This window comes from Aequorivita sublithincola DSM 14238, from assembly GCF_000265385.1.
Classification (GTDB): Bacteria; Bacteroidota; Bacteroidia; order Flavobacteriales; family Flavobacteriaceae; genus Aequorivita; species Aequorivita sublithincola.
Map to the genome: position 1 here is coordinate 1,543,775 of NC_018013.1, position 230,686 is coordinate 1,774,460.

The 230,686-nt window shown below is 36.6% G+C and carries 216 protein-coding genes, 2 tRNA genes and 2 pseudogenes (1 of these 220 only partly in view); 103 read left to right on the top strand and 117 right to left on the bottom strand.

Annotated features, from left to right (window positions below; translation table 11 throughout):
- The first annotated feature begins 34 nt into the window (after nt 1-34).
- From AEQSU_RS07135 to AEQSU_RS07165, 7 genes are all read left to right on the top strand, one after another.
- Nucleotides 35-1,063 (top strand): asparaginase, encoded by a 1,029-nt coding sequence (locus AEQSU_RS07135; protein WP_014782192.1) that lies wholly within the window; start codon nt 35-37, stop codon nt 1,061-1,063.
- Between the two features lie 194 nt (nt 1,064-1,257).
- Nucleotides 1,258-1,345: transfer RNA gene (locus tag AEQSU_RS07140), tRNA-Ser, on the top strand.
- A 306-nt stretch (nt 1,346-1,651) separates the two neighbouring features.
- Nucleotides 1,652-2,461, top strand: coding sequence for a MotA/TolQ/ExbB proton channel family protein (locus AEQSU_RS07145; protein ID WP_014782193.1), 810 nt, complete (start codon nt 1,652-1,654; stop codon nt 2,459-2,461).
- Between the two features lie 12 nt (nt 2,462-2,473).
- A complete protein-coding gene (locus tag AEQSU_RS07150) occupies nt 2,474-2,896 on the top strand; it encodes a membrane protein (RefSeq protein ID WP_014782194.1) in 423 nt (140 codons plus the stop codon).
- Nucleotides 2,896-3,522, top strand: a complete 627-nt coding sequence (locus tag AEQSU_RS07155) for an ExbD/TolR family protein (protein WP_014782195.1) — start codon at nt 2,896-2,898, stop codon at nt 3,520-3,522. Before AEQSU_RS07150 ends, AEQSU_RS07155 begins: the two co-directional genes overlap by 1 nt.
- A 10-nt stretch (nt 3,523-3,532) precedes the next feature.
- Entirely contained in the window at nt 3,533-4,006 is a 474-nt protein-coding gene (locus AEQSU_RS07160; protein WP_014782196.1) for an ExbD/TolR family protein, read from the top strand.
- A 100-nt stretch (nt 4,007-4,106) separates the two neighbouring features.
- Nucleotides 4,107-4,811, top strand: coding sequence for an outer membrane beta-barrel protein (locus AEQSU_RS07165; RefSeq protein ID WP_014782197.1), 705 nt, complete (start codon nt 4,107-4,109; stop codon nt 4,809-4,811).
- Here AEQSU_RS07165 and AEQSU_RS07170 read toward each other — a convergent pair.
- The 4 genes from AEQSU_RS07170 to AEQSU_RS07185 all read right to left on the bottom strand — a co-directional run bounded on the left by AEQSU_RS07170 (nt 4,806) and on the right by AEQSU_RS07185 (nt 10,989).
- Complete coding sequence (locus AEQSU_RS07170) at nt 4,806-5,411, bottom strand: hypothetical protein (RefSeq protein ID WP_014782198.1); 606 nt, start codon at nt 5,409-5,411, stop codon at nt 4,806-4,808. The genes AEQSU_RS07165 and AEQSU_RS07170 overlap by 6 nt on opposite strands.
- The gene (gene rpoN / locus AEQSU_RS07175) at nt 5,411-6,874 is read right to left on the bottom strand and encodes an RNA polymerase factor sigma-54 (RefSeq protein WP_014782199.1); all 1,464 of its coding nucleotides are present in this window, start codon (nt 6,872-6,874) and stop codon (nt 5,411-5,413) included. Before rpoN ends, AEQSU_RS07170 begins: the two co-directional genes overlap by 1 nt.
- A gap of 164 nt (nt 6,875-7,038) precedes the next feature.
- Complete coding sequence (asnS, locus tag AEQSU_RS07180; protein WP_014782200.1) at nt 7,039-8,481, bottom strand: asparagine--tRNA ligase; 1,443 nt, start codon at nt 8,479-8,481, stop codon at nt 7,039-7,041.
- Between the two features lie 117 nt (nt 8,482-8,598).
- Entirely contained in the window at nt 8,599-10,989 is a 2,391-nt protein-coding gene (locus AEQSU_RS07185; protein ID WP_014782201.1) for an efflux RND transporter permease subunit, read from the bottom strand.
- Between the two features lie 173 nt (nt 10,990-11,162).
- On the opposite strand from AEQSU_RS07185, the gene AEQSU_RS07190 reads away from it, so the two are divergent.
- On the top strand, nt 11,163-11,459 hold the full coding sequence (locus tag AEQSU_RS07190) for an immunity 53 family protein (protein WP_014782202.1): 297 nt from the start codon (nt 11,163-11,165) through the stop codon (nt 11,457-11,459).
- 60 nt (nt 11,460-11,519) lie between these two features.
- Here the strand turns inward: AEQSU_RS07190 and AEQSU_RS16140 are convergent, their stop codons facing one another.
- The 4 genes from AEQSU_RS16140 to pyrH form a co-directional block, all read right to left on the bottom strand.
- Nucleotides 11,520-12,350: a hypothetical protein gene (locus AEQSU_RS16140; protein ID WP_052309024.1), complete on the bottom strand. Its 831-nt coding sequence runs from the start codon at nt 12,348-12,350 to the stop codon at nt 11,520-11,522.
- 138 nt (nt 12,351-12,488) lie between these two features.
- On the bottom strand, nt 12,489-12,803 hold the full coding sequence (locus tag AEQSU_RS16145; RefSeq protein ID WP_052309025.1) for a hypothetical protein: 315 nt from the start codon (nt 12,801-12,803) through the stop codon (nt 12,489-12,491).
- 89 nt (nt 12,804-12,892) lie between these two features.
- Complete coding sequence (gene frr, locus AEQSU_RS07200) at nt 12,893-13,447, bottom strand: ribosome recycling factor (RefSeq protein ID WP_014782203.1); 555 nt, start codon at nt 13,445-13,447, stop codon at nt 12,893-12,895.
- Nucleotides 13,448-13,541: 94 nt separating this feature from the next.
- A complete protein-coding gene (pyrH, locus tag AEQSU_RS07205; protein ID WP_042491755.1) occupies nt 13,542-14,249 on the bottom strand; it encodes a UMP kinase in 708 nt (235 codons plus the stop codon).
- Between the two features lie 181 nt (nt 14,250-14,430).
- Here pyrH and AEQSU_RS16150 point away from each other — a divergent pair, with 181 nt between their 5' ends.
- Nucleotides 14,431-15,828 (top strand): T9SS type A sorting domain-containing protein, encoded by a 1,398-nt coding sequence (locus tag AEQSU_RS16150; RefSeq protein WP_014782205.1) that lies wholly within the window; start codon nt 14,431-14,433, stop codon nt 15,826-15,828.
- Between the two features lie 82 nt (nt 15,829-15,910).
- Here the strand turns inward: AEQSU_RS16150 and AEQSU_RS07215 are convergent, their stop codons facing one another.
- The 5 genes from AEQSU_RS07215 to AEQSU_RS07235 all read right to left on the bottom strand — a co-directional run bounded on the left by AEQSU_RS07215 (nt 15,911) and on the right by AEQSU_RS07235 (nt 24,085).
- Entirely contained in the window at nt 15,911-16,657 is a 747-nt protein-coding gene (locus AEQSU_RS07215; RefSeq protein WP_014782206.1) for a succinate dehydrogenase/fumarate reductase iron-sulfur subunit, read from the bottom strand.
- Between the two features lie 3 nt (nt 16,658-16,660).
- A complete protein-coding gene (locus tag AEQSU_RS07220) occupies nt 16,661-18,664 on the bottom strand; it encodes a fumarate reductase/succinate dehydrogenase flavoprotein subunit (protein WP_014782207.1) in 2,004 nt (667 codons plus the stop codon).
- Nucleotides 18,665-18,675: 11 nt separating this feature from the next.
- On the bottom strand, nt 18,676-19,338 hold the full coding sequence (locus AEQSU_RS07225; protein WP_014782208.1) for a succinate dehydrogenase cytochrome b subunit: 663 nt from the start codon (nt 19,336-19,338) through the stop codon (nt 18,676-18,678).
- 108 nt (nt 19,339-19,446) lie between these two features.
- Nucleotides 19,447-22,293, bottom strand: coding sequence for a WD40/YVTN/BNR-like repeat-containing protein (locus AEQSU_RS07230; RefSeq protein WP_014782209.1), 2,847 nt, complete (start codon nt 22,291-22,293; stop codon nt 19,447-19,449).
- 223 nt (nt 22,294-22,516) lie between these two features.
- A complete protein-coding gene (locus tag AEQSU_RS07235) occupies nt 22,517-24,085 on the bottom strand; it encodes a serine hydrolase (protein ID WP_014782210.1) in 1,569 nt (522 codons plus the stop codon).
- Between the two features lie 102 nt (nt 24,086-24,187).
- Here AEQSU_RS07235 and AEQSU_RS07240 point away from each other — a divergent pair, with 102 nt between their 5' ends.
- Nucleotides 24,188-24,808 (top strand): hypothetical protein, encoded by a 621-nt coding sequence (locus tag AEQSU_RS07240; RefSeq protein WP_014782211.1) that lies wholly within the window; start codon nt 24,188-24,190, stop codon nt 24,806-24,808.
- Nucleotides 24,809-24,810: 2 nt separating this feature from the next.
- On the opposite strand, the gene AEQSU_RS07245 is transcribed toward AEQSU_RS07240, so the two are convergent.
- From AEQSU_RS07245 to AEQSU_RS07310, 14 genes are all read right to left on the bottom strand, one after another.
- Nucleotides 24,811-27,252, bottom strand: coding sequence for a T9SS type A sorting domain-containing protein (locus AEQSU_RS07245; RefSeq protein WP_014782212.1), 2,442 nt, complete (start codon nt 27,250-27,252; stop codon nt 24,811-24,813).
- A 166-nt stretch (nt 27,253-27,418) separates the two neighbouring features.
- Nucleotides 27,419-28,807 carry an NAD(P)(+) transhydrogenase (Re/Si-specific) subunit beta gene (locus AEQSU_RS07250; protein WP_014782213.1) on the bottom strand — a complete coding sequence of 463 codons (1,389 nt, stop codon included), beginning with the start codon at nt 28,805-28,807 and terminating at the stop codon, nt 27,419-27,421.
- A 115-nt stretch (nt 28,808-28,922) separates the two neighbouring features.
- Nucleotides 28,923-29,219 carry an NAD(P) transhydrogenase subunit alpha part 2 gene (locus AEQSU_RS07255; protein ID WP_014782214.1) on the bottom strand — a complete coding sequence of 99 codons (297 nt, stop codon included), beginning with the start codon at nt 29,217-29,219 and terminating at the stop codon, nt 28,923-28,925.
- Nucleotides 29,220-29,222: 3 nt separating this feature from the next.
- A complete protein-coding gene (locus AEQSU_RS07260) occupies nt 29,223-30,359 on the bottom strand; it encodes an NAD(P) transhydrogenase subunit alpha (protein ID WP_014782215.1) in 1,137 nt (378 codons plus the stop codon).
- 29 nt (nt 30,360-30,388) lie between these two features.
- Nucleotides 30,389-30,769, bottom strand: a complete 381-nt coding sequence (locus AEQSU_RS07265) for a hypothetical protein (protein WP_014782216.1) — start codon at nt 30,767-30,769, stop codon at nt 30,389-30,391.
- A 72-nt stretch (nt 30,770-30,841) separates the two neighbouring features.
- On the bottom strand, nt 30,842-31,258 hold the full coding sequence (locus tag AEQSU_RS07270; protein WP_014782217.1) for a GreA/GreB family elongation factor: 417 nt from the start codon (nt 31,256-31,258) through the stop codon (nt 30,842-30,844).
- Between the two features lie 93 nt (nt 31,259-31,351).
- Nucleotides 31,352-32,647: a Glu/Leu/Phe/Val family dehydrogenase gene (locus tag AEQSU_RS07275; protein ID WP_014782218.1), complete on the bottom strand. Its 1,296-nt coding sequence runs from the start codon at nt 32,645-32,647 to the stop codon at nt 31,352-31,354.
- A 361-nt stretch (nt 32,648-33,008) separates the two neighbouring features.
- Nucleotides 33,009-34,331: a sigma-54-dependent transcriptional regulator gene (locus AEQSU_RS07280; protein ID WP_042491757.1), complete on the bottom strand. Its 1,323-nt coding sequence runs from the start codon at nt 34,329-34,331 to the stop codon at nt 33,009-33,011.
- Between the two features lie 4 nt (nt 34,332-34,335).
- Nucleotides 34,336-35,424: a sensor histidine kinase gene (locus tag AEQSU_RS07285; protein WP_014782220.1), complete on the bottom strand. Its 1,089-nt coding sequence runs from the start codon at nt 35,422-35,424 to the stop codon at nt 34,336-34,338.
- A 184-nt stretch (nt 35,425-35,608) separates the two neighbouring features.
- A complete protein-coding gene (locus AEQSU_RS07290; protein WP_014782221.1) occupies nt 35,609-36,142 on the bottom strand; it encodes a lipid-binding SYLF domain-containing protein in 534 nt (177 codons plus the stop codon).
- 143 nt (nt 36,143-36,285) lie between these two features.
- Nucleotides 36,286-36,639, bottom strand: a complete 354-nt coding sequence (locus AEQSU_RS07295) for a DNA gyrase inhibitor YacG (protein WP_014782222.1) — start codon at nt 36,637-36,639, stop codon at nt 36,286-36,288.
- Nucleotides 36,640-36,786: 147 nt separating this feature from the next.
- On the bottom strand, nt 36,787-37,704 hold the full coding sequence (locus tag AEQSU_RS07300; RefSeq protein ID WP_014782223.1) for a DUF6268 family outer membrane beta-barrel protein: 918 nt from the start codon (nt 37,702-37,704) through the stop codon (nt 36,787-36,789).
- 27 nt (nt 37,705-37,731) lie between these two features.
- Nucleotides 37,732-39,225, bottom strand: a complete 1,494-nt coding sequence (locus AEQSU_RS07305; protein ID WP_014782224.1) for an aminotransferase class V-fold PLP-dependent enzyme — start codon at nt 39,223-39,225, stop codon at nt 37,732-37,734.
- Nucleotides 39,226-39,290: 65 nt separating this feature from the next.
- Nucleotides 39,291-41,363, bottom strand: coding sequence for a protein-disulfide reductase DsbD family protein (locus AEQSU_RS07310; RefSeq protein ID WP_014782225.1), 2,073 nt, complete (start codon nt 41,361-41,363; stop codon nt 39,291-39,293).
- A 426-nt stretch (nt 41,364-41,789) separates the two neighbouring features.
- Between AEQSU_RS07310 and AEQSU_RS07315 the strand changes: the two genes are divergently transcribed.
- The 5 genes from AEQSU_RS07315 (at nt 41,790) to AEQSU_RS07335 (ending at nt 47,725) form a co-directional block, all read left to right on the top strand.
- A complete protein-coding gene (locus AEQSU_RS07315; RefSeq protein ID WP_014782226.1) occupies nt 41,790-42,326 on the top strand; it encodes a hypothetical protein in 537 nt (178 codons plus the stop codon).
- A 146-nt stretch (nt 42,327-42,472) separates the two neighbouring features.
- A complete protein-coding gene (ileS, locus tag AEQSU_RS07320; RefSeq protein WP_014782227.1) occupies nt 42,473-45,877 on the top strand; it encodes an isoleucine--tRNA ligase in 3,405 nt (1,134 codons plus the stop codon).
- 2 nt (nt 45,878-45,879) lie between these two features.
- Nucleotides 45,880-46,263, top strand: coding sequence for a TraR/DksA family transcriptional regulator (locus tag AEQSU_RS07325; RefSeq protein ID WP_014782228.1), 384 nt, complete (start codon nt 45,880-45,882; stop codon nt 46,261-46,263).
- Between the two features lie 117 nt (nt 46,264-46,380).
- Nucleotides 46,381-47,010 (top strand): DUF4097 family beta strand repeat-containing protein, encoded by a 630-nt coding sequence (locus AEQSU_RS07330; protein WP_014782229.1) that lies wholly within the window; start codon nt 46,381-46,383, stop codon nt 47,008-47,010.
- 91 nt (nt 47,011-47,101) lie between these two features.
- Nucleotides 47,102-47,725: a lipoprotein signal peptidase gene (locus AEQSU_RS07335; RefSeq protein WP_014782230.1), complete on the top strand. Its 624-nt coding sequence runs from the start codon at nt 47,102-47,104 to the stop codon at nt 47,723-47,725.
- A gap of 161 nt (nt 47,726-47,886) precedes the next feature.
- On the opposite strand, the gene AEQSU_RS07340 is transcribed toward AEQSU_RS07335, so the two are convergent.
- The 7 genes from AEQSU_RS07340 to AEQSU_RS07370 form a co-directional block, all read right to left on the bottom strand.
- Nucleotides 47,887-48,309 (bottom strand): DUF2752 domain-containing protein, encoded by a 423-nt coding sequence (locus AEQSU_RS07340; protein ID WP_042491765.1) that lies wholly within the window; start codon nt 48,307-48,309, stop codon nt 47,887-47,889.
- A complete protein-coding gene (locus AEQSU_RS07345) occupies nt 48,284-48,574 on the bottom strand; it encodes a CD225/dispanin family protein (RefSeq protein WP_014782231.1) in 291 nt (96 codons plus the stop codon). Before AEQSU_RS07345 ends, AEQSU_RS07340 begins: the two co-directional genes overlap by 26 nt.
- 25 nt (nt 48,575-48,599) lie before the next feature.
- Nucleotides 48,600-49,187, bottom strand: coding sequence for a 5-formyltetrahydrofolate cyclo-ligase (locus tag AEQSU_RS07350; RefSeq protein WP_014782232.1), 588 nt, complete (start codon nt 49,185-49,187; stop codon nt 48,600-48,602).
- A 56-nt stretch (nt 49,188-49,243) separates the two neighbouring features.
- A complete protein-coding gene (locus AEQSU_RS07355) occupies nt 49,244-50,245 on the bottom strand; it encodes a succinylglutamate desuccinylase/aspartoacylase family protein (protein WP_014782233.1) in 1,002 nt (333 codons plus the stop codon).
- A gap of 2 nt (nt 50,246-50,247) precedes the next feature.
- The gene (gene rimK / locus AEQSU_RS07360) at nt 50,248-51,120 is read right to left on the bottom strand and encodes a 30S ribosomal protein S6--L-glutamate ligase (RefSeq protein ID WP_014782234.1); all 873 of its coding nucleotides are present in this window, start codon (nt 51,118-51,120) and stop codon (nt 50,248-50,250) included.
- Complete coding sequence (locus AEQSU_RS07365; protein WP_014782235.1) at nt 51,110-51,541, bottom strand: ATP-dependent zinc protease family protein; 432 nt, start codon at nt 51,539-51,541, stop codon at nt 51,110-51,112. The genes rimK and AEQSU_RS07365 overlap by 11 nt, the downstream gene beginning before the upstream one ends.
- A gap of 143 nt (nt 51,542-51,684) precedes the next feature.
- The gene (locus AEQSU_RS07370) at nt 51,685-52,560 is read right to left on the bottom strand and encodes an ATP-grasp domain-containing protein (RefSeq protein ID WP_014782236.1); all 876 of its coding nucleotides are present in this window, start codon (nt 52,558-52,560) and stop codon (nt 51,685-51,687) included.
- 134 nt (nt 52,561-52,694) lie between these two features.
- Between AEQSU_RS07370 and uvrC the strand changes: the two genes are divergently transcribed.
- From uvrC to AEQSU_RS07415, 9 genes are all read left to right on the top strand, one after another.
- Entirely contained in the window at nt 52,695-54,497 is a 1,803-nt protein-coding gene (uvrC, locus tag AEQSU_RS07375) for an excinuclease ABC subunit UvrC (protein WP_014782237.1), read from the top strand.
- A 98-nt stretch (nt 54,498-54,595) separates the two neighbouring features.
- On the top strand, nt 54,596-56,830 hold the full coding sequence (locus AEQSU_RS07380; protein ID WP_042491768.1) for a patatin-like phospholipase family protein: 2,235 nt from the start codon (nt 54,596-54,598) through the stop codon (nt 56,828-56,830).
- A 124-nt stretch (nt 56,831-56,954) separates the two neighbouring features.
- On the top strand, nt 56,955-58,118 hold the full coding sequence (locus tag AEQSU_RS07385) for a homogentisate 1,2-dioxygenase (protein ID WP_014782239.1): 1,164 nt from the start codon (nt 56,955-56,957) through the stop codon (nt 58,116-58,118).
- Nucleotides 58,119-58,181: 63 nt separating this feature from the next.
- Nucleotides 58,182-58,415, top strand: a complete 234-nt coding sequence (locus tag AEQSU_RS07390) for a DUF2442 domain-containing protein (protein WP_014782240.1) — start codon at nt 58,182-58,184, stop codon at nt 58,413-58,415.
- A 29-nt stretch (nt 58,416-58,444) separates the two neighbouring features.
- A complete protein-coding gene (gene hppD, locus AEQSU_RS07395) occupies nt 58,445-59,608 on the top strand; it encodes a 4-hydroxyphenylpyruvate dioxygenase (RefSeq protein WP_014782241.1) in 1,164 nt (387 codons plus the stop codon).
- A gap of 106 nt (nt 59,609-59,714) precedes the next feature.
- Nucleotides 59,715-60,488 (top strand): DUF3108 domain-containing protein, encoded by a 774-nt coding sequence (locus AEQSU_RS07400; RefSeq protein WP_014782242.1) that lies wholly within the window; start codon nt 59,715-59,717, stop codon nt 60,486-60,488.
- Nucleotides 60,489-60,651: 163 nt separating this feature from the next.
- Nucleotides 60,652-61,875, top strand: a complete 1,224-nt coding sequence (locus AEQSU_RS07405; protein ID WP_014782243.1) for a M23 family metallopeptidase — start codon at nt 60,652-60,654, stop codon at nt 61,873-61,875.
- Nucleotides 61,876-62,075: 200 nt separating this feature from the next.
- The gene (locus tag AEQSU_RS07410; protein ID WP_014782244.1) at nt 62,076-64,712 is read left to right on the top strand and encodes a TonB-dependent receptor; all 2,637 of its coding nucleotides are present in this window, start codon (nt 62,076-62,078) and stop codon (nt 64,710-64,712) included.
- 99 nt (nt 64,713-64,811) lie between these two features.
- Entirely contained in the window at nt 64,812-65,252 is a 441-nt protein-coding gene (locus tag AEQSU_RS07415) for a hypothetical protein (RefSeq protein WP_014782245.1), read from the top strand.
- 88 nt (nt 65,253-65,340) lie between these two features.
- On the opposite strand, the gene AEQSU_RS07420 is transcribed toward AEQSU_RS07415, so the two are convergent.
- Complete coding sequence (locus AEQSU_RS07420; protein WP_014782246.1) at nt 65,341-66,093, bottom strand: COG4705 family protein; 753 nt, start codon at nt 66,091-66,093, stop codon at nt 65,341-65,343.
- 164 nt (nt 66,094-66,257) lie between these two features.
- On the bottom strand, nt 66,258-67,316 hold the full coding sequence (locus AEQSU_RS07425; RefSeq protein WP_014782247.1) for an endonuclease/exonuclease/phosphatase family protein: 1,059 nt from the start codon (nt 67,314-67,316) through the stop codon (nt 66,258-66,260).
- A gap of 147 nt (nt 67,317-67,463) precedes the next feature.
- Between AEQSU_RS07425 and AEQSU_RS07430 the strand changes: the two genes are divergently transcribed.
- The 3 genes from AEQSU_RS07430 (at nt 67,464) to AEQSU_RS07440 (ending at nt 72,250) form a co-directional block, all read left to right on the top strand.
- Nucleotides 67,464-70,235: a TonB-dependent receptor gene (locus AEQSU_RS07430; protein ID WP_014782248.1), complete on the top strand. Its 2,772-nt coding sequence runs from the start codon at nt 67,464-67,466 to the stop codon at nt 70,233-70,235.
- 30 nt (nt 70,236-70,265) lie between these two features.
- Nucleotides 70,266-71,669 (top strand): DUF5689 domain-containing protein, encoded by a 1,404-nt coding sequence (locus AEQSU_RS07435; RefSeq protein ID WP_014782249.1) that lies wholly within the window; start codon nt 70,266-70,268, stop codon nt 71,667-71,669.
- Nucleotides 71,670-71,761: 92 nt separating this feature from the next.
- Complete coding sequence (locus AEQSU_RS07440) at nt 71,762-72,250, top strand: GNAT family N-acetyltransferase (RefSeq protein WP_014782250.1); 489 nt, start codon at nt 71,762-71,764, stop codon at nt 72,248-72,250.
- 22 nt (nt 72,251-72,272) lie between these two features.
- Here the strand turns inward: AEQSU_RS07440 and AEQSU_RS07445 are convergent, their stop codons facing one another.
- The gene (locus AEQSU_RS07445) at nt 72,273-73,190 is read right to left on the bottom strand and encodes a PorP/SprF family type IX secretion system membrane protein (RefSeq protein ID WP_014782251.1); all 918 of its coding nucleotides are present in this window, start codon (nt 73,188-73,190) and stop codon (nt 72,273-72,275) included.
- Between the two features lie 34 nt (nt 73,191-73,224).
- A pseudogene (locus AEQSU_RS07450) lies at nt 73,225-74,166 on the bottom strand (endonuclease/exonuclease/phosphatase family protein).
- 186 nt (nt 74,167-74,352) lie between these two features.
- Between AEQSU_RS07450 and hflX the strand changes: the two are divergent.
- Nucleotides 74,353-75,567, top strand: coding sequence for a GTPase HflX (gene hflX, locus AEQSU_RS07455; RefSeq protein WP_014782252.1), 1,215 nt, complete (start codon nt 74,353-74,355; stop codon nt 75,565-75,567).
- Between the two features lie 127 nt (nt 75,568-75,694).
- Here the strand turns inward: hflX and AEQSU_RS07460 are convergent, their stop codons facing one another.
- The 16 genes from AEQSU_RS07460 to AEQSU_RS07535 all read right to left on the bottom strand — a co-directional run bounded on the left by AEQSU_RS07460 (nt 75,695) and on the right by AEQSU_RS07535 (nt 89,792).
- Nucleotides 75,695-76,621, bottom strand: coding sequence for a DUF3078 domain-containing protein (locus AEQSU_RS07460; RefSeq protein ID WP_014782253.1), 927 nt, complete (start codon nt 76,619-76,621; stop codon nt 75,695-75,697).
- 112 nt (nt 76,622-76,733) lie between these two features.
- Nucleotides 76,734-77,240, bottom strand: a complete 507-nt coding sequence (locus tag AEQSU_RS07465; protein ID WP_014782254.1) for a DUF2480 family protein — start codon at nt 77,238-77,240, stop codon at nt 76,734-76,736.
- A 58-nt stretch (nt 77,241-77,298) separates the two neighbouring features.
- Nucleotides 77,299-77,628 carry a DUF59 domain-containing protein gene (locus AEQSU_RS07470; RefSeq protein ID WP_014782255.1) on the bottom strand — a complete coding sequence of 110 codons (330 nt, stop codon included), beginning with the start codon at nt 77,626-77,628 and terminating at the stop codon, nt 77,299-77,301.
- Nucleotides 77,629-77,632: 4 nt separating this feature from the next.
- Entirely contained in the window at nt 77,633-78,058 is a 426-nt protein-coding gene (locus AEQSU_RS07475; RefSeq protein WP_014782256.1) for a SufE family protein, read from the bottom strand.
- 13 nt (nt 78,059-78,071) lie between these two features.
- The gene (locus AEQSU_RS16155) at nt 78,072-78,512 is read right to left on the bottom strand and encodes an META domain-containing protein (RefSeq protein ID WP_014782257.1); all 441 of its coding nucleotides are present in this window, start codon (nt 78,510-78,512) and stop codon (nt 78,072-78,074) included.
- 75 nt (nt 78,513-78,587) lie between these two features.
- Complete coding sequence (locus tag AEQSU_RS07485; protein WP_014782258.1) at nt 78,588-79,805, bottom strand: aminotransferase class V-fold PLP-dependent enzyme; 1,218 nt, start codon at nt 79,803-79,805, stop codon at nt 78,588-78,590.
- 91 nt (nt 79,806-79,896) lie between these two features.
- A complete protein-coding gene (sufD, locus tag AEQSU_RS07490) occupies nt 79,897-81,210 on the bottom strand; it encodes a Fe-S cluster assembly protein SufD (protein WP_014782259.1) in 1,314 nt (437 codons plus the stop codon).
- A gap of 69 nt (nt 81,211-81,279) precedes the next feature.
- The gene (locus AEQSU_RS07495; RefSeq protein WP_014782260.1) at nt 81,280-81,669 is read right to left on the bottom strand and encodes a four helix bundle protein; all 390 of its coding nucleotides are present in this window, start codon (nt 81,667-81,669) and stop codon (nt 81,280-81,282) included.
- A gap of 54 nt (nt 81,670-81,723) precedes the next feature.
- Nucleotides 81,724-82,473, bottom strand: a complete 750-nt coding sequence (gene sufC / locus AEQSU_RS07500; RefSeq protein ID WP_014782261.1) for a Fe-S cluster assembly ATPase SufC — start codon at nt 82,471-82,473, stop codon at nt 81,724-81,726.
- Nucleotide 82,474: 1 nt separating this feature from the next.
- Entirely contained in the window at nt 82,475-82,882 is a 408-nt protein-coding gene (locus AEQSU_RS07505; protein WP_014782262.1) for a hypothetical protein, read from the bottom strand.
- A gap of 62 nt (nt 82,883-82,944) precedes the next feature.
- Complete coding sequence (gene sufB / locus AEQSU_RS07510) at nt 82,945-84,390, bottom strand: Fe-S cluster assembly protein SufB (RefSeq protein WP_014782263.1); 1,446 nt, start codon at nt 84,388-84,390, stop codon at nt 82,945-82,947.
- Between the two features lie 54 nt (nt 84,391-84,444).
- Nucleotides 84,445-84,774 (bottom strand): HesB/IscA family protein, encoded by a 330-nt coding sequence (locus AEQSU_RS07515; RefSeq protein WP_014782264.1) that lies wholly within the window; start codon nt 84,772-84,774, stop codon nt 84,445-84,447.
- A 155-nt stretch (nt 84,775-84,929) separates the two neighbouring features.
- A complete protein-coding gene (locus tag AEQSU_RS07520) occupies nt 84,930-86,036 on the bottom strand; it encodes a cytochrome-c peroxidase (RefSeq protein WP_014782265.1) in 1,107 nt (368 codons plus the stop codon).
- Nucleotides 86,037-86,041: 5 nt separating this feature from the next.
- Complete coding sequence (locus AEQSU_RS07525; protein ID WP_014782266.1) at nt 86,042-86,956, bottom strand: MbnP family protein; 915 nt, start codon at nt 86,954-86,956, stop codon at nt 86,042-86,044.
- 16 nt (nt 86,957-86,972) lie between these two features.
- Nucleotides 86,973-88,352 carry a hypothetical protein gene (locus AEQSU_RS07530; protein WP_014782267.1) on the bottom strand — a complete coding sequence of 460 codons (1,380 nt, stop codon included), beginning with the start codon at nt 88,350-88,352 and terminating at the stop codon, nt 86,973-86,975.
- A gap of 24 nt (nt 88,353-88,376) precedes the next feature.
- Nucleotides 88,377-89,792: a choice-of-anchor B family protein gene (locus tag AEQSU_RS07535; RefSeq protein WP_014782268.1), complete on the bottom strand. Its 1,416-nt coding sequence runs from the start codon at nt 89,790-89,792 to the stop codon at nt 88,377-88,379.
- A gap of 205 nt (nt 89,793-89,997) precedes the next feature.
- On the opposite strand from AEQSU_RS07535, the gene thiL reads away from it, so the two are divergent.
- Entirely contained in the window at nt 89,998-91,056 is a 1,059-nt protein-coding gene (gene thiL, locus AEQSU_RS07540; RefSeq protein ID WP_014782269.1) for a thiamine-phosphate kinase, read from the top strand.
- Here the strand turns inward: thiL and AEQSU_RS07545 are convergent.
- The 8 genes from AEQSU_RS07545 to AEQSU_RS07580 form a co-directional block, all read right to left on the bottom strand.
- A complete protein-coding gene (locus AEQSU_RS07545) occupies nt 91,053-91,826 on the bottom strand; it encodes an alpha/beta fold hydrolase (RefSeq protein ID WP_014782270.1) in 774 nt (257 codons plus the stop codon). The genes thiL and AEQSU_RS07545 overlap by 4 nt on opposite strands.
- A gap of 99 nt (nt 91,827-91,925) precedes the next feature.
- Entirely contained in the window at nt 91,926-93,218 is a 1,293-nt protein-coding gene (locus AEQSU_RS07550; RefSeq protein WP_014782271.1) for an aminopeptidase P family protein, read from the bottom strand.
- Between the two features lie 100 nt (nt 93,219-93,318).
- A complete protein-coding gene (locus tag AEQSU_RS07555) occupies nt 93,319-93,699 on the bottom strand; it encodes a hypothetical protein (protein ID WP_014782272.1) in 381 nt (126 codons plus the stop codon).
- A gap of 48 nt (nt 93,700-93,747) precedes the next feature.
- Nucleotides 93,748-94,338 (bottom strand): HD domain-containing protein, encoded by a 591-nt coding sequence (locus AEQSU_RS07560; RefSeq protein ID WP_014782273.1) that lies wholly within the window; start codon nt 94,336-94,338, stop codon nt 93,748-93,750.
- A gap of 91 nt (nt 94,339-94,429) precedes the next feature.
- Nucleotides 94,430-94,897: a T9SS type A sorting domain-containing protein gene (locus AEQSU_RS07565; protein WP_042491774.1), complete on the bottom strand. Its 468-nt coding sequence runs from the start codon at nt 94,895-94,897 to the stop codon at nt 94,430-94,432.
- A gap of 840 nt (nt 94,898-95,737) precedes the next feature.
- The gene (locus AEQSU_RS07570) at nt 95,738-96,250 is read right to left on the bottom strand and encodes a DUF421 domain-containing protein (protein WP_014782274.1); all 513 of its coding nucleotides are present in this window, start codon (nt 96,248-96,250) and stop codon (nt 95,738-95,740) included.
- A gap of 36 nt (nt 96,251-96,286) precedes the next feature.
- Nucleotides 96,287-96,985, bottom strand: a complete 699-nt coding sequence (locus AEQSU_RS07575) for a ZIP family metal transporter (protein WP_014782275.1) — start codon at nt 96,983-96,985, stop codon at nt 96,287-96,289.
- 1 nt (nt 96,986) lies between these two features.
- The gene (locus AEQSU_RS07580) at nt 96,987-98,012 is read right to left on the bottom strand and encodes an endonuclease/exonuclease/phosphatase family protein (protein WP_014782276.1); all 1,026 of its coding nucleotides are present in this window, start codon (nt 98,010-98,012) and stop codon (nt 96,987-96,989) included.
- Nucleotides 98,013-98,458: 446 nt separating this feature from the next.
- On the opposite strand from AEQSU_RS07580, the pseudogene AEQSU_RS16350 reads away from it, so the two are divergent.
- Nucleotides 98,459-99,430 (top strand): annotated as a pseudogene (locus tag AEQSU_RS16350) (IS110 family RNA-guided transposase).
- A gap of 73 nt (nt 99,431-99,503) precedes the next feature.
- On the opposite strand, the gene AEQSU_RS07595 reads toward AEQSU_RS16350, so the two are convergent.
- From AEQSU_RS07595 to AEQSU_RS07630, 8 genes are all read right to left on the bottom strand, one after another.
- The gene (locus AEQSU_RS07595; protein ID WP_014782277.1) at nt 99,504-99,827 is read right to left on the bottom strand and encodes a type II toxin-antitoxin system PemK/MazF family toxin; all 324 of its coding nucleotides are present in this window, start codon (nt 99,825-99,827) and stop codon (nt 99,504-99,506) included.
- The gene (locus AEQSU_RS07600; RefSeq protein ID WP_014782278.1) at nt 99,818-100,063 is read right to left on the bottom strand and encodes an AbrB/MazE/SpoVT family DNA-binding domain-containing protein; all 246 of its coding nucleotides are present in this window, start codon (nt 100,061-100,063) and stop codon (nt 99,818-99,820) included. The genes AEQSU_RS07595 and AEQSU_RS07600 overlap by 10 nt, the downstream gene beginning before the upstream one ends.
- 213 nt (nt 100,064-100,276) lie before the next feature.
- Nucleotides 100,277-100,951, bottom strand: a complete 675-nt coding sequence (locus AEQSU_RS07605) for a hypothetical protein (RefSeq protein ID WP_014782279.1) — start codon at nt 100,949-100,951, stop codon at nt 100,277-100,279.
- 154 nt (nt 100,952-101,105) lie between these two features.
- The gene (locus AEQSU_RS07610; RefSeq protein WP_083834437.1) at nt 101,106-102,497 is read right to left on the bottom strand and encodes a T9SS type A sorting domain-containing protein; all 1,392 of its coding nucleotides are present in this window, start codon (nt 102,495-102,497) and stop codon (nt 101,106-101,108) included.
- Nucleotides 102,498-102,659: 162 nt separating this feature from the next.
- A complete protein-coding gene (locus AEQSU_RS07615) occupies nt 102,660-103,277 on the bottom strand; it encodes a porin family protein (RefSeq protein ID WP_014782280.1) in 618 nt (205 codons plus the stop codon).
- A 236-nt stretch (nt 103,278-103,513) separates the two neighbouring features.
- On the bottom strand, nt 103,514-104,110 hold the full coding sequence (locus tag AEQSU_RS07620; RefSeq protein ID WP_014782281.1) for a hypothetical protein: 597 nt from the start codon (nt 104,108-104,110) through the stop codon (nt 103,514-103,516).
- Between the two features lie 743 nt (nt 104,111-104,853).
- A complete protein-coding gene (locus tag AEQSU_RS07625; protein ID WP_014780868.1) occupies nt 104,854-105,621 on the bottom strand; it encodes a tetratricopeptide repeat protein in 768 nt (255 codons plus the stop codon).
- Nucleotides 105,605-106,048 (bottom strand): hypothetical protein, encoded by a 444-nt coding sequence (locus AEQSU_RS07630; protein ID WP_014780869.1) that lies wholly within the window; start codon nt 106,046-106,048, stop codon nt 105,605-105,607. Before AEQSU_RS07630 ends, AEQSU_RS07625 begins: the two co-directional genes overlap by 17 nt.
- A 305-nt stretch (nt 106,049-106,353) precedes the next feature.
- Between AEQSU_RS07630 and AEQSU_RS17000 the strand changes: the two genes are divergently transcribed.
- The 3 genes from AEQSU_RS17000 to AEQSU_RS07640 all read left to right on the top strand — a co-directional run bounded on the left by AEQSU_RS17000 (nt 106,354) and on the right by AEQSU_RS07640 (nt 107,636).
- Complete coding sequence (locus AEQSU_RS17000) at nt 106,354-106,488, top strand: hypothetical protein (RefSeq protein WP_014782283.1); 135 nt, start codon at nt 106,354-106,356, stop codon at nt 106,486-106,488.
- Entirely contained in the window at nt 106,485-106,733 is a 249-nt protein-coding gene (locus AEQSU_RS07635) for a hypothetical protein (protein ID WP_014782284.1), read from the top strand. Before AEQSU_RS17000 ends, AEQSU_RS07635 begins: the two co-directional genes overlap by 4 nt.
- 450 nt (nt 106,734-107,183) lie before the next feature.
- Complete coding sequence (locus AEQSU_RS07640; RefSeq protein ID WP_014782285.1) at nt 107,184-107,636, top strand: hypothetical protein; 453 nt, start codon at nt 107,184-107,186, stop codon at nt 107,634-107,636.
- A 61-nt stretch (nt 107,637-107,697) separates the two neighbouring features.
- Here AEQSU_RS07640 and AEQSU_RS07645 read toward each other — a convergent pair whose 3' ends face one another.
- The 3 genes from AEQSU_RS07645 to AEQSU_RS07655 form a co-directional block, all read right to left on the bottom strand.
- Nucleotides 107,698-108,198, bottom strand: a complete 501-nt coding sequence (locus AEQSU_RS07645; protein ID WP_014782286.1) for a pyridoxamine 5'-phosphate oxidase family protein — start codon at nt 108,196-108,198, stop codon at nt 107,698-107,700.
- A 124-nt stretch (nt 108,199-108,322) separates the two neighbouring features.
- A complete protein-coding gene (locus tag AEQSU_RS07650; protein WP_014782287.1) occupies nt 108,323-109,603 on the bottom strand; it encodes a PQQ-dependent sugar dehydrogenase in 1,281 nt (426 codons plus the stop codon).
- Between the two features lie 36 nt (nt 109,604-109,639).
- Nucleotides 109,640-111,034, bottom strand: a complete 1,395-nt coding sequence (locus AEQSU_RS07655; protein WP_014782288.1) for an NAD-dependent succinate-semialdehyde dehydrogenase — start codon at nt 111,032-111,034, stop codon at nt 109,640-109,642.
- A 124-nt stretch (nt 111,035-111,158) separates the two neighbouring features.
- On the opposite strand from AEQSU_RS07655, the gene AEQSU_RS07660 reads away from it, so the two are divergent.
- Nucleotides 111,159-111,737, top strand: coding sequence for a GNAT family N-acetyltransferase (locus AEQSU_RS07660; RefSeq protein ID WP_014782289.1), 579 nt, complete (start codon nt 111,159-111,161; stop codon nt 111,735-111,737).
- Nucleotides 111,738-111,746: 9 nt separating this feature from the next.
- Here the strand turns inward: AEQSU_RS07660 and AEQSU_RS07665 are convergent, their stop codons facing one another.
- The 4 genes from AEQSU_RS07665 to gdhA form a co-directional block, all read right to left on the bottom strand.
- Nucleotides 111,747-112,298 carry a ferritin gene (locus tag AEQSU_RS07665; protein ID WP_014782290.1) on the bottom strand — a complete coding sequence of 184 codons (552 nt, stop codon included), beginning with the start codon at nt 112,296-112,298 and terminating at the stop codon, nt 111,747-111,749.
- Between the two features lie 96 nt (nt 112,299-112,394).
- Nucleotides 112,395-113,114 carry a DNA repair protein RecO gene (recO, locus tag AEQSU_RS07670; RefSeq protein WP_014782291.1) on the bottom strand — a complete coding sequence of 240 codons (720 nt, stop codon included), beginning with the start codon at nt 113,112-113,114 and terminating at the stop codon, nt 112,395-112,397.
- Complete coding sequence (gene porZ / locus AEQSU_RS07675; RefSeq protein ID WP_014782292.1) at nt 113,114-115,435, bottom strand: type IX secretion system anionic LPS delivery protein PorZ; 2,322 nt, start codon at nt 115,433-115,435, stop codon at nt 113,114-113,116. The genes recO and porZ overlap by 1 nt, the downstream gene beginning before the upstream one ends.
- Before the next feature lie 332 nt (nt 115,436-115,767).
- Nucleotides 115,768-117,111 carry an NADP-specific glutamate dehydrogenase gene (gdhA, locus tag AEQSU_RS07680; RefSeq protein WP_014782294.1) on the bottom strand — a complete coding sequence of 448 codons (1,344 nt, stop codon included), beginning with the start codon at nt 117,109-117,111 and terminating at the stop codon, nt 115,768-115,770.
- Nucleotides 117,112-117,365: 254 nt separating this feature from the next.
- On the opposite strand from gdhA, the gene AEQSU_RS07685 reads away from it, so the two are divergent.
- Nucleotides 117,366-118,142 carry a THC0290_0291 family protein gene (locus AEQSU_RS07685; protein ID WP_014782295.1) on the top strand — a complete coding sequence of 259 codons (777 nt, stop codon included), beginning with the start codon at nt 117,366-117,368 and terminating at the stop codon, nt 118,140-118,142.
- A 103-nt stretch (nt 118,143-118,245) separates the two neighbouring features.
- On the opposite strand, the gene AEQSU_RS07690 is transcribed toward AEQSU_RS07685, so the two are convergent.
- Nucleotides 118,246-119,388 carry a cystathionine gamma-synthase gene (locus tag AEQSU_RS07690; RefSeq protein WP_042491784.1) on the bottom strand — a complete coding sequence of 381 codons (1,143 nt, stop codon included), beginning with the start codon at nt 119,386-119,388 and terminating at the stop codon, nt 118,246-118,248.
- Nucleotides 119,389-119,546: 158 nt separating this feature from the next.
- Here AEQSU_RS07690 and AEQSU_RS07695 point away from each other — a divergent pair, with 158 nt between their 5' ends.
- The 3 genes from AEQSU_RS07695 to AEQSU_RS07705 all read left to right on the top strand — a co-directional run bounded on the left by AEQSU_RS07695 (nt 119,547) and on the right by AEQSU_RS07705 (nt 121,653).
- Nucleotides 119,547-120,305 carry a DUF3298 and DUF4163 domain-containing protein gene (locus AEQSU_RS07695; protein WP_014782297.1) on the top strand — a complete coding sequence of 253 codons (759 nt, stop codon included), beginning with the start codon at nt 119,547-119,549 and terminating at the stop codon, nt 120,303-120,305.
- Between the two features lie 89 nt (nt 120,306-120,394).
- Nucleotides 120,395-120,751 carry an arsenate reductase family protein gene (locus AEQSU_RS07700; RefSeq protein WP_014782298.1) on the top strand — a complete coding sequence of 119 codons (357 nt, stop codon included), beginning with the start codon at nt 120,395-120,397 and terminating at the stop codon, nt 120,749-120,751.
- On the top strand, nt 120,751-121,653 hold the full coding sequence (locus AEQSU_RS07705) for a DMT family transporter (protein WP_014782299.1): 903 nt from the start codon (nt 120,751-120,753) through the stop codon (nt 121,651-121,653). The genes AEQSU_RS07700 and AEQSU_RS07705 overlap by 1 nt, the downstream gene beginning before the upstream one ends.
- 5 nt (nt 121,654-121,658) lie before the next feature.
- Here the strand turns inward: AEQSU_RS07705 and AEQSU_RS07710 are convergent, their stop codons facing one another.
- The gene (locus tag AEQSU_RS07710) at nt 121,659-122,138 is read right to left on the bottom strand and encodes an acyl-CoA thioesterase (RefSeq protein WP_014782300.1); all 480 of its coding nucleotides are present in this window, start codon (nt 122,136-122,138) and stop codon (nt 121,659-121,661) included.
- Between the two features lie 85 nt (nt 122,139-122,223).
- Here AEQSU_RS07710 and AEQSU_RS07715 point away from each other — a divergent pair, with 85 nt between their 5' ends.
- The 4 genes from AEQSU_RS07715 (at nt 122,224) to nadD (ending at nt 125,384) form a co-directional block, all read left to right on the top strand.
- Nucleotides 122,224-123,180, top strand: a complete 957-nt coding sequence (locus AEQSU_RS07715) for a YheT family hydrolase (RefSeq protein WP_014782301.1) — start codon at nt 122,224-122,226, stop codon at nt 123,178-123,180.
- An 80-nt stretch (nt 123,181-123,260) separates the two neighbouring features.
- Complete coding sequence (locus AEQSU_RS07720) at nt 123,261-124,118, top strand: YicC/YloC family endoribonuclease (RefSeq protein ID WP_014782302.1); 858 nt, start codon at nt 123,261-123,263, stop codon at nt 124,116-124,118.
- A complete protein-coding gene (gene gmk / locus AEQSU_RS07725) occupies nt 124,119-124,691 on the top strand; it encodes a guanylate kinase (protein ID WP_014782303.1) in 573 nt (190 codons plus the stop codon).
- 108 nt (nt 124,692-124,799) lie between these two features.
- Nucleotides 124,800-125,384, top strand: a complete 585-nt coding sequence (gene nadD / locus AEQSU_RS07730) for a nicotinate (nicotinamide) nucleotide adenylyltransferase (RefSeq protein ID WP_014782304.1) — start codon at nt 124,800-124,802, stop codon at nt 125,382-125,384.
- 278 nt (nt 125,385-125,662) lie between these two features.
- Here the strand turns inward: nadD and AEQSU_RS07735 are convergent, their stop codons facing one another.
- A complete protein-coding gene (locus AEQSU_RS07735) occupies nt 125,663-126,412 on the bottom strand; it encodes a uroporphyrinogen-III synthase (protein WP_014782305.1) in 750 nt (249 codons plus the stop codon).
- 32 nt (nt 126,413-126,444) lie between these two features.
- Complete coding sequence (locus AEQSU_RS07740; RefSeq protein WP_014782306.1) at nt 126,445-127,098, bottom strand: DUF4271 domain-containing protein; 654 nt, start codon at nt 127,096-127,098, stop codon at nt 126,445-126,447.
- A gap of 114 nt (nt 127,099-127,212) precedes the next feature.
- Between AEQSU_RS07740 and AEQSU_RS07745 the strand changes: the two genes are divergently transcribed.
- The 3 genes from AEQSU_RS07745 (at nt 127,213) to AEQSU_RS07755 (ending at nt 129,894) form a co-directional block, all read left to right on the top strand.
- Nucleotides 127,213-127,962, top strand: a complete 750-nt coding sequence (locus AEQSU_RS07745; protein WP_014782307.1) for a polyprenol monophosphomannose synthase — start codon at nt 127,213-127,215, stop codon at nt 127,960-127,962.
- 71 nt (nt 127,963-128,033) lie between these two features.
- Nucleotides 128,034-129,374 (top strand): dihydroorotase, encoded by a 1,341-nt coding sequence (locus AEQSU_RS07750; protein ID WP_014782308.1) that lies wholly within the window; start codon nt 128,034-128,036, stop codon nt 129,372-129,374.
- Between the two features lie 88 nt (nt 129,375-129,462).
- Nucleotides 129,463-129,894, top strand: coding sequence for a DUF4296 domain-containing protein (locus AEQSU_RS07755; RefSeq protein WP_014782309.1), 432 nt, complete (start codon nt 129,463-129,465; stop codon nt 129,892-129,894).
- Here the strand turns inward: AEQSU_RS07755 and AEQSU_RS07760 are convergent.
- A complete protein-coding gene (locus AEQSU_RS07760; protein ID WP_014782310.1) occupies nt 129,886-130,896 on the bottom strand; it encodes an NAD-dependent epimerase/dehydratase family protein in 1,011 nt (336 codons plus the stop codon). The two genes, AEQSU_RS07755 and AEQSU_RS07760, sit on opposite strands and share 9 nt — an antisense overlap.
- Before the next feature lie 160 nt (nt 130,897-131,056).
- Here AEQSU_RS07760 and tyrS point away from each other — a divergent pair, with 160 nt between their 5' ends.
- Complete coding sequence (tyrS, locus tag AEQSU_RS07765; RefSeq protein WP_014782311.1) at nt 131,057-132,355, top strand: tyrosine--tRNA ligase; 1,299 nt, start codon at nt 131,057-131,059, stop codon at nt 132,353-132,355.
- Between the two features lie 168 nt (nt 132,356-132,523).
- On the opposite strand, the gene AEQSU_RS07770 is transcribed toward tyrS, so the two are convergent.
- Both AEQSU_RS07770 and AEQSU_RS16160 read right to left on the bottom strand, forming a co-directional pair.
- Entirely contained in the window at nt 132,524-133,498 is a 975-nt protein-coding gene (locus AEQSU_RS07770) for a LuxE/PaaK family acyltransferase (RefSeq protein ID WP_014782312.1), read from the bottom strand.
- A gap of 90 nt (nt 133,499-133,588) precedes the next feature.
- Nucleotides 133,589-134,563, bottom strand: a complete 975-nt coding sequence (locus AEQSU_RS16160) for a T9SS type A sorting domain-containing protein (RefSeq protein ID WP_014782313.1) — start codon at nt 134,561-134,563, stop codon at nt 133,589-133,591.
- A 224-nt stretch (nt 134,564-134,787) separates the two neighbouring features.
- Between AEQSU_RS16160 and AEQSU_RS07780 the strand changes: the two genes are divergently transcribed.
- The gene (locus AEQSU_RS07780; RefSeq protein WP_014782314.1) at nt 134,788-135,468 is read left to right on the top strand and encodes a response regulator transcription factor; all 681 of its coding nucleotides are present in this window, start codon (nt 134,788-134,790) and stop codon (nt 135,466-135,468) included.
- 143 nt (nt 135,469-135,611) lie between these two features.
- Nucleotides 135,612-136,649 carry a sensor histidine kinase gene (locus AEQSU_RS07785; protein WP_014782315.1) on the top strand — a complete coding sequence of 346 codons (1,038 nt, stop codon included), beginning with the start codon at nt 135,612-135,614 and terminating at the stop codon, nt 136,647-136,649.
- Here the strand turns inward: AEQSU_RS07785 and AEQSU_RS07790 are convergent.
- Entirely contained in the window at nt 136,623-137,690 is a 1,068-nt protein-coding gene (locus AEQSU_RS07790; RefSeq protein WP_014782316.1) for a glycosyltransferase, read from the bottom strand. The genes AEQSU_RS07785 and AEQSU_RS07790 overlap by 27 nt on opposite strands.
- Nucleotides 137,691-137,824: 134 nt before the next feature.
- On the opposite strand from AEQSU_RS07790, the gene trmB reads away from it, so the two are divergent.
- From trmB to AEQSU_RS07805, 3 genes are read left to right on the top strand one after another with little or no spacing between them, the layout of a single operon-like run.
- Nucleotides 137,825-138,499 carry a tRNA (guanosine(46)-N7)-methyltransferase TrmB gene (gene trmB / locus AEQSU_RS07795; protein WP_014782317.1) on the top strand — a complete coding sequence of 225 codons (675 nt, stop codon included), beginning with the start codon at nt 137,825-137,827 and terminating at the stop codon, nt 138,497-138,499.
- Between the two features lie 38 nt (nt 138,500-138,537).
- Nucleotides 138,538-139,164: a LysE family translocator gene (locus AEQSU_RS07800; RefSeq protein ID WP_014782318.1), complete on the top strand. Its 627-nt coding sequence runs from the start codon at nt 138,538-138,540 to the stop codon at nt 139,162-139,164.
- Nucleotides 139,165-139,166: 2 nt separating this feature from the next.
- Nucleotides 139,167-139,490, top strand: a complete 324-nt coding sequence (locus AEQSU_RS07805; RefSeq protein ID WP_014782319.1) for an MGMT family protein — start codon at nt 139,167-139,169, stop codon at nt 139,488-139,490.
- Between the two features lie 11 nt (nt 139,491-139,501).
- Here the strand turns inward: AEQSU_RS07805 and AEQSU_RS07810 are convergent, their stop codons facing one another.
- Nucleotides 139,502-140,866 (bottom strand): Fic family protein, encoded by a 1,365-nt coding sequence (locus AEQSU_RS07810; protein ID WP_014782320.1) that lies wholly within the window; start codon nt 140,864-140,866, stop codon nt 139,502-139,504.
- Nucleotides 140,867-141,059: 193 nt separating this feature from the next.
- Here AEQSU_RS07810 and AEQSU_RS07815 point away from each other — a divergent pair, with 193 nt between their 5' ends.
- The 7 genes from AEQSU_RS07815 to AEQSU_RS07845 all read left to right on the top strand — a co-directional run bounded on the left by AEQSU_RS07815 (nt 141,060) and on the right by AEQSU_RS07845 (nt 147,960).
- Complete coding sequence (locus tag AEQSU_RS07815; RefSeq protein ID WP_014782321.1) at nt 141,060-142,199, top strand: Mrp/NBP35 family ATP-binding protein; 1,140 nt, start codon at nt 141,060-141,062, stop codon at nt 142,197-142,199.
- A 1-nt stretch (nt 142,200) separates the two neighbouring features.
- The gene (locus AEQSU_RS07820; RefSeq protein WP_014782322.1) at nt 142,201-142,440 is read left to right on the top strand and encodes a NifU family protein; all 240 of its coding nucleotides are present in this window, start codon (nt 142,201-142,203) and stop codon (nt 142,438-142,440) included.
- Between the two features lie 71 nt (nt 142,441-142,511).
- On the top strand, nt 142,512-143,564 hold the full coding sequence (locus AEQSU_RS07825) for an NAD(P)/FAD-dependent oxidoreductase (RefSeq protein WP_014782323.1): 1,053 nt from the start codon (nt 142,512-142,514) through the stop codon (nt 143,562-143,564).
- Between the two features lie 78 nt (nt 143,565-143,642).
- Nucleotides 143,643-143,972, top strand: coding sequence for a 2Fe-2S iron-sulfur cluster-binding protein (locus tag AEQSU_RS07830; RefSeq protein WP_014782324.1), 330 nt, complete (start codon nt 143,643-143,645; stop codon nt 143,970-143,972).
- A gap of 89 nt (nt 143,973-144,061) precedes the next feature.
- Entirely contained in the window at nt 144,062-145,405 is a 1,344-nt protein-coding gene (locus tag AEQSU_RS07835; protein WP_014782325.1) for a porin, read from the top strand.
- A 33-nt stretch (nt 145,406-145,438) separates the two neighbouring features.
- Nucleotides 145,439-146,521: an imelysin family protein gene (locus tag AEQSU_RS07840; protein WP_014782326.1), complete on the top strand. Its 1,083-nt coding sequence runs from the start codon at nt 145,439-145,441 to the stop codon at nt 146,519-146,521.
- A gap of 56 nt (nt 146,522-146,577) precedes the next feature.
- On the top strand, nt 146,578-147,960 hold the full coding sequence (locus tag AEQSU_RS07845) for a di-heme oxidoreductase family protein (protein ID WP_014782327.1): 1,383 nt from the start codon (nt 146,578-146,580) through the stop codon (nt 147,958-147,960).
- 11 nt (nt 147,961-147,971) lie between these two features.
- Here the strand turns inward: AEQSU_RS07845 and AEQSU_RS07850 are convergent, their stop codons facing one another.
- The 4 genes from AEQSU_RS07850 to AEQSU_RS07865 all read right to left on the bottom strand — a co-directional run bounded on the left by AEQSU_RS07850 (nt 147,972) and on the right by AEQSU_RS07865 (nt 151,918).
- Nucleotides 147,972-148,661 (bottom strand): SGNH/GDSL hydrolase family protein, encoded by a 690-nt coding sequence (locus AEQSU_RS07850; RefSeq protein ID WP_014782328.1) that lies wholly within the window; start codon nt 148,659-148,661, stop codon nt 147,972-147,974.
- Between the two features lie 34 nt (nt 148,662-148,695).
- Nucleotides 148,696-149,595, bottom strand: coding sequence for a metallophosphoesterase (locus tag AEQSU_RS07855; RefSeq protein WP_014782329.1), 900 nt, complete (start codon nt 149,593-149,595; stop codon nt 148,696-148,698).
- 632 nt (nt 149,596-150,227) lie between these two features.
- Nucleotides 150,228-151,406: an acyl-CoA dehydrogenase family protein gene (locus AEQSU_RS07860; protein WP_014782330.1), complete on the bottom strand. Its 1,179-nt coding sequence runs from the start codon at nt 151,404-151,406 to the stop codon at nt 150,228-150,230.
- 131 nt (nt 151,407-151,537) lie between these two features.
- Nucleotides 151,538-151,918: a helix-turn-helix transcriptional regulator gene (locus tag AEQSU_RS07865; RefSeq protein ID WP_014782331.1), complete on the bottom strand. Its 381-nt coding sequence runs from the start codon at nt 151,916-151,918 to the stop codon at nt 151,538-151,540.
- A 492-nt stretch (nt 151,919-152,410) separates the two neighbouring features.
- Between AEQSU_RS07865 and AEQSU_RS07870 the strand changes: the two genes are divergently transcribed.
- From AEQSU_RS07870 to AEQSU_RS07885, 4 genes are all read left to right on the top strand, one after another.
- Nucleotides 152,411-152,971 (top strand): hypothetical protein, encoded by a 561-nt coding sequence (locus AEQSU_RS07870; RefSeq protein WP_014782332.1) that lies wholly within the window; start codon nt 152,411-152,413, stop codon nt 152,969-152,971.
- Between the two features lie 72 nt (nt 152,972-153,043).
- Nucleotides 153,044-153,598, top strand: a complete 555-nt coding sequence (locus AEQSU_RS07875) for a hypothetical protein (RefSeq protein WP_014782333.1) — start codon at nt 153,044-153,046, stop codon at nt 153,596-153,598.
- A gap of 27 nt (nt 153,599-153,625) precedes the next feature.
- On the top strand, nt 153,626-154,078 hold the full coding sequence (locus AEQSU_RS07880; protein ID WP_014782334.1) for a hypothetical protein: 453 nt from the start codon (nt 153,626-153,628) through the stop codon (nt 154,076-154,078).
- 4 nt (nt 154,079-154,082) lie between these two features.
- Complete coding sequence (locus AEQSU_RS07885) at nt 154,083-155,231, top strand: hypothetical protein (protein WP_014782335.1); 1,149 nt, start codon at nt 154,083-154,085, stop codon at nt 155,229-155,231.
- Nucleotides 155,232-155,240: 9 nt separating this feature from the next.
- Here the strand turns inward: AEQSU_RS07885 and AEQSU_RS07890 are convergent, their stop codons facing one another.
- The 3 genes from AEQSU_RS07890 to AEQSU_RS07900 form a co-directional block, all read right to left on the bottom strand.
- Nucleotides 155,241-155,978, bottom strand: a complete 738-nt coding sequence (locus AEQSU_RS07890; RefSeq protein WP_014782336.1) for a tRNA1(Val) (adenine(37)-N6)-methyltransferase — start codon at nt 155,976-155,978, stop codon at nt 155,241-155,243.
- Between the two features lie 103 nt (nt 155,979-156,081).
- Nucleotides 156,082-156,606, bottom strand: a complete 525-nt coding sequence (gene rimM, locus AEQSU_RS07895; protein ID WP_014782337.1) for a ribosome maturation factor RimM — start codon at nt 156,604-156,606, stop codon at nt 156,082-156,084.
- Between the two features lie 11 nt (nt 156,607-156,617).
- Nucleotides 156,618-157,238, bottom strand: a complete 621-nt coding sequence (locus AEQSU_RS07900) for a 30S ribosomal protein S16 (RefSeq protein ID WP_014782338.1) — start codon at nt 157,236-157,238, stop codon at nt 156,618-156,620.
- A gap of 134 nt (nt 157,239-157,372) precedes the next feature.
- Between AEQSU_RS07900 and AEQSU_RS07905 the strand changes: the two genes are divergently transcribed.
- The 9 genes from AEQSU_RS07905 to AEQSU_RS07945 all read left to right on the top strand — a co-directional run bounded on the left by AEQSU_RS07905 (nt 157,373) and on the right by AEQSU_RS07945 (nt 167,450).
- On the top strand, nt 157,373-158,170 hold the full coding sequence (locus tag AEQSU_RS07905) for a DUF6252 domain-containing protein (protein WP_014782339.1): 798 nt from the start codon (nt 157,373-157,375) through the stop codon (nt 158,168-158,170).
- Nucleotides 158,171-158,562: 392 nt separating this feature from the next.
- A complete protein-coding gene (locus tag AEQSU_RS07910; protein WP_014782340.1) occupies nt 158,563-159,012 on the top strand; it encodes a ferritin-like domain-containing protein in 450 nt (149 codons plus the stop codon).
- Nucleotides 159,013-159,267: 255 nt separating this feature from the next.
- Nucleotides 159,268-163,698, top strand: coding sequence for a DNA polymerase III subunit alpha (gene dnaE / locus AEQSU_RS07915; protein WP_014782341.1), 4,431 nt, complete (start codon nt 159,268-159,270; stop codon nt 163,696-163,698).
- A gap of 100 nt (nt 163,699-163,798) precedes the next feature.
- Nucleotides 163,799-164,116, top strand: coding sequence for a thioredoxin (gene trxA, locus AEQSU_RS07920; RefSeq protein WP_014782342.1), 318 nt, complete (start codon nt 163,799-163,801; stop codon nt 164,114-164,116).
- 180 nt (nt 164,117-164,296) lie between these two features.
- Nucleotides 164,297-164,842: a ClpP family protease gene (locus AEQSU_RS07925; protein ID WP_014782343.1), complete on the top strand. Its 546-nt coding sequence runs from the start codon at nt 164,297-164,299 to the stop codon at nt 164,840-164,842.
- A gap of 5 nt (nt 164,843-164,847) precedes the next feature.
- Complete coding sequence (locus AEQSU_RS07930) at nt 164,848-165,309, top strand: copper resistance protein NlpE (protein WP_014782344.1); 462 nt, start codon at nt 164,848-164,850, stop codon at nt 165,307-165,309.
- Between the two features lie 12 nt (nt 165,310-165,321).
- On the top strand, nt 165,322-166,251 hold the full coding sequence (locus AEQSU_RS07935; protein ID WP_014782345.1) for a DUF58 domain-containing protein: 930 nt from the start codon (nt 165,322-165,324) through the stop codon (nt 166,249-166,251).
- 239 nt (nt 166,252-166,490) lie between these two features.
- Nucleotides 166,491-166,564: transfer RNA gene (locus tag AEQSU_RS07940), tRNA-Asp, on the top strand.
- A 229-nt stretch (nt 166,565-166,793) separates the two neighbouring features.
- Entirely contained in the window at nt 166,794-167,450 is a 657-nt protein-coding gene (locus tag AEQSU_RS07945) for a DUF5995 family protein (protein ID WP_211206524.1), read from the top strand.
- A gap of 192 nt (nt 167,451-167,642) precedes the next feature.
- On the opposite strand, the gene AEQSU_RS07950 is transcribed toward AEQSU_RS07945, so the two are convergent.
- Both AEQSU_RS07950 and AEQSU_RS07955 read right to left on the bottom strand, forming a co-directional pair.
- Entirely contained in the window at nt 167,643-168,638 is a 996-nt protein-coding gene (locus AEQSU_RS07950) for a toll/interleukin-1 receptor domain-containing protein (RefSeq protein WP_014782347.1), read from the bottom strand.
- On the bottom strand, nt 168,639-170,078 hold the full coding sequence (locus AEQSU_RS07955) for a caspase family protein (protein WP_014782348.1): 1,440 nt from the start codon (nt 170,076-170,078) through the stop codon (nt 168,639-168,641). It lies immediately after the preceding gene.
- Between the two features lie 653 nt (nt 170,079-170,731).
- Between AEQSU_RS07955 and gldJ the strand changes: the two genes are divergently transcribed.
- The 5 genes from gldJ (at nt 170,732) to AEQSU_RS07980 (ending at nt 175,686) form a co-directional block, all read left to right on the top strand.
- Nucleotides 170,732-172,390, top strand: a complete 1,659-nt coding sequence (gene gldJ / locus AEQSU_RS07960; protein WP_014782349.1) for a gliding motility lipoprotein GldJ — start codon at nt 170,732-170,734, stop codon at nt 172,388-172,390.
- Nucleotides 172,391-172,492: 102 nt separating this feature from the next.
- Nucleotides 172,493-173,047: a nitroreductase family protein gene (locus AEQSU_RS07965; protein ID WP_014782350.1), complete on the top strand. Its 555-nt coding sequence runs from the start codon at nt 172,493-172,495 to the stop codon at nt 173,045-173,047.
- Between the two features lie 253 nt (nt 173,048-173,300).
- The gene (locus AEQSU_RS07970) at nt 173,301-173,669 is read left to right on the top strand and encodes a BlaI/MecI/CopY family transcriptional regulator (protein WP_014782351.1); all 369 of its coding nucleotides are present in this window, start codon (nt 173,301-173,303) and stop codon (nt 173,667-173,669) included.
- Entirely contained in the window at nt 173,666-175,081 is a 1,416-nt protein-coding gene (locus AEQSU_RS07975) for a M56 family metallopeptidase (protein ID WP_014782352.1), read from the top strand. The genes AEQSU_RS07970 and AEQSU_RS07975 overlap by 4 nt, the downstream gene beginning before the upstream one ends.
- A gap of 125 nt (nt 175,082-175,206) precedes the next feature.
- Nucleotides 175,207-175,686, top strand: a complete 480-nt coding sequence (locus AEQSU_RS07980) for a hypothetical protein (protein ID WP_014782353.1) — start codon at nt 175,207-175,209, stop codon at nt 175,684-175,686.
- Between the two features lie 16 nt (nt 175,687-175,702).
- On the opposite strand, the gene AEQSU_RS07985 is transcribed toward AEQSU_RS07980, so the two are convergent.
- Both AEQSU_RS07985 and AEQSU_RS07990 read right to left on the bottom strand, forming a co-directional pair.
- Complete coding sequence (locus AEQSU_RS07985; protein WP_014782354.1) at nt 175,703-176,830, bottom strand: glycosyltransferase family 2 protein; 1,128 nt, start codon at nt 176,828-176,830, stop codon at nt 175,703-175,705.
- On the bottom strand, nt 176,827-177,783 hold the full coding sequence (locus AEQSU_RS07990) for a lysylphosphatidylglycerol synthase transmembrane domain-containing protein (protein ID WP_014782355.1): 957 nt from the start codon (nt 177,781-177,783) through the stop codon (nt 176,827-176,829). The genes AEQSU_RS07985 and AEQSU_RS07990 overlap by 4 nt, the downstream gene beginning before the upstream one ends.
- Before the next feature lie 45 nt (nt 177,784-177,828).
- Between AEQSU_RS07990 and ruvC the strand changes: the two genes are divergently transcribed.
- Nucleotides 177,829-178,386 carry a crossover junction endodeoxyribonuclease RuvC gene (gene ruvC / locus AEQSU_RS07995; RefSeq protein ID WP_014782356.1) on the top strand — a complete coding sequence of 186 codons (558 nt, stop codon included), beginning with the start codon at nt 177,829-177,831 and terminating at the stop codon, nt 178,384-178,386.
- 111 nt (nt 178,387-178,497) lie between these two features.
- Here ruvC and AEQSU_RS08000 read toward each other — a convergent pair whose 3' ends face one another.
- Nucleotides 178,498-179,556: a transporter substrate-binding domain-containing protein gene (locus tag AEQSU_RS08000; RefSeq protein ID WP_014782357.1), complete on the bottom strand. Its 1,059-nt coding sequence runs from the start codon at nt 179,554-179,556 to the stop codon at nt 178,498-178,500.
- Between the two features lie 152 nt (nt 179,557-179,708).
- On the opposite strand from AEQSU_RS08000, the gene hemW reads away from it, so the two are divergent.
- The 10 genes from hemW (at nt 179,709) to AEQSU_RS08045 (ending at nt 188,893) form a co-directional block, all read left to right on the top strand.
- On the top strand, nt 179,709-180,917 hold the full coding sequence (gene hemW, locus AEQSU_RS08005; RefSeq protein WP_014782358.1) for a radical SAM family heme chaperone HemW: 1,209 nt from the start codon (nt 179,709-179,711) through the stop codon (nt 180,915-180,917).
- An 85-nt stretch (nt 180,918-181,002) separates the two neighbouring features.
- On the top strand, nt 181,003-181,749 hold the full coding sequence (locus tag AEQSU_RS08010) for a cyclase family protein (RefSeq protein WP_014782359.1): 747 nt from the start codon (nt 181,003-181,005) through the stop codon (nt 181,747-181,749).
- 1 nt (nt 181,750) lies between these two features.
- Complete coding sequence (locus AEQSU_RS08015; RefSeq protein ID WP_014782360.1) at nt 181,751-182,101, top strand: DUF4260 domain-containing protein; 351 nt, start codon at nt 181,751-181,753, stop codon at nt 182,099-182,101.
- A gap of 4 nt (nt 182,102-182,105) precedes the next feature.
- Nucleotides 182,106-182,714 carry a DUF4230 domain-containing protein gene (locus AEQSU_RS08020; protein ID WP_014782361.1) on the top strand — a complete coding sequence of 203 codons (609 nt, stop codon included), beginning with the start codon at nt 182,106-182,108 and terminating at the stop codon, nt 182,712-182,714.
- Nucleotides 182,711-183,067 carry an MmcQ/YjbR family DNA-binding protein gene (locus tag AEQSU_RS08025; RefSeq protein ID WP_014782362.1) on the top strand — a complete coding sequence of 119 codons (357 nt, stop codon included), beginning with the start codon at nt 182,711-182,713 and terminating at the stop codon, nt 183,065-183,067. The genes AEQSU_RS08020 and AEQSU_RS08025 overlap by 4 nt, the downstream gene beginning before the upstream one ends.
- Before the next feature lie 67 nt (nt 183,068-183,134).
- On the top strand, nt 183,135-184,907 hold the full coding sequence (locus AEQSU_RS08030) for a MutS-related protein (RefSeq protein ID WP_014782363.1): 1,773 nt from the start codon (nt 183,135-183,137) through the stop codon (nt 184,905-184,907).
- Between the two features lie 9 nt (nt 184,908-184,916).
- The gene (locus tag AEQSU_RS08035) at nt 184,917-185,912 is read left to right on the top strand and encodes a metal-dependent hydrolase (RefSeq protein ID WP_014782364.1); all 996 of its coding nucleotides are present in this window, start codon (nt 184,917-184,919) and stop codon (nt 185,910-185,912) included.
- Between the two features lie 3 nt (nt 185,913-185,915).
- Entirely contained in the window at nt 185,916-186,062 is a 147-nt protein-coding gene (locus AEQSU_RS16355) for a DUF2256 domain-containing protein (RefSeq protein ID WP_014782365.1), read from the top strand.
- Entirely contained in the window at nt 186,029-187,333 is a 1,305-nt protein-coding gene (locus tag AEQSU_RS08040; RefSeq protein ID WP_014782366.1) for a DASH family cryptochrome, read from the top strand. The genes AEQSU_RS16355 and AEQSU_RS08040 overlap by 34 nt, the downstream gene beginning before the upstream one ends.
- A gap of 24 nt (nt 187,334-187,357) precedes the next feature.
- Nucleotides 187,358-188,893, top strand: coding sequence for a cryptochrome/photolyase family protein (locus AEQSU_RS08045; RefSeq protein WP_014782367.1), 1,536 nt, complete (start codon nt 187,358-187,360; stop codon nt 188,891-188,893).
- 12 nt (nt 188,894-188,905) lie between these two features.
- On the opposite strand, the gene AEQSU_RS08050 is transcribed toward AEQSU_RS08045, so the two are convergent.
- Nucleotides 188,906-189,334: a YybH family protein gene (locus tag AEQSU_RS08050; protein WP_014782368.1), complete on the bottom strand. Its 429-nt coding sequence runs from the start codon at nt 189,332-189,334 to the stop codon at nt 188,906-188,908.
- Nucleotides 189,335-189,550: 216 nt separating this feature from the next.
- On the opposite strand from AEQSU_RS08050, the gene AEQSU_RS08055 reads away from it, so the two are divergent.
- On the top strand, nt 189,551-190,585 hold the full coding sequence (locus AEQSU_RS08055; RefSeq protein ID WP_014782369.1) for an AI-2E family transporter: 1,035 nt from the start codon (nt 189,551-189,553) through the stop codon (nt 190,583-190,585).
- Between the two features lie 59 nt (nt 190,586-190,644).
- Here the strand turns inward: AEQSU_RS08055 and AEQSU_RS08060 are convergent, their stop codons facing one another.
- The 9 genes from AEQSU_RS08060 to AEQSU_RS08100 all read right to left on the bottom strand — a co-directional run bounded on the left by AEQSU_RS08060 (nt 190,645) and on the right by AEQSU_RS08100 (nt 203,800).
- Nucleotides 190,645-193,647: an aminotransferase class III-fold pyridoxal phosphate-dependent enzyme gene (locus tag AEQSU_RS08060; RefSeq protein ID WP_014782370.1), complete on the bottom strand. Its 3,003-nt coding sequence runs from the start codon at nt 193,645-193,647 to the stop codon at nt 190,645-190,647.
- Between the two features lie 102 nt (nt 193,648-193,749).
- On the bottom strand, nt 193,750-194,850 hold the full coding sequence (locus AEQSU_RS08065) for a DUF4407 domain-containing protein (protein ID WP_014782371.1): 1,101 nt from the start codon (nt 194,848-194,850) through the stop codon (nt 193,750-193,752).
- An 81-nt stretch (nt 194,851-194,931) separates the two neighbouring features.
- Nucleotides 194,932-197,262, bottom strand: a complete 2,331-nt coding sequence (locus AEQSU_RS08070) for a T9SS type B sorting domain-containing protein (protein WP_014782372.1) — start codon at nt 197,260-197,262, stop codon at nt 194,932-194,934.
- 208 nt (nt 197,263-197,470) lie between these two features.
- Nucleotides 197,471-200,131, bottom strand: coding sequence for an RHS repeat domain-containing protein (locus tag AEQSU_RS16165; protein WP_014782373.1), 2,661 nt, complete (start codon nt 200,129-200,131; stop codon nt 197,471-197,473).
- Entirely contained in the window at nt 200,121-200,894 is a 774-nt protein-coding gene (locus tag AEQSU_RS16360; RefSeq protein ID WP_014782374.1) for a DUF805 domain-containing protein, read from the bottom strand. Before AEQSU_RS16360 ends, AEQSU_RS16165 begins: the two co-directional genes overlap by 11 nt.
- Before the next feature lie 172 nt (nt 200,895-201,066).
- Nucleotides 201,067-201,339: a hypothetical protein gene (locus AEQSU_RS08085; RefSeq protein ID WP_014782375.1), complete on the bottom strand. Its 273-nt coding sequence runs from the start codon at nt 201,337-201,339 to the stop codon at nt 201,067-201,069.
- A gap of 222 nt (nt 201,340-201,561) precedes the next feature.
- On the bottom strand, nt 201,562-202,263 hold the full coding sequence (locus AEQSU_RS08090; protein ID WP_014782376.1) for a hypothetical protein: 702 nt from the start codon (nt 202,261-202,263) through the stop codon (nt 201,562-201,564).
- 209 nt (nt 202,264-202,472) lie between these two features.
- Entirely contained in the window at nt 202,473-203,300 is an 828-nt protein-coding gene (locus tag AEQSU_RS08095) for an alpha/beta hydrolase (protein ID WP_014782377.1), read from the bottom strand.
- Between the two features lie 272 nt (nt 203,301-203,572).
- Complete coding sequence (locus AEQSU_RS08100; RefSeq protein ID WP_157429260.1) at nt 203,573-203,800, bottom strand: hypothetical protein; 228 nt, start codon at nt 203,798-203,800, stop codon at nt 203,573-203,575.
- Nucleotides 203,801-204,256: 456 nt separating this feature from the next.
- Between AEQSU_RS08100 and AEQSU_RS08105 the strand changes: the two genes are divergently transcribed.
- Nucleotides 204,257-204,976: a hypothetical protein gene (locus tag AEQSU_RS08105; protein ID WP_014782379.1), complete on the top strand. Its 720-nt coding sequence runs from the start codon at nt 204,257-204,259 to the stop codon at nt 204,974-204,976.
- Between the two features lie 315 nt (nt 204,977-205,291).
- On the opposite strand, the gene AEQSU_RS08110 is transcribed toward AEQSU_RS08105, so the two are convergent.
- From AEQSU_RS08110 to AEQSU_RS08120, 3 genes are all read right to left on the bottom strand, one after another.
- Complete coding sequence (locus AEQSU_RS08110) at nt 205,292-205,498, bottom strand: hypothetical protein (RefSeq protein ID WP_014782380.1); 207 nt, start codon at nt 205,496-205,498, stop codon at nt 205,292-205,294.
- 258 nt (nt 205,499-205,756) lie between these two features.
- A complete protein-coding gene (locus AEQSU_RS08115) occupies nt 205,757-206,272 on the bottom strand; it encodes a hypothetical protein (protein WP_014782381.1) in 516 nt (171 codons plus the stop codon).
- 7 nt (nt 206,273-206,279) lie between these two features.
- Nucleotides 206,280-207,356, bottom strand: a complete 1,077-nt coding sequence (locus AEQSU_RS08120; RefSeq protein ID WP_014782382.1) for a hypothetical protein — start codon at nt 207,354-207,356, stop codon at nt 206,280-206,282.
- Nucleotides 207,357-207,621: 265 nt separating this feature from the next.
- On the opposite strand from AEQSU_RS08120, the gene AEQSU_RS08125 reads away from it, so the two are divergent.
- Nucleotides 207,622-207,798, top strand: a complete 177-nt coding sequence (locus tag AEQSU_RS08125; RefSeq protein WP_014782383.1) for a histone H1 — start codon at nt 207,622-207,624, stop codon at nt 207,796-207,798.
- A gap of 673 nt (nt 207,799-208,471) precedes the next feature.
- On the opposite strand, the gene AEQSU_RS08135 is transcribed toward AEQSU_RS08125, so the two are convergent.
- Together AEQSU_RS08135 and AEQSU_RS08140 are read right to left on the bottom strand one after the other, a co-directional pair.
- Nucleotides 208,472-208,996 (bottom strand): response regulator, encoded by a 525-nt coding sequence (locus tag AEQSU_RS08135; protein WP_342626283.1) that lies wholly within the window; start codon nt 208,994-208,996, stop codon nt 208,472-208,474.
- A 142-nt stretch (nt 208,997-209,138) separates the two neighbouring features.
- A complete protein-coding gene (locus AEQSU_RS08140) occupies nt 209,139-210,728 on the bottom strand; it encodes a tetratricopeptide repeat-containing sensor histidine kinase (RefSeq protein WP_014782384.1) in 1,590 nt (529 codons plus the stop codon).
- Between the two features lie 371 nt (nt 210,729-211,099).
- On the opposite strand from AEQSU_RS08140, the gene AEQSU_RS08145 reads away from it, so the two are divergent.
- The 10 genes from AEQSU_RS08145 (at nt 211,100) to AEQSU_RS08190 (ending at nt 221,755) form a co-directional block, all read left to right on the top strand.
- Nucleotides 211,100-212,584: a type I restriction-modification system subunit M gene (locus tag AEQSU_RS08145; RefSeq protein ID WP_042491801.1), complete on the top strand. Its 1,485-nt coding sequence runs from the start codon at nt 211,100-211,102 to the stop codon at nt 212,582-212,584.
- The gene (locus AEQSU_RS08150) at nt 212,581-213,228 is read left to right on the top strand and encodes a hypothetical protein (RefSeq protein WP_014782386.1); all 648 of its coding nucleotides are present in this window, start codon (nt 212,581-212,583) and stop codon (nt 213,226-213,228) included. Before AEQSU_RS08145 ends, AEQSU_RS08150 begins: the two co-directional genes overlap by 4 nt.
- Nucleotides 213,225-214,691: a type I restriction-modification system subunit M gene (locus tag AEQSU_RS08155; protein WP_014782387.1), complete on the top strand. Its 1,467-nt coding sequence runs from the start codon at nt 213,225-213,227 to the stop codon at nt 214,689-214,691. Before AEQSU_RS08150 ends, AEQSU_RS08155 begins: the two co-directional genes overlap by 4 nt.
- Before the next feature lie 8 nt (nt 214,692-214,699).
- Nucleotides 214,700-215,791 carry a restriction endonuclease subunit S gene (locus AEQSU_RS16770; RefSeq protein ID WP_014782388.1) on the top strand — a complete coding sequence of 364 codons (1,092 nt, stop codon included), beginning with the start codon at nt 214,700-214,702 and terminating at the stop codon, nt 215,789-215,791.
- 1 nt (nt 215,792) lies between these two features.
- Nucleotides 215,793-216,299 carry a hypothetical protein gene (locus tag AEQSU_RS08165; RefSeq protein ID WP_014782389.1) on the top strand — a complete coding sequence of 169 codons (507 nt, stop codon included), beginning with the start codon at nt 215,793-215,795 and terminating at the stop codon, nt 216,297-216,299.
- 25 nt (nt 216,300-216,324) lie between these two features.
- Nucleotides 216,325-216,681, top strand: a complete 357-nt coding sequence (locus tag AEQSU_RS08170) for a hypothetical protein (protein ID WP_014782390.1) — start codon at nt 216,325-216,327, stop codon at nt 216,679-216,681.
- Nucleotides 216,681-217,511 carry a GIY-YIG nuclease family protein gene (locus tag AEQSU_RS08175; protein ID WP_014782391.1) on the top strand — a complete coding sequence of 277 codons (831 nt, stop codon included), beginning with the start codon at nt 216,681-216,683 and terminating at the stop codon, nt 217,509-217,511. Before AEQSU_RS08170 ends, AEQSU_RS08175 begins: the two co-directional genes overlap by 1 nt.
- Nucleotides 217,512-217,600: 89 nt before the next feature.
- Nucleotides 217,601-218,113 (top strand): hypothetical protein, encoded by a 513-nt coding sequence (locus AEQSU_RS08180; RefSeq protein ID WP_014782392.1) that lies wholly within the window; start codon nt 217,601-217,603, stop codon nt 218,111-218,113.
- Nucleotides 218,107-218,799, top strand: coding sequence for a nucleotidyl transferase AbiEii/AbiGii toxin family protein (locus AEQSU_RS08185; RefSeq protein ID WP_014782393.1), 693 nt, complete (start codon nt 218,107-218,109; stop codon nt 218,797-218,799). The genes AEQSU_RS08180 and AEQSU_RS08185 overlap by 7 nt, the downstream gene beginning before the upstream one ends.
- Nucleotides 218,789-221,755 carry a type I restriction endonuclease subunit R gene (locus AEQSU_RS08190; RefSeq protein WP_014782394.1) on the top strand — a complete coding sequence of 989 codons (2,967 nt, stop codon included), beginning with the start codon at nt 218,789-218,791 and terminating at the stop codon, nt 221,753-221,755. Before AEQSU_RS08185 ends, AEQSU_RS08190 begins: the two co-directional genes overlap by 11 nt.
- A 209-nt stretch (nt 221,756-221,964) precedes the next feature.
- Here the strand turns inward: AEQSU_RS08190 and AEQSU_RS08195 are convergent, their stop codons facing one another.
- The gene (locus tag AEQSU_RS08195) at nt 221,965-222,246 is read right to left on the bottom strand and encodes a DUF2188 domain-containing protein (RefSeq protein WP_014782395.1); all 282 of its coding nucleotides are present in this window, start codon (nt 222,244-222,246) and stop codon (nt 221,965-221,967) included.
- A gap of 338 nt (nt 222,247-222,584) precedes the next feature.
- The gene (locus AEQSU_RS08205; RefSeq protein ID WP_014782396.1) at nt 222,585-223,211 is read right to left on the bottom strand and encodes a DUF4403 family protein; all 627 of its coding nucleotides are present in this window, start codon (nt 223,209-223,211) and stop codon (nt 222,585-222,587) included.
- Between the two features lie 630 nt (nt 223,212-223,841).
- On the opposite strand from AEQSU_RS08205, the gene AEQSU_RS08210 reads away from it, so the two are divergent.
- The 3 genes from AEQSU_RS08210 (at nt 223,842) to AEQSU_RS08220 (ending at nt 228,296) form a co-directional block, all read left to right on the top strand.
- Nucleotides 223,842-225,323 carry a T9SS type A sorting domain-containing protein gene (locus AEQSU_RS08210; protein ID WP_014782397.1) on the top strand — a complete coding sequence of 494 codons (1,482 nt, stop codon included), beginning with the start codon at nt 223,842-223,844 and terminating at the stop codon, nt 225,321-225,323.
- Between the two features lie 287 nt (nt 225,324-225,610).
- Entirely contained in the window at nt 225,611-226,066 is a 456-nt protein-coding gene (locus AEQSU_RS08215) for a hypothetical protein (RefSeq protein ID WP_014782398.1), read from the top strand.
- A 610-nt stretch (nt 226,067-226,676) separates the two neighbouring features.
- A complete protein-coding gene (locus AEQSU_RS08220; RefSeq protein WP_014782399.1) occupies nt 226,677-228,296 on the top strand; it encodes an FMN-binding glutamate synthase family protein in 1,620 nt (539 codons plus the stop codon).
- A gap of 116 nt (nt 228,297-228,412) precedes the next feature.
- On the opposite strand, the gene AEQSU_RS08225 is transcribed toward AEQSU_RS08220, so the two are convergent.
- Together AEQSU_RS08225 and AEQSU_RS16170 are read right to left on the bottom strand one after the other, a co-directional pair.
- Nucleotides 228,413-230,002 (bottom strand): T9SS type A sorting domain-containing protein, encoded by a 1,590-nt coding sequence (locus AEQSU_RS08225; RefSeq protein WP_014782400.1) that lies wholly within the window; start codon nt 230,000-230,002, stop codon nt 228,413-228,415.
- A gap of 188 nt (nt 230,003-230,190) precedes the next feature.
- A protein-coding gene (locus AEQSU_RS16170; protein ID WP_014782401.1) for a T9SS type A sorting domain-containing protein crosses the window boundary here: on the bottom strand, nt 230,191-230,686 show its 3' portion. 1,094 nt of this gene lie beyond the right edge of the window; 496 of the gene's 1,590 nt are visible here — the last part of the coding sequence; its start codon lies beyond the right edge, outside the window — the gene reads right to left on this strand; it ends in the stop codon at nt 230,191-230,193.

Consider the following 230,686-nt stretch of genomic DNA (forward strand, 5'->3'; position numbering starts at 1 on the left):
TTGAAATTTCATTCAATAAAAAGTGAATATCAATATGAAAACCAAACCAAACATACTCCTTATATACACCGGTGGAACCATCGGAATGATTAAGGATTTTGAAACTGGCGCCTTGCGCAATTTCAATTTTGATGAATTGTTAAACCACATTCCAGAGCTCAAACTTTTGGATTGCATCATAACCACCAAAACCTTCCCAAAGCCAATAGATAGTTCCAATATGAACACAAAATATTGGGTGGAAATAGCGACTATTATTGAAGAAAATTATGAAGAAATGGACGGTTTTGTAGTTCTACATGGCAGTGATACTATGAGCTATACCGCTTCAGCCTTAAGTTTTATGTTAGAAAATTTGAGCAAACCCGTAATATTTACAGGTTCTCAACTTCCCATTGGCGATTTACGTACTGATGCAAAAGAAAACTTGATTACTTCAATCCAAATTGCATCACTTCAAGAAAAAGGAGTTTCAAAAATTGCTGAAGTTTGCCTTTATTTTGAATACAAATTGTATCGCGCCAACCGAACAACTAAAATTAACGCTGAGCATTTTGAAGCTTTTGCATCGCTCAATTACCCTGACCTAGTGCAAAGTGGTGTGCATTTAGTAGTAAACAACGAGGCACTTTACAGACCAAACCGAAGAAAAAAACTAAAAGTCCACAAGGCTTTAGAAAGTAATATCCTTTTAGTAAAAATGTTTCCTGGTATTGATGAAGCAACCGTTAACTATCTTTTCGAATACCCAGAAATGGAAGGTTTAGTGATTGAAACATACGGAAGCGGGAATGTAACCAATGCGGACTGGTTTATAAATTCACTTAAAAAAGTAATAAAAAAAGGTATTCCCGTAATAAATGTGACCCAATGTTCTGGTGGAAGTGTAAATATGGGACTATATGAAACCAGCACGACATTGAAAAAAATTGGTGTTATAAGCGGAAAAGACGTTACAACAGAAGCCGCTTTAGCAAAATTGATGTATTTATTGGGACAAAAAATTTCGGCTAACAGCTTCAAAACCATATTTGAAACCTCTTTGAGAGGAGAAATGCAATAAATAAACCTTCGAAATTATTTTATAGCGTTGATTTTTTTTTGATATTTGGCACTCGTTTCACAGAAATATCATTTCCGACCATAATACGGATTGCATTTTCTCAGAATATTTGAAATAATTTTTTGGCTTTATATACTGCGAAAGCTTCTTCTCCCTTTAGAGTCGGGGTTAAAACTTTAAAAGGCAAAGAAAATAGAGAGGTGGCCGAGCGGTCGAAGGCGCACGCCTGGAAAGCGTGTATACGCCAAAAGCGTATCGAGGGTTCGAATCCCTTCCTCTCTGCGAATGCAATTTTTGCATAATAAATTTGTCAAAGCTTGCTTCAGCAGATTTATGAAGAGAAAAATGTAGGCAGCAAAAGTTGCTGTAATGGAATGTATTTCCAGCATAACCTTTCGAGATTAGCTTAACTAATCCAATATCGGACTATGTTCTTTAAAAAAAATAGAAAATGTAAAAGACACGTTTTTAACGTTTTTCAAAAGAAAATAGTCTTACTTTTCTGTTCAAATTAATATTCTTGCAGATTAACTAAATTATTTTATATCTTTAAACCCTTAACTAAAATCAAACTTTAAGTCGATAGCAATGAAAAAATTATTTTCTATTATGGCAGTTGCCGCAATCGTTTTTGTAGGCACGTTAAACGCGAACGCCGCAACAGCGCAAACTATGCCAACCAGTTCGCAAGCTCTAATTTCAGCAGCTACATTTACTATTATTCAAGATGAGCCGGCACCGGCCACAGAACCTGAAAAAGGATTTCACCAAGAATTGAAAGAACGTTTCGTTGAAGGTGGACCTGCATTCATGGGGATTGTACTATTGTGTTTAATTCTTGGATTGGCTATTGCTATTGAAAGAATTATTTACCTTAATCTTTCTACCACAAACACTCAAAAATTGGCTCAGGATGTAGAAGACGCTTTAAACAGTGGTGGTATTGAAGCTGCCAAAGAAGTTTGTAGAAACACAAAAGGTCCAGTTGCCTCCATCTATTATCAAGGTCTTGACCGTGCCCACGAAGGTATTGACATTGCTGAAAAAGCAGTTGTTGCTTACGGAGGTGTGCAGATGGGACAATTAGAAAAGAACGTTTCTTGGATATCACTTTTCATCGCATTGGCTCCTATGCTTGGTTTCATGGGTACAGTAATCGGGATGATTATTGCCTTTGATAAAATTCAGGCAGCGGGTGATATGAACCCTTCTCTTGTGGCAGGTGGTATTAAAGTAGCACTTTTAACAACCGTATTCGGTTTGATCGTGGCTATTATACTTCAAATTTTCTATAATTATATTATCGCTAAGATTGATAGTATCGTTAACAGTATGGAAGATGCTTCTATCACTTTGATCGACATGTTGTTCGACTACAAAACAAAAAACAAAATCTAAACAAACCTTAAGATGGCATTACATAAAATTTTAAAAATAGTAGCATTGCTTCTAAGCGTTGCAGGAGTTATTTTTCTTGCAATGATCATCTCAAAAGGTGATGTTGAAGTTACTGCAACAGGCGCCGGAGTAGATGGGTTCTTGTATGTTGCTTATATCATATTAGGGCTAACCGTACTTTTCGTTCTGTTTTTTGTACTGAAAGGATTAGCTGCGGGAAACATAAAGAATACCTTGATTTCCATAGGAGCTTTTTTACTAATAGTAGTTATATCTTACGTTTTGGCAGACGGAAACCCAATGCAAATTGGTGAAGAAGTACTATCTGCTAGCGGCTCAAAATGGGTAGGAACAGGATTGTACACATTCTATATATTAGCGGTCATAGCCATTGGATCAATGGTTTTCAGCGGAATTAAAAAAGTAACAAAATAATGGCAAGACGAGCAACACCCGAAGTAAACGCAGGGTCGATGGCTGACATCGCTTTCCTATTGCTTATCTTTTTCTTGGTAACAACTACCATAGAAAAGGATAAAGGAATCGCGAGACAGTTACCACCTAAGGAAGATGTTGTAGACCCGCCAAAGATTAAAGAAAAAAACTTGTTTATAGTTAATGTAAACAGGAGCGATCAATTATTGGTTGAAGAAAAATTGATGGAGCTTAAAGACCTTCGTCAAGCCGCAATCGCTTTTCTTGATAACGGTGGCGCACCTTCTGGAAGCCCAGAATATTGCAACTATTGCAAAGGTAAGCGAAATGCAGATTCGTCTGATAATCCCGATAAGGCTGTTATCTCTGTACAGAATGACAGGCTTACTTCTTATAAAATGTACATTGCTGTCCAAAATGAATTGGTGGGAGCGTATAATGATTTAAGAGATAGGGAGGCTCAAAGACTGTATGGTTGGAAGTTTACTGATAAAAGCAAAGATCTGGATGAAGGAAAGATAAAAGGAGAAGCAGCTAAAGAAGCACTTCAGGCAAAACTGGAGTCAATACAAAAACTTTTTCCTCTGAAACTTTCTGAAGCAGAACCTAAAAAATCTGGATCATAACAATTAGAATATGTCAAAATTCACAAACAAAAAAAGTAATGAATTGCCTGCGGTAAACACAGCGTCCCTTCCCGATATTGTATTTATGCTACTATTCTTTTTTATGGTAGTAACTGTATTGCGAGATGACAATTTGCTTGTTCAGAACAAATTGCCAAAAGCAGATCAGGTAGAGAAACTTAAGAAGGACAGATCAGTATATATTTATGCTGGTAAACCGAGCTCTAGATATGTTGATAAATATGGTGCAGAACCTAAGATACAAATTGGGGATAAGTACACAGATATTACAAACATAAAGTTTGCGTTAACTGAAGCACGCCAAAAACTACTTCCTGAACTTCAGGATAAGGTAATGGTTGCTCTTAAAGTTGACGAAAAAACAAATACTGGAATGGTTACAGACATTAAGCAGGAATTAAGAGATCTTAACATGTTAAAGATCATTTACATTACCACTCCTGGAAATGAAATAACAAATTAGATTTATTAATCTATAATTTTAAAACGCCTTGTCCTGAAGTTTTGGAGCAAGGCGTTTTTTTTGTTTCCCTTATTCTGAAAATACATTTATCTTTATCGGTATGCAAAAGGTAATTAGAATCAACTTTATATTATTTCTAGGATTTACTTCCTTCACCGCTTTGGCGCAAGATACTATTCGTCATGCTTCGGTGGATTCGCTTTATAGAGAGGATCAATTTTATATTGGAGTAACTTATAATGTTCCTTTAAACTTGCCTTCGGGCGCAAACACGCGAGGACTTTCTGGAGGAATTCAATTCGGATTTCTTAGAGATATGCCCATAAACAAACAACGAAACATTGCCATTGCTATTGGCGCCGGAGTTGCGCTGGATCAATTTGGTCAGAATCTTTTCATAGGTGAAACTGCGAATGACAAAACTATTTTTAGAGTTTTGGATAAGGATGTAGATTTTACACGAAACCGTTTTAATATGGCTATAATTGAAGCTCCTATTGAGTTTAGGTGGCGAACTTCAACAGCCTCTACTTACAAATTTTGGAGAGTGTATGCTGGTTTTAGAGTTGGATATGCCTATTGGTATAAATCTACTTTTAAACAGCCTGACAATGATGTAAACCAAACCAAAATTCCAGAATTTGATCCACTACGATTATCTGCAAACTTAAGCTTTGGATATAGTACCTTCAACTTTTTTGCTTCATATAGCATAAACCCATTCTTCAAAGATGCTGTGACTATTGATGGTGAGGCAGTAGATTTTAGAACGCTCAAGCTAGGCCTGATGTTTTATATGCTATAGCCATAAGTTGAAAAGAATCAATTGCGGGAGCGCTCCCAACAAAATTCCTGCTCCCAATTCAGGATAGTTGTGCGAATCACTGCTTAATCGCGAAGAAGCTACCCAGCCGTTTACAAACAAGAAAAAACTAATAGTAACAAGCAAGTTTATTTTGAAATGGGCGCTCAATCCAATAAGAAACATTAAAATTCCGGCAACTCCCATTTGATGGAGGCTAACCTTCAATTTAAAAAATACCATCACCATAGCGCTGAAGGCAGAAAAAAGGATTCCTACAAAATAATAATATAGTTCAGGATCATCATAAGGGTCAAAAACCATTTTAATGATGAGAAGCAACAAAATACATTGTATCATCAATGGAAACTTTCGTTCCTTCACGTCTTTTAAATAGATGCTGTCTACAACGCGTAAATTTTTCAGAAGAAAAAATATTACTATTGGAATTAAGATGGTAATGATTACGATTGCAAAAAGTTCCACACGCACCAATTGTGGATCTATATATTTTGGAGTTACAACATAATATAGAATGACGCCCAAAATTGGCATCAATAAAGGATGAAAAATGTATGCCGCAGCTTTTAGGAAGAATTTCATCAAATTTCTTTTCTGAGTCTTGCGACTGGTAAATCCAACTGTTCGCGGTACTTGGCAATGGTTCTTCGGGCAATGGGATAGCCTTTTTCCAATAATATTTTGGCTAATTTATCATCTGTAAGTGGCTTTCTTTTGTTTTCTTCAGAAATAGTAATTTCAAGAATTTTCTTTATTTCTTTAGTGGAAACATCTTCTCCTTGATCGTTTTTCATCGATTCACTGAAAAATTCCTTAATCAATTTTGTTCCGTAAGGGGTATCAACATATTTACTATTGGCAACTCGTGAAACTGTGGAAACGTCCATATGAATTTTGTCTGCAATATCTTTCAAAATCATTGGTTTCAACTTCCGTTCGTCACCGCTCAAAAAATATTCTTCCTGATGATGCATAATTGTGTTCATTGTAACAAAAAGTGTTTGCTGGCGTTGTTTTATTGCATCTATAAACCACTTAGCAGCGTCTAATTTCTGCTTGATGAACATCACAGCATCTTTCTGCGCTTTCGATTTGTCTTTGGATTCTTTGTAACCCTTCAACATATTGGTGTAATCGTGGCTTACGTGAAGCTCTGGCGCATTTCTTCCGTTTAGGGTTAAATCCAATTCGCCATCAACAATTTTTATTGCGAAATCGGGAACTACATGTTCCACCATTCGTGTATTTCCAGAATAAGTTCCGCCTGGTTTGGGGTTTAAACCTTCAATTTCATGGATAGCTTCGCGAAGCTGATCTTCAGTAATATCAAATTTTTGAATTAGTTTTTTGTAATGCTTTTTGCTGAATTGGTCGAAGCAATCTCCCATAATCGCGATTGCCAAGGCAACGGAAGGTGTTTGTTCTTTTCGCTCCAATTGAATCAATAAACATTCTTGCAAATCGCGAGCTGCAACTCCTGCGGGATCTAGTTCTTGAACTACCTTCAGTACTTTCTCTACCTTATCTTCGGAAGTGTAAACATTTTGTGTAAAAGCCAAATCGTCAACAATATCCTGAATTTCACGACGTATATAGCCGCTTTCATCAACGCTTCCAACCAAAAATTCTGCTATTTCTTTTTCCTCTTCATCTAAACGATAGGTGCTTAATTGTTGCATTAAATGCTGCGTAAAGGAGGTTCCGGCGGCATAGGGCATTTGGCGCTCTTCATCGTCTGCGCTGTAGTTGTTTGCCGAAAGTTTATAACTTGGCACTTCATCATCACTCAAATACTCGTCAACGTTTATATCGGTTTCAATTACTTCGTTGCCTTCGTCATAATTGTCATCATATTCGTCATTGCTAAACTCATCGTCAAATTCGTTATTTTCCTCTTTTCCACCTTCTAAAGCAGGATTTTCCTCCAATTCTTGCGAAATGCGTTGCTCAAAAGCTTGCGTAGGCAATTGAATCATCTTCATCAACTGTATTTGCTGAGGCGATAATTTTTGTGAAAGTTTGAAATTTAATTGCTGCTTTAACATAGGTGTGTTTACTACTTCATAAAGTTAAAAAAAACCGGCTACTAAAATAGTGAAGTAGCTAGTTTTATCATAAAGTTGGGAAGAAGACGGATGTTTGATGACGAATGACGGAAGTGTGCTTGAGTAAATTTCATCAATCATCCGTCATCTAGCATCAAACTTCCCTAAAATTCTGCGTTTCCTGGAGTTCTTGGATAAGGAATTACATCGCGAATGTTCCCCATTCCTGTTGTAAACTGTACCAAACGCTCAAAACCAAGACCGAAACCACTGTGAGTAGCTGTCCCGAATTTACGTAGGTCTAAATACCAATACAGTTCTTTTTCATCAATATTCATGGTCTTCATCTTTTGCAACAGCACATCATAACGTTCTTCTCGTTCTGAACCACCTACAATTTCTCCAATTCCAGGAAAAAGTACATCCATTGCGCGAACGGTTTTTCCGTCATCATTTAAGCGCATATAAAATGATTTTATATTTGCTGGATAATCAAAAAGAATTACAGGGCATTTAAAGTGCTTTTCGACTAAAAAACGCTCGTGTTCGCTTTGTAAATCTGCACCCCATTCTTCAATAATATATTTGAATTTTTTCTTCTGATTTGGTTTAGATCGTTTCAAAATGTCAATCGCTTCAGTATAGGTCACTCTTTTGAAATTGTTTTCCAAAATAAATTGAAGCTTTTCGCGAAGTTTCATCTCGCTGCGTTCAGCTTCAGGCTTGTTTTTTTCTTCTTCTAATAAACGATTTTCAAGGAATTCAAGGTCATCAGCACAGTTTTCTAAAGCGTAGTTTACAACGTATTTTATGAAATCTTCAGCTAAATCCATGTTTGCATCCAAATCGTTGAAAGCAACTTCTGGCTCAATCATCCAAAACTCTGCTAAATGGCGACTTGTGTTTGAGTTTTCAGCTCTAAAAGTAGGGCCGAAAGTATAAACTTTTCCAAGCGCCATGGCGTAAGTTTCGGCTTCCAACTGCCCGCTAACGGTAAGATTGGTTTCTTTTTCGAAGAAATCTTCTTTATAATTTACAGTTCCGTTTTCATCGAGCGGCGGATTTTTAGCATCTAAATTTGAAACGCGGAACATTTCGCCAGCACCTTCGGCATCGCTTCCTGTGATTATTGGCGAGTGCATATAATTAAAACCGTTTTTCTGAAAGTATTCGTGAACTGCAAAAGCCAGTTTTGAGCGCGTACGCATCACGGCACCAAACGTATTGGTTCGGATTCGCAAATGGGCTTGCTCGCGCAAGGTTTCTAAAGAATGTCTTTTTGGTGAAAGAATGGTAAGCTTTACATCTTCAGGATTTGCTTCGCCTAAAACAGTCAATTTTGAAACTTGTATTTCCACAGTTTGCCCTTGCCCTTGACTTTCCACAAGTGTGCCGGTAACTTCAATGGCAGCGCCAATGGTTACTTTCTTAAGAATTTCTTCTTCAAAATTTTCAAAATCTACTACACATTGCAGCGTTTTTATGGTTGATCCGTCGTTTAAGGCTATGAATCTGTTGCTTCTAAAAGAGCGTACCCAACCGCGAACGGTTACATCTACGTGCGTTTTTTCGCTTTTCAACAATTCAACTATTGTTTTGTCTTGCATGGTATTAATTTAAGAGGAGCAAATATACTTTTAAATAAAATTCAAAAAAAGCAAAAGCACCAATTTCCAAAAGGGTTAAGAGGGAATTATTTACTGTGAACTGCAACTGTAAACTGCTTACTTTATTTCCTCCCCATCATCTGTTAAAATTTCAATTGCAGGTTTTTTCATCGTTTCCTTATTCGCTATACTTCTTTCAAGAGAAAGTAGGAGCGTGGGGAGAAGTAGTAAATTGGATAACATAGCAAAAAGAAGCGTCATGGAAACCAAGCCTCCTAAAGCTACAGTTCCGCCAAAGCTGGAAATGGTAAATACCGAAAATCCGAAGAAAAGAACGATGGAAGTATAAAACATACTCACCGTGCTTTCGCGAAGTGCTGCGTAAACAGACTTCTTGATTTTCCAGTTGTTTGCGATAAGTTCCTGCCTATATTTTGCGAGAAAGTGAATCGTGTCATCCACCGAAATACCGAACGCAATGCTAAAGACTAAAATGGTAGAAGGTTTTATAGGAATGCCCAAATAGCCCATAACTCCTGCGGTTATGATTAATGGTAACAAGTTTGGAATCAACGAAATCATAATCATTTTAAAACTTCGGAACATCCACGCCATAAATAAGGCTATTAAGAAAATGGCCAAGGAAAGTGAAAGAATCAAGTTGTTTACTAAATAATGTGTTCCTTTTTGAAATACCAAGGCTTTTCCAGTAACCGAAACATTGTATCGCTCTGGTGGAAACACTTTATTGATTTCTTCATGAAGATCTTCCTCAATGCGGTTAAACCTGTCCGGTTTGGTATCTTTCATAAAAGTGGTAATACGGGCAAATTGCCCAGTACTATCCACATAACTGCTCAATAGATTTGTATTTGTGTTGCTGCTTTTAGCGTATGAAAGTATAAAATTCTTTTCTTGACTATTCGGAAGTTGGTAATATTCAGGGTTTCCGTTGTAATAGGCTTGTTTTGAATATTTCACCAATTCAACCACCGAAATAGGCTTTGCGAACTCAGGAATTTCTTTTATATGATCCTGAAGTTCATCAATTCTTTTTAAAGTAGAGAGGCTCATAACGCCTTTTTTCTTCTTCGTATCTACCATTATCTCTAAAGGCATGATGCCTTCATATTCCTTTTCAAAAAAGCGAATATCATCAAAAAAGCCAGTGTTTTTTGGCATATCTTCAATAAGGCTTCCCGAGATTTTAATTTGAAAAATCCCGATAATGCTGGTGCAAAGAAGAAGAATTGCAACTATATAAATCGTGATTCTACGGTCGCGAACCATCCGCTCTACCCAATTTACAAATTTGTTGATCCAAGTTTTGTTAAGATGCTTTAGGTGTTTGGGCTTTGGTACCGATAGATAGCTGTAGAATATAGGAATGATAAGCAAACTCAGCAAAAAGATAGCAATAATGTTGACGGAAGCCACAATACCGAATTCACTCAACAACTCACTTTTCACCAAAATAAACGTAGCAAAACCTGAAGCTGTCGTCAGGTTCGTCATCAAAGTTGCGTTTCCGATTTTGGAAATTACGCGTTGTAAGGACTTCGCCTGGTTTCCGTGAAGCTTTATTTCCTGTTGGTATTTATTGATGAGGAAAATACAGTTTGGAATCCCGATTACGATTATTAAAGGTGGAATTAAAGCTGTTAGCACCGTAATTTCATAATGCATCAATCCCAAAAGCCCGAATGACCACATTACCCCAATAATCACGGTACACATAGAAATAAATGTGGCGCGCCAAGAGCGGAAAAAGAAGAAAAATATAAGTGAAGTAACAAAAAGTGCTCCTGCAATAAAGAGTCCAATTTCGTCAATAATACTTTGGGAATTCAAGGTCCGAATGTATGGCATTCCAGAGGTGTGAACCTTTACGCCAGTGTCTGCTTCAAATTTTTTGATTAGTGGAATCAAATCCTTAATTACAAAATCCTTACGTTCGGAAGTGTTTACAACGTCCTTCTTCATATAAATCGCCGAGCGGATGCTCTTCTTGTCCGGGCTATAGATAAGCCCGTCATAAAAAGGAAGTTTGTTGAATAGTTCGTCTTTATAGGCTGCGAGATTCGCATCCGTAAAAATGGAATCGTGAATAAAAGGCACCAATTCAAAACCTGTTGTGTCTTTTTTCTTCTCTAGTTTTTTTAGATTGCCAACGGAAAGCGTAAATTCCACCTCACTAAATTTGCCAATGTCTTCGGAAAGTTGATTCCAAGCCTTGAATTTCATAGGCGTAAAGATGGTAGAATCCTTCACACCCATAACAATCAAGTTGCCTTCTTCGCCAAAATGCGAAAGAAATTGATCGTATTCAAGATTTATAGGGTGATCGTCTGGCAGAAGATTTGCTTCGGTATAAGTGAAGCGCATGTTCTTCCACTGAAGCGCAAGAAGCACGGTGATACCTGCAATAACAATTAATATTACGGTACGGTTCCGTAAAATAAAACGGGCCACCCAGCCCCAAAATCCAATGCTGAAAAGTTTGTTCAAAGCAATTTTTTATAGAGTTGGTAAAGGTAAGTATTCCCTATTAGTGGGAGATTTATTTTTTGGTGTATTTTGAAAGGGATGAAAGCTTTACAAACCCTTTTTGTAGATTTACGGGAATAAATGTAGAGGCTTGGTTACATGCACATGCTAACAATTTTAACAACACAATACAAATGGAGATTTTAGATTGGATACAGAATTGGTTTAAAGATAATTGTGATGGTGATTGGGAACAGGGTGAAGGGATTCAAATAACCACTTTAGAAAATCCAGGTTGGGAAATTGAAATTGATATTTCAAACACGTCTATAGCAAATATTACTATTGACGGAATACTTAATGAGAAAAGTAAAAAAGACTGGTACGGTGTAAAAATTGAGAACCAAAGATTTACAGCTTCAGGTGACGCTGGAAAACTAAAATTTTTATTAGAGTTGTTTAGAGAAATGATTGAGAAAATCGAAAATTAATACAATTGCCCCTAAGCTAACCTACGCTTGCAATCAGTAGCCATAATAGGCAGACTTCAATTAAATCTTTAAATTAAAAGTAAACTTAAAAGAAACATTATCCTCAAAACTAGGCAAGTTATAGTAACCATATCTGTAAGCCAAACTCAGTCCAAAACCGAGCGCAATTTTGCTTAGCTCAAGACCCGCTTCATTATAAAAATGGTCAAGCGTGTTAAATGGAATTCCGAAATGACGGTCCGTGGCATTCATATCACCAATGGCGTGGCGAGAAAGTAGGGTTAATTCTGGTTTCCAGTTTTTGGCAAGTTTAAATCTTCTAAAAGTATGTTTCATTTGAAGCATCGCCAATTTATCTGAATAAAATTCTCCGAAATACATAGTTTCAAAACTCTGCACACCAGCTACAGAAAAGCGTTGTGAAAGTTTATCCTTTGTTGGTTGATTTGGAAAAGCGTGAAACAAGTGTGTTAAAGGCACATCGCCTGTTGCAATTTCTCCTTGCAAGAGAAAGCTTGTGTTAGAGACATTCTTTCTTTCGATTTCATAATCCAACTTTAGTCCAAATTTCGCATAGTTGAAATCGCTATCAGCAATACCCTTAAAACCTTTTGTAATTTGTGCGCTAACTTTCGGCAAAACGTCGGTAGCCACTTTTCTGCCATCATCATTCACGATTGAATCCGTTTTCAACTTTGTCCGAAAAGAAAGAATTGCTTCCGCAAGTTTGTATTCGTTATATCCTTTGTTGCCTTTTATAAAATAGTAATTCTCAAAATTGCCAACATCTGTATGTTGCACACGGAGTTCCGTAAGTATTTTTGGGGTAAGCTCACTTTGAATGTTTGCCTGCCATTGGGTGTATTTATAAAACTGGATAACATTCAGCAATCGCGGTTCAAAAAGGGAGTAAAAACGGGCATCTGTTAAAAAATCGTATGTTCCAATTTCTTTAATATCGTCTGTATAATAAAGGCTTACCCAAGCTTTCTTTTCTTTGTTTACAAGTGCGCTACCGCCAAGACTATATTAAAAAACTTCATCTTTAAAACCGTAGGCTATGTAACCGCCAAGCTTATAATTTTCAAAGAGTTTTTCATTGGTAACGCCTCCAATTCCTAAGCGAAAACCTTCGTGAGCGTTATATTTAAAAAGAGTTTTAAGATCTATGTCGAAGAAGCCAACTGGAAGATAACCAGTAGTAAAGGGATGTCCATTTCTTTCAGAAAAATCGGCTATTGTTTTCTTTATTCCAGTTACAGAATCGTTCCGTATATCCTTTGTTTCTTGTGCTAAAGCTGAAACGCCAATTAGGAATGTTAGAAGAAGTATTTTTTTACGCATAAAGTTTGAAGGGGAAATAATTCATCTAAAAGTAAAAATAAAGCGGCATAGTTGCCGCTTTATTGTATTTAGTTTAACGATATTGTTAATTATACCGTCATTATTTCCTTTTCTTTTTTTGCCAAGATTTCATCAATCTTTTTAATATGTGCATCGGTCATTTCTTGAACATCTTCTTCTAGGCTCTTTTGAAGGTCTTCAGAAATATCAAGATTCTTTATGTCGTTATTTGCATTTTTACGGTCATTACGAACGCCGATTTTTGCTTCTTCGGCTGCAGCTTTACTTTGTTTTGCTAAATCGCGTCTTCGTTCTTCAGTTAAAGGTGGAACACTGATAATTACACTCTCACCATTGTTCATTGGGTTGAAACCTATGTTAGCTAAATGAATTCCACGCTCAATTTCGGGAATCATTCCTCTCTCCCAAGGTTGAATGGCGATAGTCATCCCGTCTGGCGTGCTTACGTTTGCTACTTGGCTCAAAGGAGTTTGGCTTCCGTAATAATCTACCATAACGCTCCCCAACATTGCTGGTGAAGCTTTTCCTGCACGAATGTTTGCAAATTGCTTTTCAAGATGATTTAGAGCGTCAGTCATTGCTTCTTTTGCTCCGTCAATAATAAAATCTATTTCGTCTTCCATGGGATTTAAGATTCAAAATTTAATATTTAATATTTTTTTGCCACGAATTCACGAATAAAAAATAAATAATATTCGTGAATTCGTGGCAATATTTTTACAAATTAACTTTTGTTCCGATTTTTTCTCCAGAAACCACTTTTAAGAGATTTCCTTTCGTATTCATGTCAAAAACTATAATTGGCAATTCGTTTTCTTGGCTTAAGGTGAAAGCAGTGGTATCCATAACCTTCAAACCTTTTTGCAAAACATCTTCAAAACTTATAAAGTCGAATTTTGTTGCAAGTTTGTCTTTCTCAGGATCGCTGGTGTAAATCCCATCTACGCGGGTTCCTTTCAAAATAACATCTGCGCTAATTTCAATAGCTCTCAAAACTGCTGCGGAATCTGTTGTAAAATAAGGATTTCCAGTTCCACCTCCAAAAATAACTACACGTCCTTTTTCTAAATGACGAATCGCTTTTCTTCTAATAAAAGGTTCAGCAACTTCATTTATGTTGATGGCACTTTGCAAACGTGTTGGCACCTCTTCATTTTCTAAAGCACTTTGCAATGCCAGTCCATTAATAACAGTTGCAAGCATTCCCATATGATCGCCCTGCACGCGATCCATTCCGCTACTGGCTCCAGACAAACCTCTAAAAATATTGCCACCGCCAATAACGATGGCTACTTCAACGCCTTTTTCGGTTATCTGTTTAATTTCTTCTGCGTATTCTTTAAGCCGAACAGGATCAATTCCATATTGTTGGTCGCCCATTAAGGCTTCGCCTGAAAGTTTTAAAAGGATTCTTTTGTAGTGCATATTTTGGGTTTGTAGCGCAAAAATAATGAAAAATATTGATGTGGTTGAAGTAATTAAAAAAGTAGTTAGGGAAATGTGATTTACTAGAAAAAGCAAATAAAATTATTTTTTTTGATGACAATTCCTAGATGATTTCGATATATGAATAGTGAACAACAATTAATCCTTAAATCTTTTTATTATGAAAACACATCTATTTTATCTATTGCTTGGTTTTTCGGCCGTTGCGATGGCCCAAAACGTTGATTTAAAAGCACCAGCATCATCAGTTACTTTTCATCCTATTACTTTGGAGAAAACCCAATGTATTACAGATGCTCAAAGACAGGAGTTGGCTGTGGAAATTAAAGCTAATGAAAGAATGATTCTTGAAAAAAATCCAGATGCTTTTAGTAATCGGAGTGCAGCGCATCCATTATTTATCCTACCTTTCCGTGCGAAGGCTGGATATAACGACTATGGTTATTATTCTCTTTTTAACCAAGTGGATCAGGATCCGGCTACTAACGGTCATTTATTAGATTATAACTGTGGGCAAAGAACCTATGATGGAGTAGGCTTTAATCACAAAGGAACGGATTATGTAGTTTGGCCTTATCCTTGGAAAAAAATGACTGAGGATGTTATGGAAGTAGTTGCCGCGGCTCCCGGAACTATTGTTGATAAACGCGATGGCAATTTTGACCGAAACTGTCTAAACAACGGAAACAATAACTGGAACGGCATTGTACTGCGTCATGATGATGGATCAAAAACGTTATATTGGCATTTTAAAAGTGGAACACTTACCTCAAAAAACATTGGTGACTCTGTAGATGTTGGTGAATATTTGGCTGTAGCGGGTAGTTCTGGCAGTAGTGATATTCCACACGTGCATTTTGAGGTAAATGATGCATCATTGATGCGAATAGATCCTTATGCAGGACCTTGCAATAGTCTGAATTCAGAAAGCTGGTGGATAGATCAACCGGCATATTTTGTTCCAGAGATATTGACACTCTCTACGCACAATTCAGATAATTTTGATACAGAATGCGGTGTGGATGAAAATACCTATCAAGAACTAAACTTTCATCCTGGTGAAACTGCGCGATTCAGAATTTTCTACCGCGATTTACAAATGAATGCTAATACACACATTACCGTAAATCGACCAGATGGAGCTGTGCTTTATGATTATGATTTTGCTTCACCTTGGCCAGATTATACAGCCGTATGGGCACAATGGAACTTTCCTTTTGATAGTAGTTCTATGGATGGAGTTTATACCATTACTGCACAATTTGCGGGGAAAACCTATCAAACTTTTTTTGGCGTTAATACTAGTCTTGGGATTGAAGATTTGCAACAAGCCGAAATAAAGTTATATCCAAATCCTACTTCCAATACCGTTTTTGTTGAAGCACATTCACAGATTGAAAAAGTTGAGGTTTTTGATGTCTTAGGAAGAAAAGTATTAGACATTTCACCAAAGTCCGAAAAGACTGAATTGAATATGAGTAATTTGAAGGCTGGAATGTATATGGCCATTATCACTTCCGAAGGAAAGAAATTTGTGAAGAAAATTATGAAACAATAAGTTTTATAAATTTCAATTAAAAAAAGAGGTCGTCTAAATAGTTTTTAGACGACCTCTTTAATATTATAATTAAAAGGAAAAGTTAACCTTCTAAACTCGCACTTAAATATTCGCGGTTCATTCTTGCAATATTTTCTAGAGAAATGCCTTTTGGGCATTCAATTTCGCAAGCTCCAGTATTGCTACAGTTTCCGAAACCTTCTTTGTCCATTTGCGCTACCATATTTAAAACACGTTCTGTTGCCTCTATTTTTCCTTGCGGAAGTAATGCGAACTGGCTCACTTTAGCAGAAGTGAAAAGCATAGCACTCGCGTTCTTGCAAGCTGCAACACAAGCGCCGCAACCAATACAGGTAGCTGCATTGAAAGATTCGTCAGCATCGTGTTTGTTTATGGGAATGTTATTGGCATCCACAGTATTTCCTGAAGTATTTACGGAAATATAACCTCCCGCTTGCTGAATTCTATCAAAGGCACTTCTATCTACCACTAAGTCTTTTATAACTGGAAAAGCTTTTGCACGAAAAGGTTCAATAACGATGGTATCGCCATCGTTAAACATACGCATGTGCAGCTGACAGGTTGTTACCAATCTATCTGGCCCGTGAGGCTCTCCATTAATTTGTAAAGAGCAACTTCCGCAAATACCTTCACGACAATCGTGATCAAATTCTACAGGTTCTTCGCCTTTATTTATAAGACCTTCGTTAAGAATGTCTAGCATTTCTAAAAAAGACATATCTCCCTCCACACCATCCAGTGAATAGGTTTTTAGTTCTCCTTTTGCTTTATTATTTTTCTGTCTCCAGATTTTTAGTGTAAGTTTCATAGTCTATTTGTATGATCTCGCTTTAACTTCAATATTCTCATAATCCAATTCTTCTTTGTGAAGTACTTCGTTTCCTGGATCTCCAGTGTATTCCCAAGCGGCTACGTACATAAAGTTTTCGTCATCGCGGAGGGCTTCTCCTTCGTCAGTTTGGTATTCTTCACGGAAGTGACCACCGGCAGATTCATTTCGGCTTAATGCATCTTTTGCAAAAAGTTCTCCTAATTCTAAAAAGTCTGCCACTCGCGTTGCTTTCTCAAGCTCGGCGTTCATTTCGTTTAAGGTTCCCGGTATTTTTACTTCTTTCCAAAATTCTTCACGTAGTGCTCTAATTTCAGACATTGCTGATTTTAAATCTTCGGCATTACGCGCCATTCCACATTTTTCCCACATAATGTGACCTAATTTTTTATGGAAATAATCTACGGAATGGGTTCCTTTATTATTAATTAGTTTATCTAACAATTCGCGAACGTGGTTTTCTGCTTCGTCAAACTCTTTCGTGTCTGTTGGTATTTTCCCTGTTTTAATGTCCTGAGCTAAATAATCGCCAATGGTATAAGGCAATACAAAATAACCATCTGCAAGACCTTGCATCAATGCCGAAGCACCCAAACGGTTTGCGCCGTGATCGCTAAAATTGGCTTCACCAATAACATAGCAGCCTGTAATTGTGGACTGTAAGTTGTAATCTACCCAAATACCACCCATAGTGTAATGCACCGCTGGATATATCATCATCGGGGTTTCATACGGATTTTGGTCAACGATTTTTTCGTACATCTGGAAGAGGTTTCCATATTTCTCTTCAATAACTTGTTTTCCAAGTTTTTGAACTTCTTCTTTGGAAGGATTGTGGTTTCCGTGGATGCCTGCGCGTTCTTTACCGAAACGTTCTATTGCCGAAGCAAAATCAAGGAAAACCGCTTGACCAGTCTTATTTACTCCAAAACCAGCATCGCAACGTTCTTTTGCAGCACGTGAAGCAACATCTCTAGGAACTAGGTTTCCAAAGGAAGGGTATCTTCTTTCTAAATAATAATCACGCTCTTCTGCTGACAGATCGGTTGGTTTTTTCTTGCCGTTGCGAATCGCTTCAGCATCTTCTTTTTTCTTAGGAACCCAAATTCTACCGTCATTTCTTAATGATTCAGACATCAAAGTAAGTTTACTTTGATGGTCGCCCGAAACAGGAATACAAGTTGGGTGAATTTGCGTGTAGCAAGGATTTGCAAAATACGCACCTCTTTTATGTATTTTCCACGAAGCGGTAACATTACTTCCCATAGCATTTGTAGAAAGGTAAAATACGTTTCCGTAGCCTCCCGATGCAATAACCACAGCGTGTGCAGAATGTCTTTCTATTTCGCCAGAGACCAAATCTCGAGCAATAATTCCTCTTGCTTTGCCATCAACGATTACTAAATCTAGCATTTCGTGACGGTTGTAAGGCGTTATTTTCCCTCTATTTATTTGGCGGTTCATTGCGGCATAAGCGCCTAATAATAGTTGCTGTCCTGTTTGACCTTTTGCGTAAAAAGTACGGGAAACTAGCACACCTCCAAAGGAACGGTTGTCTAACATTCCACCATATTCACGTGCAAAGGGAACACCCTGTGAAACGCATTGGTCAATAATATTGCCTGAAACTTCAGCCAGACGCCAAGTGTTGGACTCTCGCGAACGATAATCGCCACCTTTAACGGTATCATAAAATAATCTATAGATTGAGTCACCATCGCCTTGATAGTTTTTGGCGGCGTTGATACCTCCTTGTGCGGCAATTGAGTGCGCGCGACGTGGAGAATCTTGATAGCAAAATGTTTTAACGTTATATCCCAGCTCTGCAAGGGTTGCGGCGGCACTACCACCGGCCAATCCTGTTCCTATAACGATAACATCTATGTTACGTTTGTTGGCAGGGTTTACCAGATGGATATCATTTTTATGCTTTGTCCACTTATCGGCTATGGGTCCTTTTGGGATTTTAGAATCTAATTTCGACATTGCTTATTGTTTTAGTGGATTTGATTGAAATGAAGGTAAAGGGCAATAAAAATAAAGCCTAACGGAATAAATATCGCGTAAAACTGGGTAAATGCTCTCAAACCTTTAGAATATTTATTGTTCCAGCCCATACTTTGGAAAGACGAAGAAAAGCCGTGCCAAAGGTGAAGCGCTAACAATACAAAAGCCAAGCAGTATAAGCCTGTACGCACTGGGCTTTCAAATTTATGAACTAACTCTGGATAATAACGAGTTGGGTCCATTGGGTTACTTTCAATGTATTTGTGCATTATTTCTGGAAACCAAAAATCATAAAAATGAAGCCCTAAGAAAGCTAGAATTACAGCTCCGCTAATAATCATATTTCGAGAAGCCCAAGTTGAGTTTTTGTTTCCTTTGAAGGATTTGTAACTAATTTTTCTTGCGTTGTTATTTCTTATTTCGAGTACGATTCCCATTATAAAGTGGAAAACTACTCCAAAAATTAACACTGGTTGAAGAATAAACTGTACCAAAATATTGTGACCCATAAAGTGGGACCAACTATTAAAAGTATCGGGATCTATAACCGAAGTAATATTGATGGTAAAGTGTTGTGCCAAGAAAAGCACAAGAAACAAGCCGGAAAGTGCCATAGCGACTTTTCGTGCAATTGAAGATGATAATATTGCCATTATGGTTTTATTTCTAGAATAGTTGTACAAAAATACGCTTCAAGTAGCTTGCTGCCAAACATTCTTGGTTGTTTGAAATCTATTTAGAATTGATTTAAATACATTACCTTATTTTATTTCCAATTCAGAAGTTGCAGTCTTTGCGTTTACTGAAACAGTCACTTTATATTTTCCTTTTGGAAGGTAATATTTATCGTTTTCTGCTTTCTTTATTTTAGTGTCGGTTTTATCAAATACTTTGCTTCCTTTTTCAGAAATGGAAAGGTCGTAATCTATTATATTTACCCCTTTGGTAGCTTCATTTGAAAGATTGTGAAATTCCTTTCCATCTTCGGTTTTGAATGTTATTGTTGCTTTTCCAGCTTGCGGACTGTAAAATTGAATTTTAGTTTCTGGTTCAGATATTTCACTCCAAGCACTCCATTTACCTCCCCAACGAGGTGAAAAATTCAACGGTTCTATTTCACCTAAAACTACTTCATTTTTATTGGTTTCATTCAATTTTTGAAGCAAAGAAATGTCTGCGATATAAATAGAACGACCGTGTGTACCCAAAACCAAATCCTTCGCTTCAGGCTGAATTACTAAATCGTGAACCGCAACATTTGGAAGGTCTTTTGAAAATACTTCCCAACTTTCACCGCGATTGAAAGAAACATAAGCGCCATTATCTGTTCCCAAATACAATAAATATTCATTCACAGGATCTTCTTTTATAACGTTTACTGGTGAAGCTGGCAAATTGCTGCTGATATTCTTCCAAGTCGCGCCATAATTGTCACTTACATATACATAAGGTTTAAAGTCATCCCAACGATAGCCGTTCAGCGTAACATAAACTCGTTCTATTTTATGAGAAGAAGCAATCACGCGACTTATCCATAAACCCTTTGGCCCCGAAGCGTCGGGAGAAATATTCGTCCAATTTCCACCGCCATCTTTTGAAACATAAACCAAACCATCGTCGCTTCCAGTGTAAAGTAATCCAAACTGAAATGGCGATTCGCTGATGGCTGAAAGCGTTCCATAAGCAACATTGCCTGGTTTTCCACCTTGTGTTAAATCTTCAGAAATAGCGGTCCAGTCATCACCTTGATTCATGCTTCGCATTAATTTATTTCCTCCCAAATAGAGAATATCCTGATTGTGTGGACTCAACAAAATAGGTGTTTGCCAGTTAAAACGATACGGACTATCGCCCAATTCGTGTTTTGGTTGAATATAAACGGGATCGGCGCCATTTCTATTCAATCTATAATAATTTCCAAATTGAAAACCAGTGTAAATAATTTTACTGTTTCGGTTGTCAATCTGAACCTGCATTCCGTCACCTCCAAAAAGATTATCATACGGATATTTTCCTTCTTGTTGCCATCCCGGACTTGCTTCATAATCGTGCGGGCCCATCCAAACGCCATTATCTTGCAAACCACCGTAAACATTGTAGTTTTTTTCGTGATCTATATTTACATAATAAAACTGCCCAACAGCCGGAGCATTATTTTTTATCCAGGTTTTGCCGTCGTCATAACTTATATTCACGCCGCCATCGTTACCATCAATTAAATGCCCAGACATTTTAGGATTTATCCATAGCGCGTGGTGATCTGCGTGAACGTTATCGGCATCAATGCTTTCGAAGGATTTTCCGCCATCGGAAGATTTCAAAATAGGCACGCCATAAATATATATTTTGTTCGAATCACTTGGATCTACGTGTATTTTTCCGAAGTAATAGCCGTAGGAATAATACAAATCATCTATAAAACCATCGTGGGTTTTCTTCCAACTTTTTCCGCCATCGGTGCTTTTGTAAACTTCAGCACCAATAACGGGCGTGTTGAATAATGTCGAATTGGCATCTTCTAAATACTTAGCAAGATCTTCAGGTTTTACAGTTCCTACACGAACCATTTGCTTTACGTTTTCGGCACGATATTTTTCTTGAAAACCATTCATTTTTAAAAATTGGTTTAGTTTTTTTTCATCTAAAGCAAGAAAGGTAGCGGCGTTCATTTTTTTGAAATCGTCTTTGGTTAGGATGTCTGTTTCTTCTTTTTTGGCTTCTTCTTTTCGGTGAAATTGGTTATCCACAATCAAATAAACCGTGTTATCATCCACAACTGCAGTGCCCATTCTCCCCATTCCTTTTCCTATTGGCAGGCCGCTTTTTTCTGTTGAAATTTTAGCCCACGTACTGCCCGCATCGGTGCTTTTATAAACTCCGCTTCCGTCGCCACTTCCTTCAAAATTCCAAGCTTTGCGGTCTTTGTCCCACGCAGCGGCATACATTGTATTAAAGTTTTTCGGATTGGCAGAAATTTCAATAATTCCAGTTTGATTATTTATGTAGAGCGTTTTGCTCCAAGTTTTTCCGCCATCGGTAGTTTTGAAAACGCCACGTTCTTCGTTAGTGGAATATAAATGGCCCACTGCGCCTAAAATCACCTCATTGGGGTTGGAAGGATTTATAAGAATACTGCTAATGTGTTGACTGTTTGTAAGCCCAATATTTTGCCAAGTTTTGCCTTTATCGTCGCTTTTCAGCAAACCGATTCCTGCGTAAGATGATCGTGAAGCATTTACTTCACCCGTTCCCACCCAGATTGTGCCGTTTTTCCAATCTACAGCTACGCAACCCACGTTTTGAGTTGGACTGTTATCCATAACTGGGGTAAAGGAAGTTCCGTTATTGTTAGTATGCCAAAGTCCGCCGCTGGCGTAACCTACATAAAACTCCGTGGGGTTGTTTGGATTTACGGCAAAATCTACCACACGGCCGCTCATAATGCTGGGGCCAATGCTTTTAAAGGGTAGATTTTTAACCGTAGAAGCTTCTGCGAGTTGTGATTTTTGTAGCAGACCAGTTTCTAGAGCTGCTGCGGAATTGGCTGGCTGTTGTGAAAAAGAAAGCGTGGTAACTAGACAAAGTACGGAGAGTAAAAAATTTTTCATTGAGATTGGTTTTGGAATATGAAGGTACTTAAATGTAATGGGTTTTGCATTGGGTTATGATAGAGAAGGGTATTGGCTCTCCTGATTTTTTTGTTTGAAAATATTAATATATACCGAAAAAGGATGCTTTCAAAAACCCATTACTATTTTTTTCAATTATATAAGCGAGGTTGCCAAAGCGTAACTATTGAACACATTTCTATCGATAAAAAATAGATTGATGTTATTTCATTTTGTTAAACTCCAAATCCTGAAAATCATAACTAAAATCGGTCAATGGCGAGATGGGGCTCATTGTAAATCCTTCCGCTTTCCCTTCAGTATTCAAACTGAAATTCACGAAGGCATCTGCTTTTAAAGAGGTGTCATTCCAACGCACTGCATAGGTTGTTCCTTTGTAAAAAGTCATTGTTCCAGTTAAGTCTGGAGATTTTTCGGCTTTAAAATGAAGAGTTCCGTTTTGATTACTGATTGCGACTTTGCCGAACCAAACGTCTTCGTAATTTCCTGTATAATCTTCCGGATTGGGTTTTGGAGTTTTACTTTTAAGTTGCGTTTCAATACTTTTCTCTACTTCGGCAACAATGCTTTCCTCATTCTTTTCGCCAGCCAAACGACGGTCGTTGTATTGTTTAATTCTGTCTTCGCCTTTTATGCCGAAATAGGCATCTTTTATGGAATTTGTAATAGCAGTAAACGCAGCACCACTTTGTTGATTGGTGAGCACGATAATCCCCAAATCCATTTCTGGAATTAGCGTTACTTGGCTCACAATTCCATTTAACCCGCCAGTATGAGTAACTTGAAAATAACCGCTAACATCACTCAAAAACCATCCTAAACCATACGCTGAAAAGTGAGTATTATAAGGCCCTTTTCCACTTCTTAAAATGGTTTGTGGTGTCCACATTTCGCGATGTACTTTACTGCTGAAAAGACTGTCCTCCAATTTCTCACCATATTTTCCATCGTTCAATTGGGCTTGAACCCAAGTGCTCATATCGTTTATTGAAGCAAAAATTCCTCCAGCGGGTGTGGCTATTTGGGTGAAAGTATCTGCCGTTAATTCCAGTTTTCCGTTTACCGGAGCGTGACCGTCAATTCTATTGTTGTCAGCTTTTATTTGAGGAATGGAAAGCAAAGAGCGATTCATCTTCAATGGTTTAAAGAAGTTTTCTGAAATATAATCGTCATAAGATTTTCCAGAAATTCTTGAAACAACTTCACCGGCAACAATGTAAAGCAAGTTATCATAATCAAATTTACTTCGGAAGGAAGAAACGGGTTTTAAATACCGAAGGTTATGGATCATTTCGGCTTTTGTGGTTGTATTTCCTGCTGGAAAAACCATCAAATCTCCAGCGCCAAGACCGAGTCCGCTTCTATGGGTTATAAGATCGCGTATTGTAAATTCTCGTGTTACGTATGAATCGGAAAGTTGAAATTCAGGAATAATGTCTGTTACTTTGGTGTCCCAAGTAAGTTTTCCTTGATCTATAAGTTGTCCCAGCGCAGCTGTTGTAAAAGCTTTGGTATTAGAGGCTACTCCGAATAGCGTGTTTTCATTAACTGCTTCATTTGTTTTTAGGGAACGCACGCCGTAAGTGTTTTTGTGATATATCTTACCATCTTTCAAAACCGCCACTGCCATTCCAGGAACATCAAAAGTTTTCATTGTTTTTTGGACGATGCTGTCAATTTGTGAGCCGCTTAAAGCTTGTGCATTGACTGAGAAATTGAAGAATAAAACTAGAAGAGAAAGAATTGCAATTTTGGTAAATAAAGGTTTCATATAAAGAAATTATAGTTGGAGTTTAAAGGTATTAAATCTTTTGCTTAAATTTAGGATAACTAACCATTCACCTACAAACATTGTGTCCCTAAAAATTTTATTATGACAGCTAAGGAATTTTGGGAAGAGTTCAAAGATTTTGAGGAAGGACTTCGCCACGAGATAGAATTTGTGCGGGAAGATAAAAAAATGCAGACCTTTTCATATCTATGTTCGCAGTTGGACGATTATTGTTTTGGGCTCACTCCAAATATTTTATCGCCAGAAAAGGATACTAGTAAAAACTATATTTTAACTATTTCGTGTTCTGGAAATAGAGATTTGCTAATTTATGTGAATCGTTTGGTAGAACTAGCGCCCGAAATAAAACATTGGGATATCAAAGCTTTGGTGGAGGGAAAAATAGAAACAGACCCAAAAATGATGATGGATCCGTTTACTTGTGACGGCTTTTCAATAACGCCAAAAGACATCCGTTTTACAGTTTATTCTTGGGATCCGGAGCGAGATATTTTTGATCTTTTGTTGCTACTTCCTTTGAGCCTTTCAGAAGTAGATGATGCCGAATTGGAAAATGCGTTTATAACTATTTTTGAAGAATTGTGGGGCGAACGTTTTGTAGGCGAAAAAATTAATTGTCTTTTCTTCACCCATAATGCTTCTTCTGAAGAAGATTTCTTTGAGTTGGAAATGCTTAAAGTTTGTCTTGAAAGTTTTGAGTAACTTTAATTTTGCTTGATAAACTTCTTCGATATACTGTTTTGTTTCAAATCCTTCAATTTAATAATATAGATTCCGTTGGAAAGTGTTGCAATATTTAAGGAGTTGATACCTTCTGTATTTTGAATACTTAAAAGATTTTGCCCCAATTCATTGTAAACAACTACTTCCACAATAATTGAATTGCTTTTAATATTTAAAATATCGCTGGTTGGAACTGGATAAAGTACTGTAGCGTCTAAATTGTTGTCTTCCACGGCTAAAGTTCCGAAATTATCATACCATTTAAGCTTATCTCCAAGCAAAGCTCCTGCTAAAAGGTCCATTTTTCCGTTGTTGTTAAAATCGGCAGTATCAAGAGATAAGACACCATTTATATTCGTGTCGATTATATGTTGAGGGCCGAAATTTCCTTGACCATCCATGTTTTCGTACCATGAAACAGTATCTGCTGTGTAATCTGCTACAAACACATCCAAATCTCCATCTTGGTCTGCATCGATTGTTCTGATTCCTTCTGGTGTAGTAGGAGAAGGATTAGCAATAATTTTTCTGGGACCAAAAGTTCCGGTTCCATTTATGTTTTCGTACCAAACAACCATACCTTCACGAGTAATAGAACCAAGAATATCAATGTCTCCGTCGCCATCAAGATCTGAGTAGTAAATTTCGATAGCTCCCAGTATATTATCTTCTATAATTTTCTTCGGTCCAAAATTTCCTTGTCCATCTAAGTTTTCATACCAAGCAAACATTTTATCTTGGCTGTAAATAGCTGTAATAATATCTTTGTCGCCATCGCCATCTATATCTACCGTATGAATAGATTCTGAATATCCAATAAATCCATCAATTATCTGTGCTTGTCCGAAATTTCCCAAACCATTTAAATTTTCAAACCAGGTTAATCCCAAATTGAAGTCGAAAACAATTACATCTTTATCACCATCTGCATCTAGATCATCTGAAGTCACAAACGATGGGTCTTGAAAATCTGAAGCAAAGGGCGGTTGCTGTATAAAATTTCCTTGTCCATCTATATTTTTAAACCAAGTGGCAAGATTGTTTTCGTTCGTAGCGGATAAAACATCCATGTCACCATCACCATCAAGATCTGCCACGAAAACAGATTGCACATAGTTTAGATTTTCGGCTACTATTCTTGTAGGCCCAAAATTACCTTGACCATCTGTATTTTTATACCAAGTAATAGTTTCTGCGTCTGCATTTGCAGAAATAGCATCTATATTGCCATCGCCATCAATATCTGCAGCTTGTACAGAATAAGATCCTTGCGCACCGTCTATAATGCTTAAAACAATTTCAACGACGTAAGAGTTTTGCCCGTTATTTGGTGTCCAAGCTACTTTGTCTTGATAAATATTTCCAGTAATTATGTCTAAACCTCCATTACCATTTATATCTGCAAAATTTAAAATAGTTATTCGTTCAGTGGCTTTAAGTATTTGTTTGTTTCCAAAATCTCCTAGACCATTCAGGTTTTCATACCAAACAATGTCACCATTCACTTGGGCTAGAATATCCAAATCTGCATCTTGGTCAAAATCTTTAAATTGAAAATAGGAAACATTATCTGCTATGAGAGTTTGTGCTGTGGAAAAATTTCCTTGGCCATTTAAGTTTTCATAATAAATAAGTTCACCGTCTTTATTGGTTACAATATCGTTATCTCCATCGGCATCAACATCAAAACCATAGAGGGCGTACACATTAAAACGGGCGTCATCAATAAGTTGCTCAGGGCCATAATTTCCTTGCCCATTCAGGTTTTCAAACCATACGGTTTTAGGCCCATAAAGCGTGGAACTTATAATATCTAAATCTCCATCGCCATCAAGATCCGAAACGGCTATATGTATGGCTCGGTCAACATTGTTGCTTATTAGATTTTCAGGGCCAAAATTTCCTTGTCCGTTTGTATTTTCAAACCAGATTATTTTATTAGTATCTGCCGAAGTTGCCAAGACATCCATATCTCCATCGCCGTCAATATCTGTAGCTATGGAATTAGAGATTCCATTTACACTATTAGTAATTAATCTTGGAGAACCAAAATTTGCGGAACCATCATTTTTAAACCAAAATATTTTTCCTTTTTCAGCTGAAGAAACTAGAATATCTATATTGCCATCGTTGTCGAAATCTACGGCACTTGCATTAAAAGGAGAAATAACATCCAAAGAAATAATTTGTTGCGCTCCCAGATTTCCAGCGCCATCATTTTTATACCAAGCAACTTTACTATCGTATTCCGAAGCTGAAACTAAATCCAAATGGCCGTCGCCATCAAGATCGGCTGCAAAAGCAGCTCTTGGAGCATTGGTGCTTCCTTGGTCTATAATAATTCGGGGATGGAAGTTTATCTGTGCATTGGAGTTAATGAATAAAGCACAGGCAATGATTGTGGGGAGTAATAATGGTTTCATCCGTTTCTTTTAAAGATTCGCAATATATTAAAATTTGATTAAAGGAGAAACGATGATTGAAGTTTAAAATTATTTGGTGATTTTCTTTTTGTTCTATGTGACTTCGTGGTAAAATAAAACCACGGAGGCACAGAGGGCATAGAGTTTTGAGAAGGAAGGGTTGCTTTTATATCAACTTCAACTGATTAACGATTTCCTGTAAAGAAACCTTCGCATCACCAAAAAGAATACTGCAATTATCTAAACCAAAAAGGTCGTTCTGCACGCCAGCATAGCCTTTTCCCATACTTCGTTTCATAACAATTACCTGCTTACTTTCGTGGGTGCGAATAATTGGCATTCCGTAAACTGGGCTGTCTGGATTGTTTTCGGCTGCGGGGTTTACAACGTCGTTTGCTCCAATTACTAAAACAGTGTCATATTGTGCCATGTTTTCATTGCCCTCGTCCATTTCCTTTAATCGGGAATAATCTACGTTTGCTTCAGCTAGAAGCACATTCATATGTCCTGGCATACGTCCTGCTACTGGATGGATTATGTAATCTACTTCGCAATTTCTCTTTTCTAATAATTGCTGAAGTTGAGCACAAAGATGTTGTGCTTGTGCCACTGCAAGTCCATATCCCGGAACAATCGCCACTTTTTGAGCAAATGAGAGTGAAAGAGCTGTTTCAGAAATACTAATTTCCTTTATTTCCTGCTCTTCTTCAACTGCGCCGTTTTTGCTCTTTTTAAAAGTTCCTGCAAGTACTTTCAACAACGAACGGTTCATCGCTTTACACATTAAAAGTGTAAGTAATATTCCAGCCGCGCCCACAAAAATACCACCGGCAATCATCACTTTGTTTCCGTAAACGAAACCTGCGAAAGCTGTGGCTATACCTGTAATACTATTCAAAAGTGAAATTACAACTGGCATATCTGCGCCGCCAATAGGAAGAACAAATAGCACTCCGTAAACCATTGCTAAAGTTGCCAAAACATACATAAAAGCACTAAAGCCAATAGGAATGAAGCCGAAGAAATAAAGCACTGGTAACAAAACCATTAAAACTAAGAGTATTCTTGCTGAAAAGATTACGGTTTTAGTTCGTCTGTCTTTTACTTTTCCAGCTAGTTTTCGCTCTGCGATTATACTTCCTGTTAGAGCAACAGCACCAGTTATTAAACCTGCAATAAGTAGAATTTTATTCCCTAAGACTGCTGTTGTAATATCCATTTGATTAGCTTCCACCAATCCTAAAAGCATTGCACATCCACCGCCAGTTGCGTTGAACAACGAAACTAATTGTGGCATTCCGGTCATTTCAACTTTATCAGAAAGGCGTTTACCCATCACAGTTCCCACGGCTATTGCCAAAAACATAATTATTAAATTTGTGAACGGTACAGTATCTGTTAAAGCAGCTATAAAGGTAAGAACAACAGCCAAAACCATTCCCATAGCGGCTATTAGATTTCCTGTCATTGCTTTTTTTGGGGAACTCATAAACTTCAATCCTACTAAAAAGGAAAGGGTGGCGATTAAATAACCTATTTCTATGAATGCGTGCATTTTCTTCTGAAATTATTTTGGTTGGGTTTTAAGGGAGATAGGACGAAAGGACATAAGACATAGGACTGATTTTTTTGACGAAACCGTCTTATGTTCTAAGTAATTTAGTCTTAGTTCATTTTTTAGGACTGAACATTTTGAGCATTCGTCCTGTAACAAAAAATCCTCCGGAAATATTTAGTGTACCGAGAAAAACGGCAATTCCGCCTAAAGCAAGATTTAAATAATCGTCCTCTGGCACTCGGAGCATCACAATAACTGCTCCCACCAAGATAACACCGCTAATTGCGTTGGCGCCAGACATAAGCGGAGTATGCAGGATGGATGGAACATTGGCGATTACTTCAATGCCAATAAAGACACAGAAAATAACAAAATAAATTTCTTGAATGTGTAGGTTGATGAAATCCATAATTTAGGCTGGTTGTAGGTTTTTGTTGAAATGTGGATGCGTCCATTCGCCTTCGTTCAATATTTGACTGCCGGTTAGTAATGGATCGTTGGTTTGGGTTTCCGCCTTTTGTTTGTATTTTAAAAAGGAAAAGAAATTATTCGAAAGCAATTTTGAAGCTGCTGCCGGAATTTCTGCAGAAAGACTTGAGTTTCCTAAAATAGTAACTCCGTGATGTAATACAACTTCTTTGTTTTTTGAAAGTTCGCAGTTTCCACCTTGTTCCGCGGCGAGGTCAATAATAACGCTTCCGGGTTGCATTGCTTCAACAGAGCGGGTTTCGATAAGCAAAGGTGCTTTTCTTCCAGGAATGTTTGCCGTACTTATTACGATATTTGAAGATTGAATATGATTATGAATCAATTCTTTTTGCTTTTTTTGATATTCTTCGCTTTGCTCTACGGCGTAGCCTCCAGCATTTGCGGATTCCGTATATCCTTCTACTTCTATAAAGGTTGCACCAAGGCTTCTAACTTCTTCACCCGCAGATTTACGCACGTCAAAAGCTTCCACCATTGCGCCCAAACGACGCGCAGTTGCTATAGCCTGAAGACCTGCAACACCTGCGCCTAAAACTAAAACTTTTACTGGAGTAAGCGTTCCTGCGGCGGTTGTAAACATTGGAAACACACCATCATAAATTTCGGAAGCTTTTATTACCGCTCTATAACCTGCCAAAGAAGCCATAGATGAAAGTACATCCATAGATTGCGCTAAAGTGGTTCGAGGCAAAAGGTCTAAACTGTAAACGGTTGCGCCGTGTTTTTTGTAGATAGCGAGTTTAGTGTCATGAAAAAGAGGGTTGAAAATACCAATGAAACAACAACCTTGTTTAATTTCATCTTCATCGCTAAACGTGTGATTAATAGATACAATGGTATCTGAATTTTTAAAAATAAATTCCCGAGATTGGCTCGTAGCTCCTGCCTGAATATATTCTTCATCTTCAATTTGAAGCGTACTTCCTAGACCGGGCTCAAAAAGAATGTTGAGGTTTAATTCTCCTGCTAGACGTTTTACTTCTTTAGGCAACAAACAAACCCGCGGATCGTTTGGGGTTTTTAAGATTCCAATGGTTTTTGGCTGTAGCTGTTCGCTCATAAATATTTTTTGAATTTTTTTCTACTTGCTTATTTCAGCAAAATATTGAAATATTCTTCTTTAACTTCTCGGTAGTCTGCTAAATGCCTCATATAAGCATTTCTGAATTTTTCATGCTCGGAGATAAAATACATATCACATTCCACGTCTTCACATTCTACAGCTTTTGGCAAGCCATCTTTATATTTTTCAAAATCTCTTAATTTTTCAGCATTTTTATCTTTTTCAGATATAAATTTTAAAAGAACAGGATGAGATTCTGAATTAACGGTAAGTTCTGACTTTCCAAGATTTACCAAATTGGTTATTTCTTTTTCAATATAATTAAGGTGGTCAATCCAATTTTCCAGCTCTATATAATTATTTTTAAAAGTAATTGCTTCTTGAGAATCGTGATTATAAATTTGCATGCTATTTGTTTTAATGTTTCATTAAAAAAGACTTTAGACGAAAGTATTTCTTCAGCTAAAGTCTTTTATTTTCTATAATAGAACGTCTATGTCTATCGGTTTTTCTGCTTGCTTTACGCTTGTTATTTGCAGTTCCTTGGCTCCGTTTGGAAAATTCCAGATTACTGAATCTTCCTCGGCATAGCCCATAACTGCAGAGCCCATCGGCGCCAAAATGGAAATCTTGTTTGCCGCAATATCGCGCTCAGTTGGAATTACCAATTGAAATTCTGTCTCCCAAGTTCCTGATTTTACCGTAACAATACTGTTGAATCGGATTACGTCTGTAGGCATTTCATCATGATCACAAATACGTGCGGTGGTCATCTCGGCACTTAGTTTTTTTAAGGAATCTTTCGTGTTTTCGTCTTTATAATAGCCGGAAACATTCAAAAGACGTTTCAAAAAAACGTATTCTTTTTTTTCCAATATCAAATTTCCATATTTCATCTCGTCGTATATTTTTCAATGTAAAATGGGACATCTTCAGGAATTGATATTCGTTTCCCGAAAAATAAAAGATGTCCCATTCACAATTTTTTATTATGGGAAAATTCCTCTTAAAATGTATGCCTTTTCAATTCGCGCTATTGCGATACTGAAAGCAGCGGTACGCATATCGATATTGTTTTCTTCGGAATATGCAGTAACTTTTTTGAAGGTAGTGCGAAGTTTTTTCTCCAGCTTCTCCAAGATTTCGTCCATTTGCCAAAGTTCTCCGTTACGGTTTTGAAGCCATTCAAAATAACTTCCTATAACCCCTCCAGAATTACACATAATGTCTGGAATTATGGTGATGCCGCGTTCTATCAATATTTTTTCGCCTTCAACGTCTGTTGGGCCGTTGGCTCCTTCAGCAATTAAAGATGCTTTTATTGACCTTGCATTATCTTTAGTAATCTGGTTGCCCAATGCTGCTGGTATGCAGATGTCGCAATCTAAGGCGAAGAAATCTTTACCTTCCATTGCAGAAGCTTCTGGGAAACCTACAATGCTGCCATTATTGGCTTTTCCGTAGTTGAAAAGATCCTCAACAGTAATTCCTTTTTGGTTTTGAACACTTCCGAAGGCATCTTGAACACCTACTAAAAGTGCACCTTCATTTTCAAGAAAATGTGCAGCCCAATAGCCTACATTTCCAAAACCTTGAACGATGAATTTTTTACCTTTTAAAGTTTCGTTGTTCTTTTCCGACCAAAATTTGATGGTTAAATATACGCCGTAACCAGTAGCGCGATCGCGACCTTCCAAACCACCGCTACCTACTGGTTTTCCTGTAACTACGTGCTGGTTTTTAGAACGTTCGCTGGTACTTTTAGTACTCATATAAGTATCCGCAATCCAAGCCATTGTTTGGTCGTTGGTGTTTACGTCTGGTGCAGGAATGTCATGTTCTGGACCAATGTTTTCACCCAAAGCATATGTGAATCTACGCGTAATACGCTCCAATTCACCTTTTGAATATATTGAAGGATCAATCTGGATTCCTCCTTTTGCACCACCGTAAGGCAAACCTGCCAAAGAAGTTTTCCAAGTCATCCACATAGCCAAAGCGCGAGCTGCATCAATATCTACCGTTGGGTGATAGCGAAGACCACCTTTGTATGGTCCAAGTGCATTGTTATGCTGCACACGGTAGCCTGTGAATACTTCTACCTCGCCATTGTCCATCCGCACTGGAAAGTGAATGATGATTTCGGTGTTAGTGATGCTAAGAATTTTGCGAACGTTTGGATTCAGATCTATTTTATCTGCAGCGCTGTTGAATTGTTCCAACACGTTGTCCAACATTCCTCTTTTTAATGGTTTGGGTTTTTCCACTGTTTGTTCGTTTGTCATTTTATTATTATTTAATTGTTGCCATTTCTGGCTTACTAGTTTTTATTTTCAACAATGTTCTCTGGTTTGGTGCTAATATTCTCAAAAAACACTTTAAAACCGTGTTACTTATTGTTTGCCATTGCTATTGGCAATGTGTGTGCCATCAAATCTAATTGTCATTGAATTATGATTAAGGGGCTATAAAGCAATACGTTAAGTAATTTTAAGTAAATTTCTATTCTGAAGTTATTGGGGAAAAATTCCAGCATTGGGGAAAAATTACTCACCTAGATTTAAATTTCAAAAATAAAAAACCAAATTCCAGAGTCGGAATTTGGAGTTTGGTTTTTGGAATTTGACATTTGGTGCTTTAGAAAATTTATTCCTTAATTTTCCCTCGCAAGGTTTTTCTATCGATATTAAGTATTTCTGCGGCTTTGGTTTGGTTATTTCCAGTCGCAGCCAATACTTTTTCAACATACTTTTTCTCCATTTCCTTTAAGGAAAGTAGTTCGTTATCCTCTGGAAAATCTATTTGATATTTTAAGGTTTCAGGTAAATCTTTTACACCGATAGTGCGGTCGCACATAATCACGGCGCGCTGAATCACGTTTTCCAACTCGCGAATATTACCAGGCCAATCATATCTTTGTATTAGCGTTTTGGCTTCATTGTCTACCGAAATGTATCGGTCCTTATATTCATTGCCGTATTTAAAAAGAAATTTATCTGCCAATAGCGGAATGTCTTCCTTGCGTACCCGTAGTGGTGGAACGGCGATTTCCACAACAGTTAAACGATAAAATAAGTCTTCGCGAAAGATTTCCTTGGCAATCATTTCTCTGAGATTGCTATTGGTTGCTGCTATTACGCGAACATCAATTTTTTCAGTTTTTCGCTCTCCAACTTTCATCACTTCTTTTTCTTGAAGCACGCGTAAAAGTCGTGCTTGTACTGAAAGTGGCGCGTTGCCTATTTCGTCTAAAAAAATGGTACCTCCGTTTGCAGCCTGAAAAAATCCATCTCGATTATCATTTGCTCCCGTAAAAGCACCTTTCACATAACCGAAAAGTTCCGATTCTAAAAGATTTTCAGGAATTCCACCACAATTCACCGCAATAAAAGGAGCGTGTGAAAATTTGCCATTGTAATGTATGGAACGTGCAACGAGTTCTTTACCAGTACCGCTTTCTCCACTAATGAAAATTGTTGCTTTATTGTCCTTTACGCGTTCAATTATTTGGGTTACGTTTTTGATGGCTTCACTTTCGCCAATTATTTCGTCGTATTTTTTTACTTCTAAAGTTTCTGTCGTATTTTTTTGCTTTGTTTTTGTAGAAAGTGATTTTAGAACACCTTGTTTCAATTCTTCTTTTGTGAAAGGTTTTACCAAATAATCTACCGCGCCAGATTTTATTGCGGAAAGCGCATTTTGTATTGAAGGATAACCCGTAACAACCAGTTTTGGCATATTTGGGTAATGTTCCGAAGCAAATTGAATGAGCTGAAAACCATCTACTTCGGGCATATTTAAGTCCGTAATCAGTAAATCAATTTCTGTATCGCGTAAAATGGCGACTGCTTCTTTTACCGAAACTGCTTTATATGAATGGTAGTCAAGCGAATGTAAATGCCGCTGAATCAATTCCAGGATATTGATGTCGTCATCTACTATCAGTATGTTTTCTTTTTGAAGCATCAAAAGTTTATTGTTTTGGAAAAGTAATAATAAAAACGGCACCTGTGGGATTGTTGGCCACATAATCTATGGTGCCGCGATGACTGCGAATAATTCCGTGAACCACGCTAAGCCCAAGTCCAGAGCCATCGCCAACGCTTTTTGTGGTGAAAAATGGTTGAAATATTTTCTGAACATTTTCCGCAGATACTCCTGGACCTTCGTCTGAAATTTTAATTACAATTGTTTTCTTTGTTTCCTCCAAGGTTATTGTAATCAGTCCATCTTTCGGAGAAAAATAGATTGCGTTTAGCACCAAATTAAAAATAACTTGCGTTATTTGGATGGTGTCTGCCTTCAATAAAACCTCATCTTTTGGTAAATTGATTTTGTACTTTAATTCGTTCTTTTTAAAAGTGGGGTCCAGCAGATTCATTGCTTCATTTATAACTGGAACTATATTCGATTCACCCAAATTTTGAGGCATTTCGCAGGCAAAGAACATTAATTTTTTTACCACTTCGCGGGAGAAAATAGCGCTGTTTATAATCTTATCAAGATCTTTCTCTGTTTGGGGGTTGTGCGGTTCTTTACTTTTTAGAAGTTCCGCGAACCCTAGAATATTTGCTAAAGGGGTGTTGAGTTCGTGGGCTATGCCTGCGGTAATTTCGCCCAAAATACTTAAGCGATCTGCATGCTCCATTTTCCGTTTTATGACCGCCTCATTTTCACGTAAAGAAACGCGTTCCAGCAAATCACCTACATTGATAGCCACGTTTTGCAGCAGTTGTTTTTCTTCTTTTAAAAAATCCTTTTTCACATATTTATCCGCAGGATAGTGAATTTTAATAAACCCTTTTGGCTGATTAAAAACGTTGATTTTACATTCAATAAAAACCGTTTTACTAGGCAACGCGGAAGAAATAAGATGATATGGGTCTGAATTAATTTCAACCGTTGCATTTTTATTATAAAGCAACGATTTTCGAACACTTAGGGCGATGGAATACAAAGCTTTGTCCAACTCTTTATAATCGTTATTTACAATAATTGAGGATACTTCGTATAAACACGTAAGTTCTTTGATGCGCTCCTTTAGGTCTTTTTCAAGTGTCATAAAAACGATGAATTGTTTTTATCAAAGGTATTAAATTATTGTAGGTGTAACGGAACATTTGCAATTGTTGTGAAGGGAGCTATTTTTTTAATTAAAAAACCGTTTTAAACACATTAAAGGTTTAAAACGGTTTCTTTTAATTCTCGAAACAATTCGAAAATGTTTAAGATTGTAAATTTAATTTCTATTCGAAATCATCAAAATCAAATTTCTGTCCACCTACAGATACTTCGGCCATTAATCCTTCTTTTGGTAAGGTAAAGACCGCCATTCCATCAGTATATGTAACGTCAAAAGATGGGGGAGCTTGATTAGCGGCAATTGCAGAAAGATTTGATCCAAATTTCAAATTACCAGTCATAAATTGCTGAACGGCTTTATCAGTTTTTAAGAATACGATTTCGCTAAATGCTTTTCCACCTATTTGTGCACCAATATCCAATTGTTTCATATTTGCCATTCCCACAAGAACGCCGCGTTCATAAACCGCTCCATTTCCAGAGGCTGCACCCACTATTATTGCTCCTTTTCCTATATTCGGAAAAATAGCGTAAGCCTTGGCGTCGTCAAAATAGCCTTGCATTTTTGGGCTGGCTTTAAGAAATTCAGCTTTTGCATTTGCGGCATCATTAATTACTTTTTTGTCATCTGCAGTTTGGGCGAATAGTGAGATGCTGAAAAATAGCATCATCATCATTAATAAATTTTTCGTTTTCATAGCGTTTATTTTTTTGTTATGAAATCAAAGGTATTGGATATGTGAAGCGGTGCCGGTTAAAAGAGTGTTAGATTTTACATAAGAATATGCCAATTCTATTGCAAGAAAACATCTTTAAAATGAATAAGTTGTGTTTTTGAAGCTTACTTAAGGTCCTTTTTCACCAAAAGATAAAAATCATTGTCCAGCGGTAGATAGCCCTGATCGTAAAGATAGAAATATGTTGAACCAGTTTTTGTAGTGTAAATGCTGGTGAAATATTCAAAACTGAAACCCATTCTTAAAAGCCTGTCTTTGGTGGTTTTGGTTTTATCTTGTTTATTTAGATTTTCAAGAATACGATAGTTTTTGCGAAGACGATTATTAATATTTCTAACCAAGTTTTTGTTGTCCTTATTGAGCGAATTATTGTGCGCATTCCGGCAGGCGTCGCTACAGAATTTTTTGTCTGCGCGCCCAACCAATTTATCTCCACATTCTGGACAGATTCTTTCCATAAATTAAAGATAGAATTTTTTTGTGAATGAAAAAAGACGGATGACTGATGACCGAAAATATAAAAGTTGAAATTTTTTTGCTTACCCCAACCCTAAAGGGAGCAACTAATTCTTGCTATCGTTTTGTTCTACTTTCTTTCTAGCTTTCTAGGGATTTGGTGTTTCGGAATTTGTTTCCCTAATGTGGAATCTATAAACAGCTTCAATTCTAAAAAATATACTGCCATTTATTGAAGTATTCAATTGTGTGCGGTCGTCTCCAAGACTGAAGGCGGAAAGCCGAAAATCTATTTTATCGTCTTCGTTATAAACTTCAAACTTATTAGTGGAATAGCCGGCTTTTGCACGAAGTAAAACGCTTTCTTCCAGCAAATTATATTGAAAATAACCAGAAAATTCCAAAGAACTATGATCTACATAAAGCGTTGGCGTGTTTTCATTATGAATTTTAAAAGTTTTGCCAATTCCATAATAATCTATCCCAACATTAGTTTTGCCCAATTTATAATTTATATCTGCGGCAATTGGCAAGCTCATATCCATTTCAAAGCGTTGGTTTGGGCTTAAATAATACCAACCAACAATAGGTGTGGCATAAACGCCAAAAGCCTCCTTTGCTACATAAACCGCAAAACGGTATTTAAGATTTTCGTTTTTCTTCATGTTTAAAAGCGCAAAAACACCAAGATAGAAATCATCATCAGAAATATTTTTATAATCTGAAGCTATCTTCGGCAGCAGCACAACTGTAGTACTATATTTTTCTGACCAAGTGGAGGCCAGCCCAAGTTTTAAGTTAGTGCTGTAAAGATTAGTGAATTGTGCCTCCGGAAAAAGCTGGAGATTATTGCTATTGAAATCTGCTCCTGTAATAAGTGCTTGATTTTCGTTCAAGACAATTGGAAAGATGAGACCAGCATTAAAGATTTTTACAGTTGTACTTTTGTCCATGTCTTGAAAATTATTCTTTAAAGTTTCACTGTAGTTTACCTTCAAAAGATCTACATATTCTTGTGCAGAAACGAAGAGTGGAAGTAGAAAAGCAATTAATAGAATTTTTTTCAAATTGATTAATGGTTTAGTGCGATTTAATTATTCAAATGTAAACCATTCTACCATTTTATTATCAACGACTTCATTTTTATGCGAAAATTCATTGCTTTTTGAATTATGACTGTATTCTTTAGCCCAAAGCGGGAAGTTTTCTGCTAGCTGTTTTATGGCATCGCAAACGTACTGAACTTCGGCATTTGTACTGGTTGGATTGAAAGACATTCGTATCCATCCTGGTTTGTGGGTAAGATCGCCGCCATCAATTTCGCAAGTAATGGTTGTTGAGGTTTCCAAATCTACGTGGAGCAAGTAATGACCGTAAGTTCCAGCACAAGAGCAACCACCACGGGTTTGAATTCCAAAACGATCATTGAGTAATTTTACACCTAGATTAAAATGCAAATCGTCAATATAAAAGCTTACAACTGCCAGTCTTTCCTGCATTTGAGGCGCGAGAATTTTAAGGTTTGGAACATCATTAAGCTCTTCAAAAACAATTTCTAATAGTTCGTGTTCACGATCCAAAATGTTTTCAATGCCCATTTTTTCTTTTAAACGAATAGAAAGCGCGGTGCGAATTGTTTGTAAAAAACCTGGTGTCCCACCGTCTTCACGGCTTTCAATATCATCAATATACTTATGGTTTCCCCACGGATTAGTCCAAGAAACGGTGCCGCCTCCTGGATTGTCTGGAATGCTATTTTTATAAAGATTATTGTTGAAAATAAGTACACCGCTAGAACCTGGCCCGCCCAAAAATTTATGTGGCGAAAAGAGAACTGCGTCCAAATGTGCACCTTCTTCTTCAGGGTGCATGTCTATTGAAACGTATGGTGCTGAACAAGCAAAATCTACGAAACAAAGTCCGCCGTATTTGTGCATCAATTTTGCAATTTCACGATAAGGCGCTTGAATTCCTGTTACGTTGGAGCAAGCAGTAACGGAAGCAATTTTTATAGGATGGTCTTTGTATTTTTCAACCGTTTTTGCAAACTTTTTCATACAGACCAAAACATCTTCATCTGGCGGAACTACTACCACCTCTGCAATAGTTTCTAGCCAAGTGGTTTGGTTGCTATGGTGCTCCATATGCGTCACAAAAACCACAGGTCTCATTTCATCTGGGATTTTTGTATAAGGTTTTATGCTTTCTGGAATTTTCAATCCCAAAATACGCTGAAACTTGTTGATGGCGCCCGTCATACCAGTATCGCAGGTAATCAGCACATCATTCTCGCCAGCGTTTACGTGTTTTTTTATGATTTTTCGAGCTTCGTGATACGCCTTGGTCATTGCGGTTCCTGTTACGGAAGTTTCGGTATGAGTATTAGCTACAAATGGTCCAAAATCCTTCAGCAATTTTTCTTCAATGGGAGCATAAAGTCGTCCACTGGCAGTCCAATCGGTATAGATAATTTTCTTTCTTCCGAAGGGTGAATCAAATTCTTGGTTTATTCCCACGATATTATTTCGGAAAGGTTCAAAGTACTTTTCCAATGCGGTGGTTTTTGTTTTTTCTTCTGAAGAAATCATCATTCTATTTTTAAAATTTAATTAAAATAATTTAATTCTATTCACAGTTAATTGTTTCTGGCTTCCTATTTCTTAAAAGCTCCAACTCCTTTTTGAAGCCAAGCATAATATTCTTCAATATTTGGAGTATAACCAACAGGATCAATCAGGTTTTCTTCATCGTGACCCATTAAAACATAGAAAGGTTGGGCGTTTGCTTTGTATCTAAGAATTTGGAATTCGCTCCATTTTTGTCCTACATAGCGCAGCTTTTTCCCAGATATTTCTGAAGTTATTTCTTCGCCTTCGGGAAGTGGTCGCTTGTCATCTACATAAAGTGAAATTAGTACGATGTCTTCATTCAGCAATTTCAAGATTTTTGGTTCGCTCCAAACGCGTTCTTCCATTTTTCGGCAGTTTACGCAGGCATAACCTGTAAAATCTACCAACACTGGCTTGCCTACTTTTTTGGCATAAGCCAATCCAGTTTCGTAATCGTGGAACGCTAAAATATCGTGTGGGCCAAGATGAGCGCCTGCTGGAAATTCTTCTGTACTAGCCATTCCGCCAGTTCCCAGTTTTGTAAAACCAACACCGTATGGCGATTCGCTATAATTCATTGCCGGTGGAAAACCACTAATCAACTTTAAAGGTGCTCCCCACAATCCTGGGATTAAATAAATGGTAAATGCAGCTACAATTAGTCCTAAGCTTAAACGACCAACAGACAAATGGCTCATTGGCGAATCGTGCGGCAGTTGAAATTTTCCAAATAAATACAATGTCAAAGCGCCAAAAACAGCTATCCAAATAGCTAAGAAAACCTCACGTTCCAACCAGTGTAGTTGAAGAACAAGATCTGCATTTGATAAAAATTTGAAAGCCAAAGCAAGTTCTAAAAATCCTAGGAATACTTTAACCGTATTCAACCAACCTCCTGATTTTGGTAAGGAATTCATCCATCCTGGAAATGCTGCAAATAGTGCAAAAGGCATTGCCAAGGCTAATGAAAACCCAAACATTCCAACAAACGGAGCAATTCCTCCTTTAGAGGCGGCTTCAACTAAAAGGGTTCCAATAATAGGTCCAGTACAAGAGAAGGAAACAATAGCTAGTGCCAAAGCCATAAAAAAGATTCCTATCAATCCACCTCGGTCTGCCTGTTTATCCACTTTGTTGGCCCAAGAGTTGGGTAACATAATTTCAAAAGCTCCCAAAAACGAAAGTGCAAATACTACTAATAATACAAAGAATATAACATTGAACCATACATTGGTAGAAAGCGCATTGAGCGCATCAGCACCAAAAAACCAAGTTACAATTGCACCTAAAAATACGTAGATTAATATGATTGCAATTCCGTAAATAATTGCGTTTTTGATTCCGGCAGCTCTTGTTTTACTTTGTTTGGTGAAAAAGCTAACCGTCATTGGTATCATCGGGAAAACGCAAGGAGTAAGCAATGCGGTAAATCCAAAAAGGAAGGCAACTAAAAAGATGGTCCAAAGTCCTTTTTTCTCGTGTTTTTTGTTTTGTTCAACGGCGGAAAGTGACGATTCTGAAGCAGATTGAACGGTGTCTTTTACAACTTCAGTTTTTGCGCTATCTACGACTATAATTTCTTCAACGATTTCAGTAGTTTCTTCGGGAGTTTCAGTATTGTTGGAAACTTCAGGACTTACAGCAGTTTGTGCGTTGTTATCAGGAGCTGGAATTTTAAAGACTAAATCTATATAACTTGGTGGCAAGCAACGGGTATCATCGCAAACCATAAATTCCACTTCGCCTTTAATGGTGGTTCCTTTTTCGCCCGTTAATTTTATACGCTGTGTAAAAGTTGCGGTGTTTTCAAAGAAGGTAATGACCATATCAAAGACGGGATCGTGAACGGTGTGGCCTTTACTTTCTTTTGCTTTTCCTACTAATTTGTACGCGCTGTTTTCTTCAAAAGTAAGATTCGTTGGTAATGGACCATTATCTGGAACTACCTGTGAGTAGAGGTGCCATTTGTTTTCAATTGAAGCTTTTGAAATTAAATCATATTCGGTTTCCGATATTTTTTTTATGCTAGTTGACCATTTTACTGGATCAAGAATCTGAGATTGAACGGAAGCTAGTGAAACGGTTGCGAGGAGGAGAAAGAGGTATATTTTTTTCATTAGGGAATAATATTATATAGAATCTTTATAAAGACATCAAATTTGAGGGAAAAATTGCAGTATTCAAAATCATGATGCAGTTTTTGGAAAAAACCCTTAAAGAATAAATACAAATATAAAGATACTCTGAGATTTAGTTGTTTAAATACGGTAGAAAACTAGAATTTCAAAAATAATTATGGCTTCTTGCCTTAAAGGGCTCTTTCCAAAAGTATTTATTTTGAATAATGAAGCAATCATATTGATTTTATTATTCTGCCTTTTTGCTTAAAATCTGTCAGACATTAAAACAATTGTAAAAAGTTCATATTATAGTGTAGGAATGTTAGTTGAATATTTTCTAAAGAATATAATAATACCACAATTTTGGTGTTACTAACTGAAATGGCACTATATTCGCCGAAAATTAAAAAAAACCTTATTATTATGAAATTAACAAAATTGATTTTCCTTTTTGTCCTTTCTGTTGCAGCCGTTAGCTGTAGCAAAAATGATGATGACAATGGTCCAGCTCCTTACACGCTATCTACCTCAAATTTTGTAGATACTTACAAATTAAAATTCCTAGAACTTCGAATAGTTGAAACCATTACTTTTGGCAATGGAACAACTTCTACATCCTCTGCCGTTACAGTTGGCAGTGTTTTTCAAAATACAAACTTTGTATTCAACTCCAATAACACCTATACGGTAAGTGGTTCAATAAATACAGTAACCACAACAACGAATCCTGATGGTTCCCAAACTGTGGGTGATATTGTAATTGTTAATCTTGAGGACACAGGTACCTATTCGTTAAATACAACAAGTAATAAATTGACCATTACTAATGATGAAGGTACGGTTACGGTTTTTGACATTAAAAAATACAATGAAACTGAAATGACGCTTTATTCAGAAGTTACCACTGTTTCAAATAATAGTTCGGTAGTAACTTCTTCGGAACTTAGATTTTCAAGATAGAAAAAAATCGATAAATTTAAAAGCGCCAGTATTTTAAAAATACTGGCGCTTTTCATTTATAAACTCTTGAAATCATAGAAACGTAAGCGTTCATTTATTTCTTCAAAAAACCTTACTTTTGCACACTTTATTACAATACCCACTTTATGAGCACAAAATTTAAAGAACACAAAGGACTAGACCTCCCTAAATTGGCGGAAGAAGTACTCAATTTCTGGAAAGAAGAAAACATCTTTGAGAAAAGTATTTCCATTCGCGAAGGGGCGGAGCCGTTTGTATTTTTTGAAGGACCACCGTCTGCCAATGGTCTTCCGGGTATACACCACGTTATGGCGCGTGCTATTAAGGATATTTTTTGCCGCTACAAAACCCAAAAAGGATTTAAAGTAGATAGAAAAGCAGGATGGGATACCCACGGTTTGCCTATTGAATTGGGTGTTGAAAAAGAACTCGGCATAACCAAAGAAGACATCGGCAAAAAGATTTCTGTGGAAGACTATAATGCAGCCTGCAAAAAAGCCGTGATGCGCTACACAGATGTTTGGAACAAAGTAACCGAAAGCTACGGCTATTGGGTAGATATGACCGATCCGTACATTACCTATGATCCAAAATATATGGAAACCGTTTGGTGGTTGCTAAAAGAAATATATAACAAGAATTTAATTTATAAAGGCTACACAATCCAGCCATATTCTCCAAAAGCGGGAACGGGATTGAGCTCGCACGAACTAAACCAGCCTGGAACCTATCAAGATATTACAGATACAACCGTTGTTGCGCAGTTTAGAGCAATGGCAGAAACCTTACCAGATTTTCTTGCGGAAGAATCAAACAACATTTGGTTCCTTGCGTGGACAACTACGCCGTGGACACTTCCAAGCAACACTGCACTAACCGTGGGTGCGAAGATTGATTATGTTTTGGTTAAAACGTTCAATCAATACACTTTTCAACCTATAAACGTTGTTTTGGCGAAGAAGTTAGTTGAAAGTCAATTTGCTAAAAATTACGAAGAAAAACCCAACGAAGAAATTCTTGAAGGGTATATACAGGGCGATAAAATAATTCCATACTTTATTTCAAAGGAATTTAAAGGCGCGGATTTATTAGGAATCCGCTACGAACAGTTGCTTGATTACGCCAAACCACACGATAATCCTGAAAACGCTTTCAGAATAATCGCTGGCGATTTTGTTACCACAGAAGACGGAACCGGAATCGTACACACCGCTCCAACTTTTGGAGCAGACGATGCTAAAGTTGCAAAAGAAGCCATTCCGGAAATTCCGCCGATGTTGGTTAAAGACGAATATGGCAATCTAGTTCCGCTGGTAGATTTACAAGGAAAGTTCCGACCAGAAATGAAGGAACTTGCTGGTAAATATGTAAAAAACGAATATTATGACGATGCAGATGTTCCCGAAAAATCCGTTGACGTTGAACTTGCCATAAAATTAAAGACAGAAAATAAAGCTTTTAAAGTTGAAAAATACGTTCACAGCTACCCAAATTGCTGGAGAACTGATAAACCAATTTTATACTATCCGCTGGATTCTTGGTTTATAAAAGTGACCGATTTCCGCGATAGAATGTTCGAGCTGAACAAAGAAATAAACTGGAAACCGAAAGCAACTGGCGAGGGCCGTTTTGGAAACTGGCTTGCAAACGCAAACGATTGGAATCTTTCCCGTTCGCGTTATTGGGGAATTCCGTTGCCAATTTGGAGAACAGAAGATGGAAAGGAAGAACTAATAATTGGTTCTATTGAGGAACTAAAAGCGGAAATGCAGAAAGCTGTTGAAGCAGGCTTAATGCAGAAGGATATTTTTGAGGATTTCAAAGCTGACGATTTTTCCGAAGAAAACTACGCGAAAGTTGATCTTCATAAAAATATTGTGGACAAAATAACGCTCGTTTCCCCAAGCGGAAAACCAATGAAGCGCGAAGCAGATTTGATAGACGTTTGGTTCGATAGTGGAAGTATGCCCTATGCGCAATGGCATTATCCCTTTGAAAACAAAGAAAAGGTTGATAACACGTGGCGCAAAGCAGATTTTATTGCCGAAGGTGTTGACCAAACCCGTGGCTGGTTTTATACTTTGCACGCCATCGCCACAATGATTTTTGACGATGTTGCCTATAAAAACGTAGTTTCCAACGGACTTGTTTTAGACAAAAACGGTCAGAAAATGAGCAAGCGTCTCGGCAATGCCGTTGATCCTTTTGAAACGTTGGATGTTTTTGGCCCAGATGCCACACGGTGGTATATGATAAGTAACGCAAACCCTTGGGACAACCTAAAATTTGACCAAGACGGAATTTCAGAGGTGCGTAATAAATTCTTCGGAACGCTTTATAATACCTACAGTTTTTTCAGCTTATACGCCAATCTCGATAATTTTGAGTATCTTGAGGAAGACCTTCCGCTGGAAAAACGTCCGGAAATTGACCGTTGGATACTTTCAGAATTGCATACGCTCATCCAAAAAGTGGACGATTATTATGCAGATTATGAGCCAACAAAGGCAACACGAGCAATTTCAGAATTTGTTCAGGAAAATTTGAGCAACTGGTTTGTGCGTTTAAGTAGAAGACGTTACTGGAAAGGAAGCTATAATGACGATAAAATCTCGGCATACCAAACTCTTTATACCTGTCTGGAAACCGTTGCAAAACTTAGTGCTCCCGTAGCTCCGTTCTTTATGGACAGGCTTTATAAAGATTTAACGAATAACGTTAATCAAGACAAAAAGCAATCAGTACATTTAACTGATTTTCCAAAATCAAATCCTTCTTTCATAGATAAAAAGTTGGAACACAAAATGCAGAAGGCACAGACAATAGCATCTTTAGTGCTTTCGTTAAGACAGAGAGAGAAGATAAAAGTGCGCCAACCGCTTCAAAAAATTATGATTCCGGTTTTGGAAGATTCTGAGAAAGAAGAAATTCTTGCCGTTTCAAATTTGATTAAAAGCGAAGTAAACGTAAAGGAAATTGAGTTGATAGATGAAGGTTCTGGCATGTTGGTAAAACAAATAAAGCCAGATTTTAAAGCTCTTGGCCCGCGTTTTGGAAAAGACATGAAGTCAGTGGCAGCAGCTATTTCAACCTTTGACCAACAACAGATCGCAACACTTGAAAAAGATGGTGTAATATCTGTTTTTATTAATGAAAAAAATACTACTTTGGCGCTTGGTGACGTAATCATAAGTTCCCAAGATATTGAGGGATGGTTGGTTGCAAATGCCAATGGAGTTACGGTGGCGTTAGACGTTACAATAACGCCAGATTTAAGAAATGAAGGAATTGCCAGAGAATTGGTAAATAGAATTCAAAACCTGCGAAAAGACAGCGGGTTTGAGGTGACAGACAGGATTGAAGTTAGCCTTCAAAATAACGAAGAAATTGAGGTTGCGGTTAACCAAAACCTTCAATATATAAAAGAAGAAACATTAACGGAGGTTTTGCAATTTCAACCACAATTAAAAGACGGATCAGAAATTGCATTTGACGATATTGAAACACGTATAAGCATTAAAAAACATTAGCTATGACAGACACAGAAAAAACAAAATATTCCGATGCCGAGTTAGAAGAATTCAAAGCTCTTTTAAACGATAAAATAAAAAAGGCAACCGAGCAATTGGAACTAATTCAAAGTTCCTATAAAAACGACAGTAATAACGGTACAGACGATACTTCGCCAACCTTTAAGGCTTTTGATGAAGGTAGTGAAGTGATGAGCAAAGAAGCAAATTCGCAGCTTGCCATCCGTCAGGAAAAATTTATCCGCGACCTTAAAAACGCCTTGGTGCGTATTGAAAACAAAACCTACGGCGTTTGCCGCGTAACCGGTAAATTGATAAACAAAGAACGTTTAAAACTTGTTCCGCACGCTACTTTAAGTATTGAGGCCAAGAATTTACAAAAGTAATTTTAGGGTTATAAAAACAAATTTTTTAAAAGCTCCATCGTAATAAATGGAGCTTTTTTATTGAAACAATTCTCTGTGCTCTCTGTGTAAAAACTCCGCGTCCTTTGTGGTTGAACTATGAACAAAACACTTTTCATAATCGCCCTTATTTTCTTCGGAATTCATTCCACGATGGCCCAAAAAACCATTCAAAAGGAATTTTCTTCGGGAGGAATAGGTATGCTTTCAATTCAAGACGATGCTATTTTCAAAATTGAAATCAATTCTTCAGAGGAAAAAAGCATTAAGATGTCACTTCATATATCTGGTGAACACGCTGAAAGTATTATTGTTGAAGAAAAAATCACTGACGGAACGCTTTCATTAAAAACCGGATTTGCACCATTTTTCACTTTGGAAAACGACAAACTCGCCGCCCATAAAGTAATGGCTTTGGAAATGAAAATAACACTTCCAAAGACAATGGATGTTGTAATCAGGTCGAAATTAGCTTCTGTAAACGCTAACGGAACTTTTAAAAACTTCAACATTTCTTTGGAAAATGGCAATTGCGTTTTGAATGATTTTTCAGGAAATGCCCAACTCAAAACAATCGCTGAAAATATAACCGTTCACGCCCAAAAAAACGTGAAGGGAAAAGCAATTTCAAAAAATGGAATGGTTGAAAATGATCTTCCAAAACGCGGAAAATTTCTTGTGGAGGCCGAAAGCATCAATGGGAGTATTTCCCTACTTCAAATCAAATAATATCGTTACTTTTGCTGCGCTTTCCGAAGCATTGTCTAAGGAATGATTATAATTAAATCAAAGAGATTCCAACATTCGTAGGGAAATGAATATGAGCCTAAAAAAAGCCACAATTGTCATCATTCTGATTCTTTTAATAGATCAGATTTCAAAAATTTATATCAAAACACATTTTGTTTTAGGCGAAGAAATCCGCGTTCTGGATTGGTTTCGTATTCTTTTTGTTGAAAACGAGGGGATGGCTTGGGGCGCAAAAATCCCTGGAGAATATGGAAAACTAATTTTAACACTTTTCAGAATTGTTGCCATTGGCGGAATTGGCTATTGGTTATGGGATTCCGTTCGAAAAAACATGCCACGAATCCTGATTTTTTGCATCGCATTAATCTTTGCAGGAGCATTGGGTAACATTTTAGACTCTGTTTTTTACGGTCTTATTTTTAACGATAGCCATCATCAAGTAGCTACTTTATTTCCAGAAGCAGGAGGCTATGGAACGTTGTTTCACGGGAAAGTTGTAGATATGCTTTATTTTCCATTGTACGGTGGCACCTTACCTGATTGGTTTCCTTTTTGGGGTGGAGAGTATTTCACTTTCTTTGATCCTGTTTTCAATGTTGCCGATTCTTCAATAAGCGTTGGAGTGATTTTGCTGCTTCTTTTCAACAAAAGAGCATTTCCTAAAAAAGAGGACTCAGAGCAAGAAATTGCGTAAGTTGGGCTAAAGCCTATTAATCTTGCACGTGTCATAATACTCCAGCTAAAGCTGGAGGTTATTCCAATATACTAAAAGTTTTGTGTTATTAGAGTAACCCCGTGGCTTCAAGCCAGGGTAAAGATAGCACCTATCTCTATAGGACTTTAGCCCAATCTTTATTAACCGGTTGGCGCAAGTAAGTTAAAAGGATAAAAAGGCAAATTCCGAAGCACCCAATAAAGGACAGCCAGCCCAAAATACCCAAAAATAAAAAGTTTGCTGTAAAAGAGCATAAAGCGATAAGTGGTGCCAAAAATCCAATTGGCAATGGTAATTCCCAATCCGTAAATTAAAATAGGCAAGGTTAAAACCATTAACGGATTGAACCTAAATGCTCCAATAATATTCCCGTGAAGTAATAAATGAATTGCGCGTTGCGAGCCACAGCCCGGACAATAAAACCCAGTGATATAATAAAGTGGACAGGGAACAAAAAAAGTTGTAGAAGGGTTGTAGAAAAAGTAGATTAAAAAAAAGCCCCCAAAAATAATAGCAATGAGGGCTATTTTTAAAATTTTAGTAGTTTCCTGCGAAAGCTCCACCTATTCCGATTACAAAAACCAAGATAATATAAAGCACTAGAAAGATGACTCCAACACCGGCGCCCCACATCGCATATTTTTTAGCGTCATCAGCGGCTTTTTGAGCGCCAATGGCATCGCCTTGGGCCCAAAGTTCTTTTACTTTTGTTGATTTAATAATTGATACTATGCCTAAAGGTAGGCAGCATAAAACAGTACATAGAATTGCCCAGACTAGATTATTATCTGGCGGGGCTCCCATTGGTTGATTGGTAGTTTCCATCATTTATAATTTATTGATTAATAATTGTTTAATCATATAAAGATAATCGGATATTTTTAAAATCAAATATTTTTTCAGGTGTGACGCAAAAATTTAATGGAACATCAGTAGATTCAAACATTATTTTTGGCTCTGGTTCAAAAAAAGAAAGTCCTATAAATAAGGATTTGGAACTGCATTTCTCTAAAAAACGATCGTAAAAACCTTTTCCATAACCAATGCGATGTCCATTTTGGTCAAAAGCCAATAATGGAACAAAAACTACATCTATTATTTCTGGTGAAAGCTTAATCCCCGAAATTGGCTCTGGAATTCCGTATTCTGAAGTTTTTAAAACAGTATTTTCTTGCATTAAAAAATGTTGCATTTCACCCGAGCTAAAATCTGCTTTTGAAATCACAATGCTTTTATCTTTCCCTTGAAGAATGTGAAGTAAATATTCAGTATTCACCTCTTTTTTTGATGAAATAGGAAGAAATATATGATAATAAGTTTTATCCCAAATAGGAAGTTTTAAAGCTTGATTCGCAATCTGAAGGCTCATTTCATCGATGGATTTTTCAGAAAGAGTTTCACGAAGTTTTTTATACTTTAAACGAAGCGTTTTCTTATCCATCATAATGTTTTTCAAATCCCAAATTCCAAATCGTCAATCAAAAATCGTCAATCTCTTTAGTCTTCCATTTCTTCAGCTCTCACATCTGCTGTATTCGCTGTGGAAATATGAAAAATAGCATCACCTTGATTTACGATGGGCGATTGGTTCACATTAATAATATAACCTTCATTAGGCGAAGTAACTTTGAAACGCATTTTTCCGTAAGGATCTGTAATTGTTGCCAAAAATTCACCTTTTTCCACGTGTTTGTTGCAGTCTATTTTCACGTGAAGCAAGCCACTTCGGTGTGCGCGAATCCATTTGCTTTTTTCTATAATAACTGTTTTGGTTGCGGGATCTGGAGCTACATATCTACTTCCCAACATATCTAAATGCGTTAAAAAACGCATAATACCATCTACACCTTCTTTTGCAATGTGCTTGTTGCTTTCGCGACTTTTTCCACCTTCAAAAAGCAACGTGGGGATGCCCATTTTTTGGCAAGTTTTTCGATAAGATTTTTCAATGGTGTTAGAATAAACTGTAAAAGGAGCATTGAAAATTTTCGCCAATTCCAACAATTTTTCATCATCGGGTTTTATTCGAATTTGCGCTGCGTTAAAACGGCTAGCGCCACCTGTATGAAAATCAAGGCAATAATCTGCGTGTGGCAACACTTTTTTAGTGAAATGATACGCGACACGACTCGCCAATGAACCTGATTTGGTTCCTGGGAAAACTCTATTTAAATCGCGCCCATCGGGAAAGGAACGATCACCATTTAAAAATCCAAAGATATTCAGGATAGGAATACAAATAATGGTTCCACGCTTGGGTTTGTTCAACTTTCGGGCAATGAGTTGACGCACTATTTCCACACCGTTTACTTCATCGCCATGAATAGCAGCCGTAATCAAAACCGTTGGTCCGGGTATTTTGGAGCGTTCAATAATTATCGGAATTTCAACTTTTGTAGAAGTGTAAAGTTTTGCAATGCTGAAATCTACCGTGCGACTTTCGCCTAAAGCGATGCGCTCGTTTAATATTACAATATCACGTTCTTCCTTTTTAGCCATAACTAAACGTTCCGTTCAATATATTTTATAATGTGATTAGCGATATCTTTTCCAGTGGCTTGTTCTATTCCTTCCAAACCAGGTGAGCTATTTACCTCTAGAATAAGCGGTCCACGTGCGGATTGAAGCATATCCACCCCTGCAATTCCTAAGCCCATAGCTTTGGCGGCTTTAAGCGCTGCGGTTTCTTCTTCGTCGGTTAGTTTAATCACGGAAGCTGTTCCACCTCTGTGTAAATTACTTCGGAATTCACCCTCTTTTCCCTGGCGTTTCATTGCGCCAACTACTTGTCCATCCACGATAAAAGCACGAATATCTGCGCCACCTGCTTCTTTTACGAATTCTTGAACAATAACACGTGCCTGTAAATTGTTGAAAGCTTCCAATACAGATTCTGCAGCCTGTCTGCTTTCAACTAAAATAACGCCGATTCCTTGGGTTCCTTCCAGTAATTTAATGATTACGGGCGCGCCTCCTGCTTGGTCAACGATTTCTTTTACGTTTTTAGAGTAATTGGTGAATACCGTTTTTGGCAATCCTAATCCGGCGCGAGAAAGTATTTGTAAACTTCTCAATTTATCACGCGAACGCACCAAAGCCTGTGATTCAGTAGTTGTAAAAACACGCATCATCTCAAACTGGCGTACAACGGCTGTACCGTAAAATGTGACAGATGCTCCGATTCTTGGGATGATAGCATCAGCGTGGTCCAACTTGTGACCTTTATATATTATCACCGGATTTTTCTTTTCAATAACGATATCGCACTTTGCGTGGTTTATAACCTCAACGTCATGTTTTCTAGCTTTGGCGGCTTCTACAAGGCGCTTGGTGGAATATAAATTTGCGTTTGCAGATAATATTTTAATGTTCATTTTTTGCTTTTAATTTAAAGGAAAGATTGGTTCGGTTTATATCGACCACAAATTTATTGCTTAGAAAATTTCGACCTAAAAGTACTGGAAAACGCATCTCTTCGCGGTCGCTTAGTGTTAAATATATTTCCTGGGTTTTACCAAAAAGTAAAATTTCGGTTTTTATTCTGTATCTGGCTTCAGATTGGCCGTTACTGCTTTTCACCACCTTTACATCATATTCGTCAAATATAATTTCTTTTTCGTGATAGCCTGGATGTTCTTCATCTAAAAAGGTGCATTTTAAATAACAATCTTCAACCGTCATATTTTTGCAATGGATGGAAGAAGTGTAGGCGCCTGTGTCTATTTTCGCTTCAATGTCGAAAAGATTCAGTAATGGAAAATCTGCTTTGTCTATTCTGCCAATGTTTCTTTTCAAGGTTCTGGGGGTTTTGTTATTGCAAGGTATGAAATCGAAATCGAAATTGAAATCGAAAACTGTCTAGCAAATAAAATATATTGAATTAGTTTTTTTCTGTTTAAAATAATGCCCAAAATGAATTACGCGCCTACAGCAAACTGTTACTTTTTTCTACTACGTTCAATAAAACCAATCACACTTTTTGAAACATTTATGCCAGATGTGTTTTCAATGCCTTCCAACCCTGGGGTGCTGTTTATTTCCAAAACCAACGGACCGTTTTTGGATTGAAGAATATCAACGCCACAAAACCCGAGACCAATAGCTTTTGCAGCTTTTATTGCAATTTTTTCTTCAGCGGAAGAAAGTTGGATTATTTCTGAACTTCCGCCTCTGTGAAGATTGCTTCTAAAATCGCCATCCTTACAGATGCGCCTCATTGCCGCAACTACTACACCATCAACTACGATTGCTCGTATGTCTGTACCATGTGCTTCTTCAATATACTCTTGAAGTATAAATTTAACTCCTGCTGCATTTAAGGTTTCAATAGTGGCCAAAGCATTCTGCGGACTTTCAGAAAGAATAACACCTTCACCGTGCGTTCCTTCCAGAAGTTTGATGATTATAGGTTTGCCGTTAAAAGTTTTTAGTTGTTCTTCAAATTCGAAAAAAGAAGCAAATACAGTTTTTGGAACTGGAATTTGGTTCTTCGTCATAATTTGAAAACACGTCCATTTGTCGCGGCTGTGGCTAATACCATCAGAAGAAACTACGCTAAAAACGCCCATTGCTTCAAAATGACGCACTACGTTAGTTCCATAAAAAGTATTTGAAGCCCCGATTCTGGGGATTATTGCGTGAAGATCATCAACCAATTCATTCTCAAAATATAAAACGGCTTTTCCGTTTTCCATGGCAAGATTGCAATATGAAGGATCTAAGACCTCAATATTGTGATTCCGCGCTTGTCCTGCGTTTAAAAGACTTTTGGTGGAGTAAAGCGCCTCCCCGCGCGATAAAATGGCAATGTTCATAGATGATTATTGTGAGTGCAATTTAGACAAAAAGTGAAACCACTTTTAACTGTAAAAAAACTTTAATCCTTAATTAACATATTGGGCTCAGAAAAAACTTCGCATAAAATTTACAATCCACTATCTTTGAAGCTATGGCCAATGCTTCGGTAACACTTCAAATTTCTACACTTCCAGATTCGCCCGGTGTTTATCAATATTACGATAAAGACGGGAAGTTACTGTATGTAGGCAAGGCTAAAAACCTGAAAAAAAGAGTCGCGTCCTACTTCAACAAAACGCAGGAAAACGGCAAAACTCGCATTCTCGTAAAAAAAATTGCTACCATAAAACACATCGTCGTTAAAACCGAAACCGATGCGCTTTTGCTGGAAAACAATTTGATAAAAAAATACCAACCACGCTACAATGTGTTGCTGAAAGATGACAAAACTTATCCGTGGATTTGTATTAAAAACGAGCGTTTTCCGCGAGTTTTCCCAACCCGAAGAATGATTAAAGATGGTTCAGAATATTATGGACCTTACACGAGTATGAAAACCGTGCATACTTTGCTCGATTTAATTAAAGGGCTGTATCCGTTGCGAACTTGCAATTATGATCTTTCCGAAGAAAAAATTAGGGCAGAAAAATATAAAGTTTGTTTGGAATTTCATTTGGGAAACTGCGCGGGACCTTGCGAAGGACTGTATTCCGAAAAAGAATATCACGACAATATTGAAGCCATCAGAAATATTGTAAAAGGAAATTTTAAGGATTCGCTCCATAAATTCAAAAGCCAGATGAAAGACTTGGCAACCGATTTAAAATTTGAGCAGGCACAGCGTGTAAAGGAAAAGATTGATATTTTAGAGAATTACCAAAGTAAATCTACTGTTGTAAACCCGAAGATTAACAATGTAGATGTGTTTTCAATAATTTCTGATGAAAGTTATGGGTATGTCAATTTCCTTCAACTTTCGCACGGCGCAATTATCCGTTCGCATACTTTGGAAATAAAAAAGAAATTAGACGAAACGGATGAAGAATTGCTTCAACTTGCTATTGTAGAAATCCGGCAGCGTTTCAATTCTCTTACAAATGAAATATATCTGCCTTTCGAAGTTGAATTAGGTGAAAACATTAAAATACACGTTCCAAAATTGGGCGACAAAAAAGCAATTCTAGACCTTTCAGAAAGAAATGCGAAATACTTTAGAATGGATCGTTTTAAGCAATCCAAAATAGTAGATCCGGATCGCCACGAAAAGCGAATTATGGCGCAGATGAAAAAAGATCTTCGTCTTTCCGAAGAACCAAGACATATTGAATGTTTTGACAATAGTAACATTCAGGGCACAAACCCTGTGGCTGCCTGCGTGGTTTTCAAAAACGGAAAACCGAGCAAAAAGGATTATCGTAAATTCAATATAAAAACCGTTGTAGGTCCAGACGATTTTGCTTCAATGGAAGAAGTGGTTTACCGTCGCTACAAAAGATTGCTGGAAGAAGAGCAACCATTGCCGCAACTAATCATCATAGATGGAGGGAAGGGGCAACTTTCTTCGTCATTAAAAAGCTTGGACAAATTAGGCTTACGCGGAAAAATTGCTATAATAGGAATTGCAAAACGTTTGGAAGAACTTTTTTACCCAGATGATCCTATTCCGTTGTATTTAGATAAGAAAAGTGAAACTTTAAAAATTATACAACAATTAAGGAACGAGGCGCACCGTTTTGGTATTACCTTTCACAGAAGCAAACGCAGTAAACAAGCTTTGAACACAGAACTGGAAACCATTCCAGGAATAGGTGAAAAAACGGTAGTAGAATTATTGAAAAAATTTAAAAGCATCAAGCGGATTGCTTCTGCCAGTTTTGAGGAGCTTTCAAAAGTTGTTGGGGCAAGCAGGGCGAAAAAGTTGTTTGAACATTTTCAGAATGTGAAGAAAGAATAAGGCTTTTGCAACTACTCCCGACCCCTAAAGGGGAGATTAGCGTGCTCCCCTTTAGGGGCTGGGGGTTCTTACTAAGCAAGAAAAGATTATCATACAAAATGAAGAATTCACTTTTAATATTATTATTACTTATTTCAACCTTATCCTTTTCACAAGAAAAGGGTCAACAAGATGTAAAAGTGGGTCTGGTACTAAGTGGCGGTGGCGCCAAAGGTTTGGCGCATATTGGGGCTTTAAAAGTGATTGAGGAATCTGGGGTTCGGATAGATTATATTGGCGGAACTAGTATGGGCGCTATTATTGGAGCATTGTATGCTTCAGGATATTCTGCCAAACAGTTGGACAGCATTTTTAGTCAAACAGATTTTAGCACTATGATTCAGGATAATATTCCGCGTAGTGCAAAAACTTTTTATGAAAAGCAGGAAGCAGAAAAATATGCCTTGGTGCTTCCTTTTGATGGTTTCAAAATTGGTTTTCCATCAGGGCTTTCAAAAGGACAAAACGTTTATAATCTGCTTTCAAAATTAACGAGTCACGTTAGTACCATTACAGATTTCAGCAAACTTCCTATTCCTTTTTTCTGTGTTGCAACAGATATTGAAACCGGAAAGGAAGTGATTCTAGATCGCGGAAATCTCCCTCGAGCGGTTACTGCCAGTGGCGCGTTGCCTTCCATTTTTAGTCCAGTAGTAATTGACGATAAAGTGCTTATTGATGGAGGTGTGGTCAACAATTACCCTGTTGGTGAAGTGAGAAAAAAGGGGATGGATATTATTATTGGTGTAGATGTACAGGATAGTCTTAAAACCAGAGAAAGACTGAAATCTGCTTTTGATGTTTTGGTGCAGATAAACAACTATCATACTATTGGCGATATGTCTGAAAAGCGTAAACAAACTGACATTTACATTCATCCAAACATTAAGGATTTTACAGTGGTTTCGTTTAGTGAAGGTATAAATATTGTGGAATCTGGAGTAACTGCTGCAGATGTGTATCGGGATCAACTTACCAAACTTGCTGCCCAACAAAAACACAGTGAGCAAAAGAAAATTAAGTTCAATCCACAAGACACTATTTTTATTAAAGAAGTAAAAATTGAAGGCAATAAAAAATATACTCGTAGTTACGTTTTGGGCAAGTTAAAACTACGCACTCCAGATAAGGTTACTTATGAAGAATTTAGCCAAGGGATTAACAATCTTTCTGCTACTGGGAATTTTCAGGATATCAATTATAAATTTTTTGAAGATGAAAACAACGAAAATACTTTACTGTTGCAGTTACGGGAAAGTAATTCGTCCATGATGCTTCGTTTTGCGGCACATTATGACAATTTGTTTAAAACTGCGGCACTCGTAAATATTACCAAAAAACGTCTATTAACCAATAATGATATTGCTTCTTTAGACTTAATTGCGGGCGACAACCTACGCTATAATTTTGAGTATTATATAGACAAAGGTTTTTATTGGAGCGTGGGTTTCAACTCAAAATATCACTTTTTTGAAACAGATGTGCCCTTGAGTTTTATAGACACAGATTTGAATTCTGAAATTTCCTTACCGATAAATGAACTTTCCATTAACTATAGCGATTTTACCAATCAGCTTTATTTTGAAACACTTTTTAGAAGAACTTTTGTTTTTGGATTGGGAGGAGAGCATAAATACCTGCGTTATCTTTCAGAAACAATCGGGACTGACGCCAACAACCTTCCGCGAACTGTTTTTGAAAGCACCAATTATTACAGCGCATTCGGTTTTCTGAAATATGATACTTACGATAATAGTTTCTTTCCAAAGAGCGGTGCTTATTTTTCAGGCGATTTTCACTGGTATCTTTTAGCTAACGGGCGAAACAAGGATTTTGAGCCATTTTCATTAGCAAAGGCAAAGTTGGGGTATGCTTATACATTTTTCAAAGCGTTTTCAGCACAACTAACAACCGAAGGTGGTTTTAAATGGGGTGGTCCACAAACAAAATCTTTAGATTTTTCGTTGGGTGGCTACGGTTTTAAGGAGATGAACAACATTATTCCGTTTATAGGTTATGATCCGCTTTCACTGCGGGGGAATACTTATTTAAAATCTTCGCTTACCTTAGATTATGAAATATTCAGAAAAAACCACATCAATATTTCGGCAAACATTGCCAACGTAGGCAACGATCTTTTTGAAACTGGAGAGTGGATAGACGGTGTGGATTATTCAGGTTTTTCCGCAGGTTATGGATTGGAAACGGTTTTAGGTCCAATGGAAATTAAATATTCCTATTCTCCCGAAAGAGACCAAAGTGAATGGTATGTAGCATTAGGCTATCGGTTTTAGGATAAACTTACAAGTATAACTTCAATATTTTTCCGATATTTGTGTGATTGCGCGTTTACGCGTTATTTATGGTCAAGAACAGTTCATAAATCTAAAATCATTAATCTAAAATCGTTAATAAATCATGCCTTTCTACCACAAACTGGGCAAAATACCGCCCAAACGACATACGCAATTCCGCAAACCAGATGGAAGTCTTTATTCCGAACAACTTTTCGGAACCGTTGGTTTTGATGGGATGTACAGTAATATATACCACGAAAATCGCCCTACACAGGTGAAGGAAATTAAAAAACAATACAATGTTGCACCTAAGATTGCAAAGGCAAATCACATGGAATCGTTGCGGCTAAAGGGTTTCAATATAAAGCCCGAAAAAGATTATCTAGACAGTCGTAAAACAGTGCTAACCAATAGCGATTGCAGTATAATTCTAGCAGCACCCCAGGAATCCCAAACGGATTATTTTTATAAGAATTCAAATGCAGACGAATTAATTTTCATCCACAAAGGCACTGGAAAACTTCGCACTTTTCTGGGCAATATAGATTTTAAATACGGAGATTACCTTGTTATTCCACGAGGAATCATATACCAAATGCAATTTGATACTGAAGATAATAGACTTTTTATTGTTGAATCTCGTCGCCCAATTTACACCCCGAAACGTTATAGAAACTGGTTCGGACAGCTTTTGGAACATTCACCTTATTGCGAGCGCGATATCCGCAAGCCGCAAGAACTTGAAACTCACAACGAAAAAGGCGAATTTTTAATGAAAGTGAAAAAAGGTGATGATATATTTGATATCGTATATGCCACACATCCCTTTGATGTTGTTGGTTATGACGGTTTCAACTTTCCTTACGCTTTCTCAATCCACGATTTTGAACCAATCACAGGCCGCATTCACCAACCGCCACCAGTACACCAAACTTTTGAAACTGACGCTTTTGTAGTATGTAGTTTTGTGCCACGACTTTACGATTATCATCCAGACAGTATTCCTGCGCCATATAATCACAGCAATATAGACAGTGATGAGGTGTTATATTATGTAGATGGCGATTTTATGAGTAGGAATGATATTGAAGCCGGACAAATTACATTGCATCCAGCAGGAATTCCACACGGGCCACACCCTGGAGCTACAGAAAGAAGCATCGGTAAAACAAAAACAGACGAACTTGCCGTTATGGTAGATACTTTTAAACCTTTGCAAGTTACTGAAGATGGAATGAAACTTTCAGATGGAACATATTATCAGAGTTGGCTTGAAAAGGAGTAGACAGTAGCAGTTTTCAGAAGAGTATGAACTTTGCGGCTTTGCGGTTAATCAAAAACAAATGGAATGAGTATTTTAATAAGTAAATCCAACAATGCCGTTAGTCTAAGCTTTGAAAATTATAAAATGGAAATAGTTTTTGAAGACAGTAGGGAATTATCAATTCCGTTGGAATGGTTTCCAAAACTGCGAAATGCAACTGAAAATGAATTGAACAATTGGCGTTTCATTGGCGATGGCGAGGGTGTTCACTGGAAAGATTTAGATGAAGATATTTTAATCGAAAATCTTCTAAACTAGAATAAATAAGACATTAGAAAACTTAAATTATGAGCAAAAAAGAAGTAAAATCAGTCGATTACGGACTAGAGAAAATTTTTGAAGGCGCAGAAGACTTTCTGCCATTATTAGGAACAGATTATGTAGAGTTTTATGTGGGTAACGCAAAACAATCTGCGCACTTCTATAAAACAGCTTTTGGATTTCAATCCTACGCTTACAAAGGTTTGGAAACAGGTTCGCGAGATTCTGTGAGTTATGTTTTAAAACAAGACAAAATCAGACTTGTTTTAACAACGCCTTTAACCAGTAAATCGCCCATAAACGATCACATTGTAAAACACGGAGACGGCGTAAAAGTAATCGCTCTTTGGGTAGACGATGCAACAAGTGCTTATGAAGAAACCACCAAACGTGGCGCAAAATCTTATATGGAACCAACCGTTGAAAAAGATGAACACGGAGAAGTTGTGCGAAGCGGAATTTATACTTATGGCGAAACCGTCCATATGTTCGTGGAACGCAAAAACTACAATGGAGCATTTCTACCAGGTTTCCGCGAATGGAAAAGTGATTACAATCCAACCGAAACTGGCTTAAAATACATTGACCACATGGTTGGTAATGTAGGTTGGGGCCAAATGAATAAATGGGTTAAATGGTATGAAGACGTAATGGGCTTCGTAAATTTCCTTTCGTTTGATGACAAACAAATTCACACAGAATACTCAGCATTGATGAGTAAAGTGATGAGCAATGGCAACGGACGAATTAAATTCCCAATAAACGAACCAGCTAAAGGAATAAAAAAATCACAGATTGAAGAATACTTAGATTTTTATGAAGATTCTGGAGTGCAGCATTTAGCAGTTGCAACAGACGATATTATTAAAACCGTAAGCCAATTAAAAGCACGCGGCATAGAGTTTTTACCACCACCACCACAAGCATATTATGACGATATACCCAACCGTTTGGGCGAGCATTATAGTATGATGAAGGAAGACATCAATGAACTCAGAAAACTTTCAATAATGATTGATGCCGATGAAGATGGCTATTTGCTTCAAATATTCACAAAGCCGTTGGAAGACAGGCCAACCCTATTTTTTGAAATAATTCAACGTATGGGAGCAAAAGGTTTTGGAGCAGGAAACTTTAAAGCACTTTTTGAATCCATTGAGCGCGAGCAAGCACAAAGAGGAACTTTATAAATTTGTAACAATAGCTAAACCCCATCGTCTTAAAAAGGTGGGGTTTATTTTTTTTTGGAATGGTAGTTGTAATTTTAAAAACCCTAAACTCCTTAAGTTAACTTTTATGAAGAAGCTACTCACGCTTTTAATTCTTTTCGGCAATATAACTTTTCTTTCCGCTCAGGAAAGAGCCTATGGTGATGGCGAACATTTCAAATTTAGAGTTCACTACGGTTTTGTTACTGCTGGCTACGCAACTTTAAAAGTTAAAAATTCAACCTTAAACGGAAAAGATGTTTTTCACGTGCGCGGGTTTGGAGAAACCGTTGGGGTTTCAAAATGGTTTTTTAAGGTTGAAGACGATTATCAGTCTTACATAGACAAAGAAAAGAATATTCCATACCGTTTTATTCGTAAAATAGACGAAGGTGGTTATACCAAAGATGTTCAAATTGATTTTAACCACAACTCAAAAAAAGCCACAGTAAACGACAAAAAGCATAATGAAACCACTGTGTTTTCATTCCCTGAAGAAACGCAAGATATGATCTCGGCGTTTTACTATCTTCGAAACAAAGTGGACACTGAAAACCTAAAAGAAGGCGATGTTGTAGAGATAAATATGTTCTTTGATAAAGAAAATAACAAATTCAGGTTAAAATTCCTTGGAAAAGAGATTTTAGATACTAATTTTGGGCGCGTTCGCACTTTGATTTTTAGACCTTATGTTCAGTCGGGTCGTGTTTTTAAGGAAAAGGAAAGTCTAACTGTCTGGATTAGTGACGATAAAAATAAAATACCGTTGCTCATTCAAGCAGAATTGGCCGTGGGTTCCTTAAAAGCGTCACTAACCGAATTTAAAGGATTACAGCATTCCTTTAAAATATTGGCGAAATAATAAATTGCTGATATAAGACTTAGGACGAAAGGACATAAGACATAAGACTTTAGCCAATATTCAAAATATATTATTGTCCTACGTCTTAATATCTTACCGCTTATGTCAATTTTTATATAAAGCAAATTTGTTCAATTAACAATAATACCGAAAACTCCCAGCATTGAAGAATTTAATTTTAGCCGTACTTACTCTTACCCTGTTTACCACCGCTTGTGAAAATAAAAAAGAAGACATAACTGATACCACAGCTATTGTTGAAGAACCAATAATCAATCAATACGGTTATGTTCTAAACGATTTCATTGTAGTGCGAGATACTATTCGCAAAGGCGATACTTTCGGTGATATTCTTTATGCCAACGGTGTTCCTCAGGATAAAATCATGGAAGTTGCCACTAAATTTCGTGATAGTTTTGATGTTCGTAAAATTCGGGTTGGAAAGCCCTATGTTCTTCTAAATTCTAAAGATTCGCTTAATAAAACACAAGTTTTTATTTACGAAACAAATAATATTGACTACGCCGTTATTGATTTTAGAGATACCCTTTCAATTTATAATAGTCAGAAACCCGTTCGCTACGAAGATAGGGAAGCATCGGGTGTTATTACTAGTTCGCTTTCTGCAACTATGGAAGAGCAAAATCTAAGTCCTTATATGACGGACCAGTTAGCAAATATCTACGCTTGGACCATTAACTTCTTTAAAGTGCAGCCGGGAGATCGTTTCAAGGTAATTTATACTGAAAAATTCATTGACGACACAATTCCAGGAGGATTGAAAGAAATAAAAGCCGCCTATTTTGAACATCGAGGCAAACCGCTTTATGCTTTTAAATTTTCTTCAGATTCATTGGGCAAAATTTCTGGCTATTATGATGAAATGGCTAACAATTTGAAACGCGCTTTCTTAAAAGCTCCAGTACAATTCAGCAGAATATCTTCCAGATATAATCTTAACAGACGTATAAAATATTACGGTTTCAAACTGCGCCCACACCGCGGGACAGACTTTGCTGCTCCTGTAGGAACGCCTATTTTAGCGACAGCAGATGGTGTTGTAACAAAGTCTGAATACAGAGGAGGCAACGGGAACTACGTTAAAATACAACACAATGGCACTTACGAAACTCAATATCTTCATATGAAAGCCAGAAACGTGAAAGTAGGAAGCCACGTGAGTCAAGGTGATGTAATTGGTTGGATAGGTATGACAGGAAACACAAGCGGCCCTCACGTTTGTTATCGCTTCTGGAAAAACGGAAAAGAAGTAGATCCATTCAGGGAAGACACCCCTTTTTCACAACCGCTTCCTAAAGAATTGCACGATCAATATTTTGCAAATCTGCTTCCTTTGAAGGAACAATTGGATTGCATTTCCTTTTAATTTTTTTCTGCATTTTAAAATGTTAATAAACTTGTTATTAACTAACAATTGATATTTCAGGCTTTTAGGCTTTTAATTTTATCTTTATTCCAACGTATTATTCTTAATTATTTCTTAATTATTTCTTAATCATTTTTGTTGGTTAGAACCTATTTAAGATTGTATTTTTGCCGAAATTTTTAAACTTAAAATTTAAATTCATGAAAAAACTTTTACTTCTTGTTTTTTTACTAGGCGGTTTTGCCGCTTTTTCACAAACAATCGTTACTGGAACGGTAGTCGATTCTGAATCCAATGACCCCTTGGCAGGCGCCAATGTTGTTGAAACTGGCACAACCAACGGTGCCATTACCGATTTTGACGGAAACTTCACTTTGAAAACTTCTGCAAAAGCGGGTATGCTTACCATTTCATACATTGGATACGCAATTCAAAAGGTGCCTTTTAAAGTTACAGGCGCATCTTTAAACTTAGGAACAGTAAAAATTACTGTAGATGATGATGCACTTGAAGAAGTAGTTATTGTAGGAAGAGGAATTATAGATTTAGCAAAAGATCGCCAAACTCCTATTGCCGTTTCAACCATTACCTCTGCTGAAATTCAAGCGAAAGCTATTGGTAACGTAGAATTTCCAGAGGCTATAAAAAGTACTCCAAGTGTTTACGTTGCAAACCAAGCTGGTGGTTTTGGAGATTCTGAAATGTTTTTACGTGGTTTTGACCAAACAAACACAGCTTTCCTTTTAAACGGACAACCAATTAACGGAATGGAAGACGGAAGAATGTACTGGTCTAACTGGTCTGGTATGAGCGATGTTGCAAATGCTGTTCAAGTTCAACGTGGTTTGGGTTCTTCAAAATTAGCAATTTCATCTGTTGGTGGAACTGTAAACATTGTATCTCGCGCTGCTGGTAGAAAAGAAGGTGGTTTTGCACGTTTTATGACTGGTAACGATAGCTACTTTAAAGGAACTATTAGTTATGACTCTGGTCTAAAAGGAAAATGGGCGTACAGCTTTTTGTTAGACCACTGGCAAGCACACAGAAAATATTCTGATGGTACTGGTGGACAAGGTCAAAACTACTTTGTTGGGATTGGTTATATTCCTAATGATAAGCACTCTTTCAACTTCTTGTTGACTGGTGCCCCACAATATCACGATCAAAACTTTACAAATTCACTTAAAACCTACGCAGAACGCGGAAAGCGTTTCAATGCAAACTCTGGTTTTTACAATGGTGAGCGTTTTACACTTAGAAGAAACTACTACCACAAACCAGTCGTAAACCTAAACTGGGATTGGAATATTAGTGAAAAAACTAATCTATCTTCTGTATTGTACGCATCCTTTGGCCGCGGTGGTGGAACCGGGCCTGCTGGTAAATCAAGCAGCATCGCTACTGACGAAAATGGCGAAGTAGATTTCGACAAAATTGAAGAAAATAACATTGCTGGTGCCGAAAACGGAATTGGTAGTTTCGGGCAAGGTTCACTTGTTAGAAGAATGTCTGTAAACAACCATAACTGGTACGGTTTCCTTACAAATCTTGAAAGCAACGTAAGTGATAATTTTACTGTAAATGTTGGTCTTGACACTCGTTTCTACAAAGGAAGCCACTGGTATCAAATGAACAATCTTCTAGGTCTTCAAGGTTATGCAGATGGTCGTGGTTATGGAGATGCAAGAGATGATAGCTATGTTATTAGCGAAACTTTTGAAGCAAATCCTTGGGCTGCATTGTTCAGCTCTGCAGATGAAGCGCAACGTTTTAACTATGATTATTCTGAAAACATCAACTACATTGGTGGTTTTGGTCAAGCAGAATACAAAGTTGATAACTTCTCAGCTTTTGTACAAGGAGCTGTTTCAACCCAAAGCTACCAAAGAGAAGGTCGTGCAGAAGGCAAGGAAATAGAAGGCGTAAACGGTCTAGGCAAGTCTGAAAAGATAAACAAAATGGGCTACAACGTAAAAGGTGGTATGGGCTATAGCTTTTTGGAAAACAGCACCATTTTCGCAAACGGAGGTTATTATTCAAGACAACCTTTCTTGGACAATATTTTTGACGATGTTAGAAACTCAAACTACATTCTTTCAGGAGATGACGAAATTGAAAACGAAGAAATCTTGGGTCTTGAAGTTGGTTACAGACTTCGCGCAGGTGCTTTTAGTTTAGATTTAAACGGTTATTACACTAGCTGGGGTAACAGATTCCTAGGTGGTAGTTTCATTAAAGGAGATCCAAATTCAACAAACCCAATTGAGCAAGTAGATCGTTTCCAAAGATTTACAAACATTACGCAACTTCACAAAGGATTTGAGTTTGAAGGGAAATACCGTTACTCTGGTGATTTTATGCTTAGAGCTTTTGGTAGCATCGGTAACTGGAAATATGATGGTTCAACACCTTTTCAGACTAGAGACAATGAAACAAATGTTGTATTAGAAGAAGGTAATATTGATCTTAGCGGTACCAAAGTTGGTAATGCGCCACAAACTTCTTTCGGTTTTGGTTTCAAATACAACATTGTTGGTGGTTTAAGCGTAGATTCAGACTACAACGTGTACACAGATCTATATGGTTTTGTTGATGCTAAAGATGTAATTAAAGCTTCACAAAAAGGCGAAGTTTACCAAGCACAACGTTTGCCTGCTTATGGTGTACTAGATGCAGGAATCACTTACAAATTTGATTTTGGTGGTAATGACTTAACATTTAGAGCTAACTGCTATAACGCAACTAACGAAATTTACCTAAGTCAAAAAAGTTCTCGTGGTGAGTTTTACTACGGAAACGGAAGAACTTGGAACGCAAGTATTCGTTACAATTTTTAATAAACATTTTAAACTGTTTAGAAAAATGCCTCAATCTTTTGGGGCATTTTTTTTATATATTAATCTTATCTTTGGAATTCTTCAAAAAAACGAAAACCTATGTACACAACCATTCAATTTATCCATTCTTATTGGGCTTATTTAGTACTTCTTATTGTTGTTTTAGCAACAATAAATGCACTGGCTGGCTTTTTCTCAAAGCGAGAATACAGCGCCAAAGATTTTAGAATTTCACTATTCGCACTTATTGTAACACACATTCAGTTATTGATTGGGCTAGTTTTATATTTTGTTTCGCCATTAGGTTTGCAGAATATTACAACCAACGGAATGGGTGCAGTTATGAAGGATTCAGTTTCTAGACTTTACGCAGTAGAGCATCCTATGGTTATGATTTTAACCGTAGTTTTTATTACCATCGGCTATTCAAAACACAAAAAGAAATTGCTTTCAAGCAAGAAATTCAAAACCTTGGCAATATTTTATACCATTGCTTTGGTATTAATGCTAAGCAGAATTCCTTGGAGTCAGTGGTTTTAAAATGAAGTAAAAAAAACGTGAATAATATTTTCACAGAATAATCAATGTAGGCGCACGATTTTTCGGGCGCCTATTGTTTTTAAAAATATCACGAAGTTTTTTCTTTTTCAGCGTGTAATTGTTTGTGTGAGATAACAATCAAAATACCAATCAAGACGATTGAAATTATAGAAGCGTTCAATGTGCCAAGATCCAAACCGCCATTTGCAATGGGCTTAGTCAAAAAATCGCCAAAGGTTGCTCCAAACGGTCGCGTAAATATAAAGGCAATCCAAAATAGTAAGATTCTATTTATTTTGGTGAAATAATGAAGCAAGACCACAATCAAGATAATACTTGCCGTAACTAATGCACCGTTTAAATAAGTTAAGCCTACAACGTCACTGAGATAATCTCCGAAAGCAGTTCCCAAACTGTTCGAGAACAAAATAGCAATCCAGTAGAAAATTTCTTTGTTTCTCTCAATAATTGGGAACACACTCAGACTTTTAAATTTTTTGTGCCAAAGAAGAAGTGTGAAAAGCAAACACGCAAAAAGAATAATACTCCCAACGGTATAGCCTAAATGCAAACTACGATCCATAAAATCTGAAATCTCCGTTCCCAAAGTTGTTGTCGCTATAATAACCAACCAATAAAAAACTGGAATATATCTTTTTGAAAAAAGCTGAATCAGCAATACAATTAAAAAGAATACGGCGGTTATGGCAATACCTACCATATAGCCCAAATTGAGTGTCATTGCTAAAAAATCGCCCAAGGTTTCGCCTAGCGTGGTTGCAATAATCTTCATTAACCAGAAGAGTAGGGTTATCTCTGCTACTTTATTTAAATTTTTCATGTTGTTATTTTAATACTAAGCTATTGGTTTGAAGCAGAATTCTTATTGTCGTTTTAATAAGGAATAGCTTTATAACAAAAAACCCGCAAAAAAAATTCACGGGTTGATCATTATTTAGGCCTGCGCGTGATGAATCGCGTGCGAACGTAATTTTTTGGCACTCTTTATTTATCCCCAATCTTCTCTTTTATCAAATAAATAAAAACAGGAAAGTGGTCACTATAACCGCCAGTATAACCATTGGCAAAGCTTCTAAAAGGATAGCCTTTATATCTACCGCGTGGATTTGCCAGATAACTTTTATTGTAAATACCCGCTTTGTATAAACGATAGGATGAATAATCTTTTTTAGCCAGTTCGGTGGAAACAATAATTTGGTCAAAAAGATTCCAGGCATCACGATAGGCGAGTGTGCCCATTCCTTTTTTGTGCATATCTTCCATTGGGTTGTAGAGTTCTTTGATCTTCATGTCTTCTCTTACACTTTTCGTTTTCAAGACATCTTTTATGCTTGGGCTTGTGGGATCGTCATTCATATCGCCCATAGTCATTATTTTGGCATAAGGATCTTCGCTGAATAGTGAATCCATTATATGTTTGTTAAGTTCCGCAGCCTTTATTCTTTTTGGACGGCTTCGTTCTTCGCCACCGCTTCGTGAAGGCCAGTGATTCACTATAACACTAATTTTTTCGCCATCTAGCATACCGCTCACCAAAAGCTGATCTCTTGTAAACACACGTTTGCTGCGGTTTTGGTCATCAAAAATCAACAATGGATATGCTTTATAATTTGAAGGTGTAAAAAGTTTTTTCTTATAAAGAAGCGCCACATCAATACCACGGCGGTCTGGACTGTCAAAATGAATAATGCCGTAATCTTTGTTTACTAAAGACTCTTGGTTCAGCAAATCTTCCAGAACACGGAGGTTTTCAATTTCACTTACACCTATTAAAGCAGGAGAAGTGCCAGTTACATCTGCTCCAATTTCAGAAATAACCTTGGCCATATTTGCTAATTTAGATTCATAAATTTCCTTGGTCCAATGGTCTTTTCCTTCTGGGGTACGATCGTCATCAAAAATTAGCGGATCGTCTTCATAATCAAATAGGTTTTCAACGTTATAAAACGCCACGGTGATTATTTTATACTGTTTCTCATTCTGTCCAAATGAGACTGTACTGAAAAGCAAATAAACACCGAGGAAGCAAAAAGAAATTTTCATTTGTATCAAATTTATTTATTAAAGAGCGCTAAAAAATTTTAAGTTATAATTAACATTAGCAATTTCAAAAGTAGCCAATTCATTTAAAAAATGTAGTTTTGCACCGCATTTTAAAACAAAAATTTATACTTAACTCTATTGATTTTAATGAACAAATTATTTTTTACAATTTGCACAGTGTTTTTGGTAAGCTTTTCAGCCCTTGCTCAAAATCCTGTAATAATGGGAAAGGTACTCGATGCCAACTCCAGTGAACCCATTCCGGATGTTACAGTTAGCATTCAGAATAGTATTTTCAGCACTGTTACCGATGCCAAAGGAGCATTTTCCTTTTCGCAGCAAACCCTTCCGCAGGGCGAACAGGTTTTGAAAATTTCAAAAGCAGGTTTTTCTGACTTGCAGATTTCAGTAAACATTCAGAATGATGCTCCGGTTATTATGAAGCCTATTCTGTTGAATTTAAACCTTTTAGAAGCTGAAGCCCAAATTGGTGTTATCAGTCTTTCTGATGATCAATTGGATGAAGATGATGGAACATCCTACAACGTATCTGGATTACTGCAAGCTTCCAAAGATGTATTTTTGAGCGCAGCTTCTTATGATTTTAGTGCAACATTTTTTAGACCAAGAGGCTACGATTCCGAAGACGGAAAAGTACTTATAAACGGTCTTGAAATGAATAAACTTTACAATGGAAGACCGCAATGGTCTAACTGGGGCGGGCTAAATGACGCACAGCGCAACCAGATGTTCTCAATGGGTATTTCGGCCAACGAATATACTTTTGGTCATTTGGCAGGAACAACAAACATTATTATGCGTGCTTCAGAATATCGCGAAGGTGGCCGGATTTCCTACGCATCCAGTAACCGTAGTTACCGCGGCCGTGTAATGGGTTCTTATAACAGCGGATTGCTTCCAAGTGGTTGGGCATATTCATTTTTGGTATCCCGACGTTTTGGAAATGAAGGCTATAACGATGCTAGTTTGTACGATGCAAACTCCTTTTTTGCTTCCGTAGAAAAGAAATTGAACGAAGATCACAGTATTAACTTTACCACTTTTTATACTCCAAACCGCAGAGGTAAATCTTCGGCAAATACCCAAGAGGTTTACGATCTTAAAGGAACGAGATACAATAGTTACTGGGGAAATCAAGAAGGTGATATGCGCAACTCGCGTATAAAAGAAGTAGAAGAGCCTGTTGTTATGCTGAACCATTTTTGGAACATTTCAGAAAAAACACAGCTAAATACCAACGTTGGGTATCAATTCGGGAAAACCGGAAACAGCCGTTTAGGGTATGACAATGCTCCAAACCCAGACCCAAGTTACTATCAAAAATTGCCAAGCTTCTTTTTAGCAGATCCTACCGGTCCTGATTATGGAGGTGCGTATCAGGCATATTCACAATTTGTGAACGACGGTCAAATAAACTGGCAAGATATTTACGAAACCAACGTTTTTTACGGTGGTACTTCTCGTTATTATTTATATGAAGACAGAAACGACGACAAGCAGCTTTCCGCAAACACTATATTAACTTCTCAGTTAACAGATAATATCGCGCTAAATGCCTCTTTGAACTATCGCAACTTAAACTCCAACAATTTTGCGAATATGATTGATCTTTTGGGTGGAAATGGATATTTGGACGTTGATTCTTTCAACACTGGTGATGCTGCCCAAAACGATTTGAACAACCCAAACCGCATAGTTCGGGAGGATGAAACATTTAAATATAACTATGAAATAGACGCTTCAGATTACAGTGGTTTTCTACAAGGGCAGTTTTCATATTCATCAGTAGATTTCTATCTTGCTGGAAAAGTAGGGAGAACTTCATACCAACGTAATGGTTTGTACAAAAACGGATCTTTCGCAGAGGGTAATGATTCATTCGGAAAAAGTGAAAAATTAGACTTTACAACTTACGGAGCAAAAGCGGGAGCTACCTACAAAATTTCTGGAAAACACGCTTTTGAAGTAAACACTGCTTATTTCACAGATGCCCCTACGGTACGTAACTCTTTTTCAAACTCACGCCAGACCAATGCTACTGTTATTGGTTTAACGGAAGAAAAAAACATCAATGTAGATGGAAGTTACATTTTCCGATCGTCTTTTGTTAAAGCGCGTTTAACGGGTTACTATACTTTAATGCAAGACGCTTCTGAAGTGTCTTTCTATTATGCCGATGGTATTTCTGTTCCAGGAAGATCTGCATCAACCGCTTTTGTTCAAGAAGTGCTTACAGATGTTGATAAAAAGAATATAGGAGCCGAATTGGGAATAGAAGCCCAAGTAACCACGACAATTAAGTTGAAAGGTGCTGCTGCCTATGGCCAAAATACGTATGACAATAATCCAGACCTATATTTAGCATCAGATGATTTTACGGATGTGCCAGGCGGAGTTGTAAACTACGGGAAATCTTATTTAAAGGATTATAAAGTTGCCGGAGGCCCACAACAAGCCTACCAATTAGGCTTTGAATACCGCGATCCAGCTTTCTGGTTCTTTGGTGCATCTGCCAATTATTTTAACAATGCCTATATAGATATTTCGCCATTAACGCGTACTGAAAATTTCTATCTAGATAACGACGGAATTCCTTTTAACGATTACGACCCAGCCAAAGCAAGAGAATTGTTAAAGCAGGAAAAATTTGACGACTACATGTTGGTAAACGTTGTAGGAGGAAAGTCTTGGAAAATAAAGGATTATTACTTTGGTTTTTTTGCAACCATAAGCAACGTCTTAGATAAAGAATATAAAACAGGTGGTTTTGAACAAGGAAGAAATGCAAACTTTAGAACCCTTTCTGAAGATGCCGCAAATGATACACCCGTTTTTGGTTCCAAATACTGGTATGGCTATGGAGCTACCTATTATTTAAACGTTTACGTTCGATTTTAATTAAAATAAAAGCATTAAATTTATATACAGATGAAAAATTTAAAAAACATAAAACTACTTAGTTTCCTATTCATTTTAGGAATGATTGTTACTTCCTGCGTTCAGGATGATGATTACAGCATACCTGAAATAAATGTTGATGAACCCAATATAGATGTAAACTCCAACATTATTACTGTTAAAGATTTTTACAAAGGTTTTGAACCAAAAATAATCGAATCTGGTGATGATGCTACCAAACCATTGTGGATAGAAGGTTACGTAGTTTCTAGCGATGAAACTGGTAATTTTTACAAATCTATAGTTATTCAAGATGCTCCAGAAAACCCAACGGCTGGGATTGCTATCTCTACAAATGCAACAGATCTTTACACAAAATATGAACCAGGACGTAAAATCTACTTCCGTGTAAACGGTCTTTATAGTGGATTATATGCTGGATTACCAACCCTTGGAACTCAAGATGGCGACCAAATAGGCCGTATGAGCGTAGAAGATTTTGAAGAACGTATTCGTCGTTCAACCCAAAAAGTAGATTTAGTACCACATGTAATGACAATCACTCAACTTAAAATGAGTCCGGATCCAACAAAATCATATTTAAACCCAACTTTAAATACATTGGTTCAACTGGAAGGAGTTCAATTTCCAGCAGTACTCGCGGGCGAACATTACGGCGAACTAAACAGCACTTTTGGAGTAAACAGGATCGTGGAGGACTGTGATAGCAATACGGTAGATCTTAGAACTAGCGGTTTTTCTGATTTCAAAAATGAACTATTACCAGAAGGTAACGGTACCTTAACAACTGTTGTAAGCATCTTTAACGATGGCTACCAATTGTTTATTCGCGATACAAGCGATGTTCAACTGAAAGGTGAGCGATGCGGCGGCGGCGGCGGTGGACCAACTGGCGCTTTGGAACTTCCTTTTTCACAAAACTTTGAAGGTCAAAATGCAGGAACTGGTATGGCAGTAGCTATTGAAGGTTGGACCAACGTAAACGTAAATGGTGGCGAAAGAGTTTGGGAAGTTAGAGAATTCAGTTCTAACAAATACGCGCAGACTTCAGCCTTTAAGAGTAACGAAAATCCTTTTGAAAGTTGGTTGGTAACCCCGGGGTTAATCCTACCAAACGGCTCTACACCAACGCTAACTTTTGGCACTAATGATGGTTTTTACACCGGTGAAGCACTTACGGTAAAAATTTCCACAGATTTCACAGGTGATGTTACTACAGCCACTTGGACTAATTTGAACGCTACAATTTCAACGGGACACGACTCTGGTTATGGGCCCAATTTCACGCCGTCTGGTGATATAGATCTTTCGGCTTATGCAGGACAAGTAGTTTACATTGCATACCAGTATTTAGGTGCTTCCGATGGAATCACTACTACATACCAAATAGATACTATTTCTGTGGTTGAATAATTTGAGAAACTATAAATAATTTTGAAAGAACCGTTTCCTTTTTGGAAGCGGTTTTTTTGTTTTTACTACTTTTATAAAAACATAAGACCAAAATGAATTCTGAAAGATTACTTTTTAGACATTATGCAGCTACAGATTTTGAAGATTACTTCAAATTAGTAAGCAATGCTGATGTAATGAAGATGGTAACAGGAAAGCCTGATTTAGAACTTGATGCTCGTAAACGCTTACAAAAAATGCTGAAAATTAATCAAGAATATCCCAAAATCGGGAATTTCAAAATATCGCTCAAGCTTGATAGTGATTTTGTGGGCCATGCTAAACTTGTAATGACCAAAAAAAACGAAGCAGAAATTGGCTACCTACTTATGCCAGAACATTGGGGAAAAGGTTACGGTTCTGAAATTGCGGAAGCATTGGTAAACCTAGCGAAGCAAGTAGATGAAATTCAAAGTTTAATGGCAAATATAGCTCCTGAAAATATTGCCTCCAAAAGAATTCTTGAAAAGCAAGGCTTTGTTTGGGATTATGATGGCGAATACATTGGTCTGCCAGCTGCGTATTACAAGATGAAATTATAATTTGATTTCTTTCCTTAATATATTAGAAAAATCGAGGCGAAATAATTCTTTGACCTTTAAAAAATAAATTGAAGTTTAGCACTATCTCGTGCGAACTAGGGCCAACTGCTTTCAAATCTGAAGTCACATAGTCATACGCATAACCCACGCGAATATTCGGTGTTATCTGAAACCCAACCAGACCACTAAACGAATCGTCCAACCTGTAGGATGCTCCAAGTTCAAACTTATCATAGAATAGGGCATTGAGGTTTGCATCAACAGAAACGGGCGCGCCAAAAGCAGATTTCACCATAGTGGAAGGTTTTAGTTTTAAGTTTTCTGAAACTTCAAAAATATAACCACCCGTTGCAAAATAATGGTTTGTTTCAGAACCATATTTAAGGCTGTTTTCATCTAAATGAACAGATTTCAACAAATTTGGAACAGAAATTCCAAGGTAGAATTGTTCGCCATATAGAAAAACGCCAGCTCCGATGTTTGGATAAATATTATTTATGTTTTCCGAAAAGAAAGGATCACTCGGGTCTTGAAGTTCCAGATTCGCAAGTCCAACCTCGTGGAAGGTTGCTCCAGCTTTTAAACCTAAAGCAAGATATACGGTACTATTTACTTGAAGTGTATACGAAAAATCTGCATAAACGTTCGTTTCTTTTACGGGTCCCAATTCATCATTAATTGCGGAAAGTCCTAGCCCAATTTTATCGCTTAATGGCGAATGTGCCGAGAAAGTATATGTAACAGGATTACCTTCCAGACTAGACCATTGGTTTCTATAAAGTGCGGTGAGAGAAAGGCTTTCTTTTGAACCTGCATAAGCAGGATTTACCACGTTCATATTGTACATATATTGCGTGTACTGCGGGTCTTGCTGAGCGTGTGTTTCAATAATAGCAAACACAGCCAATAACAAAAGGATTAAGACAGAACGCTTTCTCATTATTGCGAAAATATTTCTTTTGAAAAGTAATGTATCACTTTTTGATTGAAAAAACTGCATAAACTGGAAAATGGTCACTCACACCACCCAAATAATGTGGTCCAGCGTATGTTCTAAAAGGATTTCCTTTGAACTTGCCGCTGTATTCGGTGAGTTCTTTCGGATTAAAAATTTTGGCTTCTTCATATTGAAAATCATTATCGTGTTGCTGCAAAAAATTATTCGAAACAACTATTTGGTCAAAAAGATTCCATCAATGCTGATAGTTAAGGCTGCCGGAATATTTGGTTAGTAAAAGTTCCATTGGATTGTAAAGATCTGTTCCTGATAAGGTTTTTGCACTTTCACTTGTTGGATCGTCGTTAAAATCGCCCATCACAACAATATTTGCTCGTGGATCTACTGCTGTTATTTTTGAAATGATCTCTCGATTCTTCATTGCTGCTGCGACCCGTTTATGATTAGTTATTTCAACTCCTTCACGTCGCGATGGCCAATGGTTTATAAATAGATGCACTATTTCGTTTTCAAGCTTTCCTTTCACATAAAGAATATCACGCGTAAAATCACGCATTCCTTCTTCATTATTCACTAATAATGTTATGGCTTCTTTGTGTAAAACTTCAAAACAATCGCTGCGGAAAAGAAGCGCAGTATCAATGCCTCGCTCGTCTGGCGAATCGAAATGTACATAGCTATAATTCTTGCTTTTCAGAAATTTTGAATTTACCAACCCTTTAATCACCGTTTCGTTTTCAACTTCTGCAACGCCTATAAGTACTGGCGGATGCGTGGTTTCTTCATACCCAATTTGTGAAATTATTTGTCCAAGTCTTTTCAGTTTTTTGCTGTAACGCTTTTCATTCCAGTCCATTTCGGTGCCTGGCGTGAAATCATCATCTAGAATTTTGGGATCGTTTACGGTGTCAAAAAGATTTTCGAGATTGTAGAATGCTACGGTATAGAGGTTTTTCATATTTAATTATGAAATGTTGTTAATTGCTTCTAAAGTACAAAAAACTCTTGCTATGTGTTTCGTACATTTGTGATAATCCAGTGAATTAGTGAATCGGTGAATTAGTATTCAGTAATTCTGTATTGTACTATTTAACATTGGTTATTTCAATAAAAACAGTAACTTCTACAGCATCAACAAATATATATGATTGAAAAAACAGACATTTCCTACGAAAAAACAGTTTTAATCGGGCTTATTACGCAGTACCAAGACGAAGTAAAGGCTGAAGAATATCTTGACGAGCTCGAATTTCTTGCATATACCGCAGGAGGCGAGGTACTGAAACGCTTTGTTCAAAAGATGGAAAAACCCAATCCGAAGACATTTATTGGAACTGGAAAGTTGCAGGATGTCAAGAATTTTGTTGAAGAGAATGATGTAGGCGTAGTTATTTTTGATGATGAACTAAGCCCAGCCCAGCAAAAAAATATTCAAAAGGAATTGGATTGCAAAGTGCTTGATAGAACTAATTTAATTCTAGACATTTTTGCACAGCGCGCCCAAACCAGCAACGCAAGCACACAAGTAGAATTGGCTCAATACCAATATTTACTACCTCGACTTGCTGGAATGTGGACTCACTTGGAGCGCCAACGTGGAGGAATAGGGATGCGTGGTCCTGGAGAAACTGAAATTGAAACTGATAGACGTATTGTTCGCGACCGTATTGCCTTACTAAAAGACAAGTTGAAAAAAATTGATCGCCAAATGGGAGTGCAACGAGGCAATCGCGGCGCTTTAGTGCGTGTGGCTCTTGTGGGTTACACAAACGTTGGAAAATCTACTTTGATGAATGTGATTAGCAAAAGTGATGTTTTTGCAGAAAATAAACTCTTTGCTACCCTTGATACCACAGTGCGAAAAGTCGTTATTGGCAATCTTCCGTTTTTGCTTACAGATACGGTTGGTTTCATCAGAAAACTACCTACCCAACTGGTTGAATCTTTCAAAAGTACGCTAGATGAAGTACGTGAAGCAGATTTGTTATTGCACGTTGTAGATATTAGTCATCCTTCATTTGAGCATCATATAGATTCCGTAGATAAAATTCTTGAGGAAATAGGAAGTGCGGACAAACCTACAATTATGGTTTTCAACAAAATTGATGCTTACGAAGCAGAAGAAATTGAAGAAGACGATTTGATGACCGAAAAAACCAAAGCACATTACACTTTGGAAGAATGGAAACAAACTTGGATGGCAAAACTAAATGGAGACGCCATCTTTATTTCGGCTTTAAATAAAGAAAATTTTAGTGAATTCCGAAAACTAGTTTATGAGAAAGTTAAGGAGATTCACACCACACGTTTTCCGTATAACAGTTTTCTTTATGAGGATTATGTTGAGGAAGAAGATTAAGAAATAATTACGAAGAAATAAAAAGCCTCAAAGATTAGATTGCTTCTCCCGATAACTATCGGAATCGAAATGACACTTTGAGGCTTTTACATAAGTCTTGAGTCTTAAGGCAAAAACTTCTTCGTCCTTAGAATCCGTAAGTAGCGCCAATTCCCAAAGCTTCACGAATTTGGAAACCTTGAGCTGCATTATCGTCATAAATGGCTTGGAAAGTAGCATTTGCAGAGATATACTTGTTCACTTTAAAAAGCAAATTCATCGTATAATCTATATCTACATTCTGTGGATCTTCAAGATAATTAGAATAGAGATTTAAGATATTTTCCATTGAAATGTTTTCCATCAAATCTAATTTGGCATAGCCAGAAAGAGAGGCCCCAAATTCAAAACGACTGGTTTCATTAGCACCTACACCATAATACTTATTTTCATTATATGCTTCTACTGCTCCTGGGATTGCTTCATTTACCGCAGTAAAATCTTTGTCAACTATTATCAGTTTAGCTGTAGCAGGTGAAATATTCACATATAAATTGTTGCTTTTTTTCCAAAGCAAACCAGGACCAAACTGAATATAAGCCGGTGACAAAATATGAGATTTTTCCGTACGGTAGCCAATATCTTCTGGTTCAAGATCCTTATTAAACTCATAACCCTTGGCAAACTGTGTTTTAAAGTTAAAAAATAATGAATAATACCAATTGCTTTCCTTTATCTGCTTGCCTAAAATTGAATTAAGTTCCAAACGATCATTGGTTTTACGGGAGTATTTGTCATCTTTATTTTTGGTAATACCGTATTCTCCAATAAGACGGTTGTTCCATGAAATTTTATCGTGCTTATAATTAAAATCATAGGTAAGAGAAAGATTTCCGGAATAATTTGAAGTTCCGCCACCAGTCCATTCGTGGTTAAACGCAGCTTGGTTAAACAATAACGAAATGTTTCCAGCACGAGTCCAACCGTTCGGCACTGTGTCTTTAGCAGTTTCTTTCTGAGCAATCATTGCAAACGGTGCAACAAAAAGTACAGCGAGAATAAAAAGTTTTTTCATTTTTTTAGAAGTTTAAATTTTCGCAAAAATACTCACTCTTTTGAATATTTCGCAATAATATATTGAATTACAAAATATTTTTATGAATTCTCACGATAAAATCTAGAATTTCTTACTTTCTTTTGAAAAGCGGCACCGAAGAACAGGCCTCACCATACATAATATTCTTTGCAATTGGCTGTAGTTTTTGTGCCAAAAGTACATACGCATTCTGCGGAATGGGTTTATGGGCACAGCCTTTAATGATAACAGATTTGTCTGTATATTCTGAAACGTCCATATGCTGAAGTACTTCAGCAAAAAGAATACTTTCTAGTTCGTCCAAACTACCAACGGTCACTTTCTTGGTAAATGGCGCTAAATGAAGCGATAAAAGCAAATAAGCCCAGCCAGGAACAATTGCATCTGTACTGCAAAAAAGCGACACATACTTATCTTGATATTGCGCCCAATCGTGTTCCTTAGCTTTTTCACGAAACTCACTTTCACGAAGCACAATGCCTTCCATAAGCCAATGAGAAATATCAAAAAGAATCCTTTCGCCCTTAGGATAAAAATCCTCAAGGTTGAAGGTTACAAGCTTGCTATTCGCTACGCGATTTATTATTTCTTCAGACAATGTAAAAATTATTGGGTTACTAATTACTGCCCACTGCTATTGAACACTGAATACTTTATTAAAGCATTCCAAGTTCCAGCTTCGCTTCCTCGCTCATCAATTCTTGACTCCACGGTGGATCGAAGGTTATTTCTACTTCAGCATCTTTTACTTGCTTCATAGATTTTATTTTGTCCTCCACTTCCATAGGTAAGCTTTCTGCAACGGGGCAGTTAGGCGTGGTTAAAGTCATTAGTACTTTTACTTCGCAATCTTCGTTTATGAAAACGTCGTAGATAAGGCCTAGTTCGTATATATCTACCGGAATTTCTGGATCGTAAATGGTTTTTATAACAGCGATTATTTTTTCGCCCAGTTCGGCCATGTCTATTTGTGTATCTGCTTCCATTTGTCTAATTATTTATTTGTGTTTGGTATGCCAGCGCATACATTTTCATTTGCTTTATCATTGAAACCAATCCGTTTGCGCGGGTAGGAGAAAGGTGTTCTTTCAACCCAATTTCATCAATAAAATCTGTATTCGCATCTAGTATTGCCTGCGGTTTTTGGTTTGAAAAAACGCGTACTAAAACTGCTATTATTCCTTTAGTAATGATTGCATCGCTATCTGCGGTGAAAATAATTTTATCATTATTAATTTCGGAATTGAGCCAAACCTTGCTTTGACAACCTTTGATTAGTTTGTCATCACTTTTTAAGCTTTCATCAATCAGCGGAAGGGATTTGCCCAAATCAATCATATATTCATAACGCTGCATCCAGTCTTCAAACATTGAAAACTCATCTATCAATTCATGCTGTATTTCTTCAATCGTCATTTTTCTTGGTTTATTATTCTGAAGAATCTTTCTTTGCGCTCATCAAAACGCTGCGATCTGTTTTAGAATATAATGTTAGCACACCGTTTGCTATTGCATAAGAGCCAGTATTGTTTAGTGCATCCAAATAGTCTCGTTCAGTTTTCATAATGCTTTTGTCCATACACATCTTTTCGCTCACAGCAAGTTGGCCAAAATTGATTGCATAAAGGTCAATAGTATAATTTCCAAAAACGGAATTACATCCTGTTGTTCCGCGGAAGGAATTATCTAATGCAGAAAGCGTAAAAGTTGGGTTTGTAGTGTTTTCTAACTTCTTTCCATTTATGGCGGAAACTGTGTAATTACCCGTTAGCTGAACGCTTCCAGCAACGTCAATTACTTTTTTGGTTTCGTCGCAACTCGTGAAAATTACTGTAAATAGTAATAATGATAATGTGGCAAGTGTTTTCATATTATTTTTGTTTCAAGTTTCAATTTTCAATTTTCAATTTTGAGTGAATAGCTGTCATCAGTCTTCAGACATCTATCAACTCAACATCATTTTGGCTTTTTTTACGGCGTTTACTAAGGCGTCCACTTCTTCCAAAGTATTGTAAAAAGCGAAGGAAGCGCGAACAGTGCCTGGAATTTTATAAAAATCCATAATAGGTTGAGCGCAGTGATGACCAGTTCGCACCGCAATTCCTAATTTATCCACTATCGTTCCAATATCATACGGATGGATTCCTTCGATGTTGAAAGAAACTACCGAAGTTTTATCGGGGCCTGTACCGTAAATTTTCAAACCTTCTATTTCCAAAAGCTGTTCTGTCGCGTATTTTAAAAGTTCGTTTTCGTGTTTTTCAATAGCTTCGAAACCGATTGCGTTTAGATAGTCTATGGCTGCTCCAAAGGCAATTCCACCACAAATGTTTGGCGTTCCGGCTTCAAATTTATGCGGAAGACCGGCGTAGGTTGTTTTTTCAAAAGTAACTTCGGCAATCATTTCGCCGCCACCTTGATAGGGTGGAAGTCTGTTGCCCCATTTTTCTTTCATATAAAGAATTCCAACGCCCGTTGGGCCACACATTTTATGCGCCGAGGTAACGTAAAAATCTACATCCAACTTTTGTAAATCTGGTTTTATGTGCGAACAGGATTGCGCACCGTCAATAAGCGCGGCAGCTCCAACTTTGTGTGCTTTTTCAATTATTTCAGCGATAGGATTTATTGTTCCTAATGCGTTCGAAATATGATTTACAAAAACCAGTTTCACTTTATTTGAAAGTAATTTTTCATATTCTTCAATTACCAAAGAACCTTCTTCGTTCATCGGAATAACCTTCAAAATGGCTCCGGTTTTTTCACATAACATTTGCCAAGGCACAATATTGCTGTGGTGTTCCATTGCAGAAACTATAATTTCATCGCCTTTTTCTAGAATTTCAGAAAAACCGTTTGCAACTAGATTTATTCCGTGGGTTGTACCTGCGGTGAAAATGATTTCGTAAGCTTCCTTCGCATTAAAATGGGTTTGAATTTTATGTCGCGCAACTTCATAAGCATCCGTAGCTTCCTGCGAAAGTGTGTGTACACCACGATGAATATTCGCGTTGTAATTGCTATAATAATCTACAATGCAATCAATAACCTGTTGCGGTTTTTGCGAAGTTGCCGCATTGTCCAAATACACCAACGGATAGCCGTTTACCTTCCGGGAAAGGATAGGGAAATCGTTGCGTATTTTTTGGATGTTGAAGGGCATTTGAAATTTTTATGAATTAGAAATTTGTGGTTGAGGTTTTGCCACGAATTCACGAATCCTATTATTTAATTAGTGAATTCGCGGCACTTTTTTATTGCTCAAAACCCATGTTAACCCCAATTTTAGTTGCAATCAACTTATTGATTCGTTTTTTAAGTTCAGGAATTTTTACGCTTTCCAAAACAGTGTTTGCGAAAGCGTACATCAATAAAGCGCGTGCTTCTTTCAGTCCAATTCCGCGGCTTCGTAGGTAAAATAAAGCATCTTCATCAAACTGACCAATTGTACAACCGTGGGAGCATTTTACGTCGTCTGCAAAAATCTCTAACTGTGGTTTTGCGTTTATTGTGGCTTTATCGTCAATTAAAATATTGTCATTTTGTTGATACGCATCAATTTTCTGAGCGTCTCTTTCAACAACAATTTTACCATTGAAAACTCCGGTTGAAGAACCAGCGTAAAGTCCTTTGTAATCTTGATGACTTTCACAATTTGGCGAAATGTGATGTACCAAAGTGTTGTGGTCCACGTGTTGTTTTCCTTCAAGAATTGTAATTCCTTTTAATGTAGAATCACAGTTTTCGCCCTTTTGATAAAAGTTGAGGTTGTTGCGAACCAAATTTCCTCCGAAACTGAAAGTATGCACGCGACAAACCGTATCTCGTTGTTGTGAAATATATGTGTTGTCAATCAACGAAGCAGTTGCTTCATCGTTTTGAATTTTGTAATAGTCAACGTAAGCACGCTTTTCAGCAAAAATTTCTGTAACCGAATTGGTTAAAACTTCATTGCTAGAAAGACTTTGGTGGCGCTCAATAATTTGTACGTGCGCGTTTTCGCCAACAACAATTAAATTTCTTGGTTGAAGAAACATCGCAGCTTCATTTCCTGTTGAAAAATTGATGATTTCAATAGGCTTTTCAACTTCTTTGTGCGCTGGAATATTTATGTAAGCACCTTCTTTTGTGAAAGCAGTATTCAGCGAAGTAAGACTGTCGCTTTTAGCTACTTTGTTGAAATATGCCTCAATCACAGGTTTATACTTGCTCTTATTCAAAGCTGCGGACATTAAACAAACGTCCAAAGTATCGTGCGTAGTTTCTGAAAGGAAAGAATTGTAAACGCCATCCACAAAAACCAATTTGTAAGTGTCTATTTCGTGAAGAAAATACTGGCGAACATCCTGAAGTTCTACGTGACGTTCTTTGTTTGAATAAACGCTGTAGTCTGGTTTCAGTAATGAATTCAGTGAAGTGTATTTCCAGGCTTCTTCCTTTTTAGTTGGAAATCCTTGTTCTTCAAAGATTTTTATGGCGCCGTTTCGCACATCGTGTAGTGGCGAATCAAACTCCAAATAATCTTCGAGAGCAATGTATGATGATAATAATTTGTCTTTAAAACTCATTGAAATTTTTGTTTCAGGTTTCTTTTGTTTCTTGTTTCAAGTTTTCACACTCGATATATAGGCTTCTAGTTATTTGAACTTGTTGCCTTTAAAATCATTTTTGTTTAAATAAATAATAAAATTAGCAATTCGTTTACTCAGACTCATATATCTTTCAACCAAAGAAGATAGTTCTTCTTCAGAAATATATTCAGAATCGAACACTCTATATAATTGAGAGCAAGATTCTCCCGCCGAACCTTTTGCAATTGATAAAAACTGTCTAAATTCTAGGTTTCCATCACGTTCAAATCCTTCGGCAATGTTATCCATTACGGAACCTGATGAACCTTTTATTTGGTCTTTTAATTTGTAATCTGATTTTAGGTCGGTGTTTTTCGAAAGAAGAATGATTTCTTTAGAAAGTAGTCGCGCCTCTTTCCAGATTTCTAAGTATTCAAATTTTTCTATTGTAGCCATAAATTTTTAGTTTTACACAACTCGAAACTAGAAACCTTAAACCAGAAACAAATTTTAAACCAACTCTTCTTTAATCCAATCGTAACCTTTTTCTTCCAGCTCGTAAGCAAGTTCCTTGGTTCCGGATTTTACTATTTTTCCGTTCATAAGTACGTGTACAAAATCTGGAACTATATAATCCAAAAGACGTTGGTAGTGGGTAATTACTACAACTGCGTTGTCTTTGCTTTTCAATTTGTTTACGCCATTGGCTACAACTTTCAACGCATCAATGTCCAATCCAGAATCTGTTTCGTCAAGGATTGCAAGTTTTGGCTCTAACATTGCCATTTGGAAAATTTCGTTTCGTTTCTTTTCACCTCCCGAAAAATTTTCGTTTAAAGAACGTGAAAGAAATTTGCGGTCTATTTCCAGCATATCCGCCTTTTCTTTGATCATTTTTAGCATTTCTGAAGCTGGCATATCATCCATTTTCTTTGCTTTTCGGGTTTCGTTTATGGCCGTTTTTATGAAATTGGTCACCGAGACTCCAGGGATTTCCACAGGATATTGGAACGATAGGAAGATACCTTTGTGGGCTCTTTCTTCAGGATCCATTTCTGAAATATCTTCGTTTTCAAAAGTGATGTAACCTCTGCTTACTTCATATTCATCTTTTCCAGCAACTACCGATGCTAACGTACTTTTTCCAGAACCGTTCGGTCCCATTATTGCGTGAACTTCGCCTGCTTTTACTTCAAGATTGATACCTTGTAGTATGTCTTTTCCGTCAAATCCGGCGTATAAATCTTTAATCTTTAACATGTTACTTCTTCTTTTCTGATTCGTTTAATTTGATATCTACTTCGGAAGGCTTCTCATTTACCTTCATAATTTCTTTGATAGTTATTTCTTCTTCCCAATCGCTTTCTTTATCGGTGTTTTTGGTAACAACGCCACGAACTACAACTCCTACCATATCATAATCATTCACTTTTACTGCTGCTACTTTTTTTGAAAGTTCGTCGGAAACTACATCACGCTTAACGCCGAAAATATAATTAGGTCCCATCAACACTAACGCACCCTCAGAATTGATGAAATCTCCTTTGTAAGTTTGAATTTGATCTACATTTTCAGTTGTTACTTCTTCCGTTTCGTTGTTTTTTTCTTCTGAATTTTTACAGGAAAATACCGCTGCTGAAAGCATTAGCATCAAAATGATTTTTTTCATAGTTAATTCAATTTTATTATTTACATTTTGACCCTTCGACTACGCTCGGGGTAACATTAATATTATCCAACGGAGCCTTCAAGGCTGATTTCCAATAATTTTTGAGCTTCCACAGCAAATTCCATTGGAAGTTTATTCAAAACTTCTTTACTGAAACCGTTTACTATCAAAGCAATGGCTTTTTCAGTATTTATACCGCGTTGATTGCAATAAAAAATCTGGTCTTCCCCAATTTTACTTGTGGTTGCTTCGTGCTCTATCTGGGCGGTTTTATTTTTTACTTCAATGTATGGAAAAGTATGTGCGCCGCAGCTGTTGCCCATCAGCAAAGAATCACACTGCGAAAAATTACGAGCGTTGTCTGCATTCGGCATAATCTTCACCAAACCACGATAGCTGTTCTGTGATTTTCCGGCAGAAATACCTTTAGAAATAATGGTGCTTCGAGTGTTCTTACCAATATGAATCATTTTGGTTCCCGTATCTGCTTGCTGATAATCATTCGTTACGGCAATTGAGTAAAATTCGCCTATGGAATTATCTCCTTTTAAAATACAGCTTGGATATTTCCAAGTAACGGCGCTTCCGGTTTCCACTTGTGTCCAAGAAATTTTTGCGTTCTTTTCGCAAATTCCACGTTTGGTAACGAAATTGTAAACACCACCCTTACCTTCTTTATTTCCAGGATACCAGTTTTGTACTGTTGAGTATTTTATTTCGGCATCGTCCAGTGCTATTAATTCCACCACTGCGGCGTGCAATTGATTTTCGTCACGACTTGGAGCGGTGCAGCCTTCTAGATAGCTTACGTAGCTTCCTTCGTCTGCAATCAATAAAGTTCTTTCAAATTGTCCTGTTCCACCTTGGTTGATGCGGAAATAGGTAGAAAGTTCCATTGGGCAACGAACACCTTTAGGAATATAGCAGAATGAACCATCACTAAAAACAGCACAGTTCAAGGCTGCATAAAAATTGTCACGCTGAGGAACTACAGTTCCCAAATATTTTTTAACTAGCTCTGGATGTTCTTTAATTGCTTCGGAAATGGAACAGAAAATAATTCCTTTTTCAGCTAAAGTCTTTTTGAAAGTAGTTGCTACGGAAACAGAATCCATCACAATATCCACAGCAACTCCGGCTAGCTTTTTTTGTTCGTCCAAAGAAATTCCAAGTCTTTTGAAAGTGTCCAAAAGTTCAGGATCTACTTCATCAATACTGTCGTACTTTGGTTTTTTGTTAGGTGCGGAATAATATGAAATATTCTGAAAATCAGGCTTTTCGTAATTCACATTAGCCCAATCTGGTTCTTCCATTTGCAACCAATAACGGTAAGCTTCAATGCGCCATTCTGTCATCCACTCTGGCTCTTCCTTTTTTAAGGAAATAGCTCTCACCACATCTTCATTTAATCCAACGGGAAAAGTGTCAGACTCTATATCGGTATAGAAACCATATTCGTATTCCTTGGTTTCTAATTCTTTTTTTAAATCGTCCTCTGTATATTTCATATTAATTCATTCAAAATTTAAAGTTCAAAATTCAAGGTTGAATTCAGAACTTAATTAAAGAGAAAAAGACTCGCCACAACCGCATGTGCGATTAGCGTTGGGATTGTTAAAGACAAAACCTTTTCCGTTGAGTCCGCCGCTGTATTCCAACGTGGTACCAACGAGGTATAAAAAGCTTTTTTTGTCTACGGCAATTTTTACATTTGCTTCTTCAAAAAGTTTATCGTTTTCACCAAGACTATGGTCAAACGTTAATTCATAACTCAAACCGGAACAACCTCCGCTTTTAACACCAACGCGCACGTAATCTGCGGCAATGTTAAAGCCTTCCTCGCTCATCAGTTGGGCTATCTTGGTTTTTGCATTTTCACTTACCTTAATCATATATAGATTAATTCTAAATTAGAGGGCAAATATACATCAAATAGTACTTTTAACCACATCAAAGCGGGATTTAAAAACTATTGTGTCATAGTTTTAAACAATAATTAACAGTGCGGTTTTATTGGGAAATTGAAGCGTTTGAAAAGAAACGCATCTTAATTGGGATCTTGAAAATCTGGATTGTTTATGAAAGATGGATCCGAGAGTGAAAGTAGAAAAGCTTTTAGGTCTGCTTTGTCTGGTTCCGTTAATTGTACGCCACCTTTTGAAATAGTTTTCATTAATGGATCAATGGTTGGAGAATAGACCAAGCCTTCGCTATAATGGTTTATTACTTCATCAAGAGTAGCAAAACGACCGTCATGCATATAAGGAGCAGTATAAGCTAGATTTCGTAAAGAAGGTGATTTGAATTTACCATCCTCATTAGGATCGCCAGAAACTCCGCCTAATCCTTTGTCCGTAATAACAGCGTCCAGCCCGTTGTTGTGAAACGTATTATCGGTCCACAGTGGACTGAATTCATTGCCATGACAGTGGAAGCAATCGCCTCGAGCTTCGTCCATAAAAATTGCAAAACCGTTAATTTCTTGTGGCGTCAATGAATTTTCGCCTTCCAAATATCTATCAAAAGGAGAATTGGCAGAAATAAGGGTACGCTCAAATTGAGCTATTGCTTTGGCGGTTAATTCCTTGGTGATATTTTTTGTTCCAAAAGCTTTGTTGAAAAGTTCAGGATAAGCAACGTTACTTTGCAAACTGGCAACTGCGTTTTGCCAAGTGTTGTGCATTTCTACTGGGTTTATAACTGGTTCTAGTGCTTGTATTTCTATACTTTTGGCGCGTCCGTCCCAAAAGAATTCTTCATTGATATTCCAAGCCATATTATATAGTGGCATGCTATTTCGGGTTCCTTCAAGACCATCAATACCGATGCTCAATCGCGTATTGTCAGTAAATGAATTCTCGGGTTGGTGGCAAGATGCGCAGGCTTGTGTTCCATTTCCAGAAAGGATTGGATCGTAAAAAAGTTTTCTTCCCAAAGCAATTCCTTCCACAGTTTGAGTATTATCGGCTGGAATGTATGGTGGCGGCAATAGGCGTTGTAAAATTGAAGGAACAATTAAAGGTTTGGGCGTTGGCACATATTGCTCCATTGGTTCTTCAGGATCTGTGTCGTTTGAAGAACAAGCAACCAAAACGCTTAGGACCAAAAAGCCTATCAAAAATAGATATGTTTTGCCAAAACGTTGCTTCATCATAAAAATTATTGTGTTATGGCTCCAATGCTGAAAACAGTTGCTCCATTATCGTGCATGAGTTTTTGAGCGTCATAATTCATCATTAAATCTATGTTGTAATCATTCAAATTCCAAGTGTATGGGTTTTTATACCATTCTGCTATATTCATTTTTATTTCAATAGTAGCATCATTGGTTATGGTAAAGTTTTGAGTGAAAATAAAGGTGAGGAAGTTTTGTTCAAAAACTCCATTGCTAACTCGGGCTGTACCATTATGGTAGGCATAAGGAAGTTCTCCTCCGCTACCATCATCATATTTTCCTTCCATCTGCATAAAATGGTATCCTCCGCCCAACATATCTGGCCAGTTCCAGTTTGCGGCATTAAGATCTGGAAGAGACCCGCTAGTGTTATCTTTTTCGTTGAAACCATAAGTAAATGCAATGCCGTTATAATCTCCAGTGGGGGCCAATTTTGCCGGTGTAAGTTTCAGGGAAGTTGGATCTTCTAAATCAATTAATTTATATTCTTCAAAATCTACGGTAGAACCGTCTGCTTTTAGAAGAGAAATACGCGAAATTAAATATCTAAGTTTTGTAATATTTAAAAGACTTCCAAATTCATTAGTAAAAATCGTGGTGTTGAAATCTGAATTGGTAACGTCTTTTCCGTCCCAGTTTTGGGTGAAATTAAGCGTAACGTTTTTGTTGTAAACACAAGAACCATCATCCGTATTGGCATCTGGATTGTAGTTTGAAGAGGCGGGATCAGTACAACCTAAAATAACAGCAATACAAGATCCATCATCTTTTGTTGCTGCTGCATTATAGTTTATAGAATTAGGATCAGTACATCCAAGAATTTCTGGCTGAGTATCGTCATCACCGCCACAAGAAACGGCAAAAACTGCCATAACCAATAAAAGAAATACTTTTTTCATAATTTAGATAGGGGAATTATGTTTTTAATTTTATTATTAAAACATCTTTTGAACCTTTGTTTAAAGGGATGTCTTTATCATTACTTTCACTGTTTCCGACAACTATAATTTTGTTGTCTGAAGTTTCAATTGCTTCCGAAGCATAATCTAGACTTGAACCACCTATGCTTTTCTGATCTTTAAGATTTCCATCTTTGTCTATCAAAAAGATCCACGCATCATTATAGCCATTATTGGTTAGCAGATCGTCATCATTGCTGCGACTGTGGCCTGAAAGAATATAATCCTCATTTTCACGCTGAACAATACTATGGGCAGTATCAAACTCTGAACCGCCATAAGATTTTTGCCAGATTTTGTTCCCGTTATCGTCAAACTTTATTATCCAAGCGTCGGCATTTCCACGGGGAGAGGTTACGTCTTGATCGGCGCTTCTGGAGTCACCAACCATAATGTAATTGCCGTCATTGGTTTTTATTGAAGCGTAGGAATTGTCTATTTCATTGCCACCATAAGACTTTGTCCAAACCAAATCGCCATTGGGTTTTAGTCTTACAGCCCAATAATCATAGCTTCCTTTTGGATCTGTTTTATCGAAATCTACACTTTCTGAAGTACCTGTCATTAAAAAACCACCATCTGCAGTTTCCACGGCATCGTAGCTTCGATCGTTGTTGGAGCCTCCAAAATAGCGTCGCCATTGTTTGTTTCCGCTGGCATCTAGTTTGATTCCCCAAAACTCGCCAACACCGTGAAGTACACCTCTATTTTCTCCTTTATGAAGGTCATTTCCACCACCACCACTGGCTGAGACGTCAAAAAATCCAGTTACAAAATAACCGCCATCTGAGGTTTGAAAGGCTTTATAAGCCTGATCACTTCCTGAGAAGCCGAAATTTTCGTCCCACAGTATAGTTCCTGCACTATCTACTTTAAGAATCCAGTAATCCTGAAAACCTTCATTACCAGAAACATCACCATCACTACTTGTTGTGTAGCCGCTCATCAAATATCCGCCATCATTGGTTTTGGTAATGCGTGTGGCTTTTTCATCATCGCTTCCGCCGTAGGTTTTGCTCCAAATAATTTCGCCTTCTTTAGAAATTTTCAAAAGCCAATAATCACTATCGCTACCACTTCTTCCAACAATATCACCATCCGTGCTTCGCGTTGTTCCGAAAACCATATAGTTGCCATCTGTGGCTTCTACAACTGAAACTGCTTCGTCTATCCCGCTGCCACCGTAGGTTTTTATTAATTCAACTTCACCAAAAGCAGAAGATGGTGGTGGATCTTCAACTTCTGGAGCATCGTCCTTTCCGCATGAAATGCAAATAGTTAAAAACGATAATAAAATTAGAAAACGTAAAGAATTTCTGTCTTTAAGGATTAGCATATAGGGATATAAGTAGGTTCTTTTTTATTCAATCAATAAACGTTTTGTAGTAGTCGCATTAATTTTCAAAACATACATACCCGTTTGAAGATTGGAAACATTTATATTTTCAGAAAGGTTTTCAGAAAAATTAGCATCTATAACTTTTTGACCAAGAACGTTGAAAATTTCAATACTTGTTATAGGTTCTGTTTTGGAAGTAATTGTTACCACATCTTTTACAGGGTTTGGAGCTATAGAAAAACTTAGGTTGGTATTATCGTTTACGCTCAACAACGGATCGCGAACAAGAAAAAGACCTCTGTCAATATCGCTAATAACGATGTTTCCGCTGGCAAAAAACGGATAAACGCTCCAAGCTCCATCAAAACGGGCGGAATTGCTGCTTGGATAGGTGTCAAAAAACTTGGTCTCAACCATATTTTTGTTTTCGATATCACTGATGTCCAAGATTCGCAAACCTGCACGGTAGCTAGAAAGATAAAAGTCATTACCTACAACATAACCGTTATGGTCTATTGCTGCAACAGCCGCTTCATATTCAAAATGAACCACCGGAGTGTCCAGATCGCTAACATCAAAAATGATAGTTCTCGTGTTAAAACCGAAAGTAGACTCGTCCAATTCATCACCAATTATAAAATATTTTTTATCGTCTGTTAACCAGCCTTGGTGCGTGTAATCAACACTTCCGTAGAAACCGTTTGAAATTGGAATTGGATTACTTTTGTCTGTAACATCCACAATAGAAACTCTGTCTTCATTACTTCCAAAAAATATTTCACGTCCTTGGTAATCTGGGTCTGGACCGTCATAAATTACTGCTTGTGCATCGTGGCAATAGTTATCTCCAGTAAATTGTCCTTCAAAAATAGGATTTAGTGGATTCTGAATATTTATAAAAATTGGACCTCCACCATTGGTAGAAGACGCTCCAACTGCATAAGCATAGCCGGTTTCTTCATTGATAACAATATTGTGGCAGTTTCCAAAACCTCCATAATGTGCATCTTCAGTAAAAGTTACGGGTGCGTTGTTCACATTGCGCAATCTAGTTAAATCAAAAACCTGCATTCCATGACTGCTAGCTTCACTAACAATGAAGGCGTGATCTTTATAAACTTTAATATCTCTCCAGATACTATTTTGATTATTATGAGCTGGTAATTTACCAAGATAAATAGGGTTTACAGGATCAGAAATATCTACGAAAGCGGTACCATTATCGAGACCCATAATTGCGTATTCTGTTCCATCTTGCGGATCGGTCCAACCCCAAGAATCATTTCCTGCTCCAGCATTCATTGTGCTTAGGCTTATTCTAGAAGAAAGGTCAAGACCATTACAAGGATATTGTCCGGCCATGCCGTTTTCACAAGGGGTTTGCGCGATGGAAATGGCGCCAAATAATAAAATAGATAATTGTAGAAATACTTTCATAAAAACGTTTTAGGGTTAAAAGGGGCGCTAAAATAGCGATATATTTATTGTTATAACAAACGCAAAAGGTTAAATATTAGTATAGTGTTAACATGTTAATTGCCATATTCATATTTTAACGTCATAAAAACTAATATTTAAAAGAGGCTTCACTTATTAATTTTGAAGGTGTATTTTTGCCGAAGCATGCTAATAAACAATAAAAATGTTCGAAAACAAAGACAACTCCAGTACCAATATTGAAAATTTAGGCGAATTTGGACTTATTGACCATCTCACTAAAAATTTCAAAATAAAGCAAAAGTCAACGGTAAAAGGAATTGGTGATGATGCTGCGGTGATTTCTTGCAATTCAAAAAAGGAGATTGTTGTTTCTACAGATTTGCTTTTGGAAGGCGTGCATTTCGATTTAAGTTATATGCCTTTGAAGCATTTGGGTTATAAAGCTGTAGTTGTAAACTTATCTGATATTTACGCAATGAATGCCGAACCTACTCAAATTACGGTGAGTATTGCGGTTTCTAATAGATTTCCGGTGGAAGCTTTGGAAGAACTTTATGCAGGAATCGAAACTGCTGCGAAACAATACAATGTAGATGTTGTGGGTGGCGACACTACTTCTTCAACCACAGGTTTGCTGATTAGTATAACAGCTTTAGGCACTGTGAATAAAGGCGAAGCAATTTACAGAAGCGGAGCAAAAGCGAACGATTTATTGGTTGTAACCGGCGATCTTGGCGCGGCATATATGGGACTTCAGATTTTGGAGCGCGAAAAAGAAGTTTATAAAGTAAATCCAAACAGTCAGCCAGATTTAGAACCTTATTCCTATTTAGTAGAACGACAGCTGAAACCTGAAGCGCGAAAAGATATCTCAATCTTGTTGAAGGAAATAGATGTGACACCTACTGCTATGATTGACATTAGCGACGGTCTTTCTTCTGAAATTTTACATATCTGTAAAAGCTCCAAAGTAGGTTGTAATTTATTTGAAGATAAAATTCCATTGGATCCTCAGGTAATTTCTACTTGCGAAGAATTCAATTTAGACAGTACAACCATTGCTTTGAGTGGTGGCGAGGATTATGAATTGCTTTTCACCGTAAGTATGGAAGATTTTCCAAAAATAAAGGCGAATCCACATTTATCAGTTATTGGTCATATAACTGAAGAAAAAGAAGGCGTACATTTAATAAGCCGTGCGGGAACAAAAATACCTTTGATTGCACGAGGTTGGAATCCACTGAAAAAGAGTGAAGATTAATTTAGAATTTTATTCAACACTACTTTTAGCTCACTGAGGTTTTCAATAACAGCCATATGCCCGCTGTTGAAAGTAATGAGTGTCGTATTTGTGTTTTCAGTAATTTCTTTTGAAGCTGCATAAGGAACAATAGTGTCGTGTAGTCCAGCAATTAAAAACTTTCCTTTTTTGAAGTTTTTTAAGACTTGTTTTCTGTCCTGTCGGTCCTTCATTCCTTTAATATTGGCTTGAATACCTGCAACTGGAAATGTATTTGCTTCAGCTTTTAGTTTCTCAATTTCAGATGTATTTTGCTGTTTGCTTTCTTCAGTAAATAAATTGCTAATAGCCATACTAATAAAGGCTTCTGGAACACTATCTAAAATTTTTACAGAACGTTCTCTGATTGCTTTTTTCTCGGCATCGTCATTTTCTGTTGTGGAATTTAGAAGAATAATTTTTTCTATTTTCTCGAGAAACATTTCGGCGAAAGCCAGCGTAACGTAACCACCCATTGAATGGCCAATGAAAGTTGCTGTGGAAATTTGCAAATGTTGCAATATTTCGTTTACAACTTCAGCCATTAATTCCATGGTGTGGATTTCAGCAAGAACTCCGCTTTTTCCGTGACCGGGGAAGTCAATTGTAATTACGAAATTGTTTTTTGATAACTGAGGAATCAAGGGTTTCCACATTGTGGAACTTTCCAAAAAACCGTGAAGCAATATTATTGCTGGACCGCTTCCGAAGGTTTCGTAATGGATTGGAGTATTTTTGTAGTGAAATATCATAATTTGAAAAGACCTAACAGGAGATTGCTTCTCTCGATAGCTATCGGGATCGCAATGACGCCTGTTAGGTCTAAAAGTCTTTTTTCTTTATTCTTTCTTCTATTTATTCATCAACTCCTCAATCTCTTCTGCTTCAATAGGAATATTGCGCATCAAGTTGAAAGGTTCTCCTTTTTTCTGTATCACTACATCGTCTTCCAAACGCACTCCAAAACCTTCTGCTGGAATATAGATTCCTGGTTCCACAGTGAAAACCATATCTTCAGTCATCTTTTCCCATAGAATTCCGTAGTCGTGTGTGTCAAGCCCCATATGATGGCTGGTGCCGTGCATAAAATATTTTTTGTAGGCTGGCCAATTTGGGTCTTCGTTTTTCACATCTGCTTTATCAAGTAATTTTAGGCCAAGCAGTTCTTTGGTCATCAGTTTACCAACTTCTTCGTGATATTCTTTCCAATAATTTCCTGGAACGAGCATTTTTGTAGCATCATCTTTCACACGTTTTACGGCGTCGTAAACTTCGCGCTGACGCTTGCTGAATTTTCCACCTACTGGAATGGTTCTGGTCATATCGCTGGAATAGTTTGCGTATTCTGCACCAACATCCAAAAGAATTAAATCTCCCTTTTTACACTGTTGGTTATTTACAACATAGTGAAGCACGTTTGCATTGTTGCCACTACCAACAATAGGTGTATAGGCAAAACCGCGAGAACGGTTTCTTAGGAACTCGTGCATAAATTCGGCTTCAATCTCGTATTCCCAAACTCCGGGTTTTACGAAATTTAGGATTCTTTTAAAACCTTTTTCGGTAATGTTACAGGCGGTTTGAATTAAATCAATTTCAATTTTATCTTTCACAGAACGCAAACGTTGCAAGATTGGATTGCTACGTTCCCAACTATGTGCTGGAAATTTATCTTTGGTAGTTTTTATGAAGCGATCCTCGCGGGTTTCGGTTTCTACACTTTGGCGGTAATGCTCGTTGGTGTTGAAATAAACGCGCTCGGCCTGAGTCATTACTTCAAAGAAAATTTTGTCGAACTCCTTTAACCAGAAAACGGATTTAATTCCGCTTACCTCGGTAGCCTTTTCTTTGGTGAGTTTTTCACCTTCCCAAACAGCAATATGATCGTTGGTTTCGCGTACAAAAAGCATTTCGCAATGTTCTTTATTTGGCGCATCTGGAAAAAGCACAAGGATGGTTTCTTCTTGATCTGCACCTGTTAAATAAAATATATCACGCGCCTGCTGAAAGGGCATCGTACTATCTGCGCTTATTGGGTAAATATCGTTACTGTTAAAAACTGCGACACTCTTCGGCTTCATTTTGGCCATAAAGTTTTTGCGGTTTTTTGTAAATAGTTTGCTTGGTATTTGATCGTACTTCATAATGTAGTTTTCTGAATTTATTCAAAATTAATTATTTCAAAGTAATATATGACTGGGAAAGGGTTAAAAGTGTATTAAATACAAGGAATATAAAGGAGTCTTATTCCACTTTATAAATAGTTTGCGGAGCAACAAAGTCTATTCCGTCTATGTTAGCTTCGTAGGTGTAATTGTTTTCTTCGGTTGCAATAATTTTCACTTTTAGCACTTTATCTTTATAAAACGCTATGCCGTCAGGAGAGCCTGCAATCATCTGTAAGGTGTATTCACAGGGGTTTGTCCAGACTACTTTAAATTTAGATTCTTCATCAGTGCCTTCTACTTTTTCAACTTGTATGGAATCATTTCGGGTGATGGTGCAAGCAAAGTTGAGCGCAGTATCACTCATTTTGAAGGTTCCATTTTTAAATTTTTCACAATCGTTTTGAGCAGAAACGGTATAAAACGAAGTCAGCAAGATGAAAAGCAGCAGGTGTTTCATAAATTGTATTTTTAACAAGTGATTTTTGACTATAATGAAAGTCAGTTTTTATTTCTCTAAGATTCCTTTTTTAACGCTGTCTTCAATAAGTGTTTCGGCATAATTCCATAACTCTGTTGAACCATTTTTAATTACTTTTTTCTTCGCGTAAACAGTTTGATATTTCACTCCAAATTCCTTCCAAGTTCCTCCGTCATTTGAAGTATTTTGTAATAGGGGTTCAAGCCTGTCCATTGATTTTGCAAACTTTGCTTCATTGGAATTACCTGTTTCAAATTCAGTCCAAATTTGCATAAATTTCTCCGCTTGTTTTTCGGGAAGCATTCCAAAAATACGTTCCGCACCTTTCTTTTCTTCTGCAGTGTTTTCGTGACTTTTATTTTGGGCGTATAATAAAGTATCGCCGGCGTCAATTTCTACAATATCCTGGATTAAGACCATTTTTATGACCTTTAATAAATCAATTTCCCTGTCTGAATGTTCACTTAAAACAATCGCCATCATTGCTAAATGCCAACTATGTTCCGCATCGTTTTCGCGCCTGTCCCTATTGAATAATTTAGTCTGTCTTTGAATGTATTTTATTTTGTCTATTTCTTTTATAAAATCAATTTGCTTTAATAAATCTTGAGGTATCATTTCGAAATGGAATTTTTTATATTGTTTTCTTTGTCTCAGCAGATACAGCTACTATTAATAAAAACTAGCTTTGGAAAGTTCACAGAAGTCGTTATAGTTTGATTATTTGTTGAATTTCTTTTCTGTTGTCTTTAAACAAAAATTCAACGAAATAAATACCACTAGTGAGCATTTTTAAATTTAAAGAATTATCAGAATGTTGACTATTTTGTTTTTCCCCGTTTAAATCATAAATATTTATTTCCGAAATCAGCTCCGGATTATCTATTTCATAATAAAGAAAATCATTCGTGGGATTGGGGAATATTTTTATGTTCGTTTCATAATTCTGCGAAGTACTTAAAACAATTCGATCTCCAAAAGTTTGCCAATAAACGGGTATTATATCTCCGTTATCATTCATATATGCAGAGGCGGGATTAAAACTACCATCATAATTTGAGGTAAATGTGGCTTCATTTATTTCACTTAAAATTACACGATATAAGTTACTCGGACTTCCAGTATCCCACCAACCACCGGGGTTAATACTTGTAAAAACACTTCCATTTCTGCACACATCATTAAAAAGTGAATTATCCCAAGTTGCAGTTACTGGCCAGTTGTCTGTAACAATATCAATTACAGGAATATTGAAATTGTTGGGACAAGCTTTTTTGTAGATCTGTTTTTTAGTATAAAATGTAGGCGGATCTGAATTTTCTCTTTTAAACCATTCATCAGAAATCCGAACATCAAGACCTGTAGTATAAGGTGTATTTATGATATTTATTTCTCCAAATGAACTGTCTATGCCAAAAGTTGCGGCATCATCATATCCAATGATTATGGAGTCTTTATTTCCGGCTGAATCTTAAAAAAATATTTCGAAGCTAAATTCTTGGGCCGTTAAAAATCCGTAATTGACTAAAACTAATAAGAAAAGTAGATTTTTCATAGGTAGTAATTTTAATACGTGGCAAAGGTTTGTGAATGATTAGTTTCTTGGTTAAGCAACTAATTTAGCAAATAAAAACCGAATAGAAAATCCGCGAGTTTTGATAGCTATCAGAACTCATAAGTAGGATTGCATTGGCAATTCATTTTATAAGGTGATGCCCAAGTTTCTGTGCTAAAAAATTAAAGAACCAATACTGAAATATTGGTGATGTTTTTTGCTTGTTGAGCCGGAAATAAATAGACGTAAAAGATTTATTCTATTTCAGCAATGCCAGGATAGCTATGGGTAAAATATTTGAAGAAAATGCTTGGTTTTTACCTCAGTTGTTTGTTATGTGCTGGGCTTTTGCGCACTTATTCTAAGATCAGACTTAATCTATATTTAATATTTTTTCTCAAAAAGTTTATTGATTGAGAATATTCAATATTCGTATAATATTTATTCAATAATTATCAGAAATCATTTTTCATATTCTGCAACATCTCTTAAGATTATGGAATCAACATCATTTTTATCTGAACTATGCAATACTGAAATATCTCCAGTACTTTCAAAAACTACAGCTTGGACTTCAGACAATTTATGTACGTTGGCCTCTCTTAATTTTCCCATTAAATCACTCATACCAATGTTGCAACTCTTTAAATTATCGTAAATAATTTCTCCATCTTTCATAAGCATTTGCGGTTTATTGGTGAAAAGCTTTTTAAAGCTATCATTTTTCCTGACCAAAAATGAAAAGAGGGTTTGAAATGCAATTATACAAATTAAAGCCAATGTTCCTTTTAAAATACTTTGGTCGTTATTCAATATAATTGTTGCTAATATTGCACCAACAGAAATAGTGGAAGCAAAATCGAAGCTGGACATTTTAGCAAATGTTCTGAGTCCAAAAATTCGTGTAATTATCAATACTATTGTGAAAATTGCAAAAACTGAAACAATAACGAGTAAAGCAGTATCTATATTCATAAAATTTGTTTTAATGATTCAATGGTGATTTTAATTTTACTCGCCTAAAGTATTTAAATATAATGCTAAAATTAAACCGATTGCTGTTGCCAAACCTGTCCAATATTTTTCTTTTTTGAATGCTTTTGGAAAAACCTCCAAAGCGAGTGATGCAACGACTGCGCCGCCAGCAAAACATTTTATATAATTCAAATATTCCTTAGGAACATCAGCTAATAAATAATGACTTAATAGTGCAGATGCTGAAAGTATAAGTGCAGTACCAATCCAGAGCCAAAGAACTTTCTTTTTTGAATTATCATTGTTTGACATTTCTTTCGCTCCACCTGCTGCCTCTGGGAGATTGGATAAGAGTATCGAACCCGACAAAGCGGCAACGGATAATGGTCCTGCTCCGATTAGTGCAACGCCCAGAGCCAAATTTTCGGGAATACCGTCAAGTGTAATTGCGGCGAGTAATCCGCCACCACTTTTAGAACCCCATTTTTCTTTTACCAAATAATCTAAAATAGTAAATGTAATGGCGCCGGCAAAAACTGCTGCCAATGTAATAGGTATTGAGTTTTTTTCGAGCGCAGGGTTTATCAATTCGAGCAAGGCAGAAACTAAAAGTGCTCCACCCGCCAAAGCCACCAAAAAACCTTCAAGATTTTTTGACATATTTCCATAAATACCCCAAAAAGCACCAATTATAAGTGCTCCCGTAACTATGATCACTACGATAATTGTCATCATTTTATTTTGTGTTTAGATGTGCTGCATTATTGACTAGAACCAATTCCGTGTAAATTGGAAAATGATCAGACCCTATTTTCGGTAGACGTTCCAATTTTTTCAATCGAAATTCTTCGGTTACAAAAACGTGGTCTAATGGCCATCGCATAAGAAAATTCTCTGCGTTAAAACTGTTATAAAAACCTCTACCAACCCTAACATCATAAAGAATATTTTTTGTTCCTGTCAATTCATCTACATTAGACCAAACCACGTCATTCAAATCTCCAGCCACAATGGTTGGTAATTTTCTTCCTTTAATTTCCTTTCCTAATTTTTTTAAGGCATTTTCTTGTTGCCCTGCATTGTCGGGCAAATCCTTAAAATGCGTAGGTGGAACAGGATGGATAGAATGGAAACTGATATTCTTCCCATCGGAAAGAGAAATAGTACTTTTAAAAGAGGGTACATTTTCATTAGCTAAGTAATCGACTTCTATTTTTTCTAAAGGGAATTTACTGTACAAAACCATTCCGTATGTAACCTCATTGATTGTGTGTTGAGAATAGGGATATTCATTTTCCAAAACTTTCAGTTTTTTGTCCCACCATCCATCTACCTCCATTGCCAAAATCAAATCGGGTTTTTTAAGGTCGATTAATTCAAGTAATGGCTGTGCTTTTCTATTAGTCATTTTAACATTGGACAACAAAAGGCTGAATTGGTCGTCAGAGGTTTTCAAATTTTTGGCTGTTGGAACATTTACAGAAACCAGACTTGTATAATTTATTAAGAAAAAGGTATTGATAGAAATTCCAGTCAATAATCCAACAACTAACAGATATTTAAACCATTGCCATTTTTTACTTGTAATTATGATTAATATTAAGATGACAAACGACAAAATAAAAAATTGAATTCTCGGAAAGTCAAGCATTTTTATATATCGAATTTCCGCATTTCGGAATAAGGAAAGTATAGAGCATATAGCCAAAGCAAATGCCAAAACATACAGAATAACAACTAATATTTGTCTTATTTTCCCCATAGTTTATTGAATTTCGGATTTTTTTTTGCCTTGCACATAACGGATTTGTATATGGCTCGTAGCGTGTAAATTAGCGATAACTTTTCGGATATAACACAAGCCGAATTTTTAAATTTTACTAATTATTTTATTTTTAGGAATTTGTCAAATTTAAAAATTTGGCGACCTCGCAAAAATGCCTGAACCTCTGTGATAGCAACGACTTGCGCTATTTTTTATATACGGCTTAAGTTTGATGTTTATTAAAAACACTAAATTAAGGCATATTAATAAGAAAGAACAAAAGAGCGGAATAAGGTTATTATATACGCAGAAGCATAGACTTCGTCAACATTGAAAATCCCCGCTCTTTTCTACACAGATTTCGTACAGTTCTATGAGGCTTCAGACCTCGATTTTAAGTCGTTGAAACTCGCGTAGGGTGTCCTTTCAAAAAACATTTTCTTATGAATAAAGATATAAAATATTTTGGGATCGACATCAGCCACTTGGTTTTCGATGTTACGGACTCCGAGGGCAATTACAATCAATTTAAAAACAATCCATCTGGCTTTAAGAAGTTTGCCAAACTCTTAGACCAAGAGAGCCATTGTGTGATGGAAGCTACGGGCTATTATCATTATCAGCTGGCATATTTTTTACTTGAATCCAGTATTAAAGTATCGGTAGAAAATCCATTGGCGGTAAAACGTTTTATACAGATGAAGCTGACCAAGAACAAGACCGACAAGAGCGACTCTAAACCCATATGTGACTATGCAGAGCAGGTAGCATTAAAACTCTGGCAAGGTAACTCCAAGCATCAAATTGAATGTCTGCAAATGACCAGACTCCTTGCTGTATATACAAAACAGAGCACGATGCTAAAAAATAAATTGCACGGGGAGAGTGTTTTAGGCAACCCTAGCAAAGCTGTTGTAAGTTCTTTAAAACGAAGTTTAAAACACGTTAAAAAAGAGCTGTAAGCCATAGAGACAAAATTATTGCTATTGGTAAAACAAGTGCATCAAGATGTTTTAACTCGTATAAAAAGCATCCCTGGGATCGGTGACAAAACAGCTATAATGTTAGTGGTTTTAACTGATGGATTTGATCGTTTTACAAGTGGAAGTGAATTATGCAGTTATGCAGGTCTGACCCCAATAATTCGGCAAAGCGGTAGCAGTTTAAAAGGACGTCCCCGCATCAGTAAGATTGGCAATCAAAAGCTCCGTAACCTATTATTTATGTGCAGTTTTAATGCCTGTAAATACAACAAGGCCTGTAGGGAGATTTATGAGCGCATAGTGGCCAAGGGAAAGAGTAAAAAATTAGCACTGATCGCAGTCTGTAATAAGCTGCTAAAACAAGCTTTTGCAATCGCAAAATCCGGATTAATATATGATGATACTTACAGAAGTACTTTAGTGAAAAATTAATGCATTTTTACTTGTTTTTTACCACAGTACTTTGTTGGCAGTAGTACTTTTCGTTTTTATTCAAAATTCAATTTTAATCCACGAAAGTTTCCCTGATAATGTCTTTACAATTCTTTATTTCAGATTTCGATAATTGGTTAAACGTTTTTAATATTCGAGATTTGTCAATTGTCCTAATTTGGTCGATTGCAATCATTCCCTTTTTTCCGTTATGTTTTACTTTAATTCTGGTCGGATAGTTTTTTAAGTTCGTTGTCATTGGAGCAACTACGATTGTTCTTAAAAACTTATTAATTTCGTTTGGTGAAACAATTACACAAGGTCTTGTTTTTTTAATTTCGCTACCAATTGTAGGGTCAAGGTTTACGAGTATGATGGAATACTGTTCTAATTCCATTCTTCAAAATTTTCGTCCTCGAATACGTCATTAAATAATAATCGATCATCATTATTCTCACGCATTTCTTCAAATGCTTTTCCCCAGTTTTTTCTCGGACTACTAATTGGTTTAAGGATTATTTGTCCTTTTTCCAAAATCATTTCTACCCTGTCTTTGATGTTATACTTTTCCAAAATAGTCTTGCTTAAACGAAGACCTTTAGAATTTCCGATTTTTATAATTGCTGTTTCCATAGTTTTATATCTGTAATTACAAAGTTAGTACAAATAGTTTAATGCGCAAATTTTTTTCGTATTAATGGCAACGTTTATGTATATGAGCTGTGGCGTATTAAAGCACGAACCTCTCCAAATAAAAACTGGCTTTGGAAAATCCGCAGGATTTTCCAAGTGAGGACTGACCAAGCCATAGCTTATATACTGTGTTGCCATCTGGCTTTCTGCGTTCTATTTTTCGGATGAGTTATTTTTCAATTCCGAAATTTCTATTTTCTGTTTCTCAATTATTTTGGATTGTTCTTCAATTCGATAATTAAGCGTATCAATCTTTTCTGTTAGTATTGGTTTTTCTTTCCTTAATTCAATTAACTCATTATAATTATCAATTTTTTCTTTGTCAAAACTACTCTTGCCAATTCCTTGACCAACGAAAAAAGCTCCTGCAACGCAGGCAGCAAAAATAGCCCAAAACAAGCTTGGGGGAATTCCAAAGGGTAACTTGGTAATGGTTTCTTTTTTTACTGGTGCTAACGGAAAAACTCTACTTGAAGATGTGTTTTCGGTATTGTCATCAAACTCGGCAAAACTTTTAATTTTCTTTTTCATTGGTTCGATTTTGGTTGGTTCATCTTCTTGCTCTTCTATATACTCGATATATTCATCGATAAGTTGGAGTGCCTTATTTTTGAAATGTTGCTTATCTATTCGTTCAGCGTATACGTCTCCAATTTTTTGAATTCGGTAGTCGCCAATTATTGACTGAAAATTACTTGTTCGATTAGATAAAATTCCGAAATATTCTTGAATAAAAGTTTGCGTGTTAGTCAACCAAGTTTCAAAATCGCCTTGAGATGATTTTTTCTTCTGTTCTTTTAATTTCCTTAAAATATATTCTTTGGTCACAGTTTATTTTTAGCTTGATGGCAACGTCTCGTATAAGCGCAGTAGCGGGATTTACGTACAGATTTTTCGGATTATGATTGCCCTTAAATATATACAATTACTATTGTTTAAGCACTTACCCGCTATTGCGTTTATACATTGTTGCCAATTGTATTTATAACTTCACTAATTTTTCAATTGAAGTATTACCATAGAAATCTTGAATTTCCACGATATATAAACCATCACTTAATGAAGAAATATTTAACTCTTTTACATTCGACTTTGATAATACAAGTTGTCCGGAAATATTATAAACTTTAATACTTGAAATGGAGGTCTCGGATTTAACAAATAAGATATTAGATGCGGGATTCGGATAAAGTAAAAATTTGTTTTTAGTATTTTTGGATACATCTAAATTTGTCAAGTTTTCAAACCACATTACTTTGTCTGTCACATCAAATGCCGTAGTCATGATATCTATATCATTATCTTGATCCAAATCGGCTGAATATATTGGAAGAAAATAATTAACGTTCCTTTTAAGAATTATGGGATTATTAAAACTTCCGTTATTAAGATTTTCTTGCCACTGTATAACTCCTTCATCAGAAGAACCTTGTTCATAAATGACATGAACAGATGCAATGTCCTTGTCTCCGTCATTGTCAAAATCATCGGTACAAACTGCTATAATAGCTTCTTGTTGCAAGATTGTATGTTCTATTGAAAAATCACCATTTCCATCTGTGTTTTCCAACCAACTCATGCCAACAGCAGCTCCCACGACAACAATATCATTATCCCCGTCATTATCCATATCGGCAACACCAATATCATTTATTCTTCCCTCAAAGGTAAAAGGAATAGGTTGCACATCAAAGTTAGGTTGGCCAGAGTTTTTATACCATACTATGGATTCTTTTTCAGAAGCGATAATATCTATAATATTGTCATTATCCAAATCGGCTAAAAATATGTCTCTCTTATCATTATTGGTATTTGTGGTAAGAATATGTTCGGGACCAAAGCCGCCTTGTCCATTAATATTTTCGAACCATGATAATTTAGAATCCTCTTGTTCTATTGGATTACCTATACAAGTTGAGACCACATCGAAATCGCCATCATTATCTATATCAGATGCCATTGCATTCGTCGCTCCGAAAGAGTTGTCGGATATTACATGTTCAGAACTAAAACTTCCTTGATTATCGAGATTTTCATACCAAACTATTTTATTAAAAAATAATGTGGCCAAAATATCCATATCATTATCCCCATCCATATCAGCAGCGTAAATTGTTCGTACACTATAAGCGTTAGGCGTAACAATTTTCTGTGAAGAAAAAGTTCCATGTCCATCTGTATTTTCGTACCAAGTTATTGTGGGGTATTGATCGGATGCTGAAATTATATCCAAATCGCCATCTCCATCTAGATCAGCAGAGATTACTAGGTGCGGATAGGCTAAAGTACTATCAACCACTCTTTCGGATGAGAATTGTGCCTTACAGTTTATATAAACAATTATACATATAAATAATAATAGTCTTGTTTTCATATTTTCGTCTTTTATATAATTGGCAACGTTTGGTATAACCGCAGTTACGGCTAAATATACGAGGTTTTTCGGTTAAGCACGGAAGTTAGCAATTACGCGTGGATTCGGACGCAGTCGAATCCGCCGTAATTGCGGTTATACAGTGTTGCAAACAGTTTTTCCTCACAGTTTATAACTAAGGCCGAATTGTAAAACAGAACTTTTATTATTATCACGTTCAGTAATTCCATAATTATATCGAAGTCCAATTCGATAATTTTCTGCGAAGGTAAATCCTGCTCCAACATTCAGCGCAACTTCAAATTTATCATAATCATCATTTCCAAAATTGAAATCATCATTATTATCAGTTACATCTTGATTGATTACATATCCGAATTGTGGTCCCAATTCTAAATCGAAACTATCACTGAAATAATAATCAGCCATAATTGGAAGTAAAATCAAATTCTGCTTAATATCTGCTTTAAATCTATTGCCGAAAACAGGGTCATTAGGGTCACCCATATTTATGTTTTCTGAAAATTCAATTTCTGCATTTTGTGTTGAAAACAGCAATTCAGGTTTTATTCTAAAATTGTCAGTTAATTTAAAACTTAAAAATCCTCCAAGATGAAATCCAATTTTGGCATTTGTTTCTGCAGGAATGTTGTCATCAATAATTAGGTTGGAATAATTTAGACCTGCTTTTAATCCAAATTCGATTGGTTCATTTTGAGCTAAAACACTAAAGTTTATTAGCAGAGTAGTTATTCCGATTATCAATGTAGTCTTTTTCATTTCTGATTTTGTTTTAAATTGTTTGCAACGTTTAGTATAAAAGAAGTAGGGCTGTAAATAAGCGATTATCTTTCGGATTATCCACAAGCCAAATCTTTTGCATTTTGTTTTAAATTTTTGTTCTAAAAGCCAAATCAAAAGATTTGGCGACTTAGCAAACAAGCCTTAAACATTGGGTTTAACACTGAATTGCCCTATTTTTTTTATACATTGTTGTGCAACGTTTTTTTTTTAATCTATACTTTTTCTTTTATTGACTCAAAAATATTGTTAGAATAAAGTTCAATTAATGAAGCATATTCGTTCATTCCCGTTTTAGTTTTTAAGTCCGATTTAAAAGTTGTGTCCAAATAATTTCTAAAGTTTGCCTTCTCTTTATTAAATGATAATTTTAAGAATAAGCTGATAATGTTAAGGAATTTTATATCCCCAACTTTTGATTTTAGGTTTTCTGGTAGATAAAGTTGTAAATTTTTAGAAAGCCAGAACGCAGAAAAATGTGATAAATCTTTTGAATTCAAATTTTGTGATTTGATAAACATAGCATAATCAGCCAATAATTCATTTCCTTGAGTTACTTGCTTGTTCATCGATTTTTTTAAAGAATCGAATTCTTTCGGATTTTCAATTAAACCGTCTATTTGGGCAGAGTAGCCACAAATAGCAACTGGGAATAAAGCATCCCAAATTTTCATATTTTGTTCACTTTGTAATTCGCTATACTCGGAAAAGGTATTTGTAAAAGGTCCGAAACTTAAAACGGATAAGATTTTTTTTTCATATGCGTAATTGTCATAATTACTTTTCTTCTTAAATAAATTCAATATTCCCATTTATATATTAATTTTCTTGATTTGGTCAAATGTTGCACAACGTTAAGCGGATATGATCCGTACCGTCTCAAGACCTTTTATAAAGATACTATAATTCGGAAAATTGGAATAGCTTTAAATGATATGCCGAAAAAAGGTATGGGTTATATCCGCCTGTTGTGTTTAGGTTTTTTGGGCCCACCCATGGATCTTTTGGCAACAACAAAACCGGAGTTTTGGCGACCCGGCATACAGCTGCTGCGCAAGAGTGCCTGGGCGATTTTTTGATATGCGGTTTATCCTTTGGATAAACAGCCGTCTCAAAAAGTAATTTTAAGCCCGCAATGCGCTAAAAATCAGGGCACAAAAGGCAGCGAACCCTTGACATTGTGATTTTTTTTCGCTACCTTGACCAAGTCTTCTTACGTTGACAACGTTTGGAAATGCCAATTTCCACGATGCAATCGACAAGACTTGGACGCACAAGTGCGTTTTCTGTCCAGATTTTCCCCGCTAAAAAACCAATTTAAAATTCGGCCAGAACAATAGGTCGGTAAAATTAGATGCAACGTTTAGTATAAAAGAAGTAGGGCTGTAAATAAGCAATTGCCTTTCGGATTATCCACAAGCCAAATCTTTTGCATTTAGTTTTATATTATTCATCTAAAAGCCAAATCAAAAGATTTGGCGACTTCGCAAACAAGGCTGAATCATTGGGTTTAGCATTTATTTGCCCTATTTTTTTTATACATTGTTGCCCACAGTTACTCTGCGTATTGCTTTTCCAAATCATTAATATTACTTAGATAAATTTCAGTAAGATATTCATTGTATGGGTCGTTAATTTTATAATTCAGAGTCTGTTTTGACTTTTCTAAATATTCTCTTGCTTTTGGAAGACTATCCAATTCCCTATAAACTTTAGATAGATAATAGTATGCCTCCGTTGTTTTATCCGATTGCTCTAATGCTTTTTTAAATTCTGCAATTGAAGACTCATAATTTCTAAGTTTAAACTCACAAATTCCAAGGTAAACAAAGGACTGAATATCTGCCCAACCTGCTGTCTGGTTTACAATATTGCGTTTGAAACATACGATTGCTTTTTCGTATTCTTTTTTTCCGTAATAACTTTCGCCACGAAGAAAATCAATATTTTCTCCCCAAGGTGCATCGTTAAAATTAGGCGTCAACGAATCCAATCTGTTGAAATCAGATAGTGCACCATCAAAATCCCTCAAAAATCTTAATTTCATATAACCACGATAACCTAAGTGCAATGTTGGGTCTAATTCCACAGCTTTATCAAGATATTTAAATCCTTGGTTATAATCGCCAGCTTTGTTAAACCGAATAGAATATTGCATATATTCATTACTATCAGTTGAAGTAAAGCTTTCAACACTTTGAGCTTTTTCTGCGGACTTTTTATTCATCCCTTGCACTTTGATGAAGCCGTAAATACCGATTCCAATTATTCCAATCAAAATGATGCCAAAAATAATACCTGTTATCTTAAAAAATTTCTTCAATTTTTCCGTTTTTTATTGTTAACCGAATCAAATAGTAAGTCTTAGTTTCCGTATCGTTCTGCCAATCTCTAAGGTTTTGCGAAATTTTTTCAAGTTCCGCTATTAACTTGCCATTGTTAAAGTCTGTTGGTTTATATTCTGCATTAATTTGAAAATTTTCTTGATTGCAATATTTCCCATATTTATCAATGTGAATTTTTAGAGTTATATAACCGTTTGCTGGTACGATGTCAGTTTCTTTGTCTTTAATTTCCTGAAATGCTTTTCGTATAGTAAAATTTTCGCCTTGAATTTTTGAATTATGGGGCGTGCCAAACATTGTAGTTGTCCAATAAGCTGAAGAATGTTCTTCACAGTTTGTTTCTTTTTTTCCACACGATAAAAGAGATATAAAAAGTGATAATATAATTGCAATTTGTTTTTTCATAATTGTGGGCAACGGATGGGTATAAGAAACGGTTGCCTATCCGTCCAGAGAATTTGGCAACTGTTTTTTATGCCGGGTTATCTATCTGTTTTAAAAGAAAAAAAAGGAATGCAAATGCCGATAGGCAAATATTTATAAGAGTAAAAACATAACACTATGAATGGAAAGCAAGAGTACGAAATAAATAAAGCGAAATATAATGGGAAATCAATCTGTCCTAATTGTAAAAGTTGGTCATTAACCTCTTATTCAAAAGCAGATATTTGTGATAACTGTGATTTTGAAGAAGGCTACTAATAAAATATATGAACCTAAAAGAAATTGAAAATCCAATAGCTGAACAAAATTTTAGACATCAATTAGAGATTGAGGAATCTAAAAACAGACAACGTGCAATAGCCAATAGAATTGTTGCAAGAATTAAAAACCAAAAATTATGAGTGCGTACGAAGAAACACCATTAGAACAAGAAATTAGAAATTATTCTGAAAACAAAAACCCTTATCACGAAGATTGTGTTAATAGACATTTATGGTCTGAAGGATTTAGAAGAGGTGCAAAAATGGCATCTAAAGATTTTAAAGGGGATGAAATACTTATATCTCAAAAGGCGTGGGACGTGGTTACTATGTTTGAAGAAAATGGAATGCGTGATGCTGCCAAAATGTTGAGAAACAATTTATAGTGCTTAATGGGTTATATATTTGTATATGAAACGTTGAGTACCCACACATCCGTACAGCTTGGTGGCTTTTTTTCTTTTAAAATTGTAGATAACGTTAAGATATACGCAAGTTACCAAAAAAGTGCTTATATACAACCTAATCAGTATGGTTATCAGCATGTTTTAAAGCCGTTGCGTATATACAACCTTATAGCTGTATATACGCAATGCTAAGTTTTCAAAACTTTCTGTAGAAACCCTTTATCCGTTCCGCATAAGCGTTTCCACCTTAAGGTTCAATCATTTGTTTCCTCCTCTAGCGCAGTAAGGTGTTCTTGCCAGAGCAGCATGTGGTTTTCAAAATTTCGCAGTATTTTATGTATCTTTTTTTTTTCACCCAAAAAAAACTAAAAACAAGATGGCGTCTAAGCTATATTTATTAATTTCATAGGAAGAAAAAAAATAGCGATTATGAAAACCACAAAAAGGCTAGACGAAGCTTTAAACAAACTATACACCGCTTTCCACAACAATACGCTAAATGCGGAGTGCTGCATTCATTGTGCCGTAGGAAATATTTGCAATAATACAGACAGTTGGAAGCAACTTAGTGACGATCACGGTTCATTACAATTAAATTATATTGGGTTGGTTCATGAAAATCTAGGAAGAAGGTTTCACGGCTACACACCTTCGGAACTACTTCAAATTGAAGCTGAATTTTTAAAAGGTTGCGGCTATAAACTTCCTTTAAATTATAAAAATGCTAAGCCGAAGGATCCAACTTCAAAAGAAACGCTTTTTAAAGGGCTTTGTAGTGCAGTGGCTTTTTTATGTTCCTTAGATGGGGTTCAGAATGTTATGGATTATTATCCGTTATTTCAGAAAGAACTGGAAATTCCTCTTTTAGAAACTGCCCAATAAAAAAACCGCTCTTATTAGCTGTGCCAATAAGAGCGGTTTCCAATCAATTTTTCTTTTTCAATTATACTTTTAAATTTCCTTGTTCTCCCAAATCTGGTTCGTCTCCAGTAATTGCGCCTTTAGCCATTTTTAATAAGGATAATACTTTGCCGTGTTTGGTATCCCAATAATGCGCCTCGTCTGGCTGAATTTTTATGGCTGTAATGTTGGGATCGTCCACGCCATCAAACCAAGCGTCATCACCGCTACCGTACAATTCTTTAATTCGGTTTCGGTCTGTACTGATGGAAGCGCGGCCGTAAATGCTCATAAATTCAAAGTTTCCTTTGTCGGCATAAATCAATTGGGTTTTGTTTTCCTTTTCAATGTTTTGATTGTGCTCACTGTTTTTATTGCTTAGGAACCATATATTTCCAGCTGCATCCACTTCTTTAGTGCTCATAGGAATTACGTGGAATGGCTCGCTTTTCAAATTTGTAGCCATCATGGTAAGATCAATAGATTCTGCAAGTTCTTTTATTTTCTGTCTTGCTTCTTCGTTACTCAGGTTTTTTGTGCTCATAGTTTTTTCTTTTCAAGATACTAAACTATGTGCTTGCTATATTTTAAGGAAATCATAAAGTTTATCAATTTAGCAAAAAGAGTGAACAAAATAATTGTTTCTTATAAATGCGAAGCACGAAAATTTACTTTCCAGTATAGGCAACTCTCCAAATGTGGTGCGTTGTATCATCTGTAATTAGCATAGCGCCATCTGGTATTACTACCGAGCCTACAGGTCTTCCGCGAACTTCATCTTTTTTTGCATCTACAATAAAACCGGTGAGAAAGTCTTCGGGCTTGCCAGTGGGTTTTCCATTTTCAAAAGGAATAAAAACCACACGATAGCCCGAGATAATATCTCGATTCCAAGAACCATGTTGTACTACAAAGGCGCCGTTTTTATATTTCTTCGGAAATGATTCAGCGGTATAAAACACCAATCCCAATGAAGCTGTGTGCGATCCCAGATCAACATCTGGAACAATGGCTTCTTTCAGCCTAACATTTGGTGGAATGGGCACTCGCGGATCAAAATGATTGCCCCAATAGGAGTAGGGCCAACCGTAATAACCATCTTCTTGTACCGAAGTTAAATAATCTGGCACCAAATTATCGCCCAATTCATCTCTCTCATTTACAGAAGTCCAAAGTGTTTGTGTAGTTGGTTCCCAATCCATTCCCACAGGATTTCTGAGTCCTGAAGCATACACTTCAAGGTCACTCCCATCGGGGTTCATAACGAGTATATTGGCTTTCATTACTTCATGCTCCATTCCTTTTTCGCCTACATTATCGCCACTACCCACGGCTATATATATTTTGGAATTATCTTCGTTGGCAATTATATTCCGCGTCCAATGTCTATTGACTTTTCCCGCCGGAAGATCAGCAATTTTTTCGCCTATTGCGGTAATCTTGGTTTGTCCGGTTTTATATGGATAGCGCATTACGGCATCGGTATTGGCAACATATAACCAATCATCAATAACGAGCATTCCGAAAGGCTGATTAAGGCCTTCTTTTTTGGTTAACAAAGTTTCGCGAACGTCTGGCGCACCATTATTATCGGTGTCGCGTAAAATTGTAATTACATCTGCACTGTGTTTTAAATTGTTGGAACCTCCAGCGCCTATTAGGGTAGCGCCAATTTGTTTGGGAATACTGTAATTGCTATTGCTTTCGGCCACCAAGATATCTCCATTTGGCGTCACGTACATCCACCGTGGATTTTCAAAACCATCTGCGTATTTGGTCACCGTAAACCCATTAGGAGCTTTGGGAGTTTCTCCATCGTTCCAACCAATAACGTTAGAATAATTTGAAACTGATTTAGTTGCAAATGGTTCTGGCAGCTGTTTTTCATCTTTTACTTGTGAAAAAAGCGAAAGCGGAATCGAAATTAAAAATAGAAAATATGTTTTCATAATTGGCACATTTATTTAGTTCGAAAAAAATAAAAATTAACTGTTAAGACGTATTATGGCTTTAGCATTTACAAATTCCATCATTCCGAAACCACCGTGTTCACGACCGTAACCAGAATCTTTTACGCCGCCAAAAGGCATATTGGGTTGCGCAAGACCGAAACCGTTAATGAAAACCATTCCAGTGTCAAAATGTTTGCTGGCAAGTTCCATTGCTTTCTTTTCGTCTTTGGAAAAAATACCGCCACCAAGACCGTATTTGCTGTCGTTGGCAATGCGTATAGCATCATCCGTATTTTTGGCTTTTATTAATGAAGCCACTGGTCCAAATAGTTCATCGTCATAAGCGGGTTGGCCTGGTTTTACGTTAGCCAGCACCGTTGCAGGATAGAAGAAACCTTTTCCTTCGGGCATTTCGCCACCACAAAGAATTTTGGCGCCATTCTTCACGCTTTTTTCCACTTGCTTATGAAGCGTTTCGCGAAGATCTTCCCGAGCCATCGGCCCAATTTTGGAATCTTTATCGGTTGGATCGCCGTGTTTCATTTTCTTCATTCGGTCTACAAATGCTTCTTTAAATTTATCGTAAACTTTGTCCACCACTATAAAACGTTTTGCTGCCACGCAAGTTTCGCCATTATTGTAAATTCTTCCCATTACACACATTTTTACAGCCAAATCTAAATCGGCGTCTTCCAAAACAATGTATGCGTCATTACTACCAAGTTCCATTACCGTCTTTTTTAGAGCGGCTCCAGCTTTTTTTGCAATTTCTCGTCCAGCCCCTGGGCTTCCTGTGAGCGTAACTCCACGAACCAGTTCGTGTTTTATTATGTCATCACTTTGGTCGTGGGTTATTTTAAGTACGGTAAAAAGATTTTTAGGCAAGCCAGCTTTTTCATATATTTTTTGAAGCATCAAAGCGGAACCAGTAACGTTTTCGGCGTGTTTCAGCAAAACACCATTTCCCGCCATTAAGTTGGCGATGGAATAACGAATTACTTGATATGCTGGAAAATTCCAAGGTTGAATTCCATAAATAACACCAATGGGCGAATAGGTTATTAATCCTTTTCCACCGCCGGGAAGTTCGCGTTCTTCATCTTTTAACGTTTCGGGACCGTTTGCTGCGGTCCAATCACAAACTCCTGCGCATAGATCTACTTCTTGTTTGCCTTGTTTAAGAAGTTTTCCCATCTCTTTCGTCATCAGCTCGGAAAGTTTGTCTGTATTTGCCCTTAATTCTTTTCCGATTGCCTTAATTATTTTGGCTCTTTCTTTGGGGGAAACCAATTTCCAATCCATAAATGCTTTGTGACATTTTTTAACGGCATCATCCGCCTGCTTATCTGTCATTAAAGTGTATTTCTTGATTTCTTTTCCTGTTGTTGGATTTATGGTAACCAGTTCTTTTTGTTCCTCTTTTTTCATCTTGTTTTCTTTTTAAGGAAATGTATTATTTTGCTGAATAAGTTTGTCATAAGAAAGTGTTATACTTTTTAATGCTACTGAAAATTAGACTTCAAAAGCAATCTAATTTCATAAATTTACAGCGATGAAAACTGAAATAGATAAAAACATCCGTCCCGCGCGTCCTGAGGATTTTAAACACGTTGCTCCATTAATAATTCAGGCAATGGAAGACTTGGCTTGTAGTTTTGCGAATACAGAAGATCCGCAAGAAGCAATTCCGTTGTTTGAGCATTTTTTTCAGAAAAAAGCCAATCAATATAGTTTTGAGCATACGTTAGTTTATGAAGAAATGGGGAAAATTATGGGCTCCATTACCTTTTATGATGGCGCATTATTGCCACAATACCGAAAGCCATTTCTAGAATACATAGCCGAAAAATACGAGGTTACAGATTTAGTAATTGAAGACGAAACCGCGCCGAAGGAAGTATATATAGACACGTTAAGTGTTTCTCCGAAGTATCAAGGAAAAGGAATTGGCAAAAAATTATTGGCTTCAGCAATAAACCAAGCCAAGAAAGGCAACCTAGAAAAAATCGGACTTTTGGTAGATTATAAAAACCCCAAAGCCAAAAAATTATATTCGGCATTGGGGTTTGAAAGTGTTGGTGAAAAACAGCTAGGTAACAGTGTTTATGAACACTTACAATTGCAGCTGTAAAATCGGTGTTTATGGATTGTCCACATCTGCATCTCTTGCAAGATCGGCATCGTCCTCTTGGTTTCCAATTTTGCTGTCTAAATAAAGTAGTGATTCACTAGTTGCTTTTGGGCCTCCAGCAAGTTTAAGTTTATCTAAAAGATCCATTACCAAGGTTTCTTCTTCAATTTGTTCTTTTACGAACCATTGGCCAAAATTCCAAGTCGCCCAATCTTTTTCTTTTAGTGAAAGATCTACGATTCCATAAATCGCAGTGGTATTATCTACTTCGTGCTGAAAGATTTTTTCAAAACATTCCTGAAGGTTTTTCGGGTCTTTTGGCGGTGCATCTAAAGCTGAAATTTTTGCTCTTCCACCGCGTTCTTGAATATAATCAATCACCTTCATCATATGGTTTCGCTCTTCGCCAGAATGTCTAAAAAGAAGATTTGCAACACCAGCATAGCCTTCGCTATCTGCCCAAATAGCATAGGATAAATATATTTGAGCGGCATTGCCTTCTTGGGTTACTTGTTTGTTTAAAATGTCTTCAATCGGTTTTGAGAGTCTGTTGGTGTTCATAGTTTTTTAATTTTCCTCTAAATTAATTAAAGTGAAGGATACAGCGAGTTGCCTTAACATTATGTTAGTGCAATTTTATATGAAATAAATGATTTTTTATGAAAACAACTGCATCAACACCGCCAACGATTTCGGTTTTTGGTAACCCTGCACGTGAAAACTGTAATAGGATAAAATAAATTCCAACAAATTTTGACGTTCTTTTTTTGAAAGCTTTACAGTGTTTAAAGTACTTGGATTTATTCCGAAGAAAAGCTTGAAATTTTCTATTTGAACACCTTCCAAACAATAATTACTGGTGTTTTTTGATTGAAAATTACCTTCCATTATGTTGAAATATTCGTCTTCAATATTTGAAGCATCTGGATAAAAACCCAAATACTGGCTTAATTGCAAAAGAAAGAAAATATGAAAATTGGCAACTTCATCATTTTGATCTAGCCACTGGAAGGATTGTTCCAGGAAAGTATAAAGTTCGTGATTTGGTTCTTCTTCGCGGATACAATTCTTTAGCATTTCAGATAAGAACATAACCAAGCCAGTTTTTAAAATGTCTGTATGTAGCGTTTGGTATGGGTAGAAAACTTTTGCTTCCTTAATATATTCTAGCGTGCCTTTGTTTTTGTGTTCGGCAATAAGTTCTAATTGGGTGAGTGGCTGAAAATAGGAAGATTTCAACTTTCCTCGCTTCGATTTCAAGATGTTGCGCAACAAATAGCTTTTTACGCCTGCAACTTCAGTGTAACAATTTGAAATAAGATCTGCTTCGGAATATTTTATGGCTGAAAAAACAATGGCTTTAGTAGCAACAACCATTAGCGAATTATCATTATTTTGGAGACTTTGGTTTCCGTAGCATCATTCGTAGTAACTAAAACCAAGTAAACTCCAGAGCGCACTTTGTATTTTCCAAAAGCTGTGGTGTCCCATAAAACGCTTCCTCCTTCAGAAGTTTCTTCAAAAACAAGGCTTCCGTTTATGTCGGTTATTTTTACGTTAGCTCTTGCTGTAAGTCCATCTATGGTTACGTTTCCATAATATCCCGGTCGCACAGGGTTTGGAAAAGCGTGTACATTGTCTAGATTGTCGCTTGGCGCTGTGGCTGTTCCTCGGTAAGCTACAAGACCTTGAGTTGTGGCAAAATATACAACTCCTGTAAAAGGGTCTATGGCTATATCTTGAACGTTGTTAGTTGGCAGTGGTGAGTTGTCTTTGGTGAAACGCAGTAAGGTTTCTTGCCCATTGGGAGAAAAATAGAATACTCCAGAGTTAGCTGTTGCAATCCACTTATTGTTGGAGCCATCCACTTCAATATCTGTAATAGATTGTTCAAACAAAAGTTCTTGGCGCACGCCATTTTCAACTATAATAATGGGTTTTGTTTCTGGGGTTTCGCCTGCTTCAAAAAAACCTCCTGGGCTGTAAAGAATACGTAATCCTTGAAGCGTTCCAATCCAAAGTTGGTTTTGAGCATCAAAAGCCAAAGCTCGCACACTGGTAGAGGGCAAATTACCAGCGCCATCACTCAATTTATTAAAGGTTTCTGTGCGTGGATTATAGCCTAAGAGACCATTGCTATTGCTGCCAATAAAAACATTGTTCTCGCGGCTTAGGGCTAATTTTCCCAAGGCGAGTTCTTTTAAAGGATTGGCAACAACACTAGTAATATCAATTTTTTGAAATTGTCCGTTTGGAGACAGTTTTATTAGACCTTCGTCTGCCTTGGTTTGAACAAACCAGAGATTACCCTGTGGATCAAAATGCGAGCCAAATATCCGTATTCCAGCATCTGCAGTGCCTCCTCCTGGTAATGGAACGAGGATTCTGTCTAAAGGGCTATTGCTTTCGTCATATAGAATTGTAGGCTTTTCGTCTTTGATTTTTAATAGTCCATTTTGGAAGGAACTCATATAAACCTCTTCCGGATTTAACGGATTGATTGTAACTTTTAGTAAATCTGTTGGCTCCCCACCAACGGCTGCATCCAAATCTTTATAAGGAATATTGGTCCAAAGGGTGTCTTTTAAATGACTTATGCCTCTTTTACTTAAAAGTCCGTCAGGGAAATATGGGTTGAAATCTACATCCACCTCCCCAAAACTTACCCAGAGTTGTCCGGGTGAAGCGTCAATGGCAAAAGGGCGATTCCGTATTGGACCGTTTGGCAATATTTGTGTTGGCTGGTTACTGGTGAAAGGGACAATCAACAAACCGTCTTCCGCAGTTCCCAGATAAAAGTTGGATCCAAAAGCATAGCCTGAAAGTAGGTCTAAATCATATCCTGGCACATTGGAAACGGAACCTTCTGGCACAAAACCCTCGGAATAGGACTGAATGGATTTATTTGTGGTGATAGTTAATAAATCATCGGCCAATCTAAATTTTTGAATGTTTGAAGCAAAAGTCTGTACGTTCGTCGTAGTTCCGTCTGGAGTGAAACGAAAAACTGTGTTGGAATAATTGGCAGCATAAAGTTCAGTACCTAATTTTTCTACTGCGCTAAAACCACCGCTTAAAATGGTTGTCCAATTTTGGTAATCTATTAAATCGTCATCTGCTACCATGGCCATTCGCATACCATCACTTACACTTGCGGCGAAAATATAGGGTTCTAGCACTGTGGTCTGCGTAATGTTTATCTGGCTTCCGCCATCGCCTATGAAATATGTATCGCCAAATTCCAATGCTGCAAGGTCAAAAACCGAAATACCATATTGCGTGGAGATATATAGTTTGTCATTATATTCGTTGAAATTGTTGATGCGCTTTTTGTTTGGCGGAATGGTTTGTTTTTCCAAAATATCAACAACTTTCAAAATGTTTTCTTCGCCATCTATTGCAATTTCTATCAATCCATTTTCATAACCAATAACCAATAATTTGTAGGTTTCACTATAATGAATTGTGGTGATAAAGTCTCCTGAAAGTCCGTTAACTGTTGAAAGTGTTTTGATTTCTTTAGTGGAAAGGTCATAGGTAAATACCGCGTTTTCGGCACCTACAAAAACTTTATTATCACCCTCAGAAATGTCTTTCACCGAAACGTATGAAAAAAATCCAGACCAGCGGTCTTCAAAATTCTGGGCGCTCGCCAGAAAAGAAAATAATAATAGGAAAGCAACGGCCAACCGCTTCATATAAAACAGGGTTTGTTTATTAACACGCTAAAATACTATTTATTGCGGTATCTGAACTAAAAAAAGACTTAAGACGGAAAGACGTAGGACGTAGGACTAGTTTTGGTTACCACCTAAAATATATATAGTGTCTTTTATATCAGCGAATTTGTATGGTTCTACCATTATTTGTGTGGAAGGCAATGAAGTCATTTTTATATTGGACATAGGACGAAAGGCTTACGACTATTGATAAGGTTCTATTTAAAATATTTATATCTTTTAAACGAGCATCTGTTTTTTGGTCTTACGTCTTACGTCTTTCCGTCTTATGTCATTTTTTTATTTAGTTTCTAAACCACTCCTTGAGCTAGCATGGCATCAGCAACTTTTACGAAACCTGCAATATTGGCGCCTTTAACATAATCTACATATCCGTCGCCATTTTTTCCATATTGAACACACTCTGCGTGAATAGCATTCATTATTTTGTGAAGTTTGTCGTCAACTTTTTCTGCCGTCCAAGTTAGTCGAAGCGAGTTTTGAGACATTTCTAAACCCGATGTTGCAACACCACCAGCATTTGAAGCTTTTCCAGGTGCGAACAAAATTTTTGCTTTTTGAAACGCTAAAACAGCTTCCGGTGTGCAAGGCATATTGGCGCCTTCGCTCACGCAGATACATCCGTTTTTTAGAAGCATCTTGGCTTCATCGCCTTTTAACTCGTTTTGGGTTGCGCAGGGTAGGGCAATATCGCACTTCACTTCCCACGGATTTTGCCCTTCATTATATTTGGCTCCAGTATATTTTTTGACATATTCTGAAATACGACCGCGTTTTTCGTTTTTTAAATTCATTACAAAGGATAATTTTTCTTCGTTGATGCCTTCAGGGTCATAAATATATCCTCCTGAATCTGAAAGCGTAACTACTTTTCCTCCAAATTCAATCGTTTTTTCGGCAGCATATTGCGCAACATTTCCAGAGCCAGAAATAACAACTGTTTTTCCTTTGAAGCTTTCTCCTTGGGTTTCAAGCATTTTTTTTGCGAAATATACATTTCCATAGCCCGTTGCTTCTGGACGAATTAACGAACCGCCATAGGCAAGGCCTTTTCCTGTGAGTACTCCAGTAAATTCATTGCGAATACGTTTGTATTGGCCAAACATATAGCCAAGTTCACGACCACCAACGCCCATATCGCCTGCGGGAACATCAGTGTTTGGTCCAATGTGTCGGCATAATTCTGTCATAAAACTTTGGCAAAAACGCATAACTTCATCATCACTTTTTCCTTTTGGGTCAAAATTGGAGCCGCCCTTTCCGCCGCCTATCGGGAGCGTGGTTAGGCTATTTTTAAAAGTTTGTTCAAATCCTAAAAACTTCAATATACTCAGGTTAACGGAAGGATGAAAACGCAAGCCGCCTTTGTATGGTCCGATGGCCGAATTGAATTGAACTCTATACCCTTTATTAACTTGTATTTCGCCTTTATCATCAGTCCAAGGCACTCGAAAAAGCAGAGTGCGCTCGGGCTCTACCATACGCTCCAAGAGTTTTTTGTTGGCGTATTTTTCGTTTTTTTCTATAAAAGGGATCACTGTTTCAACAACTTCGGTTACCGCTTGTAGAAACTCGGGTTCATTGGGGTTTTGTTTTTCGACTTCAGAAATGAAATCCTTTACACTTTGTTTCATTGTTTAATTATTTATTTTACTTTTAATGAATTCCTTTCAAAGTAGTGGGTATTTTATGGTTTATATATTTCTTATGATGTTTTATTTAAAAAAATATACTAAAACAACACTTTGCGTATGGAATACACAAAGATAGATGTTGAGATAAAAAAGAGTTGCCAATTTTATACTAATTAGCTAAATAGCAATTTTAAATTTCGATGTTTAAGATGTTTTTATATATTTGTTGAACTTATACTAAACCCATATAGATAATGAATACCAGAATTTTATTATTGGTATTTTCCCTGTTGATTTTTCCACTTCAGAAAGCAATATCACAAAGTGGAATAAGCCACGAAGTTGGTGTTGTTGCAGGTCCTTTAGCTTTTTTTAGCGATTATGGGCAGCGTGAAAATTTTGAAACTAATATAGGAAATACAGGCATTGGCTTTGGGCTACTATATTTTATGAACTTTACCAATAGGGCAGATGCGGGCTATAGTGTACCAGAACGTTATTTCTATGATCACTTTAAGATTCGTGGTGAGTTGGATTTTCATAAAACAAGTTTTGAACATTTTGGACGTTGGGTAGCAGATGATCAACAATCACTTTTCGCAGACCAGCTTCGTGCTATGAGCGGTTCTACCACTGTTATTGATCTTGGCTTCCAACTAGAGTATTTTCCTTTTAGTCTTCAAAGATTTGAATATCGTGAATATACTGTTTCTCCGTTTGTTAGCTTTGGATTACATTGGTCTTATTTTAATCCGAAGGTTGAATCTTCTTTAGGGCCTCTTAACACCTTAATATCTACACCTGTAAAATATTTTGATTCTTTTCAACAGGCTCCTGGACAAACGTTTTCTGTTGTTGCAAGTGCTGGAATGCGCTATAAGCTGAACCGCGATAGTGATTTAATTTTTGATGTCCGCTGGCAAAACTATTTCAGCAATTGGGTTGATGGCTTAAATCCTGATGTACCTGAAAACAAATCGAATGATTGGATTTTCTGGGTTAATGTTGGTTATATTTATTATTTGGATTAAAAATTTCGCAATTAAAATATTAAAAAAGGATCAGATTTTAAAAATCTAACCCTTTTTTCCATTTTTAAAATACTTGCGGAATTTTGAACATTGGAAACTTTTATTATCCAATCGCTTGCTCTAAATCTGCAATTAAATCTTCCACATCTTCAATACCAACAGAAAGACGAATTAACGAATCTACAATCCCTGTTTTTTCACGTTCTTCTTTCGGAATACTAGCATGTGTCATACTTGCGGGATGTCCGGCAAGACTTTCCACACCACCTAGACTTTCAGCTAAAGTGAATATTTTTAGATTTTCAACTATTTTGATGGCTTGTTTATAATTGCTTCCTTTAATTACAAATGAAATCATTCCACCAAAACCCTTCATCTGTGCCTTAGCAATTGAATGATTGGGATGGTTTTCAAAACCAGGCCAATATACTTTTTCGATTTTCGGATGATTTGCTAAATATTCGGCAATAGCTTTTCCGTTTTCGCAATGACGTTGCATGCGGATATGAAGGGTTTTCAAACCACGAAGAATCAAGAAACAGTCTTGCGGTCCGCAAATGGCACCGCTTGCATTTTGGATGAAATATAATTTTTCTGCAAGGTCTTTGTCTTTCACAATCAAAGCACCCATAACCACATCACTATGGCCGCCAAGATATTTTGTGGCGCTGTGCATCACAATATCTGCGCCCATTTCCAAGGGTTGCTGCAAATAGGGAGTTGCAAAAGTATTGTCAACCGCAAGCAAAACTTTGTGTTTTTTGGCAATAGAGGCTGCTTTCTTGATGTCAATAATGTTCATCATTGGGTTGGTTGGTGTTTCTACCCAAATCAGTTTTGTTTTATCATTAACATAATCTTCAATTTTTTCAGCGTTTTCCATTCCGACGAAATGAAACTTGATGCCGAAACCTTCAAAAATCTTCGTAAATAACCGATATGTTCCACCGTAAAGATCGTTGGTTGAAATTACCTCGTCGCCCGGTTTTAAAAGTTTTATAACAGCATCAATCGCTGCGAGACCACTTCCGAAGGCAAGACCGAATTCACCATTTTCAAGACTGGCGAATGCTCGCTCCAAAGCTGCACGCGTTGGGTTACCACTTCTGGAATATTCAAAACCTTTATGACCTCCGGGCGTAGTTTGCGAATAGGTTGAGGTTTGATAAATTGGTGGCATCACAGCGCCGAAAGCAGGATCTACATTGTGCTGGCCGCCGTGTATCGTTTTAGTGTTGAATTTCATACTCATTATGAAGTTTTTAAAGTGAAAATTAGCAATTTCAAATCTATATTATATCATTTAATATAACTTTCACAATAGCTGATTTTAAAGTTATTACTTTTGAATCACAAATGTAAAAGTTTCATTTGTGATAGCTAACCATCTATTCCATTTAACATATGAACACCAGAATTACCGTCTTGGCTTTAATTGCACTTATAACCGTGAGTTGCAACCAAGAAAAGAATATTGAGTTTTCTCCAGAAAGTTTTACCGAAAAGGAACTTTCTATCTGTAAAAACAGCAAATGTCCTGAAATTACGATTAATTATGTGGAAGTTTTTGGCGATGATGAGGTTTCCAAAAAGATTAACAAAAAGATCAAAAATTTTATCTTTAGTTCGCTGCTAATGGGCGAAGACTCTATACCTTCGGCAAAAACTATTCAAGAAGCGGCGACAAATTTTATTGAGGCTTACAATGCAGACAAAGCCCAATTTCCGGACATGGCTGGTGACTATTTTGCCGAAATTTCTGTGAACGAAATTTATAACTCGCCAAAACATATTTGTTTCGAAATGCGCCAATATCTTTTCACTGGCGGCGCACACGGTTATGGAACCACTTCATTTTTAAACCTTGACCCTAAAACAGGAGATGAACTCACATCTAAAGAACTTTTCAAAAGCAATAAAGAATTAGTCGCTTTTGCAGAAAATAAATTTCGCTTACAACAAAATATTGCAAAGAATCAATCCATAAATGACACTGGCTTTTGGTTCGAGAATGAAAAATTTTATCTTCCCGAAAGTGTTGGTTTCACTCGAGATAGTCTTATTTTTATATACAATCAGTACGATATTGCCAGTTATGCAGACGGTCCTATTGAGTTGAAAATAGCGATGAAAGAAGCTGCGCCTTTCCTAAGTATTGATTAGTTTTGAATTATGATTTTTTGCCTTCTCGAAGATTCGAGACTAAAGAGAAATCATAGAAATTATTTTTTAGGCTATAATTAAATTTTAAAATGCAAAAAGTATACTATTTATCAACTTGTGATACCTGTAAGCGCGTGATGAACGAAATAGAAATTCCTTCGTCATTCATAAAACAGGACATTAAAACACAAGGAATTACCGCGGAAGAATTGGATCAACTTTTTAACTTCACGGATAGTTACGAAGAACTTTTCAGCAGAAGAGCGAAATTATACCAAGAGAGAAATTTAAAAGATGAAAATCTTTTAGAAGAAGACTACAAAGCGATGATTTTGGAGCATTATACTTTTTTGAAACGCCCCGTAATCGTAAACAATGATAAAATTTTTATAGGAAGTAGTCCAAAAACTGTTGCTGCTGCCAAAAAATCCATTCATTCTAAATAATGGATAAGCGCTTCGTTGCCATACTTGCCGCAACCGCAACCGAGACTATTTATGGTGTTAATCACACCATTGCCAAAGGTTTGATGCCGCACGTAATTCAACCTTTTGGATTTATAGTTTTGCGTGTTGGTGGTGCAGCCTTACTTTTTTGGCTTTTAAGTTTATTTACAAAATCTGAGAAAATAGATAGAAAAGATTGGTGGCGAATTCTGGCCTGCGCCGTCTTTGGTATGGTGCTGAATATGTTGATGTTCTTTAAGGGTTTAAGCCTTTCAACACCTATAAACAGTGCGGTTTCAATGACAATAACTCCAGTTTTATTGTTGCTCCTCACGGCGTTGATTCTGCGGGAACGCATTACTTGGATAAAAACCGCGGGAATCATTTTTGGGCTTTCCGGCGCTTTGGTACTTATTCTATTTCAAGAAAAAACCCAGAATAATGCACCAAACATTCCTCTGGGAAACCTTCTGTTTGTGCTTAACGCAATATCTTATTCCTTTTATTTGATATTAGTAAAACCTTTGGTCTCTAAATACAAAGCCGTCACATTGTTGAAGTATTTCTTCCTCATCGCTTTCTTCATCAATTTACCTGTTGGTTATTCAGAATTTATTCAGGTGGAGTGGATGCAACTTACTTCTTCAGAAATATGGCAAATGGTTTTTGTGGTTGTAGCCACTTCATTTTTAACCTATCTATTTAATATTTTTGCGCTGAAGCAGTTAAGTCCATCAACTGTTGGGGTTTTTATTTATCTCCAACCGGTAGTTGCAACAATTTTCGCAGTTTTGGCTGGTGCAGATAGTCTTAATGCACTCAGAATTGGGGCGGCAAGTTTAATTTTTGTAGGCGTATTTCTTTCAACCCGAAAACCAAAAAAAGCCATTTTGCCGACTTAATTAAATTATAAATTTAAGTCCTGCGGACGCTCGCTGAATTTTCTGGTGTTTTCTTTAGTAAGAATTCTGAAATCATCTGTTTTTTCCAAATTATTGAATTTGTCATAAAAATCCTTTGGAAGCCCTGTAAGTTTTCGTTCTTTCAAATCAATCCAACCGCCCATCATTTCACAACGAGCGCAGTTTTTCCCCTTTTCGTCGTAGAAGTTATGTAGAAATTCAAAATACATTCCGTCTTCGGATAAACCTTTTAATTGAAGTGAAACAGTAACAGGTTTGCCAGGAAAAAATTCACGGAAATAATACATATGTTCATAAAATGCCACTGGTCCTAAATTATGTTCTGCTAAACTTTGTTGGTCCATTCCGCTTTGCATCAAGAAGCTCATACGGGTGTGGCTCATGTAATCTATATACGCGCTGTTGCGCATATGTCGGTTTGCATCTATATCGCTCCAGCGTATTTCAAATTGTTTTGTGTACATCATCAATTTTTTATGCAAATTTAAGCTACTTTTGTTATGCAAGCATAGTAAATATGTTTAGTTTCTGTTAAAACTTCTTTAGAGAATGACCCTTATAAAAAGTAATTATAAACCCAAATTTCCTTTTAAAAACGGACATTTTTCAACTATCTATTCTGCGAAATTTCGGCCTTCACCAAAATTGATTCAGCTGCGGGAACGTTTGCAATTGGCTGATGGCGATTTTATGGATATTGATTTTTCTTTTTCCAAAAATCCTTCAAAAAAAGTTACAATCCTGCTTCACGGTTTGGAAGGAAACGCACAACGAACCTATATTAGAGGGCAAACCAAAGTTTTAATCGAAAACGGTTGGGATGTTGCAGCGGTAAACTTTCGTGGTTGCAGTGGGGAGAAAAATCTTTCCTTTCAATCTTATAACGCAGGCAAAACTGATGATTTGGAAGCGGTTGTAGATTTTATTCTGAAAAAAGATAAATATAATGAAATTGCCTTGGTTGGTTTTAGTCTCGGCGGAAACTTGCTTTTGAAATATTTAGGCGAACGCGAGTCTTTTCCGAAGCAAATAAAGAAAGCGGTCGCTATTTCTACACCCTTAAGTTTGAAGGGTTCTTTGGAATCTTTGAATGAATTTTCAAATTGGATTTATCAAACTTCTTTTCTAATAAATCTTCGGAAAAAATACAAAGCGAAAATGAAGGATTTCCCTGAAAGGATGACGGTTTCAGATTATAAAAAGATTACTTCTCTTTTGCAGTTTGATCATGTTTATACCGCGCCAGCTCACGGTTTTAAAGATGCTTTTGACTATTATAAAAAGAATAGTAGCTTGCAATTTATTCCAAATATTCAAATTCCAGTTTATATCTTGAATGCTGCAAATGATAGCTTTCTTTCTTCGGAATGCTATCCAAAGGAATTGGCTTCAACAATGAAAAATCTTCAGCTTGAAATTCCAAAATATGGCGGCCATGTTGGTTTTCATCAAACCAATAAATTGTACTATAGTGAATCGCGAACTTTGGAATTTTTGAACGAATAAGACAACTATTCATAATACCTACTGCCCACTACCCACAAAAAAACTATTTCCTTACCTTTGCGCTTCAAAAAATCAGGAATATGATTCAATCCATGACCGGATACGGCAAAGAAGTAGTTCAATTGCCTTCCAAAACCATTTCTATAGAAGTTAAATCATTAAACAGCAAAGGCCTTGATCTGAACACGCGCGTTCCTTCAGCTTACCGTGAAAAGGAGCTCGAAATTCGCGATTTGCTTGCGAAATCATTGCAAAGAGGAAAAATAGACTTTTCACTTTACATTGAAGTTACTGGCGAAGAAGTTTCAACGCAGTTGAATGAAATCGCTGTAAAACAATACATAAAACAGTTAGCAAAAGTGGTTGATGGGGATCCTGTAGAGCTTTTAAAAATGGCCGTGCGGATGCCCGATGCTTTAAAAACGGAGCGCGAAGAGATTGATGAAAAGGAATATGAAACCATTTTAAAAGGAGTGGACAAAGCCTTAGAAGCAATTAACAAATACAGAACTGACGAAGGTTTGGTCTTGGGAAATGATTTTTTAGATCGTACCAAAACCATCGCAAAATTACTTGAAGACGTAATTGCTTTAGATCCCGAAAGGATTGACGGAGTTAAAGAAAGACTGCGCAAAGCAGTTTCAGATTTAAAGGAAAAAGTGGATGAAAATCGTTTTGAGCAGGAATTGATTTATTACCTAGAAAAATACGACATCACCGAAGAAAAAGTACGTTTAAAAAACCATTTGGAATACTTTGAAGAAACTTTGAAATCCAACGATTCCAACGGAAAAAAATTGGGTTTCATTACGCAGGAAATAGGACGTGAAATCAATACCATTGGTAGTAAAGCAAACTATGCACCAATGCAGCAAGTGGTGGTGCAAATGAAGGACGAGCTAGAAAAAATTAAAGAGCAAGCGCTAAACGTTTTATAGATGGAAGGAGGAAAATTGATAGTGTTTTCAGCACCTTCTGGAAGTGGAAAAACCACCATAGTGCAACATTTGTTGAAACAGGAAGATCTCAATTTGGAGTTTTCGGTTTCATGTACTTCGCGGGAAGCTCGAGGTGACGAAAAGCACGGGGAAAATTACTATTTCATTTCATTAAAAGAATTTAAACAACACATCAAAAACGATGACTTTTTGGAGTGGGAAGAAGTATATCGCGACAATTTTTACGGTACTTTAAAAAGTGAAGTTGAAAGAATCTGGAGCCACAAAAAAAATGTAATTTTTGATATTGATGTTGTTGGCGGACTTCGAATTAAAAAGAAATATCCAGATAAAACTTTATCTGTTTTTGTTAAACCTCCAAGCATTGACGAGCTAAAAATTAGACTGAAAAAACGCAAAACCGAAAGCGACGAGCGTATAAATATGCGTATTGCCAAAGCTTCTGTAGAACTTGCCACAGCGCCACAGTTTGATTACATCATAAAGAATCACGATTTGGAAACCGCCTTAAACGAAGCACATGATTTGGTGGAGAGATTTATAAAAAATTAGAATCACACAACGTACAGACGCACGGACGTGCGTCTCAGAATGTGATGAATTGATCCTTATGAATGTATAGACGCACCTCCGTGCGACTCTACGGCGCAAATTAAAATAATGACGAAAAAAATAGGACTCTATTTCGGTACTTTCAACCCAATTCATGTTGGGCATTTGATTATTGCCAACCATTTAGCAGAGTTCAGCGATTTAGATGAGGTTTGGTTTGTGGTAACGCCGCACAATCCGCATAAAATTAAAAAGACACTTTTAGAAGACCATCACCGCTTAACAATGGTTCGAATAGCCGTTGAAGATTACCCGAAATTACACGCCAGCAACGTAGAGTTTGATCTTCCGCAGCCCAATTATACGGTGAATACTTTGGCTTATTTGGAAGAAAAATATTCAGAAAAAAATTTCTGCTTGATTATGGGTGAGGACAATCTCAAAAGTTTTCAGAAGTGGAAAAATTATGAAGTGATTCTAGAGCGCTATTCAATCTATGTTTATCCAAGAATTTCCGAAGGAACTGTTGAAACGCAATTTAACAATCATAAAAAAATTAAAAAGGTTGATGCACCAATTATAGAGCTTTCTTCAACTTTTATCCGGAATGGAATAAAGTCTGGAAAAAATATAAAGCCAATGCTTTCTTCGGAAGTTTGGAAATATTTAGATGAAATGAACTTCTACAAATAAAAAAGCCGCCCCACCAATTAACACTTAGGGGGCGGCCTCAACTAAATAACCAACCATAACTATTGAAACACTTTTCATATTGATTTGAAATTTCATCTCAACAATCAACAGCAATAACGTCAGAAGATTTTAAATCATTGCGTGACTAGTATTAAGGTCATGTTAAATATTCTCAAGGTTTCATAAAAATGAAGATTTCCTGTTTGGGGACAAAATTAAAGGCATAAAAAAAGACCGTCTTCTCAGACAGTCCTTTTATTTTTTGCAATCAATCTAGCTTATTTTTTGTTGTTTACTTCTTTAATGTACTTCTCCAAAGCCATCGTCATAGAAGGAGTTTCTGGGGTGGGCGCTTGTATATCTACCCGCAGACCTTGATCTTGGGCGGCCTTAACCGTGGTGTTTCCAAAAACGGCTATACAAGTATCTTTTTGGTCAAAATCTGGAAAGTTTTCAAACAGAGATTCAATTCCGCTTGGACTGAAAAACACTAGAATGTCATAATAAACATCCCGAAGGTCCGAAAGGTCACTAATTACCGTCTTGTAAAAAGTGGCTTCTTTCCAATCTACCTTTAATTCATTAAGAACTGCTGGAATATCCTCTTTTAACTTATCTGAAGTGGGAAGTAGGAATTTTTCGTTTTTATATTTTTTTATAAGGGGCGCAAGTTCAGGAAATGTTCTTTTCCCAACATATATCTTTCTTTTTCTGTAAACCACGTATTTTTGAAGATAGTAAGCAACAGCTTCACTCAAACAAAAATATTTCATAGTGTCTGGTACCTTAAAACGAAGTTCTTCAGCAATGCGGAAATAATGATCCACAGAGTTTCTGCTGGTAAGAATAATGGCGGAATATTTTGTAAGGTCAACTTTTTGAGATCGAACATCTTTGCCTGACACACCTTCAACATGTATAAAGGGACGAAAGTCTATTTTCACTTTTTGTTTTTCGATTAAATCGAAATAAGGCGAGTTTTCAATTTTAGGCTCGGGTTGGGATACTAAAATAGTTTTCACTTTCATAAATTCTCCTGTTTATTTATAATGATAATCACTTAAAACAACGTTTTATAGAGTATAATATAGGGGGCAATTTCAAGTGCGCAAAGATACAAAATAAAATAGAAGAAATTACGGAATATCAAATTTCCATTTTTCTTATAGCTGTATAACAATGCAATAGTATTCAAAGCAAGAGCAAAACCAGCAAAAACTACTAGTGAGACAGTAGTTGGCGGGTATATAAAAAGAAAAAAAAGATTGCCAATAAAAAAGATTATACCAAGAAAATTACGATAACTTAATTTTTGGTAGAGATAATTATTGATAATCTCGTCCAAAGAGAAGATATTAGCTATAATTTTTTCCAAAGAAAACTTCATTAAAATAAATATTCCGTAACCAGTAAAAATTTGAAGAAATAACCATTCATTTTTTTGAACTTCCATTGGATTGAAGACTTCAAAAACCAAAAAAACAAAAACCGAAACACAAATTAGCTGCGCAACGAAGAGCATCATATTGAACGGATGGTTCAATTCGTCATTTTTGCCGTGAACGAAAAAGTACTGATTGGTAATTGGAAGCAATGAAAATTCGTGAAACCGTTTGGGATAATAATATTTGGAAAGCGCGTAAAGAACGAAGCAGCCCACAAGCAAATATGTAGCCCAATCGGTTGAATTTATAAGTCTTTCGCTGAAATCCACCTTTAAATTTTTGCGTAAAGGTACAGCAAAATTTATTTCATGTTTACGGTATCAATTAGATTTTCCTTCACATTTGTTTGTTCAAAAAAAGGTACATTTGCGCAAAATTGCAGTATGATTAAGGCAGTGGTGGTGGTGCCAACTTACAATGAAATTGAAAACATAGAGCGTCTGCTGCGCACTGTTTTTTCTTTGCAACGTGATTTTCACGTTTTGGTTGTGGATGACAATTCCCCAGATGGCACTGCACAAGCGGTTGAGGCAAATTTCAATAATTATCCAGGTAAATTATTTATACTAAAACGTCCTGAAAAAACAGGTTTGGGTTCTGCTTATATCGCAGGTTTCAAATGGGCTTTAGAAAACGAATACGAGTACATTTTTGAAATGGACGCCGATTTTTCGCACAACCCAAATGATTTAATTCGGTTATTCAATGCGTGTCATAAAGAAGGAAATGATCTGGCAATTGGGTCACGATATGTGAAGGGCGTGAATGTTGTAAACTGGCCCATGAGCAGGGTTTTGCTATCTTGGTTGGCTTCAAAATACGTTCGTTTTGTAATGGGAATGGATATTTATGATACCACCGCCGGATTTATTTGTTACAAAAGAAGCGTGCTGCAGAAAATAAACCTAGATAACATTCGTTTTGTGGGCTACGCTTTTCAAATTGAGATGAAGTTTAAGGCGCACATCAGCAAATTCAAGATAAAAGAAGTGCCCGTTATTTTTACGGACCGCACCAAAGGAGAATCCAAAATGAGTTCGGGTATTATTTCCGAAGCTATATTTGGAGTGATTGCAATGAAATTTAAAAGTGTATTTAACAGTAAAAGGTTTAATGAAACATCTTTTTATTAAATTTAATATTCAGTGGAATATTGAAGAAAGATGTTCCATTTATCCATTAAAAAAAAGAATAGTAACGTCAAATGAAAGCAGTTTTAATTAAGAATGCGAATATTGTAAATGAAGGAGTAATTTTTAAAGGCGACGTGCTTGTTCAAGACGGTCGCATTGCCGAAATTTCTGAATCTATCAGCATGAAATCTGCCGAAACAAAAGTTATAGATGCTGACGGAAGCTATCTATTGCCTGGAATGATTGATGACCAAGTACATTTCCGCGAGCCAGGATTGACGCACAAAGCAACCATTGAAACTGAATCGAAAGCTGCGGTAGCTGGCGGAATTACTTCTTTCATTGAAATGCCAAACACAGTTCCCCAGGCTACGACTATTGAGTTGCTTGAAGAAAAATTTGAAATTGCCGCAAAAACTTCGTGGGCAAATTATTCTTTCATGTTTGGTGGAACAAATGATAATCTGGATGAAATTTTAAAAGTGGATCCTCTAAAAGTCGCGGGTTTAAAATTGTTTTTAGGTTCTTCAACTGGAAATATGTTGGTAGATGATCCAAAAATATTGGAAGAAATTTTCAGCAAAACTAAGTTGCTTATTTCGGCGCATTGCGAAGATGAAGGCACTATCAAAAAGAATCTAGAAAAATACAAAGCAGAATACGGCGAAGATATTCCTATTGAACTTCACCCAAAAATTCGCAGTGAGGAAGCTTGTTATATTTCTTCTTCAAGAGCAATTAAACTTGCTGAAAAAACGGGAGCCAGACTTCACGTTTTTCACCTTTCCACAGAAAAAGAAACGCATCTTTTCAGCAATAAAAAACCGTTAGCCGAGAAGAAAATCACTGCCGAAGTTTGTATTCACCATTTATGGTTTACGGATGAAGACTATAAGACCAAAGGCACCAAAATAAAATGGAATCCAGCCGTTAAAACTGAGAAAGACAGAGACGGATTGTTAAAAGCATTGCTCGATGACAGAATTGACGTGATTGCTTCAGACCACGCACCACATACCTTGGAAGAAAAAAACAATAAATATCTAAACGCTCCTTCAGGCGGACCGTTGGTGCAGCACGCTTTGGTGGCGCTTTTAGAAATGTATCACAAAGGAAAAATTTCCATCGAAAAAATTGTTGAAAAGACTGCGCACAATCCTGCAATTTTATTTCAAATAAAAGATCGTGGTTACATTCGTGAAGGCTACAAAGCGGACTTGGTTTTAGTAGATATCAATTCGCCTTGGAGCGTTAAAAAAGAAAATTTACTCTATAAATGTGGCTGGTCACCTTTTGAAGGAACAATTTTCAAATCACGAGTTACACATACTTTGGTAAACGGCGTGATAGTTTATGAGAACTCAAAATTTCCCAACAAGGGCAAGGCAGAAAGACTTACCTTTAATAGATAATGAAACATTCGTGATTAATTTTAAACACACGACTAGATCACTAATTGGATGTTCCAAATGTCCTTTAAAAAACGAATAGTATAGACAAATGAAACAATCGATTATTTTTATATTATTCGCTTTAGTTCTTTTTGGTTGTCAGGATGTAAATTATCCTGAAAAGCCCAAAAATCTTATTGCTAAGGATAAAATGGTCGATATTCTGACGGAAACGTATTTGGATAATGCCGCCCGTAGTGTGGATAATAATTCTATTATTACAAAAGGAATAAAAATGGATTCCATGGTCTATAAAAATTTTGGAATAGATAGTTTGCAATTCGTACAAAGCAATTCGTTTTATGCGGCTGATGTAAATACATATATGGAAATTGTTCAGGAAGTTGAAGCTAGACTTACAAAAATGGGGAAAGACATGGACAGTATTTGGGAAATGAAACGCGACCGAAAAGATAGTGTTAATGACCTATTGAAACGACCCATAAAAACTCCAGATCCGGTAAAAGACAGTTTAATTTGATCCTTTTCCGCTTTCCTTTACAACTCTTTCCAATGTTTTTTCTGTTGAAATAAACTGAAATCCAAGCTCGTTTTTTATTTTGGAAGCATCGTATAACGATGTGGTAAACATAGATCTAACCGTAGCTTTTATAATTTTTCTTTTGGTGCCGAAAAGTTTGTTAGACAACCAATCTATTCCGCTTAGAAAAATCATAACGCTTTTTGAAAGTTTCTTTTTTGGCGGTTTTTTTCTGAATAATTTAGCCAGTTCAGAAAGCAACTCTTTGTAAGTCACATTTTCTCCCACCAATATGAATTGCTGGTTTTTTGTTTCGGATTCCATCAATAAAATCATTGCTTTTACCACATCTTGAACATCAACAATACCCATTGCTCCCGAAGGATAAAAAGGAATGCCGCTTGCGCCCAAAGAAATAATTACATTGCTCCCACCACCATCTGGAGAAGTTCCCAGAATAACGCCAGGATTCACGATCACAGCATCTAAACCTTCCTGTGTGCCACGCCAAACCTCCATTTCTGCTCCATACTTTGTGATGGCATACACACTATTTTTCTCGTCTGGATTCCAATCGGTTTTTTCAGAAATTAATTTACTTTTTAAGCTGCTTCCTAATGTTGCTACAGAACTTACATAACATAATTTTTCAATAGAATTAGCAAGACAGAGATTCACAATATTTGCAGTGCCTTCCTCATTCACTTTTTTGAGAACTCTATATTTTGAAGGATGGAAGGTTATAAAAGCAGCGCAATGATAAACTTTTGTGATGTTTTCAAAAGCGAGCGTAAGTGCTGGAATATCTGTGATGTTGGCTTCAACCCACTCAATTTTGTTGAAAAGCGAATCCACTTCAGAAGTATAAAGCGCAAATACTTTTTTAACGGAATTTAGTTCACTATTTTTCCTTTGAATTGCCCGAACCCGCTCGTTTTTCTTCAAAAGAAAATACAAAAGGTGAGAACCCACCAAACCTGTGCCGCCAGTTACTAAAATCATAGTGCGAAAATACTGCTTTTGTAATTGATCCCTATAGCTATCGAGACGAAACTCAAACCGAAAAATGAACCCAGCTTCAAACTTGAATTCTGTCCCGAATTCTCGGGATTGAACCTTGAATCTTTAATTGAGAACCCTATCTTTGCACAAAATTTATAAAATGGAACTGAAAAATTTCGTTGAAGAACTACAATGGCGCGGCATGATACATGACGTTATGCCCGAAACCGAGGAACATCTTATGGAAGCCATGCGTTCTGCTTATGTGGGTTTTGACCCAACCGCAGACTCATTGCATATTGGTAATTTGGTGCCTATCATGATTCTATCTTTCTTTCAGCGGTGTGGTCATAAACCCTATGCTTTGGTAGGTGGCGCCACGGGAATGATTGGCGATCCTTCAGGAAAAAGTGCAGAACGAAATTTGCTTGATGAAGAAGCTCTGCGTCATAACCAAGAATGTGTAAAAAACCAACTTTCACAGTTTTTGGATTTTTCTTCGGGAGCTGAGAATCAAGCGGTTTTGGTCAATAATTATGATTGGATGAAGGAGTTTTCGTTTTTGGATTTTATTAGAAACGTAGGCAAGCACATCACCGTAAACTATATGATGGCGAAGGATTCCGTGAAGACCCGTTTGAGTGGCGAAAGCGCGGACGGACTTTCGTTTACGGAGTTTACCTATCAGCTAATTCAAGGCTACGACTTTCTTCATTTATATAGAAATATGAACTGTACCCTGCAAATGGGTGGCAGCGATCAATGGGGAAATATTACTACGGGAACCGAACTGATAAGAAGAGTTGATGCTGGAAAAGGATATGCGTTAACTTGTCCGCTAATCACAAAAAGCGATGGTAGCAAGTTTGGAAAAAGCGAAGGAGGAAATGTATGGCTTGATGCGAACAGAACTTCACCCTACAAATTTTACCAATATTGGTTGAATACGAGCGATGATGATGCAGAAAAATACATCAAGATTTTCACCTTTCTCGATAAAGAAACTATTGAAAATACAGTTGCTGAACATAAAGAAGCACCGCATTTAAGATTGCTTCAAAAACGATTAGCGCAGGAAGTTACGACAACCGTTCACAGTGCTGAAGAGTTTGAAAACGCTGTAAAAGCTTCAGAAATATTATTCGGAAATTCCACTTCCGGAGATTTAAAAATGCTGAATGAAAAAACATTTCTCGATGTTTTTGACGGTGTGCCACAAACGGAAATTTCAAAAGAAGAAATAAAAGACGGCGTTGATATTATAGCCGCATTAGCTGAAAAAACAGGCTTCTTAAAGTCGAATGGCGAAGCACGCCGCGCTTTGAAGGAAAATTCAATTTCGGTAAACAAGGAAAAAGTTGCTGATGATTTTAGTATTTCTGAAAGTGATTTGATAAATGGGCAATTCGTTCTTTTGCAACGTGGTAAGAAGAATTATTTTATTATTAAGATGGTTTAGTAGTTGATAGCTTAATCTTATAAAAAATCCCCGGCAAAATTTGCACGGGGATTTTCGGATTAACTAACCAACCAAATTATGAAAAGTCATCACTTTCTCACAATACTTTGGTCGGAACATTCATCAAGAACTTACGCTAAGTTTCTCGAGACTATGTTAAATGTTTCATCATAAAACCATCAAATTGCAACCGCGGACGTCGCTGGAATCAAATCTACCTAAAACTTCAAAAGTGCCGTCATTAAAGGTTTTTCCTAGGTCTTGAGTTGCAATGAAGGAACAGGAATATAAGTTCGCTAAGTCAATCACGTTTATGCCGCCAGTTTTTTCGAAAGTATAAGAAAGCGCATCTTCTGGGTCACGCGTTAAAATTTTCATCCACGGTGGACAGGAAAAAATTCCGTCACCAATGGAATAAGCTTGTGAGAGCAGTTCTGTCATTCCATATTCGCTATGAATTTTCTGAACTCCAAAACCATTTTTCAAAATTTCGTGAAGTTCCTCTTTTATCATTTCCTTTCTGCGGCCTTTCATTCCACCAGTTTCCATCACTATTGTATTTTTTAGTTGAAAACTTTTCATTTCAATTAAATCAAGCAAAGCATAAGAAACACCAATTAGTATGGTTTTTTGACCGCTTTTTTCTAAAGATTCTAGCTTTTCAATCAGAGCGTCCATTTCATTTAAATAGAAGCCACTGTTGGGATTATTGCTTTTTTCAATCAGCTTTTCAACCATATAAATTAAGGAAGAGCCTTCGCGCTCCAAATAGGATGGAAGTAGTGCTAAAAAAGTAAAGCTTGATGGATTGCCATATTGACGTTCAAAGGCTTTTAGGAAGCTCTTTTCATATAACTCCAAACTTGCTACAAAATGTTTACTGGTAATACTTCCAGTTGTGCCGCTGCTTGTAAAGATGGTTTCTTTAGCGCGATTTTCAGCGATTATTTCATGGCTTTTGAAAAACTGAATTGGTAAGAACGGAATGCTTTCAATGGATTTTACTTCGGAAGGTTTCGTATTTAAAAGTTCGCAGAAAGTTCGATAAATAGGAACGTTTTCATATTGAAAGTGGAATACCTTCAATGCAAGCCGTTCAAAATCTTCGGAAGTATTAATATCAAAAATTTCCTTTTCCAGCATATTTTTCAACAACGAAATTTCACTTCAAAAATAGGTAAATAAAAAAGCTCCTGCAGAAACAGGAGCTTTAAAAATAAATTTTATAACGGATTACTTAACAACTAATTTTTTGGTAGTTGAAGTTTTTCCTTGTTCTATTTTCAAGATGTAAACACCACTGTTTAAAGCTGAAATGTCTAATCTATCAGAATTTAAAGTAGTTTTTATAACTTGCTTTCCAAGAACATCAAAAATCGAAATGTTTTTAGCACCGCTCACCTTTGAAGTGATGTTCACATAACCTTTAGTCGCTGGGTTTGGATAAACAGCAAACTGATCTTTAGAAAAATCGCTTACACCAATAGTAGCATCAAAGACAATATTATCAAACCAAAAAGATTCTGCACTTGCATTAGTTCTTCCTTCAATTACAAGTTGCACTAGACTACCTGGAAGTGATGCTGATGCATTTTGCCATTGTAGTTGGTATTCTCCACTTCCAGAATCAAATGGAACAAGATCATCAAGATCCATTCCAGTTGAGTTGAAAAGATCAATTTCAGTACTGTTGGTAATATCTCTTACATAAATACGCAATCTGTCTGAACCTGAACTGTTAACTGTCCCGTCGCCTTCGTAATTTCCGTTGGCAGGAGTGTCATTAATAGATAAAAGAAAATCCAAAGATATTGCACCAGAATTGGAGAGTGTTAAATCAACTTGGTCAAATTCTACAATCATATTTCCATCTATATCATTCATTTGATACCCTTTAGCACCATCTGTAAATAGAACTGTTGGAGAAGGTGTAAAGCTTGTAACGCCAACAAAATCACCATCAGTCAATCCAACATCTGGAGTGTCATAAGGAGTGTAAGTAGCATTAAAGCCTAATTCACCGCCAGTAGAAATAAAATCAACAAGAGGTTGGCCAGAATTATTAATTAAATCGTGCGCAACATTTGCATCGCCAGTATCGGTATATTTTCCTGAAAGCGCCTCTGGCTCTTCAAAACTGGTTCCTGCAATTTGTGCAAAAGAAACGGCACCTACTAAAAGAGCCGTAAATAAAGTAATTTTTTTCATCAGTAATTATTTAAAATTGAGTACAAAGATATATAAATGTTTGGTTTTTAAAAAGAAGGATTTTAATCTTCCATATATTTTTAACGAAAACATAACGCTTCAACTTTCTGTGATTGTCAATTGGTGTTATTAAATCGTTATGCCAAGGTTAACAATAAGCGTGCTAAACTTTAGGCAGGGTAAATAATAGTATCTTTGAAATGTTAAAAATGATTCATTTTTATATGAAAAAAAAGGATATTAAAATTTTATTGGTAGATGATGAGCCGGATATTTTGGAAATAATTCGCTACAATCTTTCTTCTGAAGGCTACCATATTGAAACTGCGGAAAACGGTATAGAAGCTATAGCCCAAGCCAAAAAAGTAAAACCGCAACTCATTATTATGGACGTAATGATGCCAAAAATGGATGGTATTGAAGCTTGCGAAAAGATCCGAAGCATTCCAGAACTTTCCGAAACTGTCATTACTTTTTTATCAGCACGCGGCGAAGATTTTTCGCAAATGGCAGGTTTTGAAGCAGGAGCGGATGATTATATAACCAAGCCAATCAAGCCGAAAGTGCTTGTTAGCAAAGTGAAAGCGTTATTGCGAAGGTTTAAAGAAGAAAAGGAAGATGAAAAAATAAAACTCGGAAATCTAACTATAAATCGCGAAGAATATAAAATCATTCTTGGTAGGGAAGAAATGGTTTTGCCACGCAAAGAATTTGAACTTTTATCATTACTTGCATCAAAACCTGGAAAAGTTTTTAAACGCGAAGATATTTTGGATAGTATTTGGGGTAATGACGTGATTGTTGGCGGAAGAACTATTGATGTCCACATCAGGAAACTTCGCGAAAAGATTGGTGATGATAAATTCAAAACCGTTAAAGGTGTTGGATATAAATTTGTGGTTTGAGAAAAGCAATTTCCGTTTTAAGTAATAAACAGCGACTTAAGATTGAAAGACGTAAGACATAGGGCATTTTACAATCAAGCTTTCAGTTATAATTTTTCAGTCCTACATCATAAGTCCTATCGTCTTAAGTCATTTTTAAAAGTATGAAATTCTCTAAAAAATATAATTTCGCCGCCTTCACATCACTGTGGATTGCATTGTTTTCAACATTGGCAATGGCTATATTTTTGTATTTTTTGGTTGAAACGGTTTCTGCTTGGTTTCTTTTGCTGTTTTTGGTTTTATTTCTACTTTCGTTTTTTATCCTTCAATATCGGGTAGAAAAATTTATTTACTTCCGAATAAAAAAAATATACAAAGATGTTCGTATTTTAAACGAAAAAGACTTTCCAAAACCTTCCGTAACCACGGATATGGAAGTATTAACTCGCGAAGTTGAAAATTATGTAAACGTCAAAAAACTTGAAATTGAAACTCTAAATGTTCGTGAAAACTACCGAAAAGAATTTATGGGAAATATTTCACACGAATTGAAAACCCCTCTGTTTACGGTACAAAGTTATGTTTTGACTTTGTTGGATGGCGCAATGAAAGATAAAACCGTTCGGAAAGAATATTTACGAAGAGCAAATAAGGGGGTGGAACGACTCATATATATAGTGAAGGAATTAGATATGATTTCAAAGCTAGAAGTTGGTGGCTTGGTGCTTAACAAGGAATATTTCAACATTATTGCCTTGGTTCAAAGTATCTTTGATTTGCTGGAAATGAAAGCTGCTAAAAAAAATATCTCCCTAGTCTTTGATAAAGAATATACCGAAGAAATAGTTGTAAACGCAGATCGAGAGCGAATTGAGCAAGTGCTGACAAACCTTATCGTAAACTCTCTGAAATACGGAAAGCAAGACGGAACAACCGAAGTAAGCATTGAAAACATTGTAAAGAGTAAAGTGCTAGTCCGCGTTACCGATAATGGCGAAGGAATACTAAAAGAAAACATGCCGCGAATTTTTGAACGTTTTTACCGTGTGGACAAAAGCGGTTCCCGAAAAGAAGGTGGTAGTGGTTTGGGACTTTCTATAGTTAAGCATATCGTGGAAGCGCATAACGAAAAAATATATGTGGAAAGCCAGTTCGGTATTGGTTCTGAGTTTTCATTCACCCTCGAAAATGGAAAATAATTCGTTGAAATCTACAGGTTTTTGCGATAAGCTTTTCAACCCTTTGTAAACTACAATTTTTTCTAGTTTTTTTAATTTGAATTTGTCCTGCTTGCAGGAAGGAACAATTCCAAGATTTTTTAGGCGTTTTGCTAGATATTCTTGTTCGTATTGTCCGGGTGTTGGGATGAAAAACGCTTGCTTTTCTAGCATTGTCAAGTCCATAATCGTGGTGTAGCCAGAACGAGAAATAACAACTTTACTTTTGTTTATGGTGTCTTCAAGTTCATCGCTCAACAAGAAGTTTATCGTTTTTATGTTTTCAAAATTTTGCCATTTTTGTTCTCCTTCAACAATTCCGCGAACTATTAAAACTTTCTTTTCACTCTTTTTTAACGTGGCTTTCAACTTCTCTTCAAAAATTGTTCGTTGCGGTTCTGGACCAGAAATTAATGCCAAAATATCTATGGTTTTTGGAATCTCCTTTTTTTTCATTCGGCTTAAAACTCCGATGTATTTTACAGGAAAGGGTTCGTGATTTAAATGTCCAAGTTTTCCACTTAAATTCATCACCACGTCATCCGTATCTGGCACCCAACAAACATCAAATTTTTTAATGATTTTCTGATGAATTTTACTGCTGAAATAAGAAGTACTTCCAGAAAGAACATGCAATTGATGTGTAATAAAAACGCAAGGTATTTTTGAATTTCGAATCCCAAAACGGTTATCGCTAATAATTCCGTCTATTTTTTCTGCTGCAAAAAGTTGTTTTACAATGCATTTTTCGGCGGAAATCGTTTGTTGAATTCTTGGTAATTTCAGCAACATTTTCCATTTAAAATATTTTCCGTCTTTAGGATATGTAATGTTGTAGGAAGGCAATTCTAAGGATTCCAATTCTGGAAATTCCTTTTGAAGAAGTAAAAGTGCGGGTCCGTCTGAAGCTAATAAAACATCATAGTTATGCTCCAACAATGCTTTAATTATTGGAATACAACGCGTGGCGTGACCCAAACCCCAATGCAGAGGAGCGACTAAGATCGTTTTCTTTTTCAGCATAAAAACAAAGGTAGCAATAATTGTGGCGGTGGGATATTTCCTTAATTTTACAAATTGAAATCGAAAATTGGAAAGTGATTTTATTTTTCAACCTCGAACTTTGAATATTGAACCTTAAACCTTGAATTAATATTGTGGGAAGCAAAAACAAACTAAGACGCTTTAGAGAAAATGACACATTTACAAACGTAGTGCAACCTTCGCGTGAGGAAGTACAGAACGACGCATTAAAACTTAAGGGAAATTGGAAAAAAGAATTCTTCAAAAATGATAATCCCTTAGTTTTGGAATTGGGATGTGGCAAAGGCGAATATTCTGTAAATCTTGCAAAAGCATATCCTGAAAAGAATTTTTTAGGAATAGACATTAAAGGTGCACGTTTATGGCGTGGCGCAAAAATTGGGTTAGAAGAAGAGCTGCAAAACGTAGGTTTTCTGCGAACTCAAATAGAACTCGTGGACCAACTTTTCGACGAAAACGAAGTAGATGAAATTTGGATTACCTTTCCCGATCCACAAATAAAGTTCAAACGTACTAAACATCGTTTAACCAACGAAGATTTTCTTCAGAAGTACAAAAAAATTCTAAAACCTGATGGCGTAGTTCATCTTAAAACTGATAGTGAATTTATGCACGGCTACACCCTTGGTTTGCTTCACGGTCGGGATGAAATTATTGAATATGCTCACCACGATGTTTACGGTAGCCAAGGTGCGCCTGAAGCCGTAACAAATATTCAAACTTTTTATGAAAACCAATATCTTGAAATAGGAAAAAAAATAACCTATATTCGGTTTAAATTCCGTTAACTAGATATTTAGTATATTCACAAAAACAACCATCCTAAATGACATTTTTATACAATTTTCTTATAGGTTTGTTTGGGTCATTTATTGGAGTGCTTCCTCCAGGGCTAATAAATATGTACGCCGCCAAAATAAGTATGAAGGAAGGCCGAAAAAGAGCTTTCCTTTTTTCGGTTGGTGTTTGTATTACCGTGATGCTTCAAACATATGTTGCGCTTCTTTTGGCAGGATATATAGGAAAGCACCCTGAAGTAGTTAGCCTGCTTCAAAAAGTGGCTTTGGGCATCTTTATAAGTCTTACTATTTACTTCATTTTTATTGCAAAAGACACACGTAGAGAAATGCGTGATCATAATGAAAATTCAAAGAGAAATCGTTTCTTTATGGGAATGTTTATTGCAGTTTTAAACCTGCTCCCAATTCCGTATTGGATTTATGTCAGCATTACTTTTTCGACTTTTGAAATGTTTTCTTTTTCGCAATTAGAACTTTTGGTAGCTGTTATTGCTTCTGGAATTGGCACTTTTGCGACCTTGGCTTTGTACGTTCAGTTTTTTAGACCAAAGGAGCATTCACGAAAATTGAGTCTAAATATGAATTATGTGATTGGCATAATTACCGCTATTATTTCTGTAATCACATTTTTAAAAATCATAAAAGAAATTTAAAAATGGCCGAAAAGGGTTTTTTTGAAAGAGTTTACGAAACCGCAAAACTTATACCCTACGGAAGGGTAACTTCCTATGGTGCAATTGCCAATTATTTAGGAGCAACAGGAAGTGCTAGAATGGTCGGTTGGGCATTAAACGGAAGCAATAAAGCAGATGTTCCCGCACAGCGAGTTGTAAACCGAAATGGATTGCTAACTGGAAAGCACCATTTTCAAGGCACAAACTTGATGCAGCAACTTTTGGAAAGTGAAGGTATTGAAGTGGTTGATAACAAAATTCAAAATTTTGAAAAGCATTTTTGGGATCCTATGAAGGAATTGTAATTTGTAGTTTTTTATTTTCCAAACTTTATATCAAATGAATCTCCTTTCCAATAATTTGCAGTTTTTTGATTGATTTTTATTTTTTTCAGAATATTTTTTTCAACTAGACTCTCCAAATCTGTTCGTGCGGTTTGATTGGTCACTGAAAAGACGTTTTCTATTTCTTTTACTGTAAAATTTCTAGTGCTGTTTTCATTTACCCAAAAAAGTATTTGTGCCTGTCGTTCATTGATGCTTGGCTCTTTGTAAAATTGAGCCAGATTCTGTACTTCTTTTTTCTTTTTGGCTACATATTCCTTTAAATCCTCAAATGCTTGGGTTAATACTTTTACTTGATAATGAATAAAATAGGTTACATCCATATCATCAATTTCGGTATATAAATAGGCATTTTCGTATTGGGTTTTGCTTTTCATTATTACTCGTGAAATTGAGAGATATTCAGTTAACCAATAACCATTCTTTAAAAGATACCAATAAAACAAAGCTCTTGCAGTTCTTCCGTTTCCATCCACAAATGGGTGAATGTAACCTATCAAAAAATGAAGGATACTTGCTTTTACAATTGGGTGAATAAAATTTTCTTTTGGATTGTTGTTGAAAAATTCGCAGAAAGATTTCATCAAGTCGTCCAATTCTTTGAATGGTGGAGGTGTATGAACAATTTCTCCAGTTAAATCATTCATTACAAAAATTTCATCATTGTCCCTAAACACACCGACCTGCTTTTCGTATAATGTTTTTTTGGTAACCAAGTGATGGATTTCAAACAATTTTTCTAAAGAAATTTCTTCCTCTTTGTGTTCGCTGATATACTGAATGGTTTCATAATTATTCAGAATCATCTGCTCGCTTTTGTTTTTTGGAGTCTTGTTTTTCCGAAGCATTTCTTTCGCTTTCACGCGAGTAGTGCTTGCTCCTTCAATTTTGGAAGAGAAGATGGATTCTTCCATTAAAGCGTTTGTCAAGTATTTTTGTTTGTCAAGTTCGTCTAACAGTTCTTTTTTTTGAATTCCTGCGCCGAAGTTGAAGTCTAAATAGTGAAGTTTTTGCTGTAAAAATTCATTTATGTTATAACGATATTCAATTTCAAAAATATCTTCCGCCAATAAATCACTAAATAGATAATCGTTTTTTGAGGTAACTTCTCGTCTCATTTTTGTTATAAACCATAAAAGCTCTTCATCTTTTATATCTGTTTTGAACAAATGAATTTTTTCATCCTTTAAATATTTTATTTTATCCCAATACAAATAATCCTTTTCAATCTTTTTTGCGGTATCTGAAAAAAGCTGTATTCTGTCTGAAAGAATTATTTTGAAAAGTTCATTTTTTATATTTGCAGATAACTTAATTACGGGTGCCTCTTCAATCATTATTTCCTAATTTTGAAAAAATTTACAATTATTTACAAATATACGTCATTTTCTATTATTTCCTAATTTTCCCAAAATTTGTAAATAATAGGAAATAATTTCAATCAAACTTACTACCAACTGCCACTGAATACTGCCAACTTATTTTAGTATATTTGCACTTTAGAATGAATCTAAATATCACAAATATACAATGAGCATTTCAAAACAAGATATCCTAAAGGCCTTAGAAACTATTACGGTTGCTGGCGAAGGGAAAAATATGGTAGCGAGTGGTGCTGTGCAGAATGTAATGACTTTTGCAGATGAAATAATCGTGGATATTAAACTTTTCACGCCAGCACTTCACATAAAAAAACGCGCTGAGGCAGATATTATTAAAACCATTCACGAAAAAGTGGATGCCAATGCCAAAGTACAAGTAAATATAAAAATAGAAGCGCCTGTAAAACCTCAAAACCCAAACTTAATTAAAGGAAAACCAATTCCTGGAATTCAGAATATAGTTGCTGTAGCTTCTGGAAAAGGAGGCGTTGGAAAATCAACGGTAACTGCAAACTTGGCAGTTACACTTTCCAAAATGGGTTTCAAAGTTGGTATTCTGGACGCGGATATTTACGGTCCTTCAATCCCGATTATGTTTGACGTTGCTATGGAAAAACCGCTTTCGGTGAACATTGGCGGTAAAAGCAAAATGAAACCTGTAGAAAACTACGGAATAAAAATACTTTCCATTGGCTTTTTCACGCAGCCAGATCAAGCCGTTATTTGGCGTGGACCAATGGCTGCAAAAGCTTTAAATCAATTAATTTTTGATGCAGATTGGGGCGAATTGGACTTTATGTTAATAGACCTTCCACCTGGAACTGGTGATATTCATCTAAGCATCATGCAATCGTTGCCAATTACTGGCGCGGTAGTGGTAAGTACGCCTCAAAATGTTGCTTTGGCAGATGCTCGTAAAGGTGTTGCAATGTTTAGACAAGAAAATATAGATGTTCCCGTTTTGGGAATTATTGAAAATATGGCCTATTTCACTCCGGCAGAACTTCCTGAAAATAAATACTATATCTTTGGAAAAGAAGGTGCAAAACATTTAGCTGAAGATTTGGATGTGCCATTTTTAGGAGAAGTTCCACTTGTGCAAAGCATTAGGGAAGCAGGAGATGCAGGAAGACCAGCAGCATTACAAACAGCAACCCAAACTGAGGAAGCTTTTGAAGCAATTACCAGAAATGTAGTAGAAGAAACCGTTCGCAGAAACGAAAATCTTCCGCCTACAGAAGCAATAAAAATTACAACAATGGCAGGTTGCAGCGCCGTAAAAAAATAATATGACAACGGAAGAACTTACAACGAAAATAGAGGAAGCATTGGATGAAATTCGTCCCTTTTTGCAGAATGACGGAGGAGATATTTCACTTGTTTCCATTGAAGATGGAAAAGTAGTGAACGTTCAGTTGCAAGGTGCTTGTGTGGGCTGTTCCGTAAACCAAATGACCCTTAAAAGCGGAGTGGAAATGACTATTAAAAAGTACGCTCCACAAATTGAAAAAGTTGTTAGCGTTTCATAGTAATGACAATCGTTGTTCATTTTTAAGAAAAACACAACTAATTTTGAATTAAAATTAAGAGAGCTTCTTTCATGATAAAAACAGATATTCTCATAATAGGCGCGGGTCCCACAGGTCTTTTCGCCGTTTTTGAAGCAGGATTATTAAAATTAAAATGTCATTTAATTGACGCGCTTCCGCAACCTGGCGGACAGTGTTCTGAAATATATCCTAAAAAACCAATCTACGATATTCCCGGTTTCCCAGAAGTACTTGCTGGCGATTTGGTAACCAATTTGATGAAACAAATTGAACCTTTCCAGCCAGGTTTCACGCTTGGCGAACGCGCTGATACTATTGAAAAATTAGACGATGGATCATTTATCGTAACTACAGATAAAGGTACCAAACACCACGCCCCAATTGTTGCAATTGCAGGAGGCTTAGGTAGTTTTGAGCCTCGAAAACCACCTATAGACCGTCTTTCAGATTTTGAAGATAAAGGTGTGGAATATATTATTCGTGATCCAGAATTATACAGAGATAAAAACGTTGTTATTTCTGGAGGTGGCGATTCTGCTTTGGATTGGAGCATTTTCTTGACAGATGTAGCTAAAAGTGTCACTTTAATTCATAGAAGAAATGAATTCCGCGGCGCTTTAGATAGTGTTGAAAAAGTACAAGAGCTAAAAAATCTTGGAAAGATTGAATTGATAACTCCTGCTGAAGTTGTTGGCTTAGTTGGGAATGATAAATTGGAAGAAGTGGTTATAAAACAAGGCGCTGAGGTATTTAACCGAGAATGTGATCATTTTATTCCGCTGTTCGGATTGGCTCCAAAACTTGGTCCAATTGCAGATTGGGGACTTGAGATTGAAAAAAACGCAATCAAAGTTAATAATGCGTTGGACTATCAAACCAACATTCCAGGTATTTACGCAATTGGTGATGTTAACACCTATCCCGGAAAACTTAAATTGATTCTCTGCGGTTTTCACGAAGCTACCTTAATGTGCCAAAGTGCTTATCAACGTATTTTTCCAGACAAACGTTATGTTATGAAATATACAACCGTTGGCGGCGTGGAAGGTTTTGATGGCAGCAAGAAGGAAGCGCCAAAAGCTGTTGTGAAATCTATTGATTAGCATTCTGATAGATCTAACAGGTTTTTAAAACCTGTTAGATCTTCTAAACTTTTAAACTTATCGACTCGTCGACTTTTTATGAAAGACATCAAAATAACAATCACAGACCGCCAAGGCGTAAAACATCAAGTTGATGCGCCTACAGATATGAATATGAATGTGATGGAACTCGTCCGTTCTTATGAATTGGCTCCAGAAGGAACCATCGGTATCTGCGGCGGAATGGCTATGTGTGCTTCTTGTCAATGCTACATTTTGAGCGACCACGAACTTCCCGAAATGAGTTACGATGAAGATTTAATGCTCGCTGAAGCTTTTAATGTGAAAGATAACAGCCGTCTTAGTTGCCAGATTTTTATAAAAGAAGAACTTCACGGTCTTGAAGTAGAACTAGCTCCCGAAGTTTAAACTTTTTCTTGAAAATTTCTTCAAAAAAACTTTTAATTTTATTTGTATTAAGTCTAAATAAGATTAGTTTTGCATTCTAAATTTACCTAATGAAGGGATTATTATTGTTACTAACGCTAATGATTGGCGGAAGTATATTCTCGCAAACTGTCTTGGACTCCGTTTCAGTCACACAGTTAAAGAAAGAAATAAAGCAGGAATTAAGAGAAGAGCTAAAAGCAGATTCCAGTCTTCAGAAAGCACCCGTTTTCAGCTTTAAAAATTTCAGTCTAAAAGGCTATGGCGCCGTTAACTATTATAATTTCGATTTTGATACCGATCCCACATTAAAAAATAAAATAGATGTGGAACGCCTAAACTTATACTTAGGTTATTCGTTTTCAGAAAAAATAAGTTTAAAATCTGAAATTGAATTTGAACACGGCGGAACCGGTGCTTCCATTGGTTACGATACACAGGAAGAATTTGGTGAGTTTGATCAAGAAATTGAAAAAGGAGGTTCCGTAAAATTGGAGCAATTATATGTAGATTTTAAGATTGCGCCTTATTTCAATATTCGTGCAGGACGGATGAAAGTATATTTTGGTCTTAGCCAAAAGTTGGACGAGCCGACATCCTATTTTACATCCTATCGTCCTGAAATGGAAAATGAAATTCTCCCATTAGGTTGGTACGAAAACGGTATATCGTTCTACGGTAATTTCGCCAAAAACTTTTCCTATAGAGCATATATAGTTAGTGGTTTGGACGCTTCTGGTTTTTCTTCACGTGGCTGGATAAAGAACGGCTATCAGCAACGTTTTGAAATGTCCAACGCAGAATCCTTTGCTTTTGCAGGAACATTAGATTACCATTTCGGCACACACGACGACACTTTTATAGGTGTAGCCGGATATATAAATGACGCCTCCGCAAACCGCCCAAAAAATGATATGAGCCAAAGTGCGTATGTAACTATGGTTGAAGGTCACGTAAGTTATAACGAAAAAAACCTTCGCTTCAGCGCTGTTGCTTTATACGGTAATCTTGAAAATTCAGACATTGTTTCTCAAAAAAATGCAAACCTTTCAAACAATTTGGGAGTTAAGAGAACTCCCGTTGGTAAGAATGCTTTAGGCGTTTCCGTAGAAGCAGGTTACAACATTTTACCGTTGCTTATTGACAATTCAAAACAAATGCTTTATCCTTTTCTTCGCTATGATTATTATGATACTATGCAGGATGTTGAAGGTGCAATTGTGAAAAATCCACGTTGGCAACGAAGTGCAATTACTGGCGGTTTAAACTGGTTTGTACATCCACAAATAGTCGTTAAAGCACATTATTCTGACCGAAAGTTGGGCTCAGAAAATTATAATCCTTCATCCCTTCAGTTTACAGGTGAGAAGCAGCACGAAAAAACATTTTCAGCTGGTATTGGCTTTGTATTTTAAAACCTTTCAAACTAAATCAATAAATAAATTAACATGAAAAAATCACTTTTAGTTTTCACTTTAGCAACAATAGTAGCTTTTGGTTTCACGAGTTGTAGCGACAATGATCCGCCAGAGGAAACGCAACAAAACAATGATGTACTTTACAAAGATGTGCTAACGAATCTTTCTTTAAATGTTATCACAGAAACCTATAACGAACTTTACACCAACTCAGGTGCCTTGGAACAAGCTGCTAACGCAATGACAGTTGGCGATGAAGCTGCTTTGGAAAATGCAAAAAGCAAATGGCAAGACACACGTGCCCCTTGGGAAGAATCTGAAGGCTTTCTTTACGGTCCTGTAGATACACAAGGAATTGATCCTGCAATAGATTCTTGGCCAGTAGATGTGAATGCCATCAACAATGTATTAAACAGTGGTAACCCAATAACGCAAGCATTGCTAGAAAGCAACAATGAAGCTCGTGGTTTTCATACTTTGGAATATTTCTTCTGGGGCTTAAACGGCGACAAAACTGCTGCTCAACTTACAACTCGCGAGATTGAATACATAAAAGCAGCAGCTTCAGATTTACATTCAAAAACAGAACAGCTGTATTTTGGATGGTTGCCTTCAAACGGTAATTTTGCTGGAAACTTTATAAATGCTGGTGAAAACGGATCTGTTTATACTTCAAAAGTCAATGCACTTTCAGAGATTGCAGAAGGAATTATGATTATAGCAGATGAAGTTGCAAACGGTAAAATTGAAGAACCTTTAAACGGAAACAACGGCGGACCAAGACCTGAAGCTGAAGAATCACGTTTTAGCAATAATTCAAAACTGGATTTTGCGAACAACATTCGCAGTATAGAACATATTTATTTTGGAGACTTTAATGGTGTTCAGGGTAAAGGATTGAGTGATATTGTTAACGCTAAAAATACCACGCTTGATACAGAAATAAAATCGGCTATAACTGAAGCCGTTGCTGCAATTGAAGCTATTCCTGGAACTTTCACAGAAGCTATTTTTGAAAATCGCGCGGAAGTGGAATTTGCACAAACAAAAGTACTTGCTCTTTTAAATATGTTACAGTCACAACTTGTACCTTTTATTTCAACGTTGAATTAGCAAATAATCATAACGGGCTTCTGGATCTCTGAAAGCCCGTTTAATATTTTTTTGAAATGAAGCTTTCTTACATTGGATTATTATCTTTCGTTTTCCTATTTGCGTCCTGCGCCAAGGATACAGATCCTGAATATGAACCTTTGCCAAACTTACAAGAACGTTTAATGGCAGGTGGGGAAACTACGATTTTTTTAACCTCAAGTAATGCTTTCAGTTCACCAGCCGCCAATCTTTCTGGCTCCAAATTGGCCTTTCATTTGGATGGTGATTTTCAGTTTGAAACCGTTTTTGTAACCGCTCCAGCTCCCGTGAATAATGGTGTTGGGCCTATTTTCAACAATTCTTCTTGTGTAGGTTGTCACCCTAAAGACGGCCGCAGTGCTTTTCCTTCAGATATTAATAGTTTAAGTGGTTTCTTTTTAAGAACAAGTTTACCTGGCGTTGGCAATTATAACGCGCCAATTCACGTTCCGGGTTTTGGTGAACAAATACAAAATCAAGCTATTTTTGGTTTTGAACCAGAAGCTAAATTTAATGTTGTTTACACGCCAATCGTTGAAACTTTGGCAGATGGCACACAAGTATCGCTTCAGAAGCCAACCTACTCCTTAACAGATACGTACATTCCTTTTCCTGCAGAAGCGCAGCTTTCTCCACGTTTGGCATCACCCGTTTTTGGACTTGGTTTATTAGAAGCGATTCCAGAATATTATATTTTGAATAATGAAGATATAAACGATGCTGATGGTGATGGAATTTCAGGTAAAGCAAATTACGTTTTCGACAATGTTTCTGGACAAGTTCAATTAGGCCGTTTTGGTTGGAAAGCAAACACGGCAACCGTAATGGAGCAATGTGCTGGCGCTTATGTTGGCGATATGGGCGTAACAAACCCTGTTTTTCCTTTTGAAACCGGCTACGGACAAACCAACGGAGACGACGGACTTAACGATGACGCCGAGATTACGCAAGCATTATTGGACGAAATAACGTTTTACTGCCAAACCTTAGCTGTACCTGCGCCCAGAAATTTAGATGATGAAAGCGTACAACGAGGATCTGCACTTTTTGATCAAATTCAATGTGCTAAATGCCACATTCCTAAAATGATTTCTGGAGATTTTTCAGTTGCCGAAGTTGCTAACCAAACTTTCTATCCATACAGTGATATGCTTTTACACGATATGGGCGATGGCTTAGCAGACAACCGCTCTGATTTTCTTGCGGATGGAAAAGAATGGAGAACCAAACCACTATGGGGAATTGGATTGACAAAAGTTGTTAATGGCCACACCGATTTTCTTCACGATGGAAGGGCTAAAAATATTACCGAAGCTATTTTATGGCACGGTGGAGAAGCAGAAAATGCAAAAAATAAGTTCAAGAATCTTTCTACTTCTGAAAGAACAGATTTGCTGAAGTTTATAAATTCATTGTAATTACTTTCGAATTATTTTAGAATGTTTTTGGCGAACGAAAGGATTTGCTCAACAAACTTTTTATAAGCCACTTCTGAAGGATGCAAACCGTCTGAAGCTACCAAATCTGCATTTTCCAATCCTTTTTGAGTTATAGGCGTGATGTTTTCAAAACGCACTCCTTTTTCTTTTGAAATCTTTGCCGCGAAAGCGTCGTATTTTTTTAGTTCCGAAGTTATTTTTTCAGCTTTACCAGATTTTTGCCCAAAAGGTGTAAAAGCGTAATCTGGAATAGAAAGTACAATTACGTTTTCAGCTTTTCCTTTGGCAAAAGCGATAGCCATATCTAGCAGTTTGGGGAATTCTTCTTCGTAAAGCGAAAAAGGTTTTTCTTGGTATTGATTGTTAACGCCAATCAATAAAGTAACCAAATCATAGTCTTTTGAAGGATTTTCAGCAGCGATCGCCGAAAGTAAATCTGTAGTTGTCCAACCTGTTTTGGCAATTATTTTTACTGAAGTTTTTTCCTTTAAAACCTCGTTTAGGCTTTCCGTTAAATGTTTGGGATAGTTGCAATCACTACAAACGCTTTCGCCAATAGTGTAACTATCGCCGAGCGCTAAATATTTATTTGTAGTTTTTTCTGCAGAAGTATTCTTTTTTGAAACTCCACAAGAAATTTGGAAAAAGGCAAGTACTATCACTATTTTGAAATTCATCATTTTCAGTATTTGTTTTGTAATAATACGATAAAAACTACGCTTCAGTTTTATAATCAATCAATTTTTGTGGCCCTTCCAGCAAAACTCGAACTACTTTAAGCGTTCCGTCCTCTGTGGTAGAAATGTGCCATTTTATAAGTGAAATTTCACCTTTTTCAATCTCCATTCCTGTTATGCTTCGCGGGTGTACACAACTTCCATCATTAAAAAATGCAATGTCGCCAGGCTCGGGAAACCTTGGTCTGTGTGTATGCCCGATAATAGTAAAAAGATTTTTATTTTCCACAATCCAACGTTTGGTGCGACGTTCAACTTTAATGAGTTCTTTATAGTTTTTTGCAGGGATTGTAGGATCACTAATGCCAAAAACTTGTAGCTGCCGCCAAAGTACACGAACCATAAAACGATTGAATTTCCAACCTACATAATTCATCCAATCTGCTTGATGACCGTGCATCATGAAAATTTCTTGATTGGTGGTTTGGTGTGAAAGTATTAATCCTTCCGTGAATTCTATTCCAGGGAAAAGTGGCGCGTCCTTACCAGTAATTTTGTCAAAATAACTGAAGAGGTTTTTCTCAACATATTTTTTGTTTCTATAGACCATATCGTGATTTCCCATGAGCCTATAAAGTCTTCCTTCGTTGAAGAAAAGTTTCATCAAATCGAATACATTTTGATGTGCTTCAAAAATATCTTTAAAGAAAATGTTTTCCCAAAGTTCGTCGCCGTCTCCTAATTCACAATACGTAAAACCGTTTTTATAATAATCTTGAAGGGCGTGAAAATAGATGTTACGGTTATTTGCAAAGTCGTCCGCAAAACTATTATCGCCTCGATGGCAATCGCTGAAAATTATGAATTTTGAATCATCGTTGAATGTAATTCTGCGAGCTGTATTGTAAGCGCGATACATTCTGGATTTTGAGGACATTGCTGAATTATTTCCTTAAAGATACAATTAGAAATCTTTTGTCAAAATATACTTAGCAGTTTTAATAATCTAAGACAATAAACCAGACCGAAACCATACTATACGGTGTCATAAAAGTTGTGGAAAAAAGAAGATAATTATTGAAAATGCTAGAGTTCGAGTAGATTTCTATTTTATTTTTTACACATTTTAAGGCAAGAAATTTCATTTTTAATATCTCTATTTACTTTAAAACTCTTGAAAAGAAAAACAATCAACAGAATTAGAATTATCGCCCCCATAACGAGCGCCAAATACGATACTATCATAATAAGAATACCTTTTTTCTAGTGGTATTTCTTATTTACGTATTATTTATATTCTTGGTTTGGTAAAGACAAATTATAATTGAAAATTATCCGATACCTTCTATCTTTTGGATGATTTTCTTACGTGAACTATTTTTCTTTAGTCTGAGTATCAGGTGTAATGTTGTCTATATGGACTATAGTCCATTTGTCTTATTTGATAGTTGTGTTTTGACACAAAAATATAATAACAAACGAACTTTTTAAAAATAACAGGATCTATATAAATGAGAGAAACAAAAAACGGCCAACTTAAAAAGTTGGCCGTTCCAATGAGTTTAAATGTTAACCGAAAGCATTTAGGCCTGTGATATCTAGTCCCGTAATCAATAAATGTATGTCGTGGGTTCCTTCATAAGTAATTACACTTTCAAGATTCATAGAGTGGCGCATAATACTGTATTCGCCTGTGATGCCCATTCCTCCTAACATTTGTCGTGCTTCTCTTGCAATGTTGATCGCCATATCTACATTATTTCGTTTTGCCATAGAAATTTGGGCACTGGTTGCAGTTCCTGCATTTCGCATTACGCCAACACGCCAAGCTAGTAATTGTGCTTTGGTGATTTCAGTAATCATCTCCGCAAGTTTTTTCTGCTGAAGTTGAAATTGGCCAATTGGCTTTCCAAATTGCATTCTTTCTTTGGAATAACGAAGCGCAGTGTCATAACAATCCATTGCAGCGCCAATTGCACCCCAAGCAATTCCATAACGTGCAGAATCAAGGCAGCCAAGTGGTGCACCCAATCCTGATTTGTTTGGAAGTAAGTTTTCCTTCGGAACTTTAACGTTGTCAAAAATAAGTTCGCCAGTTGCAGAAGCACGTAACGACCATTTATTGTGTGTTTCAGGTGTTGAGAAGCCTTCCATACCACGTTCTACTATTAATCCGTGAATTCTTCCTTCTTCATTTTTTGCCCAAACTACGGCAACCTGAGCGAAAGGAGCGTTACTGATCCACATTTTAGCACCATTCAAAAGATAGTGGTCGCCTTTATCTTTAAAGTTGGTGGTCATTCCGCCAGGATTACTTCCGTGGTCAGGTTCCGTAAGTCCGAAACAGCCCATCCATTCGCCCGAAGCTAGTTTTGGAAGGTATTTTTTGCGTTGTTCTTCGTTTCCATATTTCCAAATTGGATACATTACTAATGAAGACTGTACGGAAGCCGTGCTACGAACACCGCTATCGCCACGTTCAATTTCCTGCATTATTAAGCCGTAAGAAATTTGGTCAAGACCAGCGCCGCCGTATTCTTCGGGAATGTATGGTCCAAATGCGCCAATCTCGGCAAGACCTTTAATGATTTGGCTTGGAAATTCTGCCTTTTGGGCATATTCTTCTATTATGGGCGATACGTCGCGCTTCACCCAATCGCGGGCAGCTTGGCGTACTAATTTGTGTTCTTCGGAAAGTAATTCGTCAAGATTGTAGTAATCTGGAGCTTCGAATAAATCTGGTTTCATCTATAAATAATTTTAAGGAATACAAATGTATATAGCAGTTGTCAAATAGACTAAGCTTTTTAATCAAAACATCCTATGAAATGAATTTTCATAGGATGTTTAATATGGTTTTTGGAAAAGCTACTTGAAAATTAATTTGCTTTTTTTAATTTACTTTTTAGCAAGTCAATCTCTTGTTGCAGTTTTAAAGTTTGTTCTTTTTTGATATTGAGTTCATCCCTTAAAAATAGGTTCATTTCTTTAAACTCATCAATGGCTTTGTCGGCAAAATAGTATATTGCAGAAACACCACCTTGTTGTTGGTCATTGTGCTGTGCGCTCGCAATGGTATCTAAAATTTCTTCTATTGGGACATTGAAAAATTCGGTAAGTAAATCGCGTTCATCATTTGTAAACAATGCAAAACCAGATTCCTTACGTTGATACTGTGGTTGCGATATAGAAAGCATTCGTCCCATCTCTTCTTGAGAAACCCTTTTTTCTTCTCTTAGTTTACGTAGTTTAATATGCATATTTTATGATTTAGGGGGAGCTAAATACCGTTCAAATATATAAAAAATCGGGTAAAATACACTATTATTATTATTATTCATTTATTATGACTTATGCGAATAACAAGCATAGTATTGATTATCATTTTGTTACAAAATGAAAGAACAGGAATTTCATGATTTTTCAATTTTCGATTTGGAGTGTTTGTAAAAGCTATTGTTTTATGATTTAACTTTACCTTGTGTTTTAATACATATATTATGTTAAAAACATACTAATCAACTAAAATTAAAGCCAGATCAAAGAATAAACCATCTTAAAAAGAGAAAGCCCTTACAAGGTAAGAGCTCTCGCAGCCTCGCAAAAACTAATTATAAAAATTAGAATGTAACAAAGCGTTCACAAAATCAAAGTTACAATTTAATATTAAAACACAGTTGGTTTTTGTCTTAAAAATCGCGGTAACCGAAAAGCGTATAGAGTAGGTGTTTTAAATATTAAATATTATAGTTATGAAAAACTTATCACGTATTTCAACAATTTTGATTTTCAGTCTAATAATGACGATATCACTTGCAAGCTATGCTAATGTAATTCCTTATTCCAATTATAATATTGAAAATAAGGTTGGAGAAAGCAGCGACATTAGTATCGAATTTATGAATAATAATTTCGAAACCACTAAACTGCCTTGGTGGCTAGTGATTATATCTGTTGAATTTGGAATGAATGTTCCTAATTGTTCTTGCTGTTATAATGGAATATGCAGAATTGGTAAAACCAGTGGAAATGTAACTTTTGATACTGAAGCCCAATTGGCAAAGTATTTAAATGATACTGGAAATACTTTACTGGCTGTAAATGATAAAAATGAAGTTTATATTTTTATTGGCTCAAATGACAAATCTAAAGAGTTTAAAGATGGCTTTTCACTGGATTATTTACCTATTATTGATGATTCTGTAATAAATGAATTAAAAGCTAAAGGCATTACATTTAACAATTTAAAAAAGCAGCAAAAATATACGCCGACTATCGCCGCAGCCGGTTATAAAATGTTGAGGATTAAGTAGGACTGGAAAGAGACCGCTATAAATTAGCGGTCTCTTTTTTAAATTGAAGAAGTATTTTAAACATCTAATATTATGAGAAAATTTTTAGTATTTTTTGGTTTTTCAATTTTCATAATTATAGTTCTAATTTTAATTGGTGGTGTGTTTCTAGTTAATCGTGAAGATAAAAATTATAAAAGTTTTCATCAATATACTGATGCAAAGACTCTTTCGAAGAAAATTCACGACGAAGGTAAAAATGCAATTGTTATTATAACCAGTCCTTCCTGTTCAGGAGTGCCCGAATTTATGCCAAAAATTGAAAAACAGCAGGAATATTTGAACGAAGAGAATATAAAAATCTATTATGTAATAGATATGTTAAATAGAGATACTCGTGATTCATTGTTAACAACAGTAATAAAAAAATATAATATTAATTATGTTCCTTTAGTTATTGATCCAACCAAGCATCCATCTGGAAACTTATTTGATGCCTCTAATAAATACGATACATTCTTAACACAATTGTGTGGTATATGTAATGATGGTTCCTTGGGTTATCCCCTATATGTTTATTATAAAAGAGGAGAGTATATAGGTAAATCTTATTACCTAAACGATTCGATTTTATCGACTTTAAATTAATTTTCTAACATTAATTTATTAAAAATTATGAAACCAAAAATATATTCCATATTGGTTATGGCACTGCTTTGTTCATATTTTACAGCCCATTCCCAATCAAAAGCACCAATAGGTTTCGATATACGTGGCAGGGACTGCGCTGGCGGGGGCGGGCTTTGCAGTGTTAATAAAACCAGTAGCCCCAACAACGATATTGACATACAAAAATTGAATAAAAACACGTTTGTTTTGAACATCCTGCGTGCTTCATTAACACTAGACGAAGAAATAAGTGTTGCGGGCAATTACTTTTCTAGTTTTCAAGCCATTCTGCCAAAAATATTTATACAAGATGGTGATTTACAGTTTAATAATGATGTTTTAGAGGTGATTGGAATTGATCCAAAATACAACCTACTTAAAACTGGAAATTACCCAATGCAAATAAAAGAAGATGAAGTTATAATAACCCTTACGCTCACAGAGCGTAGCAAAAAATAAAGCCATGAAACTAAAAATTGTCTTTATAATATTCCTATGCTTTCATAAGGGTTTTTGTGCAATTAAATCAGAAGCAGACCCCAACAAAGTTGTGGATGAAATGCTTTTTGAGATAAATGTGTTGCAACAAGAGTATTCCGTAAAAAGAGAAGTGATTTTCCTGCAATTGCAACAGACAAGTATTTCGTTAAATTATGCGAAGACTATAGAAGAGAAAATAGATTTATTAATAGCAAAAGATGCATTAAATATGCAATTACAACTATTGAAAAATCTTGAATCACGTGATATTAGCAAAATACGATATATAAAAGGGCTACAAATTATAAAAATTCTTTACGAAAAAACGCTGTCTCTAGACCATCATTTTTCAGCGGTTTCGAATTTGCGGGATGTAAATAAAATAAGTAATCCAAACAATTATCCAGAGTTTGTGCAAATGAAGGATAAGTTGAAAACTACGCAGGACAAACGTGCAGGTTTTGATATATCTAACATATTAGAAAGTAATATTTACACCTCTGTTGTTTATTCCTTTGTGTCTATGTTTGTGAATACCAATACTTCCAAAGCCGAAAAAGACAGCAGCTTAAAGGAAGTAGAATGTATTCTTGATTTTACCTTGCGTATGCACAATGATCTTAATACCATTTACTTTGAGACTGCGTTTTTACAGAAGAAAAACGAAAATATTTCTGAATCTGTCATCGACCTTTTTAAGGAATACACTAAACCATTAGGTTACAGTACAGGGCTTGAAGAATGCAGAAAAAATGATGATTGGGATGCAGTTCGAAAAAATCTTGATAGTTATTTAGTGACAATGGATAAAACCATGGCAGACAAAGCAAAATTGGACACAGCAAGAAGCCTTCAAATAAATTTAGAATTCCCGATAGATAGGTTGCTACAGTTTATAACAGAGTATAATAATTTTATAAACGAAAGCGTTAATTTCTACGAAAAATTCGGCATTATGCTATCAAGCTATGAAAACGAACAGCAATGCGCATCTAAAACCCCAGTTGAATATACACGTTTGAAAGAGGGCATAACAATTACGATTGATAAGTTTAATACTGCTTACAAGCCAGTTGAGATTAATGGCACAAAAATGAAGCAATTGTTATATGGTATTAGTGAATATGATTAAGAATAATCGCTACATTTTCAAGTAAAATTCCCGCACGAGATTTTTATAATCGTCGGTATAATCGTGTCGAGAAATTTCAATAGTTAGGTTTTCAATTTTTATTAAATTCTTTTCAAAAGAAAACTCCAGCATACTTCTTTTTTCTTCGGAAGTTTCATTGCCGCGAACTCTGCAAATTCTGTTTGGAAAAAGATTTACTTCGGAAGCCATTTTTATGAAACTTTCTTCTTCTTTCCGTGGAATGATTACCGAAAAAATTCCTTCGTCTGATAGTAGGAGCGAAACGCTTTCAATCAACTCATCAAAAGGAAGTGCATCATTGAATCTTGCCAGTTTTCGTGAATTAGGAATTTTTTTCTCACCTATTGGGGGAGATGCCGCAGGCAGAGGGGGAGAATAAAATGGCGGATTCGAAATAATCAAATCATATTTATCCTCAATTTCTTCCATAAACTCTTCCAAAGAAGCATGATAGCAATAAAGTCTATCGCCCCAAGGTGAGTTTTCAAAATTGTCAACACATTGTTCGAAGGCATTTCCATCAATTTCAATGGCGTCCACCATTTCGGCATAGGAACGCTGTGCAAGTTGCAAGGCAATAATTCCTGTACCTGCGCCAATATCCAAAATTGAAAAAGGATTGTTTTTTATTGAAACCCAAGCGCCAAGCAAAACGCCGTCTGTGCCAATTTTCATTGCGCAGCGGTCTTGTTCAACGGTGAATTGTTTGAATTTAAAAGGTTTCAAAGGATTTAATATTGAAGATTGTTGATGGTTGATTGAAAATTTTGGAATTTGGATTTTCTTTTTTGGGATTTGTTTGGAATTTGGTGCTTGCTATTTGTAATTTCTACAAGTACATTTCAATCAATCCATCCGGCACTTTCAATAGTATTGTTTTATTCTCCCGATCCACTTTTTTTATGAAATGGTCTATCATCGGAATCAAGATTTGTTTTCCGTCGCGATCAATTTCAAACAAAGCTTGGGAAGTAGTGTCGTTAACGCCAGTAATTTCACCAATCTTTCCGAAAACTTCGTCTTCAGCAGTAAAACCTATAATTTCGTGAAAGTAAAATTTATTGCCAGTGAGTTTTGGAAGAAATTCTAAAGGTAGATATAAATGTGCGCCGATAAGGGCATCGGCATCGGCTTCATTTTTCACATCTTCAAACCGCACGCGAAGAAGTTCGCTTTTGTGTAATGAGCTTTCTTCAATAAAAAATGGAATCAGGTTTTTGCGTTGTTCCACAAAAACCGATTCCATTTCAGTAAAAAGTTCAGGTTCGTCCGTATCTAATTTTACGAGCAATTCTCCCTTAAAGCTATATTTTCTAACGATTTTGCCTAAGTAGAAGCAGTTCTCCTTTTGCATCGTTCTGAAAATTATGCTTCTTTGTTGTCCTCTTTAGCTTCTTCAGCAGCCTCTTCTATTGCAGATTTGGCAGCAGGAGCTTCAGTTGCTTCAACTTCAGCAGCAGGAGTAGTTTCTTCAGTAGTTGGAGTTTCAGAAGTTGCTTCAGCTTCTTCAGTTACTTCCTCTTCTGCAGGAGCAGAAGCGGCAGCGGCATCAGCAGCACGTTTTTCGTTTACGGCTTTTTCAGCAGCAAGCTTTTCAGCTTTTACTTTGTCTTTAGCGTCAGAAAGAGTTGCTTTTTTGTGATCAATAGATCCTGATTTTTGCTCTAACCATTCATTGAATTTCGCTTCAGCTTGTTCTTCTGTCAAGGCACCTTTACGAACACCACCAGCAAGGTGATTTTTCATTAAAGCTCCTTTATAAGAAAGAATAGCACGAGCAGTATCTGTAGGTTGTGCTCCATTTTGAAGCCATTTTACAGTGCTGTCCACGTTAAGGTCAATCTGTGCAGGGTTGGTTGTTGGATTGTAAAATCCTAATTTTTCAAGAAATTTACCATCTCTTTTACTACGTCCATCCGCAGCAATAATCCAGAAATAAGGCTTACCTTTCTTCCCGTGTCTTTGTAGTCTGATTTTTACAGGCATATTTAAATTAATTTTTGGAGTTCCCGACCCCGGTTATAATTAAGGACGGCAAAGATAGTATATTTTCTTTTTGAAATTCAATCAATTAAAGTTTTTATTTTACATTTGCCAAAACCCTAAATACCCTTTTACTTATGAAAAAGTTTCTATTTATACTTTTAGCCGTTCTATCTATAGTTTCCTGCGAAGATGTTGAAGATAACCAAGTTGCATTGCAGGCAAAAGTAGACAATAGATTCTATAAGTCTAACGATGTAAAGGCAGTTTTAAATGATAATGGTAGCGTTACTATTCAAGGAGTTAATGATGACGAGTCGCTAACGATTCATATTTCACGCTTGGGTAAAGGAAATTTTACTATTGCTGAAGGACGTCCAAATTATGCTTTTTATGAGGATATGGGTGGAAATCTTTACACTACAGAACCGAATGGCGAAGGTGTAATAACCATTTCTGAAGTGAATGAAACTAATAAAACGCTTTCCGGAATATTCAACTTCAATGCTTTTCTTCCTGGAGTAGATACAATTTATGTTTCAAAAGGAGTTTTACATGACGTTAGTTATGACGATGGAATCATTGTAGATCCAACCAACGATGGAACTTTTAGCGCCGTAGTTGATGGCAATACATTCTTGCCAATTCTTGTAAATGTTCGAAATACCGGTAATACCTTAATAATAACAGGAAGCAAAGCCAATTCTTTAATTGCAATTTCAGTGCCTGCTACAGTCGAAGTTGGAGTATATACTTTACCAGAAACAGGTTTTAATGCGAAGTATCAAGATCTTATTGGTACTGATAACGTAACTGACGGCTCACTAAACATCCTTGAACACGACACTACGGCAAAAACCATAAAGGGAACTTTTGCCTTTGTTACCAACCGCACCGAAATCACGGAAGGGAAGTTTGATGTTGTATATAAATAGTCTGGTTCTACCATTATTTGTGTGGAAGAAAATGAGAAATCTTTTTAATTGGACATAAGACGAAAGGACTTAAGACTAATAATAACCTCCTATTTAATATGTTTTTCAAAAAAGCTATTTTTTTAGTCTTAAGTTCTATGTCATAAAGTCTTATGTCAGTTTTTAAACACTATTATCAAACTATTCTCATAATATTCATTGTAAAACCAATAATATTCTACTTAAAATCCGCTTCAAAGGTTAAACCTTGTTAATTTGCGCTAAACTTAGGTTAATAATTCGTTGAAAACCTTCTATTCATGGTATATTAGGATATATCCGAATGAAGTTGAGCAGTTGTCTTTAGAGGAATGATGAAGAAAAAACAGCTGTATAATTTAAAACGAAAGATGATGAAGTTTACTGAAAAAATGACAAGCAAATTAAACGAACTGTTAGAGAAAAATTATGATGCCGAAAAGGGTTATAAAAAAGCTGCAGAAAAAGTGGAGAACACAAAACTGAAGCAATTCTTTGGCGAACAAGCTCAAAAGCGATATGATTTCGGTCACGAATTAAAGACTGAGATTAAAAACTACGGCGAAACTCCAGAAAAAGGTGGAAGCACCAAAGGAGCAATTCACAGAACTTGGATGGATATTGAAACGGCCTTTTCTTCAAATAATGAAGAAACAATTTTAGGCGAAGTTCAAAAAGGTGAAAAAGCTGCAATTGAAGAGTACAATGAAGTGATTAAAGACACAACATTACCTCCAACGACTCAGAAAGTTTTGACCAATCAACGTGACACCATCAATACTGCGTGGCAAAGTGCTAAAAACTTTGAAAAAGTAGTCGCTTAATATTTTTTGAAAAAGAAGAACAAAACCGTCTTTGGAAATTTCCAAAGACGGTTTTTTATTGTGAACAACTCTTCATAGTTTTCCTTCCCGAAGGCGGTTGATTTTTCTATTTTTACTTTTTTCAAAAATTGTGTCTTCGATACATTTTGGAAGCAAGAAAATTAGTCTCGAAACTTAAGTTTTCGATAATGCTTTCAAAACACTCAGACGCCTTTGTTCTAATCCCTATTTCCTAACTCCTAAATCCCTGAAAAAATGTTTTTAATCTTCGATACAGAAACCACAGGCCTTCCAAAACGTTACAACGCTCCCGTGAGCGATAGCGATAACTGGCCACGCTGTATCCAGATTGCTTGGCAGCTTCACGATGAAATGGGGGATATGATTGAGCATCAAGATTATTTGGTGCAGCCCGAAGGTTTCAACATTCCTTTTGATGCTGAAAAAATCCACGGAATTTCAACCGAATTGGCAACTTCTGAAGGAATTTCCTTGGAAGAAATGATTGAAAAATTCAAAATTGCGCTTTCAAAAACAAAATTCATTGTTGGTCAAAACCTAGGTTTCGATGTAAATATTATGGGCGCGGAATTTTTCCGTTTAGGAATAGAAAACCCGTTACCAAATTTTCCAGTTTTGGATACGTGTACGGAAACCACCGCCCAATTATGTCAGATTCCTGGTGGTCGTGGCGGAAAGTCTAAATTGCCAACATTAACCGAGCTTCACGAATATCTTTTTAGCGAACCTTTTGCCGAAGCACATAATGCAACAGCAGATGTTGAGGCCACCACACGTTGTTTTCTAGAATTGGTTCGTCGTCAAATTTTCACGAAAGAGGAACTTGATGTACAGCCAGATTATTTCGAAAATTTTTCAGAAGAAAACCCAAAAATCATTCAGCTTATTGGGCTGAAACATATAAATCTTAAAAAAGCTTCAGAAAAAATTCGGAAGCAAATGCAGGCCGTTTCAGAAAAAGAGGAAATCTCTTCCGAAGAAATAAAAGAAAATATTGCCACGCTAGAAGATGCTCCGTTTGTGCACCTTCACAATCATTCTCAGTTTTCAATTTTGCAATCCACTTCCAGTACGATAGATTTGGTGAATGCAGCCGTTGAAAATAATATGTCCGCCGTTGCAATCACGGATACGGGCAATATGATGGGCGCATTTCACTTTGTACAAGCCGTTTCTAATTACAATAAAACCTTAGCTGACTTACCTAAAAATGATGAGGAAGAAACTTCACCAGAACCTTTAAAAGCGATTGTAGGTTGCGAATTCTTCGTTTGCGAAGATCATCTCAACAAAAACCACAAGGACAACGGCTATCAAATTGTAATGCTCGCCAAAAACAAAAGCGGCTACCACAATTTGGCGAAAATGGCTTCAATCGCATACACCGAAGGTTTTTATTATGTCCCTCGAATCGATAAAAATATTGTAGAAAAGTACAAAGAAGACATCATTGTTTTAACTGGAAGTCTTTATGGCGAAGTGCCTGGAAAAATTCTAAACATAGGCGAAAACCAAGCTGAGGAAGCACTTCTTTGGTGGAAAGAAATGTTTGGTGAAGACCTTTATGTGGAAATTATGCGCCACGACCAAGAAGACGAAAAGCGCGTAAACGATGTTTTGGTTGAAATGGCGCAGCGCAATAATGTAAAACTCGTTGCTTGCAACAACACTTATTATATTGACAAAGAAGACGCCAACGCGCACGATATTTTACTTTGCGTAAAAGATGGTGAAAAACAGGCAACGCCAATTGGTCGTGGTCGCGGATATCGTTACGGTTTGCCAAATCAGGAATACTATTTTAAGTCGCAGGATCAAATGAAAGTCCTTTTTAAAGATCTTCCTGAAGCAATTTCGAATATTGAAGAAGTAGTTTCAAAAATTCAACCTTTTTCATTGCATCGTGACGTTTTGCTACCCAATTTCGGTATCCCAAAAAAATTTTTAAAAACTGACGATATTGACGGTGGGAAACGTGGTGAGAATGCCTATTTACGCTATCTAACCTATGAAGGCGCCAAAAGACGCTATCCAGAATTAATAGAAGTTTCTTATGAAGCACTTACAAGTTTTGAGCTTCCAGAAAATGCTTCAGAGCGCGTAAAAGAAATTAAGCAACGTCTCGATTTTGAGTTGGATGTAATCGCCAATACAGGTTATCCTGGTTACTTTTTGATTGTACAAGATTTTATTGCCGAAGCACGGAAAATGGATGTTTCCGTTGGCCCAGGACGTGGTTCTGCGGCGGGAAGTGCTGTTGCCTACTGCTTGGGAATCACAAATATTTGTCCAATAAAGTACGATTTGCTTTTTGAGCGTTTCCTAAACCCAGATCGTGTAAGTATGCCCGATATTGATATTGATTTTGATGATGAAGGCCGGAGCAAGGTTATGGATTACGTAATCAACAAATACGGAAGTAACCAAGTAGCGCAAATTATCACTTATGGAACTATGGCAGCAAAATCCTCCATTCGCGATACAGCGCGGGTTTTAGATTTACCGTTGAATGACGCCGACAGAATTTCGAAACTCATTCCAAACATGACTAAACTGAACAAAATTTTCGGTTTGAGTGATGCGGAACTGCGAGGTCGTTTTCGAAGTGATGAACTTCCAAAAGTGCACGAACTTCTAAATCTTTCCAAAGGAAGTGATCTGGAAGCGCAAACCATAAATCAGGCTAAAGTGCTTGAAGGTTCTGTTCGGAATACTGGAATTCACGCTTGTGGTGTAATTATTACGCCTAGCGATATTACAGATTTTGTACCCGTTGCCACTGCAAAAGATTCAGATTTATATGTAACCCAATTTGACAACTCGGTTGTTGAAAGTGCGGGACTTCTAAAAATGGATTTCTTGGGTTTAAAAACGTTGACACTTATAAAAGACACGGTTAAACTCGTAAAACACAAGCACGATATTGATCTGGATCCAGATGTTTTTCCGCTTGATGATGAAAAGACATACGAGCTTTTCCAAAGAGGAGAAACAGTTGGGATTTTTCAATATGAATCTGCCGGAATGCAGAAATACATGAAGGAATTAAAGCCAACGGTTTTTGCGGATTTAATAGCAATGAACGCGCTTTACCGTCCGGGCCCGATGGAATACATTCCGAGTTTCGTAAAAAGAAAGCATGGCGAAGAAGAAATAGAATATGACCTTCCTGGAATGGAAGAATATTTAAAAGAAACCTACGGAATTACAGTTTACCAAGAGCAGGTGATGTTGCTTTCGCAAAAATTAGCAGGCTTTACAAAAGGTGAAGCAGACGTTTTGCGAAAAGCGATGGGTAAAAAGCAAAAATCGGTGCTCGACAAAATGAAACCGCAATTTGTTGCTCAAGCTTCGGAAAAAGGCCACGATGCAGAAAAGTTAGAAAAAATCTGGAAGGATTGGGAAGCTTTTGCGAGTTACGCTTTCAACAAATCTCACTCCACTTGTTATGCTTGGATTGCTTACCAAACAGCCTATTTAAAAGCACATTATCCTGCGGAATATATGGCTGCGGTGCTTTCAAATAATATGAGCGATATAAAACAAGTCACCTTTTTTATGGACGAATGTAAGCGGATGGGAATGAAAGTTTTGGGACCAGACGTAAATGAATCTTTCCACAAATTTACAGTGAACGATCAAGGAGCAATCCGTTTTGGAATGGGTGCCGTAAAAGGTGTGGGCAGCAGCGCCGTTTCAACGATTGTTGAACATAGAAAAGACGGGAAATACAAATCGGTTTTTGATTTGGCAAAGCGAATTGACCTGCGTTCCGCAAATAAAAAAGCATTTGAAAACTTAGCATTGGCGGGTGGTTTTGATAGTTTCGATGCGCATCGAGCGCAATATCTTCACGACGATGGCGATGGAGTAATGTTTTTGGAAAAAGTGTTGCGTTATGCCGCAAAGTATCAGGAAACGCAGAACTCTTCACAAGTAAGTCTATTTGGCGATGCTAGCGAAGTACAAATTCCTGAGCCCGAAGTTCCACCTTGTGAGGAATGGGGCACGATGAAAAAATTGAGACAGGAGCGCGAAGTGGTTGGTGTATATATTTCAGGCCATCCGCTGGATGATTTTAAAATAGAAATGGACAGTTTTACAAATTGCAAGGTTTCAAATTTTAATCATTTGGAGGATTATCTTAATAAAGAAATGTGCTTTGGAGGTGTTGTTAGTGATGTTCAACACCGAGAATCGAAGGCTGGAAAAGGTTGGGCTATTTTCACCGTTGAAGATTATGACGATAGTTACGATTTCAAAATTTTTGGTGAAGAATATTTAAAATGGCGCCATTTCTTGGTTCCAAACAGCTTCATCTATGGACGGGTTTTAGTAAAAGAAGGCTGGACAAATCGTGAAACTGGTAAAAAGAGTGACCCACGCCTTCAATATAATAGCGTTCAATTACTTCACGATGTTATGGAAACGCACGGAAAAAAGTTAACGATTTCAATGCCGTTGAGCGATTTGAAAGATGGACGGATTGATTCACTTAAAAATCTCGTAAAAACCCATAAAGGCGAAAAACAATTGTTTTTTGTGGTTTATGAAAAAGACGAAAAAATTCATCTTACTATGCCTAGCCGAAATCATAAGATCAACATATCCAAGGAATTATTGGATGAGCTTGAAAAGGAACAGGTTCGGTATAAGTTGAATTGATAATAGAAATAAACAATACTCACATTTCCTAAACATATATTAACAACCACTTTATAGTAAAAAAAATAACTATTTTTGACAATCATTAAAAACAAAGATTATGGCATTAGAAATAACAGACGCAAATTTTGAAGAAACAGTTCTAAAAAGTGACAAACCAGTATTGGTTGACTTTTGGGCAGCTTGGTGTGGACCTTGCCGAATGGTAGGACCAATCATTGAAGAAATAAGTAAAGAATACGAAGGCAAAGCCATTGTAGGAAAAGTAGATGTAGATGCAAACCAAGAGTTTGCCGCAAAATACGGAGTACGTAACATTCCAACCGTATTGGTTTTCCAAAATGGTGAAGTAGTTGGCCGTCAAGTAGGCGTTGCTCCTAAAAATGTTTACGCAGAGGCGATTGATGTGCTTTTGTAAAATTTCAAAAGAAATAAATCTATAAAAGGCTTGGCGTATTGCTAGGCCTTTTTCTATATTAGTAAAATGTCTGGACAGGCGTGTCATGCTGAGCGCAGTCGAAGCACTGTCGAGACTCTCTATTAAAATAATATAATTATAAAACCTCTCGACTACACTCGAGGAGACAGACCAAAAACTATGGAAAAAACAAAAAAAGTACAAGATATAATTGACGGCAAATTATTGGAGGAACGCAAAGTGTTCCTTTGGGGAATGGTGGATGACAAAAGCGCACGCCATGTTGTGGATAGGCTGATGTATCTAGACGCCTTGAGCCACGACGAAATAAAATTCTACATCAATAGTCCGGGCGGCTATGTAACTTCAGGGTTTTCAATTTATGACACTATGCGCGAGATAAAAAGTCCGGTTTCAACAATTTGTACTGGTTTAGCGGCTTCAATGGGAAGTATTTTGCTTTCCGCAGGCGAAAAAGGAAAACGTTTTATTCAACCACACGCACGCGTTATGATTCACCAACCAAGCGGTGGGGCTCGTGGCGTTGCTAGCGATATTGAAATTACCGCTCAGGAAATTTTGAAAACAAAAGAAATCAGCGCACGAATTTTAGCTGAAAACTGTGGCCAAAAATTTGAAAAAGTGATGAAAGATTTTAACCGCGATCATTGGATGGATGCTGGAGAATCTGTTGAATATGGAATTGTAGATAAAGTTTTGAAATAATAAGTATGAAAAAGATAGTATTGGGGTTAGCAATTGCAGCAATGACATTTGTAGGCTGCAAGAATGGAGAAAAAACAGAAACTTCTTCAGAAGAAACAACGGAAACTGTAGATCAGGCCATTGTAGATTCACATAACTCCGAAAATTCTTTAGATTGGGCAGGCGTCTATGAAGGAACAACGCCTTGTGCTGATTGTTCGGGAATTGAAACTATTTTAGAATTGAAAAACGATAAAACCTTTAAACTTTCGCAAACATATTTAGGTAAGACTGAAGACGACAACTTATTTACTCAAGAAGGCAACTTTATTTGGAATCAAGATGGTACAGAGATTCGTTTAAAAATTGTAAGTGGTTCTTTTCAATTCAAAGTTGGTGAAAATCAAGTGTGGATGTTGGATGAAAAAGGAAATGTGATTGAAGGCGATTTGGCTAATATGTATATTTTGAAAAAAACGATTCAGTAGAAAATCTGACTTTTGAATATAGAGAAAGAGATAAACGAAATTACAGGTTTTAAAAACCTAGAACTGCTTGCAAAACAAGTGGTGGAAGGCTTTATTTCTGGGCTTCACAAAAGCCCATTTCACGGTTTTTCGGCAGAATTTGCTGAACATAAAATCTATAACAATGGCGAAAGTACCAAACATATAGATTGGAAACTTTTTGCCAAAACGGATAAACTTTACACCAAACGTTACGAAGAAGAAACAAATCTACGTTGCCATTTAATAGTGGATAATAGTAGCTCGATGCACTATCCGAAATTGAAGCAGTTCAATATAAATTCCTTGAACAAAATTGGGTTTTCTGTGTTGGCTTCCGCGGCAATTATGAATTTAATGAAACGACAGCGCGATGCCGTGGGATTGAGTGTTTACAGTGACGCTTATGAATTTTATGCTTCGGAAAAAGGAAGTGAGCGCCATCACCAAATGTTACTTCAAAAGTTGAATGAAGCCTTGCTTTCTTCAAAAGAAAATACTCAAACCAAAACCTATGAACACCTTCATTTAATTGCAGAAAAGCTGAAACGCCGTTCGTTGGTTTTTCTTTTTACAGATATGTTTCAAAGTGATGCCGAAGCCGAAAAACTTTTTGATGCCCTTCAACATTTAAAACATAATAAACACGAAGTGGTTCTCTTCCATACATTTGATAAAAAGCGAGAGGTAAACTTCGATTTTAGCAACCGCCCAAAGCGATTTGTAGATGTTGAAACAGGAGAACACGTAAATCTTTATGCAGATAATATTAAGGAACAATACGAAGAAGCCGTTCAAAATTACTTTAAGGAACTGCAACTTCGCTGTGCGCAATACAGAATAAAATATGTTTTAACAGACATTAATGAGAGCTTCAACAAGATTTTGACTACCTATTTAGTGGAACGCCAGAAGTTTGGGTAAAAACTGTATTTAGTGTTCAGTGGCGGTGTGCATTTACAATTTTATAAGTTTGAAGGTAGATATATGGCTCAAAGCAATTAATTTATTTTTTTCAATAAAATAGTTTGCGAAAATGAAATGGAGTAGTATATTTGCCACCGCTTAATACAGCAAGGAACATGTTTCCAAAATGTATTGGTAACAATTTTTCACTATGCCTAACTGTTGTTAGGGTTTACCGAAAGGTAGATTGAAAATTTGGTCTGGTAGTTCAGTTGGTTAGAATACCTGCCTGTCACGCAGGGGGTCGCGAGTTCGAGTCTCGTCCAGACCGCAACAAGATGTTGTGTTGAGTCACTTAAAGGTGGCTTGTGGTTTAGAAATAGACCGATGAGAAGCTTTTCCTAATGGAGAGGCTTTTTTTGTTTTATCACAATTCTGAATTTCTTCAATTCACATACAACTTTTGAGATTGTCCTCAAAATGATTCCATTTTTTCTTAGATTAGTAGCTTCAAATTTAAAACAATTGTTATGCAACCCGCTGATTCAAAATTAATTAAAATGGGTCAATATATAGAGCAATGGAAATCTATTAAGGATTCACGACTAGTATTTCTAAACTGTTACCATTTAATGAGTACCAATATGGTTTCAGCAATTAGTAACAACGAGTTTCACGATACCCTTTGGGTAAATAAATTGCTGCGTCGCTTTGCTAATTATTATTTTGAGGGTTTAATCTGTTATGATTGTGGAGAGCCAACCTCTAAAGTTTGGGACAACGCCCATAAAGCTACAAAGAATTCTAATTTAAGCGAACTGCAATTCTTAATACTTGGTGTGAATGCTCATATAAATTATGACTTGGTATTGGCCTTACACGATCTATTAAAACCTGAATGGAACACACTTTCGGAAATTCAAAGAAAGCAGCGTTATGAAGATCATCGTCATGTAAATCATGTAATTGCAAGTACTATAGATCGGGTTCAAGATGAAATTTTGGAGCCATTAAACCCAACTCTTGTGTGGGTAGATTTATTGTTGGGTCGAATGGACGAATATCTAATTTCCAAACTCATTACTAATTGGAGGGAAGATGTTTGGGAAAAAACGCAAGAACTTCTTGAAATTGAACATTCTGAAGAACACGAAGTCTTTCGCTTAAAACTTGAAAAATCTGTTTTAAAGCGTGCTGAAACCATTTGTATATTCTAAATGTATTACAATAATTCCAAATTCAGTAACACAAATTGAGTATTTGGCTAGATCCTAATAATTATAGGTAAGATCGATGAGAAGCTTTTCAAAATGGAGAGACTTTTTTTGTTTTTGATTGTTTCTACTTATTTTACCTTAAATTCTTCCATTTGGAGGAGCCTTTTTAGGGATCAAGACTAATTGCTGTCGTTATGAATCATCCTCAATAGCCTGAATCAGTTTTTTCATACTTTGATTAAACGGTTCTTCCCTAACATCAAGACACAAACTATCTCTTAATCTACCAATAATCCCATCCAGATTGTTTCTAAGTGCTAATAAACGAGTGTTTTGAATATTAAGATCTCTGGTGTCTATCATCTTTTGCTGATATTCAGGAATCATTTTCTGATTGGTTTTCAGCTGCTCGTCAATGTCAGTTACTGCCTTTAAAGTATAATCCGGTTGAAAGAAATCGTCATCAAGATAACAGGCAATAAATTTTTTGTTTTTCATGTAGCGTTCTAAAAAGAAGGTGTCAATAGTTTCAAGTGCTACCCAAGCAGATTTTAAACTTCTGTTCGATACTAAAGAAACGGTTACAGTAGATTCACCTATAGATTTCTCAATAAAGTTTTTTATATCAGCTCCTGCCATCATATCTTCTTGATCTATAATTACTTCTATGCTCGCTTTTTCAAGAGCATCCAGTATTTTTAAAGCAACTTCACTATCACTATGATTATAAGATATAAACACTTTTGGATCCATATTGGAGAAATCAGTGCTAGCATCAACCACCTTTTTGATATATAATTTTTTTCGAATTAAATAAATTATAAACACCTCCAACGGAATAAGTAGTAGCGCAGACATTAGTAAAGTCTTGGAATATGCCAAATATGGAAGCCCTTCTTGTGTTGTAGCAACATATCCTTGCAAAAGAATAGTAAGTAGCGATAAAAACACAAATAAGCCAGAAAGAGCTACTATAATTGTAATATTCCGTTTTACGGTTCTTTCTCCAATTTGAAATAAAACTAAAATAGGAGCAATGTAAAGAGCCACCAACCAAAGCCAAGGAATATAAACTAGGTTTTTATATTTACCTCCAATGGTTTGCAAAACTATGGCAAGCAACAATAATATGAAACCAGTTAAAAAAATACTCAATAAGCGTGTACGGATTTGTCTGATTGTTTTCATTTAATTTTTGCTTAATTCACCCCAAAGTTTAGCTTTTACTAAGTGCTCCCTTCCTTGATGTAAACTATGAGGAACAAGGGCAGCGTTAATATCATTTTCTGGGAGTTGATATTCATAGATTAAGGCGGTAACGTTATAGTTCTTAGTGAATAATCTCTCAGGAATTCCGTATGGAATATCGGGTTCGCCATTATCGAGCCAGCCCAGTGCTTCATCTTTTGTAGGACTTTCACTTGATTTTTTTAAAGAATTGTCCGTAACAATAAAGGCGATTACCCTAAAATATCCTTTCTGAGGAAAAAAAAGCGAGCTAAGATATTTTGAAAATGAAATATCTTTCCTTTCATTATACTTTATTGCCCATCTATCTGTCCCCTTTATTGATGTGGCGTCTTCATTTATTTGTTCTAAACGAGTAGTAACCACAAATCCGTGTTCACCATCTCCAATTGGATAATAACTTTTTTCAAAATATTCGGCTTTGTCCAGAGCTGATCTGAGAATTACATTAACATCTCCCAACGTTTTACAAGTTGAAAAAAAGCCCTTCGGAATTACATCTCGGGCAGAAGCCTGAGGTGGTGGCCATGGAAATGCGAATCTTGGCATAAACGACATAACCGTATCATCTTTCCAATTGGAACAGCTGCCATAGCCCGTATTGCAATTTGTAATATACCCAAAAGCAGCCAAGTCTTGTTTTCCATTGGTAATTGCTTTTATGTTAGTTCTTGCAGCCAGAAAAGCAACATAAGGAAACCCATTTACTATTTCCTTTGAAAAATAAGTGCTGAATAAACTGCTTTCACCTTCTTTTAAGGTTGCATTGCTTCCCGTTGTAAAACTTAAAAGACCCTTATCAAAATTCTTAGGTTTTGCGAAAGAAATTCCATTACTTGACGCGGATTTATTGAATTTAAAATGACTTGGGTAAGCAACATCAATAGCGATTACACTTTCTCGTGCTTTTAAATTATTCATCATAGAATCCAATGCAACCGTTTGGGAAATTACATTTTCCTCCTTATTTATCTTTGCATCAATGGGAACCAAATAATTCTTGTCATTGAGTACAACCATATGACCAGAATAATAAAAAAAAGCAACTCTAGCCTGTTTGGAATTTTCTTCAAAAACTGAAAAGACTTGGTACATTTCATCACGCGAGGCATCGTCTATCCTTACAATATAAAAATTCAATTTTTTTAAAGCGGTTTCCATTTTTGCAACATCATTTTTAGGTGTTTTCAGTGCGTTTTCTCCTTCATATGCGGCGTTGCCTATTAACAGTGCAATTTTATCGCTGGAAGCAGGAGTAATCGCACCTCTAGTAGCCGGCACCACATCATTTTTTATTTGAGCAGTTATGGTTGTTGAAATTAACATGAAAACTATAATGGAAAATACGGATAATGAGGTGATTCCATTTTTTAAGTACATAAGATCAATTTTTTATAAGCATTTTCCACAAAGGGAAATTTCTAAAATAAAACTTCATAATGGAATTGCTCGGTTTCAATAAAATGTAATTGTTGAAGGTGAATGTCTATTTCAGTTATGACTATTATATTGTTCACATATAAAACATTAAAACGTAAGGTGAGGATATCGTTTTATATGTTTGTGAGGATATGAGGCAAAATTGGAAATATTCAATAACTTGATTTCTTGACAAAACCGAACAAAAAAAACATTTTTGGGTGTATTAAGTTCAGCAATTACTAGCTTTTCTATTATGAATAAATCCATCTTGCAATAAGATAACTTGTTAAAATTAATGTATTTTTTTGGTTAAAATCTTGGTTTAAGCTTTAAATTTTTAGAAGATTGAAAAAGAACGTTCTTTAAAAGAGCAGTTTTATTGCTTCTAGAAAATTGTTGAAAGGGATTAATATAACAATATAGTAACCAGATTTCTATTGAATGCCAAAGCATTGATAGGTATTATCAACTATAAATAGAACGATAAGAGGCTATCTTAAAAAAAGTGCAATTTTCGTTTCAACTTCAATTTGAGACTAAAATCTATCAACTACAATTTTGCTTCAAGGCAGAATAACTTTACTTTTGGCTCGTTAAAAATTCAACTATTAATGAGCCGATTGCTTCTTTTTTTCTTTTTAATTCTTTCGTTTTCCTGCTCTAACAAACCGGATTATAAAAACAGTTCGAGAGCAACTGGCTGGAAAATGATTGGCCGTATGGGTGGTTTTGCAAAAAATTACAATAAAGAAGCACAAGAACAGGAAACAGGTCCGGGTCTTGTTTTGATTGAGGGTGGCACATTCACTATGGGGAAAGTGCAAGACGATCCTATTGGCGATTGGAACAACACTCCAAATCAGCAACACGTTATGTCCTTCTATATGGACGAAACAGAGGTAACCAACCTAATGTATCTAGAATATATAGATTGGGTAAAACGAGTTTTTCCGCCAGAAATTGATAATTATAAAAATATTTACGCTAGCGCAGTGCCGGATACATTGGTTTGGCGTAATTCTTTGGGGTTCAATGAGTCTATGGTCAAAAATTATCTGCGTCATCCTGCTTTTGGGGAATATCCAGTGGTTGGTGTAAGTTGGTTACAAGCCGTTAATTTCTGCAAATGGAGAACAGATAGAGTGAATGAAATATTTCTAGAAGAATCAGGATTTACCGCTCCGAATGCACGATATAATGTTCAAGGAGCTGAACTTTTTTCAACAGAAACCTATTTAACAGCGCCTTCACTGTCTTACGGCGGAAATGATTCCATATTAAATGGTGGCAAACGCTCCAAAATATTGGTAGAATTGAAAAAGGATAGTACTGAGCTTGGTGCAAAACACACAGATTTATATTTGCAACGAAAAGACGGAATTTTTCTTCCTGCATATCGTTTGCCAACGGAAGCCGAATGGGAATATGCAGCCTTAGGTCTTGATGGTATTAGAGAATACAACACCCACAAAGGAAGAAAAAAATATCCGTGGAACGTCCAATACACACGTTCGGGAAAACGTAAATCTCAAGGAGACCAATTGGCAAACTTTAAACAAGGTGAAGGTGATTATGGTGGAATTGCAGGTTGGAGTGATGACAATGCAGACATAACCGCAAAAGTAAAAAGCTATGTGGCAAATGATTATGGTCTTTATGATATGGCTGGAAACGTGGCAGAATGGGTGGCAGATGTTTATAGACCAATAGTGGAAGATGATTATAATGACTTCAATTATTTCCGCGGAAATGTTTACACCAAAAGTTCTGAAAATGCAGACGGAACTTTTAATTCCGTAACCGTAGATGCTATTATCTATGATACATTACCGAATGGAAAACTCATTCCAAGACAACTGCCTGGAGAATTAATTCAAGTGCCTGTAGATGACAAAGAAACCTATCTTCGCATAAATTTTTCAACAAGCGACAATAGAAATTACTTAGATGGCGATCAAGGTTCTAAAGCCTATAATACAAAAAATGCTTCTTCAACAGAATACCCAATGTACAATTCACCAGTTCAAAAAACTTATGTCGATAGTACTGGAAAAATTCAAAGAGAATACGATAAAACCGCTAATAAAACTACACTTATCAATGATGAGGCGCGTGTGTTTAAAGGTGGTTCGTGGCGCGATAGAGAATATTGGCTAGATCCTGCACAACGTAGATATTTGCCGGAATATATGGCCACAAATTATATTGGTTTTAGATGCGCAATGTCTAGAGTTGGGTCAAAAACCAACAAAAAGAAAAGAGCTCGTTAAGATTAATTATGTAGAAATAATTTTTTTAAAGTTTCCTCATTTATCCAAAATTGTTTTTTTAGAAACGCGCTTTCAGTATCTTCACGACCCTAAATAAAAACAATGATTTCAGAAACAATAAAGAACAGACGTGCGGTTTTTCCAGCACAATATAACGATCAGCCAATTTCCAAAGAAGAAATTTTAGCCATCCTTGAAACTGCCAATTGGGCGCCAACTCACAAAAGAACAGAACCTTGGCGTTTTAAAGTTTTTCACGGTGAATCTCAGGTAGCTCTCGGAAAATTTGCTGCAGAAACCTACAAGCAAACTACTTCAAATTTTTCAGAATTTACTTATGCAAAATTCATGGACAATCCCGTAAAAGCTGGTTGTGTAATCGCTATTTGCATGCAACGCGATCCAAAAGAAAGTTTGCCCGAATGGGAAGAAATTGCAGCTACATCTATGGCTGTTCAAAATATGTGGCTCACGGTACACGAGATGGGTATTGGCGCATATTGGGCCTCGCCAGGTATTATAAAACATATGGACAAACTTATCAAGATGGAAGAAGGAGAACAATGTTTAGGCTTTTTCTATATGGGAAAATACAATGATGAACTTCCCGAAGGAACCCGCAAAAGCACTATTGAAGAAAAAACCACTTGGATATAGGATTCAATCCCGATAGCTGTCGGGACAAGATTTCTAATTCAAAATTTACACTTAAAACCTCACAGATTCCTGAAATCTGTGAGGTTTTTTAATAGGAATATAATTTTATTAACTAAAAAATTAGTTTAAACTAATTTTTTAGTTATATTTGATAACTGATAACTGATAACTGATAACTGATAACTGATAACTGATAACTGATAACTGATAACTGATACCTGATACCTGATACCTGATACCTGATACCTGAACCATGAAACAACTTACAAAAGCAGAAGAAGACATTATGCAAATCCTTTGGAATTTAAAAGAAGCAAATGTAGCTTCAATTATGGATGAATTTCCAGAGCCAAAACCAGCCTACAATACCGTTTCTACCATTGTTAGGATTTTGGAGAGCAAAGATTTTGTGGATTACAGAAAAGAAGGACGTGGCCATGTATATTTTCCAAAAGTGAAAAAAACGGAATACAGCAGCCAATCATTAAACAAGTTGATGGACGGTTATTTTCAAGGTTCCTTTAAAAGTATGGTTTCCTTTTTTATGAAGAAAAACGACATCAGCATTCAAGAAATGGAGGTTATTATGAAAGAAATTAACGCTGAGAAACCTGAAAAATGATACACACACTATTTCAAATACTCGTTTTTCAAATACTGTTTTTGGCAGTTTATGATCTTTTTTTTAGGAAGGAAACTTTCTTCAATTTGAACAGAGTTTATCTATTGTTAACACCAATTTTAGGCTGTGTTTTACCATTTATAAGCTTAGAGTTTCTTCAACAAAACATTCCGAAGGAATATGTATTTCAGTTGCCAGCGGTTATTATTGGCGATACTTCTGAAACAATTTCAAGTGGAGTTTCATCGTGGTTTCCCAGTTTATTAGATTTCTGGTTTTTAGGAATGCTTCTCAGCGCATTGTTTTTCGGTTGGAAATTATACAAAATAGCAAAGTTGAAAATCGCTGGAACTGTGGAAAACTTCCCAAATTTTAAATTGGTGATTCTTCCCAAAACAGACACTGCATTTTCTTTTTTCAACTCAATATTTATTGGCGAAAACATTTCCGAAGAAAGCAAAGCCAGCATCATTTCTCACGAAAAAATTCACATAGAGCAAAAACATTCTCTAGACTTACTGTTTTTTGAAATTCTAAGAATTGTGTTTTGGTTCAATCCAATGATTTATCTATTTCAGAATAGAATAGCCACTCTTCACGAATATATTGCTGATGCAAAAGTGACGCAGCAAAAAAGTAAAAAACAATACTATCAAAATCTACTTTCGGAAGTATTTCAAACCGAAAAAATATCATTCATCAATACATTTTTCAATCAATCATTAATCAAAAAACGAATAATTATGTTACAAAAATCAAAATCCAGAAAAATCGCGCAACTTAAGTATTTACTATTGTTGCCAGCAATCTTCAGCATGTTATTTTACACAGCTTGCAGCGACGATCCAAAAGCCGAAGAAACGCAAACTGTAGAACAGTCAAATTCCGAAGTAATGAACAAAATCAATGAACTGGACGAAGCCATTATGAAAAAAGGCGAAATGACTCCAGAAGAAGAAAAAGCCTTGAAACTTTTAACAACAGAAGCACAACCAGGCGATAAAGTTTACACTTCCGTTCAGGAATATTTGGACGAAACAAAAGATCAAAACGAAGCAGATGTTCCTTTTGCAGCTATTGAAAAAGTGCCAGTTTTCCCTGGCTGCACAGGCGCTGATAATGAAGCTATGAAAAAGTGTATGTCTATGAATATTTCGCAATTTGTTGGCACCAATTTCAACACCGAGCTTGCCAATAGTTTAGGCTTGGTAGGCAGACAACGCATCGCCGTTCAATTCAAAATTGATAAAACTGGAAAAATAGTAGATGTTCGCGCGCGGGCTCCAAAACCAGAACTTGAAGCGGAAGCTGTTCGTATTGTAAAGTTACTTCCACAAATGCAACCCGGCGAGCAGAAAGGTGAAAAAGTAGGCGTACTCTATTCTTTACCTATTGTTTTTGATATAAAGTAAATTTTTAATTACAATTATTACCAAAGCCGAAGAATTTCTTCGGCTTTTTTGTTGAAATAATTTCTTCATGCTTCAAACCATTTAGTTTCAGTAAATTTGTACTTTTCAAGTTGAATTTTTTCTGAATGATAAAGCGTTTCCATTTTGTTTTTCTTTTATTACTGGCAACCTCCTGTCAGTTTTTTGAGACCGAAAAAGTTTCTTCAGAAAATATCTATGAACAAGAAATGAAAACAATAAATTGGAAAGATGTGGATAGCTACCCATCTTTTTCAAACTGCGAAAACGCCTTAGAAAAACCCGAACAGAAGGAATGCTTCATTAACACTATATCTACACAGCTTTACAAATCGCTTAACCACGAGGAAATTGTTGCAACTCGCGATATTTATGACACTATAAAAGTAAATTTTGAAGTGAGCAGCAAAGGCCAGCTTTCCATTCTCCAAATAAAAATGGACACCATTTTGCAGAAAGAATTCCCAAATTTGGAAATTTGGTTATTACAAAGCATCGATTCCTTAAAGCCAGTAGCACCAGCTTATAAACGTGGCATTCCTGTGAAAACACAATTTACGTTGCCGGTTATTATTAGAACAAATTGAATTTTCGATAAAGCAATTATTGCTTTTTAAAACTACGACCCTTCCAAGCATAACTTCCGCATAAACTTCCAATTACAACCAAAACTGTTATAATAGCATACAGAAAAGGTTGCCAAATAAAGTTTAAGACTGAAATTTTTACGTTGAAAAAACTAGAAGTTTGTTTTATTACAATATAATCGATGCTTATTTTAAAGAAGATTAAAAGTAGAAATAGAATAATATTTTCAGAATCGAAAATCATTAAAAAAGGAATTGCCAAAATGGAAGCATTCACAAAAAGTACAAGCAAGCCTAATAAAAGTGAAGAAATATTCTTCTGTTTCGAAGTTTTTGAAGCCCAACGCACACGCTGATTAACAACCTTTTTCCAACTAAGTTGAGGTTTAGTAGAAACAACTACTTCTTTCGATTTTAGAAATTTAACCATTTCAGGAAATGCTTTTTTCATCTTTTCCAATAGAAAAATATCGTCACCACTGGCAATGTGATCATTACCCGAAAAACCATTCACAAGTATAAATGCATCTTTTTTATACCCCAAATTTGCACCATTACTCAACAAAGGATTCCCAAAACCAAAGCTTCCAATAGTTACAGCTTGCAGACTTAGGCCGTCCAATTGTTGAAAATTTTCAATAAAACTTCCGTCACTTTCATACACAACAGGACCGCAAACCATAACTGGATTATTTTTCTGAATGAATGCATCCAAGGTTTTCAACCAATTTTCAGGTAATTCACAATCGGCATCTGTAGTTACAATCCATTCAAAATTTGAATTTTTTATGGCTTCGGAAATTGCGTCTTTTTTAGGAGAATTTGAAATACGATTGTTCTGAATAAGTTTTATTAAAAATTTACTTTTTTCAATTGCTGAACAAAGGATTGCTTCAGAAGTATCTTCGGAAGCGTCATTCACAAAAATGATTTCAAATAGTTCAGTAGAATAATTCAATGCTTCAATAGTTCTTAGAAGATATGGAAGGTTTTCTGCTTCGTTTCTAAAGGGAATTACAATACTAAAACGAGTTTTGTGAATTATTTCTTCCGAAGAAAAAACGGATGCTTTTCTAAAACCATAAACCAATGCCATCATACAAATAAAGTATGCGCCAAAAAGAATTACAAAACCCCAAATCATTGGGTAATTGGTTTATAGGTAAGCACGAAAAAACTTCCAAGAAATGCAGGAAATACAAAATTGAAAAGCCACATTGCAAGAACGGTACTCAAAACAACCAACTCCGGAACTCCCGCAAAAGAAAACAACCAAACCGCCGCGCCACTGCGGATTACAACGTCAAAAATAAAAAGTGTTGGCACAATTGAAACTAATAAATACATTGCAAAAATTAACGGCATAGCTTCAAAAAAAGAAATGTTTGCGCCAAAAAAAAGTAACATTCCGTAAAACATTCCACTGAAAATTACATATCGAAATGCAGAAAATAATACAGTTTTAAACTTTATTTGAAACGGAATATTTCTGAAAAATTTTGTCTTTTTTGTTATTGAAAAACCTTTCAGCAAGAGTTCTTTTTCCTTAAAATAATAACCAATCGCAACCATTAAAATTACACCAATTCCAAAATAGCAAATTGTAGTAATTGAATAATTTATATTAAAATTCTTCAACAAATAAAATACCCCAAAAACACCGAAAAACCCCGTAACCAACATTTGAGTTGTACTAGAAAAGAAGTTTAGTAATAGTATTTTTTTCCGCTTTCTCGTTTCAAAAAAAAGCGCTTTTGCACCATATTCCCCGATTCTATTTGGTGTTGCCAATGAAACGGTCAATGAAGCCAAACTCTGTTTTAAGGCCGTTTTAAAATCTATTTTTTCAATCGTTGAAACCAAAGTTTTCCATTTCAGAATTTCAAAAAACCAGTTGGCTGATGCTAAAAGCAGAAAGAATACTAATGAATAAATAGCAATAGTTCCTTTTGAAATGATAGTCGTTATAAACTCACTAAAATCCAAGGAAGCATTATTCTTTAGGGTATAAAAAATGTATCCAAAAGTCACAGCAAGCACCAAAACTTTCGTGGCGACAAGCAGATATTGTTTAGCTTTGTGGGATATGGCAATCATGATGCTAAAATACTAATTCCTGCGAAAGCAGGAATCTCTATTGAAATGGAAACTAAAACAGAAAAAATAATTTTAGGAATAGATCCCGGAACCACAATTATGGGTTTCGGTCTTATAAAAGTGGTTGGCAAACAGATGCAGTTTTTACAACTGAACGAACTTCAGCTTAAAAAATACGACGACCACTACCTGAAATTAAAACTAATTTTTGAACGTACCATAGAACTAATAGACACCCACAACCCAGACGAAATTGCTATTGAAGCACCTTTCTTCGGAAAGAATGTTCAGTCTATGTTAAAATTGGGTCGTGCACAAGGTGTAGCAATGGCGGCTGGACTTTCAAGAGAAATTCCGATAACAGAATATTCGCCAAAAAAGATAAAAATGGCAATTACAGGAAACGGAAACGCTAGTAAAGAACAAGTGGCTAAAATGCTTCAAAGTCTTTTAAACCTAAAAGAACTTCCAAAAAACCTAGATAGCACCGACGGACTTGCTGCTGCGGTTTGCCATTTCTACAATTCAGGAAAAATGGAAACAGGTAAAAGCTATACCGGTTGGGCGGCTTTTGTAAAACAGAATGAAGACAGGATTAAGTAGGCAGTTTTCAGTTGCAGTTAGCAGTATTTCCAACTAATCTCTGAACCTTCGCCAATCAAAACAATTTCCTCTGTGCCCTCTGTGCCTCTGTGGTAAACTCTCAGAGGAACTCTAATTCCGAGAAACCCAATCATCCACAATATGCGAAATTTCTTTGGCTTCCTGTAGCTCAATAATTTCTATATCAACTTTTCGTTTTAAATCGCTACCAATAGGAAATACAAAACCGTAATATTGAGGCTCAATTTTTCGTTTGCTCAACACAAAATCATCCTTGTCTTTTGATTCAAAAATGTATTCAAGTGGTATTTGGTCATAAATAAGTGCATCCACTTTTTTGTTTAAAAGCATTTCGTACCCTTCAGCAACAGAATGAACAGCTATTGGTGTACCATCAACATTAAGCACACGGTCCATTATTTTTTTATAGTCGGGCACAGCAACTTTTTTGCCTTCCAATTGCTGCATACTTGTTATGGTTTTGTCTTCACGTGTGGTCATTGAAAGCGTTGTGGCAATTCCAGCAACAAAAGAGGTTGCTAAAATCAACGAAATTATCATCCACGAGCCCATCACAAACCTTCCGGCGGGAGTTCGCGGCGCATAATCGCCATAACCAACGGTAGTCATGGTTGTGATTGCCAGCCAAATACCAATACCAACTCCCTGATGCATATGTTTTCCGTATTCGTCCTTGAATTTTCTGCCTTCCACCAACCAAAATACAAAGCCAACAATGGTAAGTACTAGTAAAAGACCGAGTACACCAAATAGAAATGTTTTTGAAAAAATAGGCCGTACTTTATCCCAAAAAGTAAGTTCTTGTTTAGGAGCTAAAACCGCCATTTCCGTATCATAATAAGGTTGTGAAAACGAAATTTCTGTTGCACGCTCCACATTTATCGTAGTTGGACCTATTAGAATATCTATTTCGTGGTTTTTTGCAGCGGCAATCCCATCTTCCACTGAAGCGAATTCTTGATACGAATATTTTAGATTGAGGTTGAACGCAATTTCCTTCCAAATATCAAAAACAATCCCATCTTCTTTGTCGTCGTGCATCACAAAAGGCGCCGAGCCCGCATAGCCAACCCGTATATTTTTTTCGTCGGTTTGTCCAATTGATACTATGGAACAGAAAAGAAAGATTGACAATAGAAAATGACGCATAAAGTATTGAGTTTTTGAATTAATTTGAAGTTAGCCTTTTTAAATGAAGAACCTCAATTTCGGTAAAAATAATAAGTAATTTTGAGGACTCATGAGAATTTTAGCTTTTTCGCTACTGGCAATTCTTTTAAAACCGAAGTGTTTCTTTAAATATGAAGAATAATTCAGAAAATATTGAAAGCAATACAAATGGAGCAGGAATCTACATTCACATCCCCTTCTGCAAACAAGCCTGCCATTACTGCGATTTCCACTTTTCAACTTCAATAAAGAAAAAGGGAGAATTAGTAGATGCCCTTTGTAAAGAATTAGTGCTTCGTAGAGATGAAATTGAAGGAAGAATTGAAACAATTTATTTCGGTGGCGGAACTCCAAGCTTACTTTCTTCGGAAGAATTAAAGCAGATTTTTAAAGCAATTTACGAAAATTATAAAGTTTCCGAAAACCCAGAAATCACGCTAGAAGCCAATCCAGATGATTTAATAGATGTCAGTCTGAGCGCATCCGATAGCTATCGGATCGAAGACCTTTCGAAGATCAAATTAAAGGCATTAAAGGAAGCAGGAATCAACCGTTTAAGCATCGGAATTCAATCCTTTTTTCAAGAAGACCTAAAACTAATGAATCGCGCCCACAATGCAACAGAAGCTTTGGGATGTATTGCGGAAGCAAAGAAATATTTCGAAAACATAAGCATCGATTTAATCTACGGAATTCCAGGAATGACTAACGAACGGTGGAAAAAAAATCTTGAAATAGCTTTAAATCTTGACGTGCCTCATCTTTCGTGTTACGCTTTAACTGTTGAGCCGAAAACGGCTTTAAAAAAATTCATCGATAAAGGAATTGTGCCACCAGTTGATGAAGATGTGGCAAAACAACACTATGAAATTTTAGTTGAAGAAACCGAAAAAGCAGGTTTGGATAATTATGAGTTTTCAAATTTTGGAAAACCTGGATTCCATTCTAGAAATAATACGGCCTATTGGGAAGGAAAACCATATTTGGGCATCGGCCCTTCAGCACACGGTTATGACGGAAAATCACGAACTTGGAATGTATCAAATAACACAAAATATATTAAAAGTATAGAAGCTGGAATACTACCTTCAGAATCCGAAACCCTTTCGAAAAAAGATAAATACAATGAATATATTATGACTGGATTGCGAACCAAAAAAGGTGTTTCGTTGGAAAAAATTGAAAGTGATTTTGGAAAAAACTATTCAGAGTATTTATTGAAACAAGCTGAAAATCCTATAAGAAACGAATTTTTAATTCTTGAAAACCAAACTTTAAAAGTTTCAAAAAAAGGAAAATTTTTGAGTGATGGGATTGCTAGTGATTTGTTTTGCGTATAAACCTAACAGGTGTCATTGCGAGGCACAAAGTAATCTAGCCTGTTAGATTTTAGATTTTTGTATCTTTAATCTTCAAAATTTACAAATGAAAACCACAATTCAAATAAACAATCAAATCATCGAAGTTGATCTTTCCAAACCATTGGATATTTCGATCCCATTGCAAGCTTCCGAGGAAAATCCGCTGGCGTGGTATCTAAAAGAACCGGTCATTGAACCTGTAATTATGGGCGATTGGACGGCAAAAGTTTCTGAAGGCGCTTCGGTAAACTTTAATAATATATTTTTCAATCCACACGCCCACGGCACGCATACCGAATGTTTTGGGCATATTTCTAAAGAATTTCATTCGGTAAATGAAGCTTTAAAAACCTTCTTTTTTTTAGCTGAAGTAACTTCAGTAAAACCTGAAAAAGTTGGCGAAGACGAAATCATTTCCGAAGAAAGTATCCGTAAAGCTTTAAACGGAAAAACACCCGAAGCAATAGTAATCATAACACTTCCGAATACTTCAGATAAAAAATCAAAACATTGGTCAAACACCAATTGGCCATTTCTTCACGAAAAAGCAGCTTTGTTTTTAAGAGAAATTGGGGTGAAACATTTATTGATAGACCTTCCTTCCGTAGACAAAGAAATGGACGAAGGCAAGCTTTTGGCGCACAAAGCGTTTTGGAATTATCCCGAAAAGCCTCGCGAAGATTGTACAATAACAGAGCTAGTTTATGTTCCAGATTCAGTTGCAGATGGGAATTATCTTTTGAATCTGCAAATCGCTTCCTTTCATAACGATGCTTCACCAAGTAAACCAGTTTTATATAAAATTATTTAAAATGAAAACTACTATAAGACTTGAAGAATTGGCACAATTCATTTTAGGAATTGTACTTTTTTCACAGCTTGATTACGCGTGGTGGTGGTTTCCAGCATTAATCCTGACCCCAGATATTGGAGCAGTTGGGTATTTAATTAACACAAAGGTCGGTGCTTTCACCTACAATTTTTTTCATCATAAAGCTGTGGCAATTGCGGTAGGTTTGTGCGCTTTCTACCTCGATAATTCGCTGTTAATTTTAATAGGTGTAATTTTGTTCTCCCACGCGGCTTTAGATAGAATTTTCGGGTATGGATTGAAATATCCTGACAGTTTTAAAAACACGCATTTGGGCGATATAGGTAAATAATAATATGGAATATCTTTTTATAGGTTTAGCGGTAGGAGCGATTTTGGCTTACTTTCTGTTCGCACGTTTTGGCGGTGGAAGAAAGGAAAAGGTCACAACACAATCGGTTATTTTAATGGAAAAAATTCGTAGTGTCTGCAAATTCATCACTATTGAAGGCGATTTTTCTGAAATCTTCTATTATGAAAATGTAAAAGAAAAATGGTTAAGCTTAATTTTAGGAAAAAAGAAAGCTTTGGTTCTCATTGAAGCAAAAGCGCATATTGGCTTCGATCTTACAAAAGTGAAAATGAATGCCGACACCAAAAACAGAACCATAATTCTCACAAATTTTCCACAACCGGAATTACTAACTATAGAAACAGACTTTAAATATTACGACAAAAAAGAAGGTTGGGCAAACCCTTTTACAGCTAGCGATTTAACAGATATAAACCAAGAGGCAAAAAAGCATATTGTAGATAAAATTCCTGAAAGCGGTTTGTTGCAAGAAGCTTCAAAACAAGCTTTAGAAACAATAAAACTTATGGAAACCTTGGTGGAAACTATTAATTGGAAATTAGATTATTCTGCACTTTATGCTGCGGACGAAAAACCAAAGTTGGAGAAATGAACATAGAACAATTCAGAGAGTATTGCATAGCAAAAAAAGGAGTAACGGAGTCTTTTCCTTTTGATGATAAAGCGCTCGTTTTTAAAGTGATGGATAAAATGTTTGCGTTAGCAGGTTTAGATTCTAACCCTGCAACCGCCAACCTAAAGTGCGATCCTGAGCGAGCAATTGAACTTCGCGAAGAATATGACGGGTCGATAATTGCAGGGTATCATATGAGTAAAAAACATTGGAATACAATTGAAATCGAAAACGTATCGCCCAAATTACTCACTGAATTAATAGATCATTCTTATGATTTGGTTGTAAAAGGTCTCACCAAAAAGTTGCAAACCGAACTTGCCGCACTATAAAAAAGTCTTAAGTCCGACGTCCTTCAGTCTTATGTCAATTAACTTTATTTGAAAAAGAATTAACTTAATGAACAAACCTTCAGATTTTTACAAACAACAGATCGAAATCCATTCCGAAGATTTACAAAAGCTAAAAAAGAAACTTGCCGTTTCTAGTACCATTCGACTTTTGGTGTTTTTACTGGCTTGTTTTGGCGTGTATTTTTTCTTCGGAAATGCTAAAGTGATTATTGCGGTCATTGTTTTAACAATATTGGCTTTTATTTATTTAGTTTCAAAACACAGCGGTCTTCAATACCAACGCGATTTAAAAAAAGCATTGATCACCCAAAATGAAACCGAGCTAGAGGTTTTAAACCTCGCGTTTCACCATTTACCTTCTGGGGAAAAATATAAAGATCCGCTACATTTTTACAGTCAGGATATTGACCTTTTTGGCAGTGGTTCTTTCTTTCAATATTTGAACCGAACAGCATTAGAAAGTGGTTCCGATTTTTTGGCGAAAATTTTTACTGAAAACGAAATAAATTCCATTCCAAAAAGACAAAAAGCGATTGCCGAATTATCTGAAAAACCAGCATGGCGTCAAAAGTTTTCAGCAATAGCTTCTTTAGTGAAAACTGAAGTTCCAGCAACCGAAGTTACCGATTGGTTAAAAGATTATAAAACGTTTGTGCCAAAATGGATTAAACCAGTTTCCATTGTATTTACAGCAATTTCCGTAGCCTTAATTGTTTTAAATTATTTTGATTTGCTTTCAGGTTATGTTACCGGCGGTTGGTTCATTTTAGGACTTGCAATTTCAGGAAAATATCAGAAAAAAGTTAACGATTTTTCTTCCCACACTACAAAAATTCAGAGCACTTTTGAGCAATTTCATAGACTGATTTTAGAAATTGAAAATGAAAGATTTTCTTCTGAAATACTTTCCGAAAAACGAAATTCTGTAGTCCAATCAGATATTAAAACTTCAACAGTCATAAAGCAATTTGCTAGATATTTGGATGTCTTAGAACAAGGAAATATTATGATTTTCGGAACCATTATAAATGGATTAACGCTTCGAAACCTACGCCAATCTTATAATATTGAAAAATGGATTGAGGAGCATAAGGAAAGTGTCCCCGTTTGGTTTGAAAGTATTACATTTTTTGATGCATATAATAGTTTGGGAAATTTCAACTTCAATCATCCCAATTATGTTTTTCCGGAAATAAATAATAAAGTTCCCGTATTAAAAGTAAAAGGAGCAGGCCATCCATTATTAAAGGAATCGTCAATGATTCGTAATGATTTTCAGATTAATTCAGAAGAATTTTTTATTGTTACGGGCGCAAATATGGCCGGGAAAAGCACATTTTTAAGAACCGTTTCACTCCAAATTGTGATGGGAAATATAGGCTTACCGGTTTGTGCGGAGAAAGCTGAATACAATCCAATTAAGCTGATTACTAGTATGCGAACCACAGATAGTTTAACGGATGATGAGTCGTATTTTTTCAGTGAATTAAAACGATTAAAATTTATAGTTGACGAAATAAAAACCGACCGTTATTTTATCATTTTAGATGAAATATTAAAAGGAACAAACAGCACAGATAAAGCAATCGGCTCCAGAAAATTTGTTGAAAAACTTGTGGCTAGTAATTCTACCGGAATTATCGCCACGCACGATTTAAGTCTTTGCGTTGCTGCCGAAGAATTGCCAGAAGTAAAAAATTATTTCTTCGACGCAATTATTGAAAACGACGAACTCTTTTTCGACTACACCTTCAAACCAGGAATCTGCCAAAATATGAACGCCTCTTTTCTGCTGAAAAAAATGCAGATAGTAGATTAATTTTTTTAAATGGATTCAGTAACACAAATAGTTTTGGGTGCCGCCGTTGGCGAAGCGGTCTTAGGGAAAAAAATTGGCAACAAAGCAATGCTTTTAGGAGCTATTGCTGGTACAATTCCAGATTTAGATGTTATTGCAAATTATTTTACCGATACTGTTTCGGCATTAGAAATGCACCGCGGGTTTACACATTCCATTGTTTTTGCGGTAGTTTTTGGGTTGCTCTTTGGATGGCTTCTATCTCTTTGGGATAAACGTGCAAGTTTTAAGGAATGGTCGTGGTTTTGGTTTCTCTGTTTCGTAACGCATCCTTTGCTGGACGCGCATACAACTTGGGGCACGCAACTTTTCTGGCCGCTGGATCTTCGTTTGGCTTACAAAAACATATTTGTAATTGATCCACTTTATACGTTGCCATTTCTAGTGTTTTTAATTTTGGCGATGTTTCAAAAAAGAGGAAGTATCAAAAGGCGAAAATTCAATAATCTCGGGTTGATAATTAGTAGCGCATATATGTTACTTACACTAATTTTAAAGGGAATAACATATTATAAATTTGAAAATGCGTTGAAAAATCAAAATATTGCTTATTCTGAAATACAGACCAAACCCAGTCCAATGAACACCATTTTGTGGACGGCAAATGTGGAAACCGAAGACGCGTTTTTGATTGGGGATTATTCCTTTTTCGATTCGAAACCGATTCAGTTTTATGCGAATCCAAAAAACCACGAAGCATTGGGAGATTTAAGAGAAAATGAAAAAGTAAATAGACTTATAAAAATTACCCAAGGTTGGTACACTATTTCTGAAAAACCTGAAGGAATTTATTTAAATGATCTTCGTTTTGGGAAGATAAGTGTGGATCCAAACTCAGATAAATATGCCTTCAGTTTTCTTATTGAAAAAGTAGGTGACGACGTTAAAATTACCGAAGAACCCAAAGAAGTTAGGGAAGGAGGCAAGTTGCTTTTAGATCTTTGGAAGCGAATAAAAGGAAATTAGTAAATGACAAAGAAAGCTGATCTTCCTCAAAAAATCTGTATTACTTGCGGCCGCCCATTTTCGTGGCGAAAGAAATGGGAAAGGGATTGGGAAAACGTGTTATATTGTAGTAAAAAATGTCAGAAAAACAAAAGCAATCCATCGGTTTAGTTTGGTTTACCAAAGATCTTCGTGTAGGCGATAATCATTCACTTTCAAAGGCTCTAACCGAAAATGAAAAAGTAATCGGTGTGTATTTTTTCGATCCACGTCATTTTGACACCACAGTATATGGTTTTAAAAAAACTGAAAAATTCCGTGCGAAATTCTTGATTGAAACAGTTGAAAATCTGCGAAAGAATCTTCAAAAGCTCAATATAAGTCTTTTGGTTTTCCACGAGAAACCAGAAGTAATTTTTCCGCAGCTTGTCGAAAAATATCAAATAAAATCGATTTATTTTCAACGCGAATGGACAAGTGAAGAAGTTGCCGTGAGCAAGAATATTCAGCAAAAATCACCCGATTGTAAACTTATTAAGACTTACGATCAATTTTTGTTTCATTCCGGAGACATTCCGTATTCTGACTTTTCAGAAATTCCCGAAGTATTTACCAATTTTAGAAAAAAAGTTGAAGCAAATACTAAGGTTAGAAAATGTGACGGAAAACCTGAAATTCAGTCTCAAATAAATCTTGTAGAAAACAATACAGAAATTCCAACTTTGAGTGATTTAGGATTAGAAGATTTTGAAACGGATTCACGTTCGGCATTTCCATTCAAAGGAGGAGAAGATGCTGGGGAAGAACGTTTGAAGGAATATTTCTGGGAAACTAAAAGTCTTGCAAAATATAAAGAAACTAGAAATGGATTGTTGGGCGAAGATTACAGCTCCAAGTTTTCTGCTTGGCTAGCGAATGGTAGTCTTTCGCCACGTTTTATTTACGAAGAAGTGAAAAGATTTGAAAGTGAAATCACCGAAAACGAGAGTACGTATTGGTTGATTTTTGAATTATTGTGGCGCGATTATTTTAAATATGTTTCGTTGAAACACGGTTCTAAAATTTTTCATTTAAACGGTATTTCACAGAAAGATTTAGATTGGAACAAAAATTCCAAAATTTTCAAAAAGTGGATTGAGGGCAGTTTAGAAGAACCATTTATAAATGCAAATATGAAGGAAATCACTGCTACCGGCTTTATGAGCAACCGCGGAAGGCAAAATGTAAATAGTTTTTGGGCCAAAGAATTGTTGCAGGATTGGCGAGTTGGAGCTGCTTATTTTGAAAGTATGCTCATCGATTACGATGTACATAGCAATTGGGGCAATTGGATGTACAATAGTGGCGTTGGCAATGATCCGCGCGACCGAAAATTCAATATAAAAATGCAGGCAGAGCGTTATGATGCAGATGGAAAGTATCAAAAAACTTGGCTTAAATAATTTTGTTTCATAACTAGATATTCAATGAAAACACTTCGACTTATACTTGGCGATCAACTTAACCACAAGCATTCTTGGTATTCAAAACCCGAAAAGGATACGTTGTATTTTATGGCTGAAATGCGGCAGGAAACTGATTATGTACACCATCATATTCAAAAAGTTGTTGGGTTTTTTGCAGCGATGCGAAATTTCTATGAGCATTTAAAAGACAACGGACATCAAGTTATTTATTATGAAATTGATTCCGAAGCAAACAAACAAGATTTGGTTGAAAACCTTAAAGATTTAATTCAAAAGCACGACATTGAAAAGTTTGAATACCAACTTCCCGATGAATACAGATTGGACGAACAATTGCGAAATTTTTGCGATAGTCTAAATATTGAAAACGAAGTTTTTGACACGGAACATTTCTACACCACTCGCATCGAAATGGCCGATTTCTACAAAGGCAAAAAGGAAATGACGATGGAATATTTCTATCGCGATATGCGAAAGAAGCACGAGCTTTTAATGGAAAATAAAACCAATCCCGAAGGCGGAAAGTGGAATTTTGATAAAAGTAATCGTAATAAATGGAATGGCAAACCCGAGATTCCCCACGAAAAGGGATTTCGAAAAGATGTTTCTTCAATTTTGACACAGATTGAAAAGCAAAAAATAAAAACTATTGGAAACATCAATGCTTCAAATTTTAATTGGCCCACTTCGCGAGCGGACAGTTTAAAAGTACTCAACTATTTTTGTGATAATTTATTGATTCATTTTGGCGATTATCAGGATGCGCTTCATACGGAACAAGCTTTTCTGTTTCATTCGCGGCTTTCATTTTCATTGAATACAAAAATGCTTTCGCCAAAAGAAGTTGTGAATAAAGTGATAGAAACCTATTACGACAGAAAATCTGAAATTGACATTTCGCAAGTAGAAGGATTTGTGCGGCAAATTTTAGGTTGGCGAGAATATATGCGTGGTATGTATTGGATGAAAATGCCAGAGTATCAAAACCTGAATAAATTGGACAATCAAAATAAATTGCCTGATTTTTATTGGACTGGGAAAACAAAAATGAATTGTTTAAGCCATTCAATTACTCAAAGTCTGGATAATGCATACGCGCATCATATTCAGCGATTAATGATTACAGGAAACTTTGCGCTTCTCACTCAAATAAATCCCGATGAAGTAGATGCTTGGTATTTGGGAATTTATATTGACGCAATAGAATGGGTAGAAATGCCAAATACAAGAGGAATGAGCCAATACGCCGATGGCGGAATTGTAGCGACAAAACCCTATATTTCCAGCGGTAGTTACATCAATAAAATGAGCAATTATTGCAAAGTGTGTACTTACAATGTGAATGAAAAAACTGGAGAAAATGCCTGTCCGTTCAATTCACTTTATTGGAATTTTCTAAATGAAAAACGCACACATTTCAAAAATAATCAACGGATGAATATGATGATGAGTTTATTGGAAAAAATGAATTCTGAAACTTTGGAAGCGCATATTACAAGAGCTCACGAGATTATTGAGAATCCCGATAATTTTTAAAGTTAGCTGATTTTAGCAACTTAAATCTGCAATAACTTTCCATTCTCCTTCAATTTTTCGGAAGATAATAAGGAAAACCCCGTTAGCATTTCCAACATCCCGAACCAAATGGAACTGGCCCATTACGTAATAGGAGTCGTCTTCAATTTTAGTGATTGCTTCAATTGTAAAACTAAGCGTGCCAGTATACTCTTTTGAAGGATATCCTTTTCTGTAGTTGTCCAATGTTTTTTGCCAACCATTCGTAACGCCTTTGCTACCGTAGAATTTTAATGAATCACTTTTCCAATAGCCTTGCATAAAACCCTCCAAATCGTTTTGGTTCCAAGCTTTTTCCTGTGTTTTCAGTACGGAAAGAATTGCTTCTTTATCGGCGGCTTCGGTTTGGGAAATAGCATTTATCGTTAAGAGTATACAAAAAAGTAGAAGTAGTTTTTTCATAATTAAGTGTTTTAGACTTTGTGTTCTCTGTGCCTCTGTGGTGCAAAATATAACCACAGAGGCACAGAGAACACGGAGAAAATTGAAAGTAAAGATAGAATTAAAGTGAGCAAATGCAATTTAAATTGCTTATCGAACAATTGGTCAACAAAATTTCTTATAAATTTACAAATAGCTTAAGTGTTAAAACAAATTCTCTAATTCAAAAATAATATTTTGAGCGATTCCAAAATTTCCATTAACGGTATTTACCTAATCAAAGCATTCCTGATTTTGGGAAGTATTTTGACAATTTTTTATTTTGGGGCAAGTCTGTTGCTGCCTCTTTTTGTGGCGGCAATTATTGCGATTTTGCTGGATAAACCTACCAAAAAAATGAAACAATGGGGATTGCCCAATTGGTTGTCCATAACGTTATCTATAGTATTAATGATCGTTATTTTTTTGCTGCTAACCTGGCTTATAAGCTCCCAAATAAATAATATTGCTGGAGATTGGCCTACGATAAAAGAAAAGGCGAGTGAAAAATTGAATTCCCTTTCGATGTGGGCAAATGAACGTTTGAACTGGGATTATAAAAATTACATTGACAACAACAAAAGATTGGTGCAAAAGGCCGAAAGTTTAGGGAAAACGTTTCTTTCTTCAATACTAAATCTATTGTCGCAGTCACTTATCATCTTTATTTATATCATTCTTTTGTTAATGCAGAAGACAATGTTCATCAATTTTTTTAAAAAACTTGTTTCCGATTCTTCGGCAATGGCAGCACTTTTAAGAGATTCCGCAAAGATTACTAGTGCGTATTTCATTGGAAAAGGTAAAATTATGTTATTCCTCTTCGGAATATACTACCTCGGGTTTACCTTGGGTTCAGTGCCCTATGCTTTATTTTTGGCGCTTTTTGCAGCCTTATTTTCCATAATTCCGTATGTGGGTAATTTTATCGGCGGAGGTTTTGCTGTAATACTTTCGTATTTATATTCGGGCAGTACGCCTGCATTAATTGTTATTGGCGTAATTGCCGCAGCGCAATTAGTAGAGAATTATATTTTGACGCCGTGGATAATTGGTGATGAAACGGATCTCAACCCATTCATTACCGTATTTGGAGTTATTCTTTTTTCCTCGCTTTGGGGAATGGTGGGTGCAATTATTGCGTTACCAATAATTGGCGTGTTGAAAGTTATTTTTGAACACACTAATGGGATGGAGGCCTATGCACATTTAATTAAAAAGAAGGATTCATAAAACTCCGTGTTCTTTATGTTTCTGTGGTACAATATAAAATCACAAAGCGCACATAGTGTTTAGAATTTCAACATATAATCTTCTCCAAAAACAGTTTTCAATCTAAAGATAAGCTCTTCTGCATTTTCTTTACTGAAAACCATGGGCGGTTTTATTTTTAAGACATTGTGATCTGGGCCGTCAATGCTCATCAAAATGCCGAGTTGTTTCATTCTGTTTGCCAAATAGGAAGCATGTTCGGGTAACGGATTTTTATTTGAATCATTCAATTCAAACCCTAAAAACAAGCCTTCGCCGCGAACATCACCAATAATTGGAAATTGCTTTTGTAGGGTTTTCAATTCAGCTATTAAAAATCCTCCAACTTTTAGAGCATTCTCTTGCAGATTTTCCTCTTCAACAACTTCCAAAACCGCGCGACCAATGGCACAGGAAACTGGATTTCCACCAAAAGTATTGAAATACTCCATTCCAGTATTGAATTTTTCTGCCACTTCTTTAGTGCAAGCTACAATTGCAAGCGGATGTGCGTTACCTGCAGGTTTTCCCATTGTTACAATATCTGGCTGAACATCGTAAAGTTCAAACGCCCAAAAAGTTTTGCCCATTCTGCCAAAACCTGTTTGCACTTCGTCTGCAATACAAATACCGCCAGCTTCGTGAACGTGTTTGTAAACTTCTTTAAAATAGTTTTTGGGCGGAACAATTTGCCCACCGCAACTTATCATGCTTTCACCAATGAAACCTGCGATCTCCTTTCCTTCAACTTTTAAGTTTTCAATGATTTCCTTTGCGTGATTTGCGTAGTCAATTCCGCAGTTTTCAGAAGTATATTTTCCGCGATAGGAATCCGGAAGCGGAAGAATATGCGTTGTTTCAGGTTTTGGGAAACCGCCTTTTCCTTCAAATTTATAGGAACTCACATCCATAACGGCATTCGTGTTTCCGTGGTAACCAACTTCTATCGCCAAAATATCTTTGTTGCCTGTAATGGTTTTTGCCATTCGTAGCGCAAGTTCGTTGGCTTCACTACCCGAATTTACAATATGAATTACAGATAAATGTGGTGGTAGCTTTTTCAGTAGAGCTTCTGCATACCCAATAATTTCTTCGTGAAGATATCGCGTGTTGGTATTTAAAACCGCCATTTGTTTTTGCCCGGCGGCAACCACTTTGGGATGCTGATGGCCTACGTGATTTACGTTGTTTACGGTGTCTAGATATTTTCTGCCATCAATGTCAATCAAGTAAACGCCTTCGCCGCGAACGATGTGCAAGGGTTTGTCATAGGAAAGACTCAAACCTTTTCCAAGGTGATTATTTCTGAAATTGATTATATTTTCTTCTGAAATCTTTTCTTCCGAAGTATTCAACTCCTCTTTAAAAATAAAGTTAGGATTGGGGCAGATGCTTTTCCAAATTTCAGCATTTGAAGGCAAAGCCACGCCATTGAAATTTTCATCATTTCCCAAAAGATCCAAAATAAGTTGGAAGTGCAGATGCGGCGCCCAATTGCCATTTTCGTTTGGCGAGCCGATGTAAGCGATGAGGTCGCCCTGTTTTACTTGCTGCCCAACTTTTAAAATTCCCAAAGAAGTGAGCGTTAAATGACCATAAAGAGAATAAAATTTTGATTCTTCAAAAGTGTGTTCCAAGATTAGCATTGGACCGTAATCTTTGTCGTAATTGTTGTGATGAATTATTTTTACTGTGCCATTAAAAGGAGCGTGGACTGCTGTTTGCGCGGGTACCCAAAAATCGGTTCCCAAGTGAACGGTTCTGTATTGCGGGCCGTTATTGCCTTCGCTTTTAAAGGCATCTGTTGTGTAAAAAGGCCGTGTTTCTAAATAGCCGTTTAGCAAAATAGTTTTAGGAAAATGCTTTTGAAATTGTTTCAGTTTAAATTCAGAAACTTCAGCATCGCTGTATTCCGAAGGATTGCCAAGTAGTGTGCTTCCAACGCTCATATCGAGATTCATTACTTTTTCAGAAGCAACGGTTGGAAACATTGTTTTTAAAGAAACTTGATTCTTTTTTGACCAGTTTTCAAATTTTTCTTCCAACGGATGCGCAGAATATCCACAAGCATTTCTGAAAGAATAATAGGCGAAATTTTCGTTCACATCGAACCATTTTTTCAATAAATTCCAAGCAGGTTTTTCGCTAATTACGTAATAATCATCGTTCGGGAATTCTTCTTTTTTTATGGAAGCGTTCGTAACGGTTGTAACGAGGCGCATTCCAACCAAAATGTACAGACATTTCAGCTCATTTTCCGAAATTTTGTAGTTCTTGTTATATCCTTTAACAACTTCCAAAGCTGCAGAAAGTGGATCAGGCAGATCCATAATTGCATACGCCAAAACAATAGCCAGATCGTTAATGGTTTGCGTGAAAACTGAATCGCCAAAATCAATTAATCCCGAAACTTTTGGATTACTTAAGTCGTCGGAAACTAAAATATTATAATCGTTTAAATCATTGTGAACTATACTTTTTGGAAGGTTTTTATAAGTGGTTTGAATTTCTTCAAAACGGTTTTGAAAGTGTTGAACAATTTCTTTTGCTTTTCCTAAAAAACGATTTATATGTTCTGAAGTCCAAGTGGAATTCGCCAAATCCCAATCTAAATTTCTATGTGCGGCGGGATGTTCAAAATCTTTTAGGGCAGTCGTTAAACTTCCAGCAGCTTCGCCTAAACTGATTCGTAAGCTTTCTGTTTTTGGGTTTACAGTTGCCCAAAGTCTTCCGGGAAGCCACGTTAATATTCTTGCGGTTTTATTATTTTGAAATTTTGAAAGTGAATTTCCTTCATTGTTTGAAACAACTTCAGGTAACGAAACAGCGTGTTCTTTTGTTGAAAGATATTTCAATATTTCAACTTGAAAATCTAGTTGTTCACTGTTTTCTTCAGAAGAAATTTTCAGAAGAAATTTTTCATTCGAACCAGTTTTCAAAAGAAAGTTCTCATCAACATAACCATCAAGTTTTGAAGCTTTGGCTGTAATATTGAAATGTTCAAAAGCTATTTTTGAAGCTTGCTCAGTAGTAATTATGGACATCTTTTTTCAATGAAATTAACAAACAATAATACTGAAAAAAGAGAAGGACGAAATTAAACTTCACGTTAAAATTTCGTCCCTCAAACTTGGCTAAAAAAATAATTATAAAATACTCTTCTGCTGCTTATAAAAAGCATCGGCTTGCATTTGCATCAATTCGCGGGCTTTTTTGCGTTTGTAGTCGTAAAGTTCTTGTTCCTCGGCTATGTCTGCATACACTCTGTTGTTGATGTCTCGGTCTGTGGTTACCAAAATATCTCGTTGCGCTTTTTGTTGCGTTACCCACGATTTTAATGCACTTTCCTGTTCTTCCAGCTTTAAATCGTAAGCGCCTTTTGGAGATAAAAGTTTTGCTAGAATTGGCGAAGTTTCAATGGCGAGGAATAATAAAAAGATAAAAAGTGAAGGCAACCACGGAAGTTTATCCAAAGCATTTACGCGCGCCATCAAACCATCGAAACCGTCTATTACGGGTTGAGTGTCTGCAACTTTTGTTTTGTATTCTACGGCGAGGATTGCTACTTGAGCCTCTGCAGCTGTTATCTTTTCGGCATTGGTTTTCTTTAACTCTGCTAATGCAGCTTGTTCTGAATCATGTTTATCGCGTTTTTCTTTATAAACGGGACCTTTGCCTAGTTTTTCGGTTCCTTTTCTGCCTTCGGCTTCAGCTATATAGGTTTCGTAAAGATTGTTTACTTCAGTTTCTTTTGTGGTTATTTCATTTTTTAAACTTTCGATTTCTGTTTCCAAAGCATTTATGGAAGGAGTGTATTGAAGCGCCAATTGGTCTTTGTTGGCGAGGGTCATTTCGTTTTTCTCGGTGAGCAATACTTGGTTGATTTCCTTTTCGAAAATTTTCATCTCCAAAGGTTTTGAAATTACTATCGCGATGATTATTGCTAGCGCAATTCTCGGGGAAGCCTGTATCAATTCATCAAAAAAATTGTCTCTTTTTTTAATGGTGGAAACGATAAATCTATCCAGATTGAAAATCAATAATCCCCAAATAATTCCGAAGAAAATAGCAGAGAGATAAGTGTCGAAAATCGTGTAAAGAGCATAAGCGGCGGCGATTGTAGCCATAACGGCTGTAAAGAACACTGTGGCGCCAATGCCGGCATATTTAGTGCGTTCGCCGGGAGAACATTCGTCAAGGATGGCTGTATCTGCCCCAGAGCAGAAGATGAAAAAGCGTTGTAACATACGGATTTTAGATTGATGAATCTATATAACGCAATTTGAATCAGTTTGTTACAGCCTAATCAAAGAAATTTTTGAAATCGCTTATCTTTTTAGAGTGAAATGGCCACGATAAATCTTGCCGTTTTTGAAGATGGCTTTATACCAATAATCTGATGAGGACATTTGTTTGCCATTGTAAGTGCCGTCCCAGCCACTGCTGTTTAAATCTAGAATGTAAAGTATTTTACTGAAACGGTCGAAAATTTCAACACGCTCCAGTTGTTCGTTCTCGCGGTCTAGTCCTTCAACTTGCCAGAAATCGTGATAGCCATCATTGTTTGGCGTAAAGAAATTTGGAAAGCCCAAAACGTATGCAATTAGGGTTGTGGTGCCGCAACCATTTGTGTCTTTTACCAAAATAATATGTTCTCCAAGACTTACATTTTCAAAAATTGGGCTTTGCTGATATGGACCATTGTCAAGCGAATAAAGATAATCTCCAACACCTTCAACAATTACGGTTAGGATTGGATTGCCAACGTTTCCAGTTAATTTATAACTGACTTGTGCAGTTTCGGAAGGCAGGACAGTAATGGTTCTAGTGCTCGCGCAGGAATATTTTTCGCCATTAATAGTTTTGCTTCTGGTTACAGTTACTGTGTATGTTCCTGCTTCATTAATTTCAATTGAAGCGGTAGTTTCACCATTGGACCATTCAAATTGGGCATCTGCACTATTTCCTATTAAACCTGAATCAATTGTTATGGTTTCGGGGAAAGTGTTTAGGCAATAAATGTAAGCTTCTTCACCTTCAAATTCTGGGGTGTTGATTACGTTGAGGTTAATTTTGGCAGTGCCAAGACAACCGCGGTCGCCATCTATTCTGGCATAAATTGTTTGTGTGTTTTCTTCGGAATTTATAAACGGATTGGGAAGCGGATTGATTTGTGAAATTGCGTCGTCATAGGAAAGATGGTAGGTTACTTCGGCATTATTTCCGAAGAGAATTTGTAAATCCGAAGTGGTTTGCGAAAAATTGAAACTTGCAAAACCAGGATTTCCGTCTATGGAACAATTCACTAGAAAGAAATCTGAAACAGTGTTGGTTGTGGTTTTTAGAGTTACTTCGGCTACGCAAACGCAATCATATTCAGAGACAGCTCTGGCGTAAACTATTTCGTTTGGGCGCGTGTTTGTATAACTTTCAGGATTTGGAATCGGGCTGAGGTTATTCTCGGCATCATTGAAATTTTTGTGAAAGGAATAGACGCGAAGCAGTGGATCGCCATTGATTATTATCGTTTCAGTCTCAAAAAGATTGAAAGTTGCACGACCATCTGCGGTGGGTTCACACTGAAATAATTCTGTATTTTGGACGGTTACAGGCGCGCTGTATTCAATTAAAACTTCGTCTGTAGCGATGCAGGCGCTGCCGTAATCTATTTCAACTTTATAAGTTCCAGCAGTGGTAACGGTGAGTTGGGCAGAGGTTTCACCAGGAATAAGAGTCCCATTTCTGAACCATTTGTAACCTATCGGAGTGGTTCCTTGCGGCGTGGCATCTAGTACATAGATTTCGTTTTCGCAAAGAGGGTTGTAGGTTACGAAACTTTGATCTGGTCCAAGATTGGCAGCAATATTGAAACTTTCTCCTTCAAGAAAGACGGCGGAATCGTAACGGTAATTGGCTTCATCTGCAATAACGAGTTTAATATGATACCCTTGGTTTACGGTTACAGGCGTTTCGGCGACAAGAATTTTGGTCTGTCCGTTAAAGTTTATAGGTACGTTGGAACCGTTCCAGCCTTCAAAATAGGTTTGGTTAATGGGCGGACAAGAGCCTGGAATGCCAGAATGAACGGTAGTTACCAAAACAGGAGTGTTTGTTCCTGGAACCACTGCAATATTGGTGTAATTGCCGCCTATAGGTTTAATTAAAAAGGCGAAAGCATCGCTGTAAATACAAGTGTTGGGGTCGCCTTCTTGGTATTCTTCGGAAGCAAAAAGATAGCGGAACTGAATGTTGTCTGCGTTTGGAACAAAATCAAATTCTATTATGGTGGCGTTGGTTGTGTTGGTTATGTTTAGTGCGGTTTCTAAGTCTTGGTCGCCAGTCCAACCCGGAGCGTCATCATCACTTAAATTGTTGTTGGGGCCAGGAACGTGTTTTAGCTTTCCTGTACTCATCACAATGCCTTTGTTGAAAGGAAAAGCACTACCATTAGCACTGAAATAGCCAAAACTTTTGTCGCCGTCGGCAAAGTTGCCGCTTACCGTTTTAGAAACTTGAACATTGCTGATGCAGCCGCTGTCAATAAGTATATCTTCCACCAACTGCTGGGGCGTGTATGTTGTGGCGTCAACCTGAATGTTTTGTGCAGAAGGAATCGCGAAGCACAGAATAGTGAACAATAGGAAAACAAACGACTTCATGAATCGGGGATTACTTTTCTTTTAAGCGAAAGCAAATTTAGGATTTTTAGTTTCTGGTTTTCAAGTTTTTGGTTGAAAGTTTTTTGAAGGAACGTTATTGCGGATTTCCTATAAATATATTGTAGCGTGAAGTCTTCTCTATTCTCGTTTTTAGAAATTCATTCATTCTAAAAACATTGCAATTCAAAAAAATTACTCTCAATAAACGTTAGTGATTCGTTCCTATTTCCTCCGCAACTTCTTCGCCTTCCGCGTCAAGCTGTTTATCCAGATAGAAAAGACCGTTTTGGGTGGGTGTGTAGAAATATTCGGCAATGCCACTGGAGTCTTCTGTTAGGTTGCCGTTTGCATCATAAAGTGAAATACGCAATGTTCTGCCGCTTTTGTCTATTTGATATACATAGTCTGCAACTCCTTCTTGATTGTTTAAAAGCTTTTGGTCCGTCCCAAAAGTTTTGGAACGCTGCACTTCATCCATATCATTAAAGTGATTCTCTAGACTGTGGAATCCTTCTGGGCCTAGTGTGGGTTTCTTTTTAGTGTTGTAATATGAATAACTTCGCACAAATCCTGAAGTGGTCAATTCCATTTCCATACTAGAAAAACCTTCGGTGCTGTTCACCCTTTCACCATTTTTGCCGAAATAGGTGTAACCAAAATACCTATCATATTTATCTCGCAGATAGATCGTTTTGTGAACGCCAATTTCGTTGAGCGCTGGCTGGTTTTTTTGATTGTAGTAGCTTTCGGAAGTCAGCAGTCCTTGTGGATTATAATAGTATCTCGTAATGCTTGCGCCAGTAACCATTTGATTTTTTACGTCATAATTGGTCACTATGGAATCCTTTCCAAAACGGTTTAAAACCATAGTCGTTCGGAATGCACCATCATAAATACTGGGCTGCTTATTTTTATCATAATTGCTGCGTTCCACCAAATTACTATTGGCATCAAACTTAAACTCGTTATAGGTTGTGTTTTGTAAGGCATCTGCTAATTCATCATCTACAGTAAAATAGGTGGTTTTGATTCTGTTGTTGTTTTTGTCGTATTCCCAACGGCTAGTTGCAACATCTTCTTGCCAAGCCTTTGTTTTTCCGAGGGAATCATAGGCTATTAACTCGGTTTGGTTGCCTCTTTCATCATATTTATAAGTGTAAAAACCTACACCGTTTTCTGTTTTCGCCCAGTTTCTTTCGGTTCCAAAAAATTGTTCTTTTACAACTTCTTTTTTAGCGTTTAGGAATTGCTTTGTGAAGGATATTCCCAGATCGTTTACAGTTTCCATTCCATAGGCGTCCACATTTTTAATGTTTACGAGGGAATCTCCTAAAAATTCTTTGGCGGTTGCGCCATCTTTATTGTCTGTAAACTTCAAAACATAATTTGGATAATAATTTGCGGAGAAAGTAATTCTCCCCAAAGTATCATAAAGGTTTACTAGCTGATGATAATCATCCGACCCTTTAGTGGGAAGATTGCGAATGTTGAATTTTCGCATATCAGTACAATTGTCATATAGATCATAAGTATAGGTGTATTTATGAACGCCGTTTACGTTTGCGACTTTGTTTCCAAGTTTATCGAAATATGCTTCGGAAGTTGTATTGCCGCGCTCATCATGTTCATAAACGGTAATATAACCGTCCAGTACGATAGAATAGTTGCCATCAACATCAAACTGTTTAAGCTTGGTAACCATTAAGTTTTCATCAGACTCGTATTCATAAACGGATGCAAAATCTTTGTCGCGCATCGGTTTTCCAGATTTATCAAAATAGGAAATCTTCTTAGTGACTTTATTGTCGCCCATTTCCCGAAGTTCTTGAAACGCGCCGCGACGCATTACCGCAAAGCCGTTTTCATCAAAATAAGTAGAATACATACTTTTTTTGGCGGCATTCCATTTTCCCTTTAGTGTGAATATTCCTTCGTTGGAAACCTGTTTTTCGTTGGCGTCGAAATAGGTTCGAGTAATATTGCCTTCAGTATCTTTCAAGACTCTAGTGATGTGGGCTTCTGTTTTATTGGAAAAAGATTTTCCCTCCGCATCAAATAATTTCACCTCGCGGGTGGCGGAATTTGGATGTGTAATTATCGCCAAAGCTGCTTCAAAATAACCGCCGTTGGTAGGTTTCCCGTTTTGGTAGAATTTTACAAGTGTGCTGTCCGCATTCTTTTCAATATGATACACCTCGCCATAACGACTGTTTTCAGTATTTTCTGGGTAGGAGGTAAGTAGTTCGCCTTCCACAGTGTTGTAAACTCTTCGGTGCCAAGGTGTGGTTTCGGCAAAAAACTCTTGATAGCTATACAGATCTTGACTTGCATAATGAGCGGTTTCGCGCAACAAACCCGCAACGTGAAGCTCCCAATAGCGCTGCATAGTCCATTCAATATTATGCTTGGATTCTTGGTCGTATTGAAACTGCATGGTATCTATTTTCGCTAAATATTTCTTACCAAGACGTTGCAATTCGGAATTTGTTAAATTTTCTAAGCCTATGCCAATAGCTTCTTTTCGAAAAAGACGCGCGTGATATTCCGTAATATTAAAATGGTTTTGCTCGTGAATGAGCAGTTGGTCTGTTTCCGTATCTTCTTTTGTAACCCGGCCAGATTTATAGGGAATCATTTGTGCGTAAATACGAAGGGATTTATCCTCCCGATTGCCTTCAAATTGTATGTCTGAATAAACCATAGCATGATAATCACCTGGAATGTTATCGATAACAGGAAAATCATCCCAGTTAAGCAAGCGCTCGCTCCAACGGATGCTCGTGGTAACCTTTGTGTTCTTGGCAAAAGCCAGCATGACTATAAAAGCTATTGCCACTGCCGAAATAATAAGATGATGTTTAGGCTTCAAGCGGAATTAGGTTTGGTTTTTTTTGAATTTTATAAATATAGTAGGGAATATAGGTAAGTATAAAAGTGGATAGTATATAAAGTAAATCCCCACCAATGGCGGCAAAGTCGAAATAGGTTAGATTGTTGCTGAATATTTCATATCCCAAAAAAACAACATACCAACCAACGCTAAAAATGGCTCTATGCACGATAAAATAGATTGGTAAATGCGGCAGCGGATTCATTTTAAAACTCAATAGCAACACCATTAAATAGCCTGCCATAATCAGGATGCTTTCAATAATAAAATATATCCAGTCATCATTGCCTAAAAAATAACTTAGTAAGGCTACGGCTAGCGTGGTAAGAAGTATGCCGCTTAGCAATTCGCTACCAATGGTTTCCTTACTTTTTCCTTTCGGAAGGGTTAATTTTTTGGCTGGCGTGATTAACTGTACCTCGTTAGTTTGCAGTTCCGAAAGTTTGGGATCTGCTCCGTATTTATTGCTTCGAGTATGGCCCTCACTAAAAAGGAGCACAAAAATATAGAAAGGGATAAACTGGTAAAAACCATTATTACCAAGATCGTGGCAACGTTTGGCACTTTGCGCAAACATAAACCAGTAACTTGCCGCAAAGAGAACAATTAACTGATACCCACCAAGATTAAACCCTTCAATAGCAATAGCAAAGCCATATATGAAGAACAGCGATAATGCGTAACTAATACCAAACTCGGTTCTGCGGATTCGGCCATTAAACGAAAAAGGATTCTTAAACATTTGTTAAAATAACTAATGCGCAATATAAATTAATCAAAATGAATATTCCAAATTGAAAAGAGGATTTTTATTATTTTAAGTTTCTTGTTTCTTGTTTCTTGGTTCTTGTTTCTTGTTTCTGCTCCTGTCTCTTGGCTCTTTCTTCTTGGCTCTTTTCTCTTCCATAAATCAATCAACAAATCACGCGAAAATCCATCATTAATAGTAACACTGCCAAGAAAAGCAAACCGAAAAGGCCACCAATACCCAAAGCAATCCAGGCCATCGTATTTCTTTTAATAAAAAGACTAATCGCGCTAAAAACTATAGCGAGAAAAACAAAAACAACAAATAATAAACTAAGCACATCCTCGGTACCATTGCCCGCGTAAAGCAAAAATATAAAGCAAATAACCGCCAAAACACAACTAAGTAGCCCAGCGATGGCAGTAGGACGTTCGTTCATAATTACCAATTTAAAAGCTAAAATAATAAATTTACTGTCTAGAACTTTTCTTTGAATTTTTGAATCGGAGAATTATTTTGAACTGATTTTACAAACTCGTCTCTCATTTCTTGGTTCTTTCCTCTAGTCTCTAGTCTCTAGTCTCTAGTCTCTAGTCTCTTGTCTCTTGGTTCTTGGTTCTTGGTTCTTGTCTTTTGCATCTTGCCTCTTCGCTCCAACAAATCAACAAATCAATAACAACCGCCTCTCTCCATCATTCTCCTTTGGCGCCCGATGCACACAAGGAAGCACTTTACTTTTAGGATGATCCACCGCCAACCGCCATAAGTTGCCAATGCCTAAATTGATGGGCTCAGCATTTGGGATGGCGTTGTAATGCAGATCAAAGAAGTATTCACTTAAAAATTCTTCAAAACCAGCGCCTTCTTCTCCTTCATATAATTTTTTGAGTTTAGCACGTATTTCGGGAACAAGTACTTTTTGAATGGCTTGATCATTTGGAATTATGTCACTTGAAGCACCAAAATAAGTACATAGAAATGTATCAGTTGGAACAGGAGAACGATCTACATGATAAGAATATACATCAGTCGGAAACAGCGGAAAGTCTTCATCTCGCTCATAATTCTCAATTACATTTAGAATAGGAGCTGCGCCGTGGGACTCCAATAGTTTTAAGTCGTTTAAAAGAATCTCTCGAGCAAGTTTTCCTTGCTCACTCAACTGAAGTTCGAGAAGTTCCTCTGGAGTTACGGTCGTCATGTTTCCATCGCAGACAACTTTTTCAGTAATCTCAGAAAAATCACCAACCAATTTACGCTGCCAACACATTGCATTAATTTCACCTCGAAAAGGTGTAGCAACTAAATCTTTAAAACTCGCTACGTCTAAAATTTGAGCGGAAGCAAAGGATAATTTTTTCATACTTGGAATTAATATGATACAATCATTTACCAAAAGTAGTGAAAATAGGTTTTTGGTTTAAAGTTTCTATTTTCAGGTTTCAAGTTTCAAATTCTTGTCTCCTGTCTCCATTCTCCTGCCTTCTGTCACCCAGCATCCGTCTCTTTTCTCTTTGTTCTTTCTCTTGTTTCTTGTCTCCTGTTTCCTGCCTTCTGTCACCCAACTTTTGTCTACTTCATAAACCCAACAATCTCATCATACCGTTTGCTCCAAGGCCATAAATATTGCAAAATCATTGGAATGTGCTTTTTTGGAAGTATAATAGGCTCCACTTCCGGTTGAAAAGGATGGAGGGCGTTTAAAAACCTGCGATTACTTTCTTTGATAGATGGGTAGGTTTTACTGCCCAAATACATCATAATTGGCGGCGTGTTTTCATCGATAAAATATATTGGCGAAGCAGCTTTCCAAACTTCTGGATCGTTGGACCAAGTGGTTAGGTAGTTGTTTTCCGTTGTTGGCGGATCTTTTTGAAGATAATTATACATATCGAGTCCCGCAGCGTCATTGAGAATGATTCCTGAAATTGTTGTTGAGTCAATACCGTATTTAGGATTCATTGTGGCTAATGAAACCAAGTGTCCTCCTGCGGAATGCCCGGTAACATAGATACGCTCAGGGTCGCCGTTGTACTCTGCAATATGCTCCTTGGTCCATTTTATGGCTTGGGCGGTTTGTTTGGCCATTTCGTCATAGTTCACTTCTGGACTTAAGGTGTAATCTGGAATGACGGTAATAACATCCTTTTTGGCGAAATTTCTTCCAAAGAAACCATACGTATCTTTACTGCCGCTATTCCAATTGCCACCATATAGAAAAATCAAAACAGGCAACTTTTCTTTTGAAGTTTTTCTGGGAGTAAAAACATTCAGCTTTGGAGTTTGTGCAATATTTGGATTGGGTTTTTCGATGTACGAAATATCCTTGTGCTTTTTGGCAGCACAACCAGTAAAAAGAATTCCAAGAAAAGATAATAGAAGCATAGCAGTTAAGCGCATATAATTTTTTGTGGGAAGGTAGCTTTTTGAATAAACAGCGATTAATAAGGGAACGTTAAAAAAAATGTCTAACTCCTATTGAATAAACCCAATTCTTAATCAAGTTTTGAACAAGAAACTAGAAACCAGAAACCAGAAACCAGAAACAAGAACCAAGAACCAAGATGAAAGAAACGAGAAGCAAGAATTAAGAAAAATTAATTTCTTTCCAAAAAACTTTTAATCTTTTGCTGTCGCTATCATAGAAGGATAATGAGCAAAAAGGATTTCAACTAGTTTTCCGTTTTTATCGTAGCTTCCCACATTTCTCCATTTTCTATGAACTCTGTAATTTTATAAGAGTTATCACTTTTTGTTCTCTTTTGCTTCCCGTTTGTATAGTATTCCAACGTATTATCTAGAACGTCATCCTTATTAAAACTTGTTTTTATGGCTTCATTGTTTACAGTTCTAATTTCAGGTTTTATCTCACCTATATCTAATATCGTAAATGATATCATTTGCCTTGAATTGTTCCTTCGCCACGCAGTCCGATTGGCCATCAAAATTTTCATTCTTAACAACTTTTTGTTCCTTTAGCTAAAACTTCGCTAAAAGTTGGTCATTTTAACTTCCCTATCATCGAGCGGAATTTTTGCAAGAGCATTAAAAGTGAAGAAATAACAGATCAGGAAAATAAATTTTAAGAATTTCATACGATGTTTTGGGTGTAATATCCTGAAAAACAAGTCCTTCCTTTATTTTATACTAGCAATACAAGTAAAACCTATCGCTTATTTTCATATATTTGGGATACTAGCTTTTGCACTTTCTCCTGAATCGTTTTAGAATTATTGAAACTTACTTTCTTGAAATGATTCACTTTAGCTGAGTTTTTTACTATTTATGGGAATATTCGTTTTATATCAATAGGAGAATTTTCGGTAGTATTTATAACAAATTAATTTTAGAATAATATGTCGACAAATCAAGCATTAACCGCAGAAATGGAGCTGGCACTTGGAGTTTCAATTATTAATAGAAGGCCTCTTGCCTCCGAAATCTTTAAATGGCAGGATATCGATTTGCTGCCACATTCCTCTACAGATACCATTTTATGCGAGATATTTGATTGGAACGGCAGAAACTGGAGAACTACAGGTAAAAATTTGATAGGCTATCTTTTTGAAAATAATGAATTAAAAAGGTTTAAAGTAAGCTTACTGGCAGTACCCAAATATGAAGCTTCCATTCCCGATTTTGAATTTAATAAAGACCAGATTATAGATCTCGGTTTCAATCTTCCTTCGCTTTTCAATATTGGTTTTACAGGAAATGTAAAGAATGCAAAAGAACTTTCCATAAAAGTAAATAAAGTAACAAAATCAAGAATCACCAATATAGATTCGCCCGGAATAGAAACTATGCACGCATTATCAGCATTTTCAGAGAAGGAATCTAGATTATACAAAAAACATATAAAGAGCAATTACCTCACTCAATCCTTGTTTTATGCCGAAAGCGTTGAGGTTTCTTTAGAAAAAGAAAGTGGGGTAGATGTAGGCATTTCATTTGATCTTGAAGGAGTAGAGGTAGAAACCAAAGTAGATACCAATACCAAAAAGAATTTTAAGTTGACCTACAAAAACGCTCTCGCTCCTTTTGGTGCCACTTTTGTGAAAGGCAAAGATTTTTAACAATCCCGTCCCGTTAGCTATCGGGATCAAAACGCTCCTTCCTCTCTTAAAAAATTTCAATTAGAAGCAAAATGTTTAATTAAGGGGAAGGTGTCCGCCGCAAGATTTTTCCTTAATGTATAAATTTCAATCGGCGGACGGAAGGGGTTCTTAGTACAAATTTGAAACTGCTATCGCTTTTTAAAACAAGACAAATTGATTTTCGAACCGAGAGCTATCTAAATCTTTTTATCTCAAGACAATATAACCTTCAAAATTAAGTCTTAAGTCTTAATTCCTATATCGCAGCGGTCCTAAGTCTCTGCAGTTAAAACCCTATTTCTTTTTATAAGGTGATTCCTTAATATTATCGGGTTCGCTATAGCCTGCAGGATCGTTAGATTCTGGAACTTTTTCTGGTTCTTCCTTTGTAGGCTCTTTTGGAGTGTCTGGTCTAGAGTTAGGATCCCCCTGAGAATCCTGATCTTCAATTTTTTGTTCGTTTTTCTTTTTTGGGTCCAGCATTGGGGTTTTCTTGTCCATAATTTATAGTTTTAATTATTTTGAATACTCTTTTAGCATTAGTGATACAAGCTATTAAAACCGTAGGATTTTACAATTCTTCCTAACATTATTTAACAAACGCTTCCCTCTTAAAAGTTAAAAACAGAAACACCCACCACCCACTAATTACCACTCACTACCCACTACCCACTACCCACTACCTACTCCTCACCACCCACTACCAAAAAAAAGCCCCCAGTTTCCCAGAAGCTTTTATAAAACAAAATCTATTATTAATTACTGCTCTCCTTTTGTAGGATCTCGCTGCGTTTTTACAATCAGATCTCCTATATCTACAGTGCCAATTCGTTCTTTGTCACGACTAAAAATAAGTTTGCCTATACTATTGTTTTTTGGCAGCGATATAAACACACGTCCATTTTTCAAGGAACCAACATGGTTATTTTCTCCTTCACAGGAATGAATATTCAAAGGGTCCTGCATAAAATATTCAGTGATTTGTTTTCCCTGCTTATCCATAACGGCCACTTTAAAATTGCCGCTGGGGTAAGGTAGTTTTCCCGGTACTACAGAAATGGTGGCAGTGCTGTCAATAACAATTTGATTGTTTACTATCATCGCTTCCAAAACATAAAAAGAGTTTTCAGAGAGCGAAAAATAGCTCGGGTTAAAAGGCTTGGTGCTTTTTTCTACTCGCTCGCGCTTTTGCTCGTTGTTTTCTTCTTGGGCTTTTGCAGCTATTGTTAAGAATAGGCAAGCCATTATAAAAAATACTTTTTTGAGTGTTTTCATGGTTTTTTTAATTTGAAGCGTTATCAAAAACTACATAGGTTATTCTGCTTTGACCAGGACAATCATAGCCTGTAGGGCGTGTTTGAGAGACATAGTGGCCCATTTGGCAGTTGGATACACACAAGCGGTGATAGCCACTATCGTCTATTTGTACAGCATCAGAACTTTGCTTGCAACTTCCGTAGCCTGTAGATGCCGCTTGGGCTCCTGCAAGAGTGGTCCAATTGTTTGGCAACACCTCTTCTTGCCAATGCACCCCTCCAGAATATTCATCCGCAAGGCTATAGAAAGCGTGACCACTTTCGTGCATAATGGTTCCCCTGTTTTGCATTTCTGTTGAAAAAAGGCTGCCCATTCTATAATCACGTAGATCCAATTGATGCATAATAACCTTGCCTTCTGCAAAGCTTAAATAGGCGTTGTTTGAAGGCGCTACATGATACCCATCAGTCTCAGTATGATCATAATCAGTGGCGTGACCTTTTTCCTTGTTTATATAAAAATTATATTGTCGTCTCCAAAACTGTGTATGAGGTTCTTCAAAAAAAGCCTCGCGGATGGCACCTCTACAGTTTGTATAAAAGGTATTCATACTAGTTACATCAGTATCTGGGATAAATACCAAGTCAAACACATCATCTGGATCGCCTTGCACATAAACCGGAGCAGGAATATTCGCTACTGGATAAGGTCTGGTGGCATAAGTAACCTTAAAGGTCTTGGTCTGGTCTGGCGTAGTGAAGACCCAACGGTAGGTTACCAATTTGTTATCTCCGTGACCACTGGGTTTTGTAAAACTCAAATCGCCACTCGGGCTGTTCCAAGTTTGCAATAAGGTTTCTGTGCCAGTGGAAGTAATACTACCACTATTGTTTATAGTATTTACGGTTTCATACAGTTTTGCATCGCTAATGCTGCCATCCGTTACGCGTTCAGCGTTATAAGTAACAGCTTGGCTCCCCGTTGGATAAATAGGATTGTGCAATACTAAGGTAATTGGGTTTTTTTCGCAGGAAATAAATGCCATTCCCATCATTAAAACAAACCCAGCCTGTTTCATTTTTTGGACTAGTAGGTTTTTCATAGTTAAGTTATTTAGAATTACATAACAAATGTAAACAATTAACAATTAAAAGGTTAGGGGTAAATCCCCCAAATTGATTAGGGTTTTCCTGAAGGCATTTGGGGTTGGGTGATTGGCAAAAAAGTGAAATGCGTTGACCAAAACACCCTAATCAAAATCTTCTTCTTAAAATAAGAGATGTTTAAATAACAATATTTTAGGTTAATCTTCTTTTTTTTAACAGTGGTAAACTTTATTTTCGTGATTCATTTTTAAAAAAAATAGTATGAAAGAATTAATCGAAAAAATCCACGGAGAATTTGAAACCTTTAAAACAGAATCAGATTCACTTACAGAAAAAGGAGTTAAAGCTGCAGGAGCAAGAGCGAGAAAATCAACGCTTGAATTGGAGAAATTATTAAAACAATTTAGAAAAGTTTCTATCGAAGAATCGAAAAAATAATAAAAGTAAAACTATCAGCATATTAATGCCGATATGTTTCTATTTAAAAGGCCTGTGTTTAAAACGCCGGCCTTTTTTTATTAAACTAGTTAGTAGTTGAAGACTATAGGAAAAATAGGGAGTTAGATGTTCCAAGTACAAGTACATCTCTTAGTTCTTTGCTCTAGCTTATGACGATCAAACAAGAAAAACACTTTTATAAACGGATTGTTTTGTAAATTATATTTATTTGATTTTCTTCCCAATAATAATTAGTTTCCAATGCGAAATCTCATAATAGGTTGCTTCTGTATTGTTTTAAATTTATTGAATTTATAATCAAAATTTGAATGACAGCAATCCATTCAATGCATTACACTCTAACGAGAAACGACTGCTAAAGAATGTTGGATATGATGATTCCGTTTTGATATTACTATTGTCTTGGAAACGAAAAACAAGAAACAGGAAAGTTCGCCATCTAGAGACCATCGGAAACCTGCTTCAAAAAATAAACCGCCCTACTTACACAATAGAACGGTTTATGGAAACTGGGCAAAACAATTCTCCCCAAAATATGAAATGTTATTCCCAATGCAAAGAAAAGAAGCTCTGCACGATTGTTTTTGCGGGATTCCTTAAAGTGATGATTATTTTTTTAAAGTCGAGAACCGAGAACCCAAGACCCTTTCAATTAAATCAATCCTAAATCTTTTACCATTGCCACGAGATGGATGGCATTCTTGGCTTTAAAGTGAATACAAAGTTTCCCTACCCGTTTTTCTACAGAGCTCAAACTATTTGGCAGAATGTTTACATCCCGAAAGTGTTCACTTATCTCCTTTTGGGACAGACCGTTTGCAAGTTGCGCCATTAGGGCGATATCGTAATCTTCTATAACAGGAGTGGTCTTTCTGGAGAGGGCATTTTCCACTTGGGATGAAAGATAGATCTCTCCATTAAAAACCCTATTTATTGCAGTTTTCAGTTCTTCCAGCCCTATTCTGCCTTTGCACACATAAGCGTTTAGCTTGTGGTGCATAATAAGAGAGCGCACCCTTTGCAGTCGGTCTTCTACGGAATAGGCTATAATGGGCAATTCGGGATGTTTTCGTTTTAGTGCGGCTATCAGTTCTTCCCCAGAAGTAAATGTTTGTTCTCTATGGTCGGGGGTATAGGAGAGATCTGTTATCAACAAATCAAATGGGGCCTTCTCCAAAATTGCCTTTTCTATTTTTAGAAGGCATCATCGCAATACACAACTTCTGTAATGGCTTCAATCTTTAAAGCATGCAGAACAGAGATGACGCCTTGGTTGATACAATCTAGGTCGTCTGAAATAAGCACTTTTTTAAACATACTCAAATAATTATAGTTGCTTTAAACCCTTTATTTGGTTCTGATTCAAAAGTAATAGTTCCGTTTATCGCTGCTATGCGGGATTCCGCATTCTGAAGCCCATTTTTGCATTTTATTGTACAACCCTTCCCATTATCGGCATATTTAATGGCAATAGTTTTTCCTTTTTGATCAAAATTAAGCACCACCGCAGTAGCGTTACTATGCTTTGCCATATTGGTCATCAACTCCTGCAATACCCTGTAGAGATTGGTTTTTTTGATATCAGATACGGTGCTCCAATCAATGATGCCAACATCACGTCGGATTACCGATACCTGCTGGTTCTCATAACCCAACAACAGATCTGAGAGCACTTCTTGGAAATTCTCAACAGCAACGACACTGTTTTCTTTGGAGATATCTCTACTCTTGTTGTAGATAGATTCCAGATCGTCCAGAATCTCATCTTTCCCGACGGGCTTGCTCTGTAGTTTGGCCATCAGCCTGTACACATCGTTTGCCACTTCGTCGTGTACCTTTTTCGAAATACGCTTTTCAGTGGTTTGTACTTGTTGAACCTTCTCTTGTTTGTGTTTGTATTTTATTGTTAAATAGAGGACAACGGCAACCACAAATCCTACTGAAGCCAAAGCCAAAAGCAGTATCGTCCAGGTCTTCTGCTTTTCCTTTTCCAATTGGGCGGCAACGGTATTTTTGCGTTCCTTCTCCACATTGTACTTCATAAAAGCATTTTTATTCTCTGCCAATTGCTTTTCTGTGGCGATGCTATCAGTTATTTTTTCAAACTGTACAATTTTAGGATCAGGGCTCATTGTTACAAACACAGAAAGCGCATCTTCCAAATAAGAAAGGCCGTTCATTGTATTCGCCACGGCGTAGGCTTTGTTCGCATAATCCAATGCCTGTTTTGTATCGTTTTGGTCAAAATAATAGAGCGCCAGACTTTTATAGCTGGAATATTTCCCCGCCATATCATTTTTGCTTTCTCTCAGTGCCAGAGCCTGCTGCATATTTGCTAATGCTGCCGCACTTTCACCAGTTTTTGCCAGTGCCACTCCCTTATTGTTTAACAACCTGGCAAAGGACACTGTATTTTCCTTTACGCCACCTTTTATCAATGCAAGGTCAAATTGCTCCAAGGCTTTTTTATACCGCCCCATATCCATATAAACATTCCCTATATTGTTTAAAAGAGTAAGGCTATCATTCTGGTTAGCCGAAAAGCGTAAGGCGTTGCCATAGGCATCAATGCACTCTTCAAATCGATGCGTAGCCCTGTAGATTCTACCCAACTGATTGTAAAGTCCCTTTTTAGCGTCAACCAAAGTATCTGCAAATGGAGAATTATCTATTAATTCCAAGGCATCCACAAAAGCCGTTTCACTTTCAAAATTATTTCCCATTTCAAACTCAGCGATGGCAATCATCCGTAAATCCTCTATCGCACCATAGGTGTTCTTGTCCCTTAGGTGCTTTTCCTTTAAACCTGTGTAATAAGTAATCGCCTTCGGAAAATCTGAACTGTGCTGTGGATTTATAATATGATTATAGTGATAGGTTGTGCTGTCAATATTATATTGACCGATCATTGTATTTGGCAAAATGCCTATGATAAGGCAAAAAAAGAGAAATGAAAATAGGAGTTTCTTAATTTTTCAAAAATAGGAAGTAATTGTTAATTACCCGAAGTAAAACCGCGTTAGGTTAGGGATTAGGAGTTAGCGAAGAGCGATTAGGGGATTTTTAGATTATTGGATTGTTGGATTGTTGGATTGTTGGACTGTTGGATTTTTTTTAATTACGCTTTATCGAGAAAAGCTTTTTTATTGTTGAAGTACATAATGGATTTAATATATTTGATTTTCTCCCCCGATTAATTTATGCAAATGCGGTTTCCCGTAATGGGATGCGTTTGTATTGTTTTATATTTGAAGAAAAACCAAAATTACCCAACCAATTAATGTCCAAAGAAAAAATTACCCTATCCCAATTAGAACAGTATCTATCAAAAGCGGCCTGGATTTTAAAAGGTCCAGTTGATGCTTCTGATTTTAAAGTATATATCTTCCCACTGCTTTTCTTTAAGCGAATTTCTGATGTTTATGATGAAGAGTATAAAATCGCTTTGGAAGAATCTGAAGGCGATAAAGAGTACGCTTCTTTACCAGAATTTCACCGATTTGAAATACCACAAGATTGTCATTGGAATGACGTGCGCGAAACAACTACTAACGTTGGACATGCTATAGAGAAGGCTTTGCGTGGAATTGAACAAGCCAATCAGGAATACCTCTATGGTATTTTTGGAGATGCACAATGGAGCAATAAAAATAAGCTTTCGGATAGATTGCTGAATGATTTAATAGAACACTTCTCTCAATACGATTTAAGCAATAGCAATGTAGATTCAGATTTGCTAGGCAATTCGTATGAATACCTTATCAAACACTTTGCTGACTTAACCAATAAAAAAGCAGGGGAGTTTTATACGCCACGCTCGGTGGTACATTTGCTAGGGTTGATTCTTGATCCTCACGAAGGTGAGACTATTTACGATCCCGCTTGTGGTACTGGGGGAATGCTTTTAGAATGCGTAGATAATTTAAAACACAACAATGAAGATTTTCGTACTCTGAAGTTATACGGACAAGAGAAAAACCTAACGTCTAGTTCCATTGCTAGAATGAATATGTTTCTACACGGTATTGAGGATTTTCAAATTGTTAGAGGCGACACCTTGCGCAATCCTGCATTCTTTGAAGCAGATGGATTAAAGACTTTTGACTGTGTAATTGCAAACCCACCTTTTTCTTTAAAAGAATGGGGTGCAGAAAATTGGGTAAACGATCCTTTTGGTAGAAATATAGCAGGAGTACCGCCAAAAGGCAATGGCGATATGGCTTGGGTGCAGCATATGATTAAATCTATGAACAGCACTGGCCGTATGACGGTTGTACTACCGCACGGGGCCTTGTTTAGAAAAGGAGCGGAGGGCAGAATACGTGAAGAATTATTAAAACAGGATTTACTGGAAGCGGTAATTGGTTTAGGGCCTAATATATTTTATGGTACCCAATTAGCAGCTTGTGTACTTATTTTTAAACAGAACAAGGAAGCCAATAAAAAAGGAAAAGTACTTTTTATAGACGGGAGTGAACAAGTGCGCGTAGGCAGGGCCCAGAATTATTTGGAACCAGAGCATGTGCAACAATTGTTTGATTGGTATAATGGGTATGAAGATGTAGAAAACTATGTAAAAGTTGCTTCTAAAGCGGATTTAAAAGAAAACGATTATAACCTAAACATTCCGCTGTATGTGGAAAAAATAATAGAAGATAATTTACCGTCTGTAGAGGAAGCATTGACAGATTTAAAAACTGCTTGGAATGAAAGTTTAAAAGCGGAAGATAAGTTTAAAATAATATTAAAGAAGTTTGTTCAATGAGCAATAAAGATTTTATAGAAAAAATAATTCAATCATATGTTGATTCTCGAGAGCTCAGCTATGGAAATGGTGGATATAACATAACACGTGGCATGAGTCATTCAAGTTCAGGAAAAGCTGAAGATTTGTTTGCACTTTTTGTTGCAAACTATTTAGATGATAATGATTTAAAATTTTTAGTTGACAAACCTATTTCAGCCAATATAAGTACTCAAAAGCGTAAAAAAACTTTTAAGCCCGATTTAGCTATAGAACAGAACAATCAACTTACACATTATTTTGACTTAAAAATGGACTTAGGTTGGAATAGAGATATTGAACATTATTTATATGTTAAAAATAACTTTATCAATGAACTGAAAAAGTCTAAAACGGCATCGTATAAAATATTGGGAGGTAAAAAGGAAATACAAATTGCTGATGCATTAATATACCAAATTGTTATACTCACTCCCAAAAATGGAAATGCTAAAGCATTAAGGAAAAACATAGAAGTTGCAAAAAAATTGGAAAATGTAAAATTATATATTTTAACTGAAGGAGTCCATCTCAATTTTTATAATCCAAAAGAACGAGAAAGTTTGATAATAAGAGATGATCAATTTGAAAAACTTTTGCAGGATACAAAACAAAAATTAATATGACTCAACAACAACTAGAAAAATACCTCTGGGGTGCAGCCACACAATTACGCGGAACCATAGATGCAGGAGATTACAAACAATATATCTTCCCACTCTTGTTCTTTAAACGTATTTGTGATGTCTATGACGAAGAGTTTGAAAAAGCATTATCAGAAAGCGATGGCGATATAGAATACGCCTCCTTCGCAGAAAACCACCACTTTCAAATTCCCGAGGGTTCTCATTGGAACGATGTGCGTGAAACCACTACCAATTTAGGTACTGCGTTGCAAGACGCTATGCGGACAATTGAAACTGCCAATCCAGATACTTTGTATGGGATTTTTGGCGATGCCTCTTGGACCAATAAAAACAGATTGAGCGATGAAACGCTAACCAACCTGATAGAACATTACTCCCAACACAAACTAAATCTGGCTACTGTGCCCGATGATAAATTGGGGAATGCCTATGAATATTTAATAAAGGAATTTGCTGATGACAGCGGCCATACCGCAGCAGAGTTTTACACCAACCGCACGGTGGTTAAACTGATGACGATGATTATGGACCCGCAACCGGGCGAAAGTGTGTATGATCCTACCTGCGGTTCTGGCGGACTTTTACTTAACTGCGCCCTGCATTTAAAGGAAGAAGGCAAGGAATACCGAACCCTTAAATTATATGGGCAGGAAATAAACCTGATTACCTCTGCCATTGCGCGTATGAATATGTTTATGCACGGCATAGAGGAATTTAGTATTGTACGTGGCGACACCTTGGCGCGGCCAGCTTTTTTGCATAACGACCAACTTAAAACCTTTAATGTAATCCTTGCCAATCCGCCGTACTCCATAAAAGCGTGGGACCAAAAAGCATTTGTAAACGATCCTTATGGCCGTAATCTTTGGGGAACGCCGCCACAAGGCTGTGCAGATTATGCGTTTCAGCAACATATACAGAAAAGTTTGGATGCTAAAAACGGACGGTCAATATCCTTATGGCCACACGGCGTTTTATTTAGAGATGCCGAAGCAGAAATGCGAAGAAAGATGATTGAAGAAGATTTGGTGGAATGTGTAATTGGACTTGGTCCAAACTTGTTTTATAACTCACCAATGGAAGCTTGTTTGTTGATTACACGAACGAATAAAGCCAAAGATAAAAAAGGTAAAATTTTATTTATAAATGCGGTAAACGAAGTAAAACAAGAAAAAACTATTGGGATGCTTGAGCAAAAGCATATTGATAAAATATTTACTGCATTTAAGAATTTTGAAAACCAAAAAGATTTTGCTGCATTGGTTAGTTCAGAAGATGTTCTTGCCAATAAAGGCAATATGAATATCAGTTTATATGTGCAACCTGAAAAAGAGATAGACAATCAAATAGTACCTTTTGAAGATGCTTTTGAAAGTTGGAGTGAATCAGGAAATAACTTGAAATCCTCAATGGAGGAATTATTTGAAATACTTGAAAATTAATGGAGACAATGACCAGTGAAAAATTATTGATTGATAAAACAAATTGGACTCCAGTTAAATTTGGTGATGTAGTGTTTGAGCCAAAGGAATCATCTAAAGACCCAATAGCTGATGGAATTGAACACGTTGTTGGGCTTGAACATATTGAATCTGAAAATATTCATTTGCGCAATTCTGCAAATCTTGATACTTCCACCACTTTTACTAAAAAGTTTAAAGTGGGAGATGTTTTATTTGGAAGAAGAAGAGCTTATTTAAAGAAGGCTGCGCAAGCTTCATTTAGTGGTATTTGCTCAGGCGATATTACTGTTTTTAGAGCAAAGAAAAATTTGATTCCAGAACTTCTGCCATTTATTGTAAATAATGAGAAATTCTTTGATTACGCAATAAAGCATTCTGCGGGTGGTCTTTCTCCCAGAGTTAAATTTAAAGATTTAGCTAATTACGAATTCCTCCTCCCACCCATAGACCAACAAGACCAACTAGCCGAATTACTTTGGGCGATGGATAAAGTTATTGAGAGTGAGAAGGGACTGGTTGAAAAAACGGAAATTATTAAAAGCAGTCTGTTTAAAAAATTTTCTGGCTTAAATAAAGATTGGAGAAGATATAAAATTGATGAACTAATGAACTTTCACTATGGAAGTTCTCTTAAAGAATCGGATAGAATTGCAGGTGACTATTCCGTAATTACCTCATCCGGTTTTCAAGGTACTCATAAAGAATATTTATGTGAGGGTCCTGGTATTGTAGTAGGTAGGAAAGGAAATGTAGGTCAAGTCACTTGGGTAAATAATAACTTTTGGACAACTGATACAGCATATTATATTCAAATTAAGCCTGAATTTGAAGACATCCCAATTAAATTTTTTTACTATTTGCTGAAAGCAGCAAATTTAAAAAGACATTCAATAGCAACAGCGGTTCCAGGATTAAATAGAGATGATGCTCTTATGACTAAGGTTTATCTTCCTAATCGAAGAGAACTTTTTACTTATTTAGAAAAATTTGAATTGCTTGATGAAAAATTATTGGTTTTAGAATCAAAATTGTCATGTTCAAAATCCCTGCAAAAAAGTTTAATCAATCAAGTGTTTTAAAATGACTTATACGGGACCTTATACTTACGACCTAACTTTAGAAAGTTTAAAGGATGATAGGTTAATAGCAACGCGAATTTTTGAAGGGGCTGAATGTAGAACATTTAAAAAACCAGTTACAAATGATAAAACTCCAAAAATCTATGTGTTGCAAGCAGATGGAAAAACGCTTTATATAGGTTACACAAGTCAGTCTATATCTACCAGACTGCGTGATGGATTAAAAAAAGCAGGAACATTTAAAGATTATAAAGGTTATAAATGGAAAGATTCTAAATCAGTAAAACTTTCCGTTTTTGTGTTCAATCATAAACTAATAGGAAAACGGTGTGATGAAGATATTCCCTTTATTGATTTAGCAGAAGCCGTGGAAGCGGAGTTGGTGTATTTGGTTAGGCAAAAAACAGGCAGATGGCCCGAGTTTCAGAATGAGATACATTTTAATAATGAAGAAAGAGAAAGGGCTAAAGAGATAACTGAGGATTTTTATAACAAGATAATGAAATGATATAATTGTAAAAAGAATATACGCTGTGGATGCAAAAAATAAGTTAATCGGTAATATAAATCACACACAAGGTACAGCCTTAAAAGCCTCACAATTTAGTTTTGCAAATATCAATAAATCAAAGAATGTATGGTGGTTTAATATTCCAATTTCAAAATTTTCAGACGATGTACATTTATTGCTCAACACTCCCGATTATGCATATTGGGTGCATTTGCCAAGAGGGTTTGCCAAAGGTGTTCCGTTTAGAATTCGCCCAGATAAAAATGCTGTGGATTTAGAGATAAGTGCCAATCCTGGGGATCGGTATTTAAGGGATGTTAAGTCTAAAGGTGCTGGGTTTGATTTTGAGCCTTATGTAAAAGAAAAAATTACTAAATAATGACACTGCACGAAGCTATCCAAAGGGTGTTAGAACAAGAAAAACGCTTATTAACTGCAAGTGAAATTGCAGAGATACTGAATGCTAGAAAATGGTATTCAAAAAAGGATGGTTCTATTATTAAGAGCAGTCAGATATCGGTGCGTGTCAGTAATTATCCAAACTTATTTATAAAGTCAGGGAGTCATATTCATTTGAATGGAAGGGAATTAAAACCTATTCTTAAAAAAAGTGTTGCACCTGTAAAACAGAAAGTAGCTAAAGCAAAGTCAATCGCTACTGCGTCTACTCTTGAAGTGACAGAAATAGATAAAAAGCTTATGCTGGAAAAATGGTTTATTCCAGTTTCTCAGGCCTCTCATCAATTACCAGATTCACCAGGTCTTTACGCAATACGTATTGCAAAACCGGGAAATCTAAAAGCTAGCTTACGCAAAGAATTAGGTAATCGAGGACATAATATTATGTATATCGGTATTGCTTCCCAAAGTCTTAAAAAAAGACTTGGACAAGAACTATGGGCTAAAGGTCACGGAACCTTTTTTAGAAGCTTGGGAGCTGTTCTGGGCTATCTTCCTCCAAAAAGTTCTTTGGTAGGAAAAGGTAATCAGAATAATTATAAGTTTTCTCCAAAGGATGAAGGGAAGATTATTAAATGGATAGAAGAAAATTTGACGATTAACTGGTTGACCTTAAGCGATAACTGGAATATTGAAGAAGATAAATTGATAAAGAAATATTTTCCAATGCTTAATATTCAAGGGAATCCTGGGGCATTGCGGGAGGTTGTGGATGCGAGGAATAAGTGTAAAGTGATCGCAAGAGGATAAATAAAGTGGCAGAAAAGCTATAATTCGCGATTCGCGAATCGCGAATTAATAAAAAAGATTATATTTGCTACACTATCAAATAGTTTAATATGAAGCAACATAGTGGAATGCGGCCTCACGATATTGTGATACTCCTTAAAATAGCAGCCAAAGGGAAGCAAAAGTGGTTTATGAAAGACCTTGCTTTTGAATTGGGAATTAGTGGAAGTGAAATTAGTGAGAGTATAAATAGATCTGTTTATGCAGGATTAATTGCCGGAAATAAAAAACGACTTATGAGTTTGGCCTTACTTGATTTTCTAGAACATGGATTACCTTATGTATATCCGCAACAACCAGGAGCAATTAAAAGAGGGTTGCCAACTGCACATTCTGCACCGCCTTTAAACAATATTATGTTAAGCAAAGAAGCTTATATCTGGCCTTATGCGAATGGAAATATACGAGGACAGGAAATCCAACCCTTACATCCTAATGTGCCAGAAGCGTGTTTAAAGGATTCCCTTTTTTATGAGTTAATGTCGCTTTGTGATAGTTTACGTGTAGGGAATTCAAGAGAAAAAAATATCGCGATGCAAGAGCTGAAAGATAGAATATGCTAAAAAATACGCTGCTGAATAGAAAAGTAATTAGTAAAGTTGCCCTTGCTTTAGGCGATTTGAACGACCAAGTAATGTTTGTTGGGGGAGCAGTCGTCAGCCTGTATATAGATGATACCGGAGCCGAAGATATTAGGCCTACTAAGGACGTGGACATAAGCCTGGAAATAAAAAGTATAAATGAACTGGAAGAATTAAGAGTTTCATTAAATAAAAAAGGATTTACACAATCTCATGAAGATAAAGTGATTTGCAGGTTTAGGTTGGAAGATGTTATTGTAGATGTTATGGGTACCAAATCTATTGGTTGGGCACCAGGTGACCGTTGGTTTGAACTAGGTTATCCAAAAGTCTATGAAGTTAAACTTGATAAGATTTCAATTTCTCTATTGCAGTTACCATATTATTTAGCTGCAAAGTTTTCAGCTTTTAATGAAAGAGGAAAAGACCCCAGAACTAGCAAAGATTTTGAAGATATCGTTTACTTACTAAATTATACTTCTAATATTGTTGAACAGATAACGGCTTCGGAACAAGAGGTTAAAAATTTTTTGAAGGAGGAATTTAAAAAAATAGCTTCAGAAGCTAAATATGAGGAGGCAATTCTTGGACACATTTATTACGAAGAACAAGAAGTGCGTTTTAAACAGATAAATGATAAAATAGAAGGTATAATTAATGGGATTTAACGAACTTAATAGCGTAGAACACTACATCATCCACCAACTAAGCGGGAGCAACCTAAATCGTACAGGTGTTTCAGAGCCAAACGCAGCCTATGGCAAGCAATGGGTTTTTAAATCTTCCCAAGAATTACAACGTGGTGTTAATGAAGTGCTGCTGGAAAATGAGTTGAAAGAAGCTTTAATCAGGTTAAATCCTGAGATAACTCAAAACCCAAACTTGGCAGATGAGGTTATTTATAAACTTCGTGCTATTCTACTTTCCGTAAATCAAACTGGTTTGGTACGCGCCAATGAGGAGATTTTTAAATGGATGTCTGGCGATAAAACCATGCCGTTTGGAGAAAACAATCGGCATGTTCCTATTAGGTTAATAGATTTTGAAACTTTAGAAAATAACACTTATATAATTACCAACCAATACCGGATTCACAATAGAGAAACCAAGATTCCAGATATTGTAATGCTTATAAACGGTATTCCCGTTGTAATAGGAGAGGCCAAAACGCCTATTCGTCTATCGGTGAGTTGGTTGGATGGAGCACACGAAATTCACGAAGTATATGAAAATGCGGTGCCACAGTTATTTGTACCAAACATTCTCTCCTTTGCCACCGAAGGGAAGGAACTTTATTATGGAGGCGTTCGAACTCCTCTAGAGTTTTGGGCTCCGTGGCGCTTGGAATCGGATAAAATGGATTTGGCGCAACAATTAGGGTTAGAAGGAATCGGCAAACAGCTTTCAGATTTAATGAGTCCTAAAAGACTCTTGGATATACTGCAAAATTTTTCTCTTTTCTCCACGAATAACAAGAAACAACGAATCAAGATTATCTGTCGTTTCCAACAATATGAAGGCGCGAATATGATTGTGGAACGCGTAAAGGAAGGAAAGATTAAGAAAGGATTGTTATGGCATTTTCAAGGTTCGGGTAAGTCTTTGCTTATGGTATTCGCTGCACAAAAATTACGGAGAGAACCCTCGCTTAAAAGTCCTACTGTGATAATCTTGGTAGACCGCACCGATCTAGACACTCAAATTTCTGGTACTTTTAATGCCGCTGACGTGCCTAATGTAGAAACCACCGATAACATTAAAGATCTTCAGAGACTACTGGAAAGAGATACCCGAAAAATAATTATTTCAATGATTTTCAAGTTCCGAGACGCAAAACCAAATATGAACACTAGGGAAAATATTATCGTCTTGGTGGATGAGGCCCACAGAACGCAAGAAGGCGATTTGGGAAGACAAATGCGTGCAGCCTTACCTAATGCTTTCTTATTTGGTTTAACAGGAACCCCAGTTAACAAAGCCGATAAAAATACGTTCTGGGCTTTTGGTGCGGAGGAAGATAAGGGAGGCTATATGTCTCGCTATACTTTTCAAGAGTCTATTAGAGATAACGCAACCCTGCCTTTGCATTTTGAACCGAGGATGGTGGATGTTCATGTTGATAAGGAAACAATTGACGAAGCCTTCAAGCTCTTTGTAGAAAGTGCAGCTCTTACAGATGAGGAGGCAGATGCTTTGAATAAAAAAGCAGCCCGTATGGCGGCATTCTTAAAAGCCCCCGAACGTGTAGACCGCATTGCAAAGGATATAGCCACTCACTTTAAGGAAAAAGTTGCACCACAAGGATTTAAAGCCATGGTTGTAACACCAGACAGGTATGCCTGTGTCCTATATAAGGAAGAACTTGATAAATATTTTATTCCCGAGGCGAGTCGAGTAGTTATTTCAACCTCTGCCAATGACCCTTTTGAATTTAAACAGAAGTGGGGAATAGATAAAAGTCAGCAGGAAAAAATAATTGATGAGTTTAATGATCCGCAATCAGATTTAAAATTCTTGATTGTGACCGCAAAACTACTTACAGGTTTTGATGCACCTATCTTGCAAACAATGTATCTTGATAAGTCTATAAAAGATCATACTCTTTTACAAGCTATCTGTAGAACCAATAGACTATTTCCAAACAAAACTTTTGGGCGTATTGTGGATTATTTTGGAGTTTTTGATGATGCTGCGAAGGCTTTGCAGTTTGATGAAGAATCAGTGCAAAATATAATAACCAATCTATCATCGTTACGCGAAAAACTTCCTCAAGCAATGGAAGATGCCCTGGCACATTTTGAAGGAGTGGACCGAACTCTTATTGGTTTTGAAGGACTTGAAAAAGCTCAAAATGCTATTAAGGATGACAAAAAGAAAGATGAGTTTGCGAGAGATTATAAATATCTATCTCGTTTATGGGAATCTTTATCTCCTGATCGAGTACTCGATGTCTATCAAGAAGACTATAAATGGGTGTCGCAAGTCTTTGAATCAGTCAGGCCTCCAGGAGATAATTTGGGTAAATTATTATGGATTACATTAGGTGCGCAGACAACAAAACTTATGCACGAAGGAATGCAAGTAGGAGAGGTGCATGCGCTGGAGGAATATAGATTGGATGCAGATGTAATTGAAAGTATTTTTAATAATCCAGATCCCTCAAATGCTAAGAAACTCGAAAAGATTCTAGCAAAGCGATTTAAAAAGCATGATGGCAATCCTAAATTTAAATCCCTCAGTGAGCGTTTAGAGGCTCTAAGAGACCAGGCGGAACAAGGCCTGATTACTTCCATCGAATTTATAAAAGAATTGTGTAAGCTAGCTAAGGAAACAGTTCAGGCAGAAAAGGAACTGGAAGAACTGATCCAAGAGAAGACACCGCAGGCCGCTTTAACTGAGCTATTTATTGAACTAAAAACTAAACAAACTCCCGCTGTTGTGGAACGAATAGTAAATGATATAGATGGAATAGTAAGGATGGTACGCTTTCCCGGCTGGCAAACTACAAGTTCTGGAGAGCGAGAAGTTCAACAGTCGCTTAGAAAGGCACTTTTAAAATATAAGCTTCATAAAGACCAAGTACTTTTTGAGCGGGCTTATGGGTATATTAAGGAGTATTATTAAACCGCCAAACAAGATGCCAATTATCTCGAGCGCGACGAGGAGAAATTAGTAAAATTCAAAAACGAATGCCCCATCCATTCTCTCTGAAAGGTTGGGAGTCTCTTTTTTTTGAGCAATACATACAAAAGGAGCTTAATTAAAACCCAATACATAGAAACAACTTTCATCCCATTCTCTTTGGTAAATTTATACAAATCACCTCTAAACCATCAATCACAAGCAATCCGTTCTCTAATAGTTCCATCCTCCCTATGAATTATGACATCGGCTTTGTGTTTTTTGGCTAGACGTTTCGCTTTAATAATGGCGGTGCTTTGTTTACGGTGTTTGGAAGTGATGCGTTTATTACCCTCACGCCTTACTGCCCAATCCCCCTCATAAGGTACCACGTGTTGGTGCCAGGTACTGGGTGTAGTGTTGCTTCGCGAACTTTCAAAAATAACTTTAATTATTTCTAGCAGTGCTTTTAACCAAGATTTACCATTTGCCATAAAACCATAAATTACTAGCCCCGAAGATACTGTTTTTAATAAATAGCGATATCTGGGTGCGCATTAACAAACCAAACTTGGGGCTTTCTAGTAGAGGTGTGTTCTTCGACAGGCTCAGGGTGACAGTAGGATGTTGTACTTCAAATGCACTTCGACTGCGCTCAGTGTGACATTACGTTTGCGGGTGGCCCACCAAACTGCAACAGATAAACATCCAAATATGATCCCAGCTAGAGTGGCTATATCACCAACATATAGACTACCAACATAAAAACCGCCAAGAACAATTATAATAACATTACCAATTAGCAAAAAGGTAATAGAGATGGTAAAACAACCTAAAACTCTAAATCCTCAACACCAATAACACACCAGCCCTGGGTATGGATAAGCACCCAAACTTCATCTTTTTTCATCTTAAAATGGTCAATGGTAAAATTTTCTACGTTTCCCATAATTGAAATGCCTTTGGTGGCTTGCAGCTTCGATGCTAGCTTGGTATTGACGAGATCGATTTTTTCTTTTATTATTGGCATTAAATCAACGCTTAAGGCTTTCAATATTTTTTTATAAATAAAGCTGTTAATCACAGATTTTAGGAGGGTATTTGCAATCCAATTTTCTCCGCTGCTATTAATTTTATAGCCTTCAACATATAATTTTTGAGTTTCAACATCCAGCTTTACAAGTGCTTGAACCGACACTTCAATTTCTTTATCGTGGAATATACGCGTAAGGGTTTGTAGCTTGAGCCTTAATGCTAGATTATATGGTGCACTATTACTTTCAGCTAGATTAAGATCCAATATCTTAAAATAGTTAGATACTTTCCCCTTAGCATCGGTTTTACTGATTGTGGTAGCAATAAATTTTTTCTTTAGAAAAGTTTCAATAGCGGCAAAGCCTATTCGCGCCGGCAATTTTATTGAAATATCTTGATCTGGTGTTGTTGAATTAGAATTCATATAAAGTAAATTGAGAGCTTACTCGTAATTTAAGATAAATTTCAAAATTAAAACCTTTTAATTTGGTCTTTTACTATTTGCTAAAAGCTAATTAGCCATTGTTGGATATTTCCAAAAGAATATCCAAGCTCCTAAAAGGTTGTATGGTGTGGTCTCAAATCAGCATTCCCCTATTGGAATAATATTCTATAAATCATAATTTTGGTAAAAGACAATAAACTTCCAATTGTCAGGGTGAGCCCTTCGGCTACGCTCAGGACAGGCTAAAGTCGAACCCCTTAGTTATAACGAAATAGTAATTTAAATGGCGAGCACTTGGACTGCGCTCAGGACAGGCTACGCGGTGCGACATTGGGATGCTTCTTTAAACTTTGGTATGTCAGGATGAGCGCATCCGATACCTATCAGATCGAACCCGTTTAGTTAGAATGAGGTTTATTATTAGCTACAAAACCCTTACACTACTACTTTTACGATTTCAAAGGCAAACGTCAAACTCTTGACTAAATACCCTAATTAATTCATATTCAGTTTAGAATACGTAAAAATGTTCATAATCATTTTGAAAATTCCCCCTATCCGAATACCTTTAATATGATATTTAAAACACTCACTTCAAAAATTTATAAAATGACAAAAATTACCATTACTCTAAGGATTGTTATGATAGCCAGCTTATTTGGTATAACAACCGCCTCGGCCCAATACAGTCAAGAGGCAAAAATAGTAAGTGAAAATAGGGAGTCGCGCGCAGAATATGGCACTTCTGTAGCTATTCGAAATTCGTATGCCTTAGCAGGGGCAGCGCGGGAGAATAATGCTTCGGGTGCCGCTTATATCTATCATAAAGATTCGGGTGGCAATTGGACTTTTCAACAAAGTATTACCGCCCCAGACCCCAATGAAGGTGCTGAATATGGCGGTGGGGCAAAAATGGTTGATAGTCTAATGGTTATTGCTGCTGGTAGGGCTGATGTTTCTGGCTTGCAGCGTACTGGCGCTTTATATGTTTATCAACTGAACGAGACTACATGGGAATACCAAACCAAACTGATAGCAAATGATTTTAGCGCTGATGCCAAGATGGGAATGAATCCTACCTCCCTCGCGATGGAAAACGCTACCATAGTAGCAGGTGCCCCTGGTGAAAATGGCTGGGTGGGTAGTGTGTATGTCTTTGAGAAGTCTGGCGGTACATGGTCGCAGGAGCAAAAAATAATGAGTCCAAACCCACAACCCAATGATACTTTCGGAATAGGAGTAGCCATTGCGGGTGATTTTATGGTGGTTGGCGCCAATGAGGAAGACAATACAAAAGGTGCCGCGCACATATATAGAAAAAGTAATGTTGGAGTTTGGGACCATATTCAAAAAATAACCGCCTCTGATGCTATGGCGCAAGGTTATTTTGGCACTTCGGTAGCTATAACAGATTCCTATATCGCCATTGGTGCTTACGGCCATGCAGGTGGGGAGGGTTCAACTTATATCTTTGAGAATGATGGTACAAACAACTGGACGGAAACCCAAAAAATCACGGCTTCCTCCCCTTCCATTGAAGCAAATTTCGGGTGGAACTGCATACTCCAAAACGAATATCTAATTGTGAGTGCTCCCCATCCATACGGCTCAGAAAAGGGAGAGGTTTACGTTTATAAAAATAGTGCTGGTGTGTTTAATGAAATTCAAAAAGTAGAAAGCCTTGATCTTGCACCAGAGGATTTTTATGGATGGAATATTGAAATGGATGGCAACCAACTTATTGTTGGGGCGCCTTGGGAAGATGAGGATGCCACGGGAGGAAATACGGTGGACAGAGCGGGTTCTGCCTATATTTTTAAGGATCCAGCTCTGGCAATTAATGATTTTCACGATACTACATCTTTGCTTGTCTATCCCATTCCCACAAAGAAAAACATTACCATAACTTCAAATAATAGCATTAATAAAATAACGCTCTTAAACGAGTTAGGGGCGTTGCTTTTAGAAAGCAATCCTAAAGCAATCCAAGAATATAATCTCGATCTTTCTCAATATGCAAAGGGACTTTATTTTCTTAATGTAGAAACCACGAACGGACAAACAACGATAAAGAAGGTTATTGTGGAATGAGATGGTTTTGGATCTCAAAGCACTTCGACTACCCTCAGTGTGACAGACGGATGTCAGGGTGAGCCTTTCGGCTGCGCTCAGGACAGGCTAAAGTCGAACCCCTTAGTTATAACGAAATAGTGTTTTTAATGACAAACACTTCAAAAGCTTTCAATATAAGGCCCCACGCTATCCCAATCGCAATTCCCACCAAAAACCCCACCAAAAACCCACAATCTTTTCTTAAACTCCCCATCAAAAAGCACATCCCTTTGTAAATTAGTACTAACAATAAAAAAACAAAACCTATGAAAACGCTAAGAACACTTTCCGCAGTTGGCCTTTTGGCCTTACTTACCGCTTGCGGGAGTACCCAGACCAGTACTACAGATACCCAGACAATAACGCCAAATAGAGGCAAGTCCAATACCGAAATAACTTCTGCTGGCAAAGCACCCACTCGCCAAAGTTCTACGGTAAGTGCGAACAGCGATACCACTAGAAACAACGCGGCAGCAACCAAAGCAGAAATGGAGAAGATGTACACCGCTTTAGATATGAATGACGATCAAATAAGTCAGTTTAATACTAAATGGCAAACAGAAATGAATTCTTGGAGCCGCAGCAACCGCAATAATACAATGAACAGCTTTGAGCGTACAGAAACCCAAGACAAAATTATGAAAGGAATTTTAAACGATACCCAGTTTGTAAAATATCAGCAATGGGCAAGAGACAATGCGGATAAAAACGCAAGAAATTAACTATTGAAATTAATAGGATACTGAAGAAATAAATCTTGAATGCTTATTTAAAAGCAATTCATTGAACTTCAAATTGAATACATAACCGAAGAGCTCAGCCAGACAATTCAATGTCCAGCGGAGCCCTTTGCCAATTTTGGTACTGAAGGAAACTGAAATCTTTTTATCTTTGACATAAGACGAAAGGAGGTAAGACATAGAACTATTAAAAGAACAGTTATTTTGGTCTTACGTCCTATGTCCTAAAGTCTTATGTCAGTTTTTTTAAACATTAATATCAAATTATCTCCTCAACATTCGTAGTAGAACCCAAATCAAAATACTAGCTTATCAATACTACAATCATCTATTAGTAAGTTGAGAAATAATTTGTAATTTGCATTCGGTATTCAATTACCTTTAATTAATTGATTGTCAATAATAGTACTGTTGTAGAATAGTTTGAAATTTATTTATTTTTTGATTTCAACCTATTTCCCTTTAGGGATAGGGTAAAAAATAGGTTGAAATCAAAATTCTACATTATTCTAAATCATCCCTTAAATAATTTATATTTTTAAAAAGCTATTTAGTTCTTTACACATAGCTTTCAATGCAATAAAACTCCACTATGCGTACTAATTTTTATATTTTTTCAACGCTTTCATTGTTGATCACATTTGGTTTAGCCTTTTTTTTAAGCGCTAACTGGTATGTGCTGTTTGCAATAGTATTAGCCCTAACTATTTTGGGATATTACGATACCTTTCAAAAACGACACACCATTATGCGGAATTATCCCGTATTGGGCAGACTGCGTTATGTGCTGGAAGAACTACGCCCAAAAATGTATCAGTATTTTATTGAATCTGATATTGATGGCCGTCCGTTTAATAGGATAGATCGCTCCACGGTTTACCAAAGAGCAAAGGCAGTACGCGACACCATTCCCTTTGGAACCCAACTGGATGTTTATGCCGAAGGTTACGAATGGATCTGCCATTCCATAGCACCAAAGGCTTTTAATACATTAAATCACGACCCTCGGATTATGATAGGAAATAAGGGATGTTCACAACCTTATTCCTCCAGTATATTGAATATTTCAGCAATGAGTTTTGGATCTCTTAGCGCAGCAGCGGTAGAGGCCTTAAATGGAGGCGCAAAAATTGGAAATTTTGCTCAAAATACAGGTGAAGGAGGTTTGAGTGACTATCACTTAAAACATGGGGGCGATGTAATTTGGCAAATTGGTACAGGGTATTTTGGATGTCGTGATGAAGCAGGAGACTTCAGTCCAGAACTATTTTCTGAAAAGGCGAAACATCCTCACGTAAAAATGATTGAGCTTAAAATTTCCCAAGGCGCAAAACCCGGCCATGGTGGAATCCTACCAGCCGAAAAAAACTCCGTGGAAATTGCGAAAATAAGAAATATTCAACCACATACTAAAGTGGAGTCACCGCCTTATCACTCCGCTTTTAGCACTCCTATGGAGATGGTACAGTTCATTCAGAAACTTCGAGACCTATCTGGAGGAAAACCGGTTGGCTTTAAATTGTGTATCGGTTATAAAAGTGAATTTATTTCTATCTGCCAAGCAATGGTAGAACTAGATATTTATCCAGACTATATTGCTGTAGATGGTGGTGAAGGAGGAACAGGAGCCGCTCCACCAGAATTCAGTAATTATGTAGGTGCCCCGTTGATTGACGGTCTTGATTTTGTGCATAATATTCTTAGAGGAATGGGCATCCGCCATCATATTAAAATTATTGCGGCTGGTAAAATCACTTCTGCTTTTCACGTAGCTCGTGCTATAGCTTTGGGTGCTGATGGTTGTAATCAAGCCCGCGCTATGATGCTCGCCTTGGGATGTATTCAAGCATTATTATGCAACACAAATAAATGCCCTACAGGAATCACAACCCAAGATCCTAAACTAACTGTAGGTCTTGTTCCCGAAGATAAAAAGGTTCGTGTTGCGCAATATCACGAAAAAACAATTAAAAATTTCGTAGAAATTCTAGGAGCTAGTGGTTTGGATGAAATGAAAAATTTAACGCGCTCTCATATTTATCGCCGAACTTCCCTAAATGAAATGATTACTTATGAAGAACTTTTTCCATCCATAAAACCAGGATCAATGTTGGAGGGGGTAATACCAGAAAAGTATAAAATGGATTTTGCTTATGCAAATAAAACACGTTGGGGAGTCCATCCATTGGAAGCAAATAGTTGTACTTATTAAAAAGAATCGCTAATCATTTTAATAAGGCATTAATAAAAATTGCCTCACTATTTTGTCTTACAACAAGTAATAAATTATAAAGAAAGCTCCTTTGAAAGGAGCTTTCTTTATAAAAATTAATATTTGGTTATTTTAATTGTTGCTTTTTTTCCATCCATAGTTGTTACTGTAGCTAAATAAAGTCCTGCTGCCCCAATAATTTCAACATCTAGATTTTGTGTGTTTTTATAAGTTGAAATTGAAACAACTTGCCCCAACATATTTAGAATGGTAACTTTGCTTTCAGAAAAGCTTTCTCCAAGATTTATAGTGAATCTACCGTTGTTTGGATTTGGATATGCGGTAATTGATGTGCCAAAATTATTTTTTGAAACTCCTAGAATTGCTGAGGTGGTTTTGAACACCCAATAATCATCCAAGCCTCTGCTGTTCTCGCTTTTATCACCAGAGATATTTGAATCTGAAGAACAAAACATTATGAAATTACCATCAGCGGTTGGAAGGATGTATGGACCGCTTTCATCGGCAGAACCTCCTATGGAATTTTGAGAAAGAATATCTCCAGCTGCATTTAGTTTTACCAGCCAATAATCGTAACCGCCATTGCTGTTTTCGGTTTTGTCGCCAGAAATGTTACTGTTGCTATAGCCGGCGATCATATAGGTGCCATCTGCGAGTTGTTTTACATCGCGCGCATAGTCTATGCCGCTACCGCCAATGGTGTTTTGCCATACCAAGTTGCCACTACCGTCCAGTTTCAATATCCAGTAGTCGTAATCGCCCTGAGAATTTTCGGTTTTATCGCCAGAGATATTTGATTTTGAATAGCCACCCAAAAGATATCCGCCATCTGCGGTTTGTGCCATATTACGGAACGCGTCTTTATCGCTGCCGCCAAAGGTTTTGTTCCATTGTATATTACCGTTGGAATCCAGTCTTACTATCCAGTTGTCGCTTTCGCCTCTGCTTATTTCCGTTTTATCTCCAGAAATCCCTGAAGTTGAAGAACCACCAATAATAAACCCGCCATCTGCAGTTTGGAATCCTACTTGAGGACGGTCTACTAAGCTTCCACCAATACTTTTTTGCCAAACGATAGCACCCGAACTGTCTAATTTCATGGGCCAATAATCACGCTGTCCTTTTGTGGGGACTGTTTTATCGCCGCTTATATCGCTATCTGAATATCCACTTACAAAATAACCGCCATCTGTGGTTGGGACCACGTAGGTGTCAAATTCAGGTTGGGCGCCGCCGTAGGTTTTTTGCCAAACGATAGCTCCAGAACTATTTAATTTCAATATCCAGTAATCGAAATCGCCGCGAGAGTTTTCGGTTTTATCCCCAGAAATGTTGGAATCTGAACTTGAGCCCACAATGTATCCACCATCGGAAGTTTGTTTTACAGAGATTAAAAAGTCTTCCCCGCTGCCGCCAATGGTATTTTGCCACATAATATTGCCAGAATCGTCAATTTTCACGATCCATATGTCTGTACCGCCGTTGCTATTTTCAGTTTTTTCGCCGGAAATATTGCTTGTTGAATAGCCTCCGATGATGAAGCCTCCATCTGAGGTAGGTTCTAAGACTGTGGAGAAATCGGTACCGCTACCACCAATGGTTTTTTGCCAAAGAATGGCGGGGTCTTGTGAAAAGGCGCGTATGGCGCATAGTAATAATACGAATAAGATAATTTGAGTTTTCATTTTAATTTGGTTTAAGGATTATAAGTGTATATCGAAATTGCTGTGGAAATGTCATCAATTTTTTTAGCGGGAATAGAAAAGGTAGAATTGAAGCGCGAATAGCGTAGAAAAAATATTTTTATAAAACAAAATGCTCCATATCTCAGGAGCATTTTCACATTAATAACCTAAAATGAAATAGAAAGAAATTACTGTTTCGTTATTTTAATGGTCGCTTGTTTTCCGTCATTAGTTTTAACGGTTGCAAGATAAATACCTGCGGCACCGTTAATTTCCACATCAAGCGTGTTTGTGTTTTGGTAGTTTGTAGATGAAACAACTTGACCAAGCATATTATTGATGATGACATTTATTGCTGAAAAACTTTCGCCCAGCTTTATGGTGATTCTACCATTAGTCGGATTTGGATAAGCACTTAGTGATGGCCCAAAAGTATTTTTAGCAACTCCAAGAATTGCTGGAGTAGTTTTAAACACCCAGTAATCATCCAAGCCTCTACTATTTTCACTTTTATCGCCTGAAATATTGGAATCTGAGGAACAGAACATAATATAATTGCCGTCATTCGTTGGAAGAATATATGTGCCGCTTTCATCGGCAGAACCGCCAATGGAATTTTGGGAAATAATACCGCCAGAAGTATTTAAGCTTACCAACCAATAATCATAACCACCATTGCTGTTT

What these genes read in the sequence shown, in the direction of transcription:
- AEQSU_RS07235 (WP_014782210.1), bottom strand. Translation starts at nt 24,085, where the DNA reads ATGAAACCTTTATTTACCAAAATTGCAATTCTTTCTCTTCTAGTTTTA.
- AEQSU_RS08045 (WP_014782367.1), top strand. Translation starts at nt 187,358, where the DNA reads ATGAAAACACTTCGACTTATACTTGGCGATCAACTTAACCACAAGCAT.
- AEQSU_RS07650 (WP_014782287.1), bottom strand. Translation starts at nt 109,603, where the DNA reads ATGAAAACATATTTTCTATTTTTAATTTCGATTCCGCTTTCGCTTTTT.
- AEQSU_RS07615 (WP_014782280.1), bottom strand. Translation starts at nt 103,277, where the DNA reads ATGAAAAAGACTACATTGATAATCGGAATAACTACTCTGCTAATAAAC.
- AEQSU_RS07305 (WP_014782224.1), bottom strand. Translation starts at nt 39,225, where the DNA reads ATGATTTCTTCAGAAGAAAAAACAAAAACCACCGCATTGGAAAAGTAC.
- AEQSU_RS08010 (WP_014782359.1), top strand. Translation starts at nt 181,003, where the DNA reads ATGAAAACCACAATTCAAATAAACAATCAAATCATCGAAGTTGATCTT.
- AEQSU_RS07930 (WP_014782344.1), top strand. Translation starts at nt 164,848, where the DNA reads ATGAAAAAGATAGTATTGGGGTTAGCAATTGCAGCAATGACATTTGTA.
- AEQSU_RS08100 (WP_157429260.1), bottom strand. Translation starts at nt 203,800, where the DNA reads ATGATATCATTTACGATATTAGATATAGGTGAGATAAAACCTGAAATT.
- AEQSU_RS07220 (WP_014782207.1), bottom strand. Translation starts at nt 18,664, where the DNA reads ATGTCGAAATTAGATTCTAAAATCCCAAAAGGACCCATAGCCGATAAG.
- AEQSU_RS07215 (WP_014782206.1), bottom strand. Translation starts at nt 16,657, where the DNA reads ATGAAACTTACACTAAAAATCTGGAGACAGAAAAATAATAAAGCAAAA.
- AEQSU_RS16160 (WP_014782313.1), bottom strand. Translation starts at nt 134,563, where the DNA reads ATGAAAAAAATTACTTTATTTACGGCTCTTTTAGTAGGTGCCGTTTCT.
- AEQSU_RS07355 (WP_014782233.1), bottom strand. Translation starts at nt 50,245, where the DNA reads ATGGCTAAAAAGGAAGAACGTGATATTGTAATATTAAACGAGCGCATC.
- AEQSU_RS07830 (WP_014782324.1), top strand. Translation starts at nt 143,643, where the DNA reads ATGAAAGACATCAAAATAACAATCACAGACCGCCAAGGCGTAAAACAT.
- AEQSU_RS08115 (WP_014782381.1), bottom strand. Translation starts at nt 206,272, where the DNA reads ATGAAAACACTCAAAAAAGTATTTTTTATAATGGCTTGCCTATTCTTA.
- AEQSU_RS08150 (WP_014782386.1), top strand. Translation starts at nt 212,581, where the DNA reads ATGAGCAATAAAGATTTTATAGAAAAAATAATTCAATCATATGTTGAT.
- AEQSU_RS08040 (WP_014782366.1), top strand. Translation starts at nt 186,029, where the DNA reads ATGTCAGAAAAACAAAAGCAATCCATCGGTTTAGTTTGGTTTACCAAA.
- hemW (WP_014782358.1), top strand. Translation starts at nt 179,709, where the DNA reads ATGAAGAATAATTCAGAAAATATTGAAAGCAATACAAATGGAGCAGGA.
- AEQSU_RS07735 (WP_014782305.1), bottom strand. Translation starts at nt 126,412, where the DNA reads ATGAAAGTGAAAACTATTTTAGTATCCCAACCCGAGCCTAAAATTGAA.
- AEQSU_RS08065 (WP_014782371.1), bottom strand. Translation starts at nt 194,850, where the DNA reads ATGTTACAACGCTTTTTCATCTTCTGCTCTGGGGCAGATACAGCCATC.
- thiL (WP_014782269.1), top strand. Translation starts at nt 89,998, where the DNA reads ATGTTCGAAAACAAAGACAACTCCAGTACCAATATTGAAAATTTAGGC.
- AEQSU_RS07440 (WP_014782250.1), top strand. Translation starts at nt 71,762, where the DNA reads ATGAATTCTGAAAGATTACTTTTTAGACATTATGCAGCTACAGATTTT.
- AEQSU_RS08190 (WP_014782394.1), top strand. Translation starts at nt 218,789, where the DNA reads ATGGGATTTAACGAACTTAATAGCGTAGAACACTACATCATCCACCAA.
- rimK (WP_014782234.1), bottom strand. Translation starts at nt 51,120, where the DNA reads ATGAACATTAAAATATTATCTGCAAACGCAAATTTATATTCCACCAAG.
- AEQSU_RS07520 (WP_014782265.1), bottom strand. Translation starts at nt 86,036, where the DNA reads ATGATGAAGCAACGTTTTGGCAAAACATATCTATTTTTGATAGGCTTT.
- AEQSU_RS07430 (WP_014782248.1), top strand. Translation starts at nt 67,464, where the DNA reads ATGAACAAATTATTTTTTACAATTTGCACAGTGTTTTTGGTAAGCTTT.
- AEQSU_RS07695 (WP_014782297.1), top strand. Translation starts at nt 119,547, where the DNA reads ATGAACACCAGAATTACCGTCTTGGCTTTAATTGCACTTATAACCGTG.
- AEQSU_RS08155 (WP_014782387.1), top strand. Translation starts at nt 213,225, where the DNA reads ATGACTCAACAACAACTAGAAAAATACCTCTGGGGTGCAGCCACACAA.
- recO (WP_014782291.1), bottom strand. Translation starts at nt 113,114, where the DNA reads ATGGTTGTTGCTACTAAAGCCATTGTTTTTTCAGCCATAAAATATTCC.
- AEQSU_RS07435 (WP_014782249.1), top strand. Translation starts at nt 70,266, where the DNA reads ATGAAAAATTTAAAAAACATAAAACTACTTAGTTTCCTATTCATTTTA.
- AEQSU_RS07390 (WP_014782240.1), top strand. Translation starts at nt 58,182, where the DNA reads ATGAGTATTTTAATAAGTAAATCCAACAATGCCGTTAGTCTAAGCTTT.
- AEQSU_RS08095 (WP_014782377.1), bottom strand. Translation starts at nt 203,300, where the DNA reads ATGCGCTTAACTGCTATGCTTCTATTATCTTTTCTTGGAATTCTTTTT.
- AEQSU_RS07505 (WP_014782262.1), bottom strand. Translation starts at nt 82,882, where the DNA reads ATGAAAAAAATCATTTTGATGCTAATGCTTTCAGCAGCGGTATTTTCC.
- AEQSU_RS07810 (WP_014782320.1), bottom strand. Translation starts at nt 140,866, where the DNA reads ATGATTGAAGAGGCACCCGTAATTAAGTTATCTGCAAATATAAAAAAT.
- AEQSU_RS07755 (WP_014782309.1), top strand. Translation starts at nt 129,463, where the DNA reads ATGAAACAATCGATTATTTTTATATTATTCGCTTTAGTTCTTTTTGGT.
- asnS (WP_014782200.1), bottom strand. Translation starts at nt 8,481, where the DNA reads ATGCAAGACAAAACAATAGTTGAATTGTTGAAAAGCGAAAAAACGCAC.
- AEQSU_RS07420 (WP_014782246.1), bottom strand. Translation starts at nt 66,093, where the DNA reads ATGAAAAATTTAAATAAAGTAGCAGAGATAACCCTACTCTTCTGGTTA.
- AEQSU_RS08185 (WP_014782393.1), top strand. Translation starts at nt 218,107, where the DNA reads ATGCTAAAAAATACGCTGCTGAATAGAAAAGTAATTAGTAAAGTTGCC.
- AEQSU_RS16360 (WP_014782374.1), bottom strand. Translation starts at nt 200,894, where the DNA reads ATGTTTAAGAATCCTTTTTCGTTTAATGGCCGAATCCGCAGAACCGAG.
- AEQSU_RS16355 (WP_014782365.1), top strand. Translation starts at nt 185,916, where the DNA reads ATGACAAAGAAAGCTGATCTTCCTCAAAAAATCTGTATTACTTGCGGC.
- AEQSU_RS08105 (WP_014782379.1), top strand. Translation starts at nt 204,257, where the DNA reads ATGTCGACAAATCAAGCATTAACCGCAGAAATGGAGCTGGCACTTGGA.
- AEQSU_RS07785 (WP_014782315.1), top strand. Translation starts at nt 135,612, where the DNA reads ATGAAATTCTCTAAAAAATATAATTTCGCCGCCTTCACATCACTGTGG.
- AEQSU_RS07580 (WP_014782276.1), bottom strand. Translation starts at nt 98,012, where the DNA reads ATGGGGAAAATAAGACAAATATTAGTTGTTATTCTGTATGTTTTGGCA.
- AEQSU_RS07335 (WP_014782230.1), top strand. Translation starts at nt 47,102, where the DNA reads ATGAGCCTAAAAAAAGCCACAATTGTCATCATTCTGATTCTTTTAATA.
- AEQSU_RS07555 (WP_014782272.1), bottom strand. Translation starts at nt 93,699, where the DNA reads ATGAAACACCTGCTGCTTTTCATCTTGCTGACTTCGTTTTATACCGTT.
- AEQSU_RS07715 (WP_014782301.1), top strand. Translation starts at nt 122,224, where the DNA reads ATGACCCTTATAAAAAGTAATTATAAACCCAAATTTCCTTTTAAAAAC.
- AEQSU_RS07385 (WP_014782239.1), top strand. Translation starts at nt 56,955, where the DNA reads ATGCCTTTCTACCACAAACTGGGCAAAATACCGCCCAAACGACATACG.
- AEQSU_RS08140 (WP_014782384.1), bottom strand. Translation starts at nt 210,728, where the DNA reads ATGATCGGTCAATATAATATTGACAGCACAACCTATCACTATAATCAT.
- AEQSU_RS07190 (WP_014782202.1), top strand. Translation starts at nt 11,163, where the DNA reads ATGGAGATTTTAGATTGGATACAGAATTGGTTTAAAGATAATTGTGAT.
- AEQSU_RS16150 (WP_014782205.1), top strand. Translation starts at nt 14,431, where the DNA reads ATGAAAACACATCTATTTTATCTATTGCTTGGTTTTTCGGCCGTTGCG.
- AEQSU_RS07560 (WP_014782273.1), bottom strand. Translation starts at nt 94,338, where the DNA reads ATGATACCTCAAGATTTATTAAAGCAAATTGATTTTATAAAAGAAATA.
- rimM (WP_014782337.1), bottom strand. Translation starts at nt 156,606, where the DNA reads ATGCAAAAGGAGAACTGCTTCTACTTAGGCAAAATCGTTAGAAAATAT.
- AEQSU_RS08165 (WP_014782389.1), top strand. Translation starts at nt 215,793, where the DNA reads ATGACTTATACGGGACCTTATACTTACGACCTAACTTTAGAAAGTTTA.
- AEQSU_RS08145 (WP_042491801.1), top strand. Translation starts at nt 211,100, where the DNA reads ATGTCCAAAGAAAAAATTACCCTATCCCAATTAGAACAGTATCTATCA.
- hflX (WP_014782252.1), top strand. Translation starts at nt 74,353, where the DNA reads ATGATTGAAAAAACAGACATTTCCTACGAAAAAACAGTTTTAATCGGG.
- AEQSU_RS08015 (WP_014782360.1), top strand. Translation starts at nt 181,751, where the DNA reads ATGAAAACTACTATAAGACTTGAAGAATTGGCACAATTCATTTTAGGA.
- AEQSU_RS08205 (WP_014782396.1), bottom strand. Translation starts at nt 223,211, where the DNA reads ATGAATTCTAATTCAACAACACCAGATCAAGATATTTCAATAAAATTG.
- AEQSU_RS07885 (WP_014782335.1), top strand. Translation starts at nt 154,083, where the DNA reads ATGAAACTAAAAATTGTCTTTATAATATTCCTATGCTTTCATAAGGGT.
- AEQSU_RS07880 (WP_014782334.1), top strand. Translation starts at nt 153,626, where the DNA reads ATGAAACCAAAAATATATTCCATATTGGTTATGGCACTGCTTTGTTCA.
- AEQSU_RS07925 (WP_014782343.1), top strand. Translation starts at nt 164,297, where the DNA reads ATGGAAAAAACAAAAAAAGTACAAGATATAATTGACGGCAAATTATTG.
- AEQSU_RS07655 (WP_014782288.1), bottom strand. Translation starts at nt 111,034, where the DNA reads ATGAAAAAAGAGGAACAAAAAGAACTGGTTACCATAAATCCAACAACA.
- rpoN (WP_014782199.1), bottom strand. Translation starts at nt 6,874, where the DNA reads ATGTTAAAGCAGCAATTAAATTTCAAACTTTCACAAAAATTATCGCCT.
- AEQSU_RS07410 (WP_014782244.1), top strand. Translation starts at nt 62,076, where the DNA reads ATGAAAAAACTTTTACTTCTTGTTTTTTTACTAGGCGGTTTTGCCGCT.
- AEQSU_RS07620 (WP_014782281.1), bottom strand. Translation starts at nt 104,110, where the DNA reads ATGGGAATATTGAATTTATTTAAGAAGAAAAGTAATTATGACAATTAC.
- AEQSU_RS07535 (WP_014782268.1), bottom strand. Translation starts at nt 89,792, where the DNA reads ATGAAAGTATTTCTACAATTATCTATTTTATTATTTGGCGCCATTTCC.
- AEQSU_RS07805 (WP_014782319.1), top strand. Translation starts at nt 139,167, where the DNA reads ATGGCCGAAAAGGGTTTTTTTGAAAGAGTTTACGAAACCGCAAAACTT.
- AEQSU_RS07315 (WP_014782226.1), top strand. Translation starts at nt 41,790, where the DNA reads ATGAAATTAACAAAATTGATTTTCCTTTTTGTCCTTTCTGTTGCAGCC.
- AEQSU_RS07445 (WP_014782251.1), bottom strand. Translation starts at nt 73,190, where the DNA reads ATGAGAAAGCGTTCTGTCTTAATCCTTTTGTTATTGGCTGTGTTTGCT.
- sufB (WP_014782263.1), bottom strand. Translation starts at nt 84,390, where the DNA reads ATGAAATATACAGAGGACGATTTAAAAAAAGAATTAGAAACCAAGGAA.
- AEQSU_RS08110 (WP_014782380.1), bottom strand. Translation starts at nt 205,498, where the DNA reads ATGGACAAGAAAACCCCAATGCTGGACCCAAAAAAGAAAAACGAACAA.
- AEQSU_RS07690 (WP_042491784.1), bottom strand. Translation starts at nt 119,388, where the DNA reads ATGAAATTCAACACTAAAACGATACACGGCGGCCAGCACAATGTAGAT.
- AEQSU_RS08060 (WP_014782370.1), bottom strand. Translation starts at nt 193,647, where the DNA reads ATGTCCATAATTACTACTGAGCAAGCTTCAAAAATAGCTTTTGAACAT.
- AEQSU_RS08195 (WP_014782395.1), bottom strand. Translation starts at nt 222,246, where the DNA reads ATGGCAAATGGTAAATCTTGGTTAAAAGCACTGCTAGAAATAATTAAA.
- AEQSU_RS07525 (WP_014782266.1), bottom strand. Translation starts at nt 86,956, where the DNA reads ATGAAAAAAGTATTTCTTTTATTGGTTATGGCAGTTTTTGCCGTTTCT.
- AEQSU_RS07750 (WP_014782308.1), top strand. Translation starts at nt 128,034, where the DNA reads ATGAAAGCAGTTTTAATTAAGAATGCGAATATTGTAAATGAAGGAGTA.
- AEQSU_RS07850 (WP_014782328.1), bottom strand. Translation starts at nt 148,661, where the DNA reads ATGATGAATTTCAAAATAGTGATAGTACTTGCCTTTTTCCAAATTTCT.
- AEQSU_RS08215 (WP_014782398.1), top strand. Translation starts at nt 225,611, where the DNA reads ATGAAAACGCTAAGAACACTTTCCGCAGTTGGCCTTTTGGCCTTACTT.
- AEQSU_RS08085 (WP_014782375.1), bottom strand. Translation starts at nt 201,339, where the DNA reads ATGAACGAACGTCCTACTGCCATCGCTGGGCTACTTAGTTGTGTTTTG.
- AEQSU_RS07260 (WP_014782215.1), bottom strand. Translation starts at nt 30,359, where the DNA reads ATGAGCGAACAGCTACAGCCAAAAACCATTGGAATCTTAAAAACCCCA.
- AEQSU_RS07575 (WP_014782275.1), bottom strand. Translation starts at nt 96,985, where the DNA reads ATGATGACAATTATCGTAGTGATCATAGTTACGGGAGCACTTATAATT.
- AEQSU_RS07700 (WP_014782298.1), top strand. Translation starts at nt 120,395, where the DNA reads ATGCAAAAAGTATACTATTTATCAACTTGTGATACCTGTAAGCGCGTG.
- porZ (WP_014782292.1), bottom strand. Translation starts at nt 115,435, where the DNA reads ATGAAGCGGTTGGCCGTTGCTTTCCTATTATTATTTTCTTTTCTGGCG.
- AEQSU_RS07570 (WP_014782274.1), bottom strand. Translation starts at nt 96,250, where the DNA reads ATGAATATAGATACTGCTTTACTCGTTATTGTTTCAGTTTTTGCAATT.
- AEQSU_RS07855 (WP_014782329.1), bottom strand. Translation starts at nt 149,595, where the DNA reads ATGTCCTCAAAATCCAGAATGTATCGCGCTTACAATACAGCTCGCAGA.
- nadD (WP_014782304.1), top strand. Translation starts at nt 124,800, where the DNA reads ATGACGAAAAAAATAGGACTCTATTTCGGTACTTTCAACCCAATTCAT.
- AEQSU_RS07485 (WP_014782258.1), bottom strand. Translation starts at nt 79,805, where the DNA reads ATGCCCTTCAACATCCAAAAAATACGCAACGATTTCCCTATCCTTTCC.
- AEQSU_RS07870 (WP_014782332.1), top strand. Translation starts at nt 152,411, where the DNA reads ATGAAAAACTTATCACGTATTTCAACAATTTTGATTTTCAGTCTAATA.
- AEQSU_RS07945 (WP_211206524.1), top strand. Translation starts at nt 166,794, where the DNA reads ATGGGTCAATATATAGAGCAATGGAAATCTATTAAGGATTCACGACTA.
- hppD (WP_014782241.1), top strand. Translation starts at nt 58,445, where the DNA reads ATGAGCAAAAAAGAAGTAAAATCAGTCGATTACGGACTAGAGAAAATT.
- AEQSU_RS07905 (WP_014782339.1), top strand. Translation starts at nt 157,373, where the DNA reads ATGAAAAAGTTTCTATTTATACTTTTAGCCGTTCTATCTATAGTTTCC.
- AEQSU_RS07495 (WP_014782260.1), bottom strand. Translation starts at nt 81,669, where the DNA reads ATGGCTACAATAGAAAAATTTGAATACTTAGAAATCTGGAAAGAGGCG.
- AEQSU_RS07470 (WP_014782255.1), bottom strand. Translation starts at nt 77,628, where the DNA reads ATGGAAGCAGATACACAAATAGACATGGCCGAACTGGGCGAAAAAATA.
- AEQSU_RS07595 (WP_014782277.1), bottom strand. Translation starts at nt 99,827, where the DNA reads ATGGAATTAGAACAGTATTCCATCATACTCGTAAACCTTGACCCTACA.
- AEQSU_RS08175 (WP_014782391.1), top strand. Translation starts at nt 216,681, where the DNA reads ATGACACTGCACGAAGCTATCCAAAGGGTGTTAGAACAAGAAAAACGC.
- AEQSU_RS07640 (WP_014782285.1), top strand. Translation starts at nt 107,184, where the DNA reads ATGAAAACCACAAAAAGGCTAGACGAAGCTTTAAACAAACTATACACC.
- AEQSU_RS07860 (WP_014782330.1), bottom strand. Translation starts at nt 151,406, where the DNA reads ATGAAACCAGATTTATTCGAAGCTCCAGATTACTACAATCTTGACGAA.
- AEQSU_RS08050 (WP_014782368.1), bottom strand. Translation starts at nt 189,334, where the DNA reads ATGAAAAAACTACTTCTACTTTTTTGTATACTCTTAACGATAAATGCT.
- AEQSU_RS07645 (WP_014782286.1), bottom strand. Translation starts at nt 108,198, where the DNA reads ATGAGCACAAAAAACCTGAGTAACGAAGAAGCAAGACAGAAAATAAAA.
- AEQSU_RS07910 (WP_014782340.1), top strand. Translation starts at nt 158,563, where the DNA reads ATGAAGTTTACTGAAAAAATGACAAGCAAATTAAACGAACTGTTAGAG.
- pyrH (WP_042491755.1), bottom strand. Translation starts at nt 14,249, where the DNA reads ATGCACTACAAAAGAATCCTTTTAAAACTTTCAGGCGAAGCCTTAATG.
- AEQSU_RS08180 (WP_014782392.1), top strand. Translation starts at nt 217,601, where the DNA reads ATGAAGCAACATAGTGGAATGCGGCCTCACGATATTGTGATACTCCTT.
- AEQSU_RS16770 (WP_014782388.1), top strand. Translation starts at nt 214,700, where the DNA reads ATGACCAGTGAAAAATTATTGATTGATAAAACAAATTGGACTCCAGTT.
- AEQSU_RS07685 (WP_014782295.1), top strand. Translation starts at nt 117,366, where the DNA reads ATGAATACCAGAATTTTATTATTGGTATTTTCCCTGTTGATTTTTCCA.
- AEQSU_RS07780 (WP_014782314.1), top strand. Translation starts at nt 134,788, where the DNA reads ATGAAAAAAAAGGATATTAAAATTTTATTGGTAGATGATGAGCCGGAT.
- AEQSU_RS08090 (WP_014782376.1), bottom strand. Translation starts at nt 202,263, where the DNA reads ATGAAAAAATTATCCTTTGCTTCCGCTCAAATTTTAGACGTAGCGAGT.
- AEQSU_RS07170 (WP_014782198.1), bottom strand. Translation starts at nt 5,411, where the DNA reads ATGAAATTCTTCCTAAAAGCTGCGGCATACATTTTTCATCCTTTATTG.
- AEQSU_RS07845 (WP_014782327.1), top strand. Translation starts at nt 146,578, where the DNA reads ATGAAGCTTTCTTACATTGGATTATTATCTTTCGTTTTCCTATTTGCG.
- gldJ (WP_014782349.1), top strand. Translation starts at nt 170,732, where the DNA reads ATGAGCCGATTGCTTCTTTTTTTCTTTTTAATTCTTTCGTTTTCCTGC.
- AEQSU_RS07310 (WP_014782225.1), bottom strand. Translation starts at nt 41,363, where the DNA reads ATGAAAAAAATATACCTCTTTCTCCTCCTCGCAACCGTTTCACTAGCT.
- AEQSU_RS08030 (WP_014782363.1), top strand. Translation starts at nt 183,135, where the DNA reads ATGAACAAACCTTCAGATTTTTACAAACAACAGATCGAAATCCATTCC.
- AEQSU_RS07290 (WP_014782221.1), bottom strand. Translation starts at nt 36,142, where the DNA reads ATGAAAACGAAAAATTTATTAATGATGATGATGCTATTTTTCAGCATC.
- AEQSU_RS07545 (WP_014782270.1), bottom strand. Translation starts at nt 91,826, where the DNA reads ATGATATTTCACTACAAAAATACTCCAATCCATTACGAAACCTTCGGA.
- AEQSU_RS07825 (WP_014782323.1), top strand. Translation starts at nt 142,512, where the DNA reads ATGATAAAAACAGATATTCTCATAATAGGCGCGGGTCCCACAGGTCTT.
- AEQSU_RS07165 (WP_014782197.1), top strand. Translation starts at nt 4,107, where the DNA reads ATGCAAAAGGTAATTAGAATCAACTTTATATTATTTCTAGGATTTACT.
- AEQSU_RS07145 (WP_014782193.1), top strand. Translation starts at nt 1,652, where the DNA reads ATGAAAAAATTATTTTCTATTATGGCAGTTGCCGCAATCGTTTTTGTA.
- AEQSU_RS07425 (WP_014782247.1), bottom strand. Translation starts at nt 67,316, where the DNA reads ATGAAAATTTCTTTTTGCTTCCTCGGTGTTTATTTGCTTTTCAGTACA.
- AEQSU_RS07240 (WP_014782211.1), top strand. Translation starts at nt 24,188, where the DNA reads ATGACAGCTAAGGAATTTTGGGAAGAGTTCAAAGATTTTGAGGAAGGA.
- sufD (WP_014782259.1), bottom strand. Translation starts at nt 81,210, where the DNA reads ATGAGTTTTAAAGACAAATTATTATCATCATACATTGCTCTCGAAGAT.
- AEQSU_RS08220 (WP_014782399.1), top strand. Translation starts at nt 226,677, where the DNA reads ATGCGTACTAATTTTTATATTTTTTCAACGCTTTCATTGTTGATCACA.
- AEQSU_RS08225 (WP_014782400.1), bottom strand. Translation starts at nt 230,002, where the DNA reads ATGAAAACTCAAATTATCTTATTCGTATTATTACTATGCGCCATACGC.
- AEQSU_RS07980 (WP_014782353.1), top strand. Translation starts at nt 175,207, where the DNA reads ATGATAAAGCGTTTCCATTTTGTTTTTCTTTTATTACTGGCAACCTCC.
- AEQSU_RS07865 (WP_014782331.1), bottom strand. Translation starts at nt 151,918, where the DNA reads ATGCATATTAAACTACGTAAACTAAGAGAAGAAAAAAGGGTTTCTCAA.
- tyrS (WP_014782311.1), top strand. Translation starts at nt 131,057, where the DNA reads ATGGAACTGAAAAATTTCGTTGAAGAACTACAATGGCGCGGCATGATA.
- AEQSU_RS07710 (WP_014782300.1), bottom strand. Translation starts at nt 122,138, where the DNA reads ATGTACACAAAACAATTTGAAATACGCTGGAGCGATATAGATGCAAAC.
- AEQSU_RS07155 (WP_014782195.1), top strand. Translation starts at nt 2,896, where the DNA reads ATGGCAAGACGAGCAACACCCGAAGTAAACGCAGGGTCGATGGCTGAC.
- AEQSU_RS07800 (WP_014782318.1), top strand. Translation starts at nt 138,538, where the DNA reads ATGACATTTTTATACAATTTTCTTATAGGTTTGTTTGGGTCATTTATT.
- sufC (WP_014782261.1), bottom strand. Translation starts at nt 82,473, where the DNA reads ATGTTAAAGATTAAAGATTTATACGCCGGATTTGACGGAAAAGACATA.
- AEQSU_RS07275 (WP_014782218.1), bottom strand. Translation starts at nt 32,647, where the DNA reads ATGACAAACGAACAAACAGTGGAAAAACCCAAACCATTAAAAAGAGGA.
- AEQSU_RS07135 (WP_014782192.1), top strand. Translation starts at nt 35, where the DNA reads ATGAAAACCAAACCAAACATACTCCTTATATACACCGGTGGAACCATC.
- AEQSU_RS07325 (WP_014782228.1), top strand. Translation starts at nt 45,880, where the DNA reads ATGACAGACACAGAAAAAACAAAATATTCCGATGCCGAGTTAGAAGAA.
- AEQSU_RS08035 (WP_014782364.1), top strand. Translation starts at nt 184,917, where the DNA reads ATGGATTCAGTAACACAAATAGTTTTGGGTGCCGCCGTTGGCGAAGCG.
- AEQSU_RS07295 (WP_014782222.1), bottom strand. Translation starts at nt 36,639, where the DNA reads ATGGAAAGAATCTGTCCAGAATGTGGAGATAAATTGGTTGGGCGCGCA.
- AEQSU_RS07230 (WP_014782209.1), bottom strand. Translation starts at nt 22,293, where the DNA reads ATGAAAAATTTTTTACTCTCCGTACTTTGTCTAGTTACCACGCTTTCT.
- AEQSU_RS07835 (WP_014782325.1), top strand. Translation starts at nt 144,062, where the DNA reads ATGAAGGGATTATTATTGTTACTAACGCTAATGATTGGCGGAAGTATA.
- AEQSU_RS07900 (WP_014782338.1), bottom strand. Translation starts at nt 157,238, where the DNA reads ATGCCTGTAAAAATCAGACTACAAAGACACGGGAAGAAAGGTAAGCCT.
- AEQSU_RS08020 (WP_014782361.1), top strand. Translation starts at nt 182,106, where the DNA reads ATGGAATATCTTTTTATAGGTTTAGCGGTAGGAGCGATTTTGGCTTAC.
- AEQSU_RS08070 (WP_014782372.1), bottom strand. Translation starts at nt 197,262, where the DNA reads ATGAAGTCGTTTGTTTTCCTATTGTTCACTATTCTGTGCTTCGCGATT.
- uvrC (WP_014782237.1), top strand. Translation starts at nt 52,695, where the DNA reads ATGGCCAATGCTTCGGTAACACTTCAAATTTCTACACTTCCAGATTCG.
- gdhA (WP_014782294.1), bottom strand. Translation starts at nt 117,111, where the DNA reads ATGAAACAAAGTGTAAAGGATTTCATTTCTGAAGTCGAAAAACAAAAC.
- AEQSU_RS08000 (WP_014782357.1), bottom strand. Translation starts at nt 179,556, where the DNA reads ATGCGTCATTTTCTATTGTCAATCTTTCTTTTCTGTTCCATAGTATCA.
- AEQSU_RS07770 (WP_014782312.1), bottom strand. Translation starts at nt 133,498, where the DNA reads ATGCTGGAAAAGGAAATTTTTGATATTAATACTTCCGAAGATTTTGAA.
- AEQSU_RS07150 (WP_014782194.1), top strand. Translation starts at nt 2,474, where the DNA reads ATGGCATTACATAAAATTTTAAAAATAGTAGCATTGCTTCTAAGCGTT.
- AEQSU_RS07460 (WP_014782253.1), bottom strand. Translation starts at nt 76,621, where the DNA reads ATGAAAAAACTTTTTATTCTCGCTGTACTTTTTGTTGCACCGTTTGCA.
- AEQSU_RS07985 (WP_014782354.1), bottom strand. Translation starts at nt 176,830, where the DNA reads ATGATTTGGGGTTTTGTAATTCTTTTTGGCGCATACTTTATTTGTATG.
- AEQSU_RS07950 (WP_014782347.1), bottom strand. Translation starts at nt 168,638, where the DNA reads ATGAAAACAATCAGACAAATCCGTACACGCTTATTGAGTATTTTTTTA.
- AEQSU_RS07990 (WP_014782355.1), bottom strand. Translation starts at nt 177,783, where the DNA reads ATGATTGCCATATCCCACAAAGCTAAACAATATCTGCTTGTCGCCACG.
- AEQSU_RS16145 (WP_052309025.1), bottom strand. Translation starts at nt 12,803, where the DNA reads ATGCGTAAAAAAATACTTCTTCTAACATTCCTAATTGGCGTTTCAGCT.
- AEQSU_RS07250 (WP_014782213.1), bottom strand. Translation starts at nt 28,807, where the DNA reads ATGCACGCATTCATAGAAATAGGTTATTTAATCGCCACCCTTTCCTTT.
- AEQSU_RS08210 (WP_014782397.1), top strand. Translation starts at nt 223,842, where the DNA reads ATGACAAAAATTACCATTACTCTAAGGATTGTTATGATAGCCAGCTTA.
- AEQSU_RS08025 (WP_014782362.1), top strand. Translation starts at nt 182,711, where the DNA reads ATGAACATAGAACAATTCAGAGAGTATTGCATAGCAAAAAAAGGAGTA.
- frr (WP_014782203.1), bottom strand. Translation starts at nt 13,447, where the DNA reads ATGGAAGACGAAATAGATTTTATTATTGACGGAGCAAAAGAAGCAATG.
- AEQSU_RS07815 (WP_014782321.1), top strand. Translation starts at nt 141,060, where the DNA reads ATGAGCATTTCAAAACAAGATATCCTAAAGGCCTTAGAAACTATTACG.
- AEQSU_RS07820 (WP_014782322.1), top strand. Translation starts at nt 142,201, where the DNA reads ATGACAACGGAAGAACTTACAACGAAAATAGAGGAAGCATTGGATGAA.
- AEQSU_RS07705 (WP_014782299.1), top strand. Translation starts at nt 120,751, where the DNA reads ATGGATAAGCGCTTCGTTGCCATACTTGCCGCAACCGCAACCGAGACT.
- AEQSU_RS08125 (WP_014782383.1), top strand. Translation starts at nt 207,622, where the DNA reads ATGAAAGAATTAATCGAAAAAATCCACGGAGAATTTGAAACCTTTAAA.
- AEQSU_RS07635 (WP_014782284.1), top strand. Translation starts at nt 106,485, where the DNA reads ATGAGTGCGTACGAAGAAACACCATTAGAACAAGAAATTAGAAATTAT.
- AEQSU_RS17000 (WP_014782283.1), top strand. Translation starts at nt 106,354, where the DNA reads ATGAACCTAAAAGAAATTGAAAATCCAATAGCTGAACAAAATTTTAGA.
- AEQSU_RS07745 (WP_014782307.1), top strand. Translation starts at nt 127,213, where the DNA reads ATGATTAAGGCAGTGGTGGTGGTGCCAACTTACAATGAAATTGAAAAC.
- AEQSU_RS07380 (WP_042491768.1), top strand. Translation starts at nt 54,596, where the DNA reads ATGAAGAATTCACTTTTAATATTATTATTACTTATTTCAACCTTATCC.
- AEQSU_RS07475 (WP_014782256.1), bottom strand. Translation starts at nt 78,058, where the DNA reads ATGACGATTGAAGAAATACAGCATGAATTGATAGATGAGTTTTCAATG.
- AEQSU_RS07970 (WP_014782351.1), top strand. Translation starts at nt 173,301, where the DNA reads ATGAAACAACTTACAAAAGCAGAAGAAGACATTATGCAAATCCTTTGG.
- AEQSU_RS07790 (WP_014782316.1), bottom strand. Translation starts at nt 137,690, where the DNA reads ATGCTGAAAAAGAAAACGATCTTAGTCGCTCCTCTGCATTGGGGTTTG.
- AEQSU_RS07955 (WP_014782348.1), bottom strand. Translation starts at nt 170,078, where the DNA reads ATGTACTTAAAAAATGGAATCACCTCATTATCCGTATTTTCCATTATA.
- AEQSU_RS07760 (WP_014782310.1), bottom strand. Translation starts at nt 130,896, where the DNA reads ATGATTTTAGTAACTGGCGGCACAGGTTTGGTGGGTTCTCACCTTTTG.
- AEQSU_RS07840 (WP_014782326.1), top strand. Translation starts at nt 145,439, where the DNA reads ATGAAAAAATCACTTTTAGTTTTCACTTTAGCAACAATAGTAGCTTTT.
- AEQSU_RS07225 (WP_014782208.1), bottom strand. Translation starts at nt 19,338, where the DNA reads ATGGCAATATTATCATCTTCAATTGCACGAAAAGTCGCTATGGCACTT.
- AEQSU_RS16155 (WP_014782257.1), bottom strand. Translation starts at nt 78,512, where the DNA reads ATGAAAACACTTGCCACATTATCATTATTACTATTTACAGTAATTTTC.
- AEQSU_RS07330 (WP_014782229.1), top strand. Translation starts at nt 46,381, where the DNA reads ATGAACAAAACACTTTTCATAATCGCCCTTATTTTCTTCGGAATTCAT.
- gmk (WP_014782303.1), top strand. Translation starts at nt 124,119, where the DNA reads ATGGAAGGAGGAAAATTGATAGTGTTTTCAGCACCTTCTGGAAGTGGA.
- ruvC (WP_014782356.1), top strand. Translation starts at nt 177,829, where the DNA reads ATGGAAACTAAAACAGAAAAAATAATTTTAGGAATAGATCCCGGAACC.
- AEQSU_RS07660 (WP_014782289.1), top strand. Translation starts at nt 111,159, where the DNA reads ATGAAAACTGAAATAGATAAAAACATCCGTCCCGCGCGTCCTGAGGAT.
- AEQSU_RS07720 (WP_014782302.1), top strand. Translation starts at nt 123,261, where the DNA reads ATGATTCAATCCATGACCGGATACGGCAAAGAAGTAGTTCAATTGCCT.
- AEQSU_RS07350 (WP_014782232.1), bottom strand. Translation starts at nt 49,187, where the DNA reads ATGGATAAGAAAACGCTTCGTTTAAAGTATAAAAAACTTCGTGAAACT.
- AEQSU_RS07265 (WP_014782216.1), bottom strand. Translation starts at nt 30,769, where the DNA reads ATGCAAATTTATAATCACGATTCTCAAGAAGCAATTACTTTTAAAAAT.
- AEQSU_RS07270 (WP_014782217.1), bottom strand. Translation starts at nt 31,258, where the DNA reads ATGAAATATGGAAATTTGATATTGGAAAAAAAAGAATACGTTTTTTTG.
- AEQSU_RS07530 (WP_014782267.1), bottom strand. Translation starts at nt 88,352, where the DNA reads ATGCTAATCCTTAAAGACAGAAATTCTTTACGTTTTCTAATTTTATTA.
- AEQSU_RS07345 (WP_014782231.1), bottom strand. Translation starts at nt 48,574, where the DNA reads ATGATGGAAACTACCAATCAACCAATGGGAGCCCCGCCAGATAATAAT.
- AEQSU_RS07400 (WP_014782242.1), top strand. Translation starts at nt 59,715, where the DNA reads ATGAAGAAGCTACTCACGCTTTTAATTCTTTTCGGCAATATAACTTTT.
- AEQSU_RS07415 (WP_014782245.1), top strand. Translation starts at nt 64,812, where the DNA reads ATGTACACAACCATTCAATTTATCCATTCTTATTGGGCTTATTTAGTA.
- AEQSU_RS07550 (WP_014782271.1), bottom strand. Translation starts at nt 93,218, where the DNA reads ATGAAGTACGATCAAATACCAAGCAAACTATTTACAAAAAACCGCAAA.
- AEQSU_RS07875 (WP_014782333.1), top strand. Translation starts at nt 153,044, where the DNA reads ATGAGAAAATTTTTAGTATTTTTTGGTTTTTCAATTTTCATAATTATA.
- AEQSU_RS07975 (WP_014782352.1), top strand. Translation starts at nt 173,666, where the DNA reads ATGATACACACACTATTTCAAATACTCGTTTTTCAAATACTGTTTTTG.
- AEQSU_RS07630 (WP_014780869.1), bottom strand. Translation starts at nt 106,048, where the DNA reads ATGAAAAAACAAATTGCAATTATATTATCACTTTTTATATCTCTTTTA.
- ileS (WP_014782227.1), top strand. Translation starts at nt 42,473, where the DNA reads ATGAGCACAAAATTTAAAGAACACAAAGGACTAGACCTCCCTAAATTG.
- AEQSU_RS07610 (WP_083834437.1), bottom strand. Translation starts at nt 102,497, where the DNA reads ATGAAAACAAGACTATTATTATTTATATGTATAATTGTTTATATAAAC.
- AEQSU_RS07600 (WP_014782278.1), bottom strand. Translation starts at nt 100,063, where the DNA reads ATGGAAACAGCAATTATAAAAATCGGAAATTCTAAAGGTCTTCGTTTA.
- AEQSU_RS07245 (WP_014782212.1), bottom strand. Translation starts at nt 27,252, where the DNA reads ATGAAACCATTATTACTCCCCACAATCATTGCCTGTGCTTTATTCATT.
- AEQSU_RS07665 (WP_014782290.1), bottom strand. Translation starts at nt 112,298, where the DNA reads ATGAACACCAACAGACTCTCAAAACCGATTGAAGACATTTTAAACAAA.
- AEQSU_RS07160 (WP_014782196.1), top strand. Translation starts at nt 3,533, where the DNA reads ATGTCAAAATTCACAAACAAAAAAAGTAATGAATTGCCTGCGGTAAAC.
- AEQSU_RS07370 (WP_014782236.1), bottom strand. Translation starts at nt 52,560, where the DNA reads ATGAACATTGCCATTTTATCGCGCGGGGAGGCGCTTTACTCCACCAAA.
- trxA (WP_014782342.1), top strand. Translation starts at nt 163,799, where the DNA reads ATGGCATTAGAAATAACAGACGCAAATTTTGAAGAAACAGTTCTAAAA.
- AEQSU_RS07515 (WP_014782264.1), bottom strand. Translation starts at nt 84,774, where the DNA reads ATGATTAAGGTAAGTGAAAATGCAAAAACCAAGATAGCCCAACTGATG.
- AEQSU_RS08120 (WP_014782382.1), bottom strand. Translation starts at nt 207,356, where the DNA reads ATGAAAAACCTACTAGTCCAAAAAATGAAACAGGCTGGGTTTGTTTTA.
- dnaE (WP_014782341.1), top strand. Translation starts at nt 159,268, where the DNA reads ATGTTTTTAATCTTCGATACAGAAACCACAGGCCTTCCAAAACGTTAC.
- AEQSU_RS07255 (WP_014782214.1), bottom strand. Translation starts at nt 29,219, where the DNA reads ATGGATTTCATCAACCTACACATTCAAGAAATTTATTTTGTTATTTTC.
- AEQSU_RS07285 (WP_014782220.1), bottom strand. Translation starts at nt 35,424, where the DNA reads ATGACACTTGAAAAAGACCTAAAGGAGCGCATCAAAGAACTTACGTGT.
- AEQSU_RS07965 (WP_014782350.1), top strand. Translation starts at nt 172,493, where the DNA reads ATGATTTCAGAAACAATAAAGAACAGACGTGCGGTTTTTCCAGCACAA.